The sequence below is a fragment of the Paenibacillus sp. NPDC057967 genome (genome assembly GCF_042887015.1).
In the GTDB taxonomy this organism is placed as follows: Bacteria; Bacillota; Bacilli; order Paenibacillales; family Paenibacillaceae; genus Pristimantibacillus.
The window spans coordinates 195,434-426,119 of record NZ_JBHVQB010000006.1; the positions used below are offsets into that span (position 1 = coordinate 195,434).

The 230,686-nt window shown below is 52.3% G+C and carries 179 protein-coding genes and 1 pseudogene (1 of these 180 only partly in view); 140 read left to right on the top strand and 40 right to left on the bottom strand.

What is annotated here, in order from left to right; all coding sequences use genetic code 11:
- The 6 genes from ACFVSO_RS17150 to ACFVSO_RS17175 all read left to right on the top strand — a co-directional run.
- Positions 1–2,045: cadherin-like beta sandwich domain-containing protein (locus tag ACFVSO_RS17150; protein ID WP_387475675.1), on the top strand; the 2,045-nt coding region annotated here is incomplete at its 5' end.
- A 114-nt stretch (positions 2,046–2,159) separates the two neighbouring features.
- Entirely contained in the window at positions 2,160–3,851 is a 1,692-nt protein-coding gene (locus ACFVSO_RS17155; protein WP_387475677.1) for a GAF domain-containing sensor histidine kinase, read from the top strand.
- Position 3,852: 1 nt separating this feature from the next.
- Complete coding sequence (locus ACFVSO_RS17160) at positions 3,853–4,494, top strand: response regulator (RefSeq protein ID WP_387475679.1); 642 nt, start codon at positions 3,853–3,855, stop codon at positions 4,492–4,494.
- 138 nt (positions 4,495–4,632) lie between these two features.
- Complete coding sequence (locus tag ACFVSO_RS17165; protein WP_387475681.1) at positions 4,633–5,463, top strand: NmrA family NAD(P)-binding protein; 831 nt, start codon at positions 4,633–4,635, stop codon at positions 5,461–5,463.
- Positions 5,464–5,479: 16 nt separating this feature from the next.
- On the top strand, positions 5,480–6,025 hold the full coding sequence (locus ACFVSO_RS17170) for an NADPH-dependent FMN reductase (protein ID WP_387475683.1): 546 nt from the start codon (positions 5,480–5,482) through the stop codon (positions 6,023–6,025).
- A gap of 25 nt (positions 6,026–6,050) precedes the next feature.
- Positions 6,051–7,262, top strand: a complete 1,212-nt coding sequence (locus tag ACFVSO_RS17175; RefSeq protein ID WP_387475685.1) for an MFS transporter — start codon at positions 6,051–6,053, stop codon at positions 7,260–7,262.
- Positions 7,263–7,364: 102 nt separating this feature from the next.
- Here ACFVSO_RS17175 and ACFVSO_RS17180 read toward each other — a convergent pair whose 3' ends face one another.
- Together ACFVSO_RS17180 and ACFVSO_RS17185 are read right to left on the bottom strand one after the other, a co-directional pair.
- Complete coding sequence (locus tag ACFVSO_RS17180; RefSeq protein WP_387475687.1) at positions 7,365–8,348, bottom strand: sensor domain-containing diguanylate cyclase; 984 nt, start codon at positions 8,346–8,348, stop codon at positions 7,365–7,367.
- 27 nt (positions 8,349–8,375) lie between these two features.
- Positions 8,376–9,182 carry an alpha/beta fold hydrolase gene (locus ACFVSO_RS17185; protein WP_387475689.1) on the bottom strand — a complete coding sequence of 269 codons (807 nt, stop codon included), beginning with the start codon at positions 9,180–9,182 and terminating at the stop codon, positions 8,376–8,378.
- A 212-nt stretch (positions 9,183–9,394) separates the two neighbouring features.
- Between ACFVSO_RS17185 and ACFVSO_RS17190 the strand changes: the two genes are divergently transcribed.
- The 22 genes from ACFVSO_RS17190 (at position 9,395) to ACFVSO_RS17295 (ending at position 34,932) form a co-directional block, all read left to right on the top strand.
- Complete coding sequence (locus tag ACFVSO_RS17190; protein WP_387475691.1) at positions 9,395–10,093, top strand: response regulator transcription factor; 699 nt, start codon at positions 9,395–9,397, stop codon at positions 10,091–10,093.
- Positions 10,071–11,384 carry a sensor histidine kinase gene (locus tag ACFVSO_RS17195; protein WP_387475693.1) on the top strand — a complete coding sequence of 438 codons (1,314 nt, stop codon included), beginning with the start codon at positions 10,071–10,073 and terminating at the stop codon, positions 11,382–11,384. The genes ACFVSO_RS17190 and ACFVSO_RS17195 overlap by 23 nt, the downstream gene beginning before the upstream one ends.
- 242 nt (positions 11,385–11,626) lie before the next feature.
- Entirely contained in the window at positions 11,627–13,081 is a 1,455-nt protein-coding gene (locus tag ACFVSO_RS17200) for an ABC transporter substrate-binding protein (protein ID WP_387475695.1), read from the top strand.
- Complete coding sequence (locus tag ACFVSO_RS17205) at positions 13,044–13,793, top strand: ABC transporter ATP-binding protein (protein WP_387475697.1); 750 nt, start codon at positions 13,044–13,046, stop codon at positions 13,791–13,793. The genes ACFVSO_RS17200 and ACFVSO_RS17205 overlap by 38 nt, the downstream gene beginning before the upstream one ends.
- Positions 13,759–14,799 (top strand): efflux RND transporter periplasmic adaptor subunit, encoded by a 1,041-nt coding sequence (locus tag ACFVSO_RS17210; RefSeq protein WP_387475699.1) that lies wholly within the window; start codon positions 13,759–13,761, stop codon positions 14,797–14,799. The genes ACFVSO_RS17205 and ACFVSO_RS17210 overlap by 35 nt, the downstream gene beginning before the upstream one ends.
- Positions 14,796–17,603, top strand: a complete 2,808-nt coding sequence (locus ACFVSO_RS17215; protein WP_387475701.1) for an ABC transporter permease — start codon at positions 14,796–14,798, stop codon at positions 17,601–17,603. Before ACFVSO_RS17210 ends, ACFVSO_RS17215 begins: the two co-directional genes overlap by 4 nt.
- 7 nt (positions 17,604–17,610) lie before the next feature.
- The gene (locus tag ACFVSO_RS17220; RefSeq protein WP_387475703.1) at positions 17,611–18,468 is read left to right on the top strand and encodes an ABC transporter ATP-binding protein; all 858 of its coding nucleotides are present in this window, start codon (positions 17,611–17,613) and stop codon (positions 18,466–18,468) included.
- Between the two features lie 15 nt (positions 18,469–18,483).
- On the top strand, positions 18,484–19,098 hold the full coding sequence (locus ACFVSO_RS17225; protein ID WP_387475705.1) for an RNA polymerase sigma factor: 615 nt from the start codon (positions 18,484–18,486) through the stop codon (positions 19,096–19,098).
- Between the two features lie 672 nt (positions 19,099–19,770).
- Positions 19,771–20,412, top strand: a complete 642-nt coding sequence (locus tag ACFVSO_RS17230; protein ID WP_387476228.1) for a formylglycine-generating enzyme family protein — start codon at positions 19,771–19,773, stop codon at positions 20,410–20,412.
- A gap of 355 nt (positions 20,413–20,767) precedes the next feature.
- A complete protein-coding gene (locus ACFVSO_RS17235; protein WP_387475707.1) occupies positions 20,768–21,724 on the top strand; it encodes a hypothetical protein in 957 nt (318 codons plus the stop codon).
- On the top strand, positions 21,721–24,642 hold the full coding sequence (uvrA, locus tag ACFVSO_RS17240) for an excinuclease ABC subunit UvrA (protein ID WP_387475709.1): 2,922 nt from the start codon (positions 21,721–21,723) through the stop codon (positions 24,640–24,642). Before ACFVSO_RS17235 ends, uvrA (ACFVSO_RS17240) begins: the two co-directional genes overlap by 4 nt.
- A 352-nt stretch (positions 24,643–24,994) precedes the next feature.
- Entirely contained in the window at positions 24,995–26,590 is a 1,596-nt protein-coding gene (cntA, locus tag ACFVSO_RS17245) for a staphylopine-dependent metal ABC transporter substrate-binding lipoprotein (RefSeq protein ID WP_387475711.1), read from the top strand.
- A gap of 20 nt (positions 26,591–26,610) precedes the next feature.
- A complete protein-coding gene (opp1B, locus tag ACFVSO_RS17250) occupies positions 26,611–27,546 on the top strand; it encodes a nickel/cobalt ABC transporter permease (protein WP_387475713.1) in 936 nt (311 codons plus the stop codon).
- Positions 27,543–28,439 carry a staphylopine uptake ABC transporter permease subunit CntC gene (cntC, locus tag ACFVSO_RS17255; RefSeq protein ID WP_387475715.1) on the top strand — a complete coding sequence of 299 codons (897 nt, stop codon included), beginning with the start codon at positions 27,543–27,545 and terminating at the stop codon, positions 28,437–28,439. Before opp1B ends, cntC begins: the two co-directional genes overlap by 4 nt.
- Position 28,440: 1 nt before the next feature.
- Positions 28,441–29,268, top strand: a complete 828-nt coding sequence (gene cntD / locus ACFVSO_RS17260; RefSeq protein ID WP_387475716.1) for a staphylopine uptake ABC transporter ATP-binding protein CntD — start codon at positions 28,441–28,443, stop codon at positions 29,266–29,268.
- Positions 29,255–29,980, top strand: a complete 726-nt coding sequence (locus ACFVSO_RS17265; protein ID WP_387475718.1) for an ABC transporter ATP-binding protein — start codon at positions 29,255–29,257, stop codon at positions 29,978–29,980. The genes cntD and ACFVSO_RS17265 overlap by 14 nt, the downstream gene beginning before the upstream one ends.
- A 55-nt stretch (positions 29,981–30,035) precedes the next feature.
- Complete coding sequence (cntE, locus tag ACFVSO_RS17270; protein WP_387475720.1) at positions 30,036–31,235, top strand: staphylopine family metallophore export MFS transporter CntE; 1,200 nt, start codon at positions 30,036–30,038, stop codon at positions 31,233–31,235.
- 181 nt (positions 31,236–31,416) lie between these two features.
- Complete coding sequence (locus tag ACFVSO_RS17275; protein ID WP_387475722.1) at positions 31,417–32,223, top strand: alpha/beta fold hydrolase; 807 nt, start codon at positions 31,417–31,419, stop codon at positions 32,221–32,223.
- A gap of 198 nt (positions 32,224–32,421) precedes the next feature.
- Complete coding sequence (locus tag ACFVSO_RS17280; RefSeq protein ID WP_387475724.1) at positions 32,422–32,856, top strand: YciI family protein; 435 nt, start codon at positions 32,422–32,424, stop codon at positions 32,854–32,856.
- Positions 32,853–34,139 carry an RNA polymerase sigma factor gene (locus ACFVSO_RS17285; RefSeq protein ID WP_387475726.1) on the top strand — a complete coding sequence of 429 codons (1,287 nt, stop codon included), beginning with the start codon at positions 32,853–32,855 and terminating at the stop codon, positions 34,137–34,139. The genes ACFVSO_RS17280 and ACFVSO_RS17285 overlap by 4 nt, the downstream gene beginning before the upstream one ends.
- Positions 34,139–34,570, top strand: coding sequence for a YciI family protein (locus ACFVSO_RS17290; protein ID WP_387475728.1), 432 nt, complete (start codon positions 34,139–34,141; stop codon positions 34,568–34,570). The genes ACFVSO_RS17285 and ACFVSO_RS17290 overlap by 1 nt, the downstream gene beginning before the upstream one ends.
- Positions 34,571–34,590: 20 nt before the next feature.
- The gene (locus ACFVSO_RS17295; protein WP_387475730.1) at positions 34,591–34,932 is read left to right on the top strand and encodes a DUF1801 domain-containing protein; all 342 of its coding nucleotides are present in this window, start codon (positions 34,591–34,593) and stop codon (positions 34,930–34,932) included.
- Between the two features lie 4 nt (positions 34,933–34,936).
- Here ACFVSO_RS17295 and ACFVSO_RS17300 read toward each other — a convergent pair whose 3' ends face one another.
- Together ACFVSO_RS17300 and ACFVSO_RS17305 are read right to left on the bottom strand one after the other, a co-directional pair.
- Positions 34,937–35,752 (bottom strand): NAD(P)H-binding protein, encoded by an 816-nt coding sequence (locus tag ACFVSO_RS17300; RefSeq protein ID WP_387475732.1) that lies wholly within the window; start codon positions 35,750–35,752, stop codon positions 34,937–34,939.
- Positions 35,753–35,825: 73 nt separating this feature from the next.
- Positions 35,826–36,272: a MarR family winged helix-turn-helix transcriptional regulator gene (locus ACFVSO_RS17305; protein WP_387475734.1), complete on the bottom strand. Its 447-nt coding sequence runs from the start codon at positions 36,270–36,272 to the stop codon at positions 35,826–35,828.
- A 428-nt stretch (positions 36,273–36,700) separates the two neighbouring features.
- Here ACFVSO_RS17305 and ACFVSO_RS17310 point away from each other — a divergent pair, with 428 nt between their 5' ends.
- The 9 genes from ACFVSO_RS17310 to ACFVSO_RS17350 all read left to right on the top strand — a co-directional run bounded on the left by ACFVSO_RS17310 (position 36,701) and on the right by ACFVSO_RS17350 (position 45,221).
- Positions 36,701–39,097 carry a glycoside hydrolase family 9 protein gene (locus ACFVSO_RS17310; RefSeq protein WP_387475736.1) on the top strand — a complete coding sequence of 799 codons (2,397 nt, stop codon included), beginning with the start codon at positions 36,701–36,703 and terminating at the stop codon, positions 39,095–39,097.
- 261 nt (positions 39,098–39,358) lie between these two features.
- Complete coding sequence (locus ACFVSO_RS17315; protein WP_387475738.1) at positions 39,359–39,718, top strand: putative periplasmic lipoprotein; 360 nt, start codon at positions 39,359–39,361, stop codon at positions 39,716–39,718.
- The gene (locus tag ACFVSO_RS17320; protein ID WP_387475739.1) at positions 39,715–41,031 is read left to right on the top strand and encodes a right-handed parallel beta-helix repeat-containing protein; all 1,317 of its coding nucleotides are present in this window, start codon (positions 39,715–39,717) and stop codon (positions 41,029–41,031) included. Before ACFVSO_RS17315 ends, ACFVSO_RS17320 begins: the two co-directional genes overlap by 4 nt.
- The gene (locus tag ACFVSO_RS17325) at positions 41,028–41,636 is read left to right on the top strand and encodes a nitrous oxide reductase accessory protein NosL (RefSeq protein ID WP_387475741.1); all 609 of its coding nucleotides are present in this window, start codon (positions 41,028–41,030) and stop codon (positions 41,634–41,636) included. Before ACFVSO_RS17320 ends, ACFVSO_RS17325 begins: the two co-directional genes overlap by 4 nt.
- Positions 41,633–42,454, top strand: coding sequence for an ABC transporter permease (locus tag ACFVSO_RS17330; protein ID WP_387475743.1), 822 nt, complete (start codon positions 41,633–41,635; stop codon positions 42,452–42,454). The genes ACFVSO_RS17325 and ACFVSO_RS17330 overlap by 4 nt, the downstream gene beginning before the upstream one ends.
- Complete coding sequence (locus tag ACFVSO_RS17335) at positions 42,447–43,187, top strand: ABC transporter ATP-binding protein (RefSeq protein WP_387475745.1); 741 nt, start codon at positions 42,447–42,449, stop codon at positions 43,185–43,187. The genes ACFVSO_RS17330 and ACFVSO_RS17335 overlap by 8 nt, the downstream gene beginning before the upstream one ends.
- Positions 43,188–43,189: 2 nt before the next feature.
- On the top strand, positions 43,190–43,711 hold the full coding sequence (locus ACFVSO_RS17340) for a redoxin domain-containing protein (RefSeq protein ID WP_387475747.1): 522 nt from the start codon (positions 43,190–43,192) through the stop codon (positions 43,709–43,711).
- Between the two features lie 36 nt (positions 43,712–43,747).
- Positions 43,748–44,602 (top strand): sensor histidine kinase, encoded by an 855-nt coding sequence (locus ACFVSO_RS17345; RefSeq protein ID WP_387475749.1) that lies wholly within the window; start codon positions 43,748–43,750, stop codon positions 44,600–44,602.
- Positions 44,603–44,633: 31 nt separating this feature from the next.
- A complete protein-coding gene (locus tag ACFVSO_RS17350; protein WP_387475751.1) occupies positions 44,634–45,221 on the top strand; it encodes a LuxR C-terminal-related transcriptional regulator in 588 nt (195 codons plus the stop codon).
- A 53-nt stretch (positions 45,222–45,274) separates the two neighbouring features.
- Here ACFVSO_RS17350 and ACFVSO_RS17355 read toward each other — a convergent pair whose 3' ends face one another.
- Complete coding sequence (locus ACFVSO_RS17355) at positions 45,275–45,637, bottom strand: c-type cytochrome (protein WP_387475753.1); 363 nt, start codon at positions 45,635–45,637, stop codon at positions 45,275–45,277.
- A 350-nt stretch (positions 45,638–45,987) separates the two neighbouring features.
- Between ACFVSO_RS17355 and ahpC the strand changes: the two genes are divergently transcribed.
- Both ahpC and ahpF read left to right on the top strand, forming a co-directional pair.
- Positions 45,988–46,551, top strand: coding sequence for an alkyl hydroperoxide reductase subunit C (gene ahpC, locus ACFVSO_RS17360; protein ID WP_119799024.1), 564 nt, complete (start codon positions 45,988–45,990; stop codon positions 46,549–46,551).
- A gap of 12 nt (positions 46,552–46,563) precedes the next feature.
- Positions 46,564–48,093, top strand: coding sequence for an alkyl hydroperoxide reductase subunit F (gene ahpF / locus ACFVSO_RS17365; RefSeq protein WP_387475756.1), 1,530 nt, complete (start codon positions 46,564–46,566; stop codon positions 48,091–48,093).
- A gap of 72 nt (positions 48,094–48,165) precedes the next feature.
- Here the strand turns inward: ahpF and ACFVSO_RS17370 are convergent, their stop codons facing one another.
- Complete coding sequence (locus tag ACFVSO_RS17370; protein WP_387475759.1) at positions 48,166–48,594, bottom strand: SRPBCC family protein; 429 nt, start codon at positions 48,592–48,594, stop codon at positions 48,166–48,168.
- Between the two features lie 534 nt (positions 48,595–49,128).
- Here ACFVSO_RS17370 and ACFVSO_RS17375 point away from each other — a divergent pair.
- The 7 genes and pseudogenes from ACFVSO_RS17375 to ACFVSO_RS17405 form a co-directional block, all read left to right on the top strand.
- Positions 49,129–49,470 (top strand): annotated as a pseudogene (locus ACFVSO_RS17375) (IS1595 family transposase); the annotation flags it as partial.
- Between the two features lie 121 nt (positions 49,471–49,591).
- Positions 49,592–50,026 carry a GNAT family N-acetyltransferase gene (locus ACFVSO_RS17380; protein ID WP_387475761.1) on the top strand — a complete coding sequence of 145 codons (435 nt, stop codon included), beginning with the start codon at positions 49,592–49,594 and terminating at the stop codon, positions 50,024–50,026.
- A 119-nt stretch (positions 50,027–50,145) separates the two neighbouring features.
- A complete protein-coding gene (locus ACFVSO_RS17385) occupies positions 50,146–50,670 on the top strand; it encodes a mycothiol transferase (RefSeq protein ID WP_387475764.1) in 525 nt (174 codons plus the stop codon).
- Between the two features lie 407 nt (positions 50,671–51,077).
- A complete protein-coding gene (tyrS, locus tag ACFVSO_RS17390; protein WP_387475766.1) occupies positions 51,078–52,340 on the top strand; it encodes a tyrosine--tRNA ligase in 1,263 nt (420 codons plus the stop codon).
- Positions 52,341–52,904: 564 nt separating this feature from the next.
- The gene (locus ACFVSO_RS17395; RefSeq protein ID WP_387475768.1) at positions 52,905–58,664 is read left to right on the top strand and encodes a X2-like carbohydrate binding domain-containing protein; all 5,760 of its coding nucleotides are present in this window, start codon (positions 52,905–52,907) and stop codon (positions 58,662–58,664) included.
- A 363-nt stretch (positions 58,665–59,027) separates the two neighbouring features.
- Positions 59,028–62,015: an ATP-binding protein gene (locus ACFVSO_RS17400; RefSeq protein WP_387475771.1), complete on the top strand. Its 2,988-nt coding sequence runs from the start codon at positions 59,028–59,030 to the stop codon at positions 62,013–62,015.
- Entirely contained in the window at positions 62,008–63,114 is a 1,107-nt protein-coding gene (locus ACFVSO_RS17405; protein WP_387475774.1) for a BTAD domain-containing putative transcriptional regulator, read from the top strand. Before ACFVSO_RS17400 ends, ACFVSO_RS17405 begins: the two co-directional genes overlap by 8 nt.
- 70 nt (positions 63,115–63,184) lie before the next feature.
- On the opposite strand, the gene ACFVSO_RS17410 is transcribed toward ACFVSO_RS17405, so the two are convergent.
- Complete coding sequence (locus ACFVSO_RS17410) at positions 63,185–64,639, bottom strand: MFS transporter (RefSeq protein ID WP_387475777.1); 1,455 nt, start codon at positions 64,637–64,639, stop codon at positions 63,185–63,187.
- A gap of 259 nt (positions 64,640–64,898) precedes the next feature.
- Here ACFVSO_RS17410 and ACFVSO_RS17415 point away from each other — a divergent pair, with 259 nt between their 5' ends.
- The 3 genes from ACFVSO_RS17415 to ACFVSO_RS17425 are packed head-to-tail and all read left to right on the top strand — an operon-like array spanning position 64,899 to position 67,400.
- On the top strand, positions 64,899–65,396 hold the full coding sequence (locus tag ACFVSO_RS17415) for an RNA polymerase sigma factor (RefSeq protein WP_387475780.1): 498 nt from the start codon (positions 64,899–64,901) through the stop codon (positions 65,394–65,396).
- On the top strand, positions 65,389–66,351 hold the full coding sequence (locus tag ACFVSO_RS17420) for a hypothetical protein (protein WP_387475782.1): 963 nt from the start codon (positions 65,389–65,391) through the stop codon (positions 66,349–66,351). Before ACFVSO_RS17415 ends, ACFVSO_RS17420 begins: the two co-directional genes overlap by 8 nt.
- A 14-nt stretch (positions 66,352–66,365) precedes the next feature.
- Positions 66,366–67,400, top strand: a complete 1,035-nt coding sequence (locus tag ACFVSO_RS17425; protein ID WP_387475785.1) for a stalk domain-containing protein — start codon at positions 66,366–66,368, stop codon at positions 67,398–67,400.
- A gap of 103 nt (positions 67,401–67,503) precedes the next feature.
- On the opposite strand, the gene ACFVSO_RS17430 is transcribed toward ACFVSO_RS17425, so the two are convergent.
- Positions 67,504–68,391 carry a LysR family transcriptional regulator gene (locus ACFVSO_RS17430; RefSeq protein WP_387475787.1) on the bottom strand — a complete coding sequence of 296 codons (888 nt, stop codon included), beginning with the start codon at positions 68,389–68,391 and terminating at the stop codon, positions 67,504–67,506.
- A gap of 115 nt (positions 68,392–68,506) precedes the next feature.
- Between ACFVSO_RS17430 and ACFVSO_RS17435 the strand changes: the two genes are divergently transcribed.
- The 3 genes from ACFVSO_RS17435 to ACFVSO_RS17445 all read left to right on the top strand — a co-directional run bounded on the left by ACFVSO_RS17435 (position 68,507) and on the right by ACFVSO_RS17445 (position 71,636).
- Positions 68,507–69,679 (top strand): MFS transporter, encoded by a 1,173-nt coding sequence (locus tag ACFVSO_RS17435; RefSeq protein ID WP_387475789.1) that lies wholly within the window; start codon positions 68,507–68,509, stop codon positions 69,677–69,679.
- A gap of 137 nt (positions 69,680–69,816) precedes the next feature.
- Positions 69,817–70,824 (top strand): ATP-binding cassette domain-containing protein, encoded by a 1,008-nt coding sequence (locus tag ACFVSO_RS17440; RefSeq protein ID WP_387475791.1) that lies wholly within the window; start codon positions 69,817–69,819, stop codon positions 70,822–70,824.
- The gene (locus ACFVSO_RS17445; RefSeq protein WP_387475793.1) at positions 70,821–71,636 is read left to right on the top strand and encodes an ABC transporter permease; all 816 of its coding nucleotides are present in this window, start codon (positions 70,821–70,823) and stop codon (positions 71,634–71,636) included. The genes ACFVSO_RS17440 and ACFVSO_RS17445 overlap by 4 nt, the downstream gene beginning before the upstream one ends.
- A gap of 20 nt (positions 71,637–71,656) precedes the next feature.
- On the opposite strand, the gene ACFVSO_RS17450 is transcribed toward ACFVSO_RS17445, so the two are convergent.
- Positions 71,657–72,265 (bottom strand): TetR/AcrR family transcriptional regulator, encoded by a 609-nt coding sequence (locus ACFVSO_RS17450; RefSeq protein WP_387475795.1) that lies wholly within the window; start codon positions 72,263–72,265, stop codon positions 71,657–71,659.
- A gap of 155 nt (positions 72,266–72,420) precedes the next feature.
- Here ACFVSO_RS17450 and ACFVSO_RS17455 point away from each other — a divergent pair, with 155 nt between their 5' ends.
- From ACFVSO_RS17455 to ACFVSO_RS17480, 6 genes are all read left to right on the top strand, one after another.
- Positions 72,421–73,419, top strand: a complete 999-nt coding sequence (locus ACFVSO_RS17455) for an ABC transporter substrate-binding protein (protein WP_387475798.1) — start codon at positions 72,421–72,423, stop codon at positions 73,417–73,419.
- Positions 73,420–73,455: 36 nt separating this feature from the next.
- Positions 73,456–74,472, top strand: coding sequence for a FecCD family ABC transporter permease (locus ACFVSO_RS17460; protein ID WP_387475801.1), 1,017 nt, complete (start codon positions 73,456–73,458; stop codon positions 74,470–74,472).
- Positions 74,459–75,496, top strand: a complete 1,038-nt coding sequence (locus ACFVSO_RS17465; protein ID WP_387475803.1) for a FecCD family ABC transporter permease — start codon at positions 74,459–74,461, stop codon at positions 75,494–75,496. The genes ACFVSO_RS17460 and ACFVSO_RS17465 overlap by 14 nt, the downstream gene beginning before the upstream one ends.
- Before the next feature lie 107 nt (positions 75,497–75,603).
- Entirely contained in the window at positions 75,604–76,578 is a 975-nt protein-coding gene (locus ACFVSO_RS17470; RefSeq protein WP_387475806.1) for a helix-turn-helix transcriptional regulator, read from the top strand.
- Between the two features lie 73 nt (positions 76,579–76,651).
- A complete protein-coding gene (locus ACFVSO_RS17475) occupies positions 76,652–77,251 on the top strand; it encodes an SRPBCC family protein (protein ID WP_387475809.1) in 600 nt (199 codons plus the stop codon).
- Position 77,252: 1 nt separating this feature from the next.
- Complete coding sequence (locus ACFVSO_RS17480) at positions 77,253–77,633, top strand: VOC family protein (protein ID WP_387475812.1); 381 nt, start codon at positions 77,253–77,255, stop codon at positions 77,631–77,633.
- Between the two features lie 180 nt (positions 77,634–77,813).
- Here the strand turns inward: ACFVSO_RS17480 and ACFVSO_RS17485 are convergent, their stop codons facing one another.
- Entirely contained in the window at positions 77,814–78,125 is a 312-nt protein-coding gene (locus ACFVSO_RS17485) for a YbjQ family protein (protein WP_387475814.1), read from the bottom strand.
- A 312-nt stretch (positions 78,126–78,437) separates the two neighbouring features.
- Between ACFVSO_RS17485 and ACFVSO_RS17490 the strand changes: the two genes are divergently transcribed.
- From ACFVSO_RS17490 to ACFVSO_RS17530, 9 genes are all read left to right on the top strand, one after another.
- The gene (locus ACFVSO_RS17490; protein ID WP_387475817.1) at positions 78,438–79,001 is read left to right on the top strand and encodes a DUF6022 family protein; all 564 of its coding nucleotides are present in this window, start codon (positions 78,438–78,440) and stop codon (positions 78,999–79,001) included.
- 25 nt (positions 79,002–79,026) lie between these two features.
- Positions 79,027–81,759, top strand: a complete 2,733-nt coding sequence (locus ACFVSO_RS17495) for a winged helix-turn-helix domain-containing protein (RefSeq protein WP_387475820.1) — start codon at positions 79,027–79,029, stop codon at positions 81,757–81,759.
- Positions 81,760–81,876: 117 nt separating this feature from the next.
- The gene (locus tag ACFVSO_RS17500; protein ID WP_387475823.1) at positions 81,877–82,788 is read left to right on the top strand and encodes an NAD(P)-dependent alcohol dehydrogenase; all 912 of its coding nucleotides are present in this window, start codon (positions 81,877–81,879) and stop codon (positions 82,786–82,788) included.
- A 291-nt stretch (positions 82,789–83,079) separates the two neighbouring features.
- Entirely contained in the window at positions 83,080–83,727 is a 648-nt protein-coding gene (locus ACFVSO_RS17505; RefSeq protein WP_387475826.1) for a FusB/FusC family EF-G-binding protein, read from the top strand.
- A gap of 619 nt (positions 83,728–84,346) precedes the next feature.
- A complete protein-coding gene (locus ACFVSO_RS17510) occupies positions 84,347–85,174 on the top strand; it encodes a hypothetical protein (protein WP_387475828.1) in 828 nt (275 codons plus the stop codon).
- A 154-nt stretch (positions 85,175–85,328) separates the two neighbouring features.
- The gene (locus ACFVSO_RS17515; RefSeq protein ID WP_387475831.1) at positions 85,329–85,919 is read left to right on the top strand and encodes a TetR/AcrR family transcriptional regulator; all 591 of its coding nucleotides are present in this window, start codon (positions 85,329–85,331) and stop codon (positions 85,917–85,919) included.
- Positions 85,920–86,021: 102 nt separating this feature from the next.
- Entirely contained in the window at positions 86,022–86,852 is an 831-nt protein-coding gene (locus ACFVSO_RS17520) for an alpha/beta fold hydrolase (protein WP_387475834.1), read from the top strand.
- Between the two features lie 52 nt (positions 86,853–86,904).
- Positions 86,905–87,366: a hypothetical protein gene (locus tag ACFVSO_RS17525; protein ID WP_387475837.1), complete on the top strand. Its 462-nt coding sequence runs from the start codon at positions 86,905–86,907 to the stop codon at positions 87,364–87,366.
- 240 nt (positions 87,367–87,606) lie between these two features.
- Entirely contained in the window at positions 87,607–89,667 is a 2,061-nt protein-coding gene (locus ACFVSO_RS17530) for a S8 family serine peptidase (RefSeq protein ID WP_387475839.1), read from the top strand.
- Between the two features lie 417 nt (positions 89,668–90,084).
- Here the strand turns inward: ACFVSO_RS17530 and ACFVSO_RS17535 are convergent, their stop codons facing one another.
- Entirely contained in the window at positions 90,085–91,014 is a 930-nt protein-coding gene (locus ACFVSO_RS17535; protein ID WP_387475841.1) for a hypothetical protein, read from the bottom strand.
- Positions 91,015–91,319: 305 nt separating this feature from the next.
- Here ACFVSO_RS17535 and ACFVSO_RS17540 point away from each other — a divergent pair, with 305 nt between their 5' ends.
- The 7 genes from ACFVSO_RS17540 (at position 91,320) to ACFVSO_RS17570 (ending at position 105,165) form a co-directional block, all read left to right on the top strand.
- The gene (locus ACFVSO_RS17540; protein WP_387475843.1) at positions 91,320–93,107 is read left to right on the top strand and encodes a vWA domain-containing protein; all 1,788 of its coding nucleotides are present in this window, start codon (positions 91,320–91,322) and stop codon (positions 93,105–93,107) included.
- A 20-nt stretch (positions 93,108–93,127) separates the two neighbouring features.
- A complete protein-coding gene (locus tag ACFVSO_RS17545; protein WP_387475846.1) occupies positions 93,128–96,517 on the top strand; it encodes a tubulin-like doman-containing protein in 3,390 nt (1,129 codons plus the stop codon).
- A gap of 11 nt (positions 96,518–96,528) precedes the next feature.
- The gene (locus ACFVSO_RS17550; protein ID WP_387475849.1) at positions 96,529–98,892 is read left to right on the top strand and encodes a transcription initiation factor TFIID; all 2,364 of its coding nucleotides are present in this window, start codon (positions 96,529–96,531) and stop codon (positions 98,890–98,892) included.
- 49 nt (positions 98,893–98,941) lie between these two features.
- Positions 98,942–100,201 carry a vWA domain-containing protein gene (locus ACFVSO_RS17555; protein ID WP_387475851.1) on the top strand — a complete coding sequence of 420 codons (1,260 nt, stop codon included), beginning with the start codon at positions 98,942–98,944 and terminating at the stop codon, positions 100,199–100,201.
- A gap of 22 nt (positions 100,202–100,223) precedes the next feature.
- Positions 100,224–100,865, top strand: coding sequence for a beta-mannanase (locus ACFVSO_RS17560; RefSeq protein WP_387475853.1), 642 nt, complete (start codon positions 100,224–100,226; stop codon positions 100,863–100,865).
- 110 nt (positions 100,866–100,975) lie between these two features.
- Positions 100,976–102,235, top strand: coding sequence for a TRAFAC clade GTPase domain-containing protein (locus ACFVSO_RS17565; protein ID WP_387475856.1), 1,260 nt, complete (start codon positions 100,976–100,978; stop codon positions 102,233–102,235).
- Complete coding sequence (locus tag ACFVSO_RS17570) at positions 102,235–105,165, top strand: GAP1-N2 domain-containing protein (RefSeq protein WP_387475859.1); 2,931 nt, start codon at positions 102,235–102,237, stop codon at positions 105,163–105,165. Before ACFVSO_RS17565 ends, ACFVSO_RS17570 begins: the two co-directional genes overlap by 1 nt.
- Positions 105,166–105,276: 111 nt before the next feature.
- On the opposite strand, the gene ACFVSO_RS17575 is transcribed toward ACFVSO_RS17570, so the two are convergent.
- Both ACFVSO_RS17575 and ACFVSO_RS17580 read right to left on the bottom strand, forming a co-directional pair.
- The gene (locus tag ACFVSO_RS17575) at positions 105,277–106,230 is read right to left on the bottom strand and encodes an ABC transporter permease (protein ID WP_387475861.1); all 954 of its coding nucleotides are present in this window, start codon (positions 106,228–106,230) and stop codon (positions 105,277–105,279) included.
- On the bottom strand, positions 106,223–107,143 hold the full coding sequence (locus ACFVSO_RS17580) for an ABC transporter ATP-binding protein (RefSeq protein ID WP_387475864.1): 921 nt from the start codon (positions 107,141–107,143) through the stop codon (positions 106,223–106,225). The genes ACFVSO_RS17575 and ACFVSO_RS17580 overlap by 8 nt, the downstream gene beginning before the upstream one ends.
- Positions 107,144–107,343: 200 nt before the next feature.
- On the opposite strand from ACFVSO_RS17580, the gene ACFVSO_RS17585 reads away from it, so the two are divergent.
- The gene (locus ACFVSO_RS17585; RefSeq protein WP_387475867.1) at positions 107,344–108,957 is read left to right on the top strand and encodes an alkaline phosphatase family protein; all 1,614 of its coding nucleotides are present in this window, start codon (positions 107,344–107,346) and stop codon (positions 108,955–108,957) included.
- A gap of 69 nt (positions 108,958–109,026) precedes the next feature.
- Positions 109,027–109,431, top strand: coding sequence for a VOC family protein (locus ACFVSO_RS17590; RefSeq protein ID WP_387475869.1), 405 nt, complete (start codon positions 109,027–109,029; stop codon positions 109,429–109,431).
- A gap of 79 nt (positions 109,432–109,510) precedes the next feature.
- Here ACFVSO_RS17590 and ACFVSO_RS17595 read toward each other — a convergent pair whose 3' ends face one another.
- Positions 109,511–110,017, bottom strand: coding sequence for a metallophosphoesterase family protein (locus ACFVSO_RS17595; protein WP_387475872.1), 507 nt, complete (start codon positions 110,015–110,017; stop codon positions 109,511–109,513).
- Between the two features lie 241 nt (positions 110,018–110,258).
- The gene (locus ACFVSO_RS17600) at positions 110,259–111,158 is read right to left on the bottom strand and encodes an SDR family oxidoreductase (RefSeq protein ID WP_387475874.1); all 900 of its coding nucleotides are present in this window, start codon (positions 111,156–111,158) and stop codon (positions 110,259–110,261) included.
- A 104-nt stretch (positions 111,159–111,262) separates the two neighbouring features.
- On the opposite strand from ACFVSO_RS17600, the gene ACFVSO_RS17605 reads away from it, so the two are divergent.
- From ACFVSO_RS17605 to ACFVSO_RS17670, 14 genes are all read left to right on the top strand, one after another.
- On the top strand, positions 111,263–111,439 hold the full coding sequence (locus ACFVSO_RS17605) for a VOC family protein (RefSeq protein ID WP_387476230.1): 177 nt from the start codon (positions 111,263–111,265) through the stop codon (positions 111,437–111,439).
- A 588-nt stretch (positions 111,440–112,027) separates the two neighbouring features.
- Positions 112,028–116,542, top strand: a complete 4,515-nt coding sequence (locus tag ACFVSO_RS17610; protein ID WP_387475877.1) for an amino acid adenylation domain-containing protein — start codon at positions 112,028–112,030, stop codon at positions 116,540–116,542.
- A gap of 27 nt (positions 116,543–116,569) precedes the next feature.
- Entirely contained in the window at positions 116,570–117,820 is a 1,251-nt protein-coding gene (locus ACFVSO_RS17615; protein WP_387475879.1) for a macrolide family glycosyltransferase, read from the top strand.
- On the top strand, positions 117,807–120,905 hold the full coding sequence (locus ACFVSO_RS17620) for a cyclic peptide export ABC transporter (protein ID WP_387475881.1): 3,099 nt from the start codon (positions 117,807–117,809) through the stop codon (positions 120,903–120,905). Before ACFVSO_RS17615 ends, ACFVSO_RS17620 begins: the two co-directional genes overlap by 14 nt.
- A gap of 38 nt (positions 120,906–120,943) precedes the next feature.
- On the top strand, positions 120,944–124,684 hold the full coding sequence (locus tag ACFVSO_RS17625) for a non-ribosomal peptide synthetase (RefSeq protein ID WP_387475884.1): 3,741 nt from the start codon (positions 120,944–120,946) through the stop codon (positions 124,682–124,684).
- Positions 124,685–124,699: 15 nt separating this feature from the next.
- Entirely contained in the window at positions 124,700–125,974 is a 1,275-nt protein-coding gene (fabD, locus tag ACFVSO_RS17630) for an ACP S-malonyltransferase (protein WP_387475887.1), read from the top strand.
- A gap of 37 nt (positions 125,975–126,011) precedes the next feature.
- Positions 126,012–129,911 carry a type I polyketide synthase gene (locus ACFVSO_RS17635; protein ID WP_387475889.1) on the top strand — a complete coding sequence of 1,300 codons (3,900 nt, stop codon included), beginning with the start codon at positions 126,012–126,014 and terminating at the stop codon, positions 129,909–129,911.
- Positions 129,904–133,311 (top strand): beta-ketoacyl synthase N-terminal-like domain-containing protein, encoded by a 3,408-nt coding sequence (locus ACFVSO_RS17640; protein ID WP_387475892.1) that lies wholly within the window; start codon positions 129,904–129,906, stop codon positions 133,309–133,311. Before ACFVSO_RS17635 ends, ACFVSO_RS17640 begins: the two co-directional genes overlap by 8 nt.
- 11 nt (positions 133,312–133,322) lie before the next feature.
- Positions 133,323–133,586, top strand: coding sequence for an acyl carrier protein (locus tag ACFVSO_RS17645; RefSeq protein ID WP_387475894.1), 264 nt, complete (start codon positions 133,323–133,325; stop codon positions 133,584–133,586).
- 24 nt (positions 133,587–133,610) lie between these two features.
- Complete coding sequence (locus ACFVSO_RS17650) at positions 133,611–134,753, top strand: radical SAM protein (RefSeq protein ID WP_387475897.1); 1,143 nt, start codon at positions 133,611–133,613, stop codon at positions 134,751–134,753.
- 19 nt (positions 134,754–134,772) lie between these two features.
- Positions 134,773–135,900 carry a hypothetical protein gene (locus ACFVSO_RS17655; protein ID WP_387475900.1) on the top strand — a complete coding sequence of 376 codons (1,128 nt, stop codon included), beginning with the start codon at positions 134,773–134,775 and terminating at the stop codon, positions 135,898–135,900.
- Positions 135,901–135,967: 67 nt separating this feature from the next.
- Positions 135,968–137,395, top strand: coding sequence for a glycosyltransferase family 2 protein (locus tag ACFVSO_RS17660; RefSeq protein WP_387475902.1), 1,428 nt, complete (start codon positions 135,968–135,970; stop codon positions 137,393–137,395).
- Positions 137,396–137,883: 488 nt separating this feature from the next.
- Complete coding sequence (locus ACFVSO_RS17665) at positions 137,884–138,747, top strand: SDR family NAD(P)-dependent oxidoreductase (RefSeq protein WP_387475905.1); 864 nt, start codon at positions 137,884–137,886, stop codon at positions 138,745–138,747.
- Positions 138,734–140,272: an AMP-binding protein gene (locus tag ACFVSO_RS17670; protein ID WP_387475908.1), complete on the top strand. Its 1,539-nt coding sequence runs from the start codon at positions 138,734–138,736 to the stop codon at positions 140,270–140,272. Before ACFVSO_RS17665 ends, ACFVSO_RS17670 begins: the two co-directional genes overlap by 14 nt.
- 43 nt (positions 140,273–140,315) lie before the next feature.
- Here ACFVSO_RS17670 and ACFVSO_RS17675 read toward each other — a convergent pair whose 3' ends face one another.
- A complete protein-coding gene (locus tag ACFVSO_RS17675; RefSeq protein ID WP_387475910.1) occupies positions 140,316–140,861 on the bottom strand; it encodes a GNAT family N-acetyltransferase in 546 nt (181 codons plus the stop codon).
- A gap of 145 nt (positions 140,862–141,006) precedes the next feature.
- Between ACFVSO_RS17675 and ACFVSO_RS17680 the strand changes: the two genes are divergently transcribed.
- From ACFVSO_RS17680 to ACFVSO_RS17700, 5 genes are all read left to right on the top strand, one after another.
- Positions 141,007–141,207 carry a hypothetical protein gene (locus ACFVSO_RS17680; protein WP_387475912.1) on the top strand — a complete coding sequence of 67 codons (201 nt, stop codon included), beginning with the start codon at positions 141,007–141,009 and terminating at the stop codon, positions 141,205–141,207.
- Between the two features lie 14 nt (positions 141,208–141,221).
- A complete protein-coding gene (locus tag ACFVSO_RS17685) occupies positions 141,222–141,440 on the top strand; it encodes a hypothetical protein (RefSeq protein WP_387475914.1) in 219 nt (72 codons plus the stop codon).
- Positions 141,441–141,534: 94 nt separating this feature from the next.
- Complete coding sequence (locus tag ACFVSO_RS17690; RefSeq protein ID WP_387475916.1) at positions 141,535–142,296, top strand: peptidylprolyl isomerase; 762 nt, start codon at positions 141,535–141,537, stop codon at positions 142,294–142,296.
- 30 nt (positions 142,297–142,326) lie between these two features.
- Positions 142,327–145,416, top strand: a complete 3,090-nt coding sequence (locus tag ACFVSO_RS17695; RefSeq protein WP_387475918.1) for a peptidase domain-containing ABC transporter — start codon at positions 142,327–142,329, stop codon at positions 145,414–145,416.
- A 275-nt stretch (positions 145,417–145,691) separates the two neighbouring features.
- The gene (locus ACFVSO_RS17700) at positions 145,692–147,014 is read left to right on the top strand and encodes an MATE family efflux transporter (RefSeq protein ID WP_387476232.1); all 1,323 of its coding nucleotides are present in this window, start codon (positions 145,692–145,694) and stop codon (positions 147,012–147,014) included.
- A 69-nt stretch (positions 147,015–147,083) separates the two neighbouring features.
- Here ACFVSO_RS17700 and ACFVSO_RS17705 read toward each other — a convergent pair whose 3' ends face one another.
- Complete coding sequence (locus tag ACFVSO_RS17705; protein WP_387475919.1) at positions 147,084–148,232, bottom strand: hypothetical protein; 1,149 nt, start codon at positions 148,230–148,232, stop codon at positions 147,084–147,086.
- On the bottom strand, positions 148,229–148,753 hold the full coding sequence (locus ACFVSO_RS17710; protein WP_387475921.1) for an RNA polymerase sigma factor: 525 nt from the start codon (positions 148,751–148,753) through the stop codon (positions 148,229–148,231). Before ACFVSO_RS17710 ends, ACFVSO_RS17705 begins: the two co-directional genes overlap by 4 nt.
- Positions 148,754–149,328: 575 nt before the next feature.
- On the opposite strand from ACFVSO_RS17710, the gene ACFVSO_RS17715 reads away from it, so the two are divergent.
- From ACFVSO_RS17715 to ACFVSO_RS17730, 4 genes are all read left to right on the top strand, one after another.
- On the top strand, positions 149,329–154,911 hold the full coding sequence (locus ACFVSO_RS17715) for a beta strand repeat-containing protein (protein ID WP_483875067.1): 5,583 nt from the start codon (positions 149,329–149,331) through the stop codon (positions 154,909–154,911).
- Positions 154,912–154,946: 35 nt separating this feature from the next.
- Positions 154,947–156,029, top strand: a complete 1,083-nt coding sequence (locus ACFVSO_RS17720) for a tetratricopeptide repeat-containing glycosyltransferase family 2 protein (RefSeq protein ID WP_387475923.1) — start codon at positions 154,947–154,949, stop codon at positions 156,027–156,029.
- Positions 156,016–158,295, top strand: coding sequence for an FkbM family methyltransferase (locus tag ACFVSO_RS17725; protein WP_387475925.1), 2,280 nt, complete (start codon positions 156,016–156,018; stop codon positions 158,293–158,295). The genes ACFVSO_RS17720 and ACFVSO_RS17725 overlap by 14 nt, the downstream gene beginning before the upstream one ends.
- A 261-nt stretch (positions 158,296–158,556) precedes the next feature.
- Positions 158,557–159,504 (top strand): SDR family oxidoreductase, encoded by a 948-nt coding sequence (locus tag ACFVSO_RS17730; RefSeq protein WP_387475927.1) that lies wholly within the window; start codon positions 158,557–158,559, stop codon positions 159,502–159,504.
- A 2-nt stretch (positions 159,505–159,506) separates the two neighbouring features.
- Here ACFVSO_RS17730 and ACFVSO_RS17735 read toward each other — a convergent pair whose 3' ends face one another.
- Positions 159,507–160,142 (bottom strand): LysE/ArgO family amino acid transporter, encoded by a 636-nt coding sequence (locus tag ACFVSO_RS17735; RefSeq protein WP_387475929.1) that lies wholly within the window; start codon positions 160,140–160,142, stop codon positions 159,507–159,509.
- Positions 160,143–160,270: 128 nt separating this feature from the next.
- Here ACFVSO_RS17735 and pdxR point away from each other — a divergent pair, with 128 nt between their 5' ends.
- The gene (gene pdxR, locus ACFVSO_RS17740) at positions 160,271–161,725 is read left to right on the top strand and encodes a MocR-like pyridoxine biosynthesis transcription factor PdxR (protein WP_387475931.1); all 1,455 of its coding nucleotides are present in this window, start codon (positions 160,271–160,273) and stop codon (positions 161,723–161,725) included.
- Positions 161,726–161,740: 15 nt separating this feature from the next.
- Here pdxR and ACFVSO_RS17745 read toward each other — a convergent pair whose 3' ends face one another.
- The gene (locus ACFVSO_RS17745; RefSeq protein WP_387475933.1) at positions 161,741–162,619 is read right to left on the bottom strand and encodes a LysR family transcriptional regulator; all 879 of its coding nucleotides are present in this window, start codon (positions 162,617–162,619) and stop codon (positions 161,741–161,743) included.
- A gap of 111 nt (positions 162,620–162,730) precedes the next feature.
- On the opposite strand from ACFVSO_RS17745, the gene ACFVSO_RS17750 reads away from it, so the two are divergent.
- The 10 genes from ACFVSO_RS17750 (at position 162,731) to ACFVSO_RS17795 (ending at position 171,734) form a co-directional block, all read left to right on the top strand.
- Positions 162,731–164,014: an adenylosuccinate synthase gene (locus ACFVSO_RS17750; RefSeq protein ID WP_387475935.1), complete on the top strand. Its 1,284-nt coding sequence runs from the start codon at positions 162,731–162,733 to the stop codon at positions 164,012–164,014.
- Positions 164,015–164,051: 37 nt separating this feature from the next.
- Positions 164,052–164,513: a RidA family protein gene (locus tag ACFVSO_RS17755; RefSeq protein ID WP_387475937.1), complete on the top strand. Its 462-nt coding sequence runs from the start codon at positions 164,052–164,054 to the stop codon at positions 164,511–164,513.
- Positions 164,514–164,789: 276 nt separating this feature from the next.
- On the top strand, positions 164,790–165,068 hold the full coding sequence (locus ACFVSO_RS17760) for a hypothetical protein (protein WP_387475939.1): 279 nt from the start codon (positions 164,790–164,792) through the stop codon (positions 165,066–165,068).
- A gap of 161 nt (positions 165,069–165,229) precedes the next feature.
- Entirely contained in the window at positions 165,230–165,574 is a 345-nt protein-coding gene (locus tag ACFVSO_RS17765) for a hypothetical protein (RefSeq protein WP_387475941.1), read from the top strand.
- Between the two features lie 19 nt (positions 165,575–165,593).
- Positions 165,594–165,947 (top strand): VOC family protein, encoded by a 354-nt coding sequence (locus ACFVSO_RS17770; protein ID WP_387475943.1) that lies wholly within the window; start codon positions 165,594–165,596, stop codon positions 165,945–165,947.
- Positions 165,948–166,117: 170 nt separating this feature from the next.
- The gene (locus tag ACFVSO_RS17775) at positions 166,118–166,750 is read left to right on the top strand and encodes a TetR/AcrR family transcriptional regulator (protein WP_387475945.1); all 633 of its coding nucleotides are present in this window, start codon (positions 166,118–166,120) and stop codon (positions 166,748–166,750) included.
- Positions 166,751–166,776: 26 nt separating this feature from the next.
- Positions 166,777–167,724 (top strand): ABC transporter ATP-binding protein, encoded by a 948-nt coding sequence (locus ACFVSO_RS17780; protein ID WP_387475947.1) that lies wholly within the window; start codon positions 166,777–166,779, stop codon positions 167,722–167,724.
- A 4-nt stretch (positions 167,725–167,728) separates the two neighbouring features.
- Complete coding sequence (locus ACFVSO_RS17785; RefSeq protein ID WP_387475949.1) at positions 167,729–168,565, top strand: ABC transporter permease; 837 nt, start codon at positions 167,729–167,731, stop codon at positions 168,563–168,565.
- Between the two features lie 45 nt (positions 168,566–168,610).
- Entirely contained in the window at positions 168,611–170,950 is a 2,340-nt protein-coding gene (locus ACFVSO_RS17790; RefSeq protein WP_387475951.1) for an ABC transporter permease, read from the top strand.
- A gap of 16 nt (positions 170,951–170,966) precedes the next feature.
- Positions 170,967–171,734 (top strand): ABC transporter ATP-binding protein, encoded by a 768-nt coding sequence (locus ACFVSO_RS17795; RefSeq protein ID WP_387475952.1) that lies wholly within the window; start codon positions 170,967–170,969, stop codon positions 171,732–171,734.
- A gap of 115 nt (positions 171,735–171,849) precedes the next feature.
- Here ACFVSO_RS17795 and ACFVSO_RS17800 read toward each other — a convergent pair whose 3' ends face one another.
- The 5 genes from ACFVSO_RS17800 to ACFVSO_RS17820 all read right to left on the bottom strand — a co-directional run bounded on the left by ACFVSO_RS17800 (position 171,850) and on the right by ACFVSO_RS17820 (position 176,921).
- A complete protein-coding gene (locus ACFVSO_RS17800; RefSeq protein WP_387475954.1) occupies positions 171,850–172,497 on the bottom strand; it encodes a ThuA domain-containing protein in 648 nt (215 codons plus the stop codon).
- Between the two features lie 21 nt (positions 172,498–172,518).
- Entirely contained in the window at positions 172,519–172,743 is a 225-nt protein-coding gene (locus tag ACFVSO_RS17805) for a helix-hairpin-helix domain-containing protein (protein WP_387475956.1), read from the bottom strand.
- 117 nt (positions 172,744–172,860) lie between these two features.
- Positions 172,861–174,705, bottom strand: a complete 1,845-nt coding sequence (locus ACFVSO_RS17810; protein ID WP_387475958.1) for an ABC transporter ATP-binding protein — start codon at positions 174,703–174,705, stop codon at positions 172,861–172,863.
- Complete coding sequence (locus ACFVSO_RS17815) at positions 174,698–176,434, bottom strand: ABC transporter ATP-binding protein (protein ID WP_387475960.1); 1,737 nt, start codon at positions 176,432–176,434, stop codon at positions 174,698–174,700. The genes ACFVSO_RS17810 and ACFVSO_RS17815 overlap by 8 nt, the downstream gene beginning before the upstream one ends.
- Before the next feature lie 13 nt (positions 176,435–176,447).
- Positions 176,448–176,921 (bottom strand): MarR family winged helix-turn-helix transcriptional regulator, encoded by a 474-nt coding sequence (locus ACFVSO_RS17820; RefSeq protein ID WP_387475962.1) that lies wholly within the window; start codon positions 176,919–176,921, stop codon positions 176,448–176,450.
- 168 nt (positions 176,922–177,089) lie between these two features.
- Between ACFVSO_RS17820 and ACFVSO_RS17825 the strand changes: the two genes are divergently transcribed.
- The 5 genes from ACFVSO_RS17825 (at position 177,090) to ACFVSO_RS17845 (ending at position 181,789) form a co-directional block, all read left to right on the top strand.
- Complete coding sequence (locus ACFVSO_RS17825) at positions 177,090–177,854, top strand: SDR family oxidoreductase (RefSeq protein WP_387475964.1); 765 nt, start codon at positions 177,090–177,092, stop codon at positions 177,852–177,854.
- A 161-nt stretch (positions 177,855–178,015) separates the two neighbouring features.
- The gene (locus ACFVSO_RS17830) at positions 178,016–178,891 is read left to right on the top strand and encodes an AraC family transcriptional regulator (protein WP_387475966.1); all 876 of its coding nucleotides are present in this window, start codon (positions 178,016–178,018) and stop codon (positions 178,889–178,891) included.
- 70 nt (positions 178,892–178,961) lie between these two features.
- Positions 178,962–179,105 (top strand): hypothetical protein, encoded by a 144-nt coding sequence (locus ACFVSO_RS17835; RefSeq protein ID WP_387475967.1) that lies wholly within the window; start codon positions 178,962–178,964, stop codon positions 179,103–179,105.
- A gap of 104 nt (positions 179,106–179,209) precedes the next feature.
- Positions 179,210–181,159: a ribosomal protection-like ABC-F family protein gene (gene abc-f / locus ACFVSO_RS17840; RefSeq protein ID WP_387475969.1), complete on the top strand. Its 1,950-nt coding sequence runs from the start codon at positions 179,210–179,212 to the stop codon at positions 181,157–181,159.
- A gap of 57 nt (positions 181,160–181,216) precedes the next feature.
- Positions 181,217–181,789 (top strand): DUF1697 domain-containing protein, encoded by a 573-nt coding sequence (locus ACFVSO_RS17845; protein ID WP_387475971.1) that lies wholly within the window; start codon positions 181,217–181,219, stop codon positions 181,787–181,789.
- A gap of 88 nt (positions 181,790–181,877) precedes the next feature.
- Here ACFVSO_RS17845 and ACFVSO_RS17850 read toward each other — a convergent pair whose 3' ends face one another.
- Positions 181,878–182,459: an NAD(P)H-dependent oxidoreductase gene (locus ACFVSO_RS17850; RefSeq protein ID WP_387475973.1), complete on the bottom strand. Its 582-nt coding sequence runs from the start codon at positions 182,457–182,459 to the stop codon at positions 181,878–181,880.
- Positions 182,460–182,581: 122 nt separating this feature from the next.
- Here ACFVSO_RS17850 and ACFVSO_RS17855 point away from each other — a divergent pair, with 122 nt between their 5' ends.
- Positions 182,582–183,652 (top strand): AraC family transcriptional regulator, encoded by a 1,071-nt coding sequence (locus tag ACFVSO_RS17855; RefSeq protein ID WP_387475975.1) that lies wholly within the window; start codon positions 182,582–182,584, stop codon positions 183,650–183,652.
- On the opposite strand, the gene ACFVSO_RS17860 is transcribed toward ACFVSO_RS17855, so the two are convergent.
- Positions 183,614–184,162: an HXXEE domain-containing protein gene (locus tag ACFVSO_RS17860; protein ID WP_387475977.1), complete on the bottom strand. Its 549-nt coding sequence runs from the start codon at positions 184,160–184,162 to the stop codon at positions 183,614–183,616. The two genes, ACFVSO_RS17855 and ACFVSO_RS17860, sit on opposite strands and share 39 nt — an antisense overlap.
- 340 nt (positions 184,163–184,502) lie before the next feature.
- Positions 184,503–185,033 carry a hypothetical protein gene (locus ACFVSO_RS17865; protein ID WP_387475979.1) on the bottom strand — a complete coding sequence of 177 codons (531 nt, stop codon included), beginning with the start codon at positions 185,031–185,033 and terminating at the stop codon, positions 184,503–184,505.
- A gap of 127 nt (positions 185,034–185,160) precedes the next feature.
- Here ACFVSO_RS17865 and ACFVSO_RS17870 point away from each other — a divergent pair, with 127 nt between their 5' ends.
- Positions 185,161–186,300 (top strand): DUF4825 domain-containing protein, encoded by a 1,140-nt coding sequence (locus tag ACFVSO_RS17870; RefSeq protein ID WP_387475981.1) that lies wholly within the window; start codon positions 185,161–185,163, stop codon positions 186,298–186,300.
- A gap of 82 nt (positions 186,301–186,382) precedes the next feature.
- Here ACFVSO_RS17870 and ACFVSO_RS17875 read toward each other — a convergent pair whose 3' ends face one another.
- Complete coding sequence (locus ACFVSO_RS17875; protein ID WP_387475983.1) at positions 186,383–186,835, bottom strand: MarR family winged helix-turn-helix transcriptional regulator; 453 nt, start codon at positions 186,833–186,835, stop codon at positions 186,383–186,385.
- 175 nt (positions 186,836–187,010) lie between these two features.
- Between ACFVSO_RS17875 and ACFVSO_RS17880 the strand changes: the two genes are divergently transcribed.
- Positions 187,011–188,255, top strand: coding sequence for an MFS transporter (locus ACFVSO_RS17880; protein WP_387476236.1), 1,245 nt, complete (start codon positions 187,011–187,013; stop codon positions 188,253–188,255).
- A 185-nt stretch (positions 188,256–188,440) separates the two neighbouring features.
- Here the strand turns inward: ACFVSO_RS17880 and ACFVSO_RS17885 are convergent, their stop codons facing one another.
- Complete coding sequence (locus ACFVSO_RS17885) at positions 188,441–189,193, bottom strand: SDR family NAD(P)-dependent oxidoreductase (RefSeq protein ID WP_387475985.1); 753 nt, start codon at positions 189,191–189,193, stop codon at positions 188,441–188,443.
- Between the two features lie 195 nt (positions 189,194–189,388).
- Here ACFVSO_RS17885 and ACFVSO_RS17890 point away from each other — a divergent pair, with 195 nt between their 5' ends.
- Both ACFVSO_RS17890 and ACFVSO_RS17895 read left to right on the top strand, forming a co-directional pair.
- Positions 189,389–190,045, top strand: a complete 657-nt coding sequence (locus tag ACFVSO_RS17890; protein WP_387475987.1) for a TetR/AcrR family transcriptional regulator — start codon at positions 189,389–189,391, stop codon at positions 190,043–190,045.
- Between the two features lie 36 nt (positions 190,046–190,081).
- On the top strand, positions 190,082–190,495 hold the full coding sequence (locus ACFVSO_RS17895; protein ID WP_387475989.1) for a VOC family protein: 414 nt from the start codon (positions 190,082–190,084) through the stop codon (positions 190,493–190,495).
- A 19-nt stretch (positions 190,496–190,514) separates the two neighbouring features.
- Here ACFVSO_RS17895 and ACFVSO_RS17900 read toward each other — a convergent pair whose 3' ends face one another.
- A complete protein-coding gene (locus ACFVSO_RS17900) occupies positions 190,515–191,435 on the bottom strand; it encodes an aldo/keto reductase (protein ID WP_387475991.1) in 921 nt (306 codons plus the stop codon).
- 166 nt (positions 191,436–191,601) lie between these two features.
- On the opposite strand from ACFVSO_RS17900, the gene ACFVSO_RS17905 reads away from it, so the two are divergent.
- Positions 191,602–191,994 (top strand): MerR family transcriptional regulator, encoded by a 393-nt coding sequence (locus tag ACFVSO_RS17905; RefSeq protein ID WP_387475993.1) that lies wholly within the window; start codon positions 191,602–191,604, stop codon positions 191,992–191,994.
- 42 nt (positions 191,995–192,036) lie between these two features.
- The gene (locus ACFVSO_RS17910; RefSeq protein WP_387475995.1) at positions 192,037–192,390 is read left to right on the top strand and encodes a VOC family protein; all 354 of its coding nucleotides are present in this window, start codon (positions 192,037–192,039) and stop codon (positions 192,388–192,390) included.
- Here ACFVSO_RS17910 and shc read toward each other — a convergent pair.
- Both shc and ACFVSO_RS17920 read right to left on the bottom strand, forming a co-directional pair.
- Positions 192,387–194,273, bottom strand: coding sequence for a squalene--hopene cyclase (gene shc / locus ACFVSO_RS17915; protein WP_387475997.1), 1,887 nt, complete (start codon positions 194,271–194,273; stop codon positions 192,387–192,389). The genes ACFVSO_RS17910 and shc overlap by 4 nt on opposite strands.
- A 162-nt stretch (positions 194,274–194,435) precedes the next feature.
- On the bottom strand, positions 194,436–195,335 hold the full coding sequence (locus tag ACFVSO_RS17920; protein WP_387475999.1) for a LysR family transcriptional regulator: 900 nt from the start codon (positions 195,333–195,335) through the stop codon (positions 194,436–194,438).
- Between the two features lie 125 nt (positions 195,336–195,460).
- Here ACFVSO_RS17920 and ACFVSO_RS17925 point away from each other — a divergent pair, with 125 nt between their 5' ends.
- From ACFVSO_RS17925 to ACFVSO_RS17950, 6 genes are all read left to right on the top strand, one after another.
- Entirely contained in the window at positions 195,461–196,135 is a 675-nt protein-coding gene (locus ACFVSO_RS17925; protein WP_387476001.1) for an O-methyltransferase, read from the top strand.
- Positions 196,136–196,195: 60 nt separating this feature from the next.
- Positions 196,196–196,819 carry a TetR/AcrR family transcriptional regulator gene (locus tag ACFVSO_RS17930; RefSeq protein ID WP_387476003.1) on the top strand — a complete coding sequence of 208 codons (624 nt, stop codon included), beginning with the start codon at positions 196,196–196,198 and terminating at the stop codon, positions 196,817–196,819.
- A gap of 88 nt (positions 196,820–196,907) precedes the next feature.
- On the top strand, positions 196,908–198,305 hold the full coding sequence (locus tag ACFVSO_RS17935) for an MFS transporter (RefSeq protein WP_387476005.1): 1,398 nt from the start codon (positions 196,908–196,910) through the stop codon (positions 198,303–198,305).
- Positions 198,306–198,430: 125 nt separating this feature from the next.
- Positions 198,431–199,459 carry an alpha/beta fold hydrolase gene (locus ACFVSO_RS17940; protein ID WP_387476007.1) on the top strand — a complete coding sequence of 343 codons (1,029 nt, stop codon included), beginning with the start codon at positions 198,431–198,433 and terminating at the stop codon, positions 199,457–199,459.
- Positions 199,460–199,506: 47 nt separating this feature from the next.
- Entirely contained in the window at positions 199,507–200,112 is a 606-nt protein-coding gene (locus ACFVSO_RS17945) for a class I SAM-dependent methyltransferase (RefSeq protein WP_387476008.1), read from the top strand.
- Positions 200,113–200,217: 105 nt separating this feature from the next.
- Positions 200,218–200,676 (top strand): VOC family protein, encoded by a 459-nt coding sequence (locus ACFVSO_RS17950; protein ID WP_387476010.1) that lies wholly within the window; start codon positions 200,218–200,220, stop codon positions 200,674–200,676.
- Positions 200,677–200,962: 286 nt separating this feature from the next.
- Here ACFVSO_RS17950 and ACFVSO_RS17955 read toward each other — a convergent pair whose 3' ends face one another.
- Positions 200,963–202,276, bottom strand: coding sequence for a lytic polysaccharide monooxygenase (locus ACFVSO_RS17955; protein ID WP_387476238.1), 1,314 nt, complete (start codon positions 202,274–202,276; stop codon positions 200,963–200,965).
- Positions 202,277–202,758: 482 nt separating this feature from the next.
- The gene (locus tag ACFVSO_RS17960; RefSeq protein ID WP_387476012.1) at positions 202,759–203,937 is read right to left on the bottom strand and encodes an MFS transporter; all 1,179 of its coding nucleotides are present in this window, start codon (positions 203,935–203,937) and stop codon (positions 202,759–202,761) included.
- Positions 203,938–204,073: 136 nt separating this feature from the next.
- Between ACFVSO_RS17960 and ACFVSO_RS17965 the strand changes: the two genes are divergently transcribed.
- The 4 genes from ACFVSO_RS17965 (at position 204,074) to ACFVSO_RS17980 (ending at position 208,211) form a co-directional block, all read left to right on the top strand.
- Positions 204,074–204,409 (top strand): winged helix-turn-helix transcriptional regulator, encoded by a 336-nt coding sequence (locus ACFVSO_RS17965; protein ID WP_387476014.1) that lies wholly within the window; start codon positions 204,074–204,076, stop codon positions 204,407–204,409.
- A gap of 76 nt (positions 204,410–204,485) precedes the next feature.
- Positions 204,486–205,571, top strand: coding sequence for an endospore germination permease (locus ACFVSO_RS17970; protein WP_387476016.1), 1,086 nt, complete (start codon positions 204,486–204,488; stop codon positions 205,569–205,571).
- Positions 205,568–207,055, top strand: coding sequence for a spore germination protein (locus ACFVSO_RS17975; protein ID WP_387476018.1), 1,488 nt, complete (start codon positions 205,568–205,570; stop codon positions 207,053–207,055). The genes ACFVSO_RS17970 and ACFVSO_RS17975 overlap by 4 nt, the downstream gene beginning before the upstream one ends.
- Position 207,056: 1 nt before the next feature.
- Entirely contained in the window at positions 207,057–208,211 is a 1,155-nt protein-coding gene (locus ACFVSO_RS17980) for a Ger(x)C family spore germination protein (protein ID WP_387476020.1), read from the top strand.
- A gap of 56 nt (positions 208,212–208,267) precedes the next feature.
- Here ACFVSO_RS17980 and ACFVSO_RS17985 read toward each other — a convergent pair whose 3' ends face one another.
- The 4 genes from ACFVSO_RS17985 to ACFVSO_RS18000 form a co-directional block, all read right to left on the bottom strand.
- Entirely contained in the window at positions 208,268–213,790 is a 5,523-nt protein-coding gene (locus ACFVSO_RS17985) for a family 10 glycosylhydrolase (RefSeq protein WP_387476022.1), read from the bottom strand.
- A 418-nt stretch (positions 213,791–214,208) separates the two neighbouring features.
- Positions 214,209–215,219, bottom strand: a complete 1,011-nt coding sequence (locus ACFVSO_RS17990) for a FecCD family ABC transporter permease (RefSeq protein WP_387476024.1) — start codon at positions 215,217–215,219, stop codon at positions 214,209–214,211.
- Positions 215,216–216,220 (bottom strand): FecCD family ABC transporter permease, encoded by a 1,005-nt coding sequence (locus tag ACFVSO_RS17995; protein WP_387476026.1) that lies wholly within the window; start codon positions 216,218–216,220, stop codon positions 215,216–215,218. The genes ACFVSO_RS17990 and ACFVSO_RS17995 overlap by 4 nt, the downstream gene beginning before the upstream one ends.
- Positions 216,221–216,244: 24 nt before the next feature.
- Positions 216,245–217,213 (bottom strand): iron-hydroxamate ABC transporter substrate-binding protein, encoded by a 969-nt coding sequence (locus ACFVSO_RS18000; protein ID WP_387476028.1) that lies wholly within the window; start codon positions 217,211–217,213, stop codon positions 216,245–216,247.
- Positions 217,214–217,453: 240 nt separating this feature from the next.
- Between ACFVSO_RS18000 and bioB the strand changes: the two genes are divergently transcribed.
- Positions 217,454–218,446, top strand: coding sequence for a biotin synthase BioB (gene bioB / locus ACFVSO_RS18005; protein WP_387476030.1), 993 nt, complete (start codon positions 217,454–217,456; stop codon positions 218,444–218,446).
- A 173-nt stretch (positions 218,447–218,619) separates the two neighbouring features.
- On the opposite strand, the gene ACFVSO_RS18010 is transcribed toward bioB, so the two are convergent.
- Positions 218,620–219,315, bottom strand: a complete 696-nt coding sequence (locus ACFVSO_RS18010; RefSeq protein WP_387476032.1) for a hypothetical protein — start codon at positions 219,313–219,315, stop codon at positions 218,620–218,622.
- A gap of 160 nt (positions 219,316–219,475) precedes the next feature.
- Between ACFVSO_RS18010 and ACFVSO_RS18015 the strand changes: the two genes are divergently transcribed.
- The 7 genes from ACFVSO_RS18015 to ACFVSO_RS18045 form a co-directional block, all read left to right on the top strand.
- Complete coding sequence (locus tag ACFVSO_RS18015; protein WP_387476034.1) at positions 219,476–220,189, top strand: response regulator transcription factor; 714 nt, start codon at positions 219,476–219,478, stop codon at positions 220,187–220,189.
- Positions 220,186–221,541, top strand: a complete 1,356-nt coding sequence (locus ACFVSO_RS18020; protein WP_387476036.1) for a sensor histidine kinase — start codon at positions 220,186–220,188, stop codon at positions 221,539–221,541. Before ACFVSO_RS18015 ends, ACFVSO_RS18020 begins: the two co-directional genes overlap by 4 nt.
- 106 nt (positions 221,542–221,647) lie before the next feature.
- Complete coding sequence (locus tag ACFVSO_RS18025; RefSeq protein WP_387476038.1) at positions 221,648–224,260, top strand: winged helix-turn-helix domain-containing protein; 2,613 nt, start codon at positions 221,648–221,650, stop codon at positions 224,258–224,260.
- Between the two features lie 177 nt (positions 224,261–224,437).
- Positions 224,438–226,933 (top strand): excinuclease ABC subunit UvrA, encoded by a 2,496-nt coding sequence (gene uvrA / locus ACFVSO_RS18030; RefSeq protein WP_387476040.1) that lies wholly within the window; start codon positions 224,438–224,440, stop codon positions 226,931–226,933.
- A 482-nt stretch (positions 226,934–227,415) separates the two neighbouring features.
- Positions 227,416–228,006: a MarR family winged helix-turn-helix transcriptional regulator gene (locus ACFVSO_RS18035; RefSeq protein WP_387476042.1), complete on the top strand. Its 591-nt coding sequence runs from the start codon at positions 227,416–227,418 to the stop codon at positions 228,004–228,006.
- Between the two features lie 42 nt (positions 228,007–228,048).
- Positions 228,049–229,269, top strand: a complete 1,221-nt coding sequence (locus ACFVSO_RS18040) for an MFS transporter (protein ID WP_387476044.1) — start codon at positions 228,049–228,051, stop codon at positions 229,267–229,269.
- A 1,058-nt stretch (positions 229,270–230,327) separates the two neighbouring features.
- On the top strand, positions 230,328–230,686 hold the 5' portion of the coding sequence (locus ACFVSO_RS18045) for a VOC family protein (protein ID WP_387476046.1). 67 nt of this gene lie beyond the right edge of the window; 359 of the gene's 426 nt are visible here — the first part of the coding sequence; it begins with the start codon at positions 230,328–230,330; its stop codon lies off the right edge, out of view.

Below are 230,686 nucleotides of genomic sequence, written 5' to 3' on the forward strand. Positions count from 1 at the left end.
GAGCAGGCACGCGTACCTACGGCCCGGAGAGTCTGACGAGCGGAACAGCATCATCGGCGCTGCCGTTAAAAGTAGGCAGCAACCGCATAGAAGTGACGGTCACTTCGCCAAGCGGTACCGAGAAGACGTACACGGCCACGGTGACGCGCGCGGCAAGCAGCAATGCGGACCTGAGTGGACTTGCGCTGTCGGAAGGAACGCTGAGTCCATCGCCATTCACTCCTGCTACCACAGCTTATACGGCGAGCGTAGTTCATAGCATTAGCGGCCTGACCGTGACGCCGACACGTGCAGATAGCGGCGCAACGTTAAGCGTCAGCGTATATGATGGAGCAGGCACGCGTACCTACGGCCCGGAGAGTCTGACGAGCGGAACAGCATCATCGGCGCTGCCGTTAAAAGTAGGCAGCAACCGCATAGAAGTGATGGTCACTGCGCCAAGCGGCGTGGAGAAGAAGTACACGGTTACGGTAACGCGTGCAGTGAGCAGCAATGCGGACTTAAGTGGACTCGCATTGTCCGAAGGGACGCTGAGTCCATCGCCATTCGCACCAGCGACAACAGTTTATACGGCGAGCGTAGGTCATAGCATTAGCAGCCTGACCGTGACGCCGACACGTGCAGATAGCGGCGCAACGTTAAGTGTCAGCTTATATGACGGAGCAGGCATGCGTACCTACGGCCCGGAAAGTCTGACGAGCGGAACAGCATCATCGGCGCTGCCGTTAAAAGTAGGCAGCAACCGCATAGAAGTGACGGTTACGGCTCCAAGCGGTTCGGAGAAGACGTACACGGTCACGGTGACGCGTGCGGCTAGCAGCGGATCTGTCGCAGTTCCTTCCAAGCTGCTAATTGACAATAATGGCATTTGGGTAGATCCGGATTCATTAGATATATTGAAGGCCTCAGTAGTGTTGGAATCAAAACCAGGTGACAAGAGCAGCATCTATGTCACTCTTCCAGCTAGTGTGCTGGAGGACTATTCGAGTAAAAATCGGAGTTTATTAATCGAGATCCAAACCACTTTCGGCAGTCTTCTTGTTCCGGTCCAGTTGGCTTCGCTGCTTCCAGAGCTGAGCGAGCTGCTGGCTGCAAGCCATACGAATGCCAGCGAAATCGGTTTTAAGATCACGCTGACTGACAAGTCAGGGGACCAAAACATTCTTAAACAACTAGCGAGCCAATATCCGCAAGCTAAGCCCTGGGATGCCATGGCAGATTTTCAGGTAGAGATTGTTAATATCAAAACGGGGCAAACGATCGGGAAAGCTGGTTCAAGCAGCCAAGCGATAACCAAACTCCTTCCTATATCGAATCGGTTTACGACCGTGCCGGTCTTATGGGGTGCATTCCTCTATGAGGAATCGACCAAGACCTTTGCTTATGCACCTGCCCGAATCATTAGGATTGACGGCAAGCATTACGCGGAGATACGCTCCAATGCCAATACGACATATGTGGCGGGCGAGCATCAGGTCAGCTTTGCCGATACACAATCTCATTGGAGCCGAACGTACGTGGAGTTGGCTGCTGCCAAGGGGCTTGTCGAAGGCAATGGGGGCGGCCGTTACGCTCCCGATCAAGCCGTAACCCGAGCGGAATTTACCGCTATGCTAGTGCGTGCGTTGGGACGAAATACGACTGTGGATCGTATCGCATTGCCTTATCAAGACGTACAGTCTGATACCTGGTACTTCAGTACCGTTGCCAATGCCAAGAAGCTGGGACTTCTGGGCTTCGCCGGCAATCAGCAATTCCAGCCGGGTCAGGCGCTTACTCGTGAGGAGATGGCCGGCATGCTTGCGGCAGCGTTGAAGCTGGAAGGAATAACTGGATCTGGTGTTGCCTCTGCAGCATTAGGCCATTATCAGGACGTAGAGAATATTGATCCCGCAAAGTTGCAGGATGTGGGAATGATGGTGGGGCTTCAGATTATGACCGGAACCAGCGAGGAGTTGTTTAGCCCAAAAGGCGACATTACACGAGCGCAAGCTGCGACGGTGCTGATTCGTGCGTTGCAAGTGTTAGGATGGATTAATAAGTAATGCCTTGCAGGTGCGTGGATGGTTGATTGCCGTCCATGCGCCTTTTCATTATGATTATATTTATACTCTTGGAGAAATAAGGTATGATCTAGCTATTCAGATGGATTGCAAGAGATGGTGGTGAAATGGATGTACGAGGAACGGACGTTGCGTTATAAAGACTTGCTTATTCTGAAAACAATCGCAGAAACCTTGAACCAGAACCATGACATGAAGCCGATGCTTCAAAGCACGCTGGAGAAGCTGCTGGAACTGACCGGGCTGAAGACGGGCTGGATCTTTCTGGCGGATGATGAGCCAATCTATCATCATGTAGCGGATCATAATCTGCCTCCCGTGCTTGCCCGGAATAACAAAGAGTCTATGCGGGGCGAAGCCTGCTTTTGTCTCCAGCTCTATTGGAGAGACTCGCTTAATCAAGCGGTCAACATCATAGAATGCGAGCGTCTTCATAATTCTGGCGCACAGCTTGGCGATACGAATAATCTCACCCATCACGCCACGGTACCGCTGACGATATGCGGGGAGCGCTTCGGCTTGCTCAATGTGGGATCGCCTGGCAAAGAACATTTCAGCGACGAAGAGCTTGCCCTTCTTGAAGGGGTGGCTTATCAGATCGGCACAGCTGTGGAGCGCACTCGACTGCTTGAGCAAAGGGAGAAGCTCGCCGTTGACAATATTGCGCGCTATATTGTGGATTATTATAACAGCACCAAAGAAGTAACGCGGCATATTTGGTCGATTAATAACTTAAGAGAGCTGCTGCTCACGGTTGTATTGAATATTGGCACGTATTTCGACTGGCCTACGGTGGCGATCGCCGCTCATCATGGCAATCGGCTAACGCTGCGCGCTCTTTATGACAACGAGAGTGCAAGAGTCTTGAATGAATCCAGGTTCTATACAGAGAAAGAATCTTCGGATATTATTCATCAAGCATTTCTTGAACAGACCGTATGCCAGAGCAAGGATACCCCCTTTTCCTTTGCCGCACTACAACCTAGCCAAAATAGGTTTTCGATCGCGATCCCTCTGCAAAAACAAGAGCCGCTACTCGGAAACGAACCGCTCGGGGTGCTTCTTATCGGCAGAGAGTTGTCCACATTCAGCGAACTGGAGATTAAAATCTTAACAACGTTGGCGGATCATATTTCATTGGCAATGGAAAGAATCCGCTTGTACGACGAATGGCAGGATCTGCTGTTATCAGAAGAGCGGAACAGGCTCGCGCTTGATCTGCACGATTCTGTCAATCAGAAGCTGTTTTCCCTATCGCTGACTGCACAGGGCATTAAAGAGCTGCTGAGGGACGAAAACCCGCTTGTCGTGGACGGAATCAGCGATATTCAGAAGCTGTCGCAAGAGACATTGTCCGAGATGCGCACATTGATCTGGCAGCTTCGCCCGTACAGTGCCGAGAAGGGAATGCTTGCTTCTTTGAAGGAATACGCTTCAAAAATCGGCATTCATGTCACCTTGCAGATGAAGGATGATGTGCAATTCACCGAGAAGGTAGAAAAAACCTTGTGGCGGATCGGACAAGAAGCAATCAATAATGTGAGCAAGCATGCCCGGACGAATCGCGCTACGATCAAGATTCAGTCCAATGAAGACCATATTCAAATGAGTATCATTGACCATGGCTGCGGGTTCGAGCTCGAACAAGCAGAGACGAAGCTCGTGACGCTTGGCATTAGCAGCATGAATGAAAGAGCGGCTCAAGTCAATGGCAGCTTGAAAATCAACAGTACAGAAGGCAAAGGAACCATCGTTACCGTTACGGTGCCGCGCTCGAGGGAGAACTAACATGAAGACCATAAAAGTGCTGATCGTAGATGATCATTTGGTTGTACTCAGAGGACTGCGGTTCTTCTTGCAAACCCAGACCGCAATTGAAATTGTCGGTCAGGCCCAGAACGGGGAAGAGGCCCTCCAGCAGGTGCAAACGCTGAATCCCGATATTGTGCTCATGGATTTAATGATGCCGGGAATGAGCGGGATTGAGGCAACAAGGAAAATAACGGAGCAGTATCCGAAGGTGAAAGTCATTATTCTGTCGAGCTACTCAGACCGGGAGTCCGTGCTGCAAGCGATCAAGGCAGGCGCCATCGGCTATCAATTAAAGGATGTTAGACCGGAAGTATTAATCGAGTCTATACAGGCTGCGATGGATGGCAGAAAGACGCTGCATCCGGAAGCCACTCATCAGCTGATGTCCCACGTAGTCAAGGAGAATGATGAGGAGAAGCGAATCGACGTTCTCACAGCGAAGGAACGAGTAGTCTTGCAGCATATTACGCTCGGTCAGAGCAATAAGGAAATTGCGGCAGATCTTCATATTTCAGAAAAAACAGTAAAAACCCATATTACGCATATATTAGCCAAGCTTGAGATGCAGGATCGCACACAAGCTGCACTGTTCGCGACCAAAAACAAATGGTTCGGCTAATGGAAGGTCTTAGCCAAGGTCTTATCTTCGGATAAGACCTTTTTCTTATGTGTTTATTAGACGGATGCAGGACGCTACGAAGTGGGAATTGATGTAAATTTAGAAGTGTTCAACATACAATGAATCGATCTAAGGAGGATGGAACTTTTGACTATTCTAGTAACGGGTGCAACCGGAAATGTAGGACGGCATGTTGTTGATCAGCTTGTCCGTTCGGGCGCTCGCGTCAGAGCCCTTACGCGTAATCCTGCAACTGCTAATCTGCCACAGCCTGTGGAGGTTGTATATGGGGAGTTAACCGATCCGCAGACCCTTGTTCCGGCACTGAATGGAGTAACCGCCATGCATTTGATTACCTTTAACGGTGCCGACTCCGCTCCGCTGCAAACCGGGGCTGAAATCGTAGCGCTGGCTGAAAAGGCTGGCGTACGAAAAGTGACGCTATTGTGGAGCGGCGAGAGAGGCCCGGTAGAAGAGGCGGTAGAAGCAAGCAGGCTGGAATGGACCCATCTCCAGCCGCCTGTTGAATTCATGTCCAATGCAAGAGAATGGGCGGAATCCATTCGATCGGAAGGTGTGGTCAGGGGGCTGAACGGTCAAGTATTAAGTGCCATGATTCATGAAGCGGATATTGGCAGCGTCGCTGCAACGGTGCTTATGGAGGATGGCCACGCCTTTAAAAGCTATACGTTGACCGGGCCTGAAGTGTTATCCATATCTGACAAGATACGCTTAATGAGTGCAGAGATTGGCCGGGATATTGGGTTCGTTCAATTGTTAGAGGAGGAAGAACGAGCCAAGATGCGAGAGGCCGGTATTCAGGAAGACGTCATCGATTATGTCGTCGGCTGGCACGCTAATCCGCCTAAGGAGTCTTATCAGGTCTTGCCGACTGTAGAACAGATTACGGGGCGTCCCGCGCGGACGTTCGCACAATGGCTAACCGAAAATAGAGAACAATTTATATAAAAGGGAGATGAAGCAAATGAGCGAGCAGCTTAAGATTGGCATTATATTGGGGAGTACCCGTCAAGGACGGGTGAGCCCTCAAGTCGGTGAATGGATTAAAGGCATAGCCGAAGGGCGCAGAGATGGACACTATGAGATTATTGATATAGCCGATTATAAGCTACCCTTTATGGGAGAAGGCGATCCGCAAGATGCGGGCGTGAAGTCCTGGGCGCAAAAAATCGATGAAATGGATGGATATATATTCATCGTTGCGGAATACAATCATAGCATAACCGGGGTTCTGAAAAATGCGCTCGATTCGGCCTATCATGAATGGAATAACAAAGCAGCCGGAATAGTGAGCTATGGCTCGACCGGAGGCGCTCGTGCAGCCGAGCATTTGCGGGGGATATTAGGTGAATTGCTGGTAGCGGATGTACGCGTTCATCCTACCTTGTCCATCTTCACGGATTTTGAACAATTCCATACCTTTAAACCCGCCGAGCTGCATACGAAAACCGTTCAAGATATGTTGGATCAAGTGACAGCCTGGAGCGGCGCATTAAAAGGATTGCAATAATTCCGGGTAGCAAGGGGAAAAGAGTATGATGAAGCATAGTGATGGGGATGGCGGTTATTGGTCGGCAGCATACCTTAGAATCTGCATGTGCAATATGCTTGTCTTCTTGTCCTTTCAGATGCTGCTGCCTACGCTTCCCGTTTATCTGACGGACACCGGTGTAGAACGGACTGCCGTAGGGCTTGTTGTTGCCATTATTACAGTTGCAGCAGTCCTCATCCGATTATGGACGGGATATGCGCTGGATCACTGGAATCGAAAGAGAATCGTTATCGCGGGATTGCTGGCATTCCTGCTCGCATCTCTTGCTTACATGCTATCACCATCGTTGGGCTGGATTATCGGCTGCAGTATCGGACTTGGCATCGGCTGGGGTATCTTGACTGCCTCTTACGCAACGCTCGTGTCCGATCTGATTCCACCAGGTCAACAAGGAGCGGGCATCGGCACCTTTATGTTATTCGGCCTGGCCAGTATGGCGGTCGGTCCGTATGCGGGCGGGTGGATATATGGGCAATTTGGTGCATTGGCGTTGTTCATGGCGGCTTCTGCGGTTGCCGTGCTACCGCTAGTGCTGTCCTTAAGGGGACGGAATGAAGGGAAGGCTCCCTCCCAAGCGATTGCTCCCTCTGGACGCCGTTCGCATGCAATTCTGGCGAGCATGTTTGAGCGCTCCGCATTGCTTCCGGCTGCGCTGCTTATGTTATTCACATGCTGCTATGGAGGCATTCTGACATATGTTGTATTATACGGACAGCAGCTTGGCATCATAAATGGCGGGATATTCTTCCTGCTGTCTAGCGGCGCCTCGATTCTAGTAAGACCACTGGCAGGAAAGCTATTCGACAGGAGAGGACCTGCGTATGTTCTCGTGCCCGGCATTATGCTTGGCATTGTTGCTTTAACTATGTTGTCGGCAGCAACAGACTTCTCGTTATTTGCACTATCAGCCTTTGTCTATGGCTTGTCGTTCGGAGCCGTACAGCCTTATATGCTGGCATGGACGATTCAACGGGCGTTGCCAGAGAGACGCGGTGCGGCCAATAGCACTTTTCTGATCGGGATGGACATCGGCATAGCAACAGGCTCAGCTTTGCTTGGACTAGGGGTCAAGAATGGCGAATATGCTCCCCTATTTGGCTTATGTGCCGGTATTCTTGGCGTACTTCTTCTCCTCTATGTCGCCAATCTTGTCTATGTGAGACGGAGTTCTCGTTCATCAAGCAGCGAGCATTAAGAGCAAAACCTATTGATTGGATTAATAAAGACGAGCACCGGGAATCCCGGTGCTCGTCTCTTTCATACGCAGGGTTCTGCGTTTTGGTAACTTGGGAGCCGATTAGCTTCTTACGAGATTCGCAGCATGAGTCGCCCGATTTCTTCCGCCGCTCTTCGAAGCATACAAAGCCTGATCGGCTTGATTCAGCAGCGACTGCTCCGTATCTCCGCTTGTTGCGGTAGCAACCCCGATGCTGATCGTAATCTGGTATTCGCCCAGCAGCGTCGAAGCGGTGGTGGCACAGTATCTGTCCGCTATGGATAGGCCTGCCTCTTGATCCGTATCCGGCAGCACAGCGACAAATTCTTCGCCGCCGTAGCGGGCGACAATGTCGTTCTCGCGGGACATCGACTGGAGCAAGCGGGCCAGGTTGGTCAGCACCAGATCGCCGACGGGATGTCCGTACGTGTCATTGATTTTCTTGAAATGGTCAATATCGATTATGAACAGCGAGAACGGCAGTCCTTCTTCGCGATAGGAGGCAAGAGAGGCCAATAGCTTCTCTTGGAAGTACCGCCGATTCCCAAGCCCGGTCAGCGTATCCGTCCAGGCCATCGCCTCCAGCTGATGATTGATCCGCAGCAGCTCTTGCTGCTTGACCTCATATTCGGCATGAAGCAGCTCCAGCTTCTGATTGGCTTCGTTCGTCTTCTGGTACAGCTCCTCCAGCTTTGCTTTGCTCTGCAGCACATCCTTCTCATGCTCAATACGCTTGCGCATAGCGAGCACGACGCAATCAATGAAGGTTTCGCCGCCGCGCTGCTGGCGGACGCCGTTCAGCAGGACGGGTACATCCTGCCCGGCGATAGTCCGGAAGGAGACATACATCTCGTTTACATGTCCGTGGAGCTGAATATAGGGATAGAAATAGGTGTGAAAAAACAGCTTGTTCGTCACGGACATCGTGGTTTCAAGATGCCGCCCGAGCAGCTCGTCGCGTTCGTAGCCCAGCATGTTCAGCAGCGTCCCATTAGCAGATTGAATAATGCCCGCGCTTGAGATGGAGAAATAACCGCAAGGAGCTGTATCTAATAAAATATCCATATACAACCGTCAGCCTTTCCATAGTAGTTAGCCGCTTGCCGCCAAATAATGTTTGATCAGCTCCGTTGTTTCCTTCGGATGGCTGAGGTGCGGATAATGGCCCTTGGCGGCCATTTGCCGAAGCGTGCTGTTTTTCAGATGGGCATGCAGGTAATGCCCGACTTCGACGGGAGCGATGCTGTCTTCCGAGCACTGAAGAATGAGTGTAGGAATCGATGATTCCTCCAGCTCTACACGGCAATCGGAATAGAAGGTGACTTCCGCGAATTGTCTGGCAATATGCGGATCTCTGGAGCAAAAGCTCTGCTCCAGCTCCTCCGTCAGCTCGCGGCGCTCGGAGTTCATGACGATCGGTGCGAGATAACTGGCCCAGCCGATAAAATTCATTTGCATCATTTGGAGCAGCTCGTCTATGTCCGTTCGCTCGAACCCGCCGATATAATTCGGCAGATCGTTCACGTAACAGGGAGAAGGTCCCAGCATGACGATGCGGCTGAAGTGATGAGGCTCGCGAATGGATGCCAGCATACCGATCATGCTGCTGACGGAGTGGCCGACGAATACAGCGTCTCTCACATCAAGCGCCTCCATAATATCCAGCACGTCTTGCGCGTAACCTTGCAAATCATTATATTTTTGCGGATCATAATAATGGAGTTGAGAGTTTCCCGAGCCTACATAATCAAATAATACAATACGATAGTTGTCGGCAAAGCCGGGTACGATATAGCGCCACATGTCCTGGTCACAGCCGAAGCCGTGCGCCAGCATCATCGTCTGGCTTCCGGAGCCCAGTATCTTAACATTATTTCGTTCAAGAATATTCACAGTCATAGGGGAATCCCCTCCGGGTCGTAGATTATCAATGATAGGGAGAAGCTTATACCTATTATATCGGATATACAACTGAAATGAAGGGCAAAAAATTACAAAATTCGCCATGATAATTATGTTTTTTCCTTAGTTATGCCATATCGTTCTAATTTAATTTTAAGCTTCCTCGCTTATACTGAATGCATTCTTAGACTCGGAAAGGTTGGAAAGGTATGCAGGTGCTGGTAGTTGAAGACGATGTTTCGTTAATGCATGCCGTCTCCAGCGTATTTCGGGAGGAAGGCTTTACGGTCCACGAATCGTTATGCGGTGACGAAGGTTTGTTCATGGCCGAACAGGACATCTATGATCTGATCATATTGGATGTGATGCTGCCGGGCATGAGCGGTATTGCACTTATTCATCATTTAAGGTCACAGGGCATCATGACGCCCATTCTGCTGCTCTCGGCGGTGGACGTTATTGAGCGCAGAGTTCAGGGTCTGGATGCGGGGGCGGATGACTATGTGGTTAAGCCGGTTGCCTTTCCTGAATTGCTGGCTCGTTCAAGAGCGATTCTGCGCAGACACGGCAAGCTCGGGGACACAGGGGACATCAGAGTGGGAGGAGTGGTCCTCCGGCCTAGAATTCAGGAAGGATTCGTGAGCGAGGTTCCCCTGAAGCTCTCGGCCAAAGAATATGAGCTGTTTGAGTTTCTTCTTATTAATAGGAATCAGATATTGACGCGCGAGCAGATCTTGGATCGAATATGGGGATTTGATACGGATTCGGGGGCCGGTATCGTGGATCTGTATATTCATTATTTAAGGAAGAAGCTGACCGCGCAAGGTTTTTCTGATCTGATCCAAACGGTTCGCGGCATAGGCTATATGGTAAAGGGGAAAGCCGATGTTCCGAAAAACGAAAACTAGGCTGACTCTGCTGAATGCATCCGTCATGTTCCTCATTCTTGCTTTGCTCGGAACGAGTATGTATGTGTACTTGCGTACCGCTATTATAGGGAAGATCGATCATGCCATGCAGACACGGGCAGCGGAATATTCATCGCAGCAACTAGAGAGGGCCATTTCCATCACCGGGGGTGTTGCGACCCGCATTGCGTCATTAGGGACTTGGAGCACGACGGCCAGTACATTTGAGCGTACGATTAATTTGATTATTTGGGATGAGGAGCATCACCCTTTAACGACGCTTATACCGGAAAGATATCCCTATCCGCTTGTGGAGAAGCTGAAGCGTACATTTCATAAGACGGAGTTGTTCAACGTTCGGCATGACGGGGCGGTGTACCGGGTCATTAATATTAAGATTAACGCAGACAATGCGAAGCGGCTGAATTATCTTTCCGTACCGGATAATGATGACAGCTACATACAGTTAATCAGCGATATCAGCACGGAGATCGGCATGTTGAATGTTGTACTGGGACTTATTATGATTGGCATTGTGTTCGGCGGGGGCGTATCGGTATTCGCCGGTTTGTATTTGGCTGATCGAGCGCTTGTGCCCATTCGTTCATCCTGGGAAAAGCAGCAGCAATTTGTGGCCGACGCGTCACATGAGCTGCGAACTCCGCTGGCTGTATTGCAGACGCATACGGAGCTGCTGCTTCGCCACCCTGACCACACGATTGAGCAGGACAGTCGTGAAATCTCAACGATACTGAACGAAATACGGCGAATGAAGAAGCTGGTTAACGGCTTGCTGACTCTGTCGCAGACCGATGCGGACAAGCTTGAGCTTCAGATGAAGCCGGTCTCATTAGGGCGTTTGGCGGAGCAGGTGCTGGAGCAAATTATGCCGCTTGCTTCTCTGAAGGATATTGCCTTATCGTGGCAGGTAAATCCTAACATTATGGTATATGGAGATGAAGAACGCCTTCAACAATTGCTGATGATCGTATTGGATAATGCGATCAAGTACACGCCGGGGGGCGGGAGCGTTCATTTGTCGTGCAAGACAGCTTCGGGGCATGTCATCTTGACGGTCAAGGATAATGGAATGGGCGTAGCTGCTGCGGATTTGCCTCATATCTTTGACCGGTTTTACCGGGGAGACAAGGGGCGCTCCCGCACAGAAGGAGGGGCTGGCCTTGGACTCTCCATTGCCAGGTGGATTGTATTGCGACATGCCGGGAAGATTGAAGCAACCAGTATTCATCAACAAGGCATGAAGATCACCCTCACACTGCCAGCTATGTAGCTGCCATTCATCAGTCGGTGAGCCTCACTTTTAATCCATTTGTCTATTAACCTCCATTCATGGAGGTTTTTTTGCTGTTCTGGCTCCCAATCAGGCAGTGCTGCTGCCGGTCCGCGTGCGGCATTACACAGAAATGCCATCATTCTTTAAGGTTCGTTTAAAGTTCTCTAAGACAATTCTAAGAGAACACCTTCATGCTGACCTATAGATATCCATTACAAGCTTGAAAGGGGAAATAAAGAATGAAGCAAATGTTAGGAAAAGGGGTCATCTATTGTTTACTGTTCGTCATCGTTTTGGCGGGTTGCAGCTCGAATAATGGAGAGGGCAAGTCTCAGGGAATCGACCCGGACAAACCGGTAACGTTAAAGGTTGCGTTCATCAATGAGCAGATGTTCTACCAAAGCTACGGCAATGTGTTCAGCGCTAAATATCCGAATGTGCAATTCGAGGTCATCTCGACCATGGAAGCGGCTATGAGCAAAGATCCCACGCAAGCGATGATCGATCTGATCGACAAGAATCATCCGGATGTCGTCATGCTGACTAAGGCGCAATATGAAGCGCTGGCGGCGGAAGGGAGGTTATACGAGCTTGACTCGATGGTCACGCAAAGCGGATTTGATTTGGAGCAAATGGTGGAAGGTGTCGTTCAATTGCTGCGTGATGCTGGCGGCGGCAAGCTCTATGGACTTGCACCTACATTCAACACCAATGCGCTGTACTACAACAAAGATTTGTTCGCCAAATACGGCGTGCCAGAACCAACGGATTTCATGACTTGGGAGGAAGTGCTCAAGCTGGCTGCCAGATTCCCGACTGATGGCGATGCCGAGACTCGGATTTACGGTCTGGCAAGCTCCATGTTTGCCGAAGATGCGTTCCAGCTCATTAAGGACATGGCAGCTGCCAAAGGCTTGAACTATTTGAACGCGGATGCGACAGAATTGACGATGTCGGAGCCGGAATGGAAGGAGATCTTCCGTGAGGTTGTGGAGGGCTATCAGAACAAGACGATTCATCAACCTGAGCCGCCGCAAGGAGACGGGGGGATGATATTCTCGCCAGACAGTATGCTCTTTAATAATGGACGGGCGGCGATGGTCATCGATAACTCCAGCATGATTAATTTTGGAGGCGGAGGCATGGCCATAAGCACAGTCAGATCGAGTGACGGCTCCGATTCATCCAGCAGCCAGCCGGAAGAAGTGAACATGGGAGTTGTGACAGCTCCGGTTGACGCCGCTACGCCAGATATGACAAGCACTTATACGGTATCTCAAATATTCGCCATCAACGCCGCTTCGTCACAGGCTGATATGGCATGGGCATTTATCCAGTACGTTCATGGGGATGAAGCTGCCAAGATTCGCTCGAACACAGCGATGGATCTGCAGTCACGCCTTGGCTACGAGACGAATTCCAATGGCGTAAACCTGGAGCCGTTCTATAAGCTTAAGCCGCTCCCGATGGAGACAACGCAGTGGTACCCTAAGGGTTTCCGCAGCAGCTTCGCAACGATTGCCAATGAAGAGATTAGCGCCGCGTCAAGCGGAAGCAAAAGTGTGGATGAAGCGTTCGAAGCTATTGTAAGCAGAGGAGCGGATGCGCTGGCTGAAGCCAATCTGAGCGGAGAGAAGGAGCAAGGCGGGGGCGGAGGTGGCGGTTTTGCAACAAGCCTCATGTTCGCAGGATAATCGGGATCGGAATCATCTGGAAGGCGGGCTTGATTCATGTTCGCAGCCAATCGTCAGCTTATCTGGCATCTACAAGACATTTCGTACGGGTTCGACGGAAATTCAGGTGCTAAAGGGGATTGATTTCAGCTTGAACGCCGGACAGCTTGCCATCCTGAAGGGCAGATCGGGTTCAGGCAAAACCACATTACTGAACATAATCGGCGGTTTGGATTTGCCGACTGAAGGCCAGGTTCAGGTTGGCGGACATCAATTTCATCAAATGGGAGACAAGCAGCGCACCCATGTCCGTAAAAGCGAAATCGGGTTCATCTTTCAAGCCTTTGCGCTGCATCCCCTGTTGTCGGCTTGGGAAAATGTTGAACTGGGCTTGCGATTATCGGGCGTTCCGTCTGCGCAATGGAAGGATAGAATCGATTATTGTTTGGAGCAGGTCGGGATGACACAGAGGGCGCAGCATCGCCCCTATGAGCTGTCGGGAGGGGAGCAGCAACGGATAGCGATTGCCAAGGCGATCGCCCCCCGGCCCCGGCTGCTGCTGGCGGATGAGCCGACAGCGGAGCTGGATACTCGTATGTCAGAACGGATTATGCTGCTGTTCGAAACGCTTCGTTCGGAAGAGAGGATGACGATAAGTATGACGACACATGACCAAACGATGCTGGAGGTGGCTGACCATGTCTACGAAATGGCGGATGGTAGACTGGGCTAGGCGCCATGGGCGCAACATGCTGCTTGGTGTATGCTGTGCGGGATTGATCGTGTCGACTTCCGCTTGCAGCTTCTCGCCGCAATCGGAAGAAGCAGAGCTGATTGAGCTGATCGAGCCTCCCAACATTTCCAAAAAACCGGAATATAAAGTAGCCAAAGCGACGATCGAGATTAAAGTGAATGCGACGGGCAAGCTGCTGTCGAAGCGGCAGGAAAGCTTGCATTTCCTATCAAATAGCGGTCAAATTGCTGAAGTGCTCGTTCAACCCGGCGATAAGGTAGCGGCTGGGCAGCTGATTGCTGTCATAGATACCGGCACTCTTGAGAATCAAATCAAACGCAAGGAGATCGAGATCAGGCAGGCTGAGCTCAACATGATTGAGAAGATCAGAGCGAATACCCATAGCGAGGTTGACGACTTGAACTTCGAGCTCCTGAAGAGCGAGATGGAGGAGCTGAAGGCGCAGCGGGATGCCTCTCGGCTGACCGCCCCGTTCAGCGGCACTCTTGTTTCCTTCAACAAGAAAATAGGAGATGCCATTAAGGCGTACGAATCAGTTGGCGTGATATCGGACATGAGCACGCTAACGGTCGCCGTCAAGTTCTCTGCTTCTGATCTGGAGAAGATCGCGTTAGGCATGGAGGCGAGCGTGAACATTAATACGGCGGGTACTCATCCTGGTAAAGTCTCGCGGATGCCGTTAGCCAGCGAGTCCGGAAATAAGGATGAATCGCTGGATTCGTATGTTCTAATCGAATTGGATCAATTCCCGGCAGATGTACAAGCCGGGACGCCGCTCAGCGCTTCTGTTGTGACGGAACGCAAGCAAGATGCGGTGTTGATCCCGCCGTCCGCGCTGAAGAAAGTATCAGGCAGAAATTATGTGCAGGTTATGGATGAGGATGGCAATAAGCGTGAAGTGGATGTTGAAGTGGGGCTGACAACAGCTACCGAGATAGAGATCTTGAAGGGGCTTGAGCCGGGTCAGAGGGTGATTGGGCAATGAAGCCGCTGCTTCGATTTCTTCGGCGTAAAATGTGGAACAACCGTCCGCTGACGATCAGCTCTTTTATTGGATTATTGCTTGCCGTTTCATTTACAAGCAGCATTCCCTTTTATACGGACCACGCTTTGTCCAGGATCATCAGCACGACGCTCCATGAAGAGGGTTCGGGTGCGCCGCCGGGTTCGCTTCTGACAAGGTATCAACCGATGCGCAACGATCCTGCCGATCCAGAGGCGCTCGCTGCCCTGCACGACTATATGATGAACAAGCTGCCAGAGCAGATCGACTATCCGCTGCTGCAATCTATCGCTACCTACTCCGTCACGCAATCGCAGCTTCGGCTAGATGTATCAGGGGGCGGCACAGATAATCGCAGAAGGCAAATGTCGCTTATGTCCCAATCGGGATTGGCTGAACACATAGAGATTACCAGCGGAGCGATGTATGGAGCTTCACCCGGCAACGATGGGATTATTGAAGCGGTTGTCTCGGAAAATGCGCGAAGCCGGAACTATCTGGAGGTCGGCGACGTGTATCAATATACGCTGCCTACAGCCAAAGGCAATAAGGTCTTGCGTATCAAAATCGTAGGGGTGTTCCAGCCGAAGGATGCAGAATCGCCTTATTGGTATCAAGGGCTGGATGTCTTCTCGGGCACTCTGATGATGGACCCGGATGTATTCTCGGAAGAGCTTATGTCGAGCCTGTCTGCTTCGGTCAACACGGTGAACTGGTATGGGCTTTATGATCTGCAGAATCTTCAAAGCGGTGATTTGAGCAGGCTGGAGAAGCTCTTGCAGAGGCTGGAGCCGGATATGTACCAGATGCTGCGCAATAGCCGGGTCGATCTAAGCTTTCTGGATCTGATCCGAACGTTCAAGAAGGAAAGCTTGCAGGTGCAAATGACCTTATTTACACTGGCTGCGCCTATGCTTGCACTCTGCTTCTATTTTATCTATATCAATGCCAGACAATCTCTGGAGCGGCAGCGCAATGATATTGCGGTGCTTCGCAGCCGCGGGGCGGAGATGCGGCTCATCTATGCCATCTTCCTGCTCGAAGGAGCGTTGCTGGGTGCGATCGCATGGCTTCTTGGCATGTTAGGTGCAGCAGGAATGGCACGGCTTATGGTGACAACGGATGGATTTATGCAATTCGCGATCGGCAAGGATGCTGACATCGGATGGAGCGATGCTGCCGGCTTATACGGACTCGCTGCCGTTGCGGTGGCCATTCTAGCGGGATTGCTGCCTGTCGCGGGTTACGGCAGGCAGTCGATCGTCGGGCATAAGCAGGAGCTGGCAAGAGCCGACCGGAGGCCATTATGGCAGCGTTGGTATCTCGATGTCGTGTTGGTGCTTGCTTCCGGTGCCGGGTGGTATCTTTTCCAAAGCGGTCAGCTGCTTGCAGGACAGCAATCCCAGTCCGGCGGCATGCAGATTCATCCTGCGTTTTTCTTTGTTCCGGCTGTCGCCGTCTTCTCGGCTGGACTCGTCAGTCTTCGTTTATTCCCTTTGCTGCTGAAGCTGCTTCATCGGATGCTGCGAAGATGGCTTCCGATTACGTTTCACCTTGCGCTCGTTCAGCTGTCCCGTTCGCAAAGGAGCTATTTTCCTTTAATGCTGCTGCTCGTTATGACGATGGGACTTGGCATTTATCATGCTTCGGCGGCGCGAACGATTGACAGGAATGAAGGCGAGAGGATCATGTACAGCAATGGAACCGATGTCGTGCTTCAGCCTGTGTGGGAAGGAAAGCTCCAGCTGTATGATGAGAACGGCAACTATATCCCTGATGATCAGCCCAGGGATACGATCTACACGGAGCCACCCCTCGCCCCGTTTGAAAAGATGCCGGGTGTGAAATCGCATGTACGTGTGCTTCAAACAGAAGGGGATCTTGCTGTGGCTGGCAAGTCGCTAGGCAAAGGGATGCTGATGGGCATCGACAATGTCGACTTCGCAAGCAGCGCATGGTGGCGGCATGATCTGTACAAGGCGGCACATCCCTTCCATCTGCTGCGCTGGCTGGGCAACTATGAACAAGGAGTCATCGTATCCCAATCCTTCGCCCAGCGTAACGCCTTGAAGCAAGGCGACCTGATTCAGATGACCGTACAGAAGGTACCGATTGAATTTGTTGTTGTGGGCATCACGCAATATTGGCCTTCGCTGTCTCCGCAGCAGCCTTTCGTCATCGCCAATCTGGATTATGTATACGATCATATTCCGCTTACTCCTTATGCGCTTTGGCTGGATATGGAGGATGGCGCTAAAGTGATGCCGGTCGTGAACCATTTGCGCGAACAAGGCATTGAAACTTCCAGCTTGCGGGATGCGCGCAATGAACGGATTTTGCAGAAGCTGCTTCCTTCCAGGGAGGGAACCTACGGCATTCTGACGCTTGGTTTTATCGTATCGGTCGCCGTATCTTTCATCGGCTATTTGCTCTTCTGGATCTACAGTCTAGCGAGAAGAACGGTACAGATGGGCATATTGCGCGCTACGGGTTTGGCGCGCGGTCAGCTGACCTTCATCCTGCTGCTAGAGCAGCTGCTTACAACGGGACTCGCCATTGGGCTTGGACTTGGGATCGGCCGCTTGGTCAGCAAGCTGTTTCTGCCGCTGCTGCAGACTAGCGGAGGGGCTCAGGTGCCGCCGTTCACGATCATATTCGAGCTGAGGGACACGGTGCAGCTGCTTGTCATTGTGCTGGCCATGCTGTCCATTGGAGCTTGTGTGCTGACTGTTCAAATTTGGCGTCTGCGCGTTCATCAGGCCGTGAAGCTGGGAGAGGAAAGGTAGGGATTGCATGATCGATTGCGAAGGATTGGTGAAAATCTATAAGTCGGACGATGTAGAAGTCGTCGCCCTGCAAGGGCTGAACTTGAAGGTTGCACATAAAGAGATGATTGCCATTATCGGCAACAGCGGCAGCGGTAAGTCGACGCTGCTTAATATATTGGGCGGTCTGGATCGCCCTTCAGCGGGCAAAGCAGTCGTAGGAGAATGGGACTTGCTGCAGATTAACGAGAAGGAGCGGGTCGCCTACAAGCGGAATACCGTGGGGTTTATATGGCAGAATAATTCCCGGAATCTGCTTCCTTATTTGACCGTGCTGGAAAACGTGGAGACGGCGATGATGGTTGCCGGGAAAGTCGACTCAGCGTACGCCAAGCAATTGGTCGAGTGGGTAGGATTATCTCATCGAATTAACAATAAGCTGGTTCAGCTGTCCGGCGGGGAGCAGCAGCGAACGGCGATTGCCATCTCGCTGGCCAATCGCCCGTCTCTGCTGCTGGCAGATGAACCAACCGGTTCTGTAGATGCTCAGACTTCCGACCAGATCATGAACATATTCCGCAGCTTGAACCGGGAGACGGGAGCGACAATTGTTATCGTCACGCATGATCTGTCCTTGGCGCGCAAGGTTGATCGGGTCGTTGCGATTCGGGACGGAATGACAAGCTCAGAGATGATTAAGCGGTCGGCATCACAGTCGGAGCAGTCGTCTCGGGCAAAGGAGGAGCACGAGGAGTATGCCGTCGTAGACCGGTTCGGAAGACTGCAGATTCCTGAAGAGCTGAGACAGAGGCTGGGTATTCAAAACAAAGTGAAGCTGTCAGTTGAACATGCCAAACTAATGCTGGAAGTGCCTCATACAGAATAGAAGGGAGAAATGCTTATGTCCTCCACCCAATTTGAAACGCTCGTACAGTCGCATTTGCCGGAATTGCGCAGGTACTGCCGCTACTTGTCAGGCTCCGTATGGGATGGCGAGGACCTCTATCAGGAGACGTTGGTCAAGTCATTCAGCTATTACGTAAGGAAGGGCGATATCAAGGAGGTCAGACCTTTCTTGTACCGTGTAGCCAAAAATCGGTGGCATGACGAATACCGGCGAAGCGGGCCGGGGATACAGGAACTGGATACGGCAGAGACGGGTGCTGTCACGGATGTTGATTATGCGGAAGTGCGAGGCTGGATGGAGTGGGTGGCTCGTTGTATGCCGCTCAGGCAAGTCGTTGTATGGCTGCTGGCCGATTATTTCCGCTATACCATGAATGAAATCGCCAGCGGGTTGTGTACGACCATGTCAGCAGTCCGCTCCATCTTGTTCCGTGCACGATTAAGGCTGCGGGAATGTCAAGCAGCTCAGCCCGATGCTGTATTCGCTGCTGATCGTAAGTCTGTGAGAGAGCTTTCCCTTCCGATCGAGAAATTGGTCTATTGCGTAATCAGAGACAATCCGGAGCCTCTGTTCCGACCATGCAGCCAATTGAGAGCTAGGATAGAGTAGAGGATTGAGAAACGATCCGCCGATCGAGGGGTGAAAGCTTTTGGGTGATAGTATATGTATAATTTTGGATAAAAAACCAACCAGTAGAACTGGTTGGTTTTTTGTAATCATAATGTAATACGATTTGCCTAATATCGTATGCTTAATGGACTATTATTTTGGGGAAATGGTCTTATAATAAGAGGTAATAAATCTATTTTCATGTAGAGCTGCATAAAGATAAAGAATTGCATTTGATTTTGAGGAAAAGGAAGGATCTACATGCCCCCATATTATTTCACTGAAATCTGGACACCTCTTAAACTTGTAGGTGTCCGCTTGTTTAGAGATGATGACCGGGAGGTGTGGATCAAGATTGGGAATCACAAGAGACGCAAGCTGCGTTCCAAGTCGTAATCATTCAGCTTGGTTCATCAGGATTGCTCTCCTATACATAGGATTAGTATAGAATCAGCAGCCCGATGGGCTGCGATTTTTTTTGACAGCATAAGTGAAAATTATGTATTCTTTATGAATTACTGGCATGGTAGCGGAAGTATGCGTTAACAGATTGGCCAATGGACGAAGCGGCTAGCCGCCTGGTGAATGCTATAGTTGCATTATCGAAAAGCATATAGTTTGGAAGGGGGATGAACGGTGTCACTGTCAAACAGAGGTTATGCTCATTATCCGATGAGTAAGATTGCAGCAGGCGAGGTCGCCTTAAGGGATGATCGGAAGAAGACGCAATGGACGGAGCAGGTGGATTCCTTTATGCTCGCACCGGTTCCAGTTACGAATGAGTTGTATTATGCCATCTTGCAACAGTCTATTGAACCGTATGTTCTTCCTGGGGCTCCGGTTGTGGAAGTGTCATGGGACGAGGCCATCTTTTTTTGCAATTTGTTTTCCCGGCATTCAGGTCTGCAAGAATACTACTCAATGAATGGCGGCAACCATGTCGATTGTAACCTGGACGCCAATGGCTATCGACTCCCGACGGAAGCAGAGTGGCAATATGCGTGCAAAGCCGGTACAACCGGGTACCGATACGGCGAGCTTGATGACATCGCTTGGTACCGGGACAATGCGGAGGGCAAAGTGCAGGAGGCAGGCAGCAAGCAGCCTAACGCATGGGGACTCCATGATATGCTGGGCAACGTATGGGAGTGGTGCTGGGATCTCTATGATGTGAACGTCTACGGCACCTATAGAGTATTCCGCGGCGGGAGTTGGGCGGAGGAGGCCAGAGGCTGCGGAGCGACATGCCGCCGCCGCAGCCATCCGACATTCCGCATCGATGATCTTGGATTTCGAGTTGCGAGATCCTTTTAAATTGTAGAAAGAAGGTGGGGGAATCATGGTTTGAAGGTATTGGCAATCATGATGAGTGGAATAAAACCAACCTTTCATTCAAGAAGATTATGAAGTAGTCAGGATGACTAGAAGCCTTTTTGAAGATATGAATTTTCAATGGAATAACCATACACAAGGGAACCTCGTACAATAGGGGTTCTCATTATTTTTATGGAAAACGGTCATGGATCTTTGATATAGCCTGTTTATAAAGGGAAGTGGTACTATTTAACTAATTATATGGAATCGTTAACAAAAATGATAAATTTTCGCCGTGAATGGCATCAGTCGTAGAGAGGATTATTTTGAAAGCAGCCAAGAAGGAGTGGGATGAATGGAAGTAAGCCATGCAAGCTCGATGACGGCGGTCTTTCGCGAGGCGCTGGAGATTTTTGTAGAGAAGATTAAAGGAGATGACCAAGTGATAGCCGCGATTCTGCTTGGAAGCATGTCCTATGATCAGGTATGGGAGAAGTCCGATATCGATCTCAAGCTTATCGTTCATGATCAGAAGCTGGAGACGGTCTATACCTGCTTTGTGGAAAAGGATATTCCGATCAACGCGAGCATTCAGACGCGCAACGAGTTCAAGCGCTGGATGGAGCGCTCCATGCAAAGCGCCTTCAGTCACTCTATGCTGGTGAGAAGCACGCTGCTCTTCACGAAGGATGAGTCGATTATCGAATATATGGAGCAAATCCGCCACGTTGGCAACCGGGACCGCGAGCTGCATCTTGTCATGCTAGGCTGCCATGCCTTGGGAATGCTCGCCAAAGCGGAGAAATGGCTGTACGTCAAGGACGATATGATCTACAGTGCGGCATGGGTGATCAAGATGGCGGATGGGCTGGCCCAGATTGAAGTGGTTCTTCAAGGCGAGGTTCCTATGCGCGAGGTCGTTCAGCAGGCGCTCCGCTTCAACCCGGACTTTTTCAATGTGGTCTATACGGAGCTGGTAGGCGCCGAGGTGAACCGGAGCAAAGTAGAGGCCGCTTTGCGGCTTGTTGATGGCTATTTGAAACAGCGGGCGGAAGCGATGTTCCAGCCAATTATCGCCTACTTGAAGGAAGAGGCGGACATTCGCACCGTTACGAATCTGGATATGAAATTCCGCATGCTCATCCCGGTTGAGGCGGGTCCCATAGCATCGGCTTGCGACTTGCTTGCCGAGCAAGGCTTGATTACCAAATGGGAATCGGAGACGAAGGCTACGCCAAAGAGCAGAGTGCCGCTGCTTGAACCCGCCTATGCGTATGATCGTGACGAAATGGAGATGTGGATGAACGGATGAAAACATTCATTGAGGTACGCGGAGCCAGGCAAAACAATCTGAAAAATATCGACGTCAATATCCCGCGGGACAAGCTCACCGTTATTACCGGCGTCAGCGGCTCGGGCAAATCATCGCTTGCGTTCGATGTCATCTATGGCGAAGGGCAGCGGAGGTTTCTGGATTCGCTGTCTACCTATGCCAAGAGCCGGATGAGCCAGGTGAAGAAGCCGGAGGTCGACTTTGTGTATGGACTCTCCCCGGTCATTGCTATCGAACAGAAGAAGGGCATTCTCAATCCGCGCTCCACAGTCGGGACGATGACGGATATTTATGATTTTCTGCGGCTGCTCTTCGCCTCGACGGGCGAAGCAAGCTGTCCGCTATGTGATCATCCCATTCCGATCCGTTCCTCCTTGCAGATGATCGAGCATATTCAGAAGCTGCCCGAAGGGACGGAGCTGGAGGTGCTGGCGCCGGTATACAAGCTGTATGGAGAGACGTATGAGACGACCTTTGATGAAATCCGCGCCAACGGGTTCCGTACACTCTTGATTGATGGCGTACGCACCCATCTCACCGATCATGTCGAGCTGGAGGAGGAAGCGGAGTACCGGATCGAGATTGTCGTGGATAAGGTGATTGTCAAGCCGAATATTTACAAGGTGCTGACCAAGACGATTGAAAACAGCCTGAGCCTGGTCGGGGAGGGCTTCATCCGTTTCGAGATTGTTGCTGTCCCAGAGGGGGCGACATTCGATGCGGAGAAGTTCTACGGACAATTCGCCTGCCCGGAGCATCATCTGACGATGGGGGAGCCCCAGCCCCATTATTTCTCCTTTAATGATAGCGACAGCGCATGCCGAACCTGCGGCGGCCTTGGCACGTTCATGAGAGCGGAAGCCCGGTTTCTGGTGCGGGATAAGAATAAAAGCATTCTGGCTGGTGCAATCGAACCCAAATTGCTTAGTACGTCCAGCAAAGGCACCTGGATCTGGTCGCTGGTGAAATGCATGGCGAAGCATTACGACTTTGATCTGAATGTGCCCCTGAAGGACATGCCAGGCCCTGTGCAGGACATGTTGTTTTATGGGACGAAAGGAGAGAAGTTTCCGTTTATCGCCGACGAGAGCTCAAGCAAGACACAGTTCCGGCATGAGGGCAAGATGATGACCTTTGCCGGATTCGTACATATCATCAACTGGTGGTACAAGCTGTTCTTGAAGCGGCAGGGCAGTCAGGGCGAAGCGGATTTCTATAAAAAAGTGATGATCGAGCATACCTGTCCGGATTGTGAGGGGAAGAAGCTAAAGCCTCAGCGGCTTTGTGTCCGCGTCGGCGGCGCCGATATTCATGAGATGAGCGTGATGCCGCTGAGCGAGCTGAAGTATTTCTTAGGGCATTTGAGCTTTAGCGATACGAAAGCCCGTGTCGGCGGACAGATTACAAAGGAGATTCTGACACGTCTGGACTTGCTGCTCGATATCGGGCTGCATTACCTTAGCTTAGGTCGGCGGTCCGATACGATATCGGGGGGAGAGGCGCAGCGTATTCGTCTGTCCACTCAGATCAGCACGGGACTAATGGGCATGCTGTATGTGCTGGACGAGCCCAGCATCGGACTTCATGCGAGAGACAGCGACCGCATGATCAACACGCTGAAGAAGCTTCGCGATCTGGGCAATACCATCATCGTTGTGGAACACGATATAGATACGATTCTGAGCGCGGATCATATTATCGAGATTGGGCCTGGGCCGGGGAGGGACGGCGGCGGACTAATTGCGGAGGGCAAGGCGGAGCAGCTTGCGGCATCGCCGGCATCGGTCACGGGCGCATTCCTGTCCGGCGCGCGGATGATTGGGATTCCTGCTCAGCGGCGACCATTAACGGGGAAAGCTATTGGGATTCGTGGAGCGCGAGCAAATAATTTGCAGCAGGTGGACGTGGATATTCCGCTTGGCGTTCTAGCCTGTATCACGGGCGTATCGGGTTCGGGCAAAAGCACGCTCATTAATGAAGTGATGTGCAAGCAGTTATTCTCCATCTTCCATGATGCCAGAATCAAGCCGGGCGAGCATGACTCGCTGACGGGGCATGAGCATTTGACAGGCATTATTACGATTGATCAATCTCCGATCGGCCGAAGCACACGCTCCAACCCGGCGACCTATGTCGGATTGTTCGATCGGATACGCGAGCTGTTTGCAGAGGAGGCCGGGACGGCTGGCAGCCGATTGACCAAAAACGATTTCAGCTTCAACCAGAAAAACGGCGGTCGCTGCGAGAATTGCCAAGGCGAAGGCATCGTCGTGACGCAATTGCAGTTCATGCCGGATGTCGAAGCGATCTGTCCGGCGTGCAAAGGGACCAGATTCACGGATGAAGTGCTGGAGATTAAGCTGAGGGACAAGCATATCGCCGATGTGCTGGATATGAGCATTGAAGAAGCGGCGGGTTTTTTCGAGGGACAGACCTATCTTCAGCATAAGCTGAAGGTGCTTCATCAGCTTGGCCTTGGTTATTTGAGACTGGGGCAATCCTCGACAACGTTGTCCGGCGGCGAGGCGCAGCGGATCAAGCTGGCTTATGAACTGGGCAAGCTGAAGCGGGGCAGCCATAATCTGTACGTGCTGGACGAGCCGACGACCGGCCTGCATCTCAGCGACATTCAGAAGCTGATCGACTGCCTGCAGCAGCTTGTGGATGCCGGACATTCGGTTCTGGTCATTGAGCATCATCTGGATTTGATCAAGGTAGCTGATTATGTGATCGATATGGGACCTGACGGCGGAAGTAACGGAGGTCAGGTGGTAGCAATGGGCACGCCTGAAGAGGTAGCGCGGGTGGAGCGATCGCTTACCGGGAAGTTTCTGGCCCGGTCGTTAGGGCGGCATGTGAGAGGCAAAGATGTGAAGGACAGCCAGCTTATATACTAGACAGTTGAATAATAGATGAATAGATGAATAGATGAATAGATGGATAGATTCATGCACAAGAATGGAGTCCAGTTGCATCCAGTGCCAAGAGGGATGACGAACGATAGCGCCTCCTATCAACCGGAGCATCATGATTATGGTATCATCGATTTTCCGCTCTATCTTTTTGGTGTTGCAAGTGTAAAAGTAAACCAAAATCGATCCTGTCCGGGGTCGATTTTTTGTTAGTTCATTTCCCGATAGGAAGGATGACTGGGCTGGAAGGAAAATTATTATTGACATTGATAATAGTAATCATTACAATCAAATGGATTATGATCGTAACAATTACTATTAAGGAGAGGGTCCAAGAATGAACAAACAACACAAGCTTGGTCTATTGGCTGCTGTATTGGTCATAGCATTGCTTACTGGATGCAGCAGCAACAAATCCGGCACGGAGGGGGTAAGCGAGCTGATTTTTGCCACGGCGAAAGATATCAATGACATGAATCCCCATCTCTATACGGGATCGATGGCTGCGCAAGGAATGGTCTACGAATCGCTGGTGGAGCACACGAAGGATGGAATCAAACCCTTGCTTGCGGAATCATGGGACATATCCGGCGATGGAACAGTCTATACCTTTCATTTGAGAAAAAACATAACGTTCCATGACGGAGCACCGTTTAACGCCGAAGCAGTCAAGCAGAACATCGAGGCCGTACAGCGCAATGCCGCCAAGCATACCTGGATCAAGCTGTCCACGAAGTTATCCTCTATCGATGTCATAAATGAGCATACGGTCCGGCTGACATTGGATGAGCCGTACTACCCGGCACTGCTGGAGCTGTCAATGACCCGCCCTTATGTATTCCTATCCCCCAATGACTTTGTGAACGGCGAGACGAAGGACGGCGTTTCGGGCTATAACGGAACGGGTCCTTATCGGCTGGCTGAGCATGTGACGGATCAGTATGCCCGTTTCGTTGCGAACGACCAGTATTGGGGCGGGGCGCCGCAGGTGAAGGGCATTACAGCCAAGGTGCTGCCTTCGGGCGAGACGACTTTGCTGGCTCTACAGAAGGGAGAAGTCAACTTTGTCTTCACCGACGACAGAGGCGCCGACAGCATCGATGTGGAGGCGATGGAGCGGTTGACGCAAACCGGAGAATATCAGATCATTCGCAGCGAACCCATGAACACCAAGATGATTGTTGCCAATAGCAGCAGATCGGATAGTCCGGTCAGCGAGAAGGCGGTACGCGAGGCGATCTGGCATACAGTCGACCGTGAGACGATTAGCCGAACCATCTTCAGCGGGACAGAGACGGCGGCGGATACCTTGTTCTCCTCCAACGTCCATTACGCCGATGTTGAGCTGCAAAAGAGAGCATTTGATCCGGACCGGGCAGCTCGGCTGCTGGAGCAGGCGGGCTGGCTGAAGGAAGACGGCGGTGACATTCGGGCAAAGAACGGACTTCCGCTGACGATGAAGCTGTATTATGACGTCAACTCCTCCTCGCAGAAGACGCAAGCGGAGCTGCTTCAAAGCGAGACGCTTAAAATCGGCATCAAGCTGGAGCTGATCGGCGAGGATTCCACCTCTATTGCCAAGCGGAGATCAACCGGTGATTACGATCTTCTGTTCAATCAAACGTGGGGCCTTGCCTACGATCCCCAAAGCACCATAGCGGCATTTGCTTCGGAGTCGTCCTATCGGCATACGACAAGCGGTATTCCTCAGGCAGAGGAGTTGTACCGGAAGATCGACGAAGTGATGATTTCTACGAACGAGAATACACGCCAAGCGCTGTATGCTGATATTTTGACGATTGTACATAATCAGGCAGTCTTCATTCCGCTTACAAACGGCAGTGTAACGGTTGTAGCCCCTGCTTCACTAAAAGGCGTGACCTTCAAGCAAACGCAATTTGAACTGCCTTTCGAAGGCATGTATTTCGAATAATGAGCCCGGATATTTAACGAATGAGCAACTATATCGTTAAGCGCATTGCCATGACGTTGCCGCTGCTGCTGGTTATTTCTTTTTTGACCTTTGTGTTGAATCATCTCTCTCCTATGGACCCTGCCGAGGTTGTGCTGCATGCGCAAGGGGTGCCGGTTCTGACGGAAGAACTGATAGCCGAGACGAGAGTGAAGCTCGGTATGGACCGGCCTTTGCTCATCCAGTATGCCGATTGGCTGCTTGCAAGCCTCCAGCTTGATTTTGGCCATTCCTTTGTGACGGGAATGCCGGTCTGGTCGTTGTTAGGTCCCGCTTTTCTCCATACGGTCAAGCTGACATTGGTTTCATCGTTATTGATTATGCTGATGTCGATTGGACTTGGTATCGTCTGCGCCTTGCGGAGCGGCAGATGGCTGGATCTTTCCGTACGGAGCGTGTCGTTTCTGTTATCCTCGATGCCTGCTTACTGGCTTGCCGCATTGCTCGTATGGTTCCTCGCCGTCCGGCTGGATTTGCTGCCGACCAGCGGGATGAACGGTGTCGACAGCTACATTTTGCCGGTAACGGTCATTGTGGCGGGGTATGCAGGCATTTATTTCCGCTTGATCCGAAGCTCTATGCTAAGCCATATGAATGAGGATTATGTCTTGTACGGAAGAGCCTGCGGCTTGCCGGAGAGCAAGATCACGATGAGCATCTTGCGAAATTCCATGCAGGTAGCCGTATCGGTATTCGGAATGGCTATTCCCGTTATATTGGGAAGTACGGTTGTAGTAGAGAACGTGTTTGCATGGCCGGGTCTCGGCACGCTTACGGTCAAATCGATCTTGAGCCGGGATTTCCCGATGATTCAAGCCTATGTCTTACTATTGGCCGTTGCTTTTGTTCTGTTCAATACAGCCTCAGACGTAATCAATGCCCTGTTAAATCCTAAGATGAGGAAGGAATTAAGATGAAGGTGCTTCTACATATCATGAGGGACAAATGGTCGGCTGTATCATTTACTATTCTCTCGGTGACGTTGTTGATCGGTCTGTGTGCTCCGCTTATTGCGCCGCATCCGCCGAACGAGGTCCATATGGATCTGCGCTTCGCAGGGATGTCTTGGCAATATTGGCTGGGCAACGACCATCTTGGGCGCTGTGTGCTTTCTCGTCTCATCTATGGCATACGTCCAAGCGTGCTTGGAGTGCTTGCGGCTTTGGCTGCATCTGTAGGCATTGGAGCGATAGCTGGTTTTGCCGCCGGTTACTTTCGAGGGAGGGTCGACGCAGTCCTGATGAGAATTTGCGATTGTATGCTCTCTTTCCCGGGGTATGTGATGACGCTTGCTGTTGTGGGTATGCTGGGAGCGGGGTTAATCCATATTCTAATCGCTTTTGTGCTCATGAAATGGGCGTGGTTCGCCCGGGTGATCCGTACTGCGGTTATGCAGGTTGCGGAAGCTTCCTATGTCCAGTTCGCCAAGACGCTCCGTACGAGCCACCTCAACATTATGACGAAGCATATTTTGCCGGTTGCGCTTCCGGATATCGCCGTCATCTCCAGCAGCTCGTTCGGCTCGATGATCTTGCAAGTCTCCGGCTTGTCGTTCCTCGGCCTCGGTATAGAGGCGCCGCATGCGGAGTGGGGAATGATGCTCAATGAAGCCAGAACGGTCATGTTCTCCAGACCAGAGCTGATGCTGGCGCCTGGACTTGCGATTATGATTGTCGTATCGGCGGTGAACTTCCTGTCCGATTCGCTGCAGACGCAGCTGGACCCCAAATTAATGCATACCGGACGGCAGAAGAAAACGGGCTTCGGAGCTGCCTTGCTTGCCAAAGCTGCCCGGAAGGAGGCCATGTAGCATGGCGGTGAATGTGCTGGAAGTGGAGCATTTGAGAATATGGGAGGCACGCACCGGCAAGGTACTTGTGCCGGGCAGCTCCTTTCGTCTGGCGAGGGGAGCGTGCCTCGGCATTGTCGGGGAGAGCGGCAGCGGCAAGTCGCTGACGTGCAAGGCTATTCTCCGGCTTCTGCAAGGCGGGCTACGCCAGTCGGGAAGCATCCTTCTGAATGGAATCTCTCTGGCAGAGCTCTCGGAGAAGGAGATGCGCGCTGTCAGAGGCAAGCGGCTGTGCATGATTATGCAGAACGGCATGCGCGCTTTCGATCCTTCCCGTCCGGTAGGCGCTCACTTGAGGGATACGTTGTCGGTACATGGCGATTGGAGCAGCATGGAGATTGAGGAGTTGCTGCAAGAAGCGCTGCTGAGCGTCGGACTCAATGATCCTAGAGTTGTCTTGGGTCGTTATCCGCATGAGCTGTCCGGGGGCATGCTGCAAAGGGTGATGATTGCGCTCGCCCTTGCACTTAAGCCCGATGTAATCATTGCCGACGAGCCGACTACGGCGCTGGACGCTGTTACGCAATTCGAGGTGATGGAGCAATTCGTACAGCTGCGCGCTCTTACAGGCAGCAGCATGCTGTTCGTATCCCATGATCTGGGCGCAGTGAAACGCATTGCGGATCAGGTCATTGTGATGAAGGACGGGGAGATTGTGGAGCAGGGAACCCCGAGCGAGCTGTTCACCCGTGCGGAGCATACTTATACCCGGCAGCTGGCTTCCTCCAAGCTGCCGCTTCATCACCATTACATGAAGCTGATGGGAGGTGCTGGCTTTGTTGAACGTTGAAGGTGTATACAAGTCGTACCGCAAGGATGGCTGGTTCGGTCATTCGCGTCATTACGTGTTAACCGACATCAGCTTCGAGTGGAGAAGGGGTGAATGTCTCGGCATTATCGGTGAAAGCGGCAGCGGGAAATCGACGCTGGGGCGTCTGTTGCTGGGAATCGAGAAGCCGGATAGCGGCATCATCTCCTTCGGCGGCAAGCCGGTTGCCGGCCGGAAGTCGGGAAGAGTCGGCTTAAGCGCTGTATTCCAGGACTATACGTCATCGATTAATCCGTTTTTCCATGTTCGTCGGGCGATGCTTGAGGTGCTGCCCCGTGCCTCAGACGATGAGCTTGAAGAACGGCTGCTGCAGGTGGGACTTGATGCTTCCTATCTGCCGAAGTATCCCCATGAACTATCCGGCGGAGAGGCGCAGCGGGTATGCATCGCCAGAGCTGTTGCAACGGGATCGCCTTGCATCTTGCTGGATGAAGCAATCAGCTCGCTGGACGGGTCCGTTCAGATGCAAGTGCTTGAACTGCTGAAAGGCTGGAGAGAGAAGCACGGAACGGGCTTCATCTTCATCACGCACGATATCCAGGCGGCGGCCTATCTGTGCGACAGGATTATGATTATCCGACATGGCCGAATCGAGGAGTTGGTAGATGCCGCCGATCTACAGCATGTCAAATCTCTCTACGCGCAAGAGCTGCTGCGCAAGGTCTTGTTATGACGGGAGGATGGAGCGGCATGCACACGGCTAGAGTCTGGAGGAAGGAGGGAAGGCTGTGAAGGGCGCATTAACCTGGCCGTTTCTCCGGCTCTATGCGTTGACGCTGTTTTATTTTAGCGCCAATTCGATTATGAATGTTATCATACCTCTAAAAGGTGAAGCGGCAGGCGCGTCGAATCTGACAATCGGCATCATCATGGGTGCTTATCTGTTCACGACGATGTTTTTGCGTCCATGGGCCGGTTATCTGATCCAGCTTCACGGTCCGGTGAAGGTGCTCCGCGTGATCCTGCTTCTGAATGGAGTCGCGCTTGTGCTATACGCTTTTACCGGGCTTGGCGGATATTTTGCCGCTCGGGTGCTGCAAGGGATATGCACTGCTTTTTTCTCAATGGCGCTGCAATTGGGCCTCATTGACGCCCTGCCTGACAAGGATCGTTCGCAAGGCATATCCATGTATTCGTTATGCTCTTATTTGCCGGGAATTATCGGGCCTCTGCTGGCGATTGGCATCTGGCAGACGGGGCAGATGAGCGTACTCTCGGCAGTGATGATAGGGATTGCGGTACTGACAGGAGCGGCAGGCTACTCGGTGCACATAGAGCATCAGAGGGATCGAGCGGCTGGCGTTCGCGAGAAGCGGAAGCTTGAATTTGGCATATGGAGCTCGCTTGGCCAGCTTGTGACAAATCCGTCTTTGTTCAAGAGCAGCTTGCTGATGTTAAGCGCTTCTGTCGTATTCGGAGCGGTGACTGCTTTTGTGCCGTTGTATGCGGTTCATGTCCCAGATGGCAGCGCAGCCGTCTTTCTGATGATTCAGGCGGCGGTTGTCGTCGCGGTTCGGCTTCTATTCGGCAACAAAATTCCATCTGACGGCAAGTGGCATTCTTCTTTTATCATTACGGCCATGCTGCTGGTTGCCGCAGCTTCGCTTTGTGTGAGTCTGGCGGCATCGTCAGGCGCGGTGCTCTTCTATGCAGGCGCGATAAGCATGGGCATCGCCCAAGCATTGCTGTATCCGGCCCTTACCACCTATCTCAGCTTTGTCTTGCCCAAGCAGAACCGCAATGTTCTGATGGGTTTGTTTATCGCGACGGCTGATATGGGCGTATCGCTGGGCGCTATCATAATGGGGACGGTATCGGACTGGTTCTCTTATTCTTTCATGTATATGCTATGCGCGATTCTAAGCGCGGCGATGGCGGTTGTTGCTTTCGACCGGAATATGAAGCCTGTGAAGATGAAGAGGCAATAACACTGCGGTTTTGAATAGGTTAATAGAATGGACGAGTCTGCTATCTCTGAATAGCGGGCTCTTTTTATTAAAATGATACGTTTGTGAACATTTTTCTTATAAAATAAAATCAACGTGTCGATTTATTCGTTATTCGTTCGTCGTGTACATAGAAGCCAGTTTATATTCAGGAGGAATGCACATGCAATACGTATTTTCGAAGGACGGAACCAGAATCGCCTATGACCAGACAGGAAAGGGCCCTTCTCTCATTCTGGTATCAGGAGCATTCGGCTATCGCAAGTTTGCCGGGGTGGCGAAGCTAGCAGACCTGCTGTCGGGACAATTCACCGTATACAACTATGATCGCAGAGGCCGCGGTGATAGCGGAGATGCGAAGCCTTACGCGATAGAACGGGAAATCGAAGATTTGGAGGCTGTAATTCAAGCGGCAGGCGGATCGGCCTACGTGTGGGGATTGTCCTCCGGCGCCGTTCTATGTATGCAGGCCGCTGCCAGAGGCGTTCAGATGAAGAAGCTGGTGTTGCACGAGCCGCCGTTTGTCGTAGATAAGGCCGACAGGATCGCTCCTGTGGGGTTTGCCAGAGGGGTAACGGAGCTGATTGCCACTGGGAAGCGGGCGGAGGCGGTCCGCTATTTTATGACCAAAGGGATGGGAGCGCCTGCGTTCGTCGTCTCTCTGATGCGCTTGATGCCGGGTGTATGGTCAACGCTAACGGGGCTGGCACACACGCTGCCGTATGATGCGGCATTGCTGGATGGACATATGGAGGGCAAGCCGCTGTCTCCTGCGATGTGGCAAGGGGTTGCGATGCCGACGCTGGTGCTGGAGGGCACGGAAAGCCCGGCTTCTCTGCGCCGCGGCGCTCAAGCGACGGCCGCCATTCTCCCGAATGCGAGACTTGTCAGCAAGAAAGGGCTAGGCCATACGAAAAAGCTGAGCGCAGCCCTGATCGCTTCAGAGCTGGAGGCTTTTTTTCTAGCATAAGTAATAGGCTGATCATCCGGCATAGAAGGTTGCATACAGCGTCTGTAAAAAATAGTAACATAATTGGTATAGAAAAAGATTTGCGAGTCTGTCGATTTAGCCGGTCATGATTCGTCGTATAGATAGAAGCATTGAGAAATAACGGTCTCTATGGACTGGAATCGCAATGCTGATCAATTATATGGGAGGAATAGAGATATGAGATTTATGATGATTGTAAAAGCCACTTCGGATTCGGAAGCAGGTGCAATGCCTAGCCAGGAGCTCATTGATGCCATGCAGAAGTACAACGAGGAATTGGTCAAAGCGGGGGTGCTGCTTGCGGCAGATGGCTTGCAGCCAAGCGCAAGCGGCATTCGGATCTCGTACCCGGAGCCGGGCGGGAAGCCGAAGGTGATTGACGGTCCTTTTACCGAAGCGAAGGAATTAATTGCGGGGTATACGCTCATCGAGGTCAAGTCGCGGGAAGAAGCGGTCGAGTGGGCGCTGCGCATGCCGGACCCGCATGGATTCGGGCAAGGCGAGATTGAGCTTAGGCAAGTATTTGATGTCGAGGATTTAATGGAGGACCCTGAGACATTGGCGAAGGAAGCGGCGCTTCGGAAGCAAGTGGAGCAGCAGAGGAACGCGTGAGCCGCGTATCAGCCCATCGCACCATTGATGCGATCTGGCGCATGGAATCGCCTAAGCTGATTGCGGGCCTTACCCGCATGGTGCGGGATGTCGGATTGGCGGAGGACTTGGCGCAGGACGCTCTGGTTATTGCGCTGGAGCGATGGCCGGAGACCGGCATCCCTCATAATCCGGGAGCCTGGCTAATGACGACAGCCAAGCGTCGCGCTATCGATCTGCTGCGCAGGAACAAGGTTGGCGAGCGGAAGTACGAGGAGCTTGCCCGCCATGCGACTCTTTACACAGAGGCGGATATTGACGGAGCGATAGACGGGGAGATCGGCGACGATCTCCTGCGTCTGATCTTCCTCACCTGCCATCCGGTATTGTCGCCGGAGGCTCGCGTCGCGCTTACGCTGCGATTGCTCTGCGGGCTTACGACGGATGAGATCGCCCGTTCTTTCCTTGTTGCCGAGGCGACCATTGCCCAGCGTATTGTACGAGCCAAGCGGACGCTGAATGCCAAGGGGGTTCCGTTCGAGGTGCCTGAGGGCGAGGAGCTGAAGGAGCGGCTCTCCGCTGTGCTGGAAGTCATCTATCTCATGTTCAACGAAGGATATTCCGCTACGTCTGGGGCGCATTGGATACGTCCTCTTCTCTGTCAGGAAGCGTTAAGGCTGGGACGTGTCCTGGCCGAGATCGCCCGGGATGAGCCGGAGGTGCATGGTTTGGTCGCTCTTATGGAAATCCAGTCCTCCCGCTTGAAAACAAGAGTAGGCGCGGGTGGAGAGCCTGTGCTTCTCAAGGATCAGAATCGCTCTCTGTGGGATCGTCTGCTTATCCGCCGCGGACTCGCGGCGCTGGAGCGCAGCCGGGGGCTTGGCAGGACGCTAGGTCCGTACTCCCTCCAGGCGGCGATTGCCGCCTGCCATGCAGAGGCTGTGTCCGTGGAGGATACGAATTGGGTCCGGATAGCGGCTCTGTATGAAGCGCTGTCGCGAATCTCCTATTCACCGATTGTGGAGTTGAACCGCGCGGTTGCCGTGTCCATGGCTTTCGGACCTGCATTCGGACTTCAAATTGTCGATGCGCTGCATGACGAACCCCTGCTCTATGGGTATCATCTGCTGCCAAGCGTGCGCGGCGATTTGCTGATGAAGCTGGAGCGATATGAGGAAGCACTTGCAGAGTTTGAGCGCGCAGCGGGCATGACGAGGAACGAACGGGAGCGGATGCTGTTGTCGGGGCGGGCAGCCGAATGCAAGCAGAAATGCCAAGCACGGAGTAAAGGCGGTGTTGATTGATGCGATTTATGGTCATGGTCAAAGCAACAGGTTATTTTGAGGCGGGGATACGGGCTGGTAAGGAGCATTCGGCAGCGAAAGACGCCTTCTTGCACGACTTGCAAGATGCAGGCGTTTTCCAGTCTGCGGAAGAGCTTCTGCCAAGCTCAAGCGGATTGCGAGTTGTATTCCCGCCGGGCGGCGGAGCGCCGGCTATGCAAGCAGGCCCTTTTTTGCCGGAGCAAGAATGGATTGCCGATTATACGGTCATTGACGTCGACACGGAGGATGAGGCGCTGAAGTGGGTGCTTCGCATGCCGCTCCCCCCGGGACAAGGTGAACATGTGATTGAGGTTCGCAGGCTGGCATCCGGCACGGCTTGCGCGCTAGATGCGAGAGCACAGACTATGAAGGCCGATCTGCAAGATCAGTTAAGTTTACTACATCCATAACGACGAAGGAGAGAGACATTATGATTCAAGAGATCAAGGATTTTATCGATGGACTGAAAGAAGCATGGCAGCAGGAGCTGAGCGTAGAGCTGCGCAGCGTTGTCTATCAAGCGATACCGGAAGCACAGGAGCGTCTGCAGTATAAAAAGCCGCATTTTCTGAAAAACGGAAAGTACGCCGCCGTAATTTCCACCTCCAAGGATGCGGTCAGCTTCACTATCTTCCATGCAACCGGGCTTGAGCTTCCTGAAGGCGAGTGGGACGGCCCTGCTGAGCGCAAAACGCGAAAGTTCCGCAAGGGGGATGCCATTGAAGCGGAGCAGCTCTCTGCATGGCTTGCGCAAGCTTCCTCGTCCATCTAACGATTCATGAAGGCAAGGCCCAATGTCGGATGCTTTCCTTTAGCGTAGTTGCAGGACGATCCATCAGCCGCTCCAAATCTCCAGTCGTGGAGGATGTGTTGATGCTGCGGAGGAAGCCGAACATCCAATGCTGCAGCTCAGCGTCTTGAACGACAGAGACCGGCTTGCTCCCAAGCTCGGACAGAGCGGCAGCCAGCTCCTCGAAGGTCCATGCTTTCGGCGCAGTCAATTCATACGTGTGATGTTCGTGACCGGGACTGGCCAGCGTCATGGCAATTGCGGCTGCGAGGTCAAGCCGAGCGACGGAGTTAAAGCGCCAATCTCCGGGTTGGACCCGCAGCACGCCTGTCGCCATTGTCGTTTGCAGATCAAGAATTTCAACGAAATCGGTATATAACGCGTGGCGGAATATCGTATAGGGAATGCCGGAGGATCGCACGGCTCTTTCGGTGGCTGCATGCAGCCGGGTCAAGGAAATGGTGCCGTCCTCGGGAAAAGCAAAGCTCGTATAGAGCAGATGGCCTGCGCCAGCTTGCTGTGCGGCTTCAATGACCCTTGTATGCTGGAGCATGCGCACGTCATCATCGTGATGAGGGCTGGAGATGAACAGCAAGCTCGAAGCGCCGAGGAATGCTTGCTTTAACGAATCAGGCTGGTCATAGTCGCAGCAGCGCACGGCAACGCCCAGCTTTTTGAAATTATGCTTGTGCTCCATGTTGCGAATGCAAGCTACAATCTCCGCTGGGGGAACGTGCTTTAACAGCTGCTGAATGACAAGGCGTCCGAGCTTTCCGCTCGCGCCAGTAATTACAATTGGCATGAGGATTCAACCTTTCTTTATAGGAATACAGGTTTGTATTAGTTAATCGCTTAACTAAATGAGCAAAAAAGAGCTAAGCTCTTTTCAGCTTCTGCAACAAAGCGTGCAGCTGCTTTAATTCCAGCTCATCCAGCACGCTCATCCTTTCGGCAATTCTCTCCCGATTGTGGGGGAGATGCTCCAGCAACAAGCTTTGTCCTTGCTCGGTGATCGATATGACCGATTTGCGCCCGTCCTTGGGATGCGGCTCACGCCGAATCAGCTCATCCTTCTCCAGTGGGCCAAGCAGTAAGCTGATATTGGCTTTCGTAACCCCGATTTTTTGGGCTAGCCTCGAAGGAAGCAAGGTGCCTCCGTCCTTCATCAGCTCCACCAGTATCCGTATGCGGGCTCCGTTCACGCCCTGTGATTGCCAATACGATTCGGATACATCAACAAGCTGAGCCGTTGCCTCCACAAGCGCAAAGAACACCTGATTATGCAAAGGCAAGTCGATAACGTACTGCTGCAGCTCCTTCAAACGAAGACCTCCACATTTCATTTTAGTTAAGCACTTAACTACCATTACTGTACTGCGATAGGAAGCCTGTTGTCAATGCTGGATTAAGGAGAATAAACGTTGGTCTTCAAGGTCAAAGTAATCTGTATAATAGAACGAGAGAGCCCTTATTTTTAATTTGGTAACAGTACCAAATATCTAGCTGAATGAATTCATTCATGCGTGATTGCGTATACAAGTGAATATCTACTAGGAAGTACTGTGATTACATCACCAAGGGCTGTTTTTTCCAATTATGATGAAAGAAACCAGATGTTATGGGATGATATGCTGTTATCATTGACACAACCACAAGCGTTTGTTATGCTCCAATTAAGTAGGCATCTGTTCTAACATTGAAATTTGGTAACGTTACCAAATAGACATCCGAGTGTCAGGGGGAATGGAAAGTGGCATCCAATCAACTGGAGAAAGAAATAGCATTATCGAATATTATTCATAAGCCGCTCAAGATTGACGAGAGGGCATCGCTGGAAGCGGACAGCCTGAAGAAGAAGGTGCTGGACCGCGTCGTTATCTTGGACCCGGAGCATGGCGCCGACCAGTGGAAGCATAGAGGCGACGGCGAATCCCGTCTCGTCGAAGGCGGTATGCTGGAGCTGACTTCTCCGAATCTGATGGATCATTGGCCGGAAGGCTCTCCTAGCGATGGCGACTATAGCACATACGGACCTGTTGCTACTTACCGTTCCTTTGATCATGAGAACTGGGAGAGCTACAATCGCATCTCCTTCGAGATCTACCCAGATTGCAGCGGCATGGCGAACCCTCATATCAAGGTAGCCATTCGCAATGACGGTAAGATCAAAATCCCGGATATGTATTACCGTGAAGGCTTTAACGTAATCAATTTGAAAAATAAAAAGTGGAATCAGTGCTCGATGGAAATCCCTGATCTGCCAAGGGACGAAATTACCGAGCTGAGCTTCAAATACGATATGTATGGCAAAGACCGGGCAACCGGGGATACCGTAAAATATTCCATCAAAAACGTCTATCTGGAGAAGGTGGAGTATCCGAACATCTCCAAGGGCTGGCAGCCGCGCCATAAGGATGTCATCTTCTCGCATAACGGGTATCATCCCGATCACGCCAAGACCGTTCTGATTGCAGGCAAGCGCGAGGCTTCGTTCAGCGTCATGCTGCTGGAGACGGGTGAGGAGAAGTTCAGCGGCCAGGTACAGGGGGCAGAGACGACGATCGGATCCTTCTCTGTTGCCGATTTTACTCCGCTTGCGGAAGAAGGAACCTATGTCATTCGGATTGGCGACTTGATATCTAAGCCGTTCCGAATCGGCTCTAGCGTGGATCGATGGGAGGACTCCATTTGGAAGTCGCTCAACTTCATCTATTGCGAGCGCTGCGGCTGCCCGATTCATGGCATTCACGGATCTTGTCATGAGGATATTACGGCGACGCATAACGGAGGCATGATCATCTTCAACGGCGGCTGGCATGATGCCGGAGACGTCTCCCAGCAGCTGGTTCAGACAGCTGAAGTGGCGTTATCGCTGTATGAGATGGCGGAGCAGGTGAAGGATCATAACCTGCCGCTCTATTTGCGATTAGTGGAAGAAGGGGAGTGGGGCGTTGACTTTCTCTTGAAGACCAGATTCGGCGACGGATATCGCGCCACAAGTGCCGGCATTCGCATCTGGTCGGACGGCATAATCGGCAATATGGACGATATGTACGCCCGTGTCCATAACAACCCTTATGAGAACTTCATCTGCGCCGGTATCGAAGCGAAAATCTCCATGCTGATGGAGGAAGGCAATATTTTGAAGGACAAGCTGGCACAGGTTGCCGTACAGGACTTCCGCTATGCCGTCGAAGAGTTCGAGAAGGACGGCTTCTCCCGTCTTCCGATCTTCTGGGAGCATACCTATATGACATCAGAGAGTTTGTTCCTGGCTACCGCTTCATGGGCGGCTTCCTTGCTATTCCGCTTGACTGGCGAAGAGGAGTATGCCCGCAAGGCCGAGCGTTACCTGGACGATGTCATGGCATCCCAAGAGACGAAAGGTATCCGTACCGATGCGGGCGAGGTTGTGTCGGGCTTCTTCTATCGCAATCCGGAGCAAAAAGTAGCAATGCATTTCAACCACCAGGCGAGGGAACATCTTTATCTGATGGCTTTCAGTGAAATCATTGGCTCACAGCCGGATCATCCGAAGCTTGCAAACTGGATGGGCGCGGTGGAGCGATACGGCTCCTATATCAAGTTCCTGACAGCCTATACAGCACCCTATCCCATGCTCGCAAGCGGTATTTATCATATCGACGAGCATAAGGATCAGGCGAGCTTCGACGTCCAGCACTTGCTTGTCGGCGACCAAGCCAAGGAGCAATACGGCGAGCAGCTTCAGCAGGCCGTCCGCTTGAACGATGAATATTATTTGAAGAGATTCCCTGTCTGGTTCTCCTTCAAAGGCAACAACGCGATTGTATTATCCACTGGCAAGGCTGCGGCGCTGGCGGGTATTCTGTTGAATGATCAGAAGCTCATCCAGATCGCAGAGGAACAACTGCACTGGATCGTGGGCAAAAACCCGTTCAACCAATCGCTCATGTACGGAGAGGGCTATAACTTTGCCCAGCAATATACCGTCTTGAGCGGCGAGATGGTCGGCGAAATCCCGGTAGGCATCCAAACCTTCGAGAACGAGGACGTCCCTTACTGGCCGCAGATGAACAGTGCGACCTACAAGGAAGTATGGGTCGGACTGGCGGGCAAGTGGATGACGCTAGTGGCAGATCTCTACGCCTATGACAAGCAAAAGTAAGGGAATGAATTAAAGCGTTTCAATTAAAAAGCATAAAGCATGTAAGCCCCGGCGGGCGGTTGTTCCATACCGTCCAGGGGCTTTTTTCTATATATGGGGATTGGATACGCAAGCTTAGCGCCAATGCAAGGAGTCACAAAGCTGTCGAACTTCCAGCCAAGAATGACTCGAAAGAGTCATAGGAAGCGGAGGGCCCTTATTGCTACAATCGGATTGTTGCAACAGATAGGCCAAGGTGGTGAGGGTATGTGGAGAGTGGAAATGAAGAAAATCATAGTCTTTTGCGTCTTTGTCCTGGCACTCGTCGGTTGCTCAAGCGAGCAGCCTGTCGATCTGGAAAATGTTGAAGCCAAGCTGACGACGACGCCGGAGGTGATCACAGCGGGTAGCCCAGCAGCGCTTCGCGCCACGTTCACGGGTATGACGGTATCGGATGAAGCGAACGTTACCTTTGACTTCCGAACGGAAGCGAAGCCTGTACTAGTAGATGCGGTCAATGAAGGCGGAGGCGTATTTACGGGTTCGTTCACCTTCCCTAAGAAGGGCATTCAGACGGTATATATTCATCTTTATGTCGATGATATTCATTTGACAGAGAAGGTATGGGTGGAGGTCAAATGATCCCGTCTTTCTTCAGGTGGAGCATTCTGATCCTGGCTGCTGTCCCGCTGTGGATGCTTCCCGGGTCTGTTCATGCTGAAGCCGTGAGCTTGCAGTCTATCGTGGACGCAGCTGATCCCGGCGAGACGATTGAGCTCGAGCCGGGGATATACGAAGGGGCTGTTACGCTTAATAAGCCGCTTACTGTAAAGGCGGCGCGGGCAGGCGAAGTTATACTGCGCAATGGCACCGAGCAATCTGCACTGCGCATCGAGGCTAACGGCGTTAGGGTCGAGGGGCTGCGCATCGAGGATGAAGCGCTTAAGCAAGAGCCGACCATATGGGTTGCAGGGAGCGGCACTCAGCTTGATGGATTGTATATCCGAACGGGAGCAGACGGCATCGCGGTGCGTGATGCGGACGACGGGGAGATTGCCCGTACGACTATCGAATGGGCTGTAGATGGGGTACGCACGGCCAGCAAGGGCAACGGCATTGATCTGTACAATGCCCACCGCTGGAGGATGACCGATAATCGCATAGCGGATGTGCATGATGGAATTTATATGGAGAACAGCGATGATGCCGTTGTATCCGGCAACCTGATTGAGCGCTCCCGTTACGGCGTTCACTGTATGTATACCGAGGGAACCGTGATTGAACGTAATGAAGGCAAGCTGAATGTAACGGGTGCAATGGTGATGACGGCCCGCCGGGTTGAAGTTCGCGACAACCGTTTTTCCAAGCAAAGCGAAAATGTGAATTCACAGGGCATATTGCTTTATGATGCTCATGATTCTGTGTTTGCAGGCAACATTGTGGAGGGCAACCGGGTAGGTTTTTATGTGGAGCAATCGACTGGTAATCGGCTGGAGCAAAACCGGGTGTCCTACAACTTTATCGGCCTGCAATTAATCAGTTCTTCCGGAAATTCCTTCTCCAATCATATGTTTCTGGGCAACGTCTCGGACGCGCAAGCGCGGGACAGCCATGACAATGACTTGACGGGGAATTATTGGGACAGCTTCCGAGGCGTAGATGCGGATGGAGACGGTTATAGCGATCTGACTTATGCGATCAATCCTTTTTTCCAGAGCTTAACGCAAAAACGAGCGCCATTTCAGCTGTTTTTCCAGTCGCCTGGCATGGTATTCCTTGAGGAGCTTTTTCAGACAGATCGGGCCAATTGGTCCTATGATGGTGCGCCGCTTATGGTTCCGCCCTCTGGGATCGATGAGCAAAGCGCAGGCCGCCCGGCTTCCGGCATGATCGGATTAGGACTGCTGCTCGGTTCAAGCGCGCTATTTTATAGAATGAGGAGACAAAAAGAATGAAAAAGAGAATGGGATTTTTATTGGTAGGCTTGGCCGCCATGCTATTGCTGCTTGCCGCTTGCGGCGGGGAGAAGTATGAGCCTCAGGCGATTAATGAAGAAACGGATGTATGCGCCATTTGCAAGATGGCTATAAAGGACGATCAATATGCTACGCAAATCGTAACTAAGGATGGGCAATCACTGAAGTTTGACGATATCGGCTGCCTGAATCAATGGAAGACAGAAAACGGCACGGATACGATCGGAGCAGAGTTTGTTCGCGATTATAACAGCAAGCAATGGCTGCGTTATGAGAAGGCTTATTACGCTTACGACGCCAATTACAAAACGCCGATGGCATATGGGGTCGTATCCTTTGAGAAAGAAGCGGATGCGGAAGCCTTTATCGCCGAGCAAGGCGCGGGTACGCTGATGACAGCCGAAGAACTGTCCAGTCATTCATGGGAGGTTAATCACGACATGATGGATATGGGAGATATGCATGGTCACGGTCATGACGGCGAGGAAGACGCCCATCATGAAGGCGGAGATGGCCATATGGATAGTTCTGACGACCATACTTCCAACGAGAATGGTCATGAGGACGGAGGACATGCGTCGTGACGGAGACGGCCTATGTAGCAGCTAGAGAAATGAAAATCGGTTTTCGCAATCCATGGGCCTATTCCTTTACGGCCCTTTTTGCACTATTTATGCTTAGTCTGCTATTGATTCACTCGCAAGGATATGTGAAAGGCTATTCCGGCATGAGCGGCACGATGCTGAATTTGGCGCTCTACCTGCTGCCATTAATGGCACTTATGCTGGGTTCGTTCTCCTTAACGGGCGAGAAGGAGGAAGGCAACTGGGAGCTATTGTCGACCTATCCGCTAGGGACAGGAGCATTCCTGATCGGCAAGTATATCGGACTTGCTGCGGTCATGCTGGCTGTTGTCGCGATGGGCTTTGGCATCTCGGGTGTTGCCGGCTGGCTGCTAGGCGGAGGGTGGGATACGTTCACCTATGTCCGTCTGCTCTTTTTTTCGGTTATGCTGTCACTGTTTTTTCTCGGCATCTCCATGATGGTCGGCACGTTAGCGCGCAATCGGTGGCAGGCGCTTACGATTTCGGTGGGCGTTTGGTTTTTCGCCATCATCGCCTGGCCGTCTCTCCTTATTGCGGCGCTGGGCATGATGCCATACATGTGGATCAAACCGTCCGTTGTCGCCCTGACTTTTTTGAATCCGGCGGAATTGACCCGTTTGTTCACCGTTGTGAAGCTGGGAGGAGGCTCCACCCTCGGTCCCGAGTATTACGATTGGATGGTATGGATAGGCTCTTCCTGGGGAACGCCTGTATTCGCTGCGGGCGCTTTGGCCTGGATCGGCATTACGCTGACAGCTGCGTATGTGGTGTGGGAGAGGAGGAGAGGACGTGTCTGAGACCTTTGTTCATATGGAAAAGGTGCACAAGGCTTTTAAGGGCAAAACTGTCATAGAGGAGCTCCAACTGAGCATCTCGCGTGGCGAATCGGTCGCTTTGTGCGGCGGCAATGGTGCGGGCAAGAGCACGCTGCTGCGCATGCTGGCAGGGATTATGCGTCCTACATCAGGGACTATAACCGTGAATGGCTTACGCTGGGGGGAAGACAGACGGCGGTATGCCCGCCAGATTGGCTTTATGCCGGATGATTATCGCTTTACCCCGGGGCTGACTGCAATGGATACGATGATATTCTGGGCCAAGCTGCGTGGTCTGGGCAAGAAAAGCGCGGCGGATGCGCTGGACTTGGTCGGTCTGTCGGATACGGGGAGCAAGCCGGTCGCCTCTTTCTCCAAGGGCATGCGCCAACGCGTGTTATTCGCCCAAGCCATGCTGGCTGAGCCTCCGCTTATGATGATGGATGAACCGACGAACGGACTTGACCCATACTGGATGGAATCGTTTGTCGGGTTGGTCCGGGAGGCGTCAGCCCGCGGTCAGACGATCTTGTTCTCGACGCATCAGTTGCAAATTGCCGAGGCGTTGGCAGACCGGATTGTGTTTTTGCGAGACGGACATATCCTGTTGGACGGACGCAGGGAGGATATTCGCGCCGCGTATGGCGAAGCTGGCCTGCATGAGGCATTCGGGCAATTATTCGGCTTATCTTCCGCACATGGAAGCGGGGTGTAGTAATGAACGTTTTTCGCAGGACATGGGTTCAGTATGTTGTGCTGCTTCTATTAGCCGCAGGAGCGGTATATGCGTGGGTATCCGTTAAGTCGGATACTCCCGGAGTTGCTTTGCCGGGTCACGAGGCGCCAGCGTTCCAATTGGTTAATCTGGAAGGCAAGACGGTAGAATTGTCGGATTACAAGGGTCAAGGCATTATGGTCAATTTCTGGGCGTCTTGGTGCAACCCATGCGTGAATGAGCTGCCTCTGTTGAACGAGGCCTATAAGTTGTCTGGCGTTCAGATGCTGGCTGTCAATGTCGGGGAAGATGCGGCAGCCGCTCAGAAGTTTGTCGAGCGGTATGAGCTCCAGTTCCCTATTGCGCTGGACCCCGAGATGAAGCTTAAGTCATCATATAAAATTATCGGATTGCCGCTAACGATACTTATCGCACCGGACGGCACCGTGCTGGAGAGACATCAAGGCGAGCTGACGGATATGGCGGATATTATGGGGCAGATGAATCGGATTAAGGAAGGATAGGAGCTAAGCATGCGCTCAAGGAGATGAGAATTGGACATGACATACAAAGGAATCAAATGGCTTATTCTGACCATTCCCACCTTGACCATTGGCATCTGGGAGTACGTACGCCATGAATTTTTGCTGCCCTATATTTCGATGGAGCTGGGCAACTGGCTTGCGCCTGTAATGGTATTGCTTGTTTCGCTGTTGTTTTTGACTCAATTGTTTCGCATGATCGAGCAGAGCCAGGCGGAGCTGAACCGAGCCAAGTCTGTTCAAGCCGCGCTGGAGGAGAGGGAGAAGCTTGCGCGCGAGCTGCATGACGGTATCGCGCAATCCCTGTTTTTCTTGAATGCGCAGATGGGCAGGATGGAAACGATGAAGCTGACAGAGGTTCCCTCCTGGCAAAAGCTAAAAGAAAGCGTGCATCGGACCAATGATTACGTGAGGCAAGCTATAGCCAATTTGCGGCATGCACCCAGCATGAACGCGATTCCGTGGCTGCAGTCTGTGGACAGCCTCATGAATGAGCTGCGCCGCGAGACTGATTTACGGTTCGACACCGCTTGGTCCATACCGGAACAGGGGCTAACCTCCAAAGAAAAGGTGGAGCTGCTGGCTATTCTCCGGGAGGCGCTGCTTAACATTCACAAGCATGCGAGAGCGGCGCAAGTGCAGATAAAGGCTATTCCGACGGATACAGGATGGCGCTGCGGCATAACGGATGACGGGAAGGGATTTCTTCCTGAGGATGTAGAGAAAGCCGGTCGATACGGATTGAAAATGATGCGTGATCGTGCCAGGGCGATGGCATGGCAACTGGACATTCGCAGCTGCCCGGGGAAGACGGCGGTTGTGATTCAGAAAGGGGGAGACGGCCATAAAAAAGTTCCAAGTGATGGTCATTGATGACAGTGCAGTTGCCAGAGAAGGAATACGCATGATCCTGGAGAGCGACCCCGCCTTTGAGATCGTGGCAGAGGGCTGCAGCGGGGAGGAAGCGCTTGATCTGAGCGAAAGATGGATGCCGGATTTGATCTTGATGGATATCCAGATGCCGGGAATGGGCGGACTGGAAGCGACTAAGCAGCTGAAAGAGCGTTATCCTTATTTGAAGGTCGTCATGGTGACAGTATCGGATGATATCGTCCATTTGTTCGACGCATTAAAGAAAGGGGCGCAGGGTTATCTGTTGAAAAACTTGAACCCGCAGGCTTGGCATGAATATTTGAAGGCCATTGTCGTTGACGAGGCGCCTATGACTCGCGAGCTTGCCTTTAGAATACTGAAGGAGATGTCGCCTGTCGGGGTCGACGAGTATTATGTCAGTCCTTTAACGAGCCGTGAACAGGAAATATTGGGATTGGTGGCCAAAGGGCTTAGCAATAAAGACATTTCGGTTCAACTGGATATCTCGGAGCATACGGTCAAAAATCATCTCAAAAACATTTTGCAAAAGCTGCATCTGGAGAACAGAGTTCAGCTTGCGAGGTATGCCTATGAGCAAGGCTGGATGGGAAGGCGGTAGCTATCATGACGACACAGAAACCAGGCTGTCCAGGCGATGGGACAGCCTTTTATTTATTGAAGTGACGCCAACCAGGTTGTCATGGTGATGATCTCATCCTCGGACAGCCGCCCTTCGAATGCGGGCATACCCCTGCGTCCGCTTGCAATCATTCTGTACAGTTCTTCTTTGCTCATCTTCGTGCCAACATGCGCAAGAGCAGGTCCGATTTGTCCTTGCAGCTCCGTACCATGACAAGATATGCACATGCTTTGGTAAATTTGCAGCGCGGCTTTAGCGTCAATAGGTCTGCCTTGAACGGTGAATACTGCTCCATTATTGGCATCTTGAGTTTTTTCGGGCAATTGCGTCGCAAGCAGCAGGATGGCCAACAATCCGGCAATCCCGATTAATCCTGCCATGATCCATTTTGACATGTTCTTCCCCTGCCTTTTTCATTTATCTTAGCAAGTGCGAAGAGAGCCTTTCCATAGCTCAAAAGAGTTAGGGTGAGGCGCATTATAGCGGCTTCGCATCCAATTATGTCAATAAGATGAACGAGGTCGTAAGGAACGATGGCATCATAGGCAATCATTCTCATCATTGTGTATAATAGTAGATAGTTTTGGTAAGGATAGACTTTTGGCGGATAGGAATAGAAACGATAGAAAATGTCTAATCAACATTTTATGTCGAAGTCTGCAAAACACTTGACAAGTTGTCCGCTAGTAATTAATATTAGTTTATAATCATTACAAACAATAAACCATTCTCAGGAGGAAATAACATGTCTCTTATTGGAACAGAAGTACTACCGTTTAAAGCATCCGCATACCACAATGGTCAATTCATCGATGTATCCGAAGCTAACTTCAAAGGCAAATGGAGCGTAGTTTGCTTCTACCCTGCTGACTTTACATTTGTATGTCCGACTGAGCTGGGCGACCTGCAAGATCAATACGAGACACTGAAGTCTCTTGGTGTTGAAGTGTACTCCGTATCGACAGATACTCACTTCACTCATAAAGCTTGGCATGACAGCTCCGAGACAATCGGCAAAATCACATACATCATGATCGGCGACCCATCGCACACGATCTCCCGTAACTTTGACGTTCTGATCGAAGCTGACGGTCTGGCTGACCGCGGTACATTCATCATCGATCCAGACGGCGTTATCCAAACGGTTGAGATCAACGCTGGCGGCATCGGCCGTGACGCAAGCACGCTGGTAAGCAAAATCAAAGCGGCTCAATACGTACGCAACAACCCAGGTGAAGTATGCCCGGCAAAATGGCAAGAAGGCGGCTCCACATTGAAGCCAAGCCTTGACCTGGTAGGCAAAATCTAAGGAGCTGTTCCTATGGTATTAGACGGAGATATTAAGGCACAATTAAACCAATACCTTCAGCTTATGGAAGGCGATGTGCTGATCAAGGTCAGCGCGGCATCCGATCCCGTGTCCAAGGACATGCTGGAGCTTATGGATGAACTCGTCGGCATGACATCCAGAATTACGGTCGAGAAGGTTGAACTGGCTAGAACGCCTAGCTTCAGCGTGAACCGTGTTGGTGAAGATACAGGTGTCGTTTTTGCTGGTATCCCTCTCGGACATGAATTTACTTCCTTCGTGCTGGCTTTGCTGCAAGTAAGCGGCAGAGCCCCGAAGGTTGACCAAAGTGTCATTGATCAAATCAAAGGCATTAAGGGCGAATACACGTTTGAATCGTTCATTAGCCTGAGCTGTCACAATTGTCCTGATGTTGTACAGGCACTTAACCTGATGAGCATCCTTAATTCAGGCATCTCGCATACGATGATTGACGGCGCGGTATTCAAGGAAGAAGCGGAGAGCAGAGATGTCATGGCTGTTCCTTCCGTATTCCTGAACGGCGAGTTTTTCGGAAGCGGACGTATGTCCATAGAGGAGATTCTGGCTAAAATTGTGGAAGCTCCCGACGCATCCGAGTTCGATAACAAAGAGCCTTTCGACGTGCTTATTGTCGGCGGCGGACCTGCCGGCGCAAGCGCGGCGATCTATGCCGCTCGCAAAGGCATCCGTACAGGTATCGTAGCTGAGCGCTTCGGCGGTCAAGTGATGGATACAGTCGGCATCGAAAACTTCATTAGCGTGAAGTACACCGAAGGACCGAAGCTGGCGGCAAGCCTTGAAGAGCATGTGAAGGAATACAATGTAGACGTCATGAAGCTGCAGCGTGCCAAACGTCTGGAGAAGCGCGACTACATTGAGCTTGAGCTGGAGAACGGCGCTGTTCTGAAGAGCAAAACCGTCATTCTGTCCACAGGCGCTCGCTGGCGCAATGTCGGCGTGCCGGGCGAGGAAGAGTTCAAGAATAAAGGCGTGGCTTATTGCCCGCACTGCGACGGTCCTCTGTTCGCAGGCAAGCATGTCGCGGTGATCGGCGGCGGCAACTCCGGTATTGAAGCTGCGATTGATCTAGCTGGTATCGTTAGTCATGTCACAGTTCTGGAATTCAATTCGGAGCTGAAGGCGGACGGCGTGCTGCAAGATCGTCTGTACAGCTTGCCTAACGTAACGGTCCTGAAGAACGTTCAAACAAAGGAATTTACCGGAACCGACAGGTTGAACGGTGTGACTTATATTGAACGCGACACAGGCGCGGAGAAGCATGTTGAACTGCAGGGTGTATTCGTACAGATCGGCCTTGTGCCGAATACGGATTGGCTGGGCGACGCGGTCGAGCGTACCCGCATGGGCGAGATTGTCGTGAACAATCACGGCGCGACAAGCCTGCCGGGCGTATTCGCTGCTGGCGACTGCACGAATAGTCCGTACAAGCAGATCATTATCTCCATGGGATCTGGCGCAAATGCTGCCTTGGGCGCGTTTGATTATCTGATTCGCAATTAACGGTCATCATAGAGCCGTCCAGCTGTCCTATCGACAGCCGGACGGCTTTTTTTCATGGGAATGCACTTCGCGTTAAAACTTGCGTCTTTGATAAGGCATCCCTTGGCCTTCTTCGCAATACAGCTTCAGGCTATAGAGGAACATCGCCCAATTATAGTTGCAGAAACGGTAGAAGTCGGTTACTTCTTTCCAATCCTTATGACGGAAGGTAACAGTCGTCTTTCCTTTCTTTTCTTCAAGCTCGAACGTTATGGAGGTCCCTACCCACTGAGGGTCCGATTCCACGCATAGCCATTCGATCCGCTCTCCCGGATTCAGCTCGACGATTTGCATTTTGGTCAGATCATTGGACCCGAATTGAAATTCGTTAACGGCTCCGATTTGCTCATGAACCGTTAGTTCATTCGTCCACACCTCGGACAAACCTCTTGCGGTCGTCAGCGCGAAGTATACGTCTGCCGCGGATGCTTTGACAATCTGCAGGTGCTCGATATCAGCCATCTCTACCATTCCCTTCTTGACTGGTCTTATAAACAGTATAGCAGCAATAGAAGCTCTGCATTTCTTACATCTTGCTGCATATTGCTGTCCATATCATTGGATGAAATGCTATAATTTGATAATCTTCTATATTTGTACGACAGGAGGGGTGGAAGCTGAGAAGCACATTGGCAGATCGAATGTACGCGGTCTTTTTGTATTGTCTTGGTATTTTGGATGCTCTAACAAATTTCGAACGACCGCCCCTCTGTATATTGATATTCCATCACGGCAGTCGGTTTCTAATAAAGCTAACGCATCAGCGGATAGGGATCATCCTCCAACTGGTCGCCAATCATTATGTCCAGAGTTACTTCTTGCTAAGCTGCGAGACTGAGCGGATATTGCCTAGACTCCAAAAGCCGCTTTTTCTTGTGTGTAACCCGATGCTTGTGCGCACATGAAAGGAGGCGCGTATGGATTTTATTCATACGAAAATCAATGAACGGTTAAGCAAGCCTTATAACGATCGAAAACTCAGGGCTTATGTGAAGATCAGAAAAGGGAAGGCGGAATATTGCCGAACGTAAGCCACGCAAGCGCGGCGGTAAAGCGAAGCACCGTGGCATAAGCAACGACCAAGTCTGCGTACTGGTCGCCCGAGACCGTCAGAAGATGACCTTCTCAGGCGTTCTTGGGCGTGGACGTATCCGTACAACGAAGCTGGATGAAGCAATCGGCTCTCACCTGTCTAACTCTAACGTGCTTTGCACGGATTCCTGGCGTGCGTTTAGCACCTATGCCAATCAAAAGGGATTGGCACATTACCGTTTCATGTCCGATGGAAAACATCGCGTGAAAGGCGTTTGCCATATCCAGAACGTCAACAGCTACCATGCCGCATGAAACGACGGATGGCTTTCTGTTGATATAACGGAAGAATAACTTAACAAATAGTGGAAATTTAATTACCAAAAAAGTAAACTCAAATTATTGATGGTTCGAAGGGGTTGGTCCAATGAAGCTTAATTATAGAAATGCAATTTCTAAAGATGAAGAGGAATTGTTTGAACTATCCGCTAAGCTTGCGACAAGTTTTAAGTTGAATAAAACAGATTTCAAACGAACCTTCCTTGATGTTTTGAGTAACAAAGATGCAGACTTATTAGTCGCAGAGATTGAAACAGGTATAATTGGTTATGTTTTAGCCTTCCATCACTCCACTTTTTACGCAAATGGTTTAATAAGTTGGGTTGAGGAATTATTCGTACTAGAAGACTACAGGGGTAAAAGCGTTGGAAAGAATCTTATGGTACTTATTGAAGAAAAAGCAGTTCAGCGTGGTTCAAAGCTTGTTGCACTTGCCACAAGAAGAGCAAGTGATTTCTACAAGGCTATTGGCTATGATGAATCCGCTGTATATTTTAAAAAGTCTTTATCAAGAGTTGACTAAGCTGACGGGTGATGATAGGTTAATAAACCGCCCTTTACGGGGCGGTTATATTTTTGATAAAAATCAACATTGAGAATTAACATAGCCTAATCGTTAAGAGCAAAAGGAGGGTTCAGGGAATGATTCATGATTTGCAAGGCGATGCTATGATGTCGCCCATTGTAGGAATGCTCTTCTCAGCAGTCAGAGAAAACAATGATCGGCTGAAGGGCATAACGGATGGCATGTCGCAGAATGAAGTGGATTACAGAGGCTCGGACAGCAGCTCGAACAGCACCGCACAGCTCATCCGGCATCTTCTCTGTGTCGATCTGAACTGGACGTACCGGATCAAAGGACAGCCGCTTCCGCAGGCGCTAATGGAGCAATACGGTCCTATGATTGGCGAAAATAACAGATTGCCGATGATCTCAGAAATCCCGTTGAGCACTCTTATTTCTCAATATGATCACGTCATGCAGCTGCTGCATGACACTTGCAGGCAGTTGACGGATTCAGACCTGGACCATGTAGTTGCTTTTGGACATGAGAATGAAAAGCGTGCTACCATCCGCTGGGGATTGTGGCATATTGCCGACCACAGCCGTTATCATCAGGCGCATATTAATTTGCTTCGAAAGTGGTACCAAGCGGGGAGAATGTAAGATTGGACAGGCCCTATAACAAACATCTTCCGTCAGCAGTTGACTTTGCAGTACGATTTCACTATACTAACTCTTAATCTTATATGCGATATACGTTGAAAGAGCCCAGTAGCAGCTTCTTCCCTGTTCTAGAAAGCCGGGGGGTGATGGAACCCGGTACACAGGAAGCCATGTGAATTACACTCTGGAGTATCTCGGGTAATGCCGAGCGGAATGGCGAACGATAACTCGCCAAGAGCGGTATCTATGGCGTGCGCTAGGCGCACTGACCCATTGGTGCAATCTGGGTGGTAACACGGTTATTCAATCGTCCCTATGTCTACAATAGACAAGGGGCGATTTTTTGTTTTTCCACGCGGATTCATGCTTCGTATTAGGATAATCATTTATTAAAGGAGTGTATCGCTGTGAACATTATCGACGAACTCGAATGGCGCGACGCCATTAACCAGCAGACGGATGCCGAAGGGCTCCGCGAATTGACCAACCAGAAGGCCGTTTCCTTGTACTGCGGTGTGGACCCGACAGGGGACAGCATGCATATCGGCCACTTGATCCCGTTCATGGTGCTCAAAAGATTTCAGCTAGCCGGCCATCGTCCAGTCATTCTAATCGGCGGCGCAACGGGCACAATCGGGGACCCGAGCGGACGTCAGACGGAACGTTCCTTGCAGACGCTGGAGCAAGTCCAGGCGAATGTAGAAGCTCTTAGCGCGCAATTGAAGAAGCTGTTCATCACTGACGGCGACAATGAGATCCGAATGGTGAACAACTACGACTGGACGCATAAAATCAATATTATCGAATTCCTTCGCGACTACGGCAAAAACTTCAGCATCAATTCGATGCTGGCCAAAGACGTGGTATCGAGCAGGCTGGACAGCGGCATCTCTTTCACTGAATTCTCTTACCAGATTCTGCAGTCGCTCGATTATCTGCATCTGTACCAGCATGAAGAAGTTCAGCTTCAAATCGGTGGCTCCGATCAATGGGGCAACATTACAAGCGGCCTTGACCTTATTCGCAGAAAAGAAGGCTCCGAGTCGAAAGCATTTGGACTTACGATTCCGTTAATGCTGAAAGCAGACGGCACGAAATTCGGCAAAACGGCAGGCGGAGCGATCTGGCTAGACCCGAACAAGACGACACCGTTCGAATTCTACCAGTTCTGGACGAATACCGACGACCGCGACGTCGTGAAATACTTGAAGTACTTTACATTCCTGTCCAAAGAAGAGATCGACGCGCTGGCGGCAAAGGTAGAATCGGAGCCTCACAAGCGCGAAGCGCAAAAGACGCTAGCCGAGGAAATGACGAGATTCGTTCATGGCGAGGAGCTGCTTGAGCAAGCTAAGCGGATTACAGCCGCATTGTTCAGCGGCGACATCAAGTCGCTAACGGCGGATGAAATCGAGCAAGGTTTTAAGGATATGCCTACGTTCGAGGCTTCGCATGAAACTAAAAATATCGTGGAGTGGTTGGTTGATCTGGGAATTGAGCCTTCCAGACGTCAAGCACGCGAGGATATTACGAATGGCGCCATCTCCATGAACGGGGAGAAAGTTAGCGATTTGGAGCTGGCAGTAACGCCGGACCAAGCGATTGGCGGCCGGTTCATCATTATCCGCAAAGGCAAAAAGAACTACAGCCTGGTCAAATTATCCCAATAGACCATATACCGAGAAGCTGTCCTTCCATTGTGAAGGGCAGCTTCTTTTTTTGTGGCCACATCTCCAGGTTGAAACGCCTATTGGCAGCTTGTTTGGGGGACAGGCTGTTGCTTGTTTATTTTTTGTTTATAGGCAATTGGTATGATTTTGTCGATTGATAATATTTGTTGTCGAAAAACAGGACGATTGACTTGCATCTAAGGGAGGCTCTGGATCAGACAACTTTTTGGTACAAGCAAGAAGCATCGAACTATGATCATAAAGGAGAGGGTACGCGTGCGTTTAGCAACGAGGAAAGCAATGGCTGCTGTGTTGGCCTGTGCTTTAATCTTGAATTTATTAACTCTAATCAATCCCGGAATGGAGAGGGCAGGTGCAGCACCTGCACCGCTTTGGGAGAAGTTAAGCTCGCAAAGTCTTGCATCGATTGCTTATGGCAATGGAATTTATGTAGGGATAACCACGGATAGTACTAACCCTAAAATCGTAAGGTCCACAGACTTGGTGAATTGGGAAGAACAGATTATCCCCAACCACACGAAGCGTTTTAAGGCGGTTAAATTTGTGAATGGACAATTTGTTATCGTCAACTATTATAATAGTGCTTCTTTGATCGGCGCAACTTTCTTGTATTCGACGGACGGAGTACATTGGACGAGAGCAACCGCAAGTGAGGCTCCACAATTTAATGTTTATTCAATTACTCATGGAGGCGGCAAGTATGTAGCTGGCACTTCCCACGGTCAGATGATTACATCGGAGAATGGTATCTCATGGACTTCTGCCGTGAAACATATGGGTGTTGTTAATCAGTTGCAATATATTAACGGACACTTTGTTGCAGTGGGATTTGGTGATGAAGTAAGCCCTGGACATGGAAAATCAACGATCTTAACGTCTGTTAATGGAGTGACTTGGCAAAAAACGCCGATGGGCAATCTTACGTCGAGCATGGCTGCTGCTTTGAATTCCATAGCCAGTGATGGCCAGACGATTGTAACAGGCGGTTTTACGGGAGTATACCGCTTGGCTGCAGATAATCTGAATCAGCCAAACTTAACGACGCAGAAAGTAGACGGATTTGATTATAATTACTCTATTAATAATATGGTGTATACCCAAAATGATGGCGGGTTGTTTATTATAGTTGGATCAAACGGAAATATTCGCACATCGCCAGATTCATTCACTTGGACGAATGAGTCTATAAATGGAGCCAATGCAGAGTTTAACGATGTTATTGAAGCCGGAAATTCCGTGGTTGCGGTTGGTTCGATTGGCGTATACAAGAGACTCGGACAAGAGATGGATTCCGAGCTGACGCCGAATTCGGGCAGCTTTGATAAAAATATAGATCAACAAGCCGACGTTACGACGACAATAACGCTGAAAGGGAATACACTATTCAACATCTTTGAGAATAGTTCCAAATTAAAGGTAGATAGAGACTATACCATCTCGGCAGCAGGCGACGAGGTTGTCCTCAAGAAGGAGTACCTGGCTAAACTGCCAGTCGGAACTGCAACCCTGACATTCAAGTTCACAGGCGGAGCAGATCAGACATTTGGAATTACGGTAACAGATTCTACTCCAATGAACAGCGGGCTCAACCCGACTCAAGCGAACTTTGATAAGAATATTTCAGCGCAGTCGGACATTACTACGACGATGTCGCTACACGGCAATACATTAAGTGACATCACGAATGACGGCGAAGAGCTGGAGCTAGATACGGATTATACAGTCTTGGGCAATACCGTAACGATTAAGAAAGAATATCTGGCTCAGCTGCCGGTAGGGGCAGCGATTCTGATGTTTGAATTCAACGCGGGAGCTGATGTGGCGATGGTGATCATGATTAATGATACAACGCCTCAGAACAGCGCGATCAGCCCGACAATAGCGAGCTTCGATAAGAACGCATCGGCACAGTCCGATGTCACGGCAACGCTCACGCTGAACGGCAATACGATATTTAACATCTTCACAGATAACTACAAGCTGCAACTGAATAAGGACTACACCATCTCGGCATCAGGCGACGAGGTTGTCCTGAAGAAGGAGTACTTGGCTACTCTACCAGTCGGAACCGCAACCCTGACATTCAAGTTCACAGGCGGAGCTGACCAGACGATGGTCATTACGATCAGCGACTCAAAGCCAAACAACAGCACAATCAACCCGACAACAGCGAGCTTCGATAAAAACGCATCGGCTCAGTCCGATGTTACGGCAACGCTCACGCTGAACGGCAATACGGTATTCAACATCTTTGCAGATAACTACAAGCTGCAACTGAATAAGGACTACACCATCTCGGCATCAGGCGACGAGGTCGTCCTGAAGAAGGAGTATTTAGCTACTTTACCAGTCGGAACGGCAACACTGACATTCAAGTTCACAGACGGTGCCGATCAGTCGATGACGATTACAGTCAGCGACACAACGCCACAGAACAGTGCGGTCAGTCCGGCAACAGCAAGCTTCGATAAGAATGCATCAGCGCAATCGGATATTACGGCAGCATTGACGCTGAACGGCAATAGGTTCTTTAACATCTATAAGGACTCACGCAAGCTGCGACTGGATACAGACTATACCGTCTCAGCAGCAGGCGACGAGATTGTCCTCAAAAAAGAATATCTGGCTACTCTGCCAGTCGGAACGGCGACACTGTCATTCACTTTCACACGCGGAGCCGACCAGTCGATGGTGATTACAATCAGCGATTCTACATCATACGATAGCGCAGTCAGTCCGACCACGGGCAAATTTGATAAACATATTGAGGAACAAGTCGATGTAACGACGACAATAACGCTGAACGGCAACACGCTATTTAACATTTTTGAAGATAACTACAAGCTGCAACTGGATAAGGACTATACGATTTCAGCAGCAGGAGATGAGGTTGTCCTCAAGAAAGAGTATTTAGCTACTCTACCAGTCGGAACCGCAACACTGACATTCAAGTTCACCGGAGGAGCCGATCAGTCGATGACGATTACAGTCAGCGACACAATGCCGCAGAACAGTGCGGTCAGCCCGGCAACAGCAAGCTTTGATAAGAATGCATCAGGGCAGTCGGATATTACGGCAGCATTGACGCTGAACGGCAATAGGTTCTTTAACATCTATAAGGACTCGCGCAAGCTGCGACTGGATACAGACTATACCGTCTCAGCAGCAGGCGACGAGATTGTCCTCAAAAAAGAATATCTGGCTACTCTGCCAGTCGGAACCGCAACACTGACATTCAAGTTCACAGACGGTGACGATCAGTCGATGACGATTACAATCAGCGATTCTACATCATACGATAGCGCAGTCAGTCCGACCACGGGCAAATTTGATAAACATATTGAGGAACAAGTCGATGTAACGACGACAATAACGCTGAACGGCAACACGCTATTTAACATTTTTGAAGGTAACTACAAGCTGCAACTGGAAACGGACTACACCATCTCTGCAGCAGGCGACGAGGTTATCCTTAAAAAAGCGTACCTAGCTACTCTGCCAGTGGGAACCACAACACTGACATTCAAGTTCTCTGGCGGAAATGATCAGTTGATGGTGATTACAGTCAGCGACTCGACGTCTAACGACAGCGCAGTCAGCCCGGCAACAGCGAGCTTCGATAAGAACGCATCTGCACAGTCGGATATTACAGCAGCATTGACGCTGAATGGCAATACGTTCTTTAACATTTTTGAAGGTAACTACAAGCTGCAACTGGATAAGGACTATACAATTTCAGTAGCAGGCGATGAGGTTATTCTTAAGAAAGAGTACTTGGCTACTTTGCTAGTTGGAACTGTAACGCTAACATTCAAGTTCACAGGCGGAGCCGATCAAATGATGGTGGTTACTGTAAGCGACTCGACTTCAAACGATAGCGCAGTAAGCCCGGCAACAGCGAGCTTCGATAAGAACGCATCGGCACAGTCCGATGTCACGGCATCGCTCACGTTGAACGGCAATACGATATTCAACATCTTTGCAGATAACTACAAGCTGCAACTGAATAAGGACTACACCATCTCGGCATCAGGCGACGAGGTTGTCCTGAAGAAGGAGTACTTGGCAACTCTGCCAGTCGGAACCGCGAGTCTGACATTCAAGTTCACAGGCGGAGCTGACCAGACGATGGTCATTACGGTCAGCGACTCAACGCAGAACAATAGTGCAGTCAGCCCAACAACAGCGAGCTTTGATAAAGAAGCATCGGTACAATCCAATGTCACCACGACGCTGACTTTGAATGGCAACATGCTAGATGATATTACGTATAACGGTCAGGCACTGGCGCTGGACACGGACTACACGGTATCGGGCAACACCGTAACGATTAAGAAAGAGTATCTGGCTACTCTGCCAGTCGGTACAGCTATACTGACGTTCCAATTCAGCGCTGGGACCGATCAAGCGTTGACGATCACAGTAAGCGATTCAACGCCAAACAATAGCACAATCAGCCCATCCGCAGCGAGCTTCGACAAGAAGGCTTACGCACAAGCGGATGTAAGCACAACGCTGACGCTGAACGGCAATGAGCTGACCCGCATTACGCATGGCGGACAAGAGCTGGAGCTGGATACAGACTACACCGTAACGGGCAACACGGTGACGATTAAGAAGGACTATTTGGCCGTACAGCTGAACGGCATCGCCACGCTGGTCTTCCAATTCAGTGCAGGTTCCGATCATGCTCTGACCATTACGATCAGCGACTCGACGCCAAGCAACAGCGAGATCAATCCACCAACGGCAACCTTCGATAAGAAGACGTCTGCGCAAAAGGATGTAGCTGCAACGCTGACGCTGAATGGCAACACGCTAAGCGGTATTGAGCAAGGCGCCAAGGCGCTGGAGCTGACTAAGGATTATACGGTATCAGGCGATACGGTCACGATTAAAAAATCTTTCTTGGCCGCTCTGCCAGTCGGAACAACGACGCTGACCTTCCAGTTCAGTGCAGGCTCCGACCAGACGATGACGATTTCAATCGTCAATACGACACCATCCAGCCCGCCAAGCAGTGGAGGCAACGAACCGGCGCAGCCTGAGCCGAATAATGCTGCGAATATTTATGTGAATGGACAAGTCATCAGCGCAGGAACGGCGAAGGAAGGCACACGCAATAACCAAAGCGTGCTGACCATTATTGTTGATCAGGACAAGCTGGCTGAGAGATTGGCTAGCGAAGGGCAAAATCCGGTCATCACCATTCAGATGAGCTCCAAATCCGACATCTCCGTTGGTCAATTGACCGGCAGTATGGTGAAGGATATGGAGAACAGGAATGCCACGCTGGAGCTTAAGACGGACAAAGCAAGCTACTTCCTGCCTGCAGGCCAAATCGATATCGATAGCATTCAAAGACAGCTGGGCAGCTCCGTATCCTTGCAGGATGTCATTATTCATATCGAGATGGCCGTGCCTGTACAAGCGATGGGAAGTGTCGTAGAGAACGCTGCTAAGCAAGGCGAATTTACGATAGTTGCAGCTCCGATCGACTTTACAGTCAGTGCAAGCTATCAAGATCGCACAGTTGAGGTAACCCAGTTCAACGTTTATGTGCAACGCCAGATTGCGCTTCCTGAAGGAATCCTGCGCGGCGGCATCACAACAGGCATTATAGTTGATCCGGACGGAAGCGTACGCCATGTGCCAACTAAAGTCATTTTGGTGAACGGACAATATTTTGCTCAAATTAATAGTTTGACGAACAGCACCTATGCAGTGGTATGGCATCCGGTCGAGTTCGCAGATGTAGCGGGTCACTGGGCGAAGGATGCCATTAATGATATGGGTTCTCGCATGATCGTGGATGGAAAGGGCAATGGCAGCTTCCAACCGAATCAAGAGATGACTCGTGCTGAGTTTGCCGCCATTCTCGTTCGCGGGCTTGGTCTGAAGCCGGTGAGCGGACAAGCGCCTTTCTCGGATGTGAATCAAAAGGATTGGTATCAGAGTGCGGTAGCTACAGCATATGAGTATCAATTGATTAGCGGTTTTGAAGACGGTACGTTCAGACCTAATGACAAGCTGACGCGCCAGCAAGCGATTGTCATGATCGCCAAGGCGATGAAGCTTACGCAATTGAAAGAGAAGCTGCCTGAACAAGCGACAGACGAACTGCTTCGGACATTTGGGCTTTCGGATATGTCCGAATGGGCGAAGCAAAGCATTGCGGACTGCATCCAGGCTGGTATCGTAGTAGGCAAGAGCGGCTCGGAGCTTGCGCTGCAAGCCAGCATTACTCGCGCTGAAGTTGCCGTTATGATTCAGCGGCTGCTGGAGAACTCCGATCTTATTTAATAGCACAAAAGCGATAGAGCAAGCTCAGCTCGATCACCAGAGGTGATCGGGCTGATTTTTTAAACTCTGCAAATATTTGCTAGTGAGCATCCCGTGCTGCCGAGAAAATTCTTTTCCTCTTATTCATAGATCAATATAATAACGATAGTGGCAGTGAAAGCAATTTCACAAATGGACTGCTGCATACCTGCACTGGCCGTAAGCCGAGACCTGGTGAAGCTGGCATCGAAAGGGGCATCAGCGGTGTTGAGAAGAGTTTTAATGATTTGCTTCATTGGTATTATAGCTATTGCATTAATTCCACTATCGATATATTTAGATAACGGTAATCGGACGGACGGCCCGGAAGTTCGCCAAGGGGTAATGGATTTATCGGATTGGTCCTATGAAGACAAAGGTAGAATCAAACTGGATGGCGAATGGGAGTTTTATTGGAATCGGCTGCTGACGCCAGCAGACTTCCAGTCTGCCGAATCGGAGCTGCCACCGGATCGCATCTATATGAAGGTGCCGTCCACATGGAACGGTACCGACTATCAAGGCAGCCCACTGCCTGCATATGGCTCCGCTACCTATCGGGCTGTGCTAAGGAATGTGCCTGAGGCCGGAATCTATGCGATCAAGAAGACGAATATCCGGTTCTCTAGCGAAATCTATGTGAATGGGCAGCGTCTGTTGGAGGACGGTGCCACGGCAAGCAAGCAAGTGGATTATAAGCCGGGCAATGTCCCGAAGTTTGGCCTATTTGCAGCAGGGCAAGGAGAAATTGAAATTATCGTACAGGTCTCCAATTATGATTACATTAACGGAGGCATTCCGCTCTCGATCTACTTCGGCGAGCAGACAGCGATGGTTGCTTATGAAGAGAAGACGCTAATGCGGGAGTTCAGCATTCTTGCCATACTAGGCACGCTTGCGCTCATCTATCTCATTTGCTTTTTCGCCGCATTTATCTTTCATAGACGGGATTATTCCTTGTTGGCCTTTGCATTCATTTGCATGTTGTTCGCCATCTACCACGGCTTGATCGGTGAGAGGCCGCTATTGCAATTTTTGCCGGACCTGTCGTTTCAGGTGTTATATAAATGGAAGGACATCATATCTACCGCTTGCTTTATCATACTGGCTGTCATCTTTTATCAGCTGCAGAAGAGTATCGCATCCTTAAAGCTAACGCAAGCGATTACGGCGGTTTTAGGCTGTTTTATCCTCTTGATCGCGATTTTGCCGATCCACACCTATACGACCATTCAGGTATATGTCGTCATGATCTATGAATTTATGCTGATCTGGATGCTGGTCAAGGTAGCGGGACTTTATATCAGAAGCGACCCAAGAGAGCGGCTCAAGTCCTTGCTGTGGTACGTTGCGATATTGACGATTAACCTCTATTCGTTGGACATTATATTGCAAGCTGTGTCTTGGAAGGAAGATCTGTGGCTTGGTCAGTTCTATATTGTATTTTTTAATCTTATTATGATTGGTCTCATTGTACTCCGGTTCTTCGAGGCGTATCACACGATTAACGCCATGAAAAATCAATTGGTGCAATTGGATAAAATCAAAGATGACTTCCTATCCGATACGTCCCATGAGCTGAAGACGCCGCTGAATGCGATCGTTAGCATCACGGATACGCTGCTGAAAGGGGCGGAGGGACCCATGAACGAGGGGCAGGCCCGCAATCTCGCCATTGTGATGGGCAGCGGCCGAAGATTAACCTTGCTGGTCAACGAACTACTCGATTACTCCAAGCTGAAGCATGGGGATATCGTATTGTACCGCAGTTCTATTGATCTGGCGGCGGCTGTCGATTCGGTCATTCGCATTCACTCTTTTCTGCTGGCAGGAAAGACGATTGCGCTGGTCAATTCGGTAGATGCAACGATGGCGTCCGTCTATGCGGACGGCAACCGGCTTCAGCAAATCTTGCATAATTTGATCGGGAACGCCATTAAGTTTACGAATCAAGGTTATGTGGAAATTAGCGCTGTCGTCAGCGGAAATCAGGTCGAGGTTCGGGTGCGCGACTCCGGCATCGGGATTGCGGAGCATATGCAGAGCAAAATATTTGAGGCGTTCGAGCAAGCCTCCGACCAGATCCCTTCTCCGGAAGCAGGAACGGGCCTTGGATTAAGTATTACGAAGAAGCTGGTTGAATTGCATGGCGGTACTATTCGTGTCGAATCCGTTCCGGACCACGGCTCCGTATTCTCGTTCACATTGCCGCTGGCTGTCACCAAAACAGCCAGAAATCAATTGGAAGCGGCAGCAGCCAGACCAGAAGCCGGTATTCGACACCCGGAATATCCGCTGTATGTGGAGGGAGAAATCGACGAGACCATTCTCGTGGTAGATGATGATTTCGCTAATCTGCAATCTATGATCAATCTCTTGAAGCTGGAAGGCTACTCCTTTGTTGTCGTGAATCGAGGGGAAATGGCGCTTCAGGAAATTTCGAAGCGGGACTTCTTCCTGGTGCTGCTCGATATCTCTATGCCGGATATGACGGGATATGAGGTGCTTCAGCGAATCAGGGAACGATTCTCCATCTTCGAGCTGCCGGTCTTAATGCTAACGGCCAAGAACAGGGTAAGTGAAATGAAGGTGTCGATGGAGAACGGCGCCAATGATTTTGTCGGGAAACCATTCGAAGCGGAGGAGCTGATGGCGCGTGTCAGAAGCTTGACCCGATTGAAGGCGTCGATGATAAATGCGAAGGATGCGGAAATGGCCTTCCTGCGCTCCCAGATCAAGCCGCATTTTCTATACAACGCCTTGAATGCCATTGCAGAGCTATGCGTGGACGAGCCTGAGCGGGCGGAGCAGCTGACGCTTCATCTCTCACAATATTTGCGAAGCAGCTTCGACTTTAAGCATTTGGATTCGTTAACGACGCTGGATAGCGAGCTGAAGCTGGTTGAGGCCTATGTTCATATCGAGCAAGCTCGATTCGGCGACAGGCTGCAGGTGGTATATGAGGTGAAAGCCAATACGATGATTCTCATTCCGCCGCTTATCTTACAACCGCTGGTGGAGAACGCGATACGTCACGGGCTGATGTCCAATCTGGCGGGCGGCAAGGTTGTAATTACGATTACTGAAGTGAATGGAACGGTCAGGTTCCAGGTGGAGGACGACGGCTGCGGGATGAGCGAGCATAAGCTTGAGGAGACATTAAGGGCGGACGGAGAACGCAGAGGCGTCGGATTGTGGAACATCGACAGGCGCATTAAGTTGATATATGGACAGCGCATTGAAATTAGCAGCCAGGAAGGGGCCGGGACGAAGGTTGCTTTCCAAATCCCGGCAAAGCTGCGTAGGCAGATCGGAGAGATGAGGCATGCTTAGAGCGATTATAGTGGATGACGAGCCGTTGTCGGTCAAACGGTTAAACCGAATATTATCGGAGAGCGGAACGGTAGATGTGTACGGTACATTTCTGAGCCCGCTGGATGCTTGCGATTTCGCCAGAGAGCATCCGCTCGATATCGCCTTTTTGGATATATCGATGCCCGAGATTGACGGCATGTCCTTATCCGAAAGACTGAGGGAGCATCATCCGGCCATTCATATTGTATTTGTGACTGGCTTCGATGAATATGCCGTTCAAGCCTTTGAATTGAACGCGCTTGATTATGTGATGAAGCCAGTAACCGCAGAGCGTGTAGCGCGCACGCTGGATCGTATTCAGAGCAGGCCTGTCGCGTTGGTACCTGAACCGCTCTTTGCGGTCCGTGTATTCGACGGCTTACGGTTGTTCCGCCAGGACGAAGAACGAATTCTGCTAAAGCTGAGAAGCCCCAAAACAGAAGAACTGCTTGCCTTTCTCATCTATAGAGGGAAAGTGAGCCGCGAAGAAATTATTGATACGTTGTGGAGCGGGCTTGAGCCGGAGAAAGCGCATAAAAATCTCAATTCGACCTTGTATTACATACGTAAGGCCATTAGTGAAGCACGGCTGGACAATCCGATTAAAACCTATCGCAAAGAAATCTGGATTGAAGAGAAGCATATGACATGCGACCTGTACAGGTTTAACCGTCTGGTCAAGCAAATCAGGCAGAGCCAAGAGGCAAGCGTGCTTCGATTAATCGAGCAGGCGAAGGAGTTATATACAGGGTCATTCCTGAACGGCAAAGGATACGAGTGGGCCGACGCTTACGGCAGGCAGCTCGAACGCGAGTTCATTCAGTTGTTGGAGTTGGCGGGGAAAATTCATCTGGAGCGCGAGGAGCGGAAATCGGCTTTGCATTATTTTGAGGCCATTCTGCAGATTGATCCGCTGCGGGAGGATATTAGCCTGGAGGCAGTCAGACTGTATATCGCAATCGGAAGAATGAACGAGGCGATTCGCTATTATCATGATTTGGAGCAATTGCTTCAGCAGGAACTGGGAACACAGCCCGATCCCCGTATTGAAGAGGCGATCCGTATTGGAACCCGATGAAGGCATATAGATAAAGAAGACTCCAAAGCTGCTGTTACAGCGGCTTTGGAGTCTTCTTTGCAGAGGGCGCTTATTGGCTTAGCGCATGCTCTTTGCGTCTGCTGACGAGGACGACAACAGCGAATAGCAGCAGCACTGCACCGGTGAAGAGGAAGCCCTGGCTTTCGTCGAAGGGCAGCCAGCCCAGCAGCGAAGAACCGGCAACCACGCCAAGCGAGAAGAAGGCGTAGAAGTAGCCGTAAGCTTTGCCCCGAAGCTCCGCCGGTGTCGCCCGGATAAGCATCGTATTGATCGACGGGAACAGGAAGGCGAAGCCGACCCCGTACAGGCCCAGTACGGCGTAGAGCGCCCAAGTCGTGTCAGATTGGCTGATCAGCAGCTGGCTGACGCCCATCAGCCCGATGCCCAGCGCCATCGTCAGCGACGGAGCGACACGGTCGAATATGCGGTTCGTCGGGAGGACGAAGATGAGAACTGCTATGATGCCGAAGGCGCTCATCAAAGTTCCGCTCAATCTGGAATCATAGCCTAGCGATTGCACATGAAGCGGCAGCAGGTAGGCAATAACGCCTTGCGAGAACATCAGAAAGAAAGCCCCGCCATATGCCTTCATCACAGCGATATTCAGGAACGGACCTGTTGTCGCGGACTCGTCCTTTTCTTTCTTCACGATCTTGTACTTGCCAAGGAAGATAGCCGACAGCACGGCCAGGGCCAGTCCCATCATCGCGACGCAGGTGAAGACGAACGGAACGGATGTTTTGCTCGCCATAATGCCGCTGAAGGCTGGACCGATAATCGCGGCAAGTCCGACGAATGTGCCGGTAAAGGCAACCTTCTTCCCTTGCTCGTTCTGAACCGTCGTGTTCGCTGAGAACGTGAAGGCGGCGGGCACGATCAAGCCCGCGACAAAGCCGTGGATGATACGGACGACGATAAGCCAGCCAGGCTGCTCAACAAAGTGATACAGCAGCAAGGCGCCGCTTGATAAGACAAGGCCGGCCATTAGAAGCTTGAACGGTCCGATCTTGTCGGTCATGATGCCAGAGAGTATATTGCCTAACGTATTGGACAGGGAATAAAGTCCGATGACGAATCCGACGATAAACGAGCTGGCGCCGATGGAGGCGGCGAAGGTGCTCATGACCGGCAGCTGCGCGAACAGATCGAAGAAAGAGAAAAAGACGATGCTGTATACGAGCAGGGCGTAGTTGAACGGTTTAACCGCATATTTCACTTGCGCCTTCTTAAGCTGCCAGTCCAGTACAAAGTTGCCGAAAGGAATAAAAGCGACGAGGAGCGCTGCAGCGGACCATAGCAGATTCCATCTGACCCGCAGGGCAGCGTAGAGGATGGCAAGCGCATATAGGCTGAAAATCCCCCCATGAATGCTGCCGACGATCGTGACAGCCTTATCCATCCCCCCTATATATTTGAGTGGCATCGCGATGCCAAGCAAGACTAATAGCGACAGGCCGTCGAATAGTCCGGTAATGCGAAGTAGACGTATTGGGTGTGCTTTCACTTCGGTAGGCTCCTAGTATCATGATGGGTGTCCATTATTGCTGACTCTATTCTATCACTTTATAATGATAGGTTTGCATGGAAAGATGAACAAATCGGTAGAATTGACGGCAGGATGGAATCGCCCAGCCAAATCATACCACTGCATCGCCGTTTGGGTTGTTTTACAATAGACAAATGCGACTCCTGAAAATTTTTTTTAAATCAATCGAACATTTTGCCTATCTCAATTGTGTTACTAGTAAAGGGGGGACAGCAGCATGGAGGATGCCTTGCAGCGTACGGGCAAGGATATCACTCAAATCTACAATTGTCATGCAGATACGATATACAAGGTCTGTTTCATGATGTTAAAAAATGTGGTTGATGCGGAAGAAGCAACACAGACTGTCTTCTTAAAGCTGATGAGATCCGACAAGACGTTCCAAGACACCGAGCATGAGAAGGCTTGGCTTATTGTGACTGCCCGCAATCATTGCAAAAATATGCTTAGACATTGGTGGAGACGACTGCGCGTCACACTGGAAGAAAGCGATCAGAAGCAGTTATCCGAGGAAATCAGGCACGACGATCTGTTAGATGAAGTGCTATCCCTTCCTGAGAAATACCGTTTGCCGATTTACTTGCATTATTATGAGGGATACAGCACGAAGGAAATAGCAGATATGCTCTCTATAAAAGAACCGACCATTCGCACTCGGCTACATACGGGCAGGAAACTACTGAAGCTGTCGATAGGTGGTGAGCGATATGAATAAGAAGGAATTAATCGCCCGCATGTCGAGGCTAGGCCCGACCAAGACGCAGAAGGAGCGCATGCTAAGCCGCATTCTCGGCCAGGAAGCACGAAGGAACCCCCCTTTGAGGCGAAGTGTCAAAATCGCCATTCCTGCCATAGGCTGCGCGGTGCTGTCGCTTGCGCTCGTCTTTCCGGTCTTCTTCAAGGCTGACCCGGCTATTCCGTCGCTTACGGCGCTTCAGCAAGCCCAGCCATCGCCATTTACCGTTACGCCGCGGCATATGCCGCTTTCCGTATCGCTTGGTCCGCCGAAGATGATGAACTATAACGGGTACCGTTATACGTTTCTGAATGACGGTGCTCCATACGATCTGGCGGACAGGATGCCGGAGGCGAAAGACAAGCTGGGATCGTTAATATACGATTTGAAGTCCGATATGGAGAATGGCGGCAAGGACGGGTACGCCGTGCTGGATTACGCGACAACCTATCTGCTTGGCGGAGAGGTCTATCCGCTTCCGGGGTATGAACCTGGTTTCCGGTTGGCTGTGAAGCATGAGGGCCGCTATTATATTGCCCAGTTGTCCGGCAGAACGGATAACGGCATCATCCCGGCCCGTGAATATACGGAAGCTGCGGAGCTGGCACGACTGACCAAAGAAATTGACATCATGAATCACATCGGCAGTGTGCAGCTGCATGCGCTCGACCGGAAGAAGGACGTTCGGAAGTGGATTGAGATGTTTAGCCAAAGCGAACCGGCGGTTAATAGAGATAGAGAAGCTGATGAGCAGTGGGCCAAAGCCCAGTCCGAAGGGAAATCCTATCTGGCTAAGCTTCACTTGAAGGACGGCACGGCGATTGACCTGTTTGTTGTCCCGGAACTGGGAATGGCCTCGCTAGGTGACAATCGTTACATCTTGCCGGAATCGTTCAAGGAAGCTTACGCCGATTTATTCCATAACCCAACATGAAAGGGAGAATTGTAATGAAGAGATATGTGAAACATACCATTTGTGCATTGACAGCAGTAGCTTGCCTGACAGGAGGAGCTTCGGCATTCGCAAGCGAGGCGCCACAGCAGATCGTACCGATCAGCGCGCCGATTATACCGATCAGCGCACCGGCTTATGAGATCATGCAGCAGAAGTGGCTGGATTCGATGGTGGTCTACGGTACGGCTACGCTTATGGAAGACGGCCGCATCATGCTGGAGAACAACAATGAAAATGCGCAGTTCGATAAAATCATTCTGAACGTTAGCGAAGACACGTTGATTCTGGACGCGGTTAGCGGCCTGCCGAAGTCGGTTAAGGACATTCGCGAGAACGAGATGATCTATGCTTACGTAGGACCGGCTATGACGATGAGCCTGCCTCCGATGACAAACGCTGAGTTGCTGCTTACGTCGATTCCGGCTGACTTTGCCGTACCAACTTACGAAGAGATCGATAACGTGAAGCAAGAAGAGAATGGCAATGTCATCGTGCACACCAACCGGGATGCGACGTATACCGTAACGGATGACACGGAGCTGTTCCCCTACCTGACGAAAAACATCGTAACCAAACATAATCTGAAGCCAGGCACGAAGCTGCTGGTATGGAAGCAGATCGTACAAGGCGAAGGAGCCGAGGAAGCTGCGGAATCGACCAAAATGATGGTATTCTCGTACTCCTACAACGGCTATGTGCAAGCAGGCCTGGAGAACTTGTACGTAAATGATGAGAAGCTTGAGCTTGCGGCCAGCGAGCAGCCATACGTTGCGAACGGCCGTCTGATGCTTCCGTTCCGCCAAGTGGTTGAGGCGCTCGGCTATACGCTGGAATGGAATGCGGAGACTAGCAGCATCAAGGTGATGAAAGGCGATCAGGAGCAGTACAGCTTTGTTGCCCGCGGCACTGAAGTTGTGAAAGGCGAAGATACGCATACGCTGATCGAAGCAGCTGCTTTGAAGAACGGCGTAACGTTCATGGCGGCAGACGACGTGCTGCTGCTAAGCGGCGCGAAGCTGGTTGAGTAGTTTTTGAAGCATAAGCTAATATAGCTTTACAGCAAAGAGCTGTTCTGGTGGCCGATAGGGCACTAAGGACAGCTCTTTCTGATAGGTGAGCTCATTTACCAACTTATGATTTGCTGAAGAAATCGATCAGCCATTTGGCCAGCTGGCGATGGGCTTCACTAATATAGCGCTCCGAGCCATAGATGAGTTCCAGATGACGCATTGGCGCATGATCGGAGATCGGGATGGCGATAATCTCATTCCGCATGGATTCCTGTTTGAGCAGGCTCACGGGCTGAATGGTCGCGCCGACGCCAGCTCGCACCAACTGCAAGAGAGAGATCGCTGTGCTGGTCTCCATCACGGTCGAAAGCTGGAAGCCGCCTTTCTCCCGGCATACCTTCTCCACCAGTTCACGGCCAATGAAGCCGCGCGGATACATGACAATCGGGATCTGTTCCAGTTCGCACAGCTTAATAGATGCTCTGCCGGCAAGCTCGCTGCCGGAATGGACAAGCAGGTGGTATGGCTCAGAGCGCAACGGGATTTGCACCAGCCGCTTGTCGGGCGGAGTTCTGAGCGCTATTCCGATATCGGCCCGATTGCTGAGCACTTCCTCCAAGATCTGAATGGTGGAGAAGGCTTGCAGTTGTATGTCGGGGTATTCGGAATGAAAGTGGATAAAGAGCGGCACCAGTTGGAAGTCTAAGTCAGAAGGCAATACGCTAAGACGGACGGTGCCTCGTGCCGACGACATCAGCTCTCTTATGGCGATTTTGGCATCTTGCTCTGCCAAGAGCATGCGCCCGCCGTGGAAGTGCAGCAGCTTGCCGGCTTCAGTCGCCACAACCTGCTTGCCGATCCGGTCGAATAGAGGCATCCCGAGCTCTGCTTCCAGCACACGAATCTGCTGGCTCAGGGTAGGCTGGGAAATACCCAGCGCTTCCGCTGCTTTCGTAAAGTGGAGATGCTCGTAGACTGCCATAAAATATTGGATATGTCGAGTGTCCATCGCTTGCTCCTTGAACGATAGTTTTTTACTATTATAATAATAGAAATTATAGGATTGATCAATGGTTGCGGAGTCTCTATACTTGTGTACACAGATATAGAGGGAGTGACCATATATGAAGAAACTATTTTGGCTGCTGGCGATTTTTATCGCAGCGCTTAACCTAAGACCAATCATCTCGTCCGTCGCGCCTCTGCTTGGCACAATGCAATCCAGCCTTGGCATGAATGCGCTGACGGCCAGCTTGCTCACGACACTGCCCGTACTGTGCATGGGCCTCTTCGCCCCTGCGGCGACTGCGCTGCGGGACCGATGGGGGCTGGAGCGGACGATCTTTGTCGCGATGGTTCTCATTACAGGCGCGACAGCACTTCGGGGCGTAATCACCTCGGTCGGCGTACTTGTGATTACAGCTATTGTCGGCGGCATCGGCATTAGTCTTGCTGGACCGCTGCTGTCTGGATTCATTAAGAAATATTTCCCGACCAAACCGGGCATTGTCAGCGTGTATTCCGTATCCTTGACCGTAGGCGCAAGTGCCGCATCCGCACTGTCGATTCCGATTTTTAATCGTCATGATCAAAGCTTATCCTTTACACTGGCGATCTGGGCTATTCTGGGCATCCTCGCCTTGCTGATGTGGCTTCCGCTTATCGGGAAGAAGGATCAAGCCGCAAACGCGGTACGTTCCCGGCTGCCGCTGACCAATAAGCGCGCCATTCTGCTGACTCTGTTTTTCGGCATGATGTCTAGCATGTTCTATTCGCTTACGGCTTGGCTTTCGCCTATCGCGCAGAGCCTTGGCTACAGCAAGGCAAGCGCAGCCATGCTGCTCACCGTATTTACAATCATCCAAATTCCGGTGTCCATGACACTTCCGAGTCTGGTGGCCAAATACGGCAAACGCGGATTTTTCCTCGTCGCATGCAGTGTATCTGAGCTAATCGGCATCATCATGCTGCTGCTCCACATGCCCATGCTGCCTGCCACCATCTTCTTGGGCCTCGGAGCAGGCGGACTGTTCCCGCTGGCGCTTATGCTTCCGATTGTGGAGACGAATACGGCGCAGGAAGCGGGAGCATGGTCGGCTATGTCCCAATGCGGCGGATATCTGATTGCGGCAATGGGGCCGCTCTTAATCGGCGGATTGTATGATTTTTACGGCAACTTCACGGTTGCTCTTGTCGCCATGCTTGTCATTATTATGGCTATGATTGTCGTCCAACTGCTCTTGTCCAAAAGTCCGGACAGCGTCCGGGTGGCGGAAGGCAGGGGGCTAAGCGCTTAATCAAGTAATCATTTATCGTTTTTCAGGAAAGGTCAGCCGCGGGCTGGCCTTTTTTTATTGTTTCTCCACTTTGTTTAAATTCCGTTTAAATAAGGGCGTTAAGATCGCTATAGCTCAGATATAGAGGAGGAAATGCAATGATGGATAGGAGTGAATGGGCCGTCGAGGCTCAAGGGCTTGTGAAAGTGTTCGGAGAGCATCGTGCGGTGGACGGGGTGGATCTGAACGTACGCGCCGGCACGATCTATGGCGTGCTTGGGCCGAACGGCGCCGGGAAAACGACAACCATACGCATGCTGGCAACCTTGCTAAGACCGGATGGAGGTTCGGCTCGCATATTCGGACATGACGTGACAAAGGAATCTCAAATGGTGAGACAGCTGATCGGCGTAACAGGTCAATACGCTTCGGTCGACGAATCGCTTAGCGCGATGGAGAACCTCATTATATTCTCGCGGCTGCTTGGGCTTAGCCGCTCAGAAGCAAAACGAAAAGCGGAATCGCTGCTGGAGGAATTCAGCTTGACGGAGGCGGCGAAGCGCCCGCTGAAGAACTTCTCTGGCGGCATGCGGCGCCGGCTTGATCTGGCCGCCAGCCTGATCGCCCAGCCGCCGCTCATCTTCTTGGATGAGCCGACGACAGGACTTGATCCGCGCACGCGCGTCCAGATGTGGGAGACGATCCAGCGGCTCGTGAAGACGGGCTCGACCGTGCTTCTAACGACCCAATACCTGGACGAGGCCGACCAACTGGCGGACCGGATCGCAGTAATCGATCATGGGCGCGTCGTAGCAGAAGGAACGGTGGATGAACTGAAGGCATCCGTCGGAACTTCTTCGCTGCATCTGAACGTCCAGCAATCAGGACAAATCGAGAGCGCACGCCAGATCGTGGAGCGGGTATTGAATGTCTCAGCGAGCGTAGCCTATGATTCGGGCAAAATCACAGCGCCGATGGCAAACGCCGATGGGGTGACCGATCTGCTTATTGCGCTGCGCGAGGCGGGCATTCCGCTCGCCGAGATGAGCGTGCAAAAGCCAACGCTGGATGAAGTGTTCCTGACGATTACGGGGAGCGGCTCTCCCAACCCGTCAGCGACGCAGCCGCAAAATCAAACTAAAAAAGCGGAGGTGGCTAACGTATGAGCCAATCTACGATGAACTCAGCGGCGCATCGCCAATTGAAGAACCGGACCGGCTTTCTCCAGTCGGTGCGTCATTCCCTTACGATGGCTTATAGAGGATTGCTGAAGCTGCGCCGCACACCGGAGCAACTGTTTGACGTGACGCTTCAGCCTATTATTTTCACGTTAATGTTCACTTATATATTCGGGGGTGCCATCTCTGGCGATGTGCAAAGCTATCTGCCCGTGATCATTCCGGGCATTCTCGTACAGACGGTCATAACGACGTCGATCGTAACCGGGGTCCAACTGCGGGAGGACATGGACAAGGGCGTATTCGACCGGTTCAAGTCGCTGCCGATTGCGCGGATTGCCCCGCTGGCGGGGGCGCTGCTGGCCGATACGGTACGTTATACGATTGCGACAGTGCTTACGTTTGCAATGGGTTATGTGATGGGGTATCGACCTGAAGGAGGACTTGCGTACGTAGCGCTAGCGGCGGTCATTGTCATCTTCTGCTCGTGGGCGATCAGCTGGATATTCGCCTTCTTTGGTGTCATCGCCCGAACCGCTTCCAGCGTACAAGGCATCTCGATGATCGTGCTGTTCCCGCTGACGTTCCTCTCCAATGCCTTCGTGCCGGTGGAGACGATGCCGAACTGGCTGCAGTGGTTTGTGAATATCAATCCCGTCTCTCATCTCGTCACGGCTGTGCGGGATATGACCAATTCGGGTACGGTCGGCTGGGATCTCGCCATCTCGCTGATCGGTGCAGCGGTTATCGTAGCGGTGTTCGCACCAATTACGGTTCGCGCTTATATGCGGCGGACCTAGCAGTGACCCGGGCATGTGGCTTATGGCGCCGCATGCTGGATACAATATTGGCGCATAGAATCGGTAAGCTGATACGTCAGCTTGCCGATTTGTTCTGGCGATTGCGCGTAATGCTGCAGGCTCCATTCGATGAGGATGCCGTGCAGGGCGGATGACAGGGAACGGAAAACATAGTAGTGCATGTCGCCGATCGACGTCTGCGGAGCCATGAACGAAGGGGAATATTTCTCCTGAACATAATATTCCAGGCTTCGATATATGATTTGCCTGATCTTCCGATCGGACAATTGAATATTGTACAGCAGGGAAGCCGGGAGGAATTCCTGCCACATTTCAAAAAAAACGATCAGCACGTCTGCTTCAGCCAGCTGCCGTTCTGTGATTCGATCGTCAAAGAAGTTGAATTGATGGCATAGGTAATCGTACAAAATATCGTCTTTATCCCCATAGTTTCGGTAGATCGTTTGTCTTGCGAGGCCGGATTTTTTGGCAATCTCCGTTACTTTGATATCGGAATAAGCCCTCGTCTCCATCAAATAGAGCAGAGAGAGCGTGATCCATTCCTTCGATTGCTGCTGCCCTTCAATGAAATTGCTGTTGATGTGTAACACTTCCTTTGTTTTGTCCATTTCGGAGCCCGATCTATTGAAATGGGCAAGCAACTATATTAGTGTTGTTATTGTAACATTTACTGAACCGCATGCGCATCGGTTGCAAAAGAAGTGTTTTTTTTTCATCATCAAATGATAATGATACTCATTATTGAATTACGGGAGCGGGAATAGTGAAAAAACATACCACGATGAAAATGATGACAGCAGCTATGTTAGTTATCGTTATGGCCATGCTTGCAGCATGCGGTAACAACAAGGAAGCAAACACGGGGAACAACGGCAACGCCATTGAACCTACGAAAGCGCCGGAAGTCGAAGAGAGCAGAACAATCGCCCATGCGATGGGCAATACGGATATTAAGGGCACGCCGACCAGAGTGGTTGTGCTGACGACGCAAGGAACAGAAACCTTATTGGAACTCGGCATCAAACCTGTAGGAGCCGTCCAGTCCTGGATTGGCGATCCTTGGTATGACCATATAGCGGATCAAATGAATGGGGTAGAGATTGTCGGTGACGAGACGCAGCCGAATATGGAGCTGATCGCGAGCCTTGAGCCGGATCTCATTCTCGGCACGAAGGTTAGACAAGAGAAAATCTACAGCCAGCTTAGCGCGATTGCGCCAACTGTATTCACCGAAAACCTGGGCGACAGCATGATCGAAAACTTCACGTTGTTCGCAAGCGCGCTGAACAAGGAAGAGGAAGGCGCAAAGGCGCTGGCCGAGTTCGAGAAGCTTGTGAATGAGACGGCGGCTAGACTGGGCGACAAAGCTCAGGTTGAGGTATCACTGGCTCGCTTCCAGGCCGGCAAAGCCAGAGTGTATTACAAGCAGAACTTCGCAGGCGTAGTTCTGGACAAGCTCGGCATCGCGAGAACGGAAGCGCAGAACAAAGCGGAGTTTGCCGAGGAAATTACGAAGGAACAAATTAGCGTTCTCGATGGCGATGCATTGTTCTACTTCGCATCGGACCGAGACGGCGAGACGGCTGCTGCCGATACTGCCAAGGAATGGCTGGCCGATCCGATCGCACAGAATATGAAAGTGAATCAGAACGGACAAATTTATCAGGTTGACGAAGCGATCTGGAACTCCGCGGGCGGTATTCTGGCTGCGAAGCTGCTGGTAGCTGACATCGAGAAGGTTTTTGCGAATATTCAACGTTAGCATTATGCGTTAACGGTATAGAAGGGAATTAAAGACATGACCTCTCTTTTGTCGACCGACAAAGGAAAAGCTGCCGGATTTGCCGGAGCGCTGGCGCTGCTGATCATCTCGGCGGTTGCCAGCGTTTTGTTCGGGCTTAGAAGCTTTAATTTGGATACTGTCATCCAAGCATATACCTCGTATACGGGAAGCGACGAACAGCTTATTATCCGCACCTCCCGTGTGCCGCGCGCCTTGACTGCCGCCGTTATCGGCTGCAGTCTTGCCGTTAGCGGGGTATTGCTGCAGGCGATGACGCGCAATCCGCTTGCCTCGCCTTCAATACTGGGCATTAACGCGGGGGCAGCGCTGGCGATTGTGTCGATGCTCTATTGGTATGGAGCAGTGTTTACGTTTGGCGATCTGATGTGGGTGGCCTTTATCGGGGCTGGCCTATCCGCCGGGGCGATCTTTCTGATTGCGACAGCGGGCAGAGGGGGCATGACGCCGATCAAGCTGATCTTGACGGGATCGGCGCTGGCATCCTTCGCGTCATCCATCAATTCTTTATTTATGCTGATCAGCAACGAGACGCTGGAAGGCGCGCTGTATTGGCTGACCGGCTCGTTATCGAACAGCAATCTGAATCATACGGTTCAATTGTTGCCGTATATGTCGGCTGCTTGGGTTATTGCCATGCTCATGACCCGGTCTCTTAACGTGATGGCTATGGGAGATGATGTGGCAAAAGGACTCGGCCAACGGATGGTGTGGGTCAAACTCCTTACTTTGCTCGTAGTCGTGCTGCTTGCTGGAGGCAGTGTCGCACTGGCAGGCCCAATCAGCTTTGTCGGCATTATGATCCCTCATATCTCGCGCTGGCTGGTAGGCAACGACCACCGCTGGCTGCTGCCTTACAGCGCTGTGCTGGGAGCTGGTTTTTTGCTGCTCGCCGATGTGCTGTCGCGGTTTTTGATTCAAGGCAAAGAAGTGCCGGTGGGCGTCATGACAGCCGTACTAGGCGTCCCGTTTGTGGTGGCGCTCGTAAGGAGGAAGGCGCTTGGGCAGATTTAGACGATCTTACCGAAGGCTTACGGAGCGGCATCGCAAGCCGCTTGTTATGATCTGGCTGCTGCTGTTGGCGCTTGTATTGCTCATTGCTATCATCTTGAGCATCGGACTCGGCAGCTTTCATGTGCCTGTATCTGACGTGCTGCGTACGCTGGTTGGGCTCGGCGAGCAGAAGTACGAGCTGATTGTATATCAGCTGCGAATGCCGCGTATTGCGGCTTCTGTATTAGTGGGCGCTGCGATGGCGATCTCAGGGACAATTCTGCAAGCCCTGATTCGCAATCCGCTGGCTTCGCCCGACTTGCTCGGGACGACTTCAGGGGCGACAGCAGCGGTCGTAGCCTTTATTACGATTATGAACGGACAGGTGGCTGTCGGCTGGATGCCAATCGTTGCGATGGCTGGCGGCTGTATCGCTTCTGCGATAACCTATTCGCTAGCTTGGAGGAAGGGCAGCTCGCCGCTTCGGATGGCGATGATCGGCGTATCGGTATCCTCTGCGATGGGGGCGCTGACGATATATTTTACGCTGGCAGGGCCGCTATACCTCGTCTCGCAGGCGCTTGGCTGGATGGCGGGAACGGTCTACGGCACGTCATGGACCCATGTGATTTATTTGGCGCCTTGGGTCGTAGTCGGCGGCATTGCCGCACTTGTGCAGTCCAGAAGCCTGAATGTGCTGGAGCTGGGCGACCGAATTGCCATTGGCGTCGGGATGCGGGTGGAACGGAAAAGATTCTTGTTGATTATCCTGGCCGTCATTCTAGCCAGCGCCGCGGTTGGCATCGCGGGAGGAATCAGCTTCGTGGGGCTGATGGCTCCTCACATGGCCCGCAAGCTGGTAGGCAATCATAATGGAGCGATTGTGGCGGCATCTGCGTTGCTGGGGGCGTTGTTCGTCCTGCTCGCCGATCTCATCGGCCGCACCGTGTTTGTACCGCTGGATATTCCGGCCGGGATATTCACCGCCATATTGGGTGCGCCTTTCTTTATCTATTTAATGTACAGGCATCGCCATCATGGATAATAATTAGAAGAAACGGCTTTTTAGCCGTTTCTTTTTTATTGCTCGGACAGCCATATATAGTAAGATTAGGATAGCGAATAGCATGCGATGATAGGGAGGCAACATCGATGTCAAAAGCGGACAATATGCTCGCCATCTTATGGCTGCTCAAGTCGCGGCGAAGAATGACGGCGAAGCAGCTGTCGGATGAACTGGAGATTCATATCCGTACGGTCTATCGGTGCATCGATGCCTTGTGCATTTCCGGTGTGCCCATCGTAGCCGAAGTCGGCCGGGATGGCGGCTACACCATACCCGATTCCTTGAAGCTGGAGCCGCTATTCTTCGACGAGGAGGAGCAGAAGGCGCTCCTGCAAGCGGCGGCCTTCGCCAGAGAATCGGGTTATCCGTCTGAAGAAGCGCTTAATCGGGCTATAGCGAAAATGAAGCGGTATACAAATCCGCAGCAGCTTGAGTCGATGGAGCGGCGCGAGGCCCATATCGAAGTCATCCAGCCGCTTGCGGCATCGGCTCTAACGGCTATACTTGCAGAGCTGGAGGCAGGCATAGACGGGGGAGTGAGCTTGGATATCGCTTATACGAGCGGTTATGATTCCGACGCTACGAAGCGCAGGATTGACCCTTACGGGCTAGTCCATTGGAGAGGCAAATGGTATGTCGTCGGGTATTGCCATCTGCGCGAAGAGCTTAGAAGCTTCCGGGCAGATCGGATCGACGGGATTGCGAATACTCCTGAGCGCTTCGAACGGCCTGCTGCTTTCTCCGCGCGGCAGTATTTGCTGGGGAGCCTGCTGTCCGAGCCGGGTGAGGGCGACGATTCTGATGACTCCTTGATCTCTGTACTCATTCAAGGGTCGCCTCAAGCCATTCAAGAGCTATGCGGGCATTGGCTGCTCGGTCATGCGCTTGTCGAGCGTAAGGCGAGCGAAGCGCGATTCCGTGTAGACGAGCTGCCGCTATACACACAAATTGCGTATTATCTCTTGTCCTTCGGCGGGAAGCTTCGTGTCGTCGAGCCGGAAGAGCTGAGAAGCCACATGGTCGATATCATCGATGATTTGCAAAGTTTTTATCGATCTTAACCGTAAATACTGACCGTCCCTGTCAGTATTAACGTTCTATAATGAAGCATATCAATCGTCAGGAGGGTGCAAGATGCCGGGCTCCATTTTCAGACAAGAGGTTAAGCAAGCTACGGGAAAGACATGGGAAGAGTGGGTCATCCGCCTGCAGCAGTCCGTGGACCCTCAATGGTCGCATGAAGGGATCGCCTCCCATATTAACGAACAATATGAGGCTTCGGAAGAATGGAGCGAGTCGCTCGCCGTCATGTATGGGCAGGTGCTGGGCCGGATACCGGTTGGCGTAACGAAGGATGCAGGCGTGCAGATTGGTGTCAGAAAGACGGTAGCAGCGCCGAAGGAGCGGGTGTGGGACTATCTTGTATCGGAGGAAGGCTTGAAGCTGTGGATCGGTGATGTACCGTCATTCAAGCTGAATCAGGGAGAGGTCTATCAATCCGAGGAAGGGATATTCGGCAAGCTCACGGTCGTGAAGCCTTACCATAAGCTTCGGCTCACCTGGCAGCGACCTGAATGGGACAACCCTTCTCGTCTGCAAATCTATGTACTGTCCGCGAAAGGCGACAAAACAACGATCTCCATCCATCAGGAGATGCTGGATGATGTCTATATGAGGGAGCTCATGAAATGTTACTGGGAGGAGAAGCTAGACGAATTAATAGGGGGGCTATGAGATGAACAGATTCAGCCATATTGACCTGAGAGTAAACGCTTGGGAACAGGTGCGGGAATTCTATGAGGGTCTTCTGCCAGAGTTGGGCTTCGTACACACCTATCATTCAAGGGACTGGTATGTATTCGCCGCTGAGGGCGAGCTGCCGAGCGTTCCCTATTTCGCCATAACAGTCGACGCTGATCATAAGCCAAACAACAACTTGATTGGATTTTGGGCTGCTGATCGCGCAGAGGTTGATCGGACTGCCGATACGGTGAAGCGGCTGGGCGGATCGATAACTAGCGGACCTGGATTGCTGCCTATCAGTCCGACCTATTATGCCGTATATTTCGAAGATCCTTGCGGCAACCAATACGAGATGATGCACCGATTGAATTAATGGAACAAGCAAGAAAGCCGTTCGGATGTCCGAGCGGCTTTCTTGCGTCATGCCTGTGATACGTTGTACGTAAATGAGTTAAAGCTGTCTTCATCCGGTTCAGCTTTATCCTCCTCCATCGTAATCGATTTGCATCTGATACATAAGGATTGCAGGAGGAGACCTGGCGCGGGAGAGGCGTTACACGTTGACAGCTGTTCCGCTGACGGCTACCATGAGCATCCCGTCACGAATGACTTCATAGTCGATATCGACGCCAATGATGGCATTAGCGCCCATGCGCGAAGCCTTCTGGCACATCTCGGCGAACGCCGCGTCTCTTGCTTCTTGAAGCTTGCTCTCATAGGCGCCAGAGCGTCCCCCGACAATATCGGTTATGGACGCCATAAAGTCTCTGAACACGTTCGCCCCCATAATAACTTCTCCTGTTACAATGCCTACATATTGTCTTACGGGCATGCCTTCAATTGTGGATGTTGTGGTCAAAATCATACGTAATTCCTCCTGGAATTCAAGTCAATTGCTTACCGTTATTACGAGGGATGGACATTTGCGGTTCCGAAAAAATCATCCTTTAGATCGTTCAATCTATTGAAATCATAGCAGCATGGGGAAAGAAAGTCGAGACGAAGCTATTTCATCCAATCGATTGTAGGATTCAATTAAAACCTTAAAGTAATTGACGCTTCTAGCAATCAAATGCAGGGTTAGGCTTCAGTTCATTCCGTGAGACTTTATCGTTTGCATCAATGAAGTAAACTGGAGAGGAAGCTTCAAAAATCGAATGAAATGGGTGGTTGGAAAATGAATCATAACGAATTGTCGCTTGGAAGCTTGCTTGCTGTACGCACGGAAAATGTCATTGGCTCGCTTGGGAAGTACATCGATGCCCATATTGAATCACAGTGGCAGGACATCCTGACTCAGCAAGCTGATAAGCTTCAGCGCGCCTACGAGGAAGCGGGCGATATGGCTTATGGCACGTATTTGAACCTGTTGCTTAACCACGTTCATAAAGAAATGAAGGAAAACGGGCTGCGTGCAGAGCCTCGATTACCGGGTGAGTTCGATATTTCCCGTGAATGGGGCAACGAGGACGAGTCGGATCAGCAGCGTTGGATGTGGAGCACAATCTATGACAAGGACGGAATGCCGCTCGGTACAATTGTCGTGCAGGTCTATCATGATCATACACAGTTCCGTCTCCCGCGCAGGCCAGGCGTGCTTGTATTGACGGAGGGGACGAAGGAGGAGGTCGTACAGGCATTATCTGAGCGTTCTGCTTCTTTCAAGCAGGCGCTTGAATTTACGGAGGAATACAAGCTTTATCTGGAAAGCCTGAACGACGATCAAAAAGCTGCGAACTAGCCATTTCGCGGAGGCACTCCCTCCTATGGGAGTAGGCAAAACCAGCCTTAGTTCTTGGTTGACGGAGGATACAGCCCCTTATTATACTGGCTACATGAACATGCCTATTCTATCCACGAAGTTATATATGCCGCAGCCTCGGCCCGGATATGTCCCTCGCTTTCGTCTGACAGGGCAGCTTCAGCAAGGGCTTCACCGGAAGCTGTCCCTTATCTCGGCTCCTGCCGGCTATGGCAAGACGTCACTGGTCAGCGAATGGCTGGCTGGAAGTCCAGTTCCGTCTGCCTGGCTATCTTTAGATGATGGGGATAACGACCCTGCACGCTTTCTCTCCTATCTGCTCGCGGCTTTACGCACGCTGGCGCCGGAACTGGGGGAAGGCGTGCTTGGCGCGCTTCAAACTCCGCAGACGCCTCCAGTCGAATGGGTGCTCTCCCATCTTCTCAATGAATGGGATAACATCTTCTCCGGGCAATGTGTACTCGTACTGGACGATTATCATGTGATTGATTCACGGCAGGTACTGGACGCTGTCGGATTTCTGCTGGAGCGGCTGCCGCATCGTCTGCATCTGGTCATTACGACTCGCACGGAGCCTGAGCTTCCTTTGTCCCGGCTGCGTGCGAGAGACCAGCTGACAGAAGTGCGCGCGGCGGATTTGCGTTTTCGCTCCGAAGAAGCAGCGGAGTTCTTAAGCCGAGTCATGGGACTTAAGGTGGGGCAGGAAGGGATGAAGCTACTCGAAGCCCAGACAGAAGGATGGATTGCGGGGCTGCAATTAGCCGCCCTGTCGATAAAGGGACAGCGTGATGTGCTTCAGGCGATACAAACCTTTAATGAAAACCATCCCTTTGTGCTGGACTATTTGGCCGAGGAAGCGCTGAATGGACAAGATACAGGCGTTCGATCATTCCTGCTTCGCACCTCTATTCTCGATCGGATGAGCGGACCGCTATGCGATGTTTTGTTGCAGCGGGAAGGAGAAGCTGAGCTTGGCGTATCTGGTCAGGCAATGCTGGAGCGGCTTGAGCGATCCAATCTGTTTATCGTGCCTCTGGATGCTGAGAGGCGCTGGTTCCGTTATCATCATTTGTTTGTCGGCTTGCTCAGGAAACGGCTGCAAGCGGAAGAGGGCGAACAGCTGGTGGCGGAGTTGCAGCTGTGTGCAAGCCGCTGGCATGAGGAGAATGGCTTTGAGCTTGAAGCCTTCCATCATGCGGTGCAAGCCGGTGATGTAGAACGGGCGGCGCTTCTCGCCGAGGGAGGCTACATGCCTCTGTTCTTTCGCGGAGCTGCTGCACCTGTGCTGGCATGGCTGGGCTCTCTGCCAAAGCGTGAATTGGATACAAGGCCCTCGCTATGGGTGATGTATGCTTCTGCACAATTGATAAAGGGCGAGTTGCAAGAGGCTGTGAGTCATCTGGAGGCTGCCGAGAGAGCGTTGCAGAACATGCCGAAAGACGAACGGACATCGGATGCGATCGGCCATGCCGCATCGATCCGGGCGACACTCGCTGTCAGCCGACATGATGCGGAGATGATTATGTCAGAATCCCGACGGGCGCTGGCGCACTTGCATCCCGATAATCGGGCGGTACGAACAGCGACCACCTGGACGCTAGGCTATGCTTATCAGCTACAGGGAGAACGCGCTGCCGCAGGCAAGGCCTACTCGGAAGCATTGACGGTCAGCCAGTCCATCGGGCATGGGGTAATAACATTGATGTCCATGCTTGGACTTGGGGCGATCCGCCAGTCGGATAATCAGCTTCATGCAGCCTCGGACTGGTACCGCAGGGTTCTGGAGCTGGCTGGCGATCCACCGATTCCAGCCGCTTGCGAGGCTCATCTAGGCTTGGCATCGATATACTATGAATGGAACGATCTGGAGGCTGCGGAGAAGCATGCGGCAGAGTCTCTTCATCTGGCACCGCTGCTTAAGCATACGGATCGAATTGTCGCTTGCAAGCTGCACCTTGCCCGGGTAAAGCTTGCCCGGAATAGGATAAAGGAAGCCTCGGTACTATGGTCGCAAGCTGATCAGCTTGCCAAGAACTATCATTTTACGTATCAAATGAAGGGGCTGGCAGCTGTGCGTACCGCTTTGCTGCTTCGTCAGCTGCGTCTGGATGAGGCCGCCCGCTTACTCCGCCACGATGATGAGCCAACGATCAGCTTGGCCAAAGTGCAGCTTGCCAATGGCAATGTCGCGGATGCGCTTAGCGTTCTGGCTCAGCTTCGCGATGCGGCGGAAGCGAGTGGCCGAGCGGACGAGCTGCTTCAGGTCAAAGCGATTCAAGCGGTGGCTTTGTACACTTGCGGCAGCAGGGATGGAGGGATTAACCTTGTGCTCGAAGTGCTTGACGAGGCGGAAGGCGAAGGTTTTGCACGGTTGTTTTTGGATGAAGGGCCGCCTATGGAGAGGCTTCTTCTTGAAGCATCGAAGCGCAGTCAGATGGCTGACTATATCGGCAAGCTGCTTGTGCAGTTCAAAGGCACGGCACCGCTTGCGAAATCTCATCGAGAGCGCCTCCCATCCGGGGGTTCTGGCAAGCCGCCGCTTGTAGAACCGCTAAGCAGCCGGGAACTGGAGGTGCTGGAGCTGATTGCTGACGGGTTGTCGAACACTGAGATTGCGTCAAGGCTGTTTCTTGCGCTCAGCACGGTTAAGGGACATAACCGGATCATCTTCGATAAGCTGCAGGTGAGCCGCAGGACGGAAGCTGTTGCGCGCGCACGCGGGCTGGGGCTGCTGTAGCATTTATTTTGGACGTGGGGATTGTCCCGTTTAATGAGAACCATACTTTAGTAGCTATAAGCGCCTCCTCAGGGGGCGCTATACTTATGGGCAAAAGGTCATGAGGAGGAAGTACAGATGAAAGCGATCGTATGCCCAAAGTACGGTGCACCTGATGTGTTGCAGATTAGCGAAGTAGAGAAGCCGGTCCCGAGGCCTAACGAAATTCGGGTCAAGGTACATGCGACGACCGTTACGACGGGCGACTGCAGAGTCCGAGCCTTCAATAGCCCGCTTTCTTTCTGGATTCCGATGCGATTATTTCTTGGCATTCGCAGACCTAGACAGCCGATTCTCGGCGTCGAGCTAGCCGGTGAGGTTGAATTGGCAGGCCAGGCTGTCACCCAGTTCAAGAAAGGCGACCGCGTGTTTGCGCTGACCGGCATGCGGTTCGGCGGTTATGCCGAATATGCGTGTCTTCCCGAGAACAGTCTGGTTGCCCCGATACCGGCTCATATTTCGTATGAGGATGCGGCCGCTGTTGCCTTCGGAGGGACTACCTCCTTGCATTTTTTCAGAAAAGGGAATATGCATCGCGGGCAAAAGGTTCTCATCTATGGCGCATCGGGCGCCGTAGGCACATCCGCGATTCAACTGGCCAAGCATAGCGGGGCGGAAGTGACTGCGGTGTGCAGCTCGGCGAACGCCGAACTGGTGAAATCGCTGGGCGCCGATTATGTCATTGACTATACGAAAGAGAACTTTTGGGAGCGGGGAGAGCATTACGACATCGTATTTGATGCGGTAGGCAAAAGCACGAAATCCGCCTGCACCAAGGCGCTGGCGTCTGGGGGCCGTTATTTGACGGTAGAAGGACAAGGTGTGGTCGTTGAACGCCGTGAGGATATGTATGTCTTGAAGGAGCTTATGGAGAATGGTTCGCTTAAGGCGGTCATTGATCGCCGCTATCGAATGGAGCAGATTGCGGAGGCGCATCGCTATGTAGAGAGCGGCCGAAAGAAGGGCAATGTGGTGGTTGCGATCCCGTAACCGCGTAGTCCCCAGCCCGCGATCACGGGTTGTGAAAAAATAGGTATATCCGTTTAGTCGATAGCCACACCATCCTTCATCCTGTATAATATAAGGACGTTATGGGGGGTGGCACATATGGCAAATCAATTTGCCGGGACTCGAAGCGGCTCATGCAAAGCCACAAATTAGGGGCGATACTTTGCATGGGCGAACCATATTTGGTCGCCTGGAATGAGAACCTATCGTTTCTAATTTAGAGGGCTTTGCGCTTATTTTTTTCTTTTTACAAAAAATAAGGAGCTGAAAGCCTTGAAACCCTTTATTAGAAACCATCAGTATAATTTGATTAAGAAACAAGCCGGAATGGTGCAGCATGCCAACACATCGGTATCCGACCGGAGAGTGGCAGAGTCGGTCAGGCTTGGAGCATGCGCCGCGGTTGCAGAAGCTTTTCCCGATGCTTCGAAGGAGCAGCTGGATCTGCTGGGCAAGCTTGCGGACTTGCGGACAACGGAGGAAGTCGACGGCTATTTGCTGTCGCTGGAGCCTTATTTGGAGCTATTTCCACAGCTTTCACCCAAGGATGCATCGCGATTGTTCCCGAAGGTGAAGAAGCTGAAAACGCCGGATTTTGCGGCAATTGACCGCCGTTTTCTTACCTATGCAGGCTGGACCGATATCGGGACGGGGCGAATGTTCCTCGTCTATGATCTGGACGGCAAGCTCGCCGGGGTTGAAGGCCGATTTACGCAAGCTAGGAAGGGGGTATGCTTCCTATGCAATCGGCATCAGGAACTTGCGTTGTTCAGCGCCGTCTCCAAAGTGAAGCCGGCCAATGCGTCACCGGATTATTATAAAGCGTTCGGCCAATATATCTGTTCTGACAGCGAGGCGTGCAATCATCACATTAAGGATGTTGCCGCGCTGGAGAATTTCTTCCATTTGGTGCTTGGTTAACCGAATGACAGCCTTATTGGACCGCTTAATTGTCCATACATCAATATGACAATTTTATAGTTGTGCCAGTGGAGCTGTCCGAGCAGTCTGAAATGACTGAAGGACAGCTCTTTCTATATGGTTTTTCGCGGATGACGACACAGCTGTGTCGCTCTACATTCGCCCTGATGAAGTCGGTAGAACCGACTTAGATCCGCGAAGGAGCCTCATCTGTCAGGGTTAAGTCGGTTGAATCGACTTAGACCCGCGAAGCAGCATCATCTGTCAGGGTTAAGTCGGTTGAATCGACTTAGATCCGCGAAGCAGCATCATCCGTCACCATCAAGTCGGCTGGACCGAATTGCGGTCGACTTAATTCCTCGAAATTAACTTATGCGTCACGATTAAGCCGATAGGTTCGACTTCAATCCGTTAAAATCATCTCATCTGATCCAATTGGTCGATCACCCTCCGTACCTGCATTCAGCAAACATTCAGGCGCGACTAAGCTTCCTTTTAGATTCCCTTCACGTTCGCTTAAGCGGGCCTGTCCATAATGGGTATTGTTCCGGTCTTGGCAATATCAGGGAACGGAGCAGGAGCTATTAAGGCTCTATCAACCGTCAGGGAGGAAGATAACATGAACAGGTATGTGAAAACATTAGGTATTACGGCGGCGCTGGCAGCGATGATTCCGCTGAGCGCTTATGCCGCATCTGCGATTCCGGGGAAATCGGGAGCGACAACAGGAAGCGCAGTCGTCCAATCCGACTCATCGGATTCGGCGAAGGAATTCGGGAAGAGCAGAGGCGGCAAGTTTGGTGGCGGCCATGGGTTTGGCGCATCCTATGTAAATGAGGACGTACTGACGCTGCTGAGCCTAGAGCGAGATGCGCTGCAGGAGAAGCTGGCGGCCGGAAGCACGCTTGAGGATATCGCGGCTGCCCAAGGCGTGTCGAAGGAACAGTTGAAAGCGGCGCTGACCGCTGCCTTCGAAAAGCAGCAATCCGAGATGAAGCAGCAGTTTGAGTCCCATTTGGATACGATGATTAGCACGAAGCAGGAGTTTGGTGGTGGTATCCGTCCAGGTGGCGGAATTGGACTGGAAGCTGTAGCTGAAGCGCTGGGCTTGACCGAGGATGCGCTTAAGACAGCGCTGCAAGCAGATGGTGCTACCATTGCTTCCGTTGCGAAGGAGAAAGGAATCACAACGGACATCATCATCTCTAAGGTCAAGGATGCGATAGCGGCACAAATCGACCAAGCAGCAGCAGACGGCAAGCTGACCGCTGAGAAAGCAGCGGAAGCAAAGGAAAAAGCCCAGGAGCAAGCGGAACGGCTGGTGAATGGAAAATTATTTGACTATAAAGGAATGGAAGGCGGCAGAGGCGGCTTCCCTGAAGGCAAAGGAGAGCGGAAAGGCAGCAGCGCATCGACTCCAACTGAATCGGCGGATACTTCCGCTTAATAGGTAAGCACAATTTTAATAATCGTGTGGGCCAAGGCCGTGTCTTCTTCGGAAGACATGGCTTTTTGGCATTACTGCAATACGATGACAATCCATATCTTTACAAGCAAGCAGCATTATTTGTATACTATCAAAAGTGAAAGGTGGTTCACTTATGGTTCAAATTTTAAAGGAAGAAATTCGTCAAGCTATTATCCGGCATGCCAAGGATGAGTTTTTGGAACATGGTTTTGCGAAAGCATCGCTAAAGCGGATTGCAGGCAAGGTTGGCGTATCAGTGGGCAATTTGTACCGTTACTTCGATAATAAGGAGAAATTGTACGATCATATTGTAAGTTGTATATACCCATATTTGGAGAAGCTGACACAGAAGCGTCTGAAGGAGCCTATCCCTGACGAAGAGTTTAAGCTTAAAGCTATTGTTCTGGCACTAAATGAACTTGCGCCAGACGATGTGCGTATTCCGCTTCTGATCCTTATGGACGGAAGTGCGGGAACCAAGCATGAGCACGCCAATCTTATTTGGAGAGAGTGGATGAGGGACAATGTTATTGGCCATCTACACGTTTACAACGACTTAAAGCAAGAAGTTAAGTTCTCCGATGACACAGCGGGGCCAATTGCCGTTGCATTTTTGGAAGGCTTTCTTGAAATCATGCGTCAAAATTGCGACGATGAGGCTAGAGCATCGATTGTTCAACAATATGTGTTGTTTTGGTATACCGGGTTAAAAAGTTTTATTTAGCCCGTTTCTTTTTATACTCCAATAATAAATAATGGTTCACTTTTGAGGGGGAGAAATATGAATAGACTCATTCGTCAATTGACAGTTTGCGGAGGTCATACATTGGAATTTTCAATCGTTGGCTCGGGGGCTTCGGTTCTTGTGTTTCATGGAGGACATTCAAGCTGCCGGGAATCGCTGGGTTATCAAGAATTGGTTGCGAACGGGTATCGCTTGATCACACCTTCAAGACCCGGCTATGGAGCAACCTCTGCAGAATTAGGCGGAGAGCTTGATCATGCATGCGAGGCGTATGCGGAGTTAATGGATGAATTGGGTTTGGCGTCAGCTCACGTCATGGCAGTATCCGCGGGCGGACCAACCGGCATAAGGTTTGCGGCACGCTATCCGGAGCGGACTAGAAGCCTTGTATTACAATCCGCTGTTACCCGACAATGGCCGGACACAGACAGTAAGGCTCACAAAGTTGCACAGATCATGTTCAACCCGGCTGTGGAGAAATATATATGGTCGCTATTACGAGGCTTTGGCAACGTTCTTCCCCGTGTCCTGTTCAAAAGCATGGCTTCATCATTTAGCTATCTTCCGTTTGATGAGGTGTTGAGACGGTCAGGGAAAAATGATGTTTCTCTCTTTGTCGAGATGATCAAACACCAACGGTCGGAGAACGGTTTTAAGCTGGATATGTTGGAAACTCAAAAAAATCAGGATGAGGATTTGGCTCGGATTTGTTGTCCAGCTATGGTATTGCATAGTCGTCATGATTCTACCGTGTCGATTGAGCATGCGCGGCATGTCAAAGGGAAGATTCAACATGCTGAGGTATGTGAACTGGAATCGTGGGGACATCTTATTTGGCTGGGCGAGGAAGCCGGATACATGTATGACAGGTTGTTTGCTTTTTTGTCCAAACAGGAGATTGCCGCAACTTAATTGGGTTTATTTCTGTTTTCTGTAAGGGGTGAGAACGGAAAGGGGCGTTCATGTGAGCGAGGGAATAATGGGGGGGGAGATTGCGCTGTTCAAGTTCAGCGCAGTAGCATTAAGCTTAATGCTGGCCGCTTCATGCGGAGGGGAGCTTGGAGGGAATAATTGCATGACCTCCACGGCCCAATGTGGCGAAATCGGTAGCGAACGAGATGAGGTTGTCCCGTCGACTCCTTCCTCCGAGGAGAAAAATGAGGCAGAGGATCAGACAGAGGACACGCCGTTTTCAAATTTGCTTCCTGACGGCAAGATGCTGGCGGAACTGCCCCAGCATGACGTTGCTTTAACCGTGGCTGAAAACAGAGTCATTCTCCGAGTGGGCGAGCGGAAACAAGCTTATGATTGGCTCTATATGACTCCGGGAGGAATCAAGCCGATCCTGTCGCTTCGAGACTGGTACGGCGATGGTACGGACGAAATTTCAGAAGAAGATGATCCGCTTGTTATGGAGACAGCGTGAGAATCTTCTTTTTTATGCGAAAAAGGAGGGTTAGTTTTGACAACTTTATGACGATTAAACACATCGGATAACTTTTACGAAATTTTCATCTTTTTTCGACAGTCTTCACAAGTGACAGGATGTATATTTTATTGGCGGTATATTTCCATTTTTGAGAATGATAGGATTCTTCAGGGGAGGTGTGATTTTTATTTTTGGTTTTACTAGCAAGCAGATAAATAGAGAGTAGGAGAGATGAACATGTTTAGTAGAAAAATAGTAAGTTTGGTATTATCCGCGATTTTAGTTTTATCTCTAGCAGTAGGTTTCACTCCTGCCCACGCGGTGGACGGGCAATCGGCAAGTATCGGGAAGACAGTACAGCAGCCCGCAGGGGAAATTGTAATCAAGTTCAAGGAAGAGGTGCAGCTTCCTTATCAAGACGGAGCGGAGAAGGCGCTTAAGGCATCGAGAAATGCTACTGATGCCAGCATATTAGCCGATCTGAACGGTCTGGAGCTAAACCGTTTGTTCACTTCGCTTAACGCAAAGTCACAGCTGTCGAGCAGCAGTCAGACTTCAGTCTTCCATCAATATTTTACCGCTGTTGTTCCGAAAGGAACGGATGTTACGGCACTTCTGGCGAAGCTGAACAAGTCCCCGCTTGTAGAAGCGGCTTATGAGGCGCCAACGAATATTTCGGACCCGTCATTGCCGTATGCGCCGAACTCAACGCCGGTACAGCCGAATGATGATCCGCTGTATCCGAATCAGGCCTACGGACAAGCCGCGCCGCTCGGCATCGATGCACCGTATGCTTGGCAGTTTGAAGGCGGAGACGGAAAAGGCATCTCGTACGTCGATGTCGAACAGGGCTGGGCGCTTAATCATGAAGACCTGGAGGCACACAACATCCAGGCGCTTCCGGGCATTCTGATGCCGACTTCTGCTTCTCACGGCACAGCTGTACTTGGCGTCATCTCTGCGGTAGACAATACGATCGGGCATGTCGGATTGGCTAACAAAGCGACGCCGCTGATTAATTCCTGGAGACGGCTCGACGGCTCCAGCAATATCGCCGAGGCGATTCTCACATCTGTACCGGCGCTGAACCGGGGCGATGTGATTTTGATAGAGGTTCAATCTACGTCCAGCACGTCCAATGGAGCTTATGTGCCGATGGAGGTCTTTCCTGCCGAGTTTGACGCCATTCGCTATGCGACGGATCAGGGCATCGTCGTAGTCGAAGCGGGTGCTAACGGCTCCGTCAATCTGGACACCTACCAGGATTGGAATGGCAAATATATATTGAACACGAACAGTCCGGACTTCAAGGATTCCGGTGCTATTCTAGTTGGTGCCGGATCATCATCAGTGCCTCATGACCGCCTGTATTTCTCCAGCTATGGCAGCCGCATCGACAGCTTTGGCTTCGGGCATAACGTGCATACGCTAAGCGCAATTGACCTGAATTCCACTACAGATTATACGACATCCTTCAGCGGCACATCCTCGGCGTCGCCTATTGTTACTGCTGCGGTTATTTCTTTGCAAGGCATTGCGAAGGCGAAATACGGCGTGACCTTCTCGCCTCACGAGGTTCGCGAGCTGCTTAGAAATCCGGCATACAACACGGCTTCGGCGAATCCTGCGGTGGACCAGATCGGGCATTTGCCAAATCTGAAAAATATGATCGACAACATGCCCGCGCCGTCGGCTATATCCGATACGGAAGCGCCTAGCGCTCCAGTCCAGCTGGCAGCGGCGAATGTTACATCTTCCAGCGTAGACCTGTCTTGGTCGGCATCCACAGATAATGTAGGCGTTACTGGCTATGATATCTATCAGGACGGAGTGAAGATCTCGGTTACACCTGGCACGACGTATACCGTTAGCGGATTAGCGGCCTCTACCACCTATTCCTTTACGGTCAAAGCGAGGGATGGGGCAGGCCATGTCTCCTCTTCCAGCGCAGCGCTTGCGGTGACGACGACCGCGCCGCCTCTGCAAGGCCAGACCTTCGAGGTGACGGTACCAGCCAATACGCCTATTAACGCGGATATTTACATGTATGTCCATGGCTTGAACAACAGCTGGTCGGTCAACGACTCTGCCTATAAATTGACGAGAAATGCAAGTGGAACCTACAGTATTACACTGAATGTTCCGATTGGAACTACATTTCACTTCAACTTATCCAGAGGTACATGGGGTTCAATGGAGACATCTAGCGGCGGCGGGTATGTAGGGCCGCGTGCTCATACAGTCACAAGCGGCACACAGCTGACGCAAGTTACTGTAGCACGCTGGGGCGATTTGTAAGATGTAGTAACTCGAAAATAGTGAAACTCAGAACCGTTATATGCTCGAACTCGCCCCAAAAAGCGAAATAGTATTGCCACGCACCACTAATCGCACCAAAAGGGTGAAAATGCGAAAATAGTGTTGCTGAGAATCACTAAATGCTCGAACTCGCCCCAAAAAGTGAAATAGTATTGCCACGCACCACTAATCGCACCAAAGCCAGAAATGGCGGTACAGGGAGCATATTGATATGCTCCCTGTACCGCCATTCTTTTTTGTGCCGATGTATCGTTGGCAGAGCATTTCCACGCCCATCTCCCTAACAAATATTACCGTAGAAGCTAGACTTAAGTCCTGCCTGGATTACGACTGCAGCTAGGTTTCGATCCAGTCCCATTGCGCTATGCTGAATGAACAACGACCGGATGCGAAAAGTCAGGCGTTTTGAAAATCCGGGTCCCATTTATACTTTTCTTCGTATAAACGCATAACCTCATCGTATAGCGGTCCCGACCGCAAGGACTTGGCGAATTTGAATAATCGGAGGAAACGGTCCTTCGGAAGCAAACGCGCATACCGGATGAGCAGATATGGATACATCGTCATATACCGGCTTTTGCGAACGGCTGCACCGGCAACAGTTGTCAGTATCGCTTCGCCGCTAGGCATGTTCAGAATGCGCATCTCATGCTGAAGCACGTAACGGAACGTATTTTCCTTGATCAGCTCGCGTCTGATCTTGGCAATCTCACCAATATAGGAGACCAAATCAGGACTGAAGCTGTCCATCAGCAGAGGCTCGATCATCAGATCCATATCCTTGCGCAGCTGGAATGTTTGCAGCAGCATGATTTGCTCCAGCTTCAGCTGATCGTTATGCACCAGCGAGCCGATCTCCCGCAGCATCTCATAGGTGCGCGGCTTGTCGCCTTCCTGGAATACGCGAATAGCCGCCTGATGGTCTATCGCAAGTCCGGATGCAAGCTCATAAGCAAATTGCTGAAACATTTTTTGCAGTTGCATGCGTCTAAGTGCAGGGGTGAACCGTTTGGAAAGCGTCCATAATAAAGCGGCTGCTGCCACTGCTGCCGCAATCAACAGCACCGTTTGCAAAGCAGATGAGCTGAATATAAGTCCAACCAGGATGAGCGGCAGCATGATCAATCCAGTGAGCCATTGGTCTCTGCGTACAATTTCGGCGGCTTTCTTCTCCACAGGCTTTAGGCCGCCAGCCTTCCCGCAGGACAGACAATCCTGCTCGCCAAGCACGGTGAAATGGCGGCAATTGCGACATATTTTGAGCTTTTGATAGGCAAACGGCACGCGGTTATAGGGCTTCAGAGTTACGGCTATTCTTTTTATCATTCGTGATCACTCTGCCCGCGTCTTAGTGTAGACAACACAAGCCTGCTTAGCTGCTTCGGCGAAGGGGCTTGTTTCATTTGATAATGATAGTGAAATGCTTTTATACTAGCAAATACAACCAACAGTCCGATGACAACGTATGTAACCATGTAGAGCGCCTCCCGTATATGACAAAAAAAGTGATTTATGGGTGTCCTTCAGTTATACTTGGTTTTAGTATAGCATCATAGCGGGGCTCGTGACTAACGATGACTTTTGAACTAATTGAGACAACCTATTCGGCAATATGGTCAAGGAGGACTATCATGAATCTACTAAAAAAAGGACTTCAATATACGATTATGCTAACTTTGCTGCTTTCACTTCTGCTGGGTGTTAGCCTGCCAAACGCGACAGCAGCCGCGGGAGGAGCTGCGCCGATCGATGCTGTATTGGTGCTCGATGTGAGCTATTCGATGGACAGCAGCGACCGGGCGAAGATCGGCAATGAGGCGATGAAGATGTTCATCGATATGTTGTCCGAGAAGGGCGACCGGGTCGGAGTCGTGGCGTATACGGATAAGATACAGCGCGAGAAGGCGCTGCTTGAGATTCGCTCCCCGGAAGATAAGCAAAACTTGAAATCATTCATCGACCAGTTGAATCGCGGCTCCTATACGGACGTATCCGTAGGCCTGAAGGAAGCGGTCCAAATCTTGAAGGATGGAGCGGCTGCCAGCGCCAACCGCGAGCCGATTATTATTCTGCTTGCAGACGGGAACGACGAGCTTGATCCGAAGTCCGGCCGCACCGAAGCGCAGTCGAACGAAGAGAGGGAGCAGGCGGTACGCACCGCGAATGACAGCGGCATTCCAATCTACACGATCGGCCTGAATGCGGACGGAAAGCTGAACAAAGCAGCCCTTGAGGAATTGTCGAAGGAGACGGGCGGCAAGTCGTTTGTTACCGATTCAGCCGATGACCTGCCTCAAATTCTTAGCGAAATCTTCGCCAGCCATCTGGAGCTGAACATTGTCCCGGTCAATTCGTTCACCGCGAACGGAGACTTCCAGGATGTGAAGATTACCGTACCGAACAGCAATGTGCTTGAAGCGAATATCTCTATCATGTCATCCAAGCCTGTCGAGGCGAAGCTTGTCGATCCATCGGGCAATGCCGTTGCGATTCCGTCAGACAAGGTTGTACTGGCTACGTCGAAGAGCTACACTTTACTTAAGCTGATCAAGCCGGTTCAAGGCGATTGGACGTTGAAGATCAAAGGCGTGGATCAGGATAAAATCGATATTAACCTCATTTTCAACTATGACCTGACGCTAGAGCTGGAGCCGCTTGCGACAACGTCCTTTTCCAAGGGCGATAAGGTTAAGCTAAATGCGTTTTTGGCCAGCAAGGGCCAGCGATTGAGCGATGCGGAGCAATACCGCAACATGAACGCGGTTATGTTCGTCAAAGACTTAACGAGCGGCAATACGGAAGAGGTCGCCATGAAGCTGGATGGTGATCATTTTGCCGGTGAATACAAGATACCGGAATCCCGGGACTATGAGATTATCGTGAAAGCTGAGGAGCAAAGCTTCTTCCGTGAGAGTGAGCCGATTACGATCTCGGCATCATCTGGCGGGTCTGGCGGAACGACAACTCCGGCGGAAGAGGCGAACGACAAGCCGTTCCCGATATGGACGGTTGTCATCGCAGCAGTCGTGGTTCTTGCGCTGCTTGGCGTAGGATATTGGGTCTGGGGGATGATGAAGGAGCGCAGCCGCGGATTTGTAGGACAGATGATTATTGAAATCCGGGATGAGAATACAGGGGATAAATCCTCGCCGCAATACAAGCGGTTAAGCCATTTCAAAGGCAAATTGCAGCTGCATCAATTGCTGCAGCTGGCTCCGGAACTGAAGGAGACAGAGAAGATTGTGTTCAAGCCGGCGAATAAGGACCGAGTCGTTCTGCTGAACACTTCCTTATGCAGAGTAGAGAAGTCCGGCCGGGCGGTTGCGGATGGGCGAGAGCTGGAACTGCAGAGCGGCGACCGCATTACCGTATCATTGACACAAGTAGATAAAACGATCTATATCGAATATCTCGTATAATCAATCGAGGAGGATCACCCATGAAACCAATCGTAAGAGAGCATATTCAGCAGTTGGACGTTTCGCTCGGCGGAGGGATCGTCAGCGAGAAGATAAGAGTAGATACGATCGACAACCCGATTCTCATTATCGGTCTTGGCGGCACGGGCATCGATGCGCTGCTTCGCCTGAAGTATCAGATTAATCGGCGCTTCAAGCTTCCTGAAGACCCGGTTTCCAAGCGAAAGCGCGACAAGCCGGATAATGTGGAGTTTCTCGCATTCGAGACGAATGAACAGGACCGCAACAAAAAGTATAAAGGCATCGGCCTGGATCCGATCAACGAATTTGTGCTTTTGTCCAATGCCGAGGTAGGCGGGCTGTTGCAGAACCGCAGCATATTGGAGCCGTACATTACAGATTGGCTGTCGCCGGAGCTTAGCATTACGGACGGCATGAACGGCGCGGCAGGCGTGCGCCAGGCTGGTCGACTGCTGTTGTTCACCAAGATCAATCAAGTCGTGCAAAGCATTGATAAGAAGATCAAGACGCTCTCCGTCGGCACGAACAAAAAGCTGATGGTGTTCCTGCTGACAGGCCTGTCCGGCGGTACGGGCAGCGGCACCTTCCTCGATATCTCCTATATCGTAAGAGGAATTATCGAGCGCGACCATGGCTCGGCAGGCATCGATCGTGTCAATACGCTCGGTTATTTGTTCACGCCGGATATTAATCTGGCGAATAAGAGCCTGAGCGACCATACGCGGGAATATATTAAGAAGAACGGCTATGCCGCGCTGAAGGAACTTGACTACTGGATGAATGTGGATGCCAGAGGCGAGCGCTTCAAGCAGCAGTATGGCAATATTTTATCCGTTAATTCGCCGCTCCCGCCGTTTAATCTATGTCATTTGATCTCGGCTACGAATACAGAAGGCAAGCTGCTTGATAATGCGTATGACTATTGCATGAACGTGACAGCGGAGAACATCACCAACTTTATCTCTAGCGAAGAGAAGCAATCAGGCGAGGAATTCGCCATTCATGACTATATCAGCAATATCCGGACGAATATCGCACAGATGAACAAGATTTATCCGGCGAATTATGATTACAACATTATCGGAGCTTCCTCGGCGGTGCTGCCGATCGAGGAAATGACGACTTACTTGGCGTACCGCCTGTTCCAGAAGATGGAGGGCATGTTCCGCAAGGCGCCGTCCCAGGAAGATGTCGAGAAGTTCGTGCATAAGCTCGGCATTGACCTGGATTCCATGATGAGAAACTTCGATTCCCGCGTGCCTGAGCCGCTTCCGGGCTTCGAGCATAGCGAACGGCTCAGCTACAACAATGTAATCAAGATGCAAGCCGTCAATATGGATACCGAGCTGGAGCAAAATTTCCTGGCCAGAGCGCGGGAGGAATATATTAAAGCGAAGAAGCAGATGCCCGGCGAGGTTGTGAGTAACTTCAACGAGCAGATTCGCCGCATTTTCCTTCATCCGGAGCAAGGGCCGTTCTATGTGTCGCGTCTGCTCTATACGGACAAAGGCTTCTGCTTGCTGAAGATGCTGCTGTCCTATATCGAATCGCTGCGTGAGAACCTGCAACGGCTGCCTCGGGAGATCGAAGCTGCGCGGGAACAGGCAGACGAGCGAATGGGCGATGCCAAGAGCGCCTTCGTATCGAAGGACAAAAAGAAAAACAATTATATTGAAGCTAAAATAAATGAATATTGGCTCCGTGCGGATATCGAGCGGATGGAGCAGCTGATTGAGTTCTATGAGGACCTGCATGAGCTGCTGAATGCCGAGAACAACCGGATTTATAACGTTTATACGGAAATCTTGAATGTGCTCAATACGATCTTTGCCAAAAACGGCGAGATTCTGACAAGCGGTGATGAGCAAGGCGATCACAAGGGCAACAAAACCTACTATTGGAACATCGTCAGCGTGCCGGATATCTCCCACGTCATTAGCCGCGTCATGGACAGCAAGGACGGGGACGATCTGATCCGTGACTTTACGCGCGAACTGCTAGAGTCCTCGAACCAGTGGGTGAAGGAGCAGGATATTGATATCGTTGGCTCTATCTCGGAGTTTCTAACCGATAAGTTCGGCGATCTGATTACGAAGTCGATGGAAGAGTTCCTGGTCATGAAATATGGCGACGACGAGGCGATCGAGAAGTTTGTAGAGCGCCATATTGCCAGCAAGCTGGACGAGGAAGCGATTCCGGTGTTCCATCTGAGCAATAGCTCGGGCAACCTGCATGTTCCATCATGGGGCTTTGTCTCCGTGCCTGTTCAAGCGCCAAGTATTCTGCGCGGTATCCGCAACTATCAGAACAGTTCGATCGGCAAGTCCCACTTCACGATTAAGGAAAGTGAAGTGCGCAACCGGATCTTCTGGCTGAATACGCGCAACGGCGTGCCTCTGTTCGTCTATACGCCGCTTAAGGTATACGAGGAAAGCTATGAGCGCACCATCCTGGACAAAGAGGGAATTGGGCGCCATCTAGTGCAGAGTGACAAGGAGAACTGGACCTACCTGCCTTCGCCGATCCCGGAGAAGTCATGGGGTGAGACGTATATTAATCGCCGGGTGCAGGACTACAATGCTAGAATCCGTGAGGAATTTGCCAAGGCGGTTGGTTTCGGCATCATCGTGGAGAAGGGGATCGACAACCCGCTCAGCAACCGGTACAGCGTACGTTATACGAAACCGTTCCAGGTGTCGGACGCGCTGCAAGGCTTCGCGATGCAACTCGACAGCGCCAAGCCGAATATGGGCGAAGTGAAGCGAGCTTCCCAAGAGCTGAAGCGTCTGCTTGCAGGCGGCTTGGAGCTGGAAGCCACGAAGGATATATTCGGCAGCTACTCCGAAGAGCTTGCGCAAGAGAATTTGATTCGCTCGCCGCTGCAGCTGCGCCGTGTGCGCGAGGAGCTGGCGAAGATGGAATCCATTGCGGTCGCCATTCAGAAGCTGGATGAGGTGCTGCTCCAGCAGGAGAGCGACGATAAGTGGCTGCAGCAATTTATAGATGCGCTGTATACCGATACGATCTGCAAGCGCGGCGCACTGTATGTCTATGACCGCGATGCAGAGGAAGAAGCATGGGCGCCATTCGCCAATCTGATGAAGGGCAGCAACTATATCGAATTTGAGGTATTCGAGCACTTCCGCAGTCTGGATGAGAAGAGTCTCGCGACTTTGCTGCGTAAGGCAGGACGTCGGGTAACCGAAGTAACTTCCAATGAAGATACATCTGCGCTGGTCGCCAAGCTGGATGAGCTGTTCAATATATTCCTGGATGCGCGCGAGCGACTGGAATACGAGAAGATTGAGCTGGCGAACGGCGAGGAGCTGCATCAATTTTATAAAGGAATGGCTTCCAAACTACATGATATTCGCAGAAAGCTGAAGTAAGGATGAGGGAAATGGTAGAGCAATTTGCGGCCGACTATTCGGCAGCCGAGCAGAGCTTGAAAGGGACGGAAGACGACCAGAGCAGCATTCATTACCCGACCGTATTCCTGTTTATTGGGGATGAGACAGAGCAAGCGATAGAACCGATGATGAAGTCCAACGCGCTGAGATGGGCGAACCATGCTGGCGTGGTGTATGGCCACGTATCCAGCGGATCAAGCGTCTGTGAGGCCAAGGCTGCGAATCTCTTTACCATCCCGCTGGCGGGGATTGCGCCGCAAGGAGAGGAGAAGCGAACCATTCGGACCGGAATCGGAAGCGGCTTTCACCAAGCAGCGGAAGGGCTTGGTCTGCTGAATCGCATCTTGCGTCAAATGAATGATACAATTGGCGATTACGGACGCATGTACGCGTCGTTCGATCGTCTTCACTTGGCGGTCATTGTACGAGCCGATGATCCTATGAATATTCTGGTGCCGGATATTGCGCTGTTGGCTCAGTCCATTTTCGGAACGCTATTCAAGTCCGTCCAGATGGATTTGTTCGTTCTTCTTCAAGAGCGCGAGCAGTCCGATTCGTACGGCTATGCCGCTGCGACGGGCATCAGCTTCCTTCGTGAGATCGAGCGGTTCCAGAGCCCGGACTTTTCCTATCGCGCACCGCTTCTGCTGGCAGGCGACGGTCTGACAATTCCAATCGAGCATCAGTCGGCGCCGCTGTTCGATCTGGTCTACCTGTTGTCGGACCGGAACGAAAAAGGCATGACTCCCTATAACGGGATGGAGCAAAACTATGAGATCATATGCCGAATTCTGCTGCTCAAAAATCGGGGCCAGCGCCAAGCGGATATGCATATAAGCGGCGAAAGCTACAACAATACATCCTTCAAGCATAGCCTCATCGCGGAATCAGGCAGGCTGGGGCTAGTCTCGGCCGGCCTGGCGAAGGTACAGCGGCCGTCTTATGCAATCGCGCTGACGGTGCTGTACCATCTATTCGACCAGGTAATCGTACGCTTGCAGTCCGGGCCGGAGCTGAGCACGGCGGATAAGCTGCGATTTTTTGGAGTAGATGCTCATACGCTGTCGGCTCGTAGCAAAGAGAGAGTTCCGCTGCCCGACCGGCTAGCGGATATGAAAGGGCTCATTACAAGCGGCGTGCGCTATGACGAGCTGCGCGGCATGACCTTGTCTCAAGCGGAGCATGCGTTATACGGCAGCAGCTGCGAAACCTTCTTTAACCAGCATTTTGTACAGAACGCCAAGCTTCAGCTGGAAGGGCTGGACGTAGCCGGAGCGCTGAAGCGAACGCTCGCCCGCAGCATGGCCGAGGAGCCTCGAATCTCGTTCTACCAATTATATAAATGGACGGACGAGGGGGTTAGCAGAGGCGAAGTGACGGGCATGGTACAAGAGAAAATTCGTGAGCTGACCCGGGCAATAGAAGATTTGCAAGAGGAACTCGTGCAGCTCTATGACAGCCGGGTAGAGGACTTGAAGTTCCAGCGCGTGCCATTCATGGACAAACGCAATGTGCGGTCTTTCATCCACGCGTTTCTGGATCAGGTGTACGGCTTGAGGTACGAACGGCTGAAGCTGGAGACGGAGCTTGTCATCTACCGCCGTTATGCGGCGGAGCTGGAGCAGCTGAACCAATGGTACCGGGTTCGGATCGAGCGGCTTCATGATCTGCGAGCACAATTGAAGACGAAAGCCAAGCAGAGCATCTCGCTCGGTGATGATTATATCGGGCAAAATGTATTTGATTATTATGAGCGAGTTACCGCTGATGCGCTGCGAGAGCTGGAGGAGAAGCGCGGGGAGTCCATCCTGTTCGAAGAGAGATACATCGGCAATGTGGCAGAGCTGCTGGAGCAGGAGGAGTCGGTCTTTATCGAGCGGCTCATTGTTGTTTGTCGAAGAGATATTTTGACCACAAGCCGATTTGCGTTGTCCTTCGAGGAAGAATTACTGCACCGTGCGAACGTATCGGTCTCCTACACGAACCGGCAAGCCTTGCCTAAGGAGGAGCTGTTCGAGCAGCTGTACCGGATGCTGGAGGAGCATGCAGCGATCCATATTCGGTTATTCGATTATACGCACAAGCATCGCTATGAGGAGAAGTACTTCTTCGGCGATCGGAACAGCGAGTTCATTCGGTTCGCCTTTGGCATGGATGAATCGTCACGGATTCATAAGCTTGGCAGTCTGCATGAGAATCGCAGCAGCAGCGTAGAAAAGCTTCATTTGATGGGCGGCTTCCATATGGAGGATATGATGTATTACCGCAATGCGAAGGCGTACTATGAGGCATATGTGAAGGACGGCTACAAGCTCCATGCCATCGAAGAGTCCGAGCTGCCCGTGCTTCGTTAACCGGGTAAGAAATCTAGTTGTATTGTAAAGGTGAGAGGGTGCTGTCCGTATGCAACGGAAAATAAATATGCTGCTTTTGCTGTTCAGCTTGATAGGAGCTGCCGTCGGTTTTGCGATTGGCGAGGTTGTGCTGCGCGCATTGCCGGAGGCATGGCCAAGCTATGTCGTGATCGGCCTGTACTTCGGTATTCTGGCTCTAAGCGTCGGTCTGTTCTGTCTCATTGCAGAGCTGATATCGCCAAGCTTGAACGGGCATTCCTGGCGGCAGCGTTATACCGATTTATCCTGGAAGCTGCTTGTTCCGGCGACGCTTGTGCTCTTATTCGTGGTCGGCGGAGCGCTTCAGTTCGTGTACGGTCTTGAATTTGGCGGGAACAAGAAAATTCGGGATATTGTGCTGGTCATTGATAATTCGGGCAGCATGACGGAGACCGATCCCAATAACGACCGTTATAAGGCTGCCAAAAGCCTCATTGCCGAGATGGACAAAGACAAACGGGTGGCGATTGTCTCATTCGCTAATTCGGCCGAGTTGATCCAGCCGATGGTGAGTGTCGGGGCAAGCTCTCAGAAGACGGCTGTCTACGACGTTATCGATGCGATCGAACCGACGGAGGATGGGACGAATTTCTACAGCGCGCTGACAGAGGCGCTGCGGGTCATTCAGGCCGACCGGGGAACGATGGTTATCTTTATGTCCGACGGCTTTAGTGATTCCAATATTACGGAACAAATAGATGAACTCAAAAGCAAAGGCATCGCGCTTCATACCATTGGCCTCAAGATAGGCTACGACCAGGGGACGCTGCTGCTTAAAGACATGGCGGAATCCACCGGAGGCACCTATTATGACGTAGAACAGTCTGACGGGTTGTCGACGGCGTTCCGTTCCATCTATTTGACAATCGATAATCGCTCGCTGCTTTCGATTAATCCTAATGCGGCGGAGGAGCCGACGATTTACAAAGGTATTCGCTTGTTGTCGTTTGTGTTGATCGGCTTGGCGCTTGGCATTGCCCTTGGCATCATGTTCGACAACCGTTTCCTGGCGTATAGCTTCGGAGCGGGCGGAGTTGTCGGTGGTCTGGCATCAGGTCTGATCTTGAATGCCGGGCTGTCCGGGGATGCCTTTACGGACGGTTTGTTCCGATTCATCGCGATGCTTGTGCTTGCCGCAGTCATTGCCCTGTTCACGCTCGTCATTCCAGTCGGAGAGAAGACGAATGCTCGCCGAGGCCGGGAACGCGCGGCGGCAAACCCTAAAGAGGGAAGCGGCAGAAGCCGGAATAACCGCAGCAGCGGATTTTAAATGAAACGAGGGGATGAGAACATTGCAGTATAAAGTCGCAGAAGAAGGCTCGCCCCTCATCACGGGACTTGCGAGAATGATAGAGGAAGACCGCTGTACACTGCGCTGGATATGGCCGGCGGGGATAGAAGCGGTCTATATTAGCCAGCGGCTGATGGATGACGAGGATGTTCCGGAGGAAGACGAGCTCGGAAGCCTCCGCTTGTATACGAAATCGGAATATAAAGCTAATAACGGTTATGTATGCCGGCTCGATCGTGCCCGAATGTACCGATTTACGGTCTACATTCTGATGGAGCGGGAAGAAGGGGCTGTTTTGCTTCAGCAGCGGAATGGGGATAACCGGATTGAAGTTAGCGCGAACAGGGCTAAGATCTATTATTCCCTTTCGGAGAAGTCCGGCCTGTTCCGCAAGCACAAGAGCATCCAGATCGAAGTGAGAACGGAGGTAGCGCTGGGCAGCGATGTCCTGTGCTATGTGAAGAAGCAAGGCGGATTACCAGCCAATCGCGAGGACGGACTTATGTATCCGTTTGTTGCGCCGTTCTCTGGGGGAAGAAACGTATTGCCCCCGATCGAAGTTGACAAGCAGGATCATATTCGATTATTTCTGGCCGATATCCGAAGACATGGCCACTTGTACGAATTGATAGCCACAACATAATAAGCTGGACAACACATAACAATTGCTTACGATGCAGGTTTGCGTTGCAAACCTTAGCTTATGCTTACGAAGTAGGTTTGCGGAGCAAACCTTTTAGGAGGGGAAGCGTCATGGGCTTATTGGATCTATTTAAGAAAAAAACAGAAAGCAAGCCGAAGCCATTATTCTATGACATTGTATGTCCTTATTGCTTCAGCAAGTTTTCGCCAGATGAGGTCGTGTTCCGCGCGACTCACTCCCGTGAGGATGACGAGGACTACGCGCTGGGCGAGGACGAGGAGCTGAACAAGTACCGGGAACGCTTCGGCTTGGACTCCGTCTACGATATCGAAGCGGTTATCCACCCGGTGGATGTGCCTGCCGAATCCCATGTTTATTCCGATCATGTTCTGATCGGTCTGCATGACCGGTACGGGGAGCTGACGCGAAGAAGGTTATGTCCGAAGTGTCATAACGAGCTGCCCGTAACGTCAGGCAAGGTACCAAGCAACATCATATCGATTATAGGCGCCTCACAGGTCGGAAAGTCGGTCTACATGACGGCGCTTATCCATACACTTCAGCACACGACGGCCGATCATTTCAATGCGGCGTGCATGCCGCTGAATGCGGAGATTAGCCGCAAGTTCCGCACCAATTACGAGGAGCCCCTGTTCGAGCGCGGCGATCTGCTTGCTTCTACCCAAAAGGAGAAGATGCAGGAGCCGTTTATTTTCCAATTTGTGTTCAAGGATGAAGAGAAGCCGCCGCTCACGCTTGTTTTCTTCGATGTAGCTGGCGAAGGTATGGTCGAGCAGGATTATTTGGGCTTGCATGGCCAGCATATCAAAAATTCGGCCGGCATCCTGTTCATGGTCGATCCGCTGCAAATCCGCTCTATTCGGGAGAAAATCCGCATCAAGCATGGCGACAAGCCGGGCGAGTGGGTATCCCAATACGACGAGCCGCGCGATGTGGTTCTGACGATGTTCGGCGATTTTATAGCGTATCAAGAAAGCGGCAAGACAGACATTCCGACAGCCGTCGTATTGACCAAAAGCGACATGCTCCACTCGTTGAAGGATGAGGATGGCGAATATATTAAGACGAACAGCAACATCTTCAATAACATGGTGCACCGCAATTATTTCAATCTGACCGAATTCGAAAATATCGATGGCGAGATTCGCCGCTTTATCGAGAAGGTAGACCGTCCGTTCAAAGGCACGATGGACGTGTATTTCAAGGAAACGGCCTATTACGCCGTTTCCGCGCTTGGCAGCAATCCGGTCGACCAGAAGCTGCAGACGGTTGTAAGTCCCATCCGGGTTGACGAGCCGTTCATCTGGCTGCTGTACAAGCTGAATTATATCGAGGGGAGAAGAGAATAGTGACTGAACAGACGCCCCGCTTATCGATACAGCAGCAGATGTACACCAGGGAGCGGCGCGGCATATTCCGTACGACAGAGGGGTATGACACGATCGCGAAGTCTGGTGGCCTAGACCCTTCTTTTGTGAAAAAAACGCTGCATCCATTATGCGTTTACGACTCTCCCGCAGAGCTGACCGCTAGTGGCGAAAAGAACAGCGATGCTTATCCTGAAGCGATGCATCTGCTGCATCTGGAGCACGGAGAAACCGTCCTTGGCCGAAGCGTGTTCCGTGAAGCCGACTTCACGGGGCTAAGGAGCACCTTTTTCACCCATCATTATGTCATTCCCGCCGGTTATAAGGCCGATCCCGAGCAAGATTACAGGAGCTGGCTGTCCGCATTATTCGAGGATAGCTATCCGCTTGATAATGCGGCTGAACTGAACGAGCTGTCACGGCTTCCATTAGCAGCTCCTGCAGCACGGAATTTATCCGCAAGCGGGGTTCTGTCGGAGATGGGGATGGGAGAGAAGGAATTTAAGGCGCTGCTGCATGCGCTTATGATATCCCTGAGCGGCAAGAAGAAAGTATATATTGCGCTTCCCGTACCGATCGCCGAGCTTGCCGAGCGGGCTAAGGGGCTGCTTGGCGTACTCTATAGCTGCTTGCCATACGCCTATCGCAAAAGACTCGGATTTCTGACCTATTCGAAGGAGCCTTTAAGCCGCAAAGGCATTCATATGACCTTTGTCGAGTCTGGCAGTCTGCGAGCGGGCGACCGGGAGATAGAGAAGGAATTTGTTTTCGATTTGCCGAACGGGCGGATTATGAACGTAGACTTGGAAGGGCTGGATCAGCCGTATTTGAATTTGGCATGGACCAATCTGGACAATCGCGAGGCGCTGGAGCGGTTTTTCCGGTTTGCGGACGTGATGCTTGAGGGGATGGATCTAGGCAAGGCGCTTGCTGTCGCGAGCTATCATGAATTATGGGTCATGCATGAGGCGATTGAAGGCAATGAAGCTATGCTGGAGCAGCATCAAATTTCCGTATTGAGCAGCGCACTGCAGTATTTGGCTACACCGGACGCACTGGATACGAAGATGGAGCTCAGCGATTTGCTATTGTCGAGATTCGATCTTGAGTACGATAAGGTGAGTCAAGGCGCAATCCCTGATGAAGCGATCTTATCACTCTTTATGGATTATTACAGACTGGTTGGCAAGCTGATCGAAAATAAGCTGGTCGGTTATCTGATCTATGCCATCTCCAACGCCAACAAAAACGGGGATCAGGAAGCGGCAGCTACCCTATATAAGGGAATTGAGCGAGAGGAAGCTCTCGGCAAAGCCTTTTTTCATAAAATTATAGCAGGTCCTCGTTTTGCGGAAGGCTTGTTCTTCCCCTATTTACAATCTACCTTAAAGAAGGTGCCACTTCGGAATATTGTTCCGACCATTGTAGTGTGGGGTGACGCTTATCCGAAGGTATATGACTATGAGCAGCTATACGCTATCGCAGTTGAGCTTGTTCATGAAAAGCTGTCCAGAGAGCGTTATTCCCTGGCAGCTGTCAACTCCCTATTCGAGCAAACGAATCAATTGACAGCAGCGATGGGGCATGAACGGACGGGACATGGCGCACACAACCTTGCAAGAGAGCTGGAGCGGGATGTATACCAGACGCTGCTGAAGCGATTGGAGCCTGAGAGAGTAACCCGGGAGGAGCTCTTGCAAGCCAAGTTTCTAAGCGATTCCCGGAAGATGCAGCGTTGGAATCATGAGCTTAGCGATGCCAATCAGTCCGCAACGGCCCGTATACTGCATGTTCTCTTTCAATGGTTGATCATGAGGGATGCGAATGAGGACCTATGGGATAGCTTGTCCGCTCAGGAGCTGATCCGGGTGCAAGGAATCGGGCGCGGCATTTTGGCAGAAGGACTGAAGGAAACGGATTTCCCTGAGCTTGTGACAGCTTTTCTGCGCGGCTCCCAGTTTGATATGGTCGACTATGACGGATTGATTGATTTCTTGCATCATCAATGTCCGCTGAAGGAAACGATCTACCGTTTTTTCCTGTGGTCGGAGACAAATCCCTATTTTCATGGGGGAAGAGGCCTTACAGCCGCCTATCGAGCTGCCATTTTACGCTACTTCAAGGAATACGATCCCGCTGCGCTCAAGTCGAGAGAGAATTGGAAGCATTTCTTCGACCAGAGCGGGGACAAGCTGCAAGCCGTTCTGAAGCAAGCACAGTCTGAGCTGTCTTCGCCGCTTGCGCGATTGTTTCGCCGCAATCGGAAGGGAACGCTGATCATGTCAATCGTTGGACTGGGGATTGTTCTTGTCGTATCAGGCATACTCCTATCGTCTGGCGGCAAGGGAAGCGCCGATCCAGAAAAGGCGGAAGTGCCTGAGACATCTTCGACCCCGACTCCCGATCCTACGATTGAGCCAGGCGTTATCGAAGAGCCGGAAATGATCGTATCCATTGAGCAACTGGACGCAACTGAGGGGCAGCCGGCATCCACTGCGGTTAAATTTATGTTCAAGGATGCGGCAGCCTGCTCTGGATTTGCGCCGAAGTCATTGAAGATACAGGCACCACTTTCGGATGCCGTTACCTATTCTGACCTAGAGCTGATCCCGTCTTGCACCAGTGTTCCATCCTCTTCACCGGATACGACAGACTCTTCAGTTGGATCGACTTCGAATACGGATGAAGAATCAGCTAATACGAATGAATTAGATGAAGCGACTTCGAGCGCCAATCCCGATTCAGCAGTTTCCTCCGAAGGCGGAGGGACAACGGGCGGACCGGCTGGCTTGGCAGACGATGCGTATCCATACCATGTCGCTATATCCTTAGGGCAGCATGTCGATATTCCGGCCAATAGTATGATTTGGGTCGATGGCTCTGAAGTTGCGCTGGTAGTGAAGGACAGATAGAATCTCTATTATGAATGTTATGGGCTGCTCGATAAGGGCTGCCTTGAATAAGCGAAAGGACCTCATAACCCGCTGCATGCGGGAATGAGGTCCTTTTTGGTCTTGAAATGTTTAAGCCGCTACATCGCGCTTCGTGAACAGAAGCCAGGCGATAATTTGGAACACCACATAGTAGGCGGCGAGCATCAGAATAGAGAAGCCCATTGTCATTTCCGGGCGAAGCGGGGTTCCGCCATCGAGATATTGCGTCAAATCGATATTGGAGAAGAGCAGATACTTCGACCAGCTATAGCCGCTTAAGAGAGCCGACAGCGTATTGCCAAGCAGCATGAACAGCAGCGAGAAGGCAATGGCCATGGACGAGCTGCGGAATGCGGACGAGATCATAAAGGCCATCGTCACATACATGATCAGCGACACAACGGAGAATCCGTACGTCTTAAGCGTGTCCATAATCATGGAGCCTTCGTGGACCATGCCGTTTTGAACCGTTAGCAGCGGTTGATTGACTCCGTCGAAGCCCGCCAGTAATCCGCCCGCTCCGAAGGAAGCGGCAAAACACAGAATCAGCAGCAGCAGAGCAAAACCGAGCGTTGCGATATATTTGCTAAGCATGATTTTTGAACGGGAAGCGGGACCTACGAGCAGCAGCTTGATGGTGCCCCATGAGAATTCTGCGGCAATCATATCCGCTGCAATGACGACTGTCAGAATCGTAACGAGCATGATCAGGTTGGAGGAGCTGCTGACATAGCTCCATAGGGACAGCTGATGCGGATTGATGTCATGCTCCAAATAATATTCGTTCATCTTGATCTGTTCGGTCAGATAGGCGTTATATTCCTTGTCCATTTCCCCGTTTTCGGTCAGTTGCTGCTGCAAACCTGCATTTTGTTGTTCCAGCAGCTGCTCCCAGTTGGAGTGGTCGACTCGGGATTCATCCCATTTCATAATGCCGCTGAGCAGGGCGATGGCAAGCAGGAGGAATCCGATCATGATCCATGTGCGGGAACGGCGATAGATTTTCATGTTTTCATTGCGAACAAGCTTGGACAGGCTAGACAATCATCTCACCTCCCGTAATTTCCAGGAACTGATCTTCAAGCGACTTCTGCACGGCATGAATGCCGTACACTTCAATCTCCGATGCTACAAGCAGCTTTGTAATATGCGGAATAGCGGATTTGTCACCGATCAACTCCAATTGGTTGCCGGACACGGTTAAGCGGGAGCCATCCATGGCTGCTGCAAGCAGCTGCTGAGCAGCAGCCGGATCGCCAACCTCAATGACGATTTTCGTCTGCGCCTGATTCCGTGCTTCCTGAAGCGAACGAATATCAACAAGCTTACCGCCCTGAATAATAGCGACTCGGTCGCACATTAGCTCCATCTCGGCCAGGAGATGGGAGGAGACGATGACAGAGATGCCTTCTTCCTTCGTGAGCTTGCGCAAATAATCGCGGAGCTCGCGGATGCCGGCGGGATCAAGACCGTTCGTCGGCTCGTCCAGAATAAGCAGGGACGGGCGATGGAGGATAGCCTGGGCGACGCCCAGTCGCTGGCGCATGCCAAGGGAGTAGCGTTTTACTTTCTCATGAATCCGGTTCTGCAGTCCCAGCAGCGTCACGACTTCATTGATTCTTTCTTTGGTAATGCCATTATGGCGGCGTGCGTAGTGAACCAGGTTTTGATAGCCCGTCAGAAATTTATACATTTCCGGGTTCTCGACAATCGCACCAACATGCGTCATCGCGAGCTCGAAGTGTGAGCGTACGGATACGCCTTTGATGATGGCTTCGCCCTTGGACATCGAGATTAACCCTACAATCATACGAATGGTTGTGGTTTTGCCGGCGCCGTTAGGCCCTAGAAATCCGAATATTTCCCCAGCGGGAACATCGAAAGTGAGATTATCGACTATTTTTCGCATGCCGATTGTTTTGGTAAGATTGCGAAGCTGCAGTACGGCTTCAGACATACGTGTAAACCCCCTAATATTGTTCTTCCGTAGTTCACTATACCGGATGTAGGTCCTCTTATGTAATAGACCTTTGATTAGGTTTTCCCCCTGCTTAGGTCGGGGTACATATAATGGGGCTGGGATTTTTTGTGCGGAATGCAGATTGGGAATCCGTGGCAAAATGACATTACGAAGAAATGAATATCGGAGGCACAGGTATGAAAGCAATTGCGGTTATTGCAGTTATTATGCTTTTATTGGGATGCCAGAGCCAGGCGCCGAAGGAGCAGGATTTGCTGCATGTGAAGTCGGATTCCGGGACGAAAGCAAAAAAAGTCATTATGCTTGTCGTTGACTCGTTGATGTCCGCGAGCATCGATCGCGGCATTCGGGCCAATCAGCTTCCTTCATTTCAATATCTTATTGAACATGGTCAATATTATCCCGGGATGGTCAGCTCGTTTCCTACGATGTCGGTTACGATAGATAGCTCGCTCCTGACCGGAGCCTATCCTGATCAGCATCATGTACCTGGTCTGGTGTGGTATTCTTCCGAAGGGCGGAAGCTGATCAATTACGGGACGGGACCGATGGAGGTGCTGCGACATGGCGTCAACCCGGTGCTGGCTGATGCGTTGATTCATCTGAACAGCGACCATTTGAGCCGCAAAATAACAACTGTGTATGAAGAATTGGACCGGCTTGGCTATAAGTCGGGCTCCGTCAACGGATTGATATACCGGGGGAATCATGATCATCAGTTGTCCATTCCGGCCTGGATACAAGCGGCTGCTTCGCTGCCAGCCGAGTTAAGCGTGAAGGGTCCGCCTTTCATGTCGCTCGGCGTGCTGTCCAACCCCCTGAAGGATGCCAAGGATTTGCCGGAGGGCGTAATGGGCCGCCTGGGTCTAAACAATGAATATGCCATTGAAACGGTCAAGTATTTGGTGCGCGCCAAAATATTGCCTGATTTTCTGTATGTGTATTTGCCTGATCTGGACCAGAAGCTGCATCGGAACGGTCCTGCCGATCTGAAGGGAGTGATCAAGACAGATCAACAGCTGGGAGAACTGCTGCAAGCTTTCGGATCGCCGGAGAAGGCATTGGAGGAAGCGGTCATGATTATCATGGGGGATAGCGGTATGACCACTATCCATGAGGCCGAGCGCCAACCGGTAATCGAACTGTCGACGCTTCTGGGGGATCTCAATGTCATGAAGCCCGGAGAAGAGCTCTCCGATGATACAGAGGTTATCATAGCCGTTAATGAAACAATGGCATATGTGTATCCCGTTAGTGCCAACCTATCGGCAGAAGCGCTCTCCCGCCGTATCGCTGCTGATCCGCGCATTGATTTTGCAGCCTGGAAGGAGAGGGAGTGGATTCATGTCGTTCAAGGGGCAACTGGCAAGCAGCTTGATTATCGGGCTGGCGGCAGACTGACCGACACTTACAAGCAGAGCTGGCAAGTGCAAAATGACGAATCAGTGCTCGATCTTCACATCGATAAGGGTAAGCTGACTGTAGCCTACGGACAATTCCCTGACGGATTAAGGCGATTATCGGGCGCATTGCATTCGCATTCTGGCAGCTATGTTGTCGTCACGGCGAAGCCGGGTTATGAGCTAGCCGATCGAAGCTCACCTACCCATAAGGGCGGGGGAGGGCATGGAGCGATGCGCCGGATGGAGTCGCTGGTTCCCCTTATTATTAGCGGAACCGATCATAAACCTCCGCAGCTGCGCATCGTTGATATGAAAGCGTATATGCTTGATCTGGTAACCAAGCAGCAGGCTCGAACCTTGGATGAAGGGAAGCGTGGGGCACAATAGCAGAAAGCTTATATGTGATGTATGTTTAGCGGTTGATTTGATCAAATTACCAGTTAGGAGGTGAAAAGGGTGTCATTGAATCCTTATCTGAATTTTGACGGGAATACGAGAGAGGTTGCCCTGTTTTATGCTAGCGTATTCGGGCTGGAGGAACCTACTATTCTAACATTTGGTTCCAATCCGGAATCCAACATTCCGCCAGGGACGGAAAATCTGGTAATGCATACTCAATTGAAAATCGCGGGCAGCACGCTTATGTTCTCGGACAACTTCCCGGGACGGCCGTTCCAGCAGGGCAATAACTTCTCACTCGCTTATGTAAGCTCTGACAAGGAAGCCATCAAAGATGCATTCGATAAGCTGAAGCAAGGCGGCAAGGTCGAATTGGAGCTGCAAGAGACAACTTGGAGTCCCTACTACGGTTATTTGACCGATAAATACGGCATTGGCTGGCAGTTCAATTACGAAAGCTAGAAGCCGCCGAAGTTAATCAGTTATTCGTGAACACCCCAGGCTGCTGAAGTGCAGCCCGGGGTGTTTTGGCGTCCTGCGCTTATGATTTATCGGCATAATACACATGTCTGATCGGCTGCTCGCTGTCTTCAAAGTCGATGATCCCGAAGGAATAAAGCGGTTGTCTTCGTTTGTCCGTCGGCGAACCGGGGTTGAATATGATTAGGTTGTCGACCTGCTTCAGTACGGGAATGTGGGAATGGCCGTAGATGAGAATATGCACGGGCGTATCCTTAAAGGCTGCAATGGCGTGGGATTCCGTCGAAGCCCGTTTGGACGCTCCGTGTCCATGAACAAGACCGATCCGCCAAGGTCCAAATTGAAGCAGGCGGCTTGTGCCGAATTTGGCTTGAAGCACTTCACCGTCATTATTGCCGGCTACTCCGTAGGTGGGGGCGAACGCTGCCAATTGCTCATACACAGCCATGCTGGACCAGTCTCCCGCATGAATAATCGCTTCCGTATTCGCAAGCTCAGCCAGCAATCGCTCTGGTAGTTTTTTAGCCATTCTAGGCATATGCGTATCGGCCAGGACGACAATTTTCATTCGTAACAGCCCTTTCCTAGTGCGTTTTCATTTTATTATAGCAATGAAGGAGAAACGACGCTGCTGGATATTCCGATACCAGCTATCTATGGATCAAGCGCTTGAGCCTTAGGTCAGGGAATAGACCACTAATAGGCATATTTGCATATATGCAACCTTTTATTATGGATGTGAACGGTATGTAAACAAACAAAGCCGCAGCAATCTGAAAAATGTGGCCTTAGCGGTGACCGGCTTATCGTTAAGTTTCCGTCATAATGCCGCCATTGACATGAAGGACTTGGCCGGTGACAAACGAGGAATCATCCGAAGCCAGATAGATGTATGCCGGCGCCAGCTCGAACGGTTGTCCGGCCCGTTTCATCGGTGTCTCCAGTCCGAAGGTTTTCACATAATCTGCCGAATAGCTGGAGACGATCAGTGGCGTCCAGATCGGTCCAGGTGCAACGGCATTGACCCGAATGCCTTTCTCTACAAGTTGCAGCGCCAAGGAACGAGTAAAGGATACCATCGCTCCTTTCGTGGATGAGTAATCGACGAGCAGCGGTGCTCCTGCGTAGGCTGTTACTGAAGCGGTGTTAATGATCGTGCTGCCCGGCGCGAGATAGGGAAGCGCGGCTTGGACCATATAGAAGTGCGGGAATATATTCGTGCGATACGTATCCTCCAGCTGCGCATGGGAAATATCTGCAATCGATTTCTGGGGGAACTGGACGGCCTGGTTCAGCACAAGCGTGTCGAGCCTCCCGTAATGTGTCAGCGTCAGCCGGATAACCTCGGCGGAGAATGCGGGCTGTCGAAGATCGCCTTCAATAAGCAGGCAGCGCCTTCCGTACTGAGCCGCCATTTGCCGTGTTGCTTCAGCATCTTCCCGCTCGTACAGATAGACGATCGCAAGGTCTGCGCCTTCCTTGGCGAAGCCGATCGCCACTGCCCGGCCGATCCCGCTGTCCCCGCCTGTAATGACAGCAATCTTGCCTGCCAGCTTGCCGCTGCCTCTGTAACCAGGATTGTCGGAGATCGGCATTGGCACCATGAGCGACTCGATGCCGGGCTGCTTCTCTTGATGCTGGGGCGGAAACGTAATCGGCACTTCCTTGCAATGAGTCTCGTGACCGAAGTACGGGTATTTTGGAATCAACGGGAAAACCTCCATTTCATGTTCTTATCAAGGATATTCACCTATTCGGATAAAGGTGTAATCTGCCTGAAAGCGAGTGGTATCATGTACAAGTCGGACTGACCATCTGGTATAATGTTTCAAACTTGGAGCGCACGATTTCTTTCTACACGAACGGCCTCGGTTTTACAGTGGATTATCAGGATGAGCCAAGCCCAAGACATGGCTTTACCTATGCGCTGGAGGCCGGTTCAAGACCGGCGATACGCAAGATGGAAGGGGATCTTCTGTCTCTGTTATAACCCCGCATAACACCGGACTGTTCCGGTGTTATGTTTGTTTATAGATTTTTCGAAAGATTCATGGCAATATTGTAAACTTGTCGATATAAGTATCGCATTTGTTGACGCATGGAGAAGAACTCTGTTATATTATTTCTAAATTCGCATGAATCTACTAAATTTACTTTTTACGGAATCTATTAGACGCTGTGAAGTCGAATGAACACATAATATGACGAGCAACCTGTAATAGGACAAGCACTTATCCTTACCGCCATACATTCCTGTCGCATACCACCACGGCAACTACCCGCATCACCGAGATGGAGCACGTATTCTACCACGACAATTACCTGCAACACCCAGAGTGAACCCACAATCCATCACGACCATTACCCGCACCCACCTGGAATTGACCCGCATTCATCTAGAATGATCCCGCAGCCCTTCAAGCATTTAACTGCTTGCAACGTGACAACGTTATTTGTACCCGTACTTTGGACAAGTTATCTCATTCGCCATTCGTTTGGCGTATGCGAGCTTATAATTAGACAACATGAATCGGCCCGCTTTCACGTTCCGTTACACATTAACCCGGAGGTGATTCGGATGTCTTTGCGACCAGACGTTTCCCGTAACGTCTATGATGCTCTGCCGCTTTCTCATCCGCAGAAGCGAATCTGGTATTTAGAGAAGATTTTCCCTGACACGTCCCTTTCCAATATCGGCGGACCTGTAAGAATCAAGGGTCAAGTAAACTTTCAATGGCTAGAGAAGGCAATCGGACATTTTGTTGCCAGCCATGATGGCATTCGTCTGCAGCTTGAGGAGTCCGATGGCGAAGCAAGGCAGTACGTAGCGGAGTATACACATCGGCCGCTGGAGCTTTTTGACTTTTCGCTGGAGCCGGACCCGGAAGCGGCGTTTTGGGACTGGATCAATCAAGAGGCTGCTGCTCCATTTAAGCTTACGCATTCGCCGCTCTATTGTTTTGCCCTGTTCCGAATAAGTGCGGACGACTGCGGCTACCTGTTCAAGTGCCACCATATCATTTGCGACGGCTGGTCCACCCAGATTATGACCTCGCAAATTGCGAATCACTATACGTCACTAGCGCAAGGCGGCATGGCTTCTGAAGGAACTGAACAGCTGCCGTCCTATCTCCACTATTTGAACGACGAGCAAGCTTATCTGCAATCCGAGCGATTCGAGAGAAACAAACTTTATTGGTCTCGTAAGTTCAGTGCGCTGCCAGAAGGACTGGCTGCGACTGACTCCTTCCAGACAGAAGGGCGGCGAACGACAATCGAGCTGGATCGGCAGCTGTCCCTGCGCATTCGCGCAGTGGCGGATCAGGCTGGCGTGTCGCTTAATACGTTTTTTATACTGGTTTACTTTACGTACAGGTATAAGCGGACGCACCAGAACGATCTTGTTGTAGGAACCCCGGTATTAAACCGGTCGGGCAAGAGGGAAAAAGCGATGTTTGGCATGTTCACCAGCACGATGCCATTCCGGTTCCTCTTGAACCCGGAGACGTCGGTGGCGGAATCGCTTGTGCAGCTGCAAAGGGAGCTTATCGATAATTATTTCCATCAGCGCTATCCCTATGATCTGCTCGTCAGGGATTTGGACCTCAAGAAGAAGGGATATGACCAGCTATATCACGCTTGCGTCAATTATTACAATACCAGGCTCACCACCAGCATGAACGGCGCGCCTGTCGAAAATGTAGAGTTTTACAACGGCCATCAAGCCTATGAGCTTCAGTGGGTCATTAAGGATTGGTCCGATACCGGCGCATTGACGCTCGATCTGGATTATCGGATGGATGTGTATGCCGAAGAGAAGATTCACGATATGGCAGAAGAATTGCTTGCATTAATGGACGGGATGCTGGCTTCACCGGATGCCAGCATCGGCAGTCTCTCGCTGTTGTCGGAGCAAGAGAAGCATAGGCAGCTTACGGAGCTGAACGATACGGCTGCCGAGTATCCGCGTGACAAATCGGTCGTACAGCTATTCGAGGAACAGGTACGATTAACGCCAGAACGGATTGCCGCACAGCATGACGCCGGAGCACTCACTTATCGCGAGTTGAACGAAGCGGCCAATCGGCTGTCCCATCGCCTGCTGCGTAACGGTGTCGGCAAGGAAACAACAGTCGCCATATGGACCCATCATTCCGCAGAGACGGTCATTGCGATATGGGGTGTGCTGAAGGCAGGCGGCGCATATGTGCCGATCGATCCCGCCTATCCGGAGGAACGGATTCGGTACATGCTGGAGGATTCTGGCGCCAAGCTTGTCTTGACTAATGTAGACGGGATTGAAGGACAATTCCCGGTACCATTCCTGGATGTAAGAGCTGCGTCCAGCTATGCCGATAAGCGCTTTAACCCGGAAGTCCGCCTTGATCCTGGCGATTTGGCCTATATCATCTATACCTCCGGCTCAACAGGCCAGCCGAAGGGAGCGATGATCGAGCATCGCGGGCTGACCAACTACATTTGGTGGGCGAAGCTCATGTATGCGAAAGAAGACCCTGCGGTATTCCCGCTTTATTCCTCGCTGGCATTTGATTTGACGGTTACATCCATTTTTACGCCGCTTATATGCGGGGGAATGATCCTGGTATACCGGGATACAGGCGAAGAATTTATTGTTTATCGTATCTTAAGAGACAATCGGTGTACGGTAGTCAAGCTGACGCCGGCGCATTTATCCCTGCTGCAAAATATAGACTACCGCCATTCGTCGGTAAGGCGGTTTATCGTTGGAGGTGAAGATCTAAAAACGAGCCTGGCTCGCAACATTTATGACAATTGGGGAGGCCAAATTGACGTCTTGAATGAATACGGTCCGACGGAGACGGTCGTCGGATGTATGATCCACCGCTTTGATCCGAATGAAGATAGGCGGGCATCCGTACCAATCGGCATACCTGCGCATAATGTAATGATTTATTTGCTTGATCCGTATTTGAATCCTGTGCCAGACGGCACGCTGGGCGAGATGTATATTTCAGGGGACGGGGTGGCAAGAGGCTACCGGAACCGGACCGACCTGACGAATGAACGGTTTGTAGACAATCCATTCCTTCCGGGCAAGCGCATGTACCGTACAGGCGATCTTGCGAAGAGGCTTCGGAATGGCAAGATTGAATATGCTGGCCGCACGGATCATCAAGTTAAGATTCGTGGGCATCGAATAGAATTAGCCGAAATTGAAAAGACGCTGCTGCAGGACGCTCGCGTGCGCGATGCGGTCGTTATCGATCGCGAGCATCCTGACCAGAGCAAGTATCTGTGCGCGTATATCGTTACTACCGGACTGCTGGAACATGCGGAGCTGCGGCAAAGCCTGTCGTCACAGCTGCCGTCGTATATGGTTCCATCCTATTTTGTACCGATGGACGAGATACCGCTCAGCGTGAATGGGAAAGTCAATCGCAAGCTGTTGCCGGAGCCGGAGGCGGTTTCGAATAGCCATATACCTCTCCAAGAGGGACGTAATGACGCGGAACATGCGCTGCTGCATGTACTGGGCGAGCTGCTTGGTATCCGTCCTATCGGAATCCGGGACAATTTCTATCATCTCGGAGGCGATTCAATCAAGGCCATTCAAGTCGCCTCAAGGCTGAACGGGATGGGCTACGGAATGAAAGTCAAGGAGATATTGGGATCTCCTGTTATAGAGGAAATGGCCGGATTCATGAAGCCTCTGAGCGAGGGAATGCGTTATTCGCAGACCCAGGCAGAGGGCTCGATTTCTCCATGGCCGATCGCTTCCTGGTTTCTCCGCCAGAACTTCCAGGAGCGGGGGCATTATCATCAATCCGTCTTACTTGCGTTCAAGCAGGAAGCGACAATAGCCGAGCTGGAGCATGTGCTGCAGAAGCTGGTCGAGCATCACGACTCGCTTAGAATCGCTTATGTTCCTGACCGCAATTCATTCCATTATGCCAACGATCCTGACCACAAGGTACAGGTCAGCTTTCTTTCTTTAACGGACTGCTCGGATGAAGAGCAAGCTGTCGGCATGGCACGGATCGCCGAGGCTGTGAAGGGCGCCTTCGACTTGCAGGAAGGACGACTGCTTCAGGGTTGCCTGTTCGATCTGGGTGCGAGCGGCAAGCGCTTGCTGCTTGCTGCTCACCACCTCGCCGTAGACGGCGTTACATGGCGCATTCTGCTGGAGGATCTGGCTATGGGTTTGCAGCAGCTCCGCGCAGGTAAGCCCGTGAAGCTTCAGGATAAGACCGCATCCGTGCAAGCTTGGTCCGAGCAGCTGCATCAGTACAGGCTTCCGGATGAAGAGCGTTCGTATTGGCGGTCCGTTGCCAGCGGACTGCGGACCATTCCTTCCGATATTGAAGACGGCCGTGATGACATGGAAAGCGCTAGAACAGTCTCGTTCGAATTAACAGAGGAAGAGACCGGTCGCTTGTTGCGGGACGCCCATTCCGCATACGGTACGAAACCGATGGATGTGTTCATTGCGGCGCTTGGACAATCGCTGTTTGAACAGTTTAAGCAGGATCAAGTCGGAATTGAGCTGGAGGGGCATGGGAGGGAGCCGCTTGGCGATTCCGTTGATATTACCCGAACGGCAGGATGGTTCACTTCGTTGTACCCGTTAAAGCTGATGAATACATCAAGCAGCCTGCCGGCATGGATCAAAGCGGTGAAGGAGCAGTTAAGGCAAGTGCCCAGCAATGGAATCGGCTTTGGCTTGCTGCAGCAGCGGGGCGATATCCCTGTCGAATATGGCGCAGACAAGCTGGTTCGGTTTAATTTTATGGGCGACTTTGACAGCGAGTTTCGCAATGAATGGTTTCACTTGGCCGAGGAGTCCAGCGGTGCGGAGTCGGGCAGGCGCAACGCCCTGACGGCGCTCATCGATATTCATGCGATCGTCGTCCGCAGCAAGCTGCGGGTATCGGCAACCTATAGCGCTAACCGCTTTTTGAGTTCGACCGTAGAGTCGTGGATGCAAGCCTACAGGAATAGGCTGGCAGCTGTTGTTGCCCATTGCTGCGAGAAGGAAGCGGCAGAATATACGCCATCGGACTTCGATACAATCAAGCTGTCGCAGGATGAGCTGGACAGCCTTCTGATGTAACTAACGAATGAGTAAAGGAGGCATCTGATGTCTAAAGTCGTGTTATTCGGCGTGGATCTGCACGGACACGTCAACCCGACGCTGGGTCTGGTCTCCAAGCTGATCGAGCGCGGGGAGGAGGTTGTGTATTACTGCAGCGACGCCTTCCGCGACAAGATCGAACGGGCAGGCGCATCTTTCCGCAGTTATCGGGGGTTGCTCGGCTTCAGCACGCATAAGGGGAGCGGGATTGATACCTTCCTTGTATTCGCCGACTTTCTGATGGACCGGAGCCGAATACTGACATCGGCGCTATACGATGAAGTCGCTCAGCTTAGTCCTGACTATGTCATCCATGACGCCTTCGGTTTATGGGGGAAGGAAATAGCTGCAAAGCTGGATATACCGGGCATCGCTTTTTTTGCCAACTTCCCGTTTATTGACGAGATGGCGGACCGCGACCCCGAGTTTTTTATGGAATATGTTCTGCGGGCGCAAGGCGACCCGCTCTATGAACGGAATAGAGGCAAGCATGATGTTTATCGGAAGCTGCTGGACCGTCTCTCCGGAATGATTGCGCGGAGGTACAACCTGCCGCCTATGAATGTGATTAATGATGTGTTTTGCAGCAAGCAGCCGCTTAATCTGTTATTCACTTCCAGGGAATTTCAAATTTATGAGGATGTCTTTGACGACACGCATCTGTTCGCAGGTTACTCGTTGTATCCGCGCTTGGAGCCCGTAGATTTTCCTTATGAGCTGCTGGACGGCAGGCCGCTGGTCTATATTGCATTCGGCACGATTCTAAGCGAATTGAATGATGCCTATGAGACGTGTTTTTCCGCGCTTGGCGACAGTCGCTATCAGGTTGTCATGTCGGTGGGCAAGACCGATCTGGCTCGGCTGCGGGGGGAGATTCCGGCTAACTTTATCGTCCGTTCTTATGTGCCCCAACTCGACATATTGAGCCGTGCAGCTGTCTTTATTACCCATGGAGGCGCCAACAGCATCTACGAATCGTTATGCAGCGGTGTACCGATGGTTGTTCTTCCGCAGGTCTTCGACGAGTATATGGGGGCGCTGATGGTCGAGCGGGCGGAAGCAGGAATCTATTTGCGCGATACGAGAGTGGATGCGGATAGCTTGAGAGAGGCGGTAGACCGGGCAGCCTCCTTGCCGGAATACAAGGAAGGCTGTACAAAAGTCCGCGATTCGTTCGAGCGGACGGGCGGCCTGGATCATGCTGTAGATGAAATAATCAAATTTGCGAAGCAGAAGGTGTACGATGATGCCTATTAGACGTTGGTTGTTGCTGGTTGCCAGTATCGTCATTCTCTTATCCGTCAGTCAGCCGGGAATAGCTTCCGCCGCAGACTTGTCCGGCAAGGAAGCGGAGATCGAGCAGTTTATTGAGAAAAGCTGGGACAAATCAAATATACCGGGCATGTCCGTCGTGATTGTCAACGGTGGACAGACGGTGTACCAGAAGGGATTCGGTCATGCGGACGTAAGCCGTGACGTGCCCGTTACGCCCGATACGCTGTTCGAGCTTGGTTCGACAAGCAAGGCTTTCACGGCGCTGGCGGTCCTGCAGCTGGAGGAAGAAGGGAAGCTAAATCTGGACGAGAATGTCTCGGCATATCTTCCTTGGCTGGAGCTGACTTACAAAGAACAGCCTGCGGCTGTTACTTTGAGACAATTTCTCCATCATACTAGCGGCGTGCCCTTCGAGACAATTGGCGATATCCCGGTTGCGGATGATGAGGGGGCGCTTGAGCAGACGGTACGAACACTAATTGGGCTTGAGCTTGATCGTCAGCCCGGCGAGCAATATGAATACGCAACGATCAACTATGACGTGCTTGGATTAATTATTCAGAATGTGTCCGGACAGACGTATGAGCAATACGTGCAGGATCGGATATTAGTCCCGATAGGCTTGACATCGACGTTCATGTTCCGGCAGGAAGCGGAGCAGCATCAATTCTCCAAAGGGTATAAAGTCAAAATGCTGCGCACGGCAGAATATGATGCGCCCATGTATCGGGGCAATACTCCGGCAGGCTATATCATTTCGAATGCGACCGATATGGCCAAATGGCTTAAAATCCAGCTCGGCGTGGAGGAGGCTGCACAGCCCTTCGCCGGACTGCTGGAGAAGTCGCATCTCCCTGACCGGTCGGTGCCGCCTGGAGGCGACGGATCATCCTATGCGGCAGGCTGGAGCGTCTACCAGGACGGATCAGGCGAAATCTCGCATGCCGGAGGCAACCCGAACTATTCCTCTTATTTTGTATTTCGTCCGGAGGATGGTGTTGGCGTAGCCGTGCTTGCGAACCTGAACTCGCCGTATTCGGGAACGATTGCCCAAGGCATTATGAATCTCATTGTCGGCAAGGAGACGCCTGATCCTGTCAGTGACCCATACAAGGGAATCGACAATATGGCGACCTTTATCCTGTTCGTTCTCATTCCGGTAGCATTGCTGGTGTTATGGAAGACTGGTACGGTCGTCGCGCAGGCGGCGCGCGGGTCACGCCGATTCCAGGGCAAGCCGGTATCGACTGTCTTGCAGTTGCTGATGTTAGCTGCTTTTATCGGTGTTATGGCTTATTGTCTGTACCGCATTCCGGACATTATGTTCTGGGGATTGAATTGGGATTTCGTTCTCGTATGGGCGCCTGACACTCTTCTGTATGCGGTGATCATGCTGCTGGCGACCGTCGTCCTATTCGGCTTGTACATGATGTTCTCAAGCATGTTCCCGAAGCCCGGCGACCGCTCTATGTTCGCCCTGGTGCTGCTTAGCATCGCCAGCGGCTTCGGCAACGCCATGATTATCTTTATCGTGAATGAGACGCTGAACCGCGGCGTTGAGGATTTCCAGGGCGGTCTGTTCCTATACTTTGGGTTCGGCATTGCCGTCTACGTTGTAGGGCAGAAGCTGGTGCGGACGAGGCTCGTGAAGATTGCCAATGATATGGTTTACGAGACGCGCATGGAGCTGCTGGAAAAAATTCTGAAAACCTCCTACCAGCGTATCGAAAACGTAGAGGACGGGAAAATTCAAGCTTCGCTCAACAATGATACCGAACGGATTAGCGGCTTCTCCAATGTGGTCATCACAGGAGCTACTGCCTTGGTCACGCTCATCTGCTGCTTTGTCTACATGGGCATTATCAGTCTGCAGGGATTGCTTATCGCTATGGTCTTTATCGTATTGGCGGCTGGACTGCACTATGTTACGGGCATTAAGGCAAACAAGATTTGGGGAGAGACGCGCGATATTCAAAATGTGTTTTTCCGCTTCATTAACGATTTGATGAATGGCTTCAAGGAGCTTAGCCTGAATGCGCGCAAACGAGCTGGCTTCCAGAGCGATATGGAGGACAGCTGCAATACATACCGGGATAAGCGCATTAAGGGCGATCTCCAATATGCCAATGTCAACGTCATCGGCGAGCTGCTGTTCACGTTTGTCATTGGTTCGGTGGTGTTCCTGTTCCCGCTGCTGTTCAGCGAGCTGAAGGAGCATACGCTTCGCAATTATGTCTTTGTTTTGCTTTACATGACAGGTCCGATCCATGGCATATTGAATACCATTCCGAACGCCATCCAGATTCGCATCAGCTGGAACCGCATCAAGCAATTATCGGCGGAGCTGGATACGATCGAAGCGGAGCATGAGAAGAAGAGATCGGAAGAACCGCTAGCTCCCGCGTTGCTGGAGCTTCGCTCCGTAGCTTTTCACTATAGCAACAAAGAAGGCGAGACGTTTTCGGTCGGGCCGATCAACTGCGACTTCCGCCCGGGCGAGATTACGTTCATTACAGGCGGCAACGGAAGCGGGAAGTCGACCTTAGCGAAGCTGATTACCGGTCTCTACATTCCGGCGGAGGGTGAAGTCCGGCTCGACGGCGAGCATGCGGATTCCCAAAGTCTCGGAGAGCAGTTCTCCGCGATATTCAGCGACTTCTATTTGTTCCAGAAGATGTACGGCATCGATTATTCGACCAAAGGGCTGGAGATTGAGCGGCATCTTCGTGAGCTTCAATTGTTTGACAAGGTACAAATCGAAAATGGTTCCTTTAATACGACCAAGCTTTCCACCGGACAGCGGAAACGGCTTGCGCTATTAATCAGCTACCTGGATGACCGTCCGTTCTGCCTGTTCGACGAATGGGCGGCCGATCAAGACCCGGAATATCGTGCTTATTTCTATCATCAATTGCTGCCTGATCTGAAAAATCGGGGCAAATGCGTCATTGCCATCACACATGATGACCGTTACTTCGACTTGGCGGACCAGACCATCAAGATGGAGATGGGACAGGTGGTTGAGGTGAAGTCCCGGCAGCTCGCAAGCAATGCGGTCTTATCCTGAACGAAAGTTTCTAGCTATAGCAGGGAGGGTGGGGAAGCATGACGGAGAAACGGCTGGATCGGGCGAATGTTGAGGATATGCTGGCGCTGACGCCAGCGCAGGAAGGGCTTTTGTTTCATTATGCAAGCGGCCGCCATCAAGAGGATTATGTCCAGCAGCTTATGGTCAGGTTCACCGGCGAATGCCGGATGGACCGGCTGCAGGCTGCCTGGGAAGAGGTAATTCGGCGTAATGAAATGCTTCGCACCGTATTTCGGTACGAGAAGCTGGAGCGACCGGTGCAAATTGTATTGAAGCAGGCGCAAACACCGATTCGGATAGTGGACTTGTCCGAGAGAGCGCAAGCGGATAGAACGCAAGGGCTTCAGGAAGAACGCGAGCGCGAACGGAGGCATGTGCCGGATCTGGAGACGGCGCCGCTGCGTGTGACGTTATGCAAGCTTGCGGACGGCGAAGGCGAAATGATTGTCACCTGGCATCATATCCTGTTCGACGGCTGGAGCAACGGCATACTGCTGAAGGAGCTCTTGCATGGCTATCGGAAGTTGTCTATGGGAGACAGCTTGATAGTGCCGTCTGGCAAAACGAGGTTTAAGGAGTTTGTGAAATGGCATCAGAGCCGCGATCGCGATGCGCAGCGGATGTATTGGCAGCGCGAGCTCGCGGATTGGACGGAGCGAACGGTCGTAGCGGAGCCGGTTTCCCATGCCGGGGAACGCGCAGGAGGGGAGCCGTGCCGGAGGAAGCTGCCGCAAGCTGAGGCGGAAGCTATGGTACAGTTTGCACAAAGTCGCGAGGTTACCCTTGCGGCGCTGCTGTACGGTGCATGGGGATTGCTGCTCTCCCGCTACAGCCGGACGGATGACGTCGTATTCGGTACGACGGTATCCGGGCGCGTGCCCCATATTCATGGAATAGAAGAGATGGTAGGGTTGTTCATCAATACGATTCCGCTTCGTGTGCAATGCGGCACGGACATGTCCGTGGATCAGTATATTCGGCTCGTCAATGAAGGGCTGAAGCGCAGGGAGGATTACGAGCACACGGGATTGGTTGATATCGGCACCTATAGCGGGCTTAACCAGAGAGAGCCTCTGTTCGACACCATTGTTGTTCTGGAGAATTATCCGCTGGACATGAAGCTTATGCAGGACGAGCTGCTTAAGATTGAGCATTACGAGATGACCGAGACGACCCACTACGGCATTACGGTCGGCATACAGACCTTCGAAGGCATAGAGCTGGAAATAGCCTATGACGGGAGTCGATATACCAAGGCTTTCATCGAACGGCTGGCCGGCCATTATTGCCAGCTCATCAAGGGGATGACGGCGGTTCCGGAACGAGCAATTGGCATGATCGATATGATCTCAGAGATCGAGCGGAATGAGATTTTGCATCATTTCAATCGAGAGATAACCACTGCATCAACTGAACCGGTTCACTCCTTGTTCGAAAAGCAAGCATGCGAGACTCCCGCCCGGATAGCGATTATAAGCAGCGGAAGAGAAGTGACATATGGGGAGCTCAATGACCGGGTTAATCGTGTTGCCGCCGAATTGAAGCGAAGAGGCGCGGTCTCTGGGGAGCGTGTAGCGATCCTTATGGAGCGTGACGAGCATCTGATCGCTGCGATGCTGGGCGTTTTGAAATCCGGCGCGGCTTATGTGCCGATAGATACTTCTTATGCGCCGGATCGTATCGCGCAAATCTTGCAGGACTGCGATGCAGGGCTGCTGCTCGCTGCACCTGATGTTGCGGAGCGGTATGGTTATCGCGAGAAGTGCTTGAATCCGATAGAGGTATCTCTTTACGAAAAAGAAAGCCAGCCGTTAGATGCAGCACATACTTCAAACGACGCGGCTTATATTCTATACACATCCGGCTCGACCGGCCGGCCGAAAGGCGTTGTGGTCGAGCATGGCAATCTGCTGGCGTATGTACGAGCCTTCCAGCATGAATTCAAGCTGACGGAAGAAGACGGCTTTCTCCAGCAAGCGTCCTGCTCCTTCGATCAATTCGTCGAAGAGATGTATCCCATCTTGCTGTCAGGTGGCAAGCTGGTCATCGCGGACAAGATGGATGTGCTGGACCCATCCAGACTGGAGAGACTTCTTCGAGATGGAGGCGTAACGGTCGTATCCTGCTCGCCGCTGCTGTTGAATGAATGGAACAGGCAGGACGGATGGGATGGGGTCCGGATCTTTATTAGCGGCGGCGACGTGCTTAAGCCGGAATATTACGCCAATCTGATCAAGCGTGCAGTCGTGTATAACACTTATGGGCCGACCGAAGCGACCGTATGCGCGACATACCATCGCTGCTCGCTTGAGACGCAGGGCTCTGTTCCGATCGGTAAGCCTATATGGAATTACAGGGTGTATGTGCAGAATGCGGCCGGCAAGCTGCAGCCGGTCGGCGTTCCAGGGGAGATCTGTATTGGCGGCGAAGGCGTGGCCAGAGGATACTTGAATCGGCCTGAGCTGACCGCCGAAAGCTTCGTGGATGATCCGTACCTTGCGGGAGGGCGCTTGTACAAGACTGGCGACGTCGGCAAGTGGCTCCCGGACGGCAGCATCCAATTTCTCGGCAGAGCGGACGAGCAAATCAAAATTCGAGGCTATCGCGTAGAGCCCGGCGATGTCGAGCATCATCTGCTGACTCATCCTTCTATTGAGGACGCCATTGTATTGACGGCAAATGACGCATATGGCCAAAAGGCTCTAGCGGCTTATATCGAGAAGGCTTGTGATGATGCGCTGTTTGCCGAGGAGCTTCGCGAATATTTGGAGGCCAGGCTGCCTGCTTATATGGTACCGTCGTACTTTTATATCATTCCGGAAGTTCCTCGGACGACCAACGGCAAGACTGACAAGAAGGCGCTGGCCGACATTGCGCAGCCGCTGGATCGCCGTTCGCGGGCTGATGTGCCGCTAAGCGAGACCGAGTTGAATATTCGCCGTGTCTGGCAAGAGGTATTGAAGCTGGAGGACGTCGGATTGCATGATCATTTCTTCGATCTTGGCGGCAATTCGATTCTGCTCATGCAGCTGCATGGCAAGCTGGAGAAGCAGTTCGGATGGGGACTTAGCATCGTTGACTTGTTCACCTACTCTACCATTTACAAGCTTGCCGATTGGATAGATAGCCGCAATGTCGCGTACGACGAATCGGTGTTTGGAGGCTGCCAGACGCTGCCGGAACGCTTCTTTGCCCGCAATCCGCAGGCGAGCGGCTTGGGCTCCGTTCGCTTTCATATTCAGGGTGAGCTCTACAGGCATGTGAGGTCTATTGCTGGAGAGCACAGTCTTCACGCGGGTGATGTGATGGTGTCTGTATTCGCTTATCTATTTGCTGTCAGAAGCGGCAGGAGCGCTGCTGTCCTGCAAGTCCTGCTGGAAGGGGCGGAGCAAGTATCACCTTGGCAAGTGCGGCTGGATGCCATCTCGGGCTTCCCGGATTTGTTCGCGGCTATCGGCAAGCTGAGAGCGTCTGACGATTCGGTCCGCTATCCATTCAGCAGGGCGGGAGAAATTAAGGCTGCCAAGGGTGAAGCGGAAATCCTGCCGCTAATCGGCTATGGAGAGCTCCAAACGGATGCGGCACTGCTGGATACGTACGAGCTTATTATTGCCTTGGAAGAGGCAGAAGCTGCAAACCAACTGACTGTTCATATGAAATTTAATGATAGACGCTTAAGGAAAGAAGCTGTTCATGAATTGGCTAGCCAAAGCGTGGATGTACTCCGTCAATTGACGGAAAGCCGCATTCTATCATAGAGGGAGGATTGTAGGATGAGGAAGCTAGCATTGGTTTTTCCGGGACAGGGCTCCCAATTTGTCGGCATGGGAAAATCGCTGTTCGACCGTTATCCGTCCGCCAGAGCGGCCATGGAGGAAGGCAGCGATGTGCTGGGATTCGATTTGCGCAAGCTGATGCACGAAGGCCATCCCGAGGAGCTTACTCGTACGGAAAATGCGCAGCCTGCGCTGCTTGCGGCAAGCGTTGCGGCATTCCGAGTCTATATGGAAGAAATCGGCGTTACACCTCTCTATACGGCTGGGCATAGTTTGGGAGAGTTCTCTGCGCTGACATGCGCAGGTGCGATAGCCTATGCCGATGCGCTTCGCCTTGTGAGGCGGAGAGGCCAGCTCATGCAAGAGGCGGCTGCTGAGGGTATGGGTACGATGTGCGCGATTATCGGCTTAAGCGCAGCGGCAGTAGAAGCCGCATGCTTGGATGCGAAGGAGGGCAAGGACGAGAGAGCAGCGATCTCCAATTTCAATTCACCGGAGCAAATCGTCATATCCGGACACCGTTCAGCGGTCGAACGGGCTGCGAATCGATTGGAGCAGGAGGGCGGGAGAATCGCTTATTTGAACGTAAGCGCGCCGTTCCATAGTGCGCTCATGAAGCCAGCCGCCGTCCAATTCGAAGAGGAGCTGCGTGCCTATCGCTTTAACCGCTTCAAGTGGCCGGTCATCTCTAATATGACAGCCAGGCCCTATGAGTCCACTGAAGAGATTGCCGGTCATCTGTCGGCTCAACTGACAGCGCCGGTGAGATGGGCGGAATCCATGCAGTATTTGTCCCGGATGGGCATCTCGGCTGCAGTGGAGCTTGGCGCAAAAAATGTGCTGACAAGGCTCATGAAGCCTAATGTGCCGACGATTTCGTGCTATACGATCGATAACGATAGCGATATCGGTACCGTACTGGAGCAGCTGACAGCTGAGATTGCGCTGCAACTGCGTACGAACGCCAGACATAATGTGGTGACTCTGTGCGTGGCTGCGGCTGTATGCACTCGCAATCGCAATGACAGATTATCCGAATATGAGCAAGGCTTTATGGAACCGTACCTGCGCCTGCAGCGTCTTCAGGAGCAGCTGGATGAAGAGGGAGAAGGCGCCATGCCTTCTCCGCAGCAATCAGAGGAGGCCTTGACGCTGCTAAGAGGCATGCTGGAGACGAAGCAGGTACCGGATGCTGAGCGGCGGGAGAGGTTTCAAGCGATTCTGGAGAAGTCGGGAACGGAGACGCTGTATGCCCAATATGCATTCGTCTAATGCATAGAAAAGCCACAATATGCGGAGGTGAAGGGAAATGGATTTTGGTTCGATCAAGCTAAACGATACCCCTTTGCAATCATCCGGCGATGTCACCTTTGAGGATGTGTCGCAATCGGACATTGCGATCATCGGTATTGCGCTGAAGCTCCCTATGGCGGATACGGCGGGACAGTTCGCGGCCAATCTTCGAGCGGGACTTGACTGTGTCCGGCCAATCCCCGCCTCGCGCCGCAAGGATACGGACCGCTACTTCCGCTGGATTGGCAAAGCGGAGAACGAGGTGCCTTACGGCGAAGCGGCTTTTTTGGACGAGGTGGACAAATTCGACTACCGGTTCTTCAAGCTGTCGCCCAAGGAAGCCAGCTTGCTTGATCCTAACCAGCGACTGTTTCTTCAGACGGCCTGGAGTGCGATTGAGGATGCGGGCTACAGTGGCGAAAAGCTGAAGGAAAGCCGTACCGGCGTCTATGTGGGCTATGGCTCCGATTCGGATTACAAAAAAATAATTCAAGATGTCGAGCCGGAAAATATGTCGCTCGCGATGACCGGCAACGTGCGATCCATTATCGCCAGCCGCTTGTCTTATTTGCTTGATTTAAGAGGGCCGAGCCTTCTGGTCGATACGACTTGCTCATCGTCGCTGGTCGCGGTGCATCTGGCATGTCAGGCCATCCGCAACGGAGAATGCGATATGGTCATTGCCGGAGGCATTCAGCTTCATCTCATTCCGGTGCGGGAGGCGGAGGTCGGCATTGAATCGACGACCTCGCGCGCAAGAACATTCGATGACAGCTCCGACGGGACAGGGACGGGCGAAGGGGTTGTAGCGATTGTATTGAAATCGCTGGAGAAGGCGAAGGAGGATCGGGATGCGATCTATGCCGTCATCAAATCCAGCGCCATGAATCAGGATGGCAGCTCGGTAGGCATTACAGCGCCTAATGTTCAAGCGCAAGAGGCTGTTATCGTAGAGGCATGGAAGAAGGCGGGCATTGATCCCGCGACAATTGCTTATATCGAGACGCACGGCACCGGGACGAAGCTAGGCGATCCTATCGAGATCGAAGCGATTCAGCGGGCGTTCCGGAGATATACCGACAAGCGGCAATTTTGCGCCGTTGCATCACTCAAGAGCAATGTCGGACATCTCGACAATACAGCAGGAATTGCAGGGCTCGTCAAGGCGGCGCTGTCGCTTCACGACAAGCGGATCTATCCCTCGCTTCATTTTGAGAGGCCGAACAGCGAGATTGACTTTGCGCAATCGCCTGTATATGTTAATGACCGCTTGATCGCTTGGGAGCGTGAAGACGCGCCGCGAAGATGCGGGGTCAGCTCCTTCGGCATGAGCGGCACCAACTGCCATGTCGTATTGGAGGAGGCGCCGGACACTAGCATGCCTTCATTCACACCGCCCGCTAGCCGTCCGCTATGCTTGCTCGTCTGGTCTGCCCAGACGGAGACTGCTTTGAACGGGCTTGTTAACAGCTTTCTGGACTGCTTTGACCGCAATCGGCAGATGGACGTGGAGGATGTCGCTTATACGATGAGTGTTGGAAGATCGCATTACAAGCACCGCATAGCCATACTTGCTTCCAGCCTGGAAGAAGGAGCTGGACTTCTGCGCGGAGTGGAATGGAACCAGCTGTATGAACAAGGCGAACCGGCTACAAATATGCTTTCGTCAGCAGCTGGGAGTGGTAAGCCAGGAGCGGAGATAGAGAGAAGCGTAAACGCCGGATCAGTGGAGGAACTGCTGCAGCGGTATCGTTCCTCGGCTGGGCAGCCTGACGAGAGCCTGCTTCGGGAGCTGGGTGCGGCATATGTCGGCGGAGCCTCCATTCCATGGGAGTCGCTGTATGCCGGGAAAAAGCGAAGGCGTGTCCATCTGCCGGCCTATGCCTTTGACCGGGAGCGCTGCTGGCTCGATATTCCGGAACCGGAGCCGAAGGAGCAAGCGGCAGATCCGGGCAAGCGGCAGCTGTTCCATCACCGTGTATGGGTGGAGGCTGCGATCTCGGCAGTCCATGAGACCTTCTTGCCGCGAACGATTTTGATGTTCAAGGATGAGGGCGATACCGGCAAGCGAATCGCTGATCTTGGGAGAGCAGCCGGATGCCGCGTCATTGAAGTCGGAATAGGGGAGCGCTATGAAGAGATAAATGGCACATCCTACCTCATCCGTGATGATGATGCTGACTATGCCCGGCTATTCCAGGATCTGAGGGAAGAGCGGATTGACCGGATTCTGTATCTTCGTTCGTTTGGAGAGTGCCCGGAGGCAGGGACGCTGACAGAGCTGGATAACCAGTTGAGTCGGAGCGTATACGGTTTGTTCTTCCTCATGAAGGGACTCGCTCGTGAAACGCTAGTTGGTCCTGTTGAAGTCATAGCGGTCACGCTGCAAGCCAATGCCGTTTATCGCGAAGAGGAGGGTCTTGTTTTTCCCCCATCCCAGGCGATGATCGGACTTGGGAAGGCAGCCGTCTGGGAAAACCGGCAAGTACGGCTGAGGTGCATCGATCTGGATACAGCATCGGATGCAGTCAAGGTGATATGGAATGAAACGATCCTCCGAAGGAACGACAGCTATACGGCAGCTTATCGGAATGGCGTGCGGTATACGGACCGCATTCATCCGTTAGAACTGAATGAGCAGCCGACATCCGGCATTGAGCTATCGAAGGATGGCATTTATATGATCACCGGGGGCTTAGGTGGTATCGCTCTTCAGATCGCTAGGCAGCTCGCTGCCGAAGGAGCAGGACGGCTCGGACTGATCGGGCGCAGCGTCTTGCCACCACGCGAGGAATGGGATGCGATTTTGCAGGAGAGAGCGAATGCCAAGCTTGCGGCATGCATTGAGACCATCCGGGAGATTGAGCTGGCGGGCTCGCAAGTGATTACAATCGAAGCCGATGTCGCAGATCATGATCAGTTGGCGACAGCAATAGAGAGCATGCGGGGACAATATGGCCGTATTGCAGGTGTCGTCCATGCGGCAGGAATTTCGGCAGGGAATCTGATCGGCAAGCTCACATTGGATGAATTCAAGCAGGTTACCGCTGCGAAAATTCAAGGTACTTGGCTGCTGGACCGGCTGACAAGGCAGGATGCTCCCGATTTCTTCGTTCTCTTCTCCTCCGCCATTACGCTGGTAGGCGGTGTCGGCTCCGGGCCTTATACGGCGGGCAATGCCTACTTGGATGCCTATGCGGCTTATCGAAGCCCATACGGCAGAACGATGGTTCTGAACTGGCCAACTTGGGATGGAACCGGGATGGCCGCAGGCGCCGAGACGGACGAGAACAAGGAGATGTTCCGTCTGCTTGCCCCGCATGAAGGAGTAGAGGTATTCGGACAGTTGCTCTCCCGAGTGTGCAGGCAAGTCTATGTAGGAGAATGGAATGAACAATCCGACATATTCGCATTAGGCGACTTGCTTCCGTTCCGCCGCATGGAGACTAGCCGCCCAGCCGTCGGAACCACCCAGCCTGTACCGCTAAGAAGGGCAGCTGCCAGCGCCGTTCCCATCCGCTTGAAGGGCAAGTCGGCGGGCGGCTATAGCGAGATTGAGCATCATGTTGCCGGGGCTTGGAAGCAAGTGCTTGGCTATGACGAGCTGGATGTCCACTCCAACTTCTTCGAGATCGGCGGGGATTCCATTCTGATTACGAAGATTCATGCGTTGATCGAGGAGAAATATCCGAATCGGACCACCATCGCGGATATGTTCTCTTATCCTACCATTGCCCGAATCTCTGATTATTTGGGCGGTATGGCGGCAAGAGAAGGCGGATTGGATAATGAGGCGAGCGGCGAAGAGCAATTTGACCGGGAAATGATGCATTTGTTTGAACAGATTGAACGAGGCGAGCTGTCCATCGATGACGCGGTAAGCATGTATCATTCGCTGGAGGTGGCCAATGGATAACGTCATACGCGCAATATTCGAAAGTGTCGGGGCGGGTAAGCTAGAGGCCTCAACCGGTCTGGAGCTGCTCAAATCCGTGAAGAAACATCGTCCGAAGCCCTCTAAGGACATTGCGGTCATCGGACTGGCGCTGAAGATGCCCGGCGCGGACAACCTGGAGCAATACTGGAACCATATTGTGGCAGGGAGAGACTTGATTCAGCCGTATCCGGCGGCCAGACAGTCCGATTCGGAAGGCTTCATCCGAACGTTCACTCATTTAAGAAGGGACGACATCCGATATAGCTACGGCGGCTATCTGAATCGAATTGATGGTTTTGACTACAGTTTCTTCAATCTGTCTCCTAAGGAAGCGTCGCTAATGGACCCCAATCAGCGATTGTTCCTGCAGACGGCCTGGGAAGCAATCGAGGATGCGGGCTATGGGGGCAAGCGGATTACGGGCAGCCATACCGGCATCTATATCGGATTCGCAGACTGGCCTGTCTACGGACAATATGTATCCAAAAACTTTCCATCTCAGATCGGTACTGCTAGCGCGGGCAATACCCCCTCCATTATGGCTGGAAGGATCGCACATATGCTGGATTTGAAGGGCCCGGCACTGCTGGTGGATACCGCGTGCTCGTCATCACTTGTTGCGGTTCATCTGGCCTGCACGGCGCTTCGCAACGAGGAATGCGAGATGGCGATCGCCGGGGGCGTGAAGGTTTGCTTGCTGCCGGTAGAGGGCCTGTACGAGATCGGCATTGAATCGTCTGCAAGACGGACAAGCGCCTTCGACGATGACTCGGACGGTACCATATGGGGCGAAGGAACCGTCGCCTTCCTGCTGAAGCCGCTTGCCAATGCTCTACAAGACGGTGATCCCATCCATGCCGTCATTAAGGGAAGTGCGATGAATCAGGATGGCGCATCGGCAGGTCTTACGGCACCGAATGCGGCAGCGCAGGAGAAGCTGCTCATTCAGGCTTGGCGGGATGCGGATATTGATCCCGAGACAATCGCGTACATTGAAGCGCATGGAACGGGAACAAGACTGGGCGACCCTATCGAAGCCGACGGCATCCGCCGCGCCTTCCGAACCGTCACTGGCAAAAGCCAATTTTGCGCTATCGGCTCCGTGAAGACGAATGTCGGCCATCTGGACGCGGCGGCCGGGGTTGCAGGGTTGGCCAAGGCGATAGCGGCCTTGAAGTATAAGACGCTGCCGCCGACACTTCACTTCGCAAAGCCGAACCGGAATATTCCGTTCCACCAATCACCGCTTTATGTGAACGATCGGGCGCAGGAGTGGGAGCCGGAGGATTATCCGAGACGCTGCGGCGTCAGCTCCTTCGGCTTCAGCGGCACGAATTGCCATATCGTGCTGGAGGAGGCGCCGGCTGCGTCAGCGGAAGGCAGCACTGGGCATCAGAACGGCTTGCCCCATCTGCTGGTGCTATCGGCGAAGAACAAGATTGCGCTGGAGCAATTGACTGCCTCATATGCTTCGTCGCTGCAATGGCAGCATCTAAGTCTTGGCGATGTATGCTACACGGCTGCAACAGGCAGAGGACATTATAACAGCCGGCTGGCGATTATTGCGAAGGAACTGCCCGAGCTGCGGGACAAGCTTGCCAGGTTAGCCGATTACGGCTTGGCAAGCGATGAGCGGAGCGGTGTTTATTATGGTGAGCACAGACTTGCGAGCGGACTCCGCGAAGTGCGGTCTGCAGGCGAGTTGACGGCTGAGGGTCTGCAGCGCTTGTCTGGCGAAGCCGAGGAATTCGTCATTCAGTTGATTGAACATCAATCGCCTGGCATCGAAGAGCTGAAGCGGCTGGGCGAATATTATTGCCATGGCGCTGACGTGGACTGGAGCCGGGTATACCGCGGCGATATTCAGATGAAGGCCAGGCTGCCTACCTATCCTTTCCAGGAGGCAAGGTGCTGGGTCGAACCGCTTGCGCAGGCAGCAGTTGAAGATGCGCTGGCGATCTCGCAGGAGAAGCCACTGGCCGAGCCGATGCAGAAGCAACCGGCTGCCGCAAGGCTGTCGGGAAAACCCGAAAGCGAATATACAGAGCTGGAGCTCAAGCTGGCGCAAGCCTGGAGCAGTCTGCTTGGGGTCGAAGAGATGGATGTCGACGATACGTTCTTCGCGCTTGGCGGCAACTCCATCCTGGCCATTCAGCTTGAAGTGGAGCTGGAGAAGGCAGGAATTCCGCTTCAATCGGATGATCTTTACCGTTACCCGACGATTCGGCAGGCCGCCCAGTGGCTGGAGCAGGGAACCGCACAGCCATTAAGCATTGGCGCACAACCACAGGACGAAGCCATGTCGGCGGTAGCCAGCGCTGCGGAGCAAGCGAGCACTGACTTGTGGACGACTTCCGGGGAGCGCGTCATCCTGCCGCATATGGAGCCGTTCAATGAGCTGTATTATCGAAACTGCTTCTACAATTCGTTGTTTCCGGCTGTCCGGCATTTCGGCAGGAGCATCATGCCGTTCCTGTTGAATGATCTGATCGTATTCAGCCGCCCGGGGAGCAGCAGACGACCTTTTGGGATCGATTATGTATCCGTCCTGCCTCTTGATGAGCTGTTCATCTTGCAAGGTCTGCACGTGGTCATGCAACATGACCACCAGCACATCCTCTCCGAGACGATAGAGAGCCTTCGGGCCGGGAAGCCGGTTATTGTCTGGGTGGACAGCTATTACGAGCCGATTCGCAAGGATACGTACGGGAAGCGGCATGTCGATCATACGCTGCTCATATTTGGCTTCGATGATGAGCTGCGTCAGTTCCATATCATCGAGCATGATCGGCAAGAAAATCTGTCGTATGCAGCTCGTACAATTGAATACGAGGATTTGGTCCGTTCTTCCCTGGGTTTTGCCGAGAACTTCAGAGACGGGCTCAATCGGCCTAGCCATTACATGCTGGGCCGGGTTCAGCCAGCTGGCTCAACGGACTTCGTTGACGCCGAGTCCGAGAATTTTTTTGCAAGGAGTCAGCTTGAAGGGCGCGAGCGGCTGGAGGATAGCCAGCGCGTATTGGCAGAGATGGCCGAATGGGCAGGGGGCATCGTATCGACTGAGGAGTCATTTCATAGAGAAGCGGAAAGCCTGGTCGAACTGTTGAATGAAGTTATGAACGCAAAGCAGGTAGAGCGATACCGGCTCACTCAGACCTTCGGCGAGAGTGATGAGCTGTCTCAGGCTTTCACTAGCATCGTGAGCAGTTGGGAGACGGTGCGCAAGAGCGCTGCCCGGTATATGTACATGCGCAAGTATGAGGTTGCAGCCGCACAGGCTATTGCGGACAAGCTGACCAACCTTGCCCGCAGTGAACGGGACTTCCAGTTACGTTTGTTCGCTAGGCTTAGTAGGGTGCTCGATAAAGTCAACTTTTAGGAGGAACAGATATGGTGATCAATACAGAGGAAGAATTGAGAGAAAAGGTAATCAATCTGTTAAAAGACAACGTGGATGATCCGTCCGCATTGGATCAACTCGGCCCGGATGATGAGCTGTCTGCGCTTGGCATAAATTCGCTTACGTTCATTAAGCTGGTTATCGCAACCGAGATGGAGTTTGGCGTCGCCTGGAAGGATGAGGATCTGGATTTCCGCAATTTCAGCAGCATCAATGCCATTATGCAGTATATCGCCACGTCGAGTGAAGAATAGCCAATACAAGGAGGGATTTCTTATATGTTGACGAAAGCAGGCAGTCTTGGTGGAACAGCGCTAGTCGAGCATGTCCAAACTTTGAAGCCGGAAATTAAACAGCTTACGTTGTTTCCTTCGGAAATGTGCAACTACCGCTGCAGTTTCTGCCATATCTGGGGCGAGACCGGCTGGGCGCTTAAGGAGCCCCAACGGGCCATTCGCGAGCAGCTGGATATCGAGGTCTTAAAGAAATTCCTTCATGACGTAACCGAGACGAACAAAAACCTTAGCGTTATTGTGACTGGCGGAGAGCCGATGCTGTACAAGCATTTCACGGAGCTGGTGGAGTATTTGCGCAGCCGCAAGGCGAATATTTATTTGCTTACGAACGGTTCACTGATTAAGAAGCAGGTTCAGTTCATTATGGAGAATATTGTGGCGATGAACATATCGATTGACGGGCCGGAGGAATTCCATGATTCCATCCGCGGCAAGGGCAGCTTCAAGACGATCTGCGAAAACATCGATGCTCTTATCGAAGAAAAGCGCAGACGCAAAAAGATGTTCCCTTTCATTAATATCACGATGGTTCTCTCCAAATACAACTATCACAGCATCAAGGATTTTCTCGGCGCGCTGCGCGAGCGATTCAAGGACGCGAATGTCGTGCTTCATGATTCCAAAAACCCATGGCTGAAGCGCCGCGACTTGTCGGTCAACTTCGCGCCACTGTTGTTCACGACGCAAGAGCGTGGACTGGCGTACGCCGAGCAGATGAAGGAGCATCTGAACTGCGATGTGTCTGCCGGATGGCAAGGCTTTGTAGAAGAGGATATCGGTATTGATACATTAGCGCTCAAAAAGGATCTGGAGGAGATCTGGGAGTCCGAGGGCGTCGATACATCCAGCTTCGTGGATATCCATGAATATTTCACCGATATCGACAATGTGTTCGGGCGTACAAAGTGCGTAGCGCCATGGCATGAGATGGTTATTCGCAGGACAGGCGAAGTTTATCCTTGCGTTGACTTGCCGGACTACAAGTATGGCAATATCTATGAAAATACGTTCCAGGAGATGTGGGAGGGCGAGCGTGCGACCAGCTTCCGGGAATATTTGAAAACAACCAATCTGATGATGTGCAATCGCTGCACGAGAATGTTCGCCGACAAAGAATCGTTCTAACAGAGGAAGGGGACCATTGATGAGCAACGAAGCTGTGCGTACAGAGGCCAGTGAGTTCGACGGCGTGAGGAAGCTGCCTTTTACTATTCCGGACGTATACGGATTTCTGGGACATGCTTACGTGCTGGGCATTCTTCAAAACTATGAGGAGTGCAAGCCATGGATTTACACCCATTACAATCAGCTCTATATCTCCAAGGATTATGTCGAGATCGGGGAGTACCGCCTCGACTTTTATCCCAATCTCATGGTTCTGTTCAGCAATGTGCCATGGCTTCAGTATCGGCAGACGAATAAAGATATGCTTGCCGACCTTGGCGTCGATATCCATGCCTTCTTACAGAGACATATTGATGAAAGTTTTTATTGCTCGACGTATGTGGATGAATATTATATCCCGAACTCCATCAGCAACGGAGTGCATCATTTCAGTCACGATTTGATGGTGTACGGCTACGATCTGAACCGCCAAATATACAATGTTGCAATCTTTGATAAAAACAGGCAGTTTTCATTCCAGGAGGTAACCTTCGAGAACTTTGGCCTCGCTTATCACAACGATACGGGGCAGAAGGGGATCAGCCTGTGCCGCAAGGTAGAGCCGCGTGAATATGGCGGTTCGCGGTACGGAGCGCAGCTGGGAAAATTCGATCTGGAGCTGCAGACGATGCTGGACAGCATGAGTGATTATTTGCATAGTGTCAATACATCCAAGCGATTAAGATTCTACTTTCAAAGCATTGAAGGGTACTATGGTCTCGATATCTATACGGGGCTGCAGGAATGCTTCCGGCTGCTGGCTGAGGGCAGCATTAATCTCGACGTCAGGCCGCTTCATATCTTGTGGGAGCACAAAAAAATGATGACGGCCCGTATTCGCTACTTGCAGGAACAGGGGGCGCTTAGTGAAGATAGCGCGGCTCTGGAAGGCTACACGCGCTTGGAAGGCGAGGCGATGGTGCTTCGCAATATGCTGCTGAAGTATTTCTATTCTCGTAACAATCAGACGCTCGGAGATATCGCGAATCGGCTGGGACATATGAGGACCGCAGAGGAGCAGGTGCTGACTGCGCTGGTGGAAGAGCTGGGCAGACGCAACAATCTGGTCCCTTATCAATTCGAAGAAGTAGTGAAGCTGGAGGTTTAATCATCGAGGGAGAGCTTCGTTCGGAAGTTCTCCCTAAGATCGGCAGTGGATGGAGGGAATGAACGGTATGGATATTTCAATTATTATTCCGGTGCATAACAAGCCCGAGCAATTAGTGCAGACACTGAGCTTTATAAGCGGTCAAAAGGACTTGGATGATATTGGAATGGAAGTGGTCATTGTAGACGACGGCTCTACGGAGCCGGTTCGCGAGGTCGTGGATTCGTATCGGGACAAGCTGCCTTCGCTGAACTATATTTTTATCCCGAGAGACAAGCACTCCTGCCGTTCCAGAGCACGCAATACCGGCATTGCGGAGAGCAAGGGGCGTATATTGGTCTTTCTGGACAGCGGAATTATCATTCCGGATACCATGATCCATCAATCCGTTGGACGAATCGGGAACAGCACGAATATGGTGCTGTACCATTATATATTGGGAGCTTTCACCGACCCGGACACAGAGGACATGTCGGTCATTGAAGGCATCACGCCGCAGAACCTGGCGGACACATGCGAGCGCTTGAAGTCCCATCCCGGCTGGGAGGATATGCGGACGGCGCACTTCGAGCTGGTTGGCGGCGATTTGAACCGGATGGATGTGCCATGGACGATGGGCTGGAGCGGCGCGGTCAGCGCGTCAAGGGAGATTGTGGTCAAATCCGGCGGTTTCGACGAGTCGTTCAAGGGCTGGGGAGCGGAGGATACCGACTTTTCGTACCACTTGCATCTGCATGGCGCAGCTATGTACGCTACGGAGGAAATATGCGTATTGCATCTCCCGCATGCGGCTGACGACAAAATCGATATGAAAATCAAGACAAGCTTCATGAACCGCAAAAAAATGCATTTCAAGCATTATACGTTTGATACAGAGCTGTATCCGTATTCCGCCGATATGCATTATGATGGAATCATGTCGAAGTTCAACCGCCTGGTTATCAAGTATTTTACGCCGCTTTATCCTGTTGAGTTGATTGGAAGGCTGTATGACGATTATTTGGCGGGTGCGGAACGCTCCGCTATCGTAGGAGCCGACAGTTTGGCTTTGCTGAAGGAGCTTGACGTCTCGCATATTTTTTTGCAGAACAAGCATAGGTATCAGGATTTCAAAAGCAAGCTGACGGATAAAGAGGTCGTTTATATGCTGGGAGCGGATACGCCCTATGCGTCAGGTTACTTTGATGTTCTTGTCGTGACCGACTTCTACCGCATGATCAGCGAGCCGATCGCCGGCATATGGCTGAAGGAGCTTCATCGGATATCGAAAAAGCTCATATTCATCCATAATGAAACGTATGTGTCCTATCTGGCTACCGTTGCCGGATGGACATGGCATAGCCTTGACGAGCTGCAGCAGATTCTGAGCCAGAAGCAGCTTGCATATTCGGTTTCCTCGAAGATTGGCGAGTTTTTACTGCTGGACATTGCGAAGGCTGCTCCGCCAGCGAAGACCGAGCCTGTTCCAGTGAAGGAGCCTGCTCTTAAAGGATAGCCAGAGCCGTTATATTCATTCGATGGCTAGCTCTCTCCGATTGAAGAAGTTACTAGAGATGGCGGTGATCAGGAGGTTATTCCTGTTACCGCCATTTTTTGATTTTAGTTGTTGCTGAGCGGTACGCTGCAAGCCGAGTTTCTCGGCTTAGAGGCCGCGTGACGGGCCAGCGCCGCTCTGCAAGCCGAGTTTCTCGGCTTAGAGGCAGCGGACCGGTCCCGCGCTGCTCTGTTAGCCGAGTTTCTCGGCTTAGAGCCTGCGGAACGGACCTGCACTGCTCTGCAAGCCGAGTTTCTCGGCTTAGAGGCCGCGTGACGGGCCAGCGCCGCTCTGCAAGCCGAATTTCTCAGCTTAGAGGTCGTGGAACGGTCTCGCCAACAATCTACAAGCCGAGTTTCTGAAAGGGTAGCGCCCGCATCCACTCTTGTCTCATCCGCTAGAGTAGTAGACAATAGAAGGACATTACTTTCCAAAAAAGGACTATGACGATGCGTAGATACAGCGTATTAGAGAGGCTGCTCTTTCCATCCGCTCGGCTGGATGAAGACCGGCTGGCTAAGGCGATAAGAAGAAAAACGATACTCATAACAGGTGCAAGCTCCGGAATTGGCGAGCAGATCGCGCTGCTGCTGGGACAATTTCCAGTCCATCTTGTATTGGTAGCGAGAAGGGAAGACAAGCTGCTAGTCATTAAGCGGCAGATAGAATCCAACAAGAAGGCTCAGGTAACCGTTGTTGCTGCGGATTTGAGGCGAGATAATGAGATGGAGGCGCTGCTTGGCACCCTTCGCGAGGAGTGCAATAAACCGGATATTGTGGTGAGCAATGCGGGACTCTCGATCAGGCGATCCATCTATGATTCCTTGGACCGTTATCATGACTATGCCAGAACGATGTCGATCAATTACCTGGCTCCGGTCAAGCTGCTACTGTCCGTTATACCCGGACTGGAACGACGCCAAGGGCAAGTCATCAATGTATCTACTATTAATACATCTCTAATTCCGCTCCCATCCTGGGCGGCTTACCAAGCCTCCAAGTCCGCATTCGATACCTGGTTTCGTTCTGCTGCTCCCGAGTTGAATGCTGCGGGGATCTTCACGACAACGATCTATTTGCCGCTGGTCCGTACTCCGATGATAGAACCGACCGCCGCTTACCGGAAGATGCCCGCCATGAGCCCGGAGCATGTCGCACGCATTATCGCCAAGTCGATGTACACGAAGCGGAGGACCTGGAATCCTTGGTGGCTGTTCTTGGGACAGGTTGCCTCCATTCTATTCAGAGGGTTATGGGAGAGGCGGATGCCGCGTAAGCTGAGTAAAAGGAGGGACAAGCATGGGGATGCTTAAACTGGCGCAAGTGATGCGGAAGATGGGGATGCTTAGTCCGCTCGGCCTCTTTCGTCTGATTGCCGCAATCTGTCGCTACGGAATCAATGTCATGGCTTTATTGAGAATAACCGAGCGGACCTATGGAGAAGCGGTCGCCATTGCTGACGACAGCGAGACGATAACCTATCGCCAGCTGCTAGTGCAATCCGAGGAATTGTCCATATCGCTGCGAGAGAACTATGGTATTCGGCCTGGGAGCAAGGCAGCGCTCCTGTGCCGCAATCATGCTTCGCTGGTGAAATCGGTATTTGCCTCGTCCTGGGCCGGAGCCGATCTCTATTTGTTGAACGCCGAGATGAGCCAGGACCAGCTGCAAGACTTGATAACTGCTTATGACTTTGACTTGCTGATCTATGATGAAGAGCTTACCACCTTCATTAAGCAGTCCACGTACAACAAGGGGAAGCTGCTTAGCTATCACGATGTGAGACCTGCTGTCAATAACCAGAAGACAGACGGTATCTCCAACGCCAGGCCCAGCTGGCATCGAACGTCATCGGGCACGATTATGCTTCTAACAGGAGGCACGACAGGCAAGTCGAAGAAAGTGCCGCACAGGCCTTCCTTATTCCACTATTTGAACCCGTTCTATACGCTGCTAGAGCGACTTCATCTTGTGCGTTATCATACCGGCTATATCGCAACGCCGATCTACCACGGTTATGGCATTGCCATCCTGCTGTTATTCGTTGCTCTCGGCAAAAAGATTGTGCTGACATCGGGCTTTGATGCGTCCAAGGCATGTGCGCTTGTAAGGGAGCATCAGGTGCAAGTGGCGACCGTTGTCCCGCTAATGCTGGACAAGATGCTGAAGCATAATGCCGAGGATATGCGATCGCTCGCCTGCATCGCTTCAGGAGGAGCCGAGCTTAATCCGAAGCTGGTAGCCGAAGTCTACGCTAGGCTGGGGGATGTGTTGTGCAATTTGTACGGAACGTCGGAGTCGGGACTGAATATTGTCGCAACGCCGGAGGATTTAAGGCAGTCGGCTCATACGCTGGGACGGAAGATTGACGGTATGCCTCTCTTTGTATTGGATGAGGATATGAATGAAGCAAAACCGGGAGTGGTTGGGCAATTTTGTGTACAAAATTATCTATCAAGGGCAGAACGAAGCAAGAGGTGGATTGAGACGGGCGATATGGGCTATCGGGACAGCGACGGCCTCTATTACTTGTGTGGAAGAGCGGATGACCGGATAGTATCAGCTGGTGAAAATGTGTATCCCATTGAGCTGGAGCATATTCTGATTCATCATCCGCAGGTCGAGGATGTTGCCGTAATTGGCATCCCCGATGAGACCTTCGGACAGCGGCTCAAGGCTTGTATTCAGCCAACCCCGCATTCGGAAGTGAACGCTGAACAGCTTATGGTGTGGTTGCGAGTGCGTGCGGCTCGCTATCAGATGCCAAAGGAGATTGTTCTGGTGGAGGAGATTCCGTATACCCACCTAGGTAAGAGGGATAAGAAGAAGCTTCTTTGAACCTGCTAGGAATGACGCAGGAATGACGCTGCCATGGAGGCGCTTATCCGCGGAAGCGCCCCATGACAACGGTGTTGTAATACCGGCCGTCGGACAGCACTTTGTCATTCTGCAAGACGCCTTCAATCTGAAATCCGAAACGTTCGTACAGCCGGATAGCGCTCTTATTTGTCTCCAGCACATTCAAGGTTATTTTTGTTATGCCGATATAGTCTGCCCATGCTAAGGAAGTCTTCAGCAGTTCTTTCCCGATGCTATATCCCCAAAATTCCTCCAGAATACAAACACCAAATTCAGCCTTATGGGCATACCGCTTCAAATAGATGCCCTCGCATCTTGAAAAGCCGACGAGACGGTTATCTGCAACCACGACCAAAAATAGGTTGCGCTCTCCCTCGCTATCCCTCCGAATAAGCGTCTTGAAACCTTCCGTACTGATGAAAGCCTCTCCTGCCTCCCGATCCATATGTTCGGTTTCTCCGTCTATCTTCACTCTCAACTCCGATAATGCCGCTGCATCTTCTTCATTGGCAGATCTAATCGTATACCGCATACCCCGCACCTCGAAGTACTGCTGCTCCACTAACATCGTGCACTCTCCTATTCCTATGAAAAAAACAGAAAGTCGGTTATACGATCCTATCATTCCCCTATTAAAATGACAACTTTAGTTGCTTTTTGAACCATATCGTTTTCTGTAAACTATACCAAACTAGATGAAGAGGTGATAAGAAATGCCAGAGAATCATCAACAAGCATCTTCCGAGCTTAAAGCAAAGTTTCATCTGGATGAATTGAAGGAAGAAGGCAAAGCGCTCACCGAACAAGAAATGAAGCAAGTTACGGGCGGTGCTGGAACTGGGAAGCTTCAAGGAACAACCCCTATTAATATGAACGGAAAAACGATCCCTACTAATAAACAACTAAAATTTTAAGAGGTGGCGGGAACATGGCAGAGAACAATCAACCAGTATCGACGGAGTCTAAACCCAAGCTTCGTCTGGAAGAATTGAAGGAAGAAGGAAAAACACTGACTGAACAAGAGATGAACCAAGTGGCGGGCGGATCAGGACCCAATAGATATTTTGGTGGCCCCGTCGTTCCGAATTCGGCTCAATCGCAGGGCAATAAAGCCGTATTGCCAGGCAGAACGATTTATATGAGCTAGGATAGGCGGCAGAAGATTGATCAAGATTAATCACCTCTACATTGGGGTGATTCTTTCTTTTCAGCCTATTTATGAACTTAGATGAGGAGTCTGTATGTCAATAAATAACGTTTTGATGACGGTTAAAGGCCAGGCTGTAACGTATGCGGACTTGCTCCGTTATGTCCGCAATCATCAGGCTACCGAGATTCTTCAGCAAAAGGCCAGACAGATGCTAATTGACCAGTATGCGGAGCATGCGGGACTAACGGTTTCGGATGAGGAACTGCAGCGCGGCATTGATGCGTTCCGCCGCGAGCGAAGTCTGCTTAAGGTCGCTTCGGCTTCGGAATGGCTTGACCGGCACGGCATGAATTTAGAGGATTTGGGGGAGCGAGTGCGGGATCAGCTATTAGAGTCCAAAGCGGCCGAGCACTTCTCCCAGCCAAAAGTTGAACAATATTACTACGAAAATCGCCTGGCATTCGATACCGCGACGATCTCCAGAATTGTGATAAAGGAATACGGAGCTGCACGCGAGCTGCTGTTCCGTATGGAGGATGGCTGCGACTTCCATTGCCTGGCGCGCGAATATTCCGAGGAAGATGAGACAAGAAGAGCGGGCGGATACGTTGGAGAGATGGGGCGCGATGCTCTAACCCCGGCTGAAGCTGCCGCTGTGTTCGGCGCTCAGCCTGGTGAAGTGCTGGGACCGATCAAGACGGGTCAAGGTTATTTGATCATTAAAGTAGAAGAAATCATGAGCGCGCGGCTCGATGAGTCGATGAGAAGCCGAATAAGAACCATTCTATTCGGGGAATGGCTGCGCGAGCAGATGCAAGAAGTCGATATTCACTATGCGTTGTGGCAGGTATAAAAACAAGACCGTCGATGGGTGTGAAGCAAGTTGGAATCGCTGTTAAACCGGGTTTCTCTCTTTGATGTTATGAATGAACAGGAGAGAGCTCTCTTATCGCAAAGGCTTGTGCCTGAGCAATATCTGATGGGGCAAACGATCATCCAGACGGGCAAGCCGATTGATGCTTTCTATATTATTGCAACCGGGCAAGCGCGACGTATCAAGGTGCAGGCGGACGGCAGCGAAATGAATTTGGGCCTCCTGCAGCCGGGTGAGCATTTTGGCGAGAGCGGACTGCTTGGCCGGGAAATCGCCGATATGACGGTTCGGGCTTCAACCGAGCTGTGGCTCTGGAAGCTGGCGAAGGAGGACTTCGCTGAGTTGCTTCAGTTGCAGCCGGAGCTTGAAGGTTACTTGAACATGTACATTGCTTCGGATTCCACGCTGACCTTTTTGCAGACATCCGCTTTATTTGCCCGGGTAGAAACGAGTGTGCTGCATTCTCTGCTTGATAAAATGGCCGTTTGCCGTTATGAAGCCGGTACGATCGTAGTCACGGAGGGGGAGGTCGGGGATTCCTTATATATCCTGCGCTCCGGACGTGCCGAGGTCGTGTCGGAAAGCGCGGGCGAGTGGCATGGTGAATTGCTGGAGGGCGATTATTTCGGCGGATTATCGCTGCTGGATGCCGTTCCTCTGGATCGAACGGTCAGAATGACGGAGGAATCGACTCTTCTTCGACTGTCCAAAGAAGTGATGGACGTGCTGACGCGCATGTATCCAGATATGAGGGAGCAGATCGACCGCAATGCCGCTCAAATTTATGGTATATGCAGCGTCGTCAATCAGGGCTCAGCTTTTACAGAGAAGGATGAGACGGAGGAACACACAGCATTCGCCGGTAAGGATGAATTTGAGGCAGAAACTGGGCTAGATGACAATGCGATGATGGCCATGCCTTCGCCGCTTCCTATAGGGGTAAAAAGGCGCAAGCGTTTCAAGCGCAATTATCCTATTGTGCTCCAGCAAAGCGAGATGGACTGCGGTCCGGCCTGTCTCAGCATGATCGGCAAGTATTACGGTATAAGAATGCCCATTCATACAATTAGGGCGATCGCTCGGACATCCCGATCGGGAACGACACTTCAGCAATTGCGCACGACGGCGCAATCGCTTGGTTTCGTTGCACAGGGCTATCGCACCGGTATGCCGGAGCTGGCTGAACTTCATTTGCCCGCTATTGCCCATTGGAGAGGCAATCACTATGTTGTCGTCTATTCGATTACGAATGAGCATGTCATTGTAGGCGACCCGGCGATTGGGATTGAGAAGCTGACACTGGAGCAATTCGCCGAGGGCTGGAACGGTATGCTGCTTCAGTTGGCGCCAACAGAGGAATTGAAAGAAATCAGCGGCAATCGATCGACAATGCGCAGATACGTCTCGTTCCTGAAGCCGCATAGTCGCATGCTGGCTTTCGTGCTGTCGCTATCCGTCGTCATCCAGTTGCTGTCGCTATCTCTGCCTGTCTTCACCCAGAAGGTCATTGATACCGTACTGGTCGAAAAGGACGTAGGGCTGCTCCTTATCCTGCTGTTGGCTATGTTGGTGATTTCGCTTGTGAATACAGGCTTTATTTTTATAAGGCAATGGATAGCGTCCAAGACAGCGCTGCAAATCGATATGAATATGATTCATGCCTTCTATTTGCATGTGCTGAGGCTTCCGCTTTCGTTTTTCAACGAACGAACGGTTGGCGATATGCTGGCGCGGGTGAACGAAAACGAGAAGTTGCGCAAAATACTGACGAACAGCGCTTCCAGCTTTATTTTGGATCTGGTTACGATCATCGTGTACGGCTCTTTAATGCTGTATTACAATTCGAAGTTGTTTTTGCTAGCTGCTGTTATTTTTCCTCTGTACGCCTTATTGATTTATGTCATCAGTCCACGCATGCGGCGGAATAGCCGAAAGCAATTTCTGGCGGAGGCCGATTCGGATTCGACGTTGGTGGAGGCTGTACAGCATATTGCCGCAGTGAAAAGTTTGACAGCTGAGCAAAAAGTATTTGGCCAGCTCAAGCTTAAGTTTAAGAAGGCAATGGATTTGCGTGTCAAAGGCATATTATTGTGGGTATCGGCGGAAGCGGGCAGCGAGTGGATTCGGACGCTCGGAACCATCATTGTGCTGTTTTTTGGCTCCCGCTATGTACTGGCTAATGAAATGACGGCTGGCGAGCTGGTCGCCTTCACCGTGCTGCTGGCGACGGTTACGCAGTCGTTCACTTATTTGATTCAAATGCTGGATGATCTTATGGAAGCGCGCATCTCGGTGGAGAGGCTGGATGATGTATTTCAGGCGTCACCCGAGCAGAAGGAAGATCAGCATCTCCGCAAGCTTGCCGGAGTAAGGGGTCATCTGGTCTGGGAAAATGTCACGTTCCGCTACGAGGAAGACGGAGCCAATGCGCTGCAAAACGTTTCCTTCGAGATGCTGCCCGGACAGACGGTCGCATTAGTCGGCAGAAGCGGCTCCGGCAAGTCGACGACGGCTAATCTGATCACGAAGCTATATCTCCCCGCGAGCGGCCGGATTACTCTGGATGGCCATGATCTGCAAAGCATCGATGTGGAATCCTTACGTTCTCATATCGGAGTGGTCCAGCAGGAAACGGCGATATTCCGGGGGTCCATTCGAGACAATATTGCATTCCGGCAACCGGATGCGTCCAATCAGGATATCGAAGCGGCTGCTGTTATGGCTGGCGCCCATGATTTTATCCGAAATACTGCCTTAGGATACGAAACGATTATAGGCGAGGGAGGAATGAGGTTGTCTGGCGGTCAAAGCCAGCGGATTGCCATTGCAAGAGCATTGCTCGGCGATCCGCCGCTGTTGCTGTTCGACGAGGCGACAAGCGCTCTCGATACGGAATCGGAAAGGCTGATCCAGCACAATATGAAGGAAATGCTGAAGAACCGGACGACGCTCATTATCGCTCATCGGCTTAGCACGGTAAAGCATGCCGACCGCATCATTGTACTGGATAAGGGTTGTGTGCTTGAAAGCGGAACGCATGATGAGCTGATGGAGGCAAAGGGACTTTACTGTTATTTGATCAATCAGCAATTGGCGTAGAGCTTCGAACACTTATGCCAATCCTCGCAAGAGGAGTTAAAATAAAATTTCGGAAAAACGGCACATCCGCCGTTTTTTTGTTATACTGGGGAAGAAGCTATATGACAGTTTGCGTCCGATTCTATTCAACATGAATAGATCGGGCTTTCTTTATGGACAGAGAAATAAGTCAGAACAACAGGAAAAGAAGTGATGAGGCTGTGGTCGGTAGCATACGATCCGTCATTCAACGGAAGAGCGATTCGTTATTAACGAAGTATTTTACGGGCAGCTCGATGGATTACAAGCAAATTTTCGCAATCATTATTCCCATTTTCGTAGATTCGGCGTTTATTGTATTAATGGCGATTATGAACACCGCCATGGTCAGCTCCTCCGGGGTTGCGGCGGTCAGTGCAGTCAGCATGGTCGATTCGATCAATATGTTTCTTGTGAACCTGTTTGTCGCGATTGCTACGGGCGGAACGGTTATCGTAGCCCAGTACAAGGGCAGCGGCAACGGGGAGATGGTGGCGAAGTCGGCTTCACAAGCGATATCATCCGTTGCTATCGTATCGGTAGTCATCGCGGCATTGATCATTGTGTTCCATGCATCCACCTTAAATGCGTTGTTTGGAAACGCGGATGCGGATGTTCTGCATCATGCGAAAATATTTTTGATCGGCAGCTGCATCTCGTATCCGTTTATTGCGATCTATCAGGCCGTCACCGGCGTGCTAAGAGGCGTAGCGGAGACGAAGGCGTGTCTCATGCTGTCGCTCATTCTGAATGTATCGTATTTTCTGCTTAACATTGTGTTGATTAAAGGGTTCGATATGGGCGTTGTTGGTTTGTCGATCTCATTAATTGTGGCACGTGTGCTCGGTATGATTGTATCGATGATCTACTTGTTTAAATATAATCAAACGATTCGGATTAAACTAAGAGATACGTTCCTTGTCCATTGGTCTATCTTGAAAAAAATCTTGTATATCGGCATCCCTTTCGCCATGGAGCAAATGTTCTTCAACGGGGGCAAATTATTGACCCAGACGTTTATTGTCCATCTGGGAACGATGGCTATTACAATCAACGCGATCAGCAACTCGTTGACGATGTTATTCCAGATCGGTGGGACGGCGCTTAGCGTGGCGATTGTTACGGTAGTCGGCCAGTGTATCGGTCGTAGAGATATCGAGGATGCGAGGAAATTTATCAAATCCTTTATCGGACTATCGACGATATTCTATATCGTCATCACCGTCATCCTGCTGCTTATATTCCCTATGCTGGTGAACTTGTACGCTCCGCCGAAGGAGATTGTGCCATCTATCTTTGCGCTGATTCTGCTGATTGCAATTGCACAGCCGATCGTATGGTCGTTCAGCTTCATTATGCCGTCGGCCCTGCGCGCGGCGGGAGATTCCAAATTTACATCGATCGCATCTCTGCTGTCGATGTGGCTGTTCCGCATCATCCTGGGGTATATTCTCGGCATTACGCTGGGCTTTGGCCTGATGGGCGTATGGGTGGCGATGGTCGCTGAGTGGGGCGTCCGCGGCATCATATTCGCTTGGCGGTTCAGAGGCGATAAGTGGTACAGACATAAGCTCATATAGGAAGAGGCCGTCCTGGAAGTCTTAATTGACAACAGGACGGCCTTCTTTCATTAGTAAAGTTTGCAGCCCTTATTGCTTTTGGGGATCGAGCTCAATAATCCTGCCGGTAATAACTCCGTCGCCGTCTCTGTGAAATTGCAGAGCCCAGTAGAGATCGCCCTTCCCGCTGACGGAAAACCGGTCCGAATCGCCAACCTGACCTTCTCTGAAAAAGTCTTCCGGAGTCGATGTTACGCTCCAATCATCATGCTCATAATGAAAGTTCCCCGAGTCGTCATAGGTCACTTCTTTTACCGATTCCGGTATGATTTCGCCTATCGACTCGCCGCCGCGTAATTTCACCCGTAATTCATTAATCCACTCGGCCCACTCTTGATCGGGGTTGCTGGAAGCTGCTGAAGGCGATGGATTCAGCAGCGCTTCTACATAAGCCTCCGCTTTTTCATGATCTGCTTTTGCAAGGTTGAGAGGGAGATCGAACAACACCGCAGCGCCGTTATAGTCTTCTCTAGTCTGTATTTCCCCTGTCGTTTCATCGTACGTAAAAGCCTCCGTGTTATAAAAAGAAGAACCGCTGATGAAGGCCAAATACACGCCTCGATCTGCGAATATTTCAACCTGGTCGCATTCAATCAATCTATACATGACGCCATCGATAACGGTCTCGCTGTATGCTCCGTTCATGGAAGCGATGTTGATCTGCCATGGCTTCAGGCCTTTGACTAACGGCGAGATGAAAAACGGTTCCTTCCCATATTCAGCGCTTGCGGTAGCGGGCATCGGCTTCCCGTCCCCTCGAGCTATCGATACAACTGCATAGGTTCTGTCCGGATAGATGTCCTCTGCGGAATGTTGAAATGGTCTCAAGCCTGCTCCCGATACGAGGCCATGCAGGGTAAAACGATAGTCTCCGGCTGCCTTGGATTGATTGATCTGAACGGCATCGGCGCTTTCAAATGCTTCTGCTAACAGCTGCTCTCCAAGCTTCTCGACAACCTGCTTGGCGCTGAATAGCTGTGCCGCCGCATAGGCGGATACAGACAGGACAAGCAGCAAGGCTGCTGTCAATAATCCTGCAGATAATCGTTTGCGGTATTTTATCTTTATAGGTTTGCGCTCCTTTATTTGAAGGATGATGCTTTGATTGAATGATTCCTCCGGTTCTGCTTCGGAAGCCAACGATTGCCGGAGCGCTCGCTCTAAGTCCGCGTCGTTCATGGGAAATCCACCTCCAATACTTGTCTTATGGTTTTGCGGGCCTTATGCAGCCTGCTCTTCACTGTTCCTTGCGGGATTCGGAGCGCTGCAGCGATCTCCTCGACGGACATGTCCGCTGTGTAATGCATATAGAGAGGAAGCTTCAGCTTGGCGTTCAGCTGCCGGGCGGCGTCCCGGATCATGGCGCGCAGCTCAAGCGACAGCAAGGCGTCTTCCGGCGTGGCTTCGCTTGCAGCCGCCAGGAATTGAATTGAGGTTTCGTCAAGCTTCCCTGTCGGAGCGATTCTTCGCCGCCAGGCCAGCTTGCGTCGGTGGTTTTGGTGCAGCCGTACTGCGATGGCTATAAGAAAGGCTTTAGGATTACGGGACGCGTCCAGCTTGTGCCTATGCTCCACAGCTTTAAGGAACGTTTCCTGATACAGATCGTCCGTATCTTCCTTGTTCCCCGTCAGATTGAAGCAAAAGCCGTATATGGATTTGCCGTGCAGCTTCACGAGCTCGATCAACTCTTCAATAGTCAAGTGACTTCTCCTTCCTGAATGGCCATTCAACTATTTATTGTCATAACCATAGGGATTGGTTCATTTTTACATGCTAACGCTAACCGAATTGTACCATCTAGGATGATGCACCAGGGAAGGAATGATTTGATACGTCCGGTCATAAGAAATATATGAACATAAGGAGGAGGTGCAGGGCTATACCAAATCCAAAACGGAACAGAAAATCGCTTCGGCTCAAACGTGGACGTTTTTCTAAACCAATTGAAGAATCTACCCAATCCATCCATAGAAAAAAAGGGCCTTTTCCCTCGAAAAAGATTGAATATAGCGGAATTCGCGGCAAGAGACGAAGGTCTTGCGATTATGGTCTGCCAGGAACTGCAGGAGAAGCAGGACCGCCAGGATCACCGGGCTTTCCGGGGATTGCAGGACCTCCCGGTCCGACCGGGCCAAAGGGACCCAAGGGACCGCGCGGTCCAAGAGGAAAGCGCGGGCATGATGGGGATCCGGGGGCGCCTGGCCCGACTGGCCCGCGCGGTATCCCTGGAACGATAGGACCAACAGGGCCAACTGGTGCAACAGGTGCAACGGGTTTGGCAGGACCGGCGGGAAGTACCGGAGCAACGGGCGCTACCGGAGCGATTGGTCCGGCAGGTCTGGCGGGAAGTACCGGAGCGACGGGACCAGCAGGCCCGACAGGAGCAACAGGCTCTACAGGCGCTACAGGTCCAGCGGGTGGACCTCCTGGGGCTACCGGAGCGACTGGCCCGACTGGTCCGGCAGGTCCGGTGGGAAGTACCGGAACAACAGGCGCTACCGGGTCTGCTGGTCCGACAGGTCCGGCGGGAAGTACGGGAGCAACGGGCGCTACTGGATCGATAGGACCGGCAGGGCCGGCGGGGAGTACCGGAGCAACGGGCGCTACTGGTTCGACAGGACCGGCTGGACCGACGGGGAGTACGGGAGCAACGGGCGCTACTGGATCGACAGGACCGGGAGGACCGACGGGGCGTACGGGAGCAACAGGTGCTACCGGAGCGACAGGTCCGGCAGGGTCGGCGGGAAATACCGGAGCAACGGGGGCTACCGGGGCGACTGGAGCAACAGGTCCAGCGGGTGGTCCTCCAGGGGCTACCGGAGCAACAGGCGCTACGGGATCTACTGGTCCGACAGGTCCGACGGGAAGTACGGGAGCAACGGGCGCTACGGGAGCGATTGGTCCGATAGGTCCGGCGGGAAGTACGGGAGCAACGGGCGTTGCCGGAGCGACTGGCCCGACAGGAGCGGCGGGAAGTACGGGAGCAACGGGCACTGCCGGAGCGACAGGCCCGACAGGTCCGGCGGGAAGTACGGGAGCAACGGGCGTTGCTGGAGCGACTGGCCCGACAGGAGCGGCGGGAAGTACGGGAGCAACTGGCGCTGACGGATCAACTGGTCCGATAGGACCGACGGGAAGTATGGGAGCAACGGGCGTTACTGGAGCGACTGGCCCGACAGGACCGGCGGGAAGTATGGGAGCAACGGGCGTTGCTGGAGCGACTGGTCCGACAGGTCCTGCGGGAAGTACGGGAGCAACGGGAGCTGCCGGAGAGACTGGACCGACAGGACCGGCGGGAAGTACGGGAGTAACAGGTGTTGCTGGAGCGACAGGTCCGACAGGTCCGGCGGGTGCGACTGGCGCGACGGGTCCTGCAGGTGGTCCGCCTGGAGCTACGGGAGCAACAGGACCAACAGGTCCAGGGGGTCCGCCGGGAACGGATGGAGCTACGGGCCCTACGGGTCCAGCAGGCCCGACGGGAACTAGCGGCGCTACGGGTACGACTGGCTCAGTTGGACCTACAGGTGCCACGGGAGCAACAGGTGTGCCAGGACCGGCAGGTCCGACAGGAGCAACAGGCTCTACAGGCGCTACAGGTCCAGCAGGTGGTCCTCCTGGCGCTACCGGAGCGACAGGCCCGACCGGTCCGGCAGGTCCTGCGGGGGCGGATGGCGTTACGGGTGCGACAGGCCCAGCAGGTCCGACGGGTGCGGATGGGGCCACGGGTGTGACAGGCCCGACCGGCCCTGCCGGAGCTGCTGGAGTAACGGGTGCAACGGGCCCTGCGGGTCCGCAGGGCGCAGACGGGGTAACAGGTACGACCGGTCCGGCAGGGCCAACTGGAGCGGACGGGGCTACGGGTGCGGCCGGTCCAACAGGTCCAGCGGGAGCAGATGGTCTTACAGGTCCGACAGGTCCCCCGGGAGCTACGGGAGCGACTGGAGCAGCGGGTGATCCGGGGCCGCAAGGGATTCCCGGACCGACCGGTCCAGCCGGGGCAACAGGGGAGCAAGGTCCGACGGGGCCGACCGGGGCTGCAGGCGGAGCAGGTTTTATTGGCCCGACAGGTCCGCCAGGCACAACTGGTCCGGCAGGTATACAAGGGTTTCAGGGACCTATTGGCCCGCTGGGTCCGGTTGGTTTTACCGGACCGACCGGACCGCAAGGGTCGGCTGGCTTCGCTGGTCCAACAGGTGAAATTGGAGAGCTTGGTTCAACAGGACCTCCGGGTGCGACAGGTACTCAGGGTATTGATGGTCCTGCAGGTCCGACGGGGCCGCCAGGCGCGGCAGGTCCAACAGGCCTGGCAGGCGGCGAAGGAACCCCGGGTCCTACGGGACCGCAGGGCGTGCAGGGAGCTGCCGGCCCGCAAGGTCCGGTAGGAACAACAGGACCGACAGGAGGGGTCGGTGCTACAGGGGTTCAAGGTGAGCTTGGTCCTGCGGGAATTACAGGTCCTACAGGAATTGGGGCTACCGGTCCAACCGGTCCAACTGGCGAGCAGGGTTCGACTGGCGCTACTGGTCCGACCGGTCCAGCTGGGGGGCCTCCAGGTCCGACAGGACCGCAGGGACCGCCGGGTCCGGCAGGCGGCCCGACAGGACCAACCGGTCCAACTGGCGAGCAGGGTCCAACGGGCGCCACTGGTCCGACGGGTGCTCAAGGTACGGTTGGGCCGACAGGTCCGACAGGATCTCAGGGAGCGACAGGGGTTGTCGGTCCGCAAGGACTGCCGGGTATTACCGGTCCGACAGGACCTCAAGGCCCGCAAGGGGCTACGGGTGTTCAAGGAGCAACCGGTCCTACAGGTGAGCAAGGGCTGCAGGGCGGTCCAGGGCCAACGGGACCACCCGGCGGAACCGGACCGGAAGGTCCTCAGGGAGCGACAGGTGGCGTTGGACCAGCGGGAATCCAGGGAGGAATTGGCCCTCCGGGGCCCCAAGGACCAACGGGCTCTGATGGCCCGCAGGGACCGGCAGGGACGACAGGTCCGCCCGGACCGATTGGCCCGCAAGGCGTAGCTGGTCCGACTGGTGCGGCGGGCGGACCGGGTCCGACCGGAGCGCAAGGTCCGACTGGCAGCATCGGTCCGACTGGATCAGCTGGCTTGCCTGGACCGGAAGGCCCGCAAGGTCCGCTAGGGCCGCAAGGCACGACCGGTCCGACGGGTGCAATTGGAGTGACGGGACCTGCCGGGACTGCCGGCGACGCAGGGCCGACGGGACCTGTAGGCGGGCAAGGCCCGACGGGTCCGGCTGGAGAGGCGGGTGCTACGGGACCGGCAGGTCCGCAGGGAGCCGCCGGTCCGACAGGAGAAGCCGGTGCCCAAGGTCCGGAAGGTCCAACAGGCCCTGCTGGTGATGCCGGGCCGCAGGGTCCGATCGGTCCGACAGGTTCTCAAGGCCTTATTGGAGCTACGGGATTGCAGGGATCTGCCGGTCCGGCAGGAGCGACTGGGCCGGTCGGAGCGCAGGGTCCGGAGGGAGCCCCTGGCTCGGCAGGACCGTTGGGGCCGACCGGCCCTGCAGGCGAAGCGGGAGCGACTGGTTCGGCTGGTCCGCAAGGTCCTCAAGGTCCGACGGGCGCGGATGGCCCGCAAGGAGCTACCGGACCGCAAGGGGTGCAGGGCATTACCGGTCCTACGGGTCCGCTTGGTCCTCCGGGCGCCACTGGCCCTGCAGGTGATGCCGGTCCTACGGGAATAGCCGGTCCTACCGGTCCTGCGGGTCCGCAAGGCACAGAGGGGCCTACCGGCCCGACCGGCCCCGCCGGAGAGACTGGCTCGCCAGGTCCGACTGGCCCAACCGGCGTTACTGGATCACAAGGTCAGATTGGCTTCCAGGGACCGCAGGGCCCGACAGGTGTGCAAGGGGTGACAGGAGCGGATGGAATATTCGGAGCAACCGGTCCTGTTGGCCCCGCAGGCCCGCAAGGAGCAACTGGCCCGCAAGGCGACCAAGGTCCGACAGGACCGCTGGGTCCAGCCGGCGCTACCGGCCCTACAGGTTCAATAGGCGCTACGGGCGTTCAAGGTGAAGTTGGCCCGACAGGCCCGACAGGTCCGACTGGCTTCGGCGTCACTGGCCCGACAGGCTCGGCAGGGCCTCAAGGAGATATCGGCCCGACAGGTCCCGAGGGACCGACCGGCCCAGCAGGCGGTCCTCCGGGTCCGACGGGACCTGCAGGTCCGGAAGGACCAACCGGCCCGGCAGGTCCGGCAGGCGGCCCAACAGGTCCGACCGGGCCAACAGGTCCATCCGGTGAACTTGGTCCGACCGGACCGACAGGGGTTATCGGTCCTCCGGGAGATACAGGCGCTACTGGCCCTACGGGTCCGACCGGCATTGCCGGTCCGACCGGAGCCCTGGGGCCGCAAGGAGATGCTGGCGCGACCGGCCCGATTGGTCCGCAAGGGGTGCAAGGTCCGGCTGGCGTACAGGGTGTGACCGGTCCGACGGGCGATGTTGGCCCGACAGGTCCGGCCGGTCCGCAAGGGGTGCAAGGCCCGGATGGCCAGCAAGGGGCAATCGGTCCTACCGGACCGGCAGGAGCAGCGGGGCCAACGGGAGAGCAGGGAGCAGCTGGCCCGACGGGCGTGACGGGTCCAATTGGCGCAACCGGATCGGCCGGTGTCGCCGGAGCTACAGGACCGACAGGCCCAGCTGGCCCTCAGGGGGCGGATGGCAGCGCTGGTCCGACAGGTCCGATCGGCTCGGCAGGTCCGACAGGTCCGGCAGGGCCGCAAGGAGTAACAGGCCCGACAGGTCCGCAAGGGGTGCAAGGACCGGCAGGCGTTCAAGGTGCGACCGGTCCGCAAGGCGATGTAGGAGCGACAGGTCCGGTCGGTCCGCAAGGCGCACTCGGTCCTACCGGGCCAACGGGAGAATCAGGTATTGCCGGTCCGACCGGCGCAACCGGCCCCGCAGGAGCGACCGGCCCGACCGGAGCGCAAGGTGTTACCGGAGATCAAGGTCCGGCAGGGGTTCAAGGCGCGATCGGTCCGACCGGCGCTGCAGGCCCGCAAGGCCCCGCAGGCACACCAGGCGATCAAGGCCCGACGGGACCGCAAGGGACTGTCGGCCCGACGGGACCGCAAGGTCCTGCTGGAACAACCGGACCGACCGGTCCGCAAGGGACGCAGGGTCCCACCGGGCCTCTGGGGGCGACGGGCCCGACCGGGTTTATAGGGCCGACGGGCCCGGCAGGTTCGCAAGGCAATGCAGGTCCGACGGGGGCGACCGGAGCTGCCGGAGCAACAGGCGCCACCGGCCCGACAGGCGAGAGAGGCCCAACCGGGGTGACCGGTCCGCAAGGCGCAACCGGCTCGCAAGGGCCAACAGGTACACCGGGTCCAACAGGTCCGACAGGCCCGATCGGCGTTACAGGAGCGACCGGCGCGACGGGAGTTACAGGCCCGACCGGATCGCAAGGCGCTACGGGTCCGGCAGGCACAGGCACTTCGCTGCAATTCGCCCAGACCGCAACAGCTCTGGCCATCCCGCTTGACGGTACGGAAGCTGTCGTGCTCGCCGTTGTGTTGACAGCGGCAATCAATAATCGGGTCAAGGTGGATACATCCATGCAAACCAACGTCACTCTCAACTCAGGCAATCAGCGTCTTGACATGCGAGTGCGGTTGTACCGCAATGGTATCCTGCTGACAGAATACCGGTCAGAGCAAAACTTCTCGGGCAGCGTCGGCAATCAGAGATTTATTCAAGGCTCGACCTATGTAGATACGCCGCTTGCCGGCACCCATACCTACCAGCTGAGGGTTGCTGTCATTACAGCGACTAACGTTACCTCTGTAGCTGTGGAGACACGAGCAATGAATAATTTGATCACTACGTTCATATAGCTTGGGGACCGGGTCCAACGAAAGGTGAGATGCATATGAGAACCATCAGCTTATGCTTAATTGTAAAAAACGAACAGTCCACTCTGTGCAGCTGCCTGGAATCGGTCCGTGATGCTGTTGACGACATCGTCATCGTGGATACGGGATCGACAGATGAGACAAAAGCGATAGCCGGGCGGTACACGGAGCGGATCTTCGATTTTGAGTGGATCGATGACTTTGCGGCTGCCCGTAACTTCGCATTCAGCAAAGCGACAGGCGATTATATCCTCTGGCTGGACGCCGACGACGTCTTGCTGGAGGAGGATCGCCACAAGCTGACCGAGCTTAAATTAGCTATGGCCGATCAAGCCGATGCAGTGTCCATGATCTATCATTACGCATTTGATGAATTCGGGAACGTCACAATGAGCCTGCGACGCAACCGGCTGGTCAAGCGGGAGAGAGACTTCCAGTGGCATGGCGCTGTTCACGAATATTTGGCGGTAACCGGGGTTATCGTCAATAGCGACATTATCGTGACGCATCGCAGAGTACATCGGCAGTCAGACAGAAACTTAACGATCTTCGAGAACAGAATGCAGCGGGGAGAACACTTCTCTCCCCGTGATCTGTATTATTATGCCAATGAACTGTCCGATCATCAGATGTGGGAGCAGGCGGAGGAAATCTATGAGAGGTTCCTTCATACGGGACAAGGATGGTCGGAGGATATTATAGCGTCCTGCATGAAGCTGTCAGATATATCCGAGCGTCTGGGCAAATCCGATAAGCAGCTTGCGTATTTGTGGAAGGCTATGGATGATGATGAGCCCCGCGCGGAGGGATGCTGCCGGCTCGGTGCTTACTTTCTCGCAAGGGACCGCCTGGAGGAGGCAGTCTTCTGGTACCGGCTCGCGATCCGCAGGGAGAAGCCGCAGGATCTATGGGGATTCGTCCATGACGCCTATTGGACATGGATTCCCCATCTGCAGCTATGCGTCACTTATTGCAGGCTAGGCCAATATGCTCGCGCCTTCTATCATAATGAAATGGCTGGGCGGTACAGGCCGGATGATTCGTCCGTGCTTCATAACCGACGTTATTTGGAAGGGATGTTGCGTGATGAAGCTCTTTGACGATGCGAATGGACCGTTGACAATCGTTCAGATCGCCCCCGATTATTATCCTGTTCCTCCTCCGGCTTACGGCGGGATCGAGCGGGTCGTTCATACGTTGACCGAACGGCTCGTAGGTCTTGGTCACAGGGTCATTCTGTATGCGCCCGAGGGAAGCGCTACTTCGGCTGAACTGAATGCGTACACGCATGGGACGGGCAATCCGGAAGGCATACGGGATACAGTCGTACGCACGCTTCCCACGCAGGTCGATATCATTCATGATCATACCCATTCCTCCGTAATAGGCAAGCTGAATCTGCCGATACCTACCGTCTGCACGCTGCATGCCACCGTCCATAACCATATCGAGCATCCGGTCTATATTAGCCGGATCTCGCAGCTTGCGGCAGGCGATCCTGCCGGCTGCTTCATCTATAACGGCGTAAGCCCGAATGAGTTCGATTATGCGGAGCAAAAAAGCGACTTTTTATTGTACATGGGTGTGATAAGCCCGCACAAAGGGATTCATCACGCCATCCATATTGCGGAAGCGACAGGACAAAAGCTTGTTATAGCCGGGCCTGTCTATAGCACAGAATATTTTCAAGCGGAGATTGAGCCAGCGCTGCGCCGCAATCCATTACTCCAATATGTGGGTGAGGTAGGCGGTATAGAGAAAAGGCGTCTTCTGAAAGAAGCACGCTGTATGCTGTTTCCGACATGCTGTGAGGAAGCATTCGGGCTCGTCATGGTGGAAGCGATGATGAGCGGGACACCTGTTCTCGCTCTCGCCAACGGAGCGGTGCCCGAGGTGATGAGCGGTTTCCCGGAATTGGTGTGCCAGTCGGTGGAGGAGATGCTGGATAAGGCGGAGCGAAGCCGGTTCCCCAGCAGCCCCGCGCTGCGCTCGTATGCGATGAGCCGATTCATCGACGAGGAGATGGCTAGGCAATATGTGCAGCTTTATCGCCGCCTGCTTGCGGTCAACGAACGGACAGCGGCCGGTATCGAACAATGGAAGGCGCTCCAGCGGAGCGATCAGGCGATTCGGCAATGCGAGCTCATCCATCAAAGCAAGACCGCTTCTCTGGATGACAGGCTGCATGCTTGTTACGAAGCGGCCGAGATTTGGCATGAGCAAGGGGATGCGGAGCAGGAGCGCGTGACCATATATCGATCGTTCGAATATGCAGCGCCAAGGGCGGAATTTTGCTGTAAGCTTGGCTATCTGTATCTGGAGCAGGAAGATTACGCCAAAGCCGCCTATTGGTACAAACTAGCCACCGAGATCGAGCCTCCTTCCAGCCGCACCGGATTTTATAAAGAAGCTTGCTGGACCTGGCTGCCGCATCTTCAGCTATGTATATGCCGCTATCACATGGGTGATATCGCATCGGCTTACCGGCATAACGAAATAGCCCGGGAGTATTACCCCAATGAACGGCATATTTTGTTTAACAAAACGTTTTTGGAGCCATTGCTCGCGAACGGAGGGTCAGATTCCGGCAGACAAGTAGAGGTTCAATTAAACGGAGTTGGCGGCATGCCGTTCCGGATGAGGCTGGCGCTCCCCGGATTTCTGGAAGAGACCATCGCGGAGCGCGGAGCTTGGGAGCCCGAACTTGCGAGGCGGCTCAGCCGTTACGTGGAGTCTGGCGGCATCTTTATCGATATCGGTGCCAATATCGGCTACCATACGCTGTATATGGCAAGCAAGGGAGAAGATATTCAGTGTCTCGCCTTCGAGCCTCATCCCGATATTTGCGGACAATTAGCTGAAAACGTCAAGTTGAACGGCTATGAGCATGTGGAAGTATACGCCCACGCTTTAAGCGACAGGGATGGAAAACTTTCCTTTTTCCGGCAAAGCATGACCGCCTACAATAGGGGACTGTCGGGTGCTACAATCTCTGATTCCTCGGCATCAGGAGGCGACTTCGAGCCGATCGAGATAGAGGCCAGGACGCTGGACCAATCCTTGACAGAGCAGCAGAGACGCCATGCGAGCGTGATTAAGATTGACACGCAAGGCTACGAGTTCGAAGCGTTGCATGGCGCGATGGACACGATTCGCGAATCGCAGCCGGTTATTGCCTTCGAATATCATCCGTATGGATCTAGACCGCTGGAAGCCATCATAGGGCTCCTTGAAGGGTATACGCTATATAAGCTCCAAATCTGGACCGGCGAGCTGCGCCGACTGGATGAGGAGGACCCGGCAGGGTTTGAGCAGGATTATATTTGTATTCCCGGTCATCTGGAACCGGTCATTTCTTCACCATAGTGCATGACAATACGAGCAACGTGTCTTCTGCGACCGGCCCCAAGGACCTCATTAGAGGTCCTTTTCTATGACTTCTACCTGATCGGCCTGCTGGACAGAGGAGAGTGTCGCAAGTTCAATTCATTCGCAAAATGAAGGCTATCTCCATCTGGCATTTATGATATGATCGTTTGAGATATTGGAAAATTTACCGGAAATGTATGGATCATGCGGTATCGGCAATAGAGCAGATAATCTGACAAATTGGAGGGCGTGACGAAGATGAAAGACAAAATCACAGTCATAACAGGCGCTAATTCTGGAATAGGCAAAGCAGCGGCATACAAATTCGCGGCGGAGGGATATCGGGTTGTGATGGCTTGCCGCAACCTCGCGATCAGCAAGCCTGTCCAGCAGGAGATCATGGCGTCTACGGGCAGCCAGACAATCGATCTGATGGAGCTTGACGTCTCTTCCTTTGATTCGATACAGACCTTCTGCGCGGCATTTAAAGCCAGGTATGACAAACTGGATATTTTGATTCATAACGCAGCCTTCCTAAGCCATGGCGAGACGGAGTACAAGCTGAGTCCTGAACGCGTCGAGCTGTCGTTCGCTACGAATGCGTTTGGCCCTCTTTATATGACCGAGCTGCTGGCCGACTGGCTGGATCGATCTCATGACCCCAGGGTGCTGAACGCCTGCACAACGAATATCAAAAACTTTTTTGATCCCAAGCGAGCCATTGAATTTGACAACCTGCGCGGCGAGCACCGGGCAACCAGGCGTTACAGCTCCTATAAAATGTATGGCGATTCCAAGATGGCCTTCCTGATGCTGACGTTCAAGATGGCGGAGCAGTGGAGAGCGCGAGGCATTAAAGTTAACGCGATTCAGATTAACCGCGTGAAGCTGTCCAAGGAAACGGTCGCGAAGATGAAATCGCATTGGAAGGCGCTGGCTTGGGCGCAAAACCTGACAAATCCTCATCCGTCAGGCATGGCGGACCATTACTTTTACCTGTGCACATCGGATTCATTCAAACATGTGACCGGCCAGCTTATTAACCATAGGCGGGAAATTGTTCAGCCGGCGTCGAACGAACAAGGGCTGAACCAGCTGAAAAATATATTCGGCTCCTCTTATTACCCCAAATATGCCATCGAACAGAGCAATGTGGATCAGGTATGGGGAATGGGACAGACGTTAATCGCCGCCCATTCCAGCTAAGGCTAGGCCTGTCCTTGCAGGAGCAGGATAAGGAGATAGGCTAGATAAAGGGCCGTACCCCACATGATTACAGCGGATAGGGCCGGGATCAGGGAGAGAATGCGGGGGGACTGAGCCTGTTGTCCAATGAATTGGCCCGCAGCTCCAAGTCCTATGAACCAGAGCCATGATGTGATGATGCATACCATCGCAAAAACGAGCTTGGCCGGCCCTGCGTATTGTACGGAGCTAGTGCCGATGACGCCCACCGTATCCAGTATGGCATGTGGATTCAGCAAAGACACGGTGACCGCGAAGCCGATTTGTTTTTTGGCGGAAATGCCTCTGCTGTCTGGTAGAGGGGTGTGTATCTCATGTCTGGATTTCCAGGTCGTCCAGCCTGTGTAGAGCAGGAAGCCGCATCCCAGCAAGTATAGTAAAGCCTTGATCCAGTCATGCTCCAGCATGATGACGGATATGCCGAGTACGGCAAGGGCGATCAGAATGGTATCGCACAGAGAAGCGGTGACAATAACCGGAAGAACTTTGGTAAATCTTCGATGAGCGGTTCCTTGCGTAAGGACAAATGCGTTTTGCGCGCCGAGCGGCAAAATAAGTCCCAGCGCCAGAATAAAGCCGTGAATGGCAGCTGCAATCATAATGTGGCCTCCTCTTTTGTCCCTATTCTAGTAGGAGGAGGAGTCGGAGTCGACAACCAAAGGACTGTCCCGCAGCCCAACCAATCTGGTAAGATAAGCACAACCTCATGAAAGAAAGAATGGATGTTATGACAGAAGAATGGCAGCTTGACCGCAGCTCTGATACCCCGCTGTATCAGCAAATTCACGACCGCATTGTGGAGAAAATACGAAACGGCGAATGGCCGGTCGGAACCAAGATTCCAACGCAGCGAGAGCTGGCAGAGCGGTTCCGTGTGAATCGAAGCACGATCGTGTATGCGCTGGATGAATTGACGGCGGATGGGCTCATTCAGTCCAAGGTTGGACAAGGCACTGTGGTCGCCAACAATACATGGAACGTGATCGCTTCAACCCGAGCGCCGGATTGGGGACGTTATGTAGCGGCTGGGGCGCATCGTCCCAATCATCAATTGATCCAGCTCATTAATAAAGCGGAAGAGAACCCGGCAATCCTGCGACTCGGCACGGGCGAGCCTGCACCTGAGCTTCTGCCTGCACGGACTATGCTGCAGTCGCTGCAAGAAAGCGGCAGCTCGCTATCGTTAAGCTACTCCGAACCGCGCGGAAGTTTGCGACTGCGGGAGGCGATTAGCCGATATTTGCTGGCGAAAGGAATTAAGGCGGCCCCGTCTTCGATTATGATCGTATCCGGGGGCCTGCAAGCCTTGCAGCTCATATCACTTGGACTGCTGCGCGGTGGCTCTACGATATTAACGGAAAGTCCGAGTTATCTGAACTCCATTCATGTTGTGCAATCTGCGGGTATCCGCCCTTATGGCGTACCGATGGATAAGGACGGGCTGATCGCGGGGCGAATCGGGTCTATGAAGCGTCAGACGAATGCCGCAATGCTGTACACAATCCCTACCTTTCATAATCCTACTGGCTGCTTAATGCCAGCTGCACGAAGGGAAGAGCTGATGCGGATATGCACGCATGAAAGGCTGCCAATCGTGGAGGATGATGTGTACGGCGATCTATGGCTGGATGCTCCTCCGCCTCCGCCGCTGAAATCAATGGACCGGGAAGGTCAGGTTCTGTATATCGGAAGCATGTCCAAGTCGCTCGGTCCAGGACTTAGGCTTGGATGGATAGTTGCGCCTGAGCCGGTAATTGATCGGCTGTCCGACATCAAGATGCAGACCGATTACGGGACAAGCGCGCTTTCGCAGCATGCCGTCGCCCAGTGGCTGGAGACGGATCTTTATGACGAGCATCTTGCCCGATTGCGAGAGGGGCTGAGGCACAGAAGAGAGCATATGCACATGCTCTTGCAGCGTTACATGCGTAGCCTTGCAGAGTGGAGCTTGCCGAGCGGCGGATTCTACATTTGGCTGCGAATCAGCCGGCCCATATCGGTGAGAAGGCTATTTGAGCTTGCCCTAAAGGAAGGCATTCTGCTGCATCCCGGAAGCATATACGATTCCGGGATCGACGAGCCGTATTTGCGTTTATCTTATGCTTACGCATCGTTCGAGCAGATGGAGCACGGGATTAGTCGTCTGGCGGCGCTCATGATTCAGTTGAACGGCCAACAATAAGGCGTTCGATCAGCTTTAGGGCAAGCATTGAAGAAAGCTTTTCGAAGCAGCGGAGAGGGGGACGCCCTTCAGCGTAGCAATGCCGATCGATCGTTCAGGAATACGCGGAGTTAGCGGGATTTCGATTAATCGTCCGTCAGCAAGTTCTTCCTTGACGTATTCCCGCACGATAAACGTCAGTCCAAACCCTCGTTGAGCGAATTGAACAAGCAGGTCTAGGCTTCCCAGCTCGAACTCTGGCGTCAAGCGGATGTGATGAGCAGCCGCGTAATGGTCCAGATAAGCTCTCGTACTGCCGCCCGGCTCCAGGAGGAGCAACGGATATTGCTGCAAGCTGGTCAGCTCGAAGGGAGATTGAGCCAGGGATGCATAAGCCGGGCCTCCTACGAGACAATCCTGCAGCGGAGAGCTCTTTCTAATCTCTATGCTTTTGTCGGCTGCGGGCAGATTGAGAATGCCAAAGTCAATACGTCCTTCCTTCAGCAGCGAAATGGTCTCCGGTGTAGTCCGGTTCGTGACGCGCACGCGAATACCCGGATATTGCATATGGAACGACTCCAGATATGGCAACAGATAATGCTTGCATAACGAATCGCTTGCTCCGATATTGATCTCCCCGTACTCCAAGTTGTGCATTTCCGCAATTTTCTTCTCTCCGCTGTCGATAGCTTTGAAAGCTTGCTCGACATGCTGAAGCAGTAGTTCTCCTTCGGCTGTAAGGGTCACGCCTCGTGCTGTACGGAAGAACAGCTGACCGCCAAGTCCGCTCTCCAGTTGCTTTAGCGTATGGCTGATGGCGGGCTGCGTAATATGCAGCTTCTCCGCCGCTTTGGTCAAGCTTCCCAGCTTGGCCGTCCAGTAGAAGACGCGATACCATTCCATATTAAATTCCATAGTCATTACTCCTGTTTATATCGGATATTATTAATATCAATTATACTAATGGATATGTGCACATTATAATCATTCCTGTAAGTGATGACAAGTACAGGAGGCGATTCATAAGTGACGGTAACAGCGATTGTGGGAGCGAATTGGGGCGATGAAGGCAAAGGAAAGATGACGGATGTGCTGGCGGCCAAATCGTCCTTTGTTGTTCGATTCCAGGGCGGAAGCAATGCAGGACACACGATTATTAACGATTACGGGAAGTTTGCGCTGTCTATGCTTCCGTCAGGCGTATTTTATCCCGAGGTTACGAATGTGATTGGTCCCGGTACAGCATTGGACGGTGATTCGCTCCTGTCTGAACGGGAGCAGTTGCTGGCGAGAGGCGTGCCCAAGCCGAACCTGAAGGTATCGAATCGGGCGCAGGTGGTGCTGCCTGTTCATCGGTTATTGGACGCGCTGGAGGAAGATAGGCTGGGCAAGCGCAGCTACGGCTCGACCAAACGCGGAATCGCCCCTTTTTATGCGGATAAATATGCCAAGCTCGGCGTACAGGTAGCGGATTTATATAATCGGAACCAATTGCTGGAGCGCGTAGGGCAGCTGCTGGAAGTCAAAAATGTGCTGCTGACCCATCTATACGGACATCAACCTCTGGAAGCTAATCCGATTGTGGAGGAGCTGCTGGGGCTGGGAGAAAGGCTGCTCCCATATGTATACGATACGACTGCGATGCTTCAGCAAGCATACAAGGAGCAGCGGCCGATCTTGCTGGAGGGACAGCTTGGAGCGCTTCGCGATCCTGATCACGGCATCTATCCGTATTCGACGTCCTCTTCTACACTGGCGGGGCATGCCCCCGTCGGAGCAGGTCTTCCTGCCTATGCAGTGACTGATATTATGGCTGTGGTGAAAGCCTATTCCAGCTGTGTGGGAGCGGGGCCGTTCGTCTCGGAGATTGCAGGCGCGGAAGCGGAGCAGCTGCGAATTCGCGGCGGCGATGCGGGCGAGTTCGGAGTAGTGACAGGCAGGCCGAGGCGTGTAGGCTGGTTTGACGCTGTTGCGACCAGATACGGCTGTATGGTGCAAGGAGCGACGGAGGTGGCTTTGACGAATTTGGATGTACTCGGTTACCTGGATTCGATTCCGGTATGCGTCGGCTACCAGTTAGAGGACGGGACGGTTACGGAGCAGTTTCCTGTCAACGCTAAGCTGAATGGGGCGAAGCCGATCCTTAGACAGCTTCCAGGCTGGAAGTGCGATATAACCGGAGCTAAGTCATTCGAAGAGCTTCCGGCAGCAGCACAGCAGTATGTGTCATTTATGGAAGGGGAAATTGGAGTGAAAATCTCTTATCTGTCCGTAGGTCCAAAGCGTGAGCAGCTTATGAAATTAGGATAAAACCAAATGACCGTAACGATGAAGGGAGCTCATGATTATGTCTGACGCTACACCCATGGATCGATTGCAATCGTTAGGTATCGTGTTGCCTGAGGCGAGCAAACCGGCAGCTCGCTATGCCAACTATGTTCTGTCTGGCAGTCTATTGTTCATTTCGGGAAAAGGGCCATCCGGCAAGCCCAAAGGCAAACTCGGCATAGATTATACGACCGAGGAAGGATGCCGGTATGCTTGGCTGGCCGGATTGGAAGTGCTGGCAGTATTGATGGAAGCGCTGGGCTCTCTGAATAAAGTAAAACGGGTCGTAAAAATACAAGGCTTCGTGAATGCCGGCCCGGATTTCGAAGAGCATCATAAAGTATTGAACGGATGCTCCGATCTGATGCTGGATATATTCGGGGATCGGGGCTTGCACGCGCGATCGGTGCACGGAGCCTCATCGCTTCGGAATAATTTGCCGGTTATTATTGATTCTGTTTTTGAGATTGAGCTAGATTAAGAATGCGCGTCTTATCCAAGAGAATTTACTAGATTCAAAGTTAGCGGCAATACAGGATGCAGCAGTCCTGATTGCCGTCTTTTTCTTCTAGATTGATATCCGGTCTTCAATGAAGAGAACGATTGGGGTAAAATAGAAACTGATGCAAGGATTGGCCGAAGGGATTGACGGTTTTACCGCGAAGCGAATATCGATTCCAATCAGCGGCATTACGCTAAGCTGCGCCAAACAATGGATGAATAGTGGCGAATATAACGCATAGAAAGGGTTGAGCCGATGAAAAAAGTAATAGCCGGTGGCATTTTTTTATTTTGTGGAGTCATTCTCTATTTGGGCGTCTATATTCCGGCATCCCAAATAGCTTCCAATTTAGGCGGGTGGTCGACACCTCCTGGACGTCTGGGGACCGCATTAAGCCAAATAGGCGGAACGACGCCATTGATGTATTCGGTTATTATGATGGCAGCTGGAGCCTGTTTGTTATTGTGGGGATGCTTCCTGGACGATATTCTTCGTAAGAAAGATGGGAATCAGGCAGAGGCGTCACAGCAATAGTCTATTTGCAATTAAAAAATACAAGAATGGAGTGATGATAATCTACCAACAAGGGATAAGGTCGGCAATGGAAGAAGCATTCATAAGCAGGTGGACGGTTAACCTACAGAGAAAATGCAGTATGTATCATAAAGGACAAAGATGATGAAGAGAGTGATCGAATGGAATCCAAAAGCGGAAAAGTGAAATTAGTCATTCTGTTCTCTCTATTGGGAGCTGTGGCGATTCCCATAGCCGTTTTTTATATCTTTCAATTCATTTTTGTTGATTATTATGAATCTAATATATTATTGCCTGGGATAGGCCATGTTTTGATGTCCGGAGTCATGATTATATTGAATTTGTTTCTCTTCCCAATAGCCAATGTGAAAAACTATAAGAAAATAGACATGGTGAATTCAAGCAGAGAAGATGATGAAAGCTTTGTATTCAAAACGACCATGATTGTCGCTGGCAGTGCACTTGTTCAAAGTGTGCTCAGCATTGTCGTCGAAAATCCTTTCTAGAATTAGGAGCGTGCAAGCTATGACAAATCCGGTTCAAAACAAACTCGGTTGTGTTTTTATTCCGGTGAGCAATCTGGAGAAGGCGAGAGACTGGTATTGCAAGTTGCTTGATTTGCCGACGGATGGCGATATCATTTATGGGCATCTGTATATTTTGCCGATGCAAGGACCATCCAATATCGTGTTGGACAGCAAGATTTATTCGCCGGAGAAGGTCATTCAAGTACCGTTCATTCAGCTTGTGACAGCAGATATCGAAGCCTCTTATGCCTATATGAAAGAGCACAATGTAGAGCTCCTGACGAATATCGAAAACGGACATTGGTTCAATATTAAAGACCCGGACGGCAATGTGCTGATGATTTGCCAATAGCCTATGGAAGCTTCGTTCCCGGAAGAGGCAATAGCCGCCGCATCTAACGCTTGGACATCCAAGCGTTTTTTTGTTGTCTTCATTCCTATGACTGTTGACGGTACATTTGGTAAAATGCTACAATGCTTTTAATCGACCGACCGTCGGTCGACAATAATGGAGGTACCGCTATGAGAATCTCAAAAAAACCGGATGAACGTAAAAATGAAATATTGGACGCAGCCGAGATGCTTTTTGGCACGAAGGGGTATGCCAAGACAACGATTAATGACATTTTGAATGAAGTAGGCATCGCCAAGGGCACGTTCTACTATTACTTCCAAGCGAAAGAGGAAGTGATGGATGCGATTGTCGGCCGCTATATCGAAGCAGGCGTCGAGGCCGCCAAGGCTGTTGTGTCCGCCCAGGGGCTTACGGCGCATGAGAAGCTGCTTGGCATTCTGATGGCACAGAAGCCCGATACAGACCGTAAGGAGCAGATGATCGACCAGCTGCATCAGATCAACAACGCAGAGATGCACCAGAAGAGCCTGGTGGAGACGATCCTTCAGCTCACGCCTGTACTGACAGAAGTGATCGAGCAGGGGATCGAGGAGGGGGTATTCCATACGGCGTATCCAAAAGAAACGATTGAATTTCTGCTTGTATCCTCCCAATTTCTGTTTGACGAGGGCATCTTTGAATGGGAGCCTCATGAATTGATGCGGAAGGCGGCTGCGTTCACATCCATTATGGAGAAGACGCTGGGAGCCGAGGAAGGCAGCTTCAGCTATATTCTGGGCGTAATAGGGCACGGATCTTGAAGAGATGTTGAAGCGGAGGAATCTGGATGAAGAACGTTTGGAACGGGGTGGCCGGGGCGACTGAACCCATGATTGTTGTCAAAGATTTGGTGAAGCGGTACGGCTCCTTTACAGCGGTGGACCATATCTCGTTCGAAGTGGAGCGCGGCAGCATCTTCGGCTTTCTGGGACCGAACGGAGCGGGCAAAAGCTCGACGCTTCATGCGCTTTGTACGATAAGCGGTTTTACGTCTGGCATGTTGTCTATCGACGGTATAGACGTCAGCCAGGATCAGGATGGAGCCAGGAGTCGTATTGGCGTCGTATTCCAGGAATGCACACTTGATCCCAAGATGACAGTGTTGGAGAACTTGTATATGCACGGCTGCTTCTATGGCATGCCCAAGTCGCTAATCCGCGAGCGGACCCGGTTTGCCCTTGAGCTTGTGGACATGAGCGATTGGAGGAAGGCGATGGCTGGCAGCCTGTCTGGCGGAATGAAGCGGCGGGTGGAAATTGCCAGAAGCTTATTGCATTTGCCGCAGGTCCTCTTCCTGGATGAACCGACTACTGGTCTTGATCCGCGCGCCAGGGCGGGCATGTGGGCATACATCGACAAGCTCCGGCGGGAGCGGGGAATTACCGTGTTTTTAACGACTCACTACATGGATGAAGCCGAAATATGCAACCGGGTTGCAATAATAGATAAGGGCAAGATCGTCGCAAGCGACAGTCCATCTTCGCTCAAAAAACGATACGTGACGGACAAAGCGACGATTGTTAGCCGTGATCCTGAAGGGCTGAAGAAGCTGCTGGAGCGGCACGGGATGGATTATACGCCTGCAGGAGAGGATTACCTTATTCAAGTAGCGGATGCCTCGAGCCTTATGGAGCTCATCAGCGAGCATCGGATATCGATTAATCGGTTGGAAATAAACAGAGGGACACTGAACGATGTGTACCTCGAAATAACCGGCAAGGACATAAGGGGGTAAGGCGATGCGTGTAATTGGAGCGTTATGGCTTCGTCATGTACGATTATTTGCCCGGAACCGCGTTCAATTGCTGTTGTTGCTCATTATGCCGTTTTTTTATCTCTATCTGTTAAGCGCCATATTCGAAAGCACCTCCGTCAGCCAGCCGATTCCGTATGTGCTTGCTGGTATTGTGATCATCGTTGTTTTCCAGACCTCACTGAATATCGCAACGTCGACCATAGAGGATATCGTATCCGGCTATATGAAGGAAGTGCTCGTCAGCCCTGTCCGCCGTATAGCGATCGTGCTCGGACAGATTTTGTCCTCGACGACCGTGGCAACTCTCCAGGCTTTAATGATTCTCGCTGTCGGTTATGCGCTTGGGTTGACCTATACGAACATTATGACGCCGATTGCGATCATAGGATTTGTTGTGCTTGTCGGCCTCGTCTTCTCTTCCTTCGGATTATGGCTCGCGGCTTCGGTGAAAAACTCGCAAACGTTCCAGATCGTATCGGTAGCGGTCACGACGCCGATTACGTTCCTATGCGGCGTATATGTACCGCTTAGCCTGCTGCCGGAAGGCTTGCAAATAGTCGCTTTGCTTAATCCGATGACGTATGCCGCAGCATTCTTCCGGGCGCTTAGCCTGGAGAAGCTGTCGCTGCCAGCCGATGAACTGGTTGCCGAGCAGCTGGCGTTCCGGTTTCACGACGTGCTAATTACGCCTGTGACTGGCTTTGTCATTCTTGCGGCTTTCGGAATCTTATGCGTCCTGCTGTCGGCGGTTGCAATCACCAGAGCGGACTTCTCTGCTATGAACCGCTCAGCCATACAGAAGGACATATTCCAGCAATAACAACGCGAAGTACCAATCCCCTACGAAAGGAGTGATACCTGCACAATGCTAATCCAGATGCTGCGGAGAGATGTTCGCAGGAAAAAAAGCATTTCCATCGCCTTATTTATCTTTATCTCCATCTCTGCATTGCTGGTCGCCAGCGGCTCCAATATGCTGATGGAATTGACGCAATCGCTGAACGCCCTGTTCAAGCAGTCGAAGGCCCCGCACTTTGTCCAGATGCATGCGGGCAGCCTTGATGAAGCAGAGGTTCACCGCTTTGCAACAGCTCATGAACTCGTCGAGGAGCATCAGATCGCAGCAATGGTGAACGTCGACGGCAGCCATCTCTATATCGATCATGACGGGGGATCAGAAGAACAAAGCGTCATGGACCATTATTTCGTCAAGCAGAACGAGTCGTTCGACCTGCTGCTGAATGTCAATAACGAGCCCATTCAGGTTGCAAAAGGCGAAATCGCCGTGCCCGTCTATTACAAGCAGCATAAGGACGTCAACATAGGCGACAAAATTAAGCTGACCGATGGCGGCTATGCGGCGGAGTGGACAGTGGCCGGTTTTGTCCGAGACGCACAAATGAACGCGTCGATCGTCCATTCCAAACGTTTTGTCGTCCACCCGTCGGATTGGGAGGCGCTTAGACAGCGCACGGGAGAGATGGAATATTTGATCGAGTTTCGACTGAAGGATCAGGGGATGCTGCAGCAGTTCCGCAATGATTATCAAGCTGCTTTGATGCCAAGTAAAGGGCCGAGCGTGGATTATTCCCTGTTCAAGACGCTGAACGCGTTAACGGATGGCATCTTGGCGGCGGTCATTATTTTAGTAAGCCTGCTGCTCAGCTTGGTCGCGATCTTATGTCTCCGATATACCCTTCTTGCGGCGATGGAGGAGGACTACCGGGAGATCGGCATTATGAAGGCAATCGGGATCAGGTCTCGAGCGATTAAAAACATGTATATGCTGAAATACACTGCGATGGCTGTCCTGGCATCCATAGTTGGCTATGTCGCATCATGGGGAGTAAATGCGCTTTTCACCTCCAATATTGCGTTGTACCTCGGGTCAGCGCCGAAGTCTCTGCTGCTGTATGCCGTTCCGCTCGCCGCAGCTGCGCTGATCTGCGCCATCGTCATCGGCTGCTGCAAGCTGACGCTGAGATCCTTTGACCGGATTAGCGCTGTAGAGGCGCTCAGAGCAGGGACACTCGGAGAAACGCGCCATCATAGGAAGGCGCCGGTGCTCCATCGCAACAGATGGCTATCTGTGCCGATCTTTCTCGGTATGAGGGATGTGCTGTCGCGCTTCAAGATGTACCGGCTGCTGCTCGCCGTCTTCATCATCAGCACATGCATCATGATTATTCCGGCCAATCTGCTTAATACGTTCAAGTCGCCAAGCTTCAATACGTATATGGGCATCGAGCGCAGCGATCTGCGCATCGACATGCAATATTCGGACGGGATTGCTGAAGCGTTCGGACGGGTATCGAACGCTCTGAAAGAAGATGCTGATGTGGCGCGATTCTCCCCGATCTTCGTAAGCGCGTTCCACTATGTCAACAGCGACGGCGTACTGGAGGAGATGACGGTCGAGACCGGCGATTTCTCCATATTCCCGCTGGAATATGCGCAAGGTGCCGCACCGGTTAGAGAGAACGAGATTGCGCTATCCTATTTGAACGGCAAGGATTTGGGCAAAAAAGTAGGGGACCGCATTCCATTATTCGTAGACGGAATAGAAAGAGAGATGACTGTCAGCGGCATCTATCAGGATGTAACCAATGGTGGTCGCACAGCGAAAGCTGCACTTCCGTTCTTGCCGAAGGATGTGATCCGCTACGAGGTGAGCGTAGACCTGAAGGAGGGCGTCCCGGTCAGTGACAAGCAGGAGCAATACGCCAAGTCCTTCTACCCGGCAAAAGTGACCGATCTGGCGGGTTACCTGTCTCAGACGCTGGGCAATACGATTGACCAGTTAAGGCTGCTGACAGTTGTTGCTGTTGTTATCGCTGTGCTGATCGCGATCTTGATTACAGCGCTGTTCCTCCATATGGCAGTCGCCAAGGACGCCGCTCAGATCGCTATTATGCGAAGCATCGGCTTCTCGCTGCCAGCTATTCGCATCCAATATTTGACGAGAGCGCTGCTGGTACTCGGTATCGGGATTGTACTCGGCACGATCGTGTCCAATACAGCTGGGCAAAGTCTGGCAAGCTTGATTCTGTCCTTTATGGGTGCCTCGAGTATTCAGTTTGTCATCCATCCGGTGCAAGCCTATGCTGGCTTCCCGATTATCCTGATGTCAGCCGTAATGGTCACGACACTGCTAAGCATCGCCTCAATTAAAAAGACGAATATAACGGAATGGAATGCGGGATAGAGAGGGGAGAACCTAAGTGGAAGTATTATTGGAATCCAGAGCGCTGAGCAAAACATTCGCATCAGGAAACGAGCAAAAGCATCATGTGCTTAAGGATATTGATCTACAAATACGTAAAGGCGAATTCGTGTCGGTCATGGGACCGTCGGGATCGGGCAAGTCCACACTGCTTTACAATATTAGCGGCATGGACCTAGCGAGCGGAGGAAGCGTCCGATTCGCCGGCAAGGAATTGACGGGCTTGTCCGAGCAAGAGCTGTCCGATCTCCGACTCACTCGTATGGGATTTATCTTTCAACAGATTCATTTGCTCAAAAATTTGACGATACTGGACAACATTATATTGACCGCTTATATGGCAAAGAGACAGGGCAGAAAGCAGCTGAACGACAGAGCAATGTCGTTAATGAAGAAGTCCGGCATCGACCAGCTGGCGGGTCATGATATTACCCAGGCGTCGGGAGGACAGCTGCAGCGCGTCGCGATCTGCAGGGCGCTCATTAATCAGCCCGACATGATCTTCGGCGACGAGCCGACGGGTGCGCTTAACTCGAAGTCGGCAGGGGAAATTATGGAGCTGCTCGCGGATATTAACCGCTCAGGCACGACGATTCTGCTGGTGACACATGATGTGAAGATTGCGGCCAAGACGGACCGCATCTTATTCATGATGGACGGCAGCCTGGTAGCGGAGAAAGAGCTGGGGAAATACCGCAAGGAGCTTGAAGATATAAAGGCAAGGGAAGAGACGCTGTCGAGCTGGCTTGCGGGGCTGGGTTTCTAGGAGCAGCGGAATCCCGGAAAAGCAGATTACGTTACGATAACGATATTTGGTGAAACGGCTCCAAACGCCAATCGAAAGAGATATGACGCGGCAGCCGGAGAACTGCCGCGTTTTCTCATGGCAGTAAGCTTCGATCTGCTACCCACCGAATGCTATTCAAGATTAACTGCCGATACGAGTCTGGCAAGAAGGAAGGCGCGCAATGTCCCGGCTGCAAATAGACAAGCCTGCCCAAGCCATAGCGATGCTCCCAGCCAGCGGGATAGCGGCTGCCCTCAAATTCATACTCAAGGAATACCTGTCGGGGAGAGAATGTACCAAACTCGAACATGTAGGGCTCTTCGTCCACCGTGAAGGGCTGGACGCCATCAAGCAAAGGATGGTTCTCTTGCGCAAGCAGGTAGGTAAGCGGCTGATAAGGGGGATGACCTGTGAAGCGCGCTCCGATCAACCCGGTAAGCTCATGGCTCGCCTGTAGCGAGATGCCGTTATGGATGACGAGCAGCCCGCCGCCGCCCGCAACGAATCGGAGCAGTCCCACAATTTGCTCTGCCGCAAGTTTCCTGTTCCAACAATCCGCATAAGAGATTACGGCTGAGAATCCGTCTTCTTCCAGCGTCTTCAATTTGTCGTAATCCTCGGTCGGGACCAGCTCAAAGCTGTCTGCTGCAATCGTATGAAGCTGCTGGCGCGCAGGCTCGAGCGGATGCCATGTGCTATGTACATTGTCCCCGATCAACAATAGCTTGGATGGAGTTGTCAACTGATCGCTCCTTTATTCTATCTATTTGGTTTCTTGCGGTTTTTTGGCAAATGACAATCCTCTCTCCTGCAGCGCTTCCTTCAGCATTCGAATGCCTTTGGGTCCCATGCCATGCAGCTTTAGTAATTCTGCTTCGGTCACCTTAGTAAATTGCTCCAGCTTATAATACCCGGACAAATCAAGAGCTTGATTAGCGGGCTTGCTGATCTTGGGCAGTTCGCTTTCAGGTTTGGCATTCTCGGACATGATCATAACGCCTCCTTCCGATAGATACATGTACAATCATTCTAAGTATAACCTGTCTGCGTTCTTCACGAACATACAAAAAACACGCCCGGTGGGCGTGTTTTTTGTAGCTAGCCGTTAACCGGAGCGCTTGAACTGGCTGTTGTGCAGCTCATAATAGTAGCCTTGGCGCTCCAGTAGCTCGTCATGCGAGCCTTGCTCGGCGATGCCGCCGTCGCGGATGACGAGAATCCGATCCGCCTCCCGGATCGTGCTGAGCCGGTGCGCAATCACAAAGCTGGTTCTGCCCTCCATCAGCTTGCGCATGGCTGATTGAATATGCATCTCCGTACGCGTATCGATGCTGCTCGTCGCTTCATCCAGAATGAGAATGGCGGGATCGGCAAGCACGGCGCGGGCGATCGTAAGCAGCTGACGCTGTCCTTGACTGAGATTGGTTCCGCCGGAGGCCAGCACCGTATCGTAGCCTTGCGGCAGCTTTCGGATGAAGCTGTGTGCATTGGCCAATCTTGCAGCCGCTTCAATCTCTGCATCGGTCGCATCCAGCCTGCCGTAGCGAAGATTCTCTCGAATCGTATCGGAGAACACATAAGCGTCTTGCAGTACAATTCCGAGCTTGCTGCGCAGGTTGTCCTTGTCGAGTTCGTTAATATCGATACCGTCGATCGTGATGTGGCCCGAATCGATGTCATAGAAGCGGGTCAACAGGTTGATGATCGTTGTCTTGCCAGCACCTGTAGGACCGACTAGCGCAATCATCTCACCCGGCTTTGCTGTTAAGGAGACATTGCTCAGAATAGGAGAGTCTGCTTTATAGCTGAACGCCACGTTATGGAACACGACTTCGCCTTTTAGTGCGCCCAATGACTTCGATGACGGCGTTCCTTCATATTCGGTGGCAGTGTCGATTGTCTCGAAGACGCGTTCGGCACCAGCTACGGCTGACTGGACGAGATTGAACTGGTTGGCCAGATCGCTGAGCGGACGCTGGAATTGCTTGGAATAGTTCAAAAATGCCACGACGACGCCGACTGTCGTCCAGTCGCGGAACGCCATCCAGCCGCCTACCGCCGCAATTAGCGCAAAGCTGGTATTATTCAGCATGTTCATGACCGGGCCTACCGTACCGGAATAGATCTGAGCCCGTATGCTGGCTGATGTCAGCTTGCGGTTAATCGCTCCGAATTGCGCTTCGGCATATGGTTCCCGGCGGTAGATCTGGATGACCTTTTGCCCGGAAACCGTCTCTTCGATAAAGCTGTTCAGCTCGCCCAGGCTGGCTTGCTGCTTGCTGAAGTGTTTCCTTGTGCGGGAAGCGACCGTTTTCGTAAATAAAATCACGAGCGGAATCGTGACCATGCCAAGCAGCGTCAGCCACACATTCAGATAGAGCATAATGGCGAGCGATCCGATCAGCGACAAGACGCTTGCAATCAGCTGCGTGACGCTTTGGTTCAAGGTGCCGGATACGTTCTCGATATCATTGGTCGTTCGGCTCATCAGCTCGCCGTGGGTTTTCCCGTCGAAAAACCGGAGCGGCAGGAGCTGAAGCCTTGCGAACAGATCGCGCCGCATCGCCTGAACCGATTGCTGCGATACTTTCACCATCACATGCTGCTGCAGCCAGGAGGACAATACAGCCCCAGCATAGATGGCCAGCAGCACAGAACCGAGACGGAGCAGGCCGTCATAGTGGCCGGGAATGATATAAGCGTCGACGGCATGTCCCAGCAAATAAGGTGCGATTAGCGACAATAGCGTCGTGATGAATGTGAGCAGCAATACAGCAATAAGTCCGCGCCGATAGATGCGGATATAAGTCCAAATGCGGCGAATCGTCTCCAGGGTATGCTTCGGCTTGGCCCTCGGAGCAGGCATGCCTCCTCGTGCGCCGCCACTGCGCATGGAGAGGTCTGGCGCTTCTACGTTCGTGGATTTCCCATTGTTATCCGGGTTAGCCATAGACATGCGCCTCCTTTCCGTGCTGCGACCGGTAAATATCCTGATAAAGCTCGCAGTCCGCCAGCAGCTGTTCATGGGTGCCTTGGGCGATCAGTCGTCCTTCATCCATAACAAGAATGTTATCGGCATCCATGACGGAGGAGATGCGCTGGGCGATCATCATCGTCGTACGTCCGTTCATCAGCTGCGCCAGTGCCGTTTGAAGGCGTGATTCTGTACCCGTATCAATGGCGCTGGTACTGTCGTCGAGGATAAGAATGCCAGGCTGCTGGATGAGGGCGCGCGCGATGGACAGCCGCTGCTTCTGGCCGCCGGACAGATTAATGCCGCGCTGTCCCAGCAGCGTATCATAGCCATTCTTCATGGAGGCGATAAATTCATGCGCCTGGGCCGCCTGAGCCGCAGCTATTACTTCTTCGTCAGAGGCGTCCGGTTTGCCGAAGCGGATATTGTCCCGAATCGTGCCGGTGAACAGGATGGATTCCTGCAGGACGATGCCGATGCGCTGGCGGAGCGAACCAAGCTCGAAATCCCGTACATCGGTGCCGTCGACGAGCACGCGTCCTTGCGTCGGATCGTATAGCCGGGGAATCAGGCTGACAAGCGATGACTTGCCCGCGCCGGTCGCACCTATGACGGCGACCTTCTGTCCCGGACGGACCGTGAAGCTTATGTCCCGAAGAACCTCTTGTCCGGGTACCTGCCCATAAGCAAATGTGACGCGATCGAAGGAGACTTCGCCTCGCCAGCTGCGGACTTCCTTGGGATGATCTGCGCTTCGAATATCCGATTCCGTCGCCATAACCTCTTGAATGCGATCGGCGGATACTTTGGCGCTGGAGAACCGGACTAACATCATCGCGACGGAGGAGACGGCGAACAGCACTTGGGTGACGTAGTTGATAAACGCCACAAGCTGGCCAACCTCGAATGATCCGCCAATGACATCCTTTCCGCCCAGCATAAGAACGGCAACGATGGATACGTTCAGAATCATGGTCAGAATCGGCATGTTAACTGCAACGAGCCGCTGTGCTTTCATGCCGACTTGCGTGTAATCCTCATTTGCCCGGTCAAAGCGCTTGTTCTCGTAATCTTTGCGGACAAAAGCCTTCGACACCCGAATGCCGGCAAAGTTCTCTTGCAGCACCGTATTGAGCTTGTCCATCATCCGTTGGACCTTGGAGAATAGCGGCAGCGTCGCGCGGATCAGCAGGAACATGACGATGAACAGAAGCGGCACGGCAATCGCCAATATAAGGGCCAGCTTCGGGCTGATCATGACGGCCATTACGATACTGCCAATCGCCAGCAGCGGGGAGCGTACGAAGATACGCAGCAGCATCTGAACCATCGTCTGCAGTTGCACGATATCCCCGGTCAGCCTTGTAATGAGCGATCCGGTCCCAAGCTCGTCCAGATTGCGGAAGGAGAAGGTCTGTACCTTGCGGAACACATCCTGCCGCAGATCCGCCCCGAAGCGCTGCGCGGCAATCGAAGAGAATACGGTGCAGCCGAAGCCTCCGATCAGACCGACCAAAGCGGCGCCTAACATGATGAGGCCGGTATCGCGAATATGGTTCAGATCGCCTTGCATCACGCCTTTATCGACAATGCTTGCCATCAGGAACGGCTGCAGCAGGTCCATACATACCTCAAGCAGCATCAGCAGCGGCGCCAGCAAGACATAGATCCAGTGCGCGCGCAAATAGGAAAATAACTTAATCATGGTGACACCTCTGTCAGTCTTCTTTATCTGTTGAATTCAATGGAGCATCCTGCGGCAGGGAGGCAATATTGTCCCTCACCCGCATCAGAAAGCTGCGGAATAAAACTTCTTCCTCGGCGGTAAACTGCTGCAGCGCCTGATGCTCCAGCCGATCGAGCGTCTCCCGTACGAGCGATACCGTCTCAAAGCCCTTTTCGGTCAAATAAATACGGGATACCCGCAGGTCGTAAGGATCTGCTTCGCGCCGGACCAAGCTGTTCTTCTCCATGCGGTTCAGCATGACGGTTAGCGTCGCAGGCTTGATCTCCAGCTTGCGCGCAAGCTCGTTCTGGCTTTGTCCGCCTTCACGGGCCAGCGCCAGCATAAGTGGAGGCTGCCCGGGATATACCTCATGCTCGTTCAGTTCCATGTGAACGTGGTGATGATGTTTCCTAACAATATGGGACATCAGCCGCGTGATCGGTTTGTGGGGATGGGAAGAGATCATATCCAGCGCCTCCGTTCAATTAGTTAGCCAGCTAATGAATAGCATAGCCGGGCGTCTGTTTCTTGTCAAAGGATCGTTGCACGATGGCTGTAAAAATAGGAGAGCAACATTGCGTAATTCGGCTCGTGCTATAACTGACATGAGAAAACGATGAGGAGATGAGCATGAATGAAAAAGCTAGAAGGAAAGATAGCTTTGGTCACAGGGGCAAGCAGAGGAATCGGGCGGGCAATCGCCTTACGATTGGCGCAGGAAGGAGCAATGGTTGCCGTTCATTACGCAAGCAACGCGGAGCTGGCGGATGTGGTCGTGCAGCAGATCAGACGCAGCGGCGGCGACGCATTTGCAGTTGGCGCCGACCTGCTGGAGCAGGACGGCATCCATCAATTATTTTCAGGGATGGATGCCGCATTGACCGTTCGAACCGGAGGAGATCAATTCGATATATTGGTCAACAATGCGGGAAGAGGGCAATACCGAACGATTGAGGATATTACGTCCGAGTCGCTTGACGAGGTATTGGACTTGCATGTCAAAGCGCCGATTCTCATTATCCAGCAAGCACTGCCCCGGCTTCGGGAAGGCGGGAGCATCATCAACCTTTCCTCGGCGGTTACGCGAATCGCTTTGCCAAATGTGCTGGGCTACAGTGTGTCCAAGGGGGCGGTCAATACATTCACTCATGTGCTGGCTCAGCATCTGGGAGCTCGCGGGATTAGGGTGAATGCGCTATTGCCTGGTATTGTGGAAACGGATATGAATGCGGATACGCTCGGGACGGCAGAAGGCCGGGAGTTCGCTGCGGGCTTATCCGCATTCGGAAGATGGGGCCAGCCGGAGGAGATTGCAGCGATGGCTGCATTCCTTGCTTCGCCGGACAGCCGGTGGGTAACCGGCCAACTGCTGGATGCCAGCGGAGGTTCGCGCCTGTAAGCGAAAGTTGGCTGACTGGGCAGGAGTTATGAGAATAGCCCGCCAATATTAAGGAAAGACAAATACGGTGAGCAGCTACCCTGCTGAACCTGACCCTGAATCGTCGGGCTGGCAGAGGCGGCGCATGCTAATCTGAGAATGAAAGGAGGCGGTGGGCGGATATGCTGGAGCATCTGAACCGCGCAATAGCTTATATGGAAGAGCAATTGGACGAGGAGCTGGACATGAAGGAGATTGCCCGGATTGCCTTATGCTCGGAGCATCATTTCAAACGAATGTTTTCGTTTTTGGCAGGGGTGACTCTATCAGAGTATGTCCGGCGCAGGCGGCTGACGCTGGCAGCCATGGAGCTGCAAGGCACGGAAGAGCGCGTCATCGATATTGCCCTGAAATACGGCTACAGCTCCCCGGATGCCTTCACGAGAGCGTTCCAGCAGCTTCATGGCGTGACGCCTACGGAAGCGAGGCTTCCGGGCCAACAGCTGAAAGCCTATCCGCGCATGGCCTTCCGACTAACCATTCAAGGAGGCATGGAAATGAACTTTCGAATCATTGAAAAAGAAGAGTTCCAAATTGTCGGGCTGATGAAAACCGTCAGCATCCAGTTTCATGGGGTCAACCCGGAGATTGCTGACATGTGGAAGAGTCTCGGTGGGGACATGATCACTTTGCTTAAGAGTCTATCGAATATCGAGCCAAGAGGCATGATTAGCGCTTCGACGCATTTCTCGGAGGGCAGAATGGAGGAGCAGGGAACGCTGGATCATTATATTGGCGTTGCCACAACTGAGGCTGCACCGGAGCATCTGGCGAAGCTGGAGGTACAGGCGGGGACATGGGCGGTATTCGAGGCGGTAGGCGCCTTTCCGGCGGCGCTGCAGGAGGTATGGGGCAGAATTTATGCCGAGTGGTTCCCGTCCTCCGGCTATGAGATTGCGGAAGGTCCCGAGCTGCTATGGAACGAATCGAAGGATACCTCATCTCCCGCCTACCGGAGCGAGATTTGGATTCCGGTCATTCGGAGGCAGGGAGGCTAGCGGATCGCAATTGCCAATGCTAGTTGGATTATGGTATAGTGAGTTCATTATGACGAAGGAGGTGAGGTAGGTGAATCTCGAAATGGCGAACAATCGTATTAGCCAGCTGCCAGTGGCAATGTCTGGCATTGTTCATACTGTATCCGTTAACGGGAGCAGTCTGTCCAATTTCAACCATACGATTATACCATTCGCGAGAAGACGCCTACCATAACCGCTACGGATTGTTCTACCATCCGGAGGGTCGCGGGCTTGTTGCCGCGGCCCTCTTTTTTTGTGCGCGCGGGTCAGGGTCTTCATCTATAGGAGGATCTTAATATGATTATTGTACAAGTACAGAACGTGAAAAAATACCATGCCGCCAATCTGGTGCTGGAGAATATAACCTTACAATTGAAAGAAGGCGGCAAAGTTGCTCTGATCGGGCGCAATGGCAGCGGCAAATCGACACTGCTTCGCCTCATCGCCGGTCATGACGGGGCTGATGAAGGCACATTGACGATCAAACGCGGCCTGCGGATCGGCTATCTGCCGCAAATTCCGGCGGAGTTCGAGCAGTTGACGGTTTATGAAGTGCTGGCTTTCGGCTACAGGGAGCTGCAGGTCATTCGGGGAGAGATGGCGGAGCTGGAGAACGCGATGTCCTCGCACGAGGCGCAGGAGCAGCCCGGGAAGCTGGAGCGGCTGCTGGAGGCATATGCGAAGCTGCAGGAGAAATTCGAGCAGGGCGGCGGCTATGAGATGGAGACGAACATCGATCAGGTCACGGCCGGCTTACAGATCGACCGGAGCCAGGATGCTCGCTCCTTCGGCAGTTTGTCCGGCGGAGAGAAGACGCGTATTGTGCTGGCCTCACAGCTTGTTGTTAGACCGGATTTGCTGCTGCTCGATGAACCGACGAATCATCTGGACCTCAAAGGAATCGAGTGGCTGGAGCAATTTCTTAACCGGTATGAAGGGGCGTACGTGATCGTATCTCATGACCGTTACTTCCTGGATGCCGTTACGACCGAGACGATTGAGGTGGAGGACGGCGAAGCCCAGTTATATTTGGCCTCCTACAGCGGGTATATGAAAGAGAAGGAAGCACGGCTGCTTCAGCAATTTGCGCAATTCCAGGAGCAACAGAAGGTAATCAAAAAAATGAGAGAAACGATTCGCCAACTGGAGGAGTGGGGCAGAATCGGCGATAACGGGAAGTTTTTCAAGCGAGCCGCTTCGATCCGCAAGGCGCTTGAGCGGATGGAGAAGATCAAGCGTCCGGTGCTGGAGCGGAAGTCGGCCGAGTTCGAGCTCACTCCGCTGGATCGCTCAGCACGAAGAGTGCTGGAATTCTCCGGCGTGTGCAAGCAGTATGGCGACCGGGTTATCCTGAACGAAGCCGAGGGCAGTCTGCTCTACGGAGAAAAGGTCGCTCTTCTGGGCGACAACGGCGCCGGGAAGACGACGCTGCTGAAGCTGCTGCTTGGGACAGAAAGCCCGGATGCGGGCGAAATGGCAGTTGGCTCCCGTGTGGATATTGGCTATCTGGCTCAACAGGAGGCAATTGTGAATCCAAAGCAGACGGTGCTGGATTACTTCCGCATCGAGGATGGCCTGGAGGAAGGAGAGGCCCGTAATGTGCTGGCGCATTACTTGTTCTACGGCAATGATGTTTTCAAACCGCTGGCATCGCTGTCCGGGGGAGAGTGGTCCCGGCTGAGACTTGCGCTGCTCGTAAGGCGCAAGCCCAATCTTCTTCTGCTGGATGAACCGACCAACCATCTTGATATCGATTCGCGCGAAGCGCTGGAGGAAGCATTAGAGGAATTTACCGGTACTATTCTGGCTATTTCTCATGACCGCTACTTCATGAACCGTCTTGCCAAGCGAATCTGGGAGATGGATCAAGGCAGGATCGTCTCTTATCTTGGTGATTACAATCGCTACAAGGAGAAGCGTATGGAACGGACGATGCTTGAACTGTCGTCTGGAGATAAAGCGGGAGGGATGGCTTTATCCCGAAAGCCGGACGGACCGGAGGCGCAATCGACAGCGGAAAGGCAGTCGCAGAAGCTATCCGGCCAAGACGGACGGAGCAAGAGCGGCGAGCAGTTAGAGAGCGAGATTGCCGATCTGGAGCAGCAGCTGAAAGCGCTGGACAGCGAACTGATGGAACGGTCCGATAGCGGCGATACGGAGCTGCTTGCGCAGGGCTGGAGAGAACGCGAATCGCTGGAGGCGAAGCTGTCCGACCTGATGGAGGAATGGATGGAGCTTTCCAGTTAACAGGGATGTGCGCTACTATAGCAATAGACTATTTTATTGAAAGCGGTGATCCGTCCGATGACTATCTATATCGCATTGCTTCGCGGCATTAACGTAGGCGGGAAAAATAAAATCAAGATGGCGGAGCTGCGGGAGTCGCTTGGCTCAATCGGCTTGCAGCGCGTGCAAACTTATATCCAGAGCGGCAACATCCTGTTCGAATCTGCTGAAGAGGAGCTGCCGCTTCGGGAGCGCATTGAACGGCAGATCGAAGCCGACTTTGGACTGGCGATCAAGGTTGTCATGCGGACGCTTGACGATCTGAGAATTATCCATCGGAATATGCCATTCTCCGAAGCGCAAGTTGCACAAGCCAAAGCTTCCGCAGAAGGAGAAGTACTGTATGTGTCGATGCTGCTGGAGCAGCCGCAGCCGGATAAGCTGGATAAGCTTGCGAGCATCGACACCGGAGAGGACCGGTATGTGCTGGACGGGAATAATCTGTACCTGCTATACAGCCTTAGCGTTCGTAACTCCAAGCTGTCCGCGCAAGTGGAGAAGCTGGGCGTGCCGTCTACCGTGCGGAACTGGAATACGATCAACAAGCTGATTGAGCTGGGCAGCGTGATGGAAGCCGCTGCGCTCTCTTAGAATAGAGCGCAGCCTTGCGCGCTTCATGCACCAGAGGTACAGCCCAGGTTAATCAGCTCTCTTGCACCGGATGATGTTGCCATGCCCATTATGCGCGCTTTGCTCCTAGCCGCTGCGCCTGATCCAGCCATTTGGCCCGCTGTTCGGGAGTGGACGGCTTGATTGGCGTTATTTCGGTGATGCGTACAGGCTTAATGCCGCAGAATTCCAAGATGTTGCGCTTCATGACGTTATGGCCGGCATGCCCATAGATCCACCGGTTATACCAGGACGGAGTGTCCATTGTGACGATCAGATGCGCTGTGCGCCCGGACAGCAGCTTATCCCATAGCTGGGAGTTTTGACGGTATTTGAAGGCGAAGCCGGGCAGGAAGACGCGGTCGATAAATCCTTTGAGCAGGGCTGGCATGGCGCCCCACCAGGTCGGATAGACGAACACGAGGTGATGCGCCCAGCGGATGAGCTCTTGCGCTTCGAGGAGCTCCGGCTCCAGCTCCGTTCTTTGGCGATAACCGTATTGGAGTATCGGATTGAAGCTGAGCTTGCTCAAATCGAGATAACGGACCTGCGCCCCGTTTGCTTCAGCGCCTGCTATATAAGCTTCAGACAACGCGGAGCTGAAGCTTTTTGGATCGGGATGGCCGTTAATGACCAGAATATTCGTTTTCATGGGGATGTTCCTCCTATATGATAGTGGTGTAGGACTAATACAAGAATATAGGGAATCCCTGTGCAACACTATGATCGAATGCGCAATCGGAAGTGCTGATTTGCGCAGTTGGAGGTAAGAATATGAGCGACCCAAGCGTAGCTATCTCAATGGTTTTCCCCGTCATGAAGACGATTGTGCATAAAGGATACGATGTGGAGGACTTCTGCCGGTATGCGTCCTTCGACTCTGCTTTGCTGCAGGATGTGGAGGCGCGCATTCCGGGCTCGGAGCTGAAGCGGCTTATGATGGAGGCGGCGGCTTATACCGGCGACGGGCATTTTGGCCTGCATCAAGGGCTGATTATGGAATTTGCCGATATGGGCTTGCTCGGCTATGTCATGATGCATTCCCGTACCATTGGCGATGCCCTAGCCGCGTACCAGCGGTACAATGTGATTCTGTGCAGCGGATTTACTCTGGCATGGGAGACGCAAGGCGACGACTTCCTGCTGACGATGAGGCTGCAGGAGGGCAGCGGAGATTCGCGCCACTGTATGGAGGATATGGCTTGCTCGCTCTACCGCATGATCGGCAAGCTAAGCAATCGGAGCATCCCGCTGCATGAGCTTCAATTCTCGCATGAGGCGCCGTCCGATCTGGAGCCGTATCTGTCTGTATTCGGACGGCCGCCTTCCTTTGGCTGTAAGGCCAACAGCCTGCGCATGAGCAAGGAAACACTGGATTATCCCGTTATTTATTCCGATCCCAGGCTGCTGTCTCTCTTCGAGTCGATTGCCCAGGAAACAAAGGATGGGATGGCGGAAGCCGCAGGACTTCAGGAGCAAATGATGCTTTGGATCAAAAAGACGCTTCCGACCCGCTATCCCACCTTGCAGCAGGCGGCCGAGCAGTTCGGCATGAGCGTCAGAACGCTCCAGCATAAGCTAAAGTCCGAAAACACGACCTTTAATGGTTTATCCGTTCATGTACGAAAGGAGCTGGCAATGGGGTATTTGCGCAATCGGAACGCTTCTGTCGGCGATATTGCTTACGCCCTTCACTTCTCTGAGCCAAGCGCGTTCCAGAGCGCCTTCAAGAAGTGGACGGGTATGACGCCCGGGCAATATCGGGCGAATCCCGAACAAGTGAATGCGGAGGACGGCGCCTATCCTTCAGCTTCGAGTGCTGCGGGGAGCAATCCGGCCTCCTAGCATGAGTCCCGCTGCGACCAGCACCAGAACAAGCGGCAACGCCATTGCGGTGCCCTTAAGCAAGGTAATAGCATCCAGCATGCCTTTATTAAACAGACGGTATAATGTATAAGCGCCGTACGGAACTTCAAGAACAGCGGCTGTCACTACGCCGGGCGTATACGTCTTCAGCATAAGCGATATGCCGATATGCTTCAGCCCGTCCAGCAGAAAGACGGCTACAAATCCGGTGAACAGCGCATAGATGACATGCTTGCCCCCGGCAAGCGGCACCGCCCCGTACGTCGTAAGCACGAGTGCAATTCCGATGGTGAGCACGCCTATAGCGAATTGCACCGTCAAATTTTTGTTTAAATCAACCAAGCGAAGATCGAATGCGAGCTTCGCTTTTTCGTGATGCTTCCGTACCCATCTCTCCATCGTCACGATCTCTTCTCCGTCGTGAAGGAAGAATACGACAACGAAAAGCCACATCAGGAACTCCAAATCAACAGTTGCGTCCAGCCACATACGGACAGCCTCCTCTTTCAATAAATTTGGATACGAACTTAAAATTGCTAACAATAGTTGTTGATTGAGTGATCACTCAAAATAAGGGTGAAAAAAGGCCTGTAATCTGACACCTGCGCATACATGTGTCATCTTACAGTCTGGCTGACAACAAATCACTGCGAAAGTTAGGTGAGTTGCTCATTCAACAAACCGTGAAGCAGCAATTGAACAGCCTTGCGGAGATAGGCTTCATCTTCACCTGGGATGCCTTGTCAATCCGCATGACCAACAAAAAAAGGAGACATGGTCTCCTTTTTTTGAAAAGAATAAATATATGCGACAGGCAGCTTCACAACCTTTATACCGAGAAGAATCGAATAAGGCCAAGAATCGCAAAGCAAAACAAGATGGTGCCGGAACCGATGCCGGTCACGGCGCTTCGGGCGACTTGCAGCCTCGGTGCGAGATACACCGCTATGATTGCTGCCGCAACCAGCAGCGCTGCCAGCACATACAAAGCGGGGTCGTCGAATACGCTGACGAGACCGACAAAATGAATGCCGACGATAAAAGCGATCCAGGGCGCCACGAAGTCGCTTTGTTTTTTGCGGATGAGCAGAAAAGCGCCAAGCCCAGCGAGGAAAAACTCGATGTAGACGGTGATCAGGTACGTTGTGAATGTAGCGCCGTCATTCAGGGCGGACGGTTCGCTCCAATTCGTAATGCTCAAATATACGCCAAGCAAGCAGACCAGCAGCGCAATGCCGGACGCAATCCCGAGATAGGGACGCCAGCTGCTGCGCGGACGCTCCTGCGCCCAGCCGAACCAGACAAAGCTGAACATGCCGAAGATGGACGCGTACATGGCATAATCCCGTATGTAGTCCATGGAACTCCTCCTATGTCATAACCTGACTTTTGAAGTAGATGCGATTTTACTATATCATGGATAAGATGAAATGTACGATAATGAATTGGAAATATGTTGATGCAGCAGATGCGGAGGGCAAGGACTCATGATTATAAATAAAAATAATGCACCTAAAAAAATGTTAATGATCGCAGCTCTCGGAGGCGCGGCAGCGCTTCTATGGGGAGCACTGTTCGTATGGGCTGCCGAGCCGCTAGGCAAATCTGCGACGCAAGCGACCGAGGCTTCAATATTATACGCAGGGTATGATCTGGAGCGGATCGCCGAGAATATGACGCCGTATGTCGGCGACAATTCGAAGGTGTCCGGAATCACCAGCTGGCTTCCTTCACCTGATCCCCGCTATATGCAAAGATATATGGCAATTGCAAGCTCAGAGCAACCTTATGGATTAACGCTATTCTATGAACCACTTGACCCGGCTAGCTACGGAGAGCTCCCGGATGCAGCGAGGGACGCGGAGTTTGCGGAGCAAAGCCGGAGCAATGCCATTGTGTTGTTCGCGATGATCGGCAATGTAGACCGCCTGACATTCGCTTACCGCACTACGGGAGAGCCAGATGAGCTTATTCCGTCCGACTATGTTCCTCTGCTTGAATACAAGCGTTCCGACTTCTCCTTTGAAGCTGATTTTACAGATAAGCAAAATCATGTTGAGCAGCTGGGCCGGTATTTGGAGCAAGCGCCATCAGAACCGAATATCGTAACAGCTCTGCAAGGGGAAGCGTATCCGGCTTCTTATAAGTCTGAGTCGCCGAACGGGGAGTATTCCTTCGAAGTCTATGGTCAGGCGGAGCATGTCACGTCGGGTGGCATGATGGCAGCGGAGGGCATCCGGCTTTTGAAGGCTGATGATGGTGAAGTGCTTTGGGAGCTCTTCCCGGGCTATTATCAGCAGTCGTTTCTATGGTCGCCAGATAACCGATATGCCGCGGTGTCCTTCCAAGCGAGAACCGGTGGGGGCACAGTTGTTGTGGATACTGAGCGTGTCGCCGAGCTTGCCGTGCCGGATGTAGAGGCGATTCGCACATTTTGGGATGGAGAAACAACAGTCGACGGAAGGCGTCCTGATTCTTATGTGGAAGCATTGGAATGGGTAGATTCGGATCGGCTGCGCTTGCGGATTCAGTGGGAAGGTGAATCTGCGGAGTACGCGGGAGAGCTTGTCTACAGCATGTCGGACCAAAAGATTGTGGAGCTGAACCTGAGAGAATCCGGGGCGTAGGCATAAGCAAGAGTCGCCTCTAACGGATAAGCTAGAGACCTGAAAAGGCTTCCGAATTTGAGTTCGGAAGCCTTTGCCGTATTTATGCATGGTTGTCCGGCCGGGTGCGGTGCTTCAGCGACTGGTTAAACTTCATGAGCAACTGGCCGAATTGCTCCCGCTCCTCCTCATGCCAGCCCTCGACCAGCCGGTTAATGCTGGCCAGTCTGGCTTGTCTATATTCTTGCAGATCCGTTTCGCCAAGCGCCGTGATTTGATAAAAGTAAGCTCTCCCGTCCTGTGCATCGGGTACTTTCCGTACATATCCCTTCTGCTCCAGCACGGCGGCTTGCCGGCTGACGGTAGATATATCCAGTTGAAGCTCTTCGCCCAAAGCCTTTACGCCGGCTGAGCCTTGCACCAAGATTTGATGCAGAAGCAAGTAGGCGGCCCTGTCGAGCTTGGCTCCTTTTTTGTTCGCGCTGATCGACATGACCCGGCGGATCAGCACCGCCAGCTCGAATTCAATCGTCTCCAATGAGCGGTCGCTCACCATAAAATCGCCTCCTTCTTTTTCCTGCTGTTCATGAACATCATAATAGATACGGGGGGATTGTCAACAGGGAGGATCGCCACTTGGATCATTGACAGACATATAATTGTATTATACAATCAAATAGTTGTATGATACAAGTTTATAAGTCGGATTATATTTAGAAGGGGATAGAATGATGTCATCATTAGCGAAATCATCAGCTGCTCCGGCGGAGCTGAACGCCACTTTGGTGAAGAGCGGCTTTCTCGGCCAGCCGATAGCGGTGTGGGCTGTTTTTTTTACGAGCATTATTGCGTTTATGGGGATGGGTCTTGTCAATCCGATTCTGCGTGAGCTGTCGGAGAAGCTGATGGCTTCGCCGAGCGAGGTCAGCCTGCTGTATACCAGCTACAATGCGGTCATGGCTGTGGCTATGCTCATTACCGGCGTCGTTTCCACACGATTCGGCATGAAGCGAACGCTGCTGGCGGGAATCGGGATCATCGCTTTGGTCTCGGTGCTGGGCGGATTCGCTGGCGATATATGGACGCTGGTCGGATTGCGCGCAGGGTGGGGGCTTGGCAATGCGCTGTTCGTCGCTACTGCTCTGTCAGCGATGGTATCCTTGTCCAGCACTGGAACCGCCAAAGCGATCATTCTGTACGAGGCGGCAGTCGGCATAGGCTTGTCGGTCGGTCCGCTGCTGGGCGGGACGCTTGGGTCCATTTCCTGGAGAGGGCCGTTCTTCGGTGTCTCGATCCTTATGGTGCTTGGCTTTCTCGTGTTGACGGCTTCGATGCCGAAGCCGAAGCCGCTTGCGTCGGGAGCGCCGCCAGCGCCAGCTTCACTGCTAGAGCCGTTTCGCGCGATGAAGCATCGTTCGCTGCTTGTGCTTGGCATTGTGGCGGCTCTTTATAATGTCGGCTTTTTCACGATTATGGCATATGCGCCGTTCGTAATGGGGTTGAAGCCGCAGGAGATGGGATTTGTGTTTTTGGGCTGGGGCGTGCTGCTGGCCCTGACGTCCGTATTCATGGCGCCCAAGCTGCAGAGACGGCTCGGCACGATAAAAGCGATGAGCCTGATGCTGCTGCTGTTTGTACTGGATCTTGCCGTCATGGGACTATATACTACAACGAAAGAAGTCGTTATTGCGGCTGTCATCTTTGCGGGAGCCATACTGGGCAATAGCAATACGCTCATTACGACAGCGGTTATGGATGCCGCGCCCGTAGCGCGTTCCACCTCATCGGCTGCCTACAGCTTCCTGCGTTTTATCGGAGCGGCTATATCGCCTGTCATGGCGAACAAGCTCGCGGAGCATTTCAACGTTCGCCTTCCGTTTTTTGTAGGCGCCGGATTTGTGCTGCTGTCTGTGTTGTTTATCGGGCTGAACAGAAAGCATCTCAAACGGATCGATCAGGGCAAACCTGCCCATTAAGCGATTTGACCATTGATTGCGTCGAAAGTCGGAATAGCCATGGACATAATAAACGTGACAGCACAATCGCCCTCCTTTCGCATAATGCGAGAGGAGGGCGATTGTGTGTTGCAAGCCAGACTGACGCCAGCAAGATGTTAGGGTTAGAATGAACAAGGGCTAAGAGCCCGGCAGTCTGGTTTAAATTATTTTGCCGTTACGCCGCCGTCTACAGGCAATTCTACGCCAGTCACATAAGAAGCGTCATCCGATGCCAGGAAGAGAACGGCGCGCGCCACTTCCGAAGCTTCCCCGACACGCGGCAGCGCTGTCTGCGACAGGAAAAATTGCAGCATTTGCGGATCTTCGACGAATTGGTTGCTCATTGGCGTGGCAATAAAGCCAGGATGCACCGAGTTGACGCGAATGTTTTGGCTGCCGTAATCGACTGCCGCCGCTTTGCTCAGCATACGCACCGCGCCTTTGGATGCTGTGTACGCCCCTGCGCCGCTGCTGCCGGTCAAGCCTGCAATGGAGGAGATGTTAATAATGGAACCGCCTCCGCCTGAAATCATATGAGGAATGACATGCTTCATGCCGAGAAATACGCTTGTCACATTAATATTCATCACTCTGTTCCATTGATCCATGGAGGTATCCAGCAGGCCGACGGCCATGGAAATGCCTGCATTGTTCACAAGCACATCGATTTTGCCGTACTTGCTGACCGCCTCTGCGACGACTTCGACCCAGTTGTCTTCCGATGCGACATCATGCTTGATGGCAATCGCATCGCCGCCGTCTTCTTGAATACCCTTCGCCACGGCTTGTACCGCGTCAAAATTGATGTCCGTCAAGACCACCTTTGCGCCTTCTTGCGCGAGCAAGCGCGCTTCTTCCAGTCCCATGCCGCTTCCTGCTCCGGTTACGATGGCTACTTTTCCATTCATTCGAGTCATTTTATGTTTGCCTCCTCTATGGTGGTTCAAAAGAATAGTTTAATGATGATAGTAGTGACTATCACCATCATATCGATTATATCATCTTCCGTTTCATTATACAATTCCCCGCCGCCGCCCCTTGCATTCCTTGTGATCGCAGGCGCACAGAGGTTATAATTTTGACATACAAGGTTAGAAGGGATCATACGTGCAATGAAGCCTCAGGATCGATACAAGCAAGAAAGGGACGAAAGCAAAAAAGCCCGTCACCAGCAAATCGTACAAGCGGCGGAGTCGGTATTTTTTCGGAAAGGCATTGAAGGGGCTACGATGAACGATATCGCCAAGGAAGCGGGCATTGGCGTCGCAACGGTGTTCCGGTATTTCCCGACGAAGGAGCAGCTTGTGACTGTTCTGGCGGACGGCATTATGGAAGAGATTCGGATTACCTTTGCCGGTATTGCGGAGCAAGATGTGACGTGTCTGGAGAAAATTGGCCTCTTGTTCGACTACTTTATTTCGATGTTGGAGGAAAGAAGAAGCTCCTTTATCAAGTTTTTGGAGGATCTGCATCTGAGTGTGGCGCATGCAAGAGGGTTGTATGGCGATGTCAGCAAACACGGTATAGCGGGCAGGGAGATTTTTGCGATTTTCACCGCGATGATCGAGGATGGCGGGCAGGACAGCTCGCTTCGCTCCGATCTGCCTCCCGAAGAAATGCTGATCACGCTGGTGAATGCGTTTGGACTGTTCGCGAGCAAGCTCGCCTATCAGAAAAACGTATTAATGCTGCCTTCGGATGTTGAGCCGGAGCGGCAGCTTCTGCTGGTGAAAGAAATGATGATGGAATTTATGAAGGCCAGATCTTAAGCGAACGGAGATATTCCCGAAGTAGTCGAGTCAAGAATGAAGCCAAAGATTACAGTGTTGACATTAGGAGTGGATGACTTGCAGCGTTCGCTGGAATTCTACAGAGATGGACTTGGCTTTCCGACGAAAGGCATCATAGGAACGGAATTTGAGCATGGCGCTGTCGCGTTTTTCGAATTGGAGGGCAGGCTAAGGCTGGCGATATGGGAGCGGAAGTCGCTGGCACACGAAGCCAAGGTGCCGCTCGCGCCAGCAAGCTCGACCGAGCTTACGATCGGACATAATGTAGACAGCAGGGAAGAAGTGGATCGCATCATGGAGCAAGCGGAGAAAGCCGGGGCCGCGATTACGGACCCGGCTCATGATGCCTTCTGGGGCGGCTACTCCGGCCATTTCATGGACCCGGATGGCCATCTGTGGGAAGTGGTATGGAATCCCGCCTGGGAATAGCGCAGAGATCGAGTATTGATTAAGGCAGGATATGGCCTGCTGCGGTATAGATGCCGTACCATTCCTCGCGAGTCAGCTTAATGTCGGAGCCTTGGCAGCCGTCCTTCAGACGGTCAACATTCGTGGTGCCCAGCACGACTTGAATGTTGGCCGGATGTCTGGTGATCCAAGCGACAGCAATGGCGGTACTGGATACACCGTATTTGGCCGCCAGACTATCAATCAATTGGTTCAGCTCCGGATAGTTCTCAAGGTCGCCAAGGAACGGGCCGTCGAAGAAGGCTTTCTGGAATGGAGACCAAGCCTGGATCGTAATGTCGTTCAGACGGCAATAATCGAGTACGCCGCTGTCGCGGTTGACCGATTGGTCGATATTCATGTTCAGCGCAATGCCGGAGTCAATCATCGGCGTATGCGTAGCGCTAAGCTGCATCTGATTCACAATGAGCTTGTGGGACAGGTGCTTCTGCAACAGCTCAATTTGCATAGGCGTATGGTTGGAGACGCCGAAGTAACGGACCTTGCCGCTGGCGTGAAGCTCGTTGAATGCTTCTGCCACTTCCTCAGGTTCGACCAGCGTATCGGGACGATGCAGCAGCAGAATGTCCAGATAATCAGTATTCAGCCGCTTCAAGATGCCCTCGGTCGAAGCGATGATATGTTCCTTGGAGAAGTCGAAGAAGCCTTTGCGGATCCCGCATTTGCTCTGCAGCACCATTCCCTCGCGCAGGGAAGCGTTCATGCCGATAGCTTCGGAGAAATGCTCTTCGCAAGATCCGGCGCCGTAGATATCGGCATGGTCGAACAGGTTGACGCCTTGCTCCATTGCAGTGCGGATCAGCTTCTCCGCTTCTGTCACAGAAAGCTGCTTAAGCCGCATATTGCCCATAATGATGTTGGATACGTGAAGATCCGTTCCGGCGATGTCTATGTACTTCATATCTTGATTCCTCCTAAAGTTGAGTATAATAGAATATAACCCTACGATAAACGCTAGAGTGGACTCTATGTCAACAGCCTTCGATTAGGATGTCTCAAATAAAGGCGAAGGAACCGCGCATCAACAATAATGTCATCAATGACTAAACGAAACGGAGAAGATGGCTATGAGTTATACCATCTCGCAAGTCGCACAGAAAACCAATCTGTCCATCCACACGATACGTTATTACGACAAAGAGGGCTTGCTGCCCTTCGTGGACCGTCAGAACGGCACGCGGGTGTTCCACGAACAAGATATCGACTGGCTTGATCTGCTCTGCTGCCTGAAAAATACGGGCATGCCGATCAAGGACATCCGCACTCTCATCCAGCATTGCATGGACAATGACGCAGTGCTGGAGAAGGGCGTAGACATCTTGGTTCAGCATCGGCACAAAGTAGAAGCCCAATTGAAGGAGATGCAGCGCAGTCTGGCTACAATCGATTATAAAATTAAACATTTGCCCCGGATGTTCCAGGAGAAATTTTCTTCCGAGGCTGCGGAACCGCAAGGTTAAACGGAGTGCTGAACCAGTACATTCTAAAATTGAGGTGTTAATGTGAAGGTAAAACGAATTGTAGCGAATATAGCGACGGCGGATATGGAAGCCGGACAGCGCTTCTATCGGGATGTATTAGGTCTTGAGTTGCTGATGGACCACGGGTGGATTGCAACCTATGGATCGGAAGATCAGATGCAAGTTCAGATTAGTGTAGCCACCGAAGGAGGCAGCGGAACTGCGGTTCCTGATCTGTCCATTGAAGTGGATGACGTGGACGAAGCCTATTCCCGTTGTGTTCATGCCGGGTATGCGGTTGAATACGGTCCGGCTGACGAGCCTTGGGGTGTCAGGCGGTTCTACGTGCGCGATCCCTTCGGAAAGCTCGTCAATGTGCTGGCGCATGGCCATTAGCTGAATTTGTTTCGATAATGTGCCAGGGCAACAAGCGGCCAGATGTACCGGTAGCTATGGTATCGCACATAGAAATAGCCAGGCAAGGCGGCGCCGGTCGGATAGTGGGTCTTCCAGTTGTTTTCATGCAAAAAGCCGATCAGCCGATCAATGCCGCGATTAATGGCGGGAGTCGCCTCCGGCGAAACGGCGATCAGCGCATCCAGTGCCCAGGCGGTCTGGGATGGGGTGCTGGCGCCGATCGAGACATAATGGGACTTGGAGTCGCTGCGGCAGGATTCGCCCCAGCCGCCATCGGATTGCTGCATGCGGAGGAGCCACTCGGCTCCATTTTTTATGGTCTCATGGCTGGACGGCACACCGGCAGCTGCCAGCCCTGTGAGCGCCGCCCATGTGCCGTAGAGATAGCAAACGCCCCATCTGCCGTACCACGAGCCGTTTCTCCCCTGATTCCGAATTAACCAATCCTTTCCCCGCTTTATCCATCGTTCATTCGTGTGAAGCTGTGCAAAATTCCCTAAGTATTCCAGTGCCCTGCCTGTCAGATCCGCTTCGGACGGATCGATCGCCGCCGACTTGGCCCCTTCGATAGCAAGCCAGGTCAGCATCTGGTTATTCGTTTCCTTCTCGAAGGCGGGCCACCCGCCATCCCTGTTCTGCATGGAGGTTACCCACTTCAAGCCGCGATGCCACGCTTCGGCATATATGGGTTCGTCGACTGCAAGCCGGTGGATGGCCCGCAGAGCAGCTGTCGTATCATCTACATCCGGATTCATCGTATTCGTCTCGGAGAAGCCCCAGCCGCCGGGCGGCGTGTTCGGGTTACGCTTGCTCCAATCTCCTTTGCGCGTATGCTGCTTCGACAGCAGGTAGGCGCTTGCGTTCAGAATGGCATCGTGACGATGGGAGACGCCTGCTTCCTGGAGCGCATAGCTGATCAGAGCGGTGTCCCAGATTTCAGAGGGAGAATTCTGAATGGTTGTGATGCCTTCTGTATTGAAGCGCATGTTGGCGAGGCCGCGGCAAGCCTTGCTTACGACCGGATGCTCCTTACTGTAGCCCAATGCCAGCAGGGCGAAGATCATCAAGATTGTACTGGTGGCGTAGCTGTATAGAGTGCCGTCGCCTTGGATCCGCTCCAGCATGAACGCCTCCGCCTTGTCGGTTGCGGCATCGCGCAGGGAACGCTCTGACCCGATCAGCTTTCCCATCCCGGCCTGGATTTGACTCCTCATCTCGATGTGAGAGGGCAGATAAGCCTCATCCGGCGCATCTCGATGGGCATAGAGCGCCGATAAGTCGGGCGTGCGATCGGTTCGAAGGGAGAATTTTCGGGAGCCCATTACGAGCATAGGTACGAGGTGGACACGGGCATAGCCGGAGAAGGAGAAGAGGCTAAGCGGCAGCTCGCTTGGGACGAGCATGATCTCCATTGGTATGGTTGCGATGGAGAGCGGCCATTCCCGCTGTCCCGTCATCGCAAGAATGGCCTTTGTGAGTGTGCTCTTGACCATGCCAATGCCGCCGCGCGATAGAATATAAGCTTGGGCTCGCTGCATATGCTCTTCATTCGCATGGCTATGCCCGGATATGAGCATCGCATAATAAGCTTCGACCGAAGCAGAGAGGTTGCCTTCCTCCTCATCATGGTACAATCGCCAACAGCCGTCGGGCTGCTGGCTTCCGGCGATCCGGTCATGCAGCTTGTGCAGCAAGTCTTCGTCCTCATATTCAAGCAGCCGTAAGAGGATAAGGACATAGGCATCCATAATAATGCCGTTCTCGAAGCAGAAGCGCCAGGAGCCATCCTCCTTCTGTTCCTTGACTAGCCAATCGACAAGCTGGCTGATGCCTTGATCGATCTTTTTGCGCAGATCATTCAATGTCCGTACCTCCCGCAGTTTTTATCATTCTATGAGCGGCGGAGGGCGGAAATGTGGCGGAATGGCAGGTAATGTGCTTCATCTATTCTTGCGGCAGCGGTTGAGGAGTGACGTAAACCGCAGCATAGATACAGCCAGCGGTTGCCTGTATCGGAAGCGGTGTTATTGAGAGCGGATCGGGTGGCTGCGAATCAAGTCTACAAAACGGGAGGCTGCGGCTGATAAAGGTTCGTTTTGGCGGGTACATACAGCAATGGAATTGATGGGCTGCACGCTATCTACATATACCCGGCACAGCTCCCCGCGCTCTACCTTATCCCGAACGACGAGAGAGGATACGAAGTTCGCGCCATAGCCCGCAAGTACAGCTGTAATCGCCTCATGAAGTCCATTGAATTGCAGTGTGATTCTGGGCGAGGGCGCGTTGTGCGTCCGGCACAGAGCGAACAGTCTCTCCCGTGTAGAGCTCCCGGTCTCGCGCATGACGAAGGGTTCTCTCATCATCTCCGTTAATGTGATATGCTGCTCCGCGTACCGATGCCCTGGAGCGACTACAAACCACAGCTCGTCCTCGAACAATTGCTCTGTGGCAATCGTATCGGGATATTCCTCCGGGATGCCGCCGTAGATGGCAATATCGGCTTCCATCTGCTGCAGCCTGTGGAGAGCCCCGCCGGAATCGGTCGTATGAATCGTCATCTCGACGCCTTCGTACGACTGCTTGTACTTGGCGATCCAGGCTGGAAGCAGGAAGTGTGCGGGCAGATAGGTAGCGGCAACCCGTATCCTTCCGATTGCGCCTTCGCGGTAATCATGCGCGAATTGCTCGATTTGGGTTTCCACCGCAAACAGTCTGCTTGCCAGCACGGACAGCTGTTCTCCGGCTTCGGTCAAAGCGATGCCCCGTCCTTCTGGTCTTAGCAGCTGGAGCGAGAGCTCCTTCTCGAACTTCTTCACCTGTGATGTAATGGCGGGCTGGCTGATACTAAGCTGCTCCGAGGCGCGGGTTACGCTCCCGGTAGAGGCGATAAGGTGAAAAAGGCGCAGCGCATGCAAGTTCATAAGCTATTCTCCTTTAAAATCATATACAAAATATATAAGTATATCAGAAACATATATTATTTTTATGATAATAAACCTTTTACAATAAAGCCAGAAGGACATTCAAGTAAAAGGGAGCTGGGAGAATGAGCAATCATCAGGCGTTATGGACGAAGGTCGATCAGTATGTGGAGGAGAAGCTGATTCCGTCAGACGAGGCGCTCGATACAGCGCTTGCCGCCAACCGTGAAGCGGGATTGCCGGCAATCGATGTATCGCCGGCGCAGGGGAAGCTGCTGCAAGTGCTGGCGATAATGAACAGAGCAAGGCGGATACTGGAGATTGGGACGCTTGGCGGGTACAGCACGATCTGGCTGGCCGGAGCGCTGCCGGCAGGCGGCAAGCTGGTTACGCTGGAATACGAAGCGCACCATGCCAGCGTAGCGAAGCGAAATATTGAGCGTGCGGGACTCGCGGACCGCGTGGAGATTCGTGTAGGACTTGCGCTGGACCAGCTGGGAGCGCTGGCGGAGGAAGAAGCGGAGCCCTTCGATCTGATCTTTATTGATGCGGATAAGCCGAACAACCCGCATTATCTGGATTGGGCGCTTCGCTTCTCCCGTCCAGGTACGGTCATTATAGGCGACAATGTGATTCGGAACGGCGATATGATTGACGCGAATAACGAGGATGTGCGGGTTATCGGCACACGGCAGTTTTTCGACAAGCTGGCGTCAGAGCCGAGAATGACCTGCACGGCCATACAGACAGTAGGCAGCAAAGGTTATGACGGCTTTATGATCGGGATCGTGGACAAATGATTTTTAGGCTTGCAAATGATGGGATATGGAAGTAGAATAACGTTAAATGAAAGTGATCACTTGCATTTCGTTCTTGCAGGAAGGAGGGTTCTTATCGTTAATGGCAAACTAAGCACCGCAGAGAAGCTGATGAAGGCGGTTATCGATCTCGTGGCGGAGCAAGGCTATAACGGCGTATCGACCAAGGAAATCGCAGCATGCGCAGGCGTGAACGAAGTGACGCTGTTCCGCCACTTTGGCAGCAAGCTTAATTTGCTTGAGAAGGCGTTCCATCATTATCACTATGCGGAAGAGATGGAGAAGCTGTTCCAGCAGAAGCTGACGTACAGTCTGCATGATGATCTAATGACGATCAGCAGCAGGTACCACGAGCTCATGATCCGTAATCGGAAGGTGATGCAGATTGCCTTCAAGGAGAAGCCGATTATCAAGCAATTCCAGGAATCGACGCATAAGCACCCGCAGAAGCTGCAAGAGCTGCTAATCGACTATTTCAATGAAATGAAGCGCCGAGGCATGCTGGCCGATTGCAATACCGAGCTGCAGGCCAAAGCGTTCATGTGGATGAATCACGGAGCTTTTATGAGTTTGCTGCAAGGAGACGGCTCCTCGCTAGGCTTGTCATCGGTGGATGCATTTATCGATGAAAGCGTCAATACCTTTACTAGGGCTTTAACTCCCTAGTTTTTTTATGAAAGTAATGTAAGTAAGTACTTGCACTCAATATGCTGAGTTTGTTTAAAATCCTGATTCAATTAAGGAGAGGTGTACAATGAGTTCTGCGATCAACCCCGCACATACGGCAAAGCTGCTTCGAGTGATGCTCGTTGCGCTTATGCTGTCGTCTATGAGCGCAATGATGTTCAATATCGTGCTTCCTGAATTAAGTCTGGAGTTCAATCTGAGTCTGGCGCAAGTAAGCTGGATGTCAGCCGCTTATTCGCTGATCTATGCGGTGGGTACCGTAACGTATGGCAAGCTTGCGGACCGGTTCAAGCTGAAAAATATTCTCACATTCGGGCTTCTCGTATTTGCGGTTGGCTCTATAATCGGCCTGTTGTCTCAAAGCTTCGGCATGGCTCTGCTTGCCAGATGCCTGCAATCGGTTGGCGCGGCGGCCATTCCCGCTGTATCCATGCTCATCCCGATCCGCTATATTGCACAAGAGAGAAGAGGCGCAGCTCTAGGTATGGCGGCGGCGGGACTGGCACTGGGAAGTGCGCTTGGACCGGTATTGTCGGCACTGCTGACGAGCTTTGCGGATTGGAGATGGCTGTTCAGCTTCCCGATCGCGCTGCTCGCCCTTATCCCGTTTTATCGTTCCTATCTGCCGGATGATACCGGTGTGAAATCGGCGTTCGACTGGCTTGGCGGCGTATTGCTCGGTGCGGCTGCCGGACTTGTATTATTTGGTTTCACGAATGTCTCTTGGTTCTCTCTTGGACTGGGGCTTATCTTCCTCGCGCTGTTCATCTGGCGAATCCGCAGCGCGGCAGAGCCGTTCGTCCGACCGGAGCTTTTTCGTAATCGCAAATATTCATTTATGATTCTCGTGGCCGTAATGGTGAACGGAATTGGCGTGTCGTTCTACTTCCTGACGCCAGTGCTGCTATCCCGCGTTCAGGAGCTGCCTCCTTATTGGATCGGCATGGTGATGGTGCCTGCGGCAATCGTCTCCGCCATTCTGGGCAGGAAGGCGGGCAAGCTCGCAGACCGGAGGGGCAATGCGTTTCTATACGCGATAGCTTCCAGTTTCATTATGATCTGCTTGTTCTTATTGTCGTCCTTCGCGGCTGCTCCGGGCTGGTGGATTGCTGCCATTCTTATATTGGGCAATGTCGGACAGTCCTTTATGATGATTACGATGTCGAACACCGTATCACGCACACTGCCGAAGGAGCAGGCTGGGATCGGCATGGGCTTGTTCTCCATGTGCGGCTTCATTACGCATGGCATGGCTTCCGGGCTGTACGGCATCATTGCGGAATGGACGGCGACGACTTCGGTCAACCCCATTCATCAGGATAGCGGCAGTGCGGTGTTCAGCAATCTCTACTTGGTATTGGCCTTGCTGCATATTGGTGTACTCGTCTTCTACCTTGCTCAATTCGGATCAAGCCGCAAGCATCAGACGATCGCGGCCAGTCCGGGAAGCGGTGCAAAACCGTAAGGGCAGTGTAAAAATGCAGCATATCTGCATTGACGCTCCTGTGCTCTTGGTATAACGTGGGGAATAAAGTATAACGATCACTTGTACCATGACTGGGAGAGCATTTGAGGATGACAGGGAAGAGCATGAAATTAAAGAAACGATGGTTATGGGCGGCAATTGCGGTCATTATGGTTGCTGCCGTCCTATTCCATCCTACATGGACGCCTTCATTGAAAGGCGATAACAGCATTAGCGTGCTGGAGCGTATGGTCGTGAATGGAGCAGAGCACACGGTCATGATTCGCGGCGAAAATCGCGACAATCCCATTCTGTTGTTCGTGCATGGCGGTCCGGGCAGTTCGGAAATTCCGTATGTGCGAAAATATCAGGACATATTGGAGAAGGATTTCACCGTTGTCCATTATGACCAGCGGGGAAGCGGCAAGTCCTATCGATTTTTTGAAGATTACGCGGATCTGACGACGGACCTTCTTGTGGACGACTTGCTTGCGCTGACGGAGAAGGTGAAGGTGCGGCTGAGCCAGGAAAGGGTTATTTTGGCGGGTCATTCCTTCGGTACTTACATTGGCATGAAGGCGGCTGCGAAATCGCCGGAGTCCTTCTCCGCCTACATCGGGATCGGCCAGGTCGGAGACCATCATGACAGCGAGCTGGACAGCTTCGCCTATGTGCTGGAACAGGCTAAGGCTGCTCATGCTGGAGACGATGTCAGAAAGCTGGAGCAGCTCCGGCCGCAAATTGAGGGTGGAGAGCAAATGACGCCGCGCAGTCTGATCCGAAAGTACGGAGGAGCGGCAAGGCTGATCGAAGACAATCGGGACTATTACGAGGGTTTTCTGCTGAAGCCGGAGTACAACGGACTTGATGTACTTCGTTATGTGAGAGGCATTGCCCAGACGCAGTCAGGCCTGTTGGCGGAAGAGTCGGCTCATCCTTTGCCGGAAGTCGTGCGTGAGCTGGCTATTCCTTGTTACTTTGTAATGGGCGCTTATGATTATATGACTTCCGTGGATGCGGCTCAGTCGTACTTCGACCTTCTTGATGCTCCGAATAAACAATTTATCGTGTTCGAACAATCGGCCCATTATCCGCAATTCGAAGAGAAAGAGCGGTTCGCAGAGTGGATGGCGGACACTTTTTTGGAGAAGTAACGTATAGAAGAGTTATAAGAGCATGAAGAGGCGGGGGATGACGAGAAATGGACAAGGAGCGTCGCGTTCGGATATTCGACAAGCAGGCGGATATGTACGACAGAAGGAGAGGGGATGCGAGCCAGGAGCGGTTCCGGCGCGGGCTGCTTCGGCAGGCGAAGGGAGACGTGCTGGAGCTTGCGGTCGGAGCGGGAGCGAACTTTCCCTATTATCCTCCGCATGTGCGGGTGACGGCTGCCGACTTCAGCGGCAAGATGCTGGAGAAGGCGAAGGAGGCGGCGGTACGTTATCGTGTCGACGCTTCTTTCCTGCAATCGGATATCGAGAGCCTTCAATTTCCAGAGCATGCCTTCGATACGGTCATCTCCACATTATCTCTATGCAGCTATGACAATCCTCAGCAGGTTGTTGAAAATATGAAGCGATGGTGCAAGCGGGACGGACAAATTTTGCTTATGGAGCATGGCATCAGCAGCAACGGCATCATCTCGGCGCTCCAGAAAACACTGAATCCGCTGTTGTACCGGATGAATGGCTGTCATTTTACACGCAATATGGAGAAGCTGGTGGAGGGAGCGGGCCTTCAGATCGTACATATGGAGAGACATTGGCTGAGCATGCTCTATATCATACGGGCGCAACCATCTGGGTAATTATGTTATAATTTTATGTTCGCAATAGAGAAGAAATCATGAAATTTCCGTTGTGCTAGACTTGGAAGTAATGGATTACAGATCATTAATGAGGAGGAGTTTCTGGTGCAAAAGATCACGACTTTTCTATGGTTTAATCAAGAGGCGGAGGAAGCGATAAACTTCTATACATCGATATTCCCCAATTCAGCCATTCTGTCGCTTGTGCGCAACGGGAATCAGGTCGTAACCGGCACCTTCCAGCTGGAAGGCCAGTCGTTCATGGCCTTGAACGGAGGTCCGCATTATTCCTTCACGCCTGCTATCTCGTTATTCGTCAGCTGTGAATCCCAGGAGGAGGTTGACGAGCTGTGGGACAAGCTGGTCGAGGGCGGCGAGGAATCACGCTGCGGCTGGCTGAAGGATCGCTTTGGACTATCATGGCAGATCATTCCGAAGGCGCTGGGCGAGCTGATGCATGGCGGTGGAGATGCGGCCAGAGCGCAGCGGGTAATGAATGCGATGCTTGGCATGAACCGGATTATAATTGAAGATTTGAAGCGGGCGTATGACGGGGAAAGCTGACGGATGGGATAGCGCCGAGATGCAGCAAGGGCGCTGCGGGTAGTGCGTGTGTGGCATTATTATAATGAAGATTTAAAGCGTGGCTCGAAAGAAAGAACTGAATGCTGCGAGAAGCTGCCGTATGGCAGCACAACATAAAGCGATACTTTGGGATAAGAGAATGACGTGTGCTTGGAGACAAGCTGAAAAAGACCAGCAGGGGCAAGCAGCGCCCTGCTGGTCTTTGTTTGGGTTGCCCGAGCGGGCTGTTCTTATTGGATTGCTCTAGGGTGATAAGTGCAGCCGCTTAAGGAATGATCTTCCAGACATCGGAAGTTGCGCTTGGCGTCTGGCCTAATGTCCACCACTTGGCTTCGTAGTTGACGCCGTTATGCGTTACTTTGTCTCCGCCCCAGTAGACGGCCGTCGAGCTCCATGCCGGGTACGTGGTTGGAGCAGACGGCGTTGTGACGGATACGGCATTGCTGGCAGCCGAGACGTTACCGGCACCGTCGATGGCTTTGACGGTAAAGGTGTAAGCCGTATTGGCGCTTAGGCCTGTTACCGTGTAGGCCAGTGTCGAGCCGGACACCGTCGTCACCAGCGTCGAGCCGCGGAAGACTTGATAGCCCGTTACGCCGACATTATCGGTGGAGGCGCTCCACATGAGAGGCACGGTCGTGGAAGTCGCACTGCCCATGACATGCAGCCCGGACGGCGCTGTCGGCGCCTGCGTATCGGGACCTGTATTCGTATTGGTCGTCACGGTGACGGCATTGCTGGCAGCGGATTCATTGCCTGCGGCATCCACTGCCTTAATGGTGAAGGTATACGCCGTATTGGCCGTTAAGCCGGTGGCGGTGTAACTTAAGGTTGATCCGGACACCGAGCCGGCCAGCGTGGAGCCGCGGTAGATGCGGTAGCCTGTTACACCGACATTATCGGTCGATGCGCTCCAGGATAGTGACACGCTTGTTGCTGTTTTGGAAGGAGAAGCCAGGTTGGCTGGCGCAGTAGGCGCTTGTGTGTCGCCTGGGTTGCCGCCGAAGTTGGCGTCAATGACGTTGTAGAAGGCATTACCGGTGTCGGCAACTTCCCATACAGCCAGGATGACATGGTAACCTGTGCGAGGCGGTACGGTGCACGTATTGGAATAAGAGTAAGGCGGCTGACCGCTGTAAGGAACCGAACAGAACGGAGTCAGGTCGAATTGGTTGCGGGATAATGATGCGTTCGGGTTCCAGTTTGTTTTCGTAATATAATATTTCCAGCTGCTAGTCGAGTGAGCGGCAGTCAGCGTCCAGTGGAAGGTGACGGAGCCGGAATTCATGTTGACCTTCGACCAACGAGTGGCAGATTGCTCATCAAGCTTAGGGAAAGCCCCGCCAGCACTGGCTATTTTGCCGTCTGCAGGTCCGGCTGCCGGGAAGCCTTTTGGCGCTTCAAGGCTTTGCGGCTCGTACACGATTGCGCCGCAGTCTGTGTTCTGCCCGGTTTTGCATAGATATCCGCGGCTTGCGGGCCCGTCGATATACCCGTGTGCGGATACTTGCTGGGAGAACAGGAGAAAGCTTAGTACCGCTGCCAGCATCATACCGCCAGCCAAAATCAGGCCTTTCATAGTGAAGCTGTTCAATCTTAAGGTTTTGACCAATAGAACTACCTCCTTTAGATGGGTGGGCTTCTTTCTTTTTGATAGGGCCTCCTTTCGTCTGAATCATTCTATTGAGGAATTTTAAAGAATATGAGGGCCATTTGAATAAATAAGTCAAAAGCTTGAACCCAAAATGCAAGGAACCGTCACAAATGTGCATGATAACTAAATATTCACACAGAAATGGTTCTTATTTGTCTAAAATTATTAATTATGTATGAAATGACAATTAATAGTTAGTTTTGTGGGTCGGGCGAATCGTGCAGATATGGAATGAGCGGCAGCCCGCAGCGCCTACAATTCTAAGCCGAGAAACTCGGCTTGGAGAGCGAGCGCGAGCGGAAGGCGGAGCTGCAAGCCGAGAAACTGGGCTAAGAGAGCGAGCACGAGCGGGAAGAGGAGCTGCAAGCCGAGAAATTCGGCTTGCAGCTTCGAGCTCCAACGCCGGCTTAGGCGGAGAGTGCTCGAACGGCCTTTTTTCGGCTGTAAGCGAAGCTGATCAGCGCGGCTGTAAGGCCGAGGAGGGTGAGGAGGGAGGCGAGCCAGGGATGGTAGCGGAAGGTAGCCGCTTCGCTCGCCAGTAAGCCGCCGGCGCTTGCTCCGCCCGCCAGACCGAGATGTACGATAGAAGTATTCAGGCTAAGCACCAAGTTGGCGGAGCCCGGCGCGAGCTGAATCATATGACTCTGGATAGCAGGACCTGAGGCGAACAGCGTGATAATGAAGATTCCGATTAGCATGAAGGCGGGAACGGGATGATAAACAGCGAGCGGGAGCAAGGCGAGAGCGGCTGCATTCGCCACGAGAACGAGCCTCAGAACCGCTTTCGTACCCCATCGGTCAACGGCGCTTCCGCTGAGACGCGAGCCGATAGCGCCTATAATTCCAAGCACCAGCATGACGATGGCGATATCCGTCATTCGAAGGCCCATTAGTTCCTGGAGGTAAGGAGTGAGATAAGTCATCCACACCGAACCGCCAAATTCACGGAACAAGGAGATTAGAAAGGCCGTTGCAATTACAGCGCTGCCCAGCAGCTTGAGCTGCTGCTTGAACGGGATCGCGGCATCCCCTTCGATATTGGGCAGCAGTCGAAGGATAACAAATCCAACTAAGAGGCAGACCAGGCCGAGCAGCACAAATATCATTTGCCAGCTCCACCAATCCGCAATCGTAATGCCGATCGGTACGCCCAAGATAAGAGCGCTGCTGAAGCCGAGAATGATGGTGCTGACCGCACGGCCGATCCGGTCAGGTGGAACAAGCTTGGATACGATTCCAAGCGCTATTACCAGATAGACACCCGAGCTTGCTCCAAGCAGAATGCGTGCAGCTATAATTGCAATCATGCTTGAGCTCATAGCGGAGAGGAGCGAGCCTGCAACAAATGCTGCCAGCGAGCCGGCCATGACGGTTCTGCGATTCATGCGCGCCGTAAGCGCGATCAGGATTGGCGTGCTGATGGCGAAGGAGAGGGAGTAGACTGTAATCAACTGTCCGGCTATAGCAAGAGACACTTGTGTATCTTGAGCGATTCGGGGCAAGATGCCGGAGATGACAAGCTCGGAGGTAGCGGTCAGAAACACACCAAGGGCAAGCACATAAATGATAAGGGTTTGTTTTTTCATGGAATATTCATCCTTTCATCTCTTATTGAATGTAGTATAATAAGGCAACTTTAAAAATGTAAGTACGCAAATGAATTGGACATTATCCAAAGAAATAGACTTACTAACCATAAGTAAAGTGAGGGATACGCGGAATATGAACGAAACGAAGCGCGAGGAGAGCTACCCCAGCATTTGCTCCGTGCTCGAAATACTGGGGGCAAAGTGGTCATTTCTCGTCATTGCGGCTTTATCCAAAGGCACAATGAGATTCCAGCAGTTGCACCGCGAGGTAGCGGTCGTGCGGACCCAATCGTTGACGAATGTGCTTCGCCATCTGGAGCAAAGCGGAATTGTGCACCGCGAGGTCATTCCGACAGTGCCGGTATCGGTCCATTATTCTTTAACAGAGAAGGGGCGGGACTTTCAGAACGCGTTGAAGGAGATGGAGCGCTGGGCAGAACGGTGGCAGGATTCGAATAAGGCTGACTGATTCCAACATCTGCATAAGGAAGACTTGATTAGGAAAATATACCAAGTGCGACTTATGATGGCCGGAGGTATGTGTGATGGACTTTTCCTTCTCAAGAACGCAGATCGTATTTTTGATGATATTGACAGTTGGCATCTCCAATCATGTTCTCATTATTCCGCATCTGGTTCAAACTGCGGGGCGCGACTCATGGGTCAGCATAGCAATAGGTTATGGAGTGCTGATCGCATGGAGCGCCATGCTGTACCGTATATTGAAGTCAATGCGGCAAGATTCATTCTCCGTTTGGCTGAAAAAGAAGATCGGCATGTTCGGCTATGTGCTGATCGCCGGCAGCATGCTGCTTTATTTCCTCATTGCCGGCATGATGATTATTTACGACACGACCAAAAACGTCAGCATCTATTTTTTACCCAGCACGCCCAGCATCATCATTATTGTCTGCTTTATCTTTATTGCCTTTAGCGCCGCCAGAACGGGGCTAAGGACGCTGGTCTACCTGTCCGCCATGCTGCTGCCTATTGTATGGCTGCTTGGAATGGGCGTCTCCTGGATGACGATGAGCAGCAAGGACTACGGCATTTTGCAACCATTTATGGTGGAGGGCTTGTCAGCCCAGCTCGGGGGCGGGGCGATTGTCGTCGGGGGCAGCTTTGACCTCATTATTCTGCTGCTGCTTCAGCACAGAATGAATAAACCTTTGAACTTTTTGACCATTTTCATTCTGCTCACGTTATTGATCGGCTTGATTCTGGGTCCAACGCTTGGTTCTATCACTGCTTTCGGTCCGATTGAGGCGAGCAACTTGAGATTTCCGGCTTTTGAGCAATGGAGACTCGTCATGCTGGGTGAATATATTTCGCATGTCGATTTTCTGGCAGCATTCCAATTGCTAGCAGGAAGCATTATTCGGGCGGGTGTATGCATCTATGTGCTGTCCGAAGTGGTGGTGATCCGTAAGGCTAAGCCTCGCCAAATCATCCTGTTCGTCGGCGCACTGCTCATGTCCTTGCCGGCGCTGCTGCAAGTCAGCGATATATGGATGCAGCAAGTCATCCACGATTACTTCTACAACTATGCTCTGATCTGGGGGATAGCGGTTACATTCATCCTGTTCGTCTTGACTTATATCACCCGTTCGAAAGCGGGGCGGCCGTCATGATCAGCGAACGGAAGGAGAAGGAGCTGTTTGCAGAATATGATGCCGCTCTTAAGCAAGGAACGTTAAGTGCGGAGGGACTCAAGCAGGCGTTCTCCCGCTATATGGACATCTATTTCCCCGAAATTCCCGGCGCTGGGGAAGAATCGGATGTGGTTGCGCTGTATTGCGAAGGAATGACCGATAAACATCAGTTAAATCAATACTTTTCGAGTGTGTGCCACTTTGCGAGCCGGGGGTCGATTGAGGAGCTGACGGATCATGGCGACATTCAGGAATTGCCGCTGATGGGCAAGGAACAGTCGATGACGATGATGGTGGAGGGATTGTTTTCGGGCAGCCTGGTGATTTATAAGAAGGGCGAACGCTATTTCTGGCTCGTCCATCTGTCCAGCGTTCCGCATCGCCAGCTTCAGGAATCCAACACGGAAATATCGATTAAAGGCCCGAAGGACGCATTCACTGAAGAGCTGTTCACCAATATATCGCTTATTCGCAAGCGGATGCATACCGGTCTGCTGTTTACCGAAGAGTTCGTATTGGGCAGTCTGAGCAAGACGCGGGTAGCGTTGATCTATCTGGACCATAGAGCCAATCGTAATGTGGTGGATGAAGCGCGCAAGCGTCTCCAGACGTTCCGGACGGAGAGCGTCGTCAGCAGCGGGCAATTGGAGCAGTGGCTTTCGGACCGGACATTTTCCCTCGTCCCTCTTATTGATTACATTGGAAGACCCGACTTCGTGACCGAAGCCTTATTGAGGGGGAGAATTGCGATCATCGTGGACGGTTCTCCGATGGTGCTCATCGGTCCAGCCAACTTCTTCGAGCTGCTGAAGACGCCGGAGGATGTTCATTTTCCATTCTATAATGTCGTGGTTCAACGCTTCCTGCGCATTATCGGCATTGCACTCAGTATATGCCTGCCCGGCTTCTGGATTGCGATTGCTTCGGTCAATGTGGATCAGATGCCGTTTTCTCTCGTTTCTACCGTTGTGACCTCCCGTGAAGGCGTGCCGATGCCGATGTTTTTGGAAACCTTCCTGCTCCTGTTTCTATTTGAGCTGCTCAGGGAAGCGGGAGTCCGGTTGCCGAAGGCGGTAGGACAGACGATTGGCATCGTCGGGGGCTTGATTATCGGGGACTCCTTAATCCGGGCAGGACTCGCTTCACCTACGCTGCTGGTGGTCATCGCCATTTCGTCGGTTGCAACCTATTCGCTGGTCAACCAGTCGCTGTCGGGGAGTGTCAGTTTGTTCCGGGGAGGGATATTGTTCGTATCCGCCTATTTGGGCGTCTATGGCTTCTTTCTGTCTATCTTTGCGATCTTCATCTACTTTTGCAGGCTGGATTCGTTCGGGCTTCCATTCATGGAGCCGATTGCGTCGCTGCGATTCCGGGAATGGTTGTCTGCGCTCACGATCAATCCATTCAGAAGGCGCGACTTCTCGTCGGACATGCTGAAGGAGATCAAGAAGGATGAAGAGTAACATGAGGCGAACTTGGCTCGTTAAATTCCTGCTAGCGTTGCTGCTGTTTGCCTCCGGCTGTGATACCGACGTAAAAAATATTGAGCATTTAAATTATGTAACAGCGATTGGGGTGGACTACCAGGAAGGGAAAATCCTTACCTATATTCAATTTATCGATATGCAGTCCGAGGCGAAGACCTCCGAAGGAAGGAAGGAGGGGGCGAGAGTATGGATTGGGGAGGGAGCCGGGCGCAATTTCGAAGAGGCGGTGTTCCAGATCTATCAAAGCGCCCAGGAGCGGATATACTGGGGGCATACGACGGCGCTAGTGTTCAGCGAATCGCTGTTAAAGCACGGGGTTGAAGCGGTCTATGACAGCATTACGAGGTATTCTGAGTTTCGGTATACGCCATGGGTGTACAGCACAAGGGGGTCTGTAAAAGCGATATTGCAGACAAAGGGGTTCTATGACCAGTCTCCGCTCAATACGATTCTGCATGTGCCCGAAGGCATCTATTCCCAGACATCCATTATTGAATCCATCAAGCTTCACCGGTTTGTAAGGGAACTTAGAGAGCCCGGGTATACATCCTGTATTCCTACATTAGCTCTGAATAAACGGCATTGGTCCCAGAATGACCAGAAAAAGAATATGCTGATAATTGACGGAGCGGAATTCTATAAGGACGGTGAGCTGAAGGGTTTTGTGCCGATTAAGGATTTGACTGGCCTTCGTTGGTTGCAAAAGGAAACGATTCGCGCGGGAGTGTCCGTACCGAGTCCTAAGGAGCCTTCCGTCCAAGTAATAGTCAATCATCCAAAGTCCAAGCTTACTCGGATGCAAGGCGGGGCTTATCCGAAATTCAATATTTCAGTTCGCGGCAAGGGCTATATCGTCAACAGGGTGGACAATACCTTAACCGTCTACCCGCAGCTTACCGAAGCTACTGAGAGTGCCATCAGGAAGGAAATTCAGGATCTCTATGAAGTTAGCGTGAAGAGGAAGCTGGATATTATGAATTTGGAATACAATCTATTCCGACATCACTATGGCGATTGGCTTGCTGGTGAGACGTGGGAATCGAGATTGTTGAACGGAGAAGCGATCGGGCAGATCGATGTACATATTTCGGTCAAGCATTCAAGCGCGGTGAAAAACCGGAGGAAAGAGTAGCTGCACGGGAAAAGCAACGCCCCGGCCTGCATAAGCGGGCCGGGGCGTTGTTCTCGTTATTCGTTGTCGTTTTCATTCAGCCATGCCAGAAGCAGTACAACTGCCTCCGCACGGGTAGTCATATCATTCGGGGCGAAGCGGTTGTTGCCTTTGCCCTGCATCAGGCCGGCTTCTACCGCTGCTGCGATGTAGCCGCGCGCCCAATCCTGGATGCTGTCGCTGTCGGAGAAGGACAGGCTGGCGTCTTCGATCGGCGTAAGACCCGCAATGCGTACGATCAATGCTGTCATCTCGGAGCGGGAGATCGCTTTGCCAGGACGGAAGGTGCCGTCGTCATAGCCTGTGATGAGGCCTGCGGCAACTGCCTTCTTCACGGAATCCATCGCCCAGTCTGGAATGTCGCTGCTGTCCTTGAATGCCGGAGCAGCGGAGGCGGAGATTTCTCCGTCAAATGCGCGCATCAGAAGCGTAATGAATTGCGCTCTGGTTACTTGCGCTTGCGGACGGAAGGTCCCGTCCTCATAACCCATGACGATTCCGCGTTTGACCGCTTCTTCGATGGAAGCTTTAGCCCAGTGGCTGCCAATATCGCTAAAGTCGATGATTGGCTCCGGCTTCGGCTTCGGCTCCGGATCTGTGCCGCCTCCGTCGCCATCGCCGCCAGGCTCCTCTGGGTTGCCTGGATTGCCCGGATCAACCGAGCTTCGGTAAGCCTGAACCTTTGCAGTGGTCGACAATGCCCCTACCGTAATTGTAATGGTTGCTTCGCCAGCCTTCAGCGCCTTCAGATTGCCGCTTGCATCTATCGATACGATAGAGCTGTCGCTGCTTTGATAGTCAATGCCGGCTGTCAGCGCTGACTTCTCTCCGTTGCTGAACAGTCCGTTGACCGTCAGCTTGCCTGTAGCGCCAATGCTCAGTCTAGCCGGATGGACAGCTTCCAGGCTAGTGATAAGCGGATCGTTCAGCGAGACGATGTTCATATTCGCAAAATATGCATTCAAAATTTGCGTATATGTCCAGCCTTCCTTGCCCAGCATTTGCGCGCCGTATTGGCTCATGCCGACGCCATGTCCGTTGCCGCCGCCGTAGAAGGTGACGATTTCGATATCTCCTTTTTCTGCGGCTTTGATATCAAAGGTGAAGAAAGCGGAATACAGAATGCTAGGGTTTTTGACCGTTCCCGCCGGATCATAATCTGTCGAACCGCCCTTGGCTCTGTAGGCCAGAATGTCTTCCGCGCTGCCTGTATCGGCTTTGGTCGGTCGGATCGTGAAGCGGATGTTGTATTCTTTGATAATCTTATAAGTGCCTGTCGTACCTTCAATAATCAATTCCGTAATATTGCCGCCGGCGCCGCGTTTCGCTACGGACATGCCCAGCAGATCGCCGATGCCGTCCTCAGGGATCGGCAGGCTTGCGAAGCTGCCGTCAGACGTCTTCGTCAGGATAAAGAGCGGATCGCCTGCATACCGAAGCTTGATGTTCTTGTTAATCGTTGCGGCCAGTTGATCAGCGGTTAGAGCTACCTTCCAGCGGAAGAAGAGTGACTCCGAGTCGTAGCCGGTGAGCGACAGGTCTTTGTAGAACGCATGGACTGCTGCTTCGTCCGACGTATCGATGTTCAGCATATCATCGCTGTTCGGGTCAAACGTATAGCTTCTGGCAGTGAGGTAAGGAATGGCTGTACCAGGGAACTTGTTCGTGCCGGTATCCGCCCATACCTCATGCTTCGATGCGCCGTAGCCGCCGGAAGTGGAGTAGAAGCGGGCATCGACCAGCATGCCGTCGCTCAGCATGATCAGGCCTGCTGTCGCGTCAACCGCTTGGCGCGTCAGCTCGTTCTCAGCGCTGTTGTTGAATACTTGGCTCAGCGTGCTGTCGTCGATATGGAAGCCTTGATCTGCGAAGCGGCTTACCATGTAGTCTGTCAGCGCGTATGTTCTTGCGGCAATGGATTGTGCCTTCAGTGCTTCCAGTCCGAAGGATGCCGGCATCTCGCTTGGCACGACCTGATACAGGTATTGCTCCATGTTCAGCTCGTTGACGATTCTAAGCTTGTCGCCTTCAGGCGACTGGAATACTTCCAGTACGCCGCGGTATTTCGGCTTGCCTTGCGCTCTCGTCAAGGATGAGATCTCAACCAGGGAGCCGTCAGCTGGCGGCAACATGTAGATGCGGTTCTCGGTGGACAACAAAGTTTTGCCCTTTTGCTCAACAACCGTTTTACCGTCTGCGATCGTGAAGACGATCGGGGCGTTTGCTTCCGCTTTTACGCTATTTCCGCCGATTTTGTCCGAGATGGAGACGGACGCTGTCGCCAGCATTTCGAGCCGGGTATGATTCAACTGCGTCATATCCGTAATATCGGCGATGCTGTTGCGGATACCGACGCGCATCGTATCTCTTGGCGTCTCGCCGTTCAATGTGATTTTGCTGATTTCGCCTTTGTCGTTTAGGGTGAAAACTGCGTTTTCGGCGCCGACGAGTACCTCGCTCAGCAAGCGGGTAACGGTGCGTGCCGGGAACTTCTGTTCAATGACGACATTGGCGGCGAGCTTCAGTACGCCGGAGCGCTCCAGCTCGATCGTGCCATTTTTCGAATCCTTGGCCATGACTTTCTCTTTCAGCGTGTCGCCCGGCGCGTAAGCCAATGTCACTGCGTTGCTTCCTGTACTTTCATTATGCAGACGGTCCAGTGCAGTAATGGCGTACGTATAGGTTTTGTACTCATCCATGTTGCCGTCGACATACAATTGCTCGGCTGCTCCGGCTTGCTTGCGGAATGTTCCGATCAATTGGGTTGGGTCATGGATATCCGGTGCGGCAGTACCCTCTTGTCTGTAGATCGCATAATACGTTGTATCCTGGCTGCCTGCGGCATCCGTGAAACGAAGCTCGGCAAGGCCTTCCTCCGACAGCTCGGCGGCATTCAGCTTCGGTGCAGCCGGAGCGGTGTCGTCCAGCCAAGGCATCGTCGGCGCCAGTGCAGGGTAGCGGTACAGGTCATTCATCATCGTATCCTGCATGCCGAGATGGTTGGCGATAACATCCTTCGCGCTGAAGAACATGCTGCCCTGTATGTCTTCCGCAAAGCTGCGGTTGAACTTGATTTGATTGACCATTTCCAGCGGATCGTCCCAAGTCGGCACGCGATAGATGGCGTGGCCAATGTACAGATGAGCGTCGGCATCAGCCGTTACGCTGCGCCACCATTCTACGACTTTCTCATAAGCGGCAGGTCCGTTGCCGAAGTGCCAGTAATCCTGCGGCGCGATGTAATCGAGCCAGCCTTTGTCTACCCAGCCCTTTGTATCGGCATAAAGCGCGTCATAGCTTTGCAGGCCGTTCGTATCGGAGCCGGCAGGGTCAGTCGATTTGTTGCGCCAGATGCCGAACGGGCTAATGCCGAATTGGACATAAGGCTTGCTTCTTTTGATTGCGTTGGCAAGGCCCTGGATCAGGGTATCGACATTGTTTCTGCGCCATGCGGCTTTGTCGGCGAAGTCTTTGCCATAGGCTGCGTACTGGGCGGCATCCGGGAAGTCGACTCCTGTAACCGGGTACGGGTAGAAGTAATCGTCGAAGTGAACGGCGTCAATATCGTAGTTGTCGACGACTTCCATGACGCTGTCGATGACGAATTGCTTCGCTTCAGGCACGCCCGGGTTGAAGTACAGCTTGCCGCCGTACGATACGACCCAGTCCGGATTTTTTTTCGCCGGATGATCCTCTGCCAGCTTGTTGATATCATCGTGCATACTGATGCGATAAGGGTTGAACCAGGCATGGAACTCCATATTCCGCTTATGCGCTTCCTCCAGCATGAAGGAGAGCGGGTCATAGCCCGGCTCTTTGCCTTGCTGGCCGGTCAGCCACTCGGACCAAGGTGCGTACTTCGAAGGGTAGAAGGCATCCGCTGTCGGCTTGATCTGTACAATGACGGCATTGATGCCAGTCGCCGCAAGCTCATCCAGCAGCGCGATGAAGTCGCTCTTCTGCTTGGCTTCCGTCGTTACGCCCTTGCTTGGCCAGTCGATGTTCTCCACAGATGCGATCCAGGCAGCGCGCAGCTCGCGCTTCTGCAATTGCTGCGGAGCGTGGACGATCAGCAGATGTTCGGTCAGTTTGTCTTCGAATGTGGCACGAATTCGGGTCGTTCCTGCTTTTTTGGCAGTGACCCCACCGTCCGCGTCCACTTCGGCAATGGTAGGATCGCTGCTTGTGAAGTCGGCGTTTTCTGTAACGTTCACCTCTTCATTCAGCAGGGTATAGGTTGCCAGTACATTCGCTTGAGCTTTGTCGCCTTCGGTAAGAGGAATGAGTCCTGCAATGCGGATGCTTTGGAGCGCAGGCACCGGTTTTGTAGTGACGACATCGATAATTGCAGTAAGTCCTTCAAGCTCTGCCGTAATCGTGACAGCGCCTTCATTTTTGGCAGTAAGCAATCCTGTAGCGGACACTTCTGCAATCGCCTCATCGCTGCTTGTGTACGTTACATGCTCAGATAGGCGTACAGGTTCTGTCTGGCCGCTATAGTATGCGTATGCGCGAAGCTGCTCTGTCTCGCCAGTGTTGAGAGCTGAGCGGCCTTCCAGTTCAAGGCCTGCGAGTACAGCGCCACTATCCGATACGATCAGCTCATATGTAGCTTTGTTCGAGCCGTTCGTTGCCGTAATGGTCGTCGTGCCATTGGCAACGGCTTGAACCAGTCCGCCTGCCGTAACCGTCGCTACTTCAGGAGAGCTGCTGCTGAATGCCGAGCCGTTTGTTGCATCAGCACGCGTGCTGCTTCCGTTGGAAGTTGCAAGAACGGAGGCCTGCATGCTATTGCCAGGCATCATCTCGGTTAGACCCGACAGCTCGATAAAGGCAGGATTGCCGCTGGTATAGATAGCGGATACTTGGTCGAAGTAGACCGTGCCTTTGTTTTTGTTCAGGTTGTTTGTTTCCGCGATATAAATCTGCCGCAGTTCGATTGGCTGCGGAAGCCCTTGCGGAATGGAAGCGATTACATATTGCCGCCCAGTCCAGCTAAAACCGCCGGTCGAAGTAAAGTCTGACGTATGTCTCACGCCGTTGGCATCTTCGAATTGCGCTCGGAGCCAATGCTTGCCTCCATCGCCGTATACCCAGGCGCCAATTCGTACCGGATAACCTTCAAGCACCCGGTCCACGTTTTTGTTAAAGTGCAGGTAGGCAGCTGAAGTGCCTTCATTTCCTGTGAAATCGTAATCAAATTTTCCCGAAGCCTGGCCGTACATGACGGGCCCTGGACGGGTGCTTTGTTCAATCTTTGTGGAACCCGGTACGGTGCGCACCTCAGCCACATACAAATCGGATATATCTTCAAAATCTTCAATCACGATGTGATCGGCAGCAGCTGCGGCTTGCGGAAGTACAGCTGCGGGCTCGGAAGCCTCTTCTCCTTCATCTGGTGCGGTTTCGGATGCGATGTCTGGATCAGCAGGCGATTGCTCATCGGCGGCATAAGCCATGCCGGAGAACAAGCTTCCCCAAAGCATCATCATGACAATCAGAATGGCTACGTTTCGGTTGGTTTTCCTGTGAAGGTACAAGCCAACACTTCCTTTCTCTAAATGTGGATAACGTCAAGCTGTTCATGAAGCCATACATAAATCGTTAGATTCATATTTTTATCCAAGCAAAAACCAGGATGAACCATGGGCCCCCTTTCCAGATAATAGAATACATATTTCGAAATAAAATTTCAAAATATATTTTATTTTTAGTATAAAATTTCCGAAATTAAATGTACATCATGCAAAAAGGCCCGTTTTAACGAGGTTCTTTGGGCTTAGCTGTAAGAACGAATCTACAAATTCCAACAATAAAACCTGAGAGATTTGAACTAGAAGGGAGGAGGAGTATGAAGGGGCAAGGCGAATTTTATAGCCGGATACGAAAAAACCTCCAAAGCTCACTTGTTCAGTGGCTTTGAAGGTCTGGACCGCAACTAGCTAGCTGTGGAAAAAATCATGGTTTCTTTAGCAGCAAATAGGCGAAATACGGTACGCCGATCAGCGATACGACGACACCGGCCGGAATGCCGTCCGGGTCGATCAGATTACGGCCAATCGTGTCTGCGATAAGAAGCAGCAGCCCGCCCATCAGGATGGAGATGGGAATAAATAATTGGTTGCGCGGGCCGACAAGCGCCTTTGCGATATGCGGAGCCATCAGCCCGACGAAGGCGATGCCGCCCGTCACGGAGACGGCGGAAGCCGCAAGCCCTACGGCAGCAAGCAGCAGCATAATGCGTTCCTTCTCTACCGAGAGTCCAACGCCGATGGATACTTGCTCGCTGAGGCTAAGCAGGTTCAGCCGGTACGCTTTGTATAGCGTAAAGGGTATGAGCACAATCAGCCAAGGGAGAAGCGCCCAGATGAACGGCCAGTCGGTGCCCCATATATTGCCCGCGATCCACTTGGCGATGAAATCGACCTTTTCGCGTTCTGCGGAAGAGATCAGCACGATCATCACGCCCGACAGCGCCGTCGAGAAGCCGACGCCTACGAGAATGAGCCGGATCGGGTTGAGGCCTTCCGATTTGCGGAAGGAGAACAGATAGATCAGCGTAGCAGTCAAGAGCGCACCAGCGAACGCTGCGATCGGCAGCATATAGACGAAATTGCCTGGATCGATAGGGACGAACAGGAAGAATAGCGCTACCGCTACACCTGCGCCGGAATTAATGCCGATAATACCGGGATCGGCAAGATCGTTTCTCGTAATGGATTGCAGAATAGAGCCGGACAGCGCTAGCGCCATGCCTGCAAGCACCGTAATGATTATTCTTGGCATTCGAATATCGAACAGAACGAATTTCTCTTTGAACGAGCCGTCGCCTAGCAGTGTAGGCAGAATCCGGTCGTAGGTGACCGAGGAATAACCGAGACCCAGTCCGATAAAACCTGTCACCAGAATAAGCGCAAATGTGGCAGCGATGATTATAATGGTTTTGCGAATAACAGCTTGCTGGATCATGAGATCGATCTCCCTCCTTTATGTACAACGAACAAGAAGAAGGGCAGTCCAAGCACAGCAACGATGGCAACGACAGGCGTCTCATACGGAGCATTAATCAGCCGTCCGAACGTGTCAGCCAGCATCATGAACGAAGCGCCGAAGATCGCAGACATCGGTACGATATAACGGTAGTCAGTACCGACTACCCGGCGGACGATATGCGGAATCATAAGGCCAATGAACGCCAGATTGCCGACCAGTGCGACCGAAGCGCCTGTAAGCAATATGACGGTAAAGAACATGAGGAATCTAATTTGCGTCAGCTTCTGGCCCAGACCGACAGCCACTTCCTCGCTCAAGCTTAGAATGGTGAGCTGCTTCGATAGAATAATGGCAATCAGGACGCCGAGGCCAACAACGGGGCTGATTAATGCGAGCTGTTTCCAGTTCGTGCCGATTAAGCCGCCGGCTGTCCACATGGACACGTTTTTGGAAAGCTTGAAGGTGAGAGCGACACCTTCAGTCAAAGCGATCAGGAAGGTTGATATTGCTGCGCCGGCAAGTACGACGCGAAGCGGCGAAAGCTTGCCTTTGCCGGAAGCGCTTAGCACGATGACGAGAATCGAGCCGAACGCGGCACCGATAAAGCAGGCGATCATCATGCCAATGTAGTTCAGGTTAGGTACGAAGGCAAGAGCAATGGCAAGCGCAGCCGTCGCGCCTGACGTTAGGCCAAGCAGTCCCGGATCAGCGAGCGGGTTGCGAGTCACGCCTTGCATGACGGCCCCGGATACTCCGAAGGCGGCGCCAACTAGCGCCGCTCCGAGTTCTCTGGGCAAGCGGATTTCCTGGATGATCAGGATGTCCTTGTTCAGATCCGTAAAGGTAATGGCGCGCCATACATCCAGGATGCTGATATTGGCTGCTCCGAGCGTGATGGAAAGAACAAACATGCCGGCAAGTAGAACAATGCCGGCAATCCATTTATATACCATTGGAATAGCTGTTTTTTTGGTCATGGTTGTGATCTCTCTATACTTAGATTATTCGCCAAGGAACTTTTGTTTAAAGAAGGTCAACTGGTCTTCAAGCGTCAGCGGATCATTGAAATAGAATTGGTTGCCGTCGACTTCGAAGACTTGATTGTTTTTGACGGCTGGAATGTTTTTGTACGATTCTGTCGACTGGAACGAAACGTCTGCGTCTGCGAATTTGCTGAAGATGACGTAGTCGCCCATGTAATCCGGCAATACTTCGGTGGAGATGGCATAGTAGCCGTCCTTCAGCGCGTCTTGTATAACCTTCTCTGGCATCGCAAGCTTCATCTCCTGGTACAAAATCTCGGTGCCGCGGCCCCAATTGTCGCCGTATACATACAGCTGCTTGTCGAAGCTTTCGACGACGGATACAGTTGCATTTTCGCCGATCTTCGCTTTAATGTCAACGCCGGCTTGGCCTGCACGAGCTTTGAAGCCGTCGATCCATTCTTTAGCTTCTTTCTCTTTGTTCAGCAGCTTGCCGATCTCCAAATGCTGTGTCAGGTAGTCTACTTTGCCGTACGTGTAAGTAACGGTTGGAGCGATTTCCTTCAGCTTGTCGACGTTCTTGATATTGGACAAGCCGATAATCAGGTCCGGCTCAAGCTCGATAATTTTCTCCAGACTTTCGTCGGATACTTCAGCAACGTCTTTGATGTATTCGTCGTAACGCGGGTTCAGCTTCGACCAGGAGTCTACGCCTACCAGATTGACGCCAAGCGCCATAACGTTGCCTGCAAAAGAAGAAAGAACGATTACGCGCTGCGGGTTAGCCGGTACTTCCACTTCACCGTTCTCGGATTGATAGTTGATGGTGCCTGTTGCGCCGCCCTCATTTTCGCTTGCATCAGCGGTAGGAGACGAGGAAGGCTTCGAGCTGGCATTACCTGAATTGCCAGGTGCGTTATTGTTCCCTCCGCAAGCGCTGACTAGCAGCAGCATCATAATAGCGAGGGGTAATAATGTTTTTTTCATGGTGCTTCTCTCCCTTTTCTAATCGATAATGATTATGATTATCAACGTTACTTGCACATTTTAATGGCAAGTGATAACGATTGTCAAACCATTTCTTCAATCCTGTTCGATTTGCTTTGCATATGGAAAATGATGTACGCGTTTGATACAATAAAGCTCTATTGTTAACTTAAATTATATATTATATAGTTAACAATAAAGAATGACTATTTATAACATAACGAGGAGACCGGTATACTTATGGGGAGATTGAAATGGGACGAGCTGGCCGACAAAGCGCTCGCAGGAGAATGCCTGACAACGGAGGAGGCATTATCGGTGCTGCGTGCGGATGATGATGAGCTGCTGCCGCTGATGCAAGCTGTCTTCAAAGTGAGAAGACATTATTATGGTAAAAAAGTGAAGCTGAATATGATCATGAATGCCAAAAGCGGCCTGTGCCCGGAGGATTGCGGGTATTGCTCGCAATCTATTGTATCGACTGCACCTATTGAAAAATACGTCATGCTGGACAAGGAGACACTGGTTGCGGGTGCGCGCGAGGCGCTGGCCCGTCAAGCCGGCACTTATTGCATTGTAGCGGCCGGTCGGGGGCCGACGGAACGGGAGCTCGGGCAGGTCATCGAAGCTGTTGAGGAAATCCGGGCGACAATGCCGCTCAAGATTTGCGCTTGTCTTGGCTTGCTTAAGGAACGCCAGGCAGAGCGTCTCGCGCAAGCTGGCGTCCATCGATATAATCATAATTTGAATACAAGCAGCAGCCATTATTCATCCATTACCAAAACACATACCTTCGAGGATCGTATCGGCACCGTCCAAAAAGCCAAGCAAAGCGGCATGTCTCCATGCTCGGGCGTTATTATTGGGATGGGGGAAACGGATGAGGATATTGTAGAGATGGCTATGACGCTTCGCGAACTTGATGCGGATTCCATACCGATCAACTTTCTGAATGCGATACCCGGCACGCCGCTGGAGCATACGGCGCCGATTGCTCCGCTTAGGGCGCTGAGGACGCTTGCCTTATTCCGCCTGATCTGTCCCTCGAAGGAGTTGCGTGCGGCGGGAGGACGCGAGATCCGGCTGCGTGCGCTGCAACCGCTGGCGCTGTATGCGGTCAACTCCTTGTTCGTCGGAGATTACTTGACGACTGAAGGACAGGATGTGACAGCCGATCATCGGATGATCGAGGATCTGGGCTTCGAGATTGAACGGTATGCGGTTCCGGTGTAAGACGCCCTTGAACGGAACAGTATTAAGGGGGGCGTAAGCCGCAGGATCGCTTAGCGGCTTGTCGCCGGAGATATTGTATAAGGCAAGAGAAAGCATGGCGGATGCCCGCCATGCTTTCTCTATGTTCCGTCTCTAACCTGTTTGGAATTTCTCTCTGTCTAATGCTTATGAATTTACTTGTCCTCAGCTTGCAATTGTTGAATTTCTTCTTTATACTCCGCCAGCAAATCGGCGAGCGTTTCCCGAATGCCAGCTGCATCTTTATCTTCTGCTGCCTTGGCGAGCTTGCTGTGTGTCTCAAACAGCGGGGATGGTTTAGTTGCAACAGCTGTGGCAGTAAACTGGCTTGCATCAAGATCCTTCACTACATCGAACTTGATGTCCGCAGCAGCGGTGTCGCTTACGGTTGCGGCAGACTTTGCCGTAGCGGCATTGAATTGAAGGGCGCCTGCTGCTTTCAGCTCGATAGCCTCGTCTGTTATGAACATGGAGGCGTCAACGTTTTCCCCTGAGATTGCTTGAACTGCCATCACGGTCGCTTCTCCCTCCGGAAGCTGAACGCCATCCTCGTTTAGAATCCTAATACTGAATGTATCTTTCAGCAGCTCATGGTACTGCTTCAAGGTAGCTTCCCAGTCCTCAGCCGTATCCGGCGCATATTCGCGAGCAAGTTCAACCGGGTCAGGAAGCATGACAGCTTGTAACGCTGGAATCTCCTCGCCCTTGATGAGTTTGCCTTCTACTTTGACTGCAGATCCAGTCGACAGCAAATCAACCGTTTTCGGATTCGCAAATACAGATGTGCTGGCAAATGCGGATAGGAGCAGCGTGGATGCTGCAACGCTTTTGAATAGTTTCATTTTGTTCATGGTTACACTCTCCTCGGTTGTTTGTTTTGTCTTACATGTCCAAGTGTATAGGCGAGTAGTGGCAGTTCATTGGTGGAATTGTGGAAAAACGATGGCAAGTCGCCAGCGGAATAGCAGCCTTGCTATAATGGTGGAAGATAAGGCAGGGAGGCAATTAAAGATGAATTCATATCGAATTGCGGTTGTCGATGACGATCTCCATATAAGAAACCTGGTTGAGGCATATCTGGTGCGCGAAAATTTCGAAACGATCGGACTGGGGAGCGCCGAGGAAGCGCTGGAGCTATGGCGGAATGATCCCCCGGATATGTGGGTGCTCGATATAATGCTGCCCGGGATGGACGGGTATGAGTTTTGCCGTACAATCCGGCGCGAGGCTGAGGTGCCGATTATTATGATCTCCGCTCGCGACAATGAAGTGGATAAAATCATGGGGCTGGAGCTTGGCGGCGACGATTATATGGTCAAGCCTTTTAGTCCCAGAGAGCTGGTAGCGAGGGTCAAGCGACAGCTCCATCGCTGGTATACCGCAAGGCCAGGCGAGGAGGGGGCGGCATCCGTACCATCTTCCGGCGATATTGTCATTGGAGAGCTGCGGCTGTCTATGGATGAGAGGCGAGTGTTTTGGGATGGCGAGGAGGTCGAGATGACGCTGAAGGAGTTTGCTTTGCTTCATACGTTGTCCCAGCATCCGAACCGCGCTTTCTCTCGTGACGATCTGCTCGCGATCGTATGGGGGGATGATTATTACGGCAGCGACAGGGCGGTAGACCATCTGGTGAAGCGCGTCCGCAAAAAAATAATGCAGCTACCGATAGAAGCCGTATGGGGCCATGGCTACAGGCTTAGACATGAGGGAGGTGAGCGGGGATGAGGCTGATCCACCAAATTAATCTGGCATTTGGCGCGCTGCTGGTTATTGTGCTGTCGCTAACCGGTGTAATCATTCATTATGTGTTGATGGATCATTTTGTAGGTAAGCAGAAGGATGATATGCAAGCATTGGGTGTTGCGATTCAGAATACAATAAGTGCCGACCCCCCCTATACGCTATCTAGCAGCGTAGCTATCGCATCGGGCGTAGCGCTCCCTGTAAGCGGAGTGGAAGCGTTCATCTCCGATGCTGAAGGCAATGTATTGCCGGGCTACGGAACGGGCTACGCGACGACTTCAAGCGCTTTGACGGAGGCTGGAAGCATGACGAGCGCAACGTCGCTGCAAGAAATATGGAATGAAAGTGACGGCAGATTCCTGGTCGATATCCAGCCGCTACCCCAAGGCAAGCTGACGCTTATCACTCCGATGAGTCAAATCAAAGAGATCGAGCGCGCGCTGCTTGAGCGATTTCTCCTCGTTCTGTGTGCTGCCGGCATATTGGTCTATGCGGCAAGCCTGTTCATTACCAAGAAGCTGATCGAACCGCTGATGAAGCTGAAAGGCGAGCTGAAGAAAGTGAAAAGCCGCCAATTTTCCGACGTCAAGCGAATTAAAGCCGGAGGCGAAATCGGCGCTGTGGCAGAGACCGTCCATGATCTTGCGGTAGAGCTTGACCGCTACAACCGCGTGCAAAAGCAATTTATCCAGAATGCCTCCCATGAGCTCAAAACGCCGCTGATGTCGATTGCGGGTTACGCCGAAGGGATTAAGGACGGCGTATTTGAAGGAGAAGGCGCGCGCAAGGGGCTTGAGGTCATTATGAGCGAGAGCGGCAGGCTGTCGAAAATCGTGACGGAGATGACCTTGCTGGCTAAGCTCGACAGCGAAGAGGATATATTCAAGGCAGAGCCGGTAACCGTGCAAGAAATTGTGACGGAGACCGTCGAGCGGATTAACCCGCTGCTGTTGGCCAGAGATATTAAGCTGAAGGTTGATTATGCAGAGGATAAAATGACCGGGCTGCGCACGGTAGCGGATAAGGATAAACTGCTGCAGGCGCTGCTTAATGTCGTGTCCAATGCGGCCCGGCATGCCCGGACGACCATAAGCATAAAAGTAACCGCAGTAGAGGAGCGAATAAGCATCCGCATAGAGGATGACGGCAGCGGAATTGCGGAGTCCTTGATTCCACAGCTCTTCCATCGATTCGTAAGAGGGAAGGATGGCGATACGGGGCTTGGACTTGCCATATCGCGTGCAATAGTGGAGCGCTGCGGCGGCTCCATCGCGGCAGGCAATGCCCAGACAGGCGGGGCGGTCATCTCGATCCAACTGCCATCAGCGGCATAAATCGGAAGATACGTGAAACATATAAGAAATATGGGGCTAAAGTATTGACAGACGCCGCTATCATTCTTATGTTGAAAGTAACAAATTCGACATAAGAAGTGATCCTATGCTGAGAAAATATACCCAAACCGAAACAGACCATTCAAAAGCCGCTTCCCTCGTCTCGAAGACGAGCATTGTCGTGCCGCCCGCATCCTCGGGCGATACGATCAGGGAGCGGCTGCTTGGACGATTGGATGAAAGCGTTAGCCGCAAGCTGACGCTTATTTCTGCTCCGGCAGGATACGGCAAGTCCACGCTGGTACGAACCTGGGTCCATACCCGCGGCACGAAGGCTGCATGGGTTTCGCTGGATTCAGGCGATAGGAGTGCCAGCCGCTTCTGGACGACGATAGCAGCCGCTTTGCTTGTGGAGTATCCGGCTATGAGTAAGACGATGCAAGACCGCATGCCGCCAGGGGAATCCAATATTGACACTCTGATTTCCGCAATCTTGGAGCTGGTGTCCATGCTATCCGAGCCCTGTGTGCTTGTCCTGGACGATTATCACCTCGTAGCCAATCCCCTTATTCATGACAGCATGTCTGCTTTCCTGGAGCATGCTTCCTCTTCTGTTCACGTCATTCTGATTAGCCGTACGATTCCGCCGTTGCCTTTATCCCGGCTGCGTGTTAGCAAGCAGCTGTCCCAATTTCATACCGAGGACTTGCGTTTCACCATAGAAGAAGCGGAGGAGCTTCAACGATTAACGCTTAAGAATCCGCTTGCTGCGGAGGAGCTCGTTTTGCTTGGAGAGAAGACGGAAGGCTGGGCTGCGGGACTTCTTCTTGCTTTTATGTCGCTGCAGCACCGTCAGGATGCTGTAGCTTATATAAAGGCATTCTCCGGCAGCCATCGGTACATCTTTGATTACTTGGCTGATGAAGTATTAGGCAGGCTGGATGAGAGACTGCTTGATTTCCTGCTGTTAACTTCAATTGCGGACCGATTCACGGCCGAGCTGGCAAATGCAATTACGGCGAATCAAGATGCTCATGCGCTGCTGGATAGACTGGAGAAGAGCCATCTCTTTCTTATCCCGCTGGACGATAGCCGAGTATGGTATAGATATCATCACTTATTAACGGAAGCATTAAGGAGCCGCTTGCAAGTTAAAAAAGATGCCGGGGCCCTAAGCGAGCTCCATCTCCGAGCTGCTCGCTGGTTTGATCAGAAACAGGCGTATGAAGAAGCGATTCGCCATGCGCTGCAAGCAGGAGACTTTAATTGGGCGGCAGAACGAATAGAGCGGCATCTGCCCATGCTCGTCAAGAACGGACATGAATCCGAGATGATGGCATGGCTGGCCCAAATTCCGCTAGTCTATGTTGTTGCGCGTCCCGATTTATTTTACTACCAGGCGGGGACACTGGCGTTGACAGGCCGGGTGCAAGAGGCGGATTCTCTCCTGAACGATGCGCTCGCTGCGCTGGGAGAACAACAGCGGGACTTATCCGTCGAAGCGTCTCAAGAAATGACGATGCGCATGGGGATGTACCGGGCCTCCATAGCCTTCTACAAAGGCGATATCGACGCTTTTGTAGAGCTGCTTGACCGCCATCGTGAGGGCCTGAGATTGTTTGCTTCGATTGTGAAGGTTGTCAATCTGGGCGAAGCGCTGCTGTACCGCGGACCCATCGGATTCGGAGGCAGGCTGAACAAGATGGCCGCTCTCTCTGCCAAGGTGTCGGATTCAGAGGAGCGAAGAGAAGCGATTCATTACGCCTTGCAGGGGCATGGCCTCGTGTTCTTGGCTGATCTGTATTATGAAAGGAACGCGCTGGACAAGGTGACGCCGCTGCTTGAGATAGCCTTGTCAGCGCAGGCGACGCCGTCCGGCCTTGGCGTTTGGGTTCCAGCTATCATTCTGCAATCCAAGCTGCTTGTAGCCAGAGGGGATATGCAGGGAGCGGAGCACAGCCTGCAAAATGCGATGAAGGAGCTGAACCAGCTTCATGTCCCTCATTGGCGCATGTTGCTGGAGGCGCAGATGGTCAGGCTGAAGCTGTCTCAGAGTAAGGCGGATGAAGGAACTCGCTGGGCAGACCGCTATCCCGTTCTAGCGCATGAAACGGCATCGGTCGATCGGGAATACGCGCATGTGACGCTGGCCCGAATTTGGCTGATGCAAGGGAAGACGGATATCGCGATCCGCAAGCTTAGACAAGCGGAGAAGGCTGCATTCCGTGCAGATCGGCTAGGAAGCCGGATTGAGATTGGCTTGCTGCTTGCAATCGCTTATGACCTGCAGGGTAAGCCGTCCAGTTCGACCGAAGCGCTTGATCAGGTATTGCGGCTTGCAGAGCCAGAAGGTTATGTCCGTCTCTTTTTGGATGAGGGGCAAGTGGTGCGCAGACTGCTGACGGATCGATTGGCGACCGGCCTAGCAAGCGGTATTCGCCAGTACGTGGGGAAGCTGCTGACTTCATTTGAAGCGGAGCTGGGCACACATGCGGCAGAAAGCCGTGCTGACTTAAGAGCTGAAGTGGATTCGCTTACCTCGCGTGAACTGGATATCCTGAAATGCATGGCAGATGGCCTCAGCAATTCGGAGATAGCCTCACATTTGTTCCTTTCACTGGGTACGGTGAAGCGGTACAGCCATCATATCTACCAGAAGCTGAATGTGAAGAACAGAGTGCAGGCCATCACGAAAGCAAAAGGACAGCGATTAATCTAGATTTGAGATATACGAGAACCGTTCAACCGGACTTGCGAGTTTCGTGTGAAAGATTAAAGCACGATGATAGGGTTAAAGCTGATAAGATCGGCATCATTTCATTCAACCTTTAGACTTGCATCAATGTTGTAGAATGGAGGGGATTAGCTAGAAGAAAGCTCGGAGAGGGGTAATACAATGAACGGAACGATTCAAATTCGAGGCGCAAGAGAAAACAATCTGAAGAACATCTCGCTCGACATTCCAAAGCATAAGCTTGTTGTAGTCACAGGTCCGTCAGGCTCAGGTAAGTCTACGCTTGCGATGGATACGCTGCAACGGGAATGCCAACGGCAATACATGGAATCGATGGGGATGGTATCGGATAGCGTAAGCAAGCCCAAAGTGGATTCCATTCAAGGATTGTCTCCCTCCATTAGTGTCGGTCAGCATCTGACCAACCGCAATCCGCGCTCTACGATTGGAACGGTAACCGACATCTATACATTAATGCGGATTCTGTACGCCAAGTTGGGCGAGCGGCCTTGCCCGGCATGCGGCGCTACAGTAGGTCACACCGCTGGAGATGAGCCTGCGAAGCTCGTGTCGGATGAAGAAGATACCGGGTATAACGAGAAGGTTGTTTGTCCTTCATGCGGACATCAGCTGGATAAGCTGACCATGTCCCATTTCTCCTTCAACAAACCTGAAGGGGCTTGCGAGGAATGCAGCGGACTCGGTCATGTCGCTACCTTGAACACGGGAGCCGTATTCGATCTGGAAAAGAGTGCACGAGACGGCGGGGTTCGATTCTGGTCGGGCATGTATATTGATTATAACCTGAGTATTCTGAAAGCCGCTGCCTCCCATTACCGGTTGCCATTCGATGAGAATGCCCCTCTTGCAAGCTATGATGCAGCCATGCTGGATCTCCTTTACTACGGTGCGGAAAGCGAGGCTTTCACGAACCGGATGCCGGATGTGAAGCCGCCGAAGTCTGTCACGCAAGGCAAATTCGAGGGCGTTGTAACCGGCATCTGGAGACGTTACAACGAAAAGGGCGGCGAATCTGGAGAGGCGGCCTTATTCCGGCAAAATAGCTGCGGCAGCTGCCACGGAGCGAAGCTGAAGAAGGAAAGCCGGCAAGTAACTGTGAATGGAATGGCCATTCACGAAGCGTCTGCACGGGCGCTCGGCGATACGCTGGACTGGCTTGAATCGGTTAAGGCAGGTCTGTCGGAGGATGAAGAGCAGCTGGTAGGTCCGCTTGTCTACGATATGTCCATCCGTTTGAAACGGATTATCGATACAGGGCTTACGTACATGTCGCTGGATCGTCCGATCGTCACGTTGTCCGGCGGAGAGGCGCAGCGGCTTCGTCTCGCTTCCATCCTGGGCTCGGGCTTGACTGGGGTGCTCTATATCCTGGACGAGCCTACGGCTGGTCTGCATGCCCGGGATACTAGCGGCTTGATCGAAGTCATGAAGCAGCTTCGCGATCTGGGCAATACCGTGCTGATCATCGAGCATGATGAGGATGTGATGAAGGCTGCCGACCATATTATCGACATCGGTCCCGGTGCGGGAGCGCAAGGAGGTCAGGTGATCGGACAAGGCAGCCTGGAGGAATTGATCGGCCAGCCGGCTTCCGTGACAGGAGCAATCTTCCGGGAAAGAAACGAACGAGCGACGAGGTCAAAAAGACGCAGCGGCAACGGTCACCAACTAACGATTCATCAAGCTCATTTGCGCAACCTGAAAGGTTTTACCGCAGCCTTCCCACTGGGTTGCCTCATAGCTGTGACGGGTGTCTCCGGCTCCGGCAAATCCACTCTGTTGTTCGACTTGCTTGCCGCCTCGGGACCGGATCAGCCGACGCCGGAGGGCTGCGATCAGATTACAGGCTGGGAAGAAGCGGGTTCGCTCATTATGGTTGATCAATCCCCGCTATCCCGTATGCAACGGTCCAATATTGCAACGTATACGGACGTGTATACGCATCTGCGCAATTGGTATGCGAGCTTCCCTGAGGCGAAGGCTGCAGGACTGACGGCCAAACACTTCTCCTTCAATACGGCCGGCGGCCGCTGCGAAGAATGCCAAGGACTTGGCGTAGTGCCGATCCATATGCACTTCCTGCCGGAAATCGAGGTTCGTTGTCCGTCATGCCGAGGCAGACGATTCAAGGATGAGGTACTCGCGGTCACGTATGAGGGCTACAGCATCTCCGACCTGCTGGATATGTCAATTGAGGAGAGCTTGCCGCTGCTCGGCGGTCAGAAAAAAATAAAAGAGACGCTCCAGCTGCTATCGGAGGTAGGCCTTGGCTACTTGCAATGGGGCCAATCCCTCAGCACCTTGTCCGGGGGTGAAGGACAGCGAATCAAGCTGGCGAAGCAGCTGAGCAAAAAAACAGCGCAGCATACGGTCTACTTGCTTGATGAACCGTCCACTGGATTGCATCCGGGTGATGTGGAGCAACTGAAGGTGCTGCTGAACAAGCTGGTGGATGCAGGCAATACCGTGATTGTTGTAGAGCATAATCTGGAGCTTATCAGCGATTCGGACTGGATTATCGACATCGGGCCGGAAGGCGGCGAAGGCGGCGGAGAGCTGGTTTCCGAAGGCACGCCAGAGCAGGTCGCAGCGTGCAGCCGATCGCATACCGGCCGGTACTTGAAGGAGTTGCTGTAACGAGCTGCTGTAACGAGCTCACCTTTGGTTAACCACGCTCGTTTTTCGCCGAAGGGGCTTGTTGGGGCCAGATAAAAGTGGTAAGGGTATGAACCAGATTGATTTCAAGAATAAGCTCCCAAAGCTGTAAGACACCAGTTAGCGCTTCTGTTTGCGCATCATCATTAATCATATAGATACGTCGGCGAGAAGTCTGGCACCAATGATATAAGCTACAACATGTCTGCCTCAACCTTCCAAGTCATGCTTGGCATAATCCATGCCATAGTGCTTGAGAGGCTTGGGGTCTTTTTTTGTAATATAGTAGCGACATCATTAACGATCATAATAGGTTTGCGCAAAATAGGAAGCTGTGGCTGCTCGTAAGCATGATGGATGAATTTCCATTGCCGGTTAATAGTTGTTTGATATATAATTGTTTATGCAACTAATTGATGCGGAGCAAGAATAAAGATAGCGATAAACGAATGGAGGTGAGCAGGATGAAGGAGAAAGAGAAAGAGAAGGAGCCGGCACAGCAACAGTACCACCAACAACAGCACCAACAGCAACAGCCCCAGCATCAACAGCATCACCAACAACAGCAGTCCCAACAGCATCAACAGCACCACCAACAACTGGAACAGGAAATGCCTATCGGATCCATCGGGTTCATAATGGGAGTGACATACCGGAAGCTTACTGCGCTGCTGCAGCAGCGATTGAAGGAATATGAAGTAACACCTGAGCAATGGTCAGTATTATATACGATTGTCCGCTCGCAAGGGCTGATTCAGAAGGAGATTGCTGATCGCACACATAAGGACAAGCCCGCTACGACGCGAATCCTCGATCATTTGGAAGGCAAAGGGTTCATCTACAAGCAAGTCGGCAAGCAGGATCGGCGCTCTTTTCTCGTATACAGTACGGAGAAGGGGCGTAAGGTAATCGAGCAGACGATCCCGATTGAAGCGGGGATGACAGACATCGTAAAATCTGTTGTGTCGGAAGCCGAGCTTGCCCAGGTGATGGATATTCTGCTGCGGATTCAAGCGCATGCCAGCCATATGCTGGAACAGGAATCCAGTGAATAAGTTGCCAATGAACAGCTGAAAAATAAGGAATGGAGTTTTAACATGCAGCAAGAATCGCAACAAGAACCGTTATGGACCAAGTCCTTTTTGTCAATTACCGTTTGTTCCTTCTTATTGTTTTTGAATTTGCAAATGCTGCTATCATCGTTTCCGGCCTATGTGCAAAATGATCTTCATGCCGGCAATGTAGCTGTAAGTCTAGTGACCAGCGTATTTGCTCTGACATCGATCGCAGCTCGTTTTATGACCGCGGCTTTCATGAAGCGGGTGTCCAAAGATTATTTATTGATGGCAGGCTTGCTGCTTGCAGCCATTACGACACTGTTGTATCCATTTGCGCATACGGTTGGCTCGTTATTGATCATGCGGATTGGCTACGGTGTTGGTTTCGGCATGGCGAGCACAATATTGCCAACTCTGGTATCTCAGCTTATACCTGCCCGCAGAATGGGGGAAGGGATTGGATACTTCGGCTTATCGACTAGCTTGGCTATGTCCATAGGACCTATGATTGGCATGAATGTGATGTCGGGTTTTGGCTTTGGTACGCTGGCGTCAGTAGGGACGGCAGTTGTACTATTGATCCTTCCGATATTGCTGCTCTCTGGCATTGTGCGTATAAAGGGAGGTGTTCATCAGGCATCTCTTAATGCGGCTGCTGTATCCGGTGTCGCAGGCAAAACGGGCTTTAACCATAAGCTCTGGATGCCGGCTGTGCTGAACATGATGTTATCTATAACCTACAGTGGTCTGTTAAGCTTTATCGTGTTATTTGGAGAGTTCGCAGGCTTGAAGCAGGTGGGGATGTTCTTCCTGTTTAACGCAATTACAATTGTAATTATTCGGCCAATATCGGGCCGTCTATTCGACCGCAAAGGTCCGGCAACAGTGCTTATCCCGGCTGGTCTGTTCGTCGCGGCCAGCATGTTGCTGTTGTCTTATACCCATACTATGAGCATGCTTATTATAGCTGCGCTGCTGTATGGGCTTGGCTTCGGGGCTATTCAGCCTACTTTGCAGGCTTGGATGCTGCGCACATCTTCCAAAGAGCAATATGGCGCGGCGAACAGTATGTTCTACAACTCGACTGACTTTGGGGTTGCGGTTGGTGCTCTGCTCTTGGGAGCGATCGCTACGATGACCGATTACGCATCTATGTACCGGTATTCGGCGGGAGTAATGGTCTTATTCGTTGTTTTGTTTTTAATCATTTACGCGAGTACACGAACGTCCATGCTGCGCAATAATCAGACTTCTTTATAGGAATGAGCAGGGTTTGCCCGGAGGGTTCACTATCCCCTTTGCTCAGGAGCTTAGTTCTGGTAGCACTAAAAAGCTTCAATTACTTTGAAAACTTCAAATGCTTCAAATACTTCAAATACTTCATTTGCATCAATTACATTAGATCAACTGTGCGGACTTATCCTTCTCTAGCGATAGAGAAGATAAGTCTTTTTGTATTTATTGAAGTATAGATGCGGAATTCAAAGCCAAAGACCACTAAAAGTCCGCAACTGCTGGAAGTTTGTGGTGATTAATGCCTGAGACGGCTCAAAGTTAGCGCTCCCTACAGGTCCGCAACTGCTGGAGGTCTGTGGCGATTCAAAGTCAGATACGGCTAAAAGTCAGCGACCACTAAAGATCCGCAACTGCTAGTGGTCTGTGGTGATTCAAAGTCAGATACGGCTCAAAACTAGTGATCACTACAGGTCAACAACTGCTGAAAGTTTGTAGTGATTAAAGTCTGATACGGCTCAAAGTTAGCGCTCCCTACAGGTCCGCAACTGCTGGAGGTCTGTGGTGGTTTAAAGTCAGATACGGCTCAAAACTAGTGATCACTACAGGTCAACAACTGCTGAAAGTTTGTAGTGATTAAAGTCTGTTACGTCTCAATGTTAGAGCTCCCTACAGGTCCGCAACTGCTGGAGGTCTGTGGCGATTCAAAGTCTGTTACGTCTCAATGTTAGCGATCTCTAAAGGTGGGCAACAGCTAGTAGTCTGTGGTGATTTAAAGTCTGTTACGGCTCAAAGTCAGCGACTACTAAGGATCCGCAACTGCTGGAAGTTTGTGGTGATTCAAAGTCTGTTACGACTCAAAAATAGCGACCATTAACGCCCACCCAAAGCTTGAGAAGATTAAAAGTTGAAGAAGATTCAAAGTCTATGTTGATCTAAAATGCTGCATTCATTCTGAGCTGAGGGGATAGTGAGCCCATCCGCAAATAAAATAGTTGTGCCACCCCATTTACGTACATACAGTATGTATGTTAAATTACAGAAAGAAGACAGCAACCTACAACCAATAAGGAGCGTGGCCAATTATGCGTGTCAACAGTATGTATGCCGTTATTCAAACAGAAAAGCTTCAGGAAAGTATCCGTTTTTACCGTGACTACTTTGGATTTCAAATCGTTTTTGAATCGGACTGGTACGCCAGCCTAAAGCTGGAGGAGGGCAGCTTGCCGTTTGAGCTTGCGCTTCTGGATCACTCGCATGAGACTATTCCTGAAGGATTCCGGCGTCCGGCTGCCGGCATGATTTTGAATTTTGAAGTAGAGGATGTCGACAGTGAGTACGAGCGTCTTGTCGTAGAGGCTAAGCTGCCTCTTGAACGAGAGCTGCGGGATGAGGATTTTGGACAAAGGCATTTTATCATCAGCGATCCCAATGGTATTCTAAT

Coding starts and splice junctions, on each gene's coding strand:
- ACFVSO_RS17660 (WP_387475902.1), top strand. CDS start 135,968: ATGGATATTTCAATTATTATTCCGGTGCATAACAAGCCCGAGCAATTA.
- uvrA (WP_387476040.1), top strand. CDS start 224,438: ATGAACGGAACGATTCAAATTCGAGGCGCAAGAGAAAACAATCTGAAG.
- ACFVSO_RS17185 (WP_387475689.1), bottom strand. CDS start 9,182: ATGACTGTGAATATTCTTGAACGAAATAATGTTAAGATACTGGGCTCC.
- ACFVSO_RS17355 (WP_387475753.1), bottom strand. CDS start 45,637: ATGTCAAAATGGATCATGGCAGGATTAATCGGGATTGCCGGATTGTTG.
- ACFVSO_RS17890 (WP_387475987.1), top strand. CDS start 189,389: ATGAAGCCTCAGGATCGATACAAGCAAGAAAGGGACGAAAGCAAAAAA.
- ACFVSO_RS17290 (WP_387475728.1), top strand. CDS start 34,139: ATGCGATTTATGGTCATGGTCAAAGCAACAGGTTATTTTGAGGCGGGG.
- ACFVSO_RS17730 (WP_387475927.1), top strand. CDS start 158,557: ATGAAAGACAAAATCACAGTCATAACAGGCGCTAATTCTGGAATAGGC.
- ACFVSO_RS17435 (WP_387475789.1), top strand. CDS start 68,507: ATGAAGAAACTATTTTGGCTGCTGGCGATTTTTATCGCAGCGCTTAAC.
- ACFVSO_RS17885 (WP_387475985.1), bottom strand. CDS start 189,193: ATGACTCGAATGAATGGAAAAGTAGCCATCGTAACCGGAGCAGGAAGC.
- ACFVSO_RS17235 (WP_387475707.1), top strand. CDS start 20,768: ATGGAAGTAAGCCATGCAAGCTCGATGACGGCGGTCTTTCGCGAGGCG.
- ACFVSO_RS17665 (WP_387475905.1), top strand. CDS start 137,884: ATGCGTAGATACAGCGTATTAGAGAGGCTGCTCTTTCCATCCGCTCGG.
- ACFVSO_RS17230 (WP_387476228.1), top strand. CDS start 19,771: ATGAGTAAGATTGCAGCAGGCGAGGTCGCCTTAAGGGATGATCGGAAG.
- ACFVSO_RS17315 (WP_387475738.1), top strand. CDS start 39,359: ATGAAGAAAATCATAGTCTTTTGCGTCTTTGTCCTGGCACTCGTCGGT.
- ACFVSO_RS17195 (WP_387475693.1), top strand. CDS start 10,071: ATGTTCCGAAAAACGAAAACTAGGCTGACTCTGCTGAATGCATCCGTC.
- abc-f (WP_387475969.1), top strand. CDS start 179,210: ATGATTATTGTACAAGTACAGAACGTGAAAAAATACCATGCCGCCAAT.
- ACFVSO_RS17965 (WP_387476014.1), top strand. CDS start 204,074: ATGAACGAAACGAAGCGCGAGGAGAGCTACCCCAGCATTTGCTCCGTG.
- ACFVSO_RS17400 (WP_387475771.1), top strand. CDS start 59,028: ATGGATTTATCGGATTGGTCCTATGAAGACAAAGGTAGAATCAAACTG.
- ACFVSO_RS17670 (WP_387475908.1), top strand. CDS start 138,734: ATGGGGATGCTTAAACTGGCGCAAGTGATGCGGAAGATGGGGATGCTT.
- ACFVSO_RS17565 (WP_387475856.1), top strand. CDS start 100,976: ATGGGCTTATTGGATCTATTTAAGAAAAAAACAGAAAGCAAGCCGAAG.
- bioB (WP_387476030.1), top strand. CDS start 217,454: ATGGGGAGATTGAAATGGGACGAGCTGGCCGACAAAGCGCTCGCAGGA.
- ACFVSO_RS17420 (WP_387475782.1), top strand. CDS start 65,389: ATGAATAAGAAGGAATTAATCGCCCGCATGTCGAGGCTAGGCCCGACC.
- ACFVSO_RS17380 (WP_387475761.1), top strand. CDS start 49,592: ATGAAGCTTAATTATAGAAATGCAATTTCTAAAGATGAAGAGGAATTG.
- ACFVSO_RS17845 (WP_387475971.1), top strand. CDS start 181,217: ATGACTATCTATATCGCATTGCTTCGCGGCATTAACGTAGGCGGGAAA.
- cntA (WP_387475711.1), top strand. CDS start 24,995: ATGAACAAACAACACAAGCTTGGTCTATTGGCTGCTGTATTGGTCATA.
- ACFVSO_RS17780 (WP_387475947.1), top strand. CDS start 166,777: ATGAAGAACGTTTGGAACGGGGTGGCCGGGGCGACTGAACCCATGATT.
- ACFVSO_RS17470 (WP_387475806.1), top strand. CDS start 75,604: ATGTCAAAAGCGGACAATATGCTCGCCATCTTATGGCTGCTCAAGTCG.
- ACFVSO_RS17275 (WP_387475722.1), top strand. CDS start 31,417: ATGCAATACGTATTTTCGAAGGACGGAACCAGAATCGCCTATGACCAG.
- ACFVSO_RS17850 (WP_387475973.1), bottom strand. CDS start 182,459: ATGAAAACGAATATTCTGGTCATTAACGGCCATCCCGATCCAAAAAGC.
- ACFVSO_RS17200 (WP_387475695.1), top strand. CDS start 11,627: ATGAAGCAAATGTTAGGAAAAGGGGTCATCTATTGTTTACTGTTCGTC.
- ACFVSO_RS17425 (WP_387475785.1), top strand. CDS start 66,366: ATGAAGAGATATGTGAAACATACCATTTGTGCATTGACAGCAGTAGCT.
- ACFVSO_RS17440 (WP_387475791.1), top strand. CDS start 69,817: ATGATGGATAGGAGTGAATGGGCCGTCGAGGCTCAAGGGCTTGTGAAA.
- ACFVSO_RS17775 (WP_387475945.1), top strand. CDS start 166,118: ATGAGAATCTCAAAAAAACCGGATGAACGTAAAAATGAAATATTGGAC.
- ACFVSO_RS17345 (WP_387475749.1), top strand. CDS start 43,748: ATGACATACAAAGGAATCAAATGGCTTATTCTGACCATTCCCACCTTG.
- ACFVSO_RS17865 (WP_387475979.1), bottom strand. CDS start 185,033: ATGGACTACATACGGGATTATGCCATGTACGCGTCCATCTTCGGCATG.
- ACFVSO_RS17825 (WP_387475964.1), top strand. CDS start 177,090: ATGAAAAAGCTAGAAGGAAAGATAGCTTTGGTCACAGGGGCAAGCAGA.
- ACFVSO_RS17620 (WP_387475881.1), top strand. CDS start 117,807: ATGATGCCTATTAGACGTTGGTTGTTGCTGGTTGCCAGTATCGTCATT.
- ACFVSO_RS17860 (WP_387475977.1), bottom strand. CDS start 184,162: ATGTGGCTGGACGCAACTGTTGATTTGGAGTTCCTGATGTGGCTTTTC.
- ACFVSO_RS17655 (WP_387475900.1), top strand. CDS start 134,773: ATGAGCAACGAAGCTGTGCGTACAGAGGCCAGTGAGTTCGACGGCGTG.
- ACFVSO_RS17550 (WP_387475849.1), top strand. CDS start 96,529: ATGGTAGAGCAATTTGCGGCCGACTATTCGGCAGCCGAGCAGAGCTTG.
- ACFVSO_RS17510 (WP_387475828.1), top strand. CDS start 84,347: ATGAACAGGTATGTGAAAACATTAGGTATTACGGCGGCGCTGGCAGCG.
- ACFVSO_RS17790 (WP_387475951.1), top strand. CDS start 168,611: ATGCTAATCCAGATGCTGCGGAGAGATGTTCGCAGGAAAAAAAGCATT.
- ACFVSO_RS17990 (WP_387476024.1), bottom strand. CDS start 215,219: ATGATCCAGCAAGCTGTTATTCGCAAAACCATTATAATCATCGCTGCC.
- ACFVSO_RS17960 (WP_387476012.1), bottom strand. CDS start 203,937: ATGAAAAAACAAACCCTTATCATTTATGTGCTTGCCCTTGGTGTGTTT.
- ACFVSO_RS17220 (WP_387475703.1), top strand. CDS start 17,611: ATGATCGATTGCGAAGGATTGGTGAAAATCTATAAGTCGGACGATGTA.
- ACFVSO_RS17815 (WP_387475960.1), bottom strand. CDS start 176,434: ATGATTAAGTTATTTTCCTATTTGCGCGCGCACTGGATCTATGTCTTG.
- ACFVSO_RS17745 (WP_387475933.1), bottom strand. CDS start 162,619: ATGGAATTTAATATGGAATGGTATCGCGTCTTCTACTGGACGGCCAAG.
- ACFVSO_RS17925 (WP_387476001.1), top strand. CDS start 195,461: ATGAGCAATCATCAGGCGTTATGGACGAAGGTCGATCAGTATGTGGAG.
- ACFVSO_RS17405 (WP_387475774.1), top strand. CDS start 62,008: ATGCTTAGAGCGATTATAGTGGATGACGAGCCGTTGTCGGTCAAACGG.
- ACFVSO_RS17450 (WP_387475795.1), bottom strand. CDS start 72,265: ATGGACAAAACAAAGGAAGTGTTACACATCAACAGCAATTTCATTGAA.
- ACFVSO_RS17900 (WP_387475991.1), bottom strand. CDS start 191,435: ATGAAGTACATAGACATCGCCGGAACGGATCTTCACGTATCCAACATC.
- ACFVSO_RS17160 (WP_387475679.1), top strand. CDS start 3,853: ATGAAGACCATAAAAGTGCTGATCGTAGATGATCATTTGGTTGTACTC.
- ACFVSO_RS17300 (WP_387475732.1), bottom strand. CDS start 35,752: ATGCCAATTGTAATTACTGGCGCGAGCGGAAAGCTCGGACGCCTTGTC.
- pdxR (WP_387475931.1), top strand. CDS start 160,271: ATGACAGAAGAATGGCAGCTTGACCGCAGCTCTGATACCCCGCTGTAT.
- ACFVSO_RS17610 (WP_387475877.1), top strand. CDS start 112,028: ATGTCTTTGCGACCAGACGTTTCCCGTAACGTCTATGATGCTCTGCCG.
- ACFVSO_RS17770 (WP_387475943.1), top strand. CDS start 165,594: ATGACAAATCCGGTTCAAAACAAACTCGGTTGTGTTTTTATTCCGGTG.
- ACFVSO_RS17855 (WP_387475975.1), top strand. CDS start 182,582: ATGAGCGACCCAAGCGTAGCTATCTCAATGGTTTTCCCCGTCATGAAG.
- ACFVSO_RS17645 (WP_387475894.1), top strand. CDS start 133,323: ATGGTGATCAATACAGAGGAAGAATTGAGAGAAAAGGTAATCAATCTG.
- ACFVSO_RS17700 (WP_387476232.1), top strand. CDS start 145,692: ATGGATTACAAGCAAATTTTCGCAATCATTATTCCCATTTTCGTAGAT.
- ACFVSO_RS17980 (WP_387476020.1), top strand. CDS start 207,057: ATGAGGCGAACTTGGCTCGTTAAATTCCTGCTAGCGTTGCTGCTGTTT.
- ACFVSO_RS17530 (WP_387475839.1), top strand. CDS start 87,607: ATGTTTAGTAGAAAAATAGTAAGTTTGGTATTATCCGCGATTTTAGTT.
- ACFVSO_RS17595 (WP_387475872.1), bottom strand. CDS start 110,017: ATGAAAATTGTCGTCCTGGCCGATACGCATATGCCTAGAATGGCTAAA.
- ACFVSO_RS17675 (WP_387475910.1), bottom strand. CDS start 140,861: ATGTTAGTGGAGCAGCAGTACTTCGAGGTGCGGGGTATGCGGTATACG.
- ACFVSO_RS17970 (WP_387476016.1), top strand. CDS start 204,486: ATGGACTTTTCCTTCTCAAGAACGCAGATCGTATTTTTGATGATATTG.
- ACFVSO_RS17755 (WP_387475937.1), top strand. CDS start 164,052: ATGTCTGACGCTACACCCATGGATCGATTGCAATCGTTAGGTATCGTG.
- ACFVSO_RS17725 (WP_387475925.1), top strand. CDS start 156,016: ATGAAGCTCTTTGACGATGCGAATGGACCGTTGACAATCGTTCAGATC.
- opp1B (WP_387475713.1), top strand. CDS start 26,611: ATGAGCAACTATATCGTTAAGCGCATTGCCATGACGTTGCCGCTGCTG.
- ACFVSO_RS17385 (WP_387475764.1), top strand. CDS start 50,146: ATGATTCATGATTTGCAAGGCGATGCTATGATGTCGCCCATTGTAGGA.
- ACFVSO_RS17555 (WP_387475851.1), top strand. CDS start 98,942: ATGCAACGGAAAATAAATATGCTGCTTTTGCTGTTCAGCTTGATAGGA.
- ACFVSO_RS17870 (WP_387475981.1), top strand. CDS start 185,161: ATGATTATAAATAAAAATAATGCACCTAAAAAAATGTTAATGATCGCA.
- ACFVSO_RS17810 (WP_387475958.1), bottom strand. CDS start 174,705: ATGGCTAACCCGGATAACAATGGGAAATCCACGAACGTAGAAGCGCCA.
- ACFVSO_RS17170 (WP_387475683.1), top strand. CDS start 5,480: ATGAGCGAGCAGCTTAAGATTGGCATTATATTGGGGAGTACCCGTCAA.
- ACFVSO_RS17430 (WP_387475787.1), bottom strand. CDS start 68,391: ATGGACACTCGACATATCCAATATTTTATGGCAGTCTACGAGCATCTC.
- ACFVSO_RS17735 (WP_387475929.1), bottom strand. CDS start 160,142: ATGATTGCAGCTGCCATTCACGGCTTTATTCTGGCGCTGGGACTTATT.
- ACFVSO_RS17585 (WP_387475867.1), top strand. CDS start 107,344: ATGAAAGCAATTGCGGTTATTGCAGTTATTATGCTTTTATTGGGATGC.
- ACFVSO_RS17945 (WP_387476008.1), top strand. CDS start 199,507: ATGGACAAGGAGCGTCGCGTTCGGATATTCGACAAGCAGGCGGATATG.
- ACFVSO_RS17995 (WP_387476026.1), bottom strand. CDS start 216,220: ATGACCAAAAAAACAGCTATTCCAATGGTATATAAATGGATTGCCGGC.
- ACFVSO_RS17820 (WP_387475962.1), bottom strand. CDS start 176,921: ATGATCTCTTCCCATCCCCACAAACCGATCACGCGGCTGATGTCCCAT.
- ACFVSO_RS17370 (WP_387475759.1), bottom strand. CDS start 48,594: ATGGCTGATATCGAGCACCTGCAGATTGTCAAAGCATCCGCGGCAGAC.
- ACFVSO_RS17540 (WP_387475843.1), top strand. CDS start 91,320: ATGAATCTACTAAAAAAAGGACTTCAATATACGATTATGCTAACTTTG.
- ACFVSO_RS17940 (WP_387476007.1), top strand. CDS start 198,431: ATGAAATTAAAGAAACGATGGTTATGGGCGGCAATTGCGGTCATTATG.
- ACFVSO_RS17475 (WP_387475809.1), top strand. CDS start 76,652: ATGCCGGGCTCCATTTTCAGACAAGAGGTTAAGCAAGCTACGGGAAAG.
- ACFVSO_RS17975 (WP_387476018.1), top strand. CDS start 205,568: ATGATCAGCGAACGGAAGGAGAAGGAGCTGTTTGCAGAATATGATGCC.
- ACFVSO_RS18020 (WP_387476036.1), top strand. CDS start 220,186: ATGAGGCTGATCCACCAAATTAATCTGGCATTTGGCGCGCTGCTGGTT.
- ACFVSO_RS18010 (WP_387476032.1), bottom strand. CDS start 219,315: ATGAACAAAATGAAACTATTCAAAAGCGTTGCAGCATCCACGCTGCTC.
- ACFVSO_RS17545 (WP_387475846.1), top strand. CDS start 93,128: ATGAAACCAATCGTAAGAGAGCATATTCAGCAGTTGGACGTTTCGCTC.
- fabD (WP_387475887.1), top strand. CDS start 124,700: ATGAGGAAGCTAGCATTGGTTTTTCCGGGACAGGGCTCCCAATTTGTC.
- ACFVSO_RS17685 (WP_387475914.1), top strand. CDS start 141,222: ATGGCAGAGAACAATCAACCAGTATCGACGGAGTCTAAACCCAAGCTT.
- ACFVSO_RS17155 (WP_387475677.1), top strand. CDS start 2,160: ATGGTGGTGAAATGGATGTACGAGGAACGGACGTTGCGTTATAAAGAC.
- uvrA (WP_387475709.1), top strand. CDS start 21,721: ATGAAAACATTCATTGAGGTACGCGGAGCCAGGCAAAACAATCTGAAA.
- cntC (WP_387475715.1), top strand. CDS start 27,543: ATGAAGGTGCTTCTACATATCATGAGGGACAAATGGTCGGCTGTATCA.
- ACFVSO_RS17785 (WP_387475949.1), top strand. CDS start 167,729: ATGCGTGTAATTGGAGCGTTATGGCTTCGTCATGTACGATTATTTGCC.
- ahpC (WP_119799024.1), top strand. CDS start 45,988: ATGTCTCTTATTGGAACAGAAGTACTACCGTTTAAAGCATCCGCATAC.
- ACFVSO_RS17495 (WP_387475820.1), top strand. CDS start 79,027: ATGGGAGTAGGCAAAACCAGCCTTAGTTCTTGGTTGACGGAGGATACA.
- ACFVSO_RS17805 (WP_387475956.1), bottom strand. CDS start 172,743: ATGTCCGAGAATGCCAAACCTGAAAGCGAACTGCCCAAGATCAGCAAG.
- ACFVSO_RS17830 (WP_387475966.1), top strand. CDS start 178,016: ATGCTGGAGCATCTGAACCGCGCAATAGCTTATATGGAAGAGCAATTG.
- ACFVSO_RS17880 (WP_387476236.1), top strand. CDS start 187,011: ATGTCATCATTAGCGAAATCATCAGCTGCTCCGGCGGAGCTGAACGCC.
- ACFVSO_RS17480 (WP_387475812.1), top strand. CDS start 77,253: ATGAACAGATTCAGCCATATTGACCTGAGAGTAAACGCTTGGGAACAG.
- ACFVSO_RS17210 (WP_387475699.1), top strand. CDS start 13,759: ATGTCTACGAAATGGCGGATGGTAGACTGGGCTAGGCGCCATGGGCGC.
- ACFVSO_RS17515 (WP_387475831.1), top strand. CDS start 85,329: ATGGTTCAAATTTTAAAGGAAGAAATTCGTCAAGCTATTATCCGGCAT.
- ACFVSO_RS17955 (WP_387476238.1), bottom strand. CDS start 202,276: ATGAAAGGCCTGATTTTGGCTGGCGGTATGATGCTGGCAGCGGTACTA.
- ACFVSO_RS18000 (WP_387476028.1), bottom strand. CDS start 217,213: ATGAAAAAAACATTATTACCCCTCGCTATTATGATGCTGCTGCTAGTC.
- ACFVSO_RS17920 (WP_387475999.1), bottom strand. CDS start 195,335: ATGAACTTGCATGCGCTGCGCCTTTTTCACCTTATCGCCTCTACCGGG.
- ACFVSO_RS17190 (WP_387475691.1), top strand. CDS start 9,395: ATGCAGGTGCTGGTAGTTGAAGACGATGTTTCGTTAATGCATGCCGTC.
- ACFVSO_RS17535 (WP_387475841.1), bottom strand. CDS start 91,014: ATGATAAAAAGAATAGCCGTAACTCTGAAGCCCTATAACCGCGTGCCG.
- ACFVSO_RS17500 (WP_387475823.1), top strand. CDS start 81,877: ATGAAAGCGATCGTATGCCCAAAGTACGGTGCACCTGATGTGTTGCAG.
- ACFVSO_RS17215 (WP_387475701.1), top strand. CDS start 14,796: ATGAAGCCGCTGCTTCGATTTCTTCGGCGTAAAATGTGGAACAACCGT.
- ACFVSO_RS17580 (WP_387475864.1), bottom strand. CDS start 107,143: ATGTCTGAAGCCGTACTGCAGCTTCGCAATCTTACCAAAACAATCGGC.
- ACFVSO_RS17445 (WP_387475793.1), top strand. CDS start 70,821: ATGAGCCAATCTACGATGAACTCAGCGGCGCATCGCCAATTGAAGAAC.
- ACFVSO_RS17705 (WP_387475919.1), bottom strand. CDS start 148,232: ATGAACGACGCGGACTTAGAGCGAGCGCTCCGGCAATCGTTGGCTTCC.
- ACFVSO_RS17325 (WP_387475741.1), top strand. CDS start 41,028: ATGAAAAAGAGAATGGGATTTTTATTGGTAGGCTTGGCCGCCATGCTA.
- ACFVSO_RS17280 (WP_387475724.1), top strand. CDS start 32,422: ATGAGATTTATGATGATTGTAAAAGCCACTTCGGATTCGGAAGCAGGT.
- ACFVSO_RS17460 (WP_387475801.1), top strand. CDS start 73,456: ATGACCTCTCTTTTGTCGACCGACAAAGGAAAAGCTGCCGGATTTGCC.
- ahpF (WP_387475756.1), top strand. CDS start 46,564: ATGGTATTAGACGGAGATATTAAGGCACAATTAAACCAATACCTTCAG.
- ACFVSO_RS17875 (WP_387475983.1), bottom strand. CDS start 186,835: ATGGTGAGCGACCGCTCATTGGAGACGATTGAATTCGAGCTGGCGGTG.
- ACFVSO_RS17490 (WP_387475817.1), top strand. CDS start 78,438: ATGAATCATAACGAATTGTCGCTTGGAAGCTTGCTTGCTGTACGCACG.
- ACFVSO_RS17895 (WP_387475989.1), top strand. CDS start 190,082: ATGAAGCCAAAGATTACAGTGTTGACATTAGGAGTGGATGACTTGCAG.
- ACFVSO_RS17485 (WP_387475814.1), bottom strand. CDS start 78,125: ATGATTTTGACCACAACATCCACAATTGAAGGCATGCCCGTAAGACAA.
- ACFVSO_RS17350 (WP_387475751.1), top strand. CDS start 44,634: ATGATCCTGGAGAGCGACCCCGCCTTTGAGATCGTGGCAGAGGGCTGC.
- ACFVSO_RS17225 (WP_387475705.1), top strand. CDS start 18,484: ATGTCCTCCACCCAATTTGAAACGCTCGTACAGTCGCATTTGCCGGAA.
- ACFVSO_RS17295 (WP_387475730.1), top strand. CDS start 34,591: ATGATTCAAGAGATCAAGGATTTTATCGATGGACTGAAAGAAGCATGG.
- ACFVSO_RS17720 (WP_387475923.1), top strand. CDS start 154,947: ATGAGAACCATCAGCTTATGCTTAATTGTAAAAAACGAACAGTCCACT.
- ACFVSO_RS18025 (WP_387476038.1), top strand. CDS start 221,648: ATGCTGAGAAAATATACCCAAACCGAAACAGACCATTCAAAAGCCGCT.
- ACFVSO_RS18035 (WP_387476042.1), top strand. CDS start 227,416: ATGAAGGAGAAAGAGAAAGAGAAGGAGCCGGCACAGCAACAGTACCAC.
- ACFVSO_RS17905 (WP_387475993.1), top strand. CDS start 191,602: ATGAGTTATACCATCTCGCAAGTCGCACAGAAAACCAATCTGTCCATC.
- ACFVSO_RS17690 (WP_387475916.1), top strand. CDS start 141,535: ATGTCAATAAATAACGTTTTGATGACGGTTAAAGGCCAGGCTGTAACG.
- ACFVSO_RS17615 (WP_387475879.1), top strand. CDS start 116,570: ATGTCTAAAGTCGTGTTATTCGGCGTGGATCTGCACGGACACGTCAAC.
- ACFVSO_RS17165 (WP_387475681.1), top strand. CDS start 4,633: ATGGAACTTTTGACTATTCTAGTAACGGGTGCAACCGGAAATGTAGGA.
- ACFVSO_RS17680 (WP_387475912.1), top strand. CDS start 141,007: ATGCCAGAGAATCATCAACAAGCATCTTCCGAGCTTAAAGCAAAGTTT.
- cntD (WP_387475716.1), top strand. CDS start 28,441: ATGGCGGTGAATGTGCTGGAAGTGGAGCATTTGAGAATATGGGAGGCA.
- ACFVSO_RS17935 (WP_387476005.1), top strand. CDS start 196,908: ATGAGTTCTGCGATCAACCCCGCACATACGGCAAAGCTGCTTCGAGTG.
- ACFVSO_RS17640 (WP_387475892.1), top strand. CDS start 129,904: ATGGATAACGTCATACGCGCAATATTCGAAAGTGTCGGGGCGGGTAAG.
- ACFVSO_RS17180 (WP_387475687.1), bottom strand. CDS start 8,348: ATGGATATTTTATTAGATACAGCTCCTTGCGGTTATTTCTCCATCTCA.
- ACFVSO_RS17175 (WP_387475685.1), top strand. CDS start 6,051: ATGATGAAGCATAGTGATGGGGATGGCGGTTATTGGTCGGCAGCATAC.
- ACFVSO_RS17340 (WP_387475747.1), top strand. CDS start 43,190: ATGAACGTTTTTCGCAGGACATGGGTTCAGTATGTTGTGCTGCTTCTA.
- ACFVSO_RS18040 (WP_387476044.1), top strand. CDS start 228,049: ATGCAGCAAGAATCGCAACAAGAACCGTTATGGACCAAGTCCTTTTTG.
- ACFVSO_RS17625 (WP_387475884.1), top strand. CDS start 120,944: ATGACGGAGAAACGGCTGGATCGGGCGAATGTTGAGGATATGCTGGCG.
- ACFVSO_RS17760 (WP_387475939.1), top strand. CDS start 164,790: ATGAAAAAAGTAATAGCCGGTGGCATTTTTTTATTTTGTGGAGTCATT.
- ACFVSO_RS17635 (WP_387475889.1), top strand. CDS start 126,012: ATGGATTTTGGTTCGATCAAGCTAAACGATACCCCTTTGCAATCATCC.
- ACFVSO_RS17320 (WP_387475739.1), top strand. CDS start 39,715: ATGATCCCGTCTTTCTTCAGGTGGAGCATTCTGATCCTGGCTGCTGTC.
- ACFVSO_RS17415 (WP_387475780.1), top strand. CDS start 64,899: ATGGAGGATGCCTTGCAGCGTACGGGCAAGGATATCACTCAAATCTAC.
- ACFVSO_RS17650 (WP_387475897.1), top strand. CDS start 133,611: ATGTTGACGAAAGCAGGCAGTCTTGGTGGAACAGCGCTAGTCGAGCAT.
- ACFVSO_RS18015 (WP_387476034.1), top strand. CDS start 219,476: ATGAATTCATATCGAATTGCGGTTGTCGATGACGATCTCCATATAAGA.
- ACFVSO_RS17765 (WP_387475941.1), top strand. CDS start 165,230: ATGGAATCCAAAAGCGGAAAAGTGAAATTAGTCATTCTGTTCTCTCTA.